General features: G+C 43.2%; 192 protein-coding genes and 12 tRNA genes (2 of these 204 only partly in view). 118 read left to right on the top strand and 86 right to left on the bottom strand.

Going from position 1 to position 230686, the window contains the following annotated elements; genetic code table 11:
- The 17 genes from hscB to rluF all read left to right on the top strand — a co-directional run.
- Positions 1–71 carry the final stretch of a co-chaperone HscB gene (hscB, locus tag ACY3ZI_RS13385; protein WP_036949485.1) on the top strand. Its footprint begins 451 nt before the window's first position, so only the last 71 of its 522 coding nucleotides appear in the window; its start codon lies off the left edge, out of view; its stop codon occupies positions 69–71.
- A gap of 12 nt (positions 72–83) precedes the next feature.
- Entirely contained in the window at positions 84–1934 is a 1851-nt protein-coding gene (gene hscA, locus ACY3ZI_RS13380; RefSeq protein ID WP_154633966.1) for a Fe-S protein assembly chaperone HscA, read from the top strand.
- A gap of 2 nt (positions 1935–1936) precedes the next feature.
- Positions 1937–2269, top strand: coding sequence for an ISC system 2Fe-2S type ferredoxin (fdx, locus tag ACY3ZI_RS13375; protein ID WP_132495558.1), 333 nt, complete (start codon positions 1937–1939; stop codon positions 2267–2269).
- Positions 2270–2276: 7 nt separating this feature from the next.
- A complete protein-coding gene (gene iscX, locus ACY3ZI_RS13370) occupies positions 2277–2477 on the top strand; it encodes a Fe-S cluster assembly protein IscX (protein WP_006661301.1) in 201 nt (66 codons plus the stop codon).
- Between the two features lie 243 nt (positions 2478–2720).
- Positions 2721–4016, top strand: a complete 1296-nt coding sequence (gene pepB / locus ACY3ZI_RS13365) for an aminopeptidase PepB (protein WP_154602673.1) — start codon at positions 2721–2723, stop codon at positions 4014–4016.
- 113 nt (positions 4017–4129) lie between these two features.
- Positions 4130–4582, top strand: coding sequence for an enhanced serine sensitivity protein SseB C-terminal domain-containing protein (locus tag ACY3ZI_RS13360; RefSeq protein ID WP_154602674.1), 453 nt, complete (start codon positions 4130–4132; stop codon positions 4580–4582).
- A 240-nt stretch (positions 4583–4822) separates the two neighbouring features.
- Positions 4823–9862 (top strand): alpha-2-macroglobulin family protein, encoded by a 5040-nt coding sequence (locus ACY3ZI_RS13355; protein WP_487375319.1) that lies wholly within the window; start codon positions 4823–4825, stop codon positions 9860–9862.
- Between the two features lie 276 nt (positions 9863–10138).
- Positions 10139–12460 carry a peptidoglycan glycosyltransferase PbpC gene (gene pbpC, locus ACY3ZI_RS13350; RefSeq protein WP_487375318.1) on the top strand — a complete coding sequence of 774 codons (2322 nt, stop codon included), beginning with the start codon at positions 10139–10141 and terminating at the stop codon, positions 12458–12460.
- Positions 12461–12748: 288 nt separating this feature from the next.
- On the top strand, positions 12749–13174 hold the full coding sequence (ndk, locus tag ACY3ZI_RS13345; protein ID WP_006658631.1) for a nucleoside-diphosphate kinase: 426 nt from the start codon (positions 12749–12751) through the stop codon (positions 13172–13174).
- Positions 13175–13399: 225 nt separating this feature from the next.
- On the top strand, positions 13400–14545 hold the full coding sequence (rlmN, locus tag ACY3ZI_RS13340; RefSeq protein WP_410431076.1) for a dual-specificity RNA methyltransferase RlmN: 1146 nt from the start codon (positions 13400–13402) through the stop codon (positions 14543–14545).
- Positions 14546–14744: 199 nt separating this feature from the next.
- The gene (gene rodZ, locus ACY3ZI_RS13335) at positions 14745–15713 is read left to right on the top strand and encodes a cytoskeleton protein RodZ (RefSeq protein WP_487375317.1); all 969 of its coding nucleotides are present in this window, start codon (positions 14745–14747) and stop codon (positions 15711–15713) included.
- Between the two features lie 178 nt (positions 15714–15891).
- Complete coding sequence (gene ispG, locus ACY3ZI_RS13330) at positions 15892–17013, top strand: flavodoxin-dependent (E)-4-hydroxy-3-methylbut-2-enyl-diphosphate synthase (RefSeq protein ID WP_036949502.1); 1122 nt, start codon at positions 15892–15894, stop codon at positions 17011–17013.
- A gap of 213 nt (positions 17014–17226) precedes the next feature.
- A complete protein-coding gene (gene hisS / locus ACY3ZI_RS13325; protein ID WP_132495550.1) occupies positions 17227–18504 on the top strand; it encodes a histidine--tRNA ligase in 1278 nt (425 codons plus the stop codon).
- A 10-nt stretch (positions 18505–18514) separates the two neighbouring features.
- Complete coding sequence (locus tag ACY3ZI_RS13320) at positions 18515–19138, top strand: YfgM family protein (RefSeq protein WP_181477332.1); 624 nt, start codon at positions 18515–18517, stop codon at positions 19136–19138.
- Between the two features lie 21 nt (positions 19139–19159).
- Entirely contained in the window at positions 19160–20332 is a 1173-nt protein-coding gene (gene bamB, locus ACY3ZI_RS13315; RefSeq protein WP_211886147.1) for an outer membrane protein assembly factor BamB, read from the top strand.
- 129 nt (positions 20333–20461) lie between these two features.
- A complete protein-coding gene (der, locus tag ACY3ZI_RS13310; RefSeq protein ID WP_036949510.1) occupies positions 20462–21940 on the top strand; it encodes a ribosome biogenesis GTPase Der in 1479 nt (492 codons plus the stop codon).
- Positions 21941–22067: 127 nt separating this feature from the next.
- Positions 22068–22946, top strand: a complete 879-nt coding sequence (gene rluF, locus ACY3ZI_RS13305) for a 23S rRNA pseudouridine(2604) synthase RluF (RefSeq protein WP_211886146.1) — start codon at positions 22068–22070, stop codon at positions 22944–22946.
- Between the two features lie 172 nt (positions 22947–23118).
- On the opposite strand, the gene ACY3ZI_RS13300 is transcribed toward rluF, so the two are convergent.
- On the bottom strand, positions 23119–24249 hold the full coding sequence (locus tag ACY3ZI_RS13300; protein ID WP_211886145.1) for a M4 family metallopeptidase: 1131 nt from the start codon (positions 24247–24249) through the stop codon (positions 23119–23121).
- A gap of 149 nt (positions 24250–24398) precedes the next feature.
- A complete protein-coding gene (gene hemF / locus ACY3ZI_RS13295; protein WP_487375316.1) occupies positions 24399–25322 on the bottom strand; it encodes an oxygen-dependent coproporphyrinogen oxidase in 924 nt (307 codons plus the stop codon).
- A 136-nt stretch (positions 25323–25458) separates the two neighbouring features.
- Between hemF and ACY3ZI_RS13290 the strand changes: the two genes are divergently transcribed.
- From ACY3ZI_RS13290 to ACY3ZI_RS13280, 3 genes are all read left to right on the top strand, one after another.
- On the top strand, positions 25459–25890 hold the full coding sequence (locus ACY3ZI_RS13290; RefSeq protein WP_211886447.1) for a GNAT family acetyltransferase: 432 nt from the start codon (positions 25459–25461) through the stop codon (positions 25888–25890).
- Between the two features lie 102 nt (positions 25891–25992).
- Entirely contained in the window at positions 25993–26577 is a 585-nt protein-coding gene (locus tag ACY3ZI_RS13285; RefSeq protein ID WP_487375315.1) for an RpoE-regulated lipoprotein, read from the top strand.
- A gap of 236 nt (positions 26578–26813) precedes the next feature.
- Positions 26814–27710 (top strand): Dyp-type peroxidase, encoded by an 897-nt coding sequence (locus ACY3ZI_RS13280; RefSeq protein ID WP_036949519.1) that lies wholly within the window; start codon positions 26814–26816, stop codon positions 27708–27710.
- 50 nt (positions 27711–27760) lie between these two features.
- On the opposite strand, the gene ACY3ZI_RS13275 is transcribed toward ACY3ZI_RS13280, so the two are convergent.
- Both ACY3ZI_RS13275 and ACY3ZI_RS13270 read right to left on the bottom strand, forming a co-directional pair.
- Positions 27761–28177: a type II toxin-antitoxin system HicB family antitoxin gene (locus ACY3ZI_RS13275; protein ID WP_036949521.1), complete on the bottom strand. Its 417-nt coding sequence runs from the start codon at positions 28175–28177 to the stop codon at positions 27761–27763.
- Between the two features lie 54 nt (positions 28178–28231).
- Positions 28232–28417, bottom strand: a complete 186-nt coding sequence (locus ACY3ZI_RS13270; protein ID WP_132495542.1) for a type II toxin-antitoxin system HicA family toxin — start codon at positions 28415–28417, stop codon at positions 28232–28234.
- A gap of 279 nt (positions 28418–28696) precedes the next feature.
- On the opposite strand from ACY3ZI_RS13270, the gene ACY3ZI_RS13265 reads away from it, so the two are divergent.
- The 5 genes from ACY3ZI_RS13265 (at position 28697) to cysM (ending at position 33466) form a co-directional block, all read left to right on the top strand.
- Positions 28697–29719, top strand: a complete 1023-nt coding sequence (locus tag ACY3ZI_RS13265) for a sulfate ABC transporter substrate-binding protein (protein ID WP_487375314.1) — start codon at positions 28697–28699, stop codon at positions 29717–29719.
- Positions 29719–30549: a sulfate/thiosulfate ABC transporter permease CysT gene (cysT, locus tag ACY3ZI_RS13260; protein WP_036949525.1), complete on the top strand. Its 831-nt coding sequence runs from the start codon at positions 29719–29721 to the stop codon at positions 30547–30549. Before ACY3ZI_RS13265 ends, cysT begins: the two co-directional genes overlap by 1 nt.
- The gene (gene cysW, locus ACY3ZI_RS13255; protein ID WP_036949527.1) at positions 30549–31409 is read left to right on the top strand and encodes a sulfate/thiosulfate ABC transporter permease CysW; all 861 of its coding nucleotides are present in this window, start codon (positions 30549–30551) and stop codon (positions 31407–31409) included. Before cysT ends, cysW begins: the two co-directional genes overlap by 1 nt.
- A 2-nt stretch (positions 31410–31411) precedes the next feature.
- Positions 31412–32500: a sulfate/thiosulfate ABC transporter ATP-binding protein CysA gene (gene cysA, locus ACY3ZI_RS13250; protein WP_132495536.1), complete on the top strand. Its 1089-nt coding sequence runs from the start codon at positions 31412–31414 to the stop codon at positions 32498–32500.
- 81 nt (positions 32501–32581) lie between these two features.
- Complete coding sequence (gene cysM, locus ACY3ZI_RS13245; RefSeq protein WP_108478548.1) at positions 32582–33466, top strand: cysteine synthase CysM; 885 nt, start codon at positions 32582–32584, stop codon at positions 33464–33466.
- 109 nt (positions 33467–33575) lie between these two features.
- Here cysM and crr read toward each other — a convergent pair whose 3' ends face one another.
- The 5 genes from crr to cysZ all read right to left on the bottom strand — a co-directional run bounded on the left by crr (position 33576) and on the right by cysZ (position 38587).
- Positions 33576–34085: a PTS glucose transporter subunit IIA gene (gene crr / locus ACY3ZI_RS13240; protein ID WP_006658610.1), complete on the bottom strand. Its 510-nt coding sequence runs from the start codon at positions 34083–34085 to the stop codon at positions 33576–33578.
- A gap of 48 nt (positions 34086–34133) precedes the next feature.
- A complete protein-coding gene (gene ptsI / locus ACY3ZI_RS13235) occupies positions 34134–35861 on the bottom strand; it encodes a phosphoenolpyruvate-protein phosphotransferase PtsI (RefSeq protein WP_211886135.1) in 1728 nt (575 codons plus the stop codon).
- Positions 35862–35997: 136 nt separating this feature from the next.
- The gene (ptsH, locus tag ACY3ZI_RS13230) at positions 35998–36255 is read right to left on the bottom strand and encodes a phosphocarrier protein Hpr (protein WP_006658608.1); all 258 of its coding nucleotides are present in this window, start codon (positions 36253–36255) and stop codon (positions 35998–36000) included.
- A 355-nt stretch (positions 36256–36610) separates the two neighbouring features.
- Positions 36611–37567: a cysteine synthase A gene (gene cysK, locus ACY3ZI_RS13225; protein ID WP_211886133.1), complete on the bottom strand. Its 957-nt coding sequence runs from the start codon at positions 37565–37567 to the stop codon at positions 36611–36613.
- Between the two features lie 255 nt (positions 37568–37822).
- Positions 37823–38587, bottom strand: coding sequence for a sulfate transporter CysZ (cysZ, locus tag ACY3ZI_RS13220; protein WP_187129367.1), 765 nt, complete (start codon positions 38585–38587; stop codon positions 37823–37825).
- Between the two features lie 219 nt (positions 38588–38806).
- Between cysZ and zipA the strand changes: the two genes are divergently transcribed.
- The 4 genes from zipA (at position 38807) to ACY3ZI_RS13200 (ending at position 43670) form a co-directional block, all read left to right on the top strand.
- Positions 38807–39850 (top strand): cell division protein ZipA, encoded by a 1044-nt coding sequence (gene zipA / locus ACY3ZI_RS13215; protein WP_211886131.1) that lies wholly within the window; start codon positions 38807–38809, stop codon positions 39848–39850.
- A gap of 45 nt (positions 39851–39895) precedes the next feature.
- Positions 39896–41932: an NAD-dependent DNA ligase LigA gene (gene ligA, locus ACY3ZI_RS13210; protein WP_487375313.1), complete on the top strand. Its 2037-nt coding sequence runs from the start codon at positions 39896–39898 to the stop codon at positions 41930–41932.
- A 242-nt stretch (positions 41933–42174) separates the two neighbouring features.
- Complete coding sequence (locus ACY3ZI_RS13205) at positions 42175–43359, top strand: NupC/NupG family nucleoside CNT transporter (RefSeq protein ID WP_036949543.1); 1185 nt, start codon at positions 42175–42177, stop codon at positions 43357–43359.
- Between the two features lie 95 nt (positions 43360–43454).
- Positions 43455–43670, top strand: a complete 216-nt coding sequence (locus ACY3ZI_RS13200) for a DUF3820 family protein (RefSeq protein WP_211886127.1) — start codon at positions 43455–43457, stop codon at positions 43668–43670.
- A gap of 22 nt (positions 43671–43692) precedes the next feature.
- Here the strand turns inward: ACY3ZI_RS13200 and ACY3ZI_RS13195 are convergent, their stop codons facing one another.
- The 4 genes from ACY3ZI_RS13195 to gltX all read right to left on the bottom strand — a co-directional run bounded on the left by ACY3ZI_RS13195 (position 43693) and on the right by gltX (position 47064).
- Complete coding sequence (locus ACY3ZI_RS13195) at positions 43693–45039, bottom strand: flavin monoamine oxidase family protein (protein ID WP_487375312.1); 1347 nt, start codon at positions 45037–45039, stop codon at positions 43693–43695.
- Positions 45040–45250: 211 nt separating this feature from the next.
- Positions 45251–45326: transfer RNA gene (locus ACY3ZI_RS13190), tRNA-Ala, on the bottom strand.
- A gap of 49 nt (positions 45327–45375) precedes the next feature.
- Positions 45376–45451, bottom strand: a tRNA-Ala gene (locus ACY3ZI_RS13185).
- A gap of 191 nt (positions 45452–45642) precedes the next feature.
- Complete coding sequence (gltX, locus tag ACY3ZI_RS13180) at positions 45643–47064, bottom strand: glutamate--tRNA ligase (RefSeq protein ID WP_211886116.1); 1422 nt, start codon at positions 47062–47064, stop codon at positions 45643–45645.
- Between the two features lie 356 nt (positions 47065–47420).
- Between gltX and ACY3ZI_RS13175 the strand changes: the two genes are divergently transcribed.
- The 7 genes from ACY3ZI_RS13175 to ACY3ZI_RS13145 all read left to right on the top strand — a co-directional run bounded on the left by ACY3ZI_RS13175 (position 47421) and on the right by ACY3ZI_RS13145 (position 49853).
- A tRNA-Val gene (locus ACY3ZI_RS13175) sits at positions 47421–47496 on the top strand.
- 27 nt (positions 47497–47523) lie between these two features.
- A tRNA-Val gene (locus ACY3ZI_RS13170) sits at positions 47524–47599 on the top strand.
- A gap of 31 nt (positions 47600–47630) precedes the next feature.
- Positions 47631–47706: transfer RNA gene (locus ACY3ZI_RS13165), tRNA-Val, on the top strand.
- Between the two features lie 41 nt (positions 47707–47747).
- A tRNA-Lys gene (locus ACY3ZI_RS13160) sits at positions 47748–47823 on the top strand.
- A 44-nt stretch (positions 47824–47867) separates the two neighbouring features.
- Positions 47868–47943: transfer RNA gene (locus ACY3ZI_RS13155), tRNA-Lys, on the top strand.
- 144 nt (positions 47944–48087) lie between these two features.
- A tRNA-Val gene (locus tag ACY3ZI_RS13150) sits at positions 48088–48163 on the top strand.
- A gap of 1396 nt (positions 48164–49559) precedes the next feature.
- Positions 49560–49853 (top strand): helix-turn-helix domain-containing protein, encoded by a 294-nt coding sequence (locus ACY3ZI_RS13145; protein ID WP_036949379.1) that lies wholly within the window; start codon positions 49560–49562, stop codon positions 49851–49853.
- A 244-nt stretch (positions 49854–50097) separates the two neighbouring features.
- Here the strand turns inward: ACY3ZI_RS13145 and ACY3ZI_RS13140 are convergent, their stop codons facing one another.
- From ACY3ZI_RS13140 to ACY3ZI_RS13120, 5 genes are all read right to left on the bottom strand, one after another.
- On the bottom strand, positions 50098–51825 hold the full coding sequence (locus tag ACY3ZI_RS13140) for a potassium/proton antiporter (RefSeq protein ID WP_108478554.1): 1728 nt from the start codon (positions 51823–51825) through the stop codon (positions 50098–50100).
- A gap of 369 nt (positions 51826–52194) precedes the next feature.
- Positions 52195–52863, bottom strand: coding sequence for a methionine ABC transporter permease (locus ACY3ZI_RS13135; protein ID WP_132495518.1), 669 nt, complete (start codon positions 52861–52863; stop codon positions 52195–52197).
- Positions 52860–53873, bottom strand: a complete 1014-nt coding sequence (locus ACY3ZI_RS13130) for a methionine ABC transporter ATP-binding protein (RefSeq protein ID WP_487375311.1) — start codon at positions 53871–53873, stop codon at positions 52860–52862. Before ACY3ZI_RS13130 ends, ACY3ZI_RS13135 begins: the two co-directional genes overlap by 4 nt.
- Before the next feature lie 3 nt (positions 53874–53876).
- A complete protein-coding gene (locus tag ACY3ZI_RS13125; protein ID WP_487375310.1) occupies positions 53877–55337 on the bottom strand; it encodes an FAD/NAD(P)-binding protein in 1461 nt (486 codons plus the stop codon).
- Positions 55338–55341: 4 nt separating this feature from the next.
- Positions 55342–56475, bottom strand: coding sequence for a CMD domain-containing protein (locus ACY3ZI_RS13120; protein WP_487375309.1), 1134 nt, complete (start codon positions 56473–56475; stop codon positions 55342–55344).
- A 242-nt stretch (positions 56476–56717) separates the two neighbouring features.
- Between ACY3ZI_RS13120 and ACY3ZI_RS13115 the strand changes: the two genes are divergently transcribed.
- Positions 56718–57560, top strand: coding sequence for a MetQ/NlpA family ABC transporter substrate-binding protein (locus tag ACY3ZI_RS13115; protein WP_487375308.1), 843 nt, complete (start codon positions 56718–56720; stop codon positions 57558–57560).
- A gap of 157 nt (positions 57561–57717) precedes the next feature.
- A complete protein-coding gene (locus tag ACY3ZI_RS13110) occupies positions 57718–58455 on the top strand; it encodes a cyclase family protein (protein ID WP_108478557.1) in 738 nt (245 codons plus the stop codon).
- Between the two features lie 49 nt (positions 58456–58504).
- Here ACY3ZI_RS13110 and ACY3ZI_RS13105 read toward each other — a convergent pair whose 3' ends face one another.
- Positions 58505–59740: an ArsB/NhaD family transporter gene (locus tag ACY3ZI_RS13105; protein WP_108478558.1), complete on the bottom strand. Its 1236-nt coding sequence runs from the start codon at positions 59738–59740 to the stop codon at positions 58505–58507.
- Between the two features lie 208 nt (positions 59741–59948).
- On the opposite strand from ACY3ZI_RS13105, the gene ACY3ZI_RS13100 reads away from it, so the two are divergent.
- A complete protein-coding gene (locus ACY3ZI_RS13100; protein WP_108478559.1) occupies positions 59949–60365 on the top strand; it encodes a GNAT family N-acetyltransferase in 417 nt (138 codons plus the stop codon).
- Between the two features lie 26 nt (positions 60366–60391).
- On the opposite strand, the gene ACY3ZI_RS13095 is transcribed toward ACY3ZI_RS13100, so the two are convergent.
- Positions 60392–60712 (bottom strand): hypothetical protein, encoded by a 321-nt coding sequence (locus ACY3ZI_RS13095; RefSeq protein WP_230082520.1) that lies wholly within the window; start codon positions 60710–60712, stop codon positions 60392–60394.
- 167 nt (positions 60713–60879) lie between these two features.
- Positions 60880–60951, bottom strand: a tRNA-Arg gene (locus tag ACY3ZI_RS13090).
- Between the two features lie 392 nt (positions 60952–61343).
- On the opposite strand from ACY3ZI_RS13090, the gene mlaA reads away from it, so the two are divergent.
- Positions 61344–62093: a phospholipid-binding lipoprotein MlaA gene (gene mlaA, locus ACY3ZI_RS13085; RefSeq protein ID WP_108478638.1), complete on the top strand. Its 750-nt coding sequence runs from the start codon at positions 61344–61346 to the stop codon at positions 62091–62093.
- Between the two features lie 525 nt (positions 62094–62618).
- Here the strand turns inward: mlaA and fadL are convergent.
- Entirely contained in the window at positions 62619–63929 is a 1311-nt protein-coding gene (gene fadL / locus ACY3ZI_RS13080) for a long-chain fatty acid transporter FadL (protein WP_272533422.1), read from the bottom strand.
- Between the two features lie 352 nt (positions 63930–64281).
- Between fadL and ACY3ZI_RS13075 the strand changes: the two genes are divergently transcribed.
- The 4 genes from ACY3ZI_RS13075 to sixA all read left to right on the top strand — a co-directional run bounded on the left by ACY3ZI_RS13075 (position 64282) and on the right by sixA (position 69092).
- Complete coding sequence (locus ACY3ZI_RS13075; protein ID WP_132495504.1) at positions 64282–64578, top strand: YfcZ/YiiS family protein; 297 nt, start codon at positions 64282–64284, stop codon at positions 64576–64578.
- A gap of 264 nt (positions 64579–64842) precedes the next feature.
- Positions 64843–66162, top strand: a complete 1320-nt coding sequence (fadI, locus tag ACY3ZI_RS13070) for an acetyl-CoA C-acyltransferase FadI (protein ID WP_487375307.1) — start codon at positions 64843–64845, stop codon at positions 66160–66162.
- Positions 66162–68372 (top strand): fatty acid oxidation complex subunit alpha FadJ, encoded by a 2211-nt coding sequence (gene fadJ, locus ACY3ZI_RS13065; protein ID WP_487375306.1) that lies wholly within the window; start codon positions 66162–66164, stop codon positions 68370–68372. Before fadI ends, fadJ begins: the two co-directional genes overlap by 1 nt.
- A gap of 234 nt (positions 68373–68606) precedes the next feature.
- Positions 68607–69092 (top strand): phosphohistidine phosphatase SixA, encoded by a 486-nt coding sequence (sixA, locus tag ACY3ZI_RS13060; protein WP_132495498.1) that lies wholly within the window; start codon positions 68607–68609, stop codon positions 69090–69092.
- A gap of 42 nt (positions 69093–69134) precedes the next feature.
- Here sixA and smrB read toward each other — a convergent pair whose 3' ends face one another.
- Complete coding sequence (gene smrB, locus ACY3ZI_RS13055; RefSeq protein ID WP_036949350.1) at positions 69135–69680, bottom strand: endonuclease SmrB; 546 nt, start codon at positions 69678–69680, stop codon at positions 69135–69137.
- A gap of 266 nt (positions 69681–69946) precedes the next feature.
- Between smrB and hutI the strand changes: the two genes are divergently transcribed.
- The 11 genes from hutI to ACY3ZI_RS13000 all read left to right on the top strand — a co-directional run bounded on the left by hutI (position 69947) and on the right by ACY3ZI_RS13000 (position 81863).
- On the top strand, positions 69947–71182 hold the full coding sequence (gene hutI, locus ACY3ZI_RS13050; RefSeq protein ID WP_487375305.1) for an imidazolonepropionase: 1236 nt from the start codon (positions 69947–69949) through the stop codon (positions 71180–71182).
- Between the two features lie 191 nt (positions 71183–71373).
- Complete coding sequence (gene hutC / locus ACY3ZI_RS13045) at positions 71374–72105, top strand: histidine utilization transcriptional repressor HutC (protein WP_487375304.1); 732 nt, start codon at positions 71374–71376, stop codon at positions 72103–72105.
- A 311-nt stretch (positions 72106–72416) separates the two neighbouring features.
- Positions 72417–74096, top strand: coding sequence for a urocanate hydratase (hutU, locus tag ACY3ZI_RS13040; protein WP_211886101.1), 1680 nt, complete (start codon positions 72417–72419; stop codon positions 74094–74096).
- 12 nt (positions 74097–74108) lie between these two features.
- Positions 74109–75641, top strand: coding sequence for a histidine ammonia-lyase (gene hutH / locus ACY3ZI_RS13035; protein WP_211886100.1), 1533 nt, complete (start codon positions 74109–74111; stop codon positions 75639–75641).
- 115 nt (positions 75642–75756) lie between these two features.
- Positions 75757–77145 carry an amino acid permease gene (locus ACY3ZI_RS13030; RefSeq protein ID WP_132495490.1) on the top strand — a complete coding sequence of 463 codons (1389 nt, stop codon included), beginning with the start codon at positions 75757–75759 and terminating at the stop codon, positions 77143–77145.
- 193 nt (positions 77146–77338) lie between these two features.
- The gene (prmB, locus tag ACY3ZI_RS13025; protein WP_036949367.1) at positions 77339–78271 is read left to right on the top strand and encodes a 50S ribosomal protein L3 N(5)-glutamine methyltransferase; all 933 of its coding nucleotides are present in this window, start codon (positions 77339–77341) and stop codon (positions 78269–78271) included.
- Between the two features lie 116 nt (positions 78272–78387).
- Positions 78388–79476 carry a chorismate synthase gene (gene aroC / locus ACY3ZI_RS13020; RefSeq protein WP_108478568.1) on the top strand — a complete coding sequence of 363 codons (1089 nt, stop codon included), beginning with the start codon at positions 78388–78390 and terminating at the stop codon, positions 79474–79476.
- Positions 79477–79652: 176 nt separating this feature from the next.
- On the top strand, positions 79653–80456 hold the full coding sequence (locus tag ACY3ZI_RS13015) for a TSUP family transporter (RefSeq protein ID WP_132495486.1): 804 nt from the start codon (positions 79653–79655) through the stop codon (positions 80454–80456).
- Positions 80457–80473: 17 nt separating this feature from the next.
- Positions 80474–81022: an elongation factor P hydroxylase gene (locus ACY3ZI_RS13010; RefSeq protein ID WP_036949374.1), complete on the top strand. Its 549-nt coding sequence runs from the start codon at positions 80474–80476 to the stop codon at positions 81020–81022.
- Positions 81023–81052: 30 nt separating this feature from the next.
- Positions 81053–81325, top strand: coding sequence for a YfcL family protein (locus ACY3ZI_RS13005; protein ID WP_487375303.1), 273 nt, complete (start codon positions 81053–81055; stop codon positions 81323–81325).
- A gap of 4 nt (positions 81326–81329) precedes the next feature.
- Positions 81330–81863 (top strand): GNAT family N-acetyltransferase, encoded by a 534-nt coding sequence (locus tag ACY3ZI_RS13000; protein WP_487375302.1) that lies wholly within the window; start codon positions 81330–81332, stop codon positions 81861–81863.
- 50 nt (positions 81864–81913) lie between these two features.
- Here ACY3ZI_RS13000 and mnmC read toward each other — a convergent pair whose 3' ends face one another.
- Entirely contained in the window at positions 81914–83944 is a 2031-nt protein-coding gene (gene mnmC, locus ACY3ZI_RS12995; protein WP_211886097.1) for a bifunctional tRNA (5-methylaminomethyl-2-thiouridine)(34)-methyltransferase MnmC2/FAD-dependent 5-carboxymethylaminomethyl-2-thiouridine(34) oxidoreductase MnmC1, read from the bottom strand.
- A 201-nt stretch (positions 83945–84145) separates the two neighbouring features.
- Between mnmC and fabB the strand changes: the two genes are divergently transcribed.
- The 3 genes from fabB to ACY3ZI_RS12980 all read left to right on the top strand — a co-directional run bounded on the left by fabB (position 84146) and on the right by ACY3ZI_RS12980 (position 86282).
- Positions 84146–85357 carry a beta-ketoacyl-ACP synthase I gene (fabB, locus tag ACY3ZI_RS12990; protein ID WP_108478571.1) on the top strand — a complete coding sequence of 404 codons (1212 nt, stop codon included), beginning with the start codon at positions 84146–84148 and terminating at the stop codon, positions 85355–85357.
- A gap of 179 nt (positions 85358–85536) precedes the next feature.
- Positions 85537–85842, top strand: coding sequence for a hypothetical protein (locus tag ACY3ZI_RS12985; RefSeq protein WP_211886094.1), 306 nt, complete (start codon positions 85537–85539; stop codon positions 85840–85842).
- A 113-nt stretch (positions 85843–85955) separates the two neighbouring features.
- Entirely contained in the window at positions 85956–86282 is a 327-nt protein-coding gene (locus tag ACY3ZI_RS12980; RefSeq protein WP_211886093.1) for a hypothetical protein, read from the top strand.
- Between the two features lie 66 nt (positions 86283–86348).
- On the opposite strand, the gene ACY3ZI_RS12975 is transcribed toward ACY3ZI_RS12980, so the two are convergent.
- Genes ACY3ZI_RS12975 through ACY3ZI_RS12965 form a run of 3 tightly spaced genes read right to left on the bottom strand, consistent with a single transcriptional unit; the run spans position 86349 to position 89283 of the window.
- Complete coding sequence (locus ACY3ZI_RS12975; RefSeq protein ID WP_487375301.1) at positions 86349–87857, bottom strand: tripartite tricarboxylate transporter permease; 1509 nt, start codon at positions 87855–87857, stop codon at positions 86349–86351.
- A 9-nt stretch (positions 87858–87866) separates the two neighbouring features.
- On the bottom strand, positions 87867–88298 hold the full coding sequence (locus tag ACY3ZI_RS12970) for a tripartite tricarboxylate transporter TctB family protein (protein WP_036952661.1): 432 nt from the start codon (positions 88296–88298) through the stop codon (positions 87867–87869).
- Between the two features lie 10 nt (positions 88299–88308).
- Positions 88309–89283: a Bug family tripartite tricarboxylate transporter substrate binding protein gene (locus ACY3ZI_RS12965; protein ID WP_036952664.1), complete on the bottom strand. Its 975-nt coding sequence runs from the start codon at positions 89281–89283 to the stop codon at positions 88309–88311.
- 374 nt (positions 89284–89657) lie between these two features.
- Between ACY3ZI_RS12965 and tctD the strand changes: the two genes are divergently transcribed.
- Both tctD and ACY3ZI_RS12955 read left to right on the top strand, forming a co-directional pair.
- Positions 89658–90326, top strand: a complete 669-nt coding sequence (tctD, locus tag ACY3ZI_RS12960; RefSeq protein WP_211886089.1) for a transcriptional regulator TctD — start codon at positions 89658–89660, stop codon at positions 90324–90326.
- Entirely contained in the window at positions 90323–91759 is a 1437-nt protein-coding gene (locus ACY3ZI_RS12955) for a sensor histidine kinase (protein WP_487375300.1), read from the top strand. Before tctD ends, ACY3ZI_RS12955 begins: the two co-directional genes overlap by 4 nt.
- A 163-nt stretch (positions 91760–91922) precedes the next feature.
- On the opposite strand, the gene ACY3ZI_RS12950 is transcribed toward ACY3ZI_RS12955, so the two are convergent.
- Positions 91923–92843 (bottom strand): DMT family transporter, encoded by a 921-nt coding sequence (locus ACY3ZI_RS12950; RefSeq protein ID WP_211886086.1) that lies wholly within the window; start codon positions 92841–92843, stop codon positions 91923–91925.
- Between the two features lie 98 nt (positions 92844–92941).
- Here ACY3ZI_RS12950 and ACY3ZI_RS12945 point away from each other — a divergent pair, with 98 nt between their 5' ends.
- A complete protein-coding gene (locus ACY3ZI_RS12945; RefSeq protein WP_211886084.1) occupies positions 92942–93739 on the top strand; it encodes an AraC family transcriptional regulator in 798 nt (265 codons plus the stop codon).
- Positions 93740–93750: 11 nt separating this feature from the next.
- Here ACY3ZI_RS12945 and ACY3ZI_RS12940 read toward each other — a convergent pair whose 3' ends face one another.
- Positions 93751–94611 (bottom strand): hypothetical protein, encoded by an 861-nt coding sequence (locus ACY3ZI_RS12940; RefSeq protein ID WP_487375299.1) that lies wholly within the window; start codon positions 94609–94611, stop codon positions 93751–93753.
- Positions 94612–94877: 266 nt separating this feature from the next.
- Here ACY3ZI_RS12940 and pdxB point away from each other — a divergent pair, with 266 nt between their 5' ends.
- The 10 genes from pdxB (at position 94878) to ACY3ZI_RS12890 (ending at position 104919) form a co-directional block, all read left to right on the top strand.
- Positions 94878–96002 carry a 4-phosphoerythronate dehydrogenase PdxB gene (gene pdxB, locus ACY3ZI_RS12935; protein ID WP_211886073.1) on the top strand — a complete coding sequence of 375 codons (1125 nt, stop codon included), beginning with the start codon at positions 94878–94880 and terminating at the stop codon, positions 96000–96002.
- 72 nt (positions 96003–96074) lie between these two features.
- Positions 96075–97085: an aspartate-semialdehyde dehydrogenase gene (locus tag ACY3ZI_RS12930; protein WP_211886071.1), complete on the top strand. Its 1011-nt coding sequence runs from the start codon at positions 96075–96077 to the stop codon at positions 97083–97085.
- Positions 97085–97900, top strand: coding sequence for a tRNA pseudouridine(38-40) synthase TruA (gene truA / locus ACY3ZI_RS12925; protein ID WP_487375298.1), 816 nt, complete (start codon positions 97085–97087; stop codon positions 97898–97900). Before ACY3ZI_RS12930 ends, truA begins: the two co-directional genes overlap by 1 nt.
- Positions 97901–97935: 35 nt before the next feature.
- On the top strand, positions 97936–98643 hold the full coding sequence (locus ACY3ZI_RS12920; protein WP_132495464.1) for a DedA family protein: 708 nt from the start codon (positions 97936–97938) through the stop codon (positions 98641–98643).
- A gap of 160 nt (positions 98644–98803) precedes the next feature.
- Complete coding sequence (gene accD / locus ACY3ZI_RS12915; RefSeq protein ID WP_108478580.1) at positions 98804–99772, top strand: acetyl-CoA carboxylase, carboxyltransferase subunit beta; 969 nt, start codon at positions 98804–98806, stop codon at positions 99770–99772.
- Positions 99765–101051 (top strand): bifunctional tetrahydrofolate synthase/dihydrofolate synthase, encoded by a 1287-nt coding sequence (gene folC, locus ACY3ZI_RS12910; RefSeq protein WP_487377538.1) that lies wholly within the window; start codon positions 99765–99767, stop codon positions 101049–101051. Before accD ends, folC begins: the two co-directional genes overlap by 8 nt.
- A gap of 5 nt (positions 101052–101056) precedes the next feature.
- On the top strand, positions 101057–101788 hold the full coding sequence (dedD, locus tag ACY3ZI_RS12905; protein WP_487375297.1) for a cell division protein DedD: 732 nt from the start codon (positions 101057–101059) through the stop codon (positions 101786–101788).
- Between the two features lie 177 nt (positions 101789–101965).
- The gene (gene cvpA / locus ACY3ZI_RS12900) at positions 101966–102469 is read left to right on the top strand and encodes a colicin V production protein (protein ID WP_006660265.1); all 504 of its coding nucleotides are present in this window, start codon (positions 101966–101968) and stop codon (positions 102467–102469) included.
- 14 nt (positions 102470–102483) lie between these two features.
- Positions 102484–104001, top strand: coding sequence for an amidophosphoribosyltransferase (gene purF, locus ACY3ZI_RS12895; protein WP_154602886.1), 1518 nt, complete (start codon positions 102484–102486; stop codon positions 103999–104001).
- 345 nt (positions 104002–104346) lie between these two features.
- The gene (locus ACY3ZI_RS12890) at positions 104347–104919 is read left to right on the top strand and encodes a UbiX family flavin prenyltransferase (protein WP_036952700.1); all 573 of its coding nucleotides are present in this window, start codon (positions 104347–104349) and stop codon (positions 104917–104919) included.
- Positions 104920–104937: 18 nt separating this feature from the next.
- Here the strand turns inward: ACY3ZI_RS12890 and ACY3ZI_RS12885 are convergent, their stop codons facing one another.
- Entirely contained in the window at positions 104938–105843 is a 906-nt protein-coding gene (locus ACY3ZI_RS12885; protein WP_036952702.1) for a TIGR01777 family oxidoreductase, read from the bottom strand.
- 270 nt (positions 105844–106113) lie between these two features.
- Between ACY3ZI_RS12885 and yfcD the strand changes: the two genes are divergently transcribed.
- Positions 106114–106656, top strand: coding sequence for an NUDIX hydrolase YfcD (gene yfcD / locus ACY3ZI_RS12880; RefSeq protein WP_036952704.1), 543 nt, complete (start codon positions 106114–106116; stop codon positions 106654–106656).
- Positions 106657–106702: 46 nt separating this feature from the next.
- Here the strand turns inward: yfcD and ACY3ZI_RS12875 are convergent, their stop codons facing one another.
- The 3 genes from ACY3ZI_RS12875 to ackA all read right to left on the bottom strand — a co-directional run bounded on the left by ACY3ZI_RS12875 (position 106703) and on the right by ackA (position 111383).
- Positions 106703–107830 carry a hypothetical protein gene (locus ACY3ZI_RS12875; RefSeq protein ID WP_249215409.1) on the bottom strand — a complete coding sequence of 376 codons (1128 nt, stop codon included), beginning with the start codon at positions 107828–107830 and terminating at the stop codon, positions 106703–106705.
- A 139-nt stretch (positions 107831–107969) separates the two neighbouring features.
- Positions 107970–110099, bottom strand: a complete 2130-nt coding sequence (pta, locus tag ACY3ZI_RS12870) for a phosphate acetyltransferase (RefSeq protein WP_154600249.1) — start codon at positions 110097–110099, stop codon at positions 107970–107972.
- An 81-nt stretch (positions 110100–110180) separates the two neighbouring features.
- Positions 110181–111383, bottom strand: coding sequence for an acetate kinase (gene ackA / locus ACY3ZI_RS12865; protein ID WP_036952711.1), 1203 nt, complete (start codon positions 111381–111383; stop codon positions 110181–110183).
- A gap of 636 nt (positions 111384–112019) precedes the next feature.
- On the opposite strand from ackA, the gene yfbV reads away from it, so the two are divergent.
- From yfbV to ACY3ZI_RS12840, 5 genes are all read left to right on the top strand, one after another.
- Positions 112020–112475 (top strand): terminus macrodomain insulation protein YfbV, encoded by a 456-nt coding sequence (gene yfbV / locus ACY3ZI_RS12860; protein ID WP_036952713.1) that lies wholly within the window; start codon positions 112020–112022, stop codon positions 112473–112475.
- 161 nt (positions 112476–112636) lie between these two features.
- The gene (locus ACY3ZI_RS12855; protein ID WP_036952716.1) at positions 112637–113131 is read left to right on the top strand and encodes a YfbU family protein; all 495 of its coding nucleotides are present in this window, start codon (positions 112637–112639) and stop codon (positions 113129–113131) included.
- A 69-nt stretch (positions 113132–113200) separates the two neighbouring features.
- Positions 113201–113875, top strand: a complete 675-nt coding sequence (locus tag ACY3ZI_RS12850) for a sugar phosphatase (RefSeq protein WP_132495446.1) — start codon at positions 113201–113203, stop codon at positions 113873–113875.
- Positions 113876–113962: 87 nt separating this feature from the next.
- On the top strand, positions 113963–115792 hold the full coding sequence (locus ACY3ZI_RS12845) for an SLC13 family permease (protein WP_211886057.1): 1830 nt from the start codon (positions 113963–113965) through the stop codon (positions 115790–115792).
- 155 nt (positions 115793–115947) lie between these two features.
- On the top strand, positions 115948–116367 hold the full coding sequence (locus ACY3ZI_RS12840) for a hypothetical protein (protein ID WP_487375296.1): 420 nt from the start codon (positions 115948–115950) through the stop codon (positions 116365–116367).
- A 95-nt stretch (positions 116368–116462) separates the two neighbouring features.
- On the opposite strand, the gene yfbR is transcribed toward ACY3ZI_RS12840, so the two are convergent.
- Complete coding sequence (yfbR, locus tag ACY3ZI_RS12835) at positions 116463–117044, bottom strand: 5'-deoxynucleotidase (protein WP_036952723.1); 582 nt, start codon at positions 117042–117044, stop codon at positions 116463–116465.
- A 174-nt stretch (positions 117045–117218) separates the two neighbouring features.
- On the opposite strand from yfbR, the gene ACY3ZI_RS12830 reads away from it, so the two are divergent.
- Positions 117219–117599, top strand: a complete 381-nt coding sequence (locus tag ACY3ZI_RS12830; protein WP_132495442.1) for a hypothetical protein — start codon at positions 117219–117221, stop codon at positions 117597–117599.
- A gap of 778 nt (positions 117600–118377) precedes the next feature.
- Here ACY3ZI_RS12830 and ACY3ZI_RS12825 read toward each other — a convergent pair.
- On the bottom strand, positions 118378–119592 hold the full coding sequence (locus tag ACY3ZI_RS12825; RefSeq protein WP_036952728.1) for a pyridoxal phosphate-dependent aminotransferase: 1215 nt from the start codon (positions 119590–119592) through the stop codon (positions 118378–118380).
- An 811-nt stretch (positions 119593–120403) separates the two neighbouring features.
- On the opposite strand from ACY3ZI_RS12825, the gene ACY3ZI_RS12820 reads away from it, so the two are divergent.
- The 14 genes from ACY3ZI_RS12820 to nuoN all read left to right on the top strand — a co-directional run bounded on the left by ACY3ZI_RS12820 (position 120404) and on the right by nuoN (position 137353).
- Positions 120404–121312, top strand: a complete 909-nt coding sequence (locus ACY3ZI_RS12820) for a LysR family transcriptional regulator (RefSeq protein WP_036952731.1) — start codon at positions 120404–120406, stop codon at positions 121310–121312.
- Between the two features lie 980 nt (positions 121313–122292).
- Positions 122293–122736 carry an NADH-quinone oxidoreductase subunit A gene (locus tag ACY3ZI_RS12815; protein ID WP_036952734.1) on the top strand — a complete coding sequence of 148 codons (444 nt, stop codon included), beginning with the start codon at positions 122293–122295 and terminating at the stop codon, positions 122734–122736.
- 18 nt (positions 122737–122754) lie between these two features.
- Positions 122755–123429 (top strand): NuoB/complex I 20 kDa subunit family protein, encoded by a 675-nt coding sequence (locus tag ACY3ZI_RS12810; protein ID WP_004912254.1) that lies wholly within the window; start codon positions 122755–122757, stop codon positions 123427–123429.
- A gap of 74 nt (positions 123430–123503) precedes the next feature.
- Positions 123504–125306 (top strand): NADH-quinone oxidoreductase subunit C/D, encoded by a 1803-nt coding sequence (gene nuoC / locus ACY3ZI_RS12805; RefSeq protein WP_181477305.1) that lies wholly within the window; start codon positions 123504–123506, stop codon positions 125304–125306.
- Between the two features lie 2 nt (positions 125307–125308).
- On the top strand, positions 125309–125881 hold the full coding sequence (gene nuoE / locus ACY3ZI_RS12800; protein WP_230086728.1) for an NADH-quinone oxidoreductase subunit NuoE: 573 nt from the start codon (positions 125309–125311) through the stop codon (positions 125879–125881).
- Positions 125878–127239: an NADH-quinone oxidoreductase subunit NuoF gene (nuoF, locus tag ACY3ZI_RS12795; protein ID WP_036952742.1), complete on the top strand. Its 1362-nt coding sequence runs from the start codon at positions 125878–125880 to the stop codon at positions 127237–127239. The genes nuoE and nuoF overlap by 4 nt, the downstream gene beginning before the upstream one ends.
- An 88-nt stretch (positions 127240–127327) precedes the next feature.
- Positions 127328–130060 (top strand): NADH-quinone oxidoreductase subunit NuoG, encoded by a 2733-nt coding sequence (gene nuoG / locus ACY3ZI_RS12790; protein ID WP_487375295.1) that lies wholly within the window; start codon positions 127328–127330, stop codon positions 130058–130060.
- Positions 130060–131037, top strand: a complete 978-nt coding sequence (nuoH, locus tag ACY3ZI_RS12785) for an NADH-quinone oxidoreductase subunit NuoH (RefSeq protein WP_036952747.1) — start codon at positions 130060–130062, stop codon at positions 131035–131037. The genes nuoG and nuoH overlap by 1 nt, the downstream gene beginning before the upstream one ends.
- Positions 131038–131051: 14 nt before the next feature.
- Complete coding sequence (gene nuoI / locus ACY3ZI_RS12780) at positions 131052–131594, top strand: NADH-quinone oxidoreductase subunit NuoI (RefSeq protein WP_004259834.1); 543 nt, start codon at positions 131052–131054, stop codon at positions 131592–131594.
- 12 nt (positions 131595–131606) lie between these two features.
- Entirely contained in the window at positions 131607–132152 is a 546-nt protein-coding gene (gene nuoJ, locus ACY3ZI_RS12775; protein WP_036952750.1) for an NADH-quinone oxidoreductase subunit J, read from the top strand.
- On the top strand, positions 132149–132451 hold the full coding sequence (nuoK, locus tag ACY3ZI_RS12770; RefSeq protein WP_006660292.1) for an NADH-quinone oxidoreductase subunit NuoK: 303 nt from the start codon (positions 132149–132151) through the stop codon (positions 132449–132451). The genes nuoJ and nuoK overlap by 4 nt, the downstream gene beginning before the upstream one ends.
- The gene (gene nuoL / locus ACY3ZI_RS12765; protein ID WP_211886048.1) at positions 132448–134289 is read left to right on the top strand and encodes an NADH-quinone oxidoreductase subunit L; all 1842 of its coding nucleotides are present in this window, start codon (positions 132448–132450) and stop codon (positions 134287–134289) included. The genes nuoK and nuoL overlap by 4 nt, the downstream gene beginning before the upstream one ends.
- A 19-nt stretch (positions 134290–134308) precedes the next feature.
- The gene (nuoM, locus tag ACY3ZI_RS12760) at positions 134309–135832 is read left to right on the top strand and encodes an NADH-quinone oxidoreductase subunit M (RefSeq protein ID WP_211886046.1); all 1524 of its coding nucleotides are present in this window, start codon (positions 134309–134311) and stop codon (positions 135830–135832) included.
- Between the two features lie 9 nt (positions 135833–135841).
- Positions 135842–137353, top strand: a complete 1512-nt coding sequence (gene nuoN / locus ACY3ZI_RS12755; protein ID WP_487375294.1) for an NADH-quinone oxidoreductase subunit NuoN — start codon at positions 135842–135844, stop codon at positions 137351–137353.
- Between the two features lie 79 nt (positions 137354–137432).
- Here the strand turns inward: nuoN and ACY3ZI_RS12750 are convergent, their stop codons facing one another.
- A complete protein-coding gene (locus ACY3ZI_RS12750; RefSeq protein ID WP_211886044.1) occupies positions 137433–138443 on the bottom strand; it encodes an alpha-xenorhabdolysin family binary toxin subunit B in 1011 nt (336 codons plus the stop codon).
- An 11-nt stretch (positions 138444–138454) separates the two neighbouring features.
- Positions 138455–139666, bottom strand: a complete 1212-nt coding sequence (locus ACY3ZI_RS12745; RefSeq protein WP_211886043.1) for an alpha-xenorhabdolysin family binary toxin subunit A — start codon at positions 139664–139666, stop codon at positions 138455–138457.
- 718 nt (positions 139667–140384) lie between these two features.
- Between ACY3ZI_RS12745 and ACY3ZI_RS12740 the strand changes: the two genes are divergently transcribed.
- The 6 genes from ACY3ZI_RS12740 (at position 140385) to menE (ending at position 147567) form a co-directional block, all read left to right on the top strand.
- Positions 140385–141710: an isochorismate synthase gene (locus ACY3ZI_RS12740; RefSeq protein ID WP_211886042.1), complete on the top strand. Its 1326-nt coding sequence runs from the start codon at positions 140385–140387 to the stop codon at positions 141708–141710.
- Between the two features lie 157 nt (positions 141711–141867).
- Positions 141868–143547, top strand: a complete 1680-nt coding sequence (gene menD / locus ACY3ZI_RS12735) for a 2-succinyl-5-enolpyruvyl-6-hydroxy-3-cyclohexene-1-carboxylic-acid synthase (protein ID WP_487375293.1) — start codon at positions 141868–141870, stop codon at positions 143545–143547.
- Positions 143541–144323, top strand: a complete 783-nt coding sequence (menH, locus tag ACY3ZI_RS12730) for a 2-succinyl-6-hydroxy-2,4-cyclohexadiene-1-carboxylate synthase (protein WP_487375292.1) — start codon at positions 143541–143543, stop codon at positions 144321–144323. Before menD ends, menH begins: the two co-directional genes overlap by 7 nt.
- A gap of 12 nt (positions 144324–144335) precedes the next feature.
- Complete coding sequence (gene menB, locus ACY3ZI_RS12725) at positions 144336–145193, top strand: 1,4-dihydroxy-2-naphthoyl-CoA synthase (RefSeq protein ID WP_036952775.1); 858 nt, start codon at positions 144336–144338, stop codon at positions 145191–145193.
- Complete coding sequence (gene menC, locus ACY3ZI_RS12720; protein ID WP_154609455.1) at positions 145193–146164, top strand: o-succinylbenzoate synthase; 972 nt, start codon at positions 145193–145195, stop codon at positions 146162–146164. Before menB ends, menC begins: the two co-directional genes overlap by 1 nt.
- Entirely contained in the window at positions 146152–147567 is a 1416-nt protein-coding gene (menE, locus tag ACY3ZI_RS12715) for an o-succinylbenzoate--CoA ligase (RefSeq protein ID WP_487375291.1), read from the top strand. The genes menC and menE overlap by 13 nt, the downstream gene beginning before the upstream one ends.
- 85 nt (positions 147568–147652) lie before the next feature.
- Here menE and ACY3ZI_RS12710 read toward each other — a convergent pair whose 3' ends face one another.
- On the bottom strand, positions 147653–149092 hold the full coding sequence (locus tag ACY3ZI_RS12710) for a catalase (protein WP_487375290.1): 1440 nt from the start codon (positions 149090–149092) through the stop codon (positions 147653–147655).
- Between the two features lie 334 nt (positions 149093–149426).
- Here ACY3ZI_RS12710 and ACY3ZI_RS12705 point away from each other — a divergent pair, with 334 nt between their 5' ends.
- Positions 149427–149969 carry a YfaZ family outer membrane protein gene (locus tag ACY3ZI_RS12705; protein WP_006661376.1) on the top strand — a complete coding sequence of 181 codons (543 nt, stop codon included), beginning with the start codon at positions 149427–149429 and terminating at the stop codon, positions 149967–149969.
- A gap of 279 nt (positions 149970–150248) precedes the next feature.
- Here ACY3ZI_RS12705 and tyrP read toward each other — a convergent pair whose 3' ends face one another.
- Positions 150249–151397: a tyrosine transporter TyrP gene (gene tyrP, locus ACY3ZI_RS12700; RefSeq protein WP_249215456.1), complete on the bottom strand. Its 1149-nt coding sequence runs from the start codon at positions 151395–151397 to the stop codon at positions 150249–150251.
- Between the two features lie 482 nt (positions 151398–151879).
- Between tyrP and ACY3ZI_RS12695 the strand changes: the two genes are divergently transcribed.
- A complete protein-coding gene (locus ACY3ZI_RS12695; protein WP_154602864.1) occupies positions 151880–153220 on the top strand; it encodes an anaerobic C4-dicarboxylate transporter in 1341 nt (446 codons plus the stop codon).
- Positions 153221–153384: 164 nt separating this feature from the next.
- On the opposite strand, the gene yfaE is transcribed toward ACY3ZI_RS12695, so the two are convergent.
- From yfaE to ubiG, 4 genes are all read right to left on the bottom strand, one after another.
- A complete protein-coding gene (gene yfaE / locus ACY3ZI_RS12690; protein ID WP_108478594.1) occupies positions 153385–153648 on the bottom strand; it encodes a class I ribonucleotide reductase maintenance protein YfaE in 264 nt (87 codons plus the stop codon).
- A 2-nt stretch (positions 153649–153650) separates the two neighbouring features.
- Positions 153651–154787 carry a class Ia ribonucleoside-diphosphate reductase subunit beta gene (gene nrdB, locus ACY3ZI_RS12685; protein WP_036952796.1) on the bottom strand — a complete coding sequence of 379 codons (1137 nt, stop codon included), beginning with the start codon at positions 154785–154787 and terminating at the stop codon, positions 153651–153653.
- Positions 154788–154798: 11 nt separating this feature from the next.
- Positions 154799–157090 (bottom strand): class 1a ribonucleoside-diphosphate reductase subunit alpha, encoded by a 2292-nt coding sequence (nrdA, locus tag ACY3ZI_RS12680; protein WP_487375289.1) that lies wholly within the window; start codon positions 157088–157090, stop codon positions 154799–154801.
- A gap of 335 nt (positions 157091–157425) precedes the next feature.
- Positions 157426–158148 carry a bifunctional 2-polyprenyl-6-hydroxyphenol methylase/3-demethylubiquinol 3-O-methyltransferase UbiG gene (ubiG, locus tag ACY3ZI_RS12675; protein ID WP_211886036.1) on the bottom strand — a complete coding sequence of 241 codons (723 nt, stop codon included), beginning with the start codon at positions 158146–158148 and terminating at the stop codon, positions 157426–157428.
- 329 nt (positions 158149–158477) lie between these two features.
- Between ubiG and gyrA the strand changes: the two genes are divergently transcribed.
- Both gyrA and rcsC read left to right on the top strand, forming a co-directional pair.
- Positions 158478–161081: a DNA topoisomerase (ATP-hydrolyzing) subunit A gene (gene gyrA, locus ACY3ZI_RS12670; protein WP_154599425.1), complete on the top strand. Its 2604-nt coding sequence runs from the start codon at positions 158478–158480 to the stop codon at positions 161079–161081.
- Between the two features lie 147 nt (positions 161082–161228).
- Positions 161229–164081, top strand: a complete 2853-nt coding sequence (rcsC, locus tag ACY3ZI_RS12665) for a two-component system sensor histidine kinase RcsC (protein WP_487375288.1) — start codon at positions 161229–161231, stop codon at positions 164079–164081.
- 84 nt (positions 164082–164165) lie between these two features.
- On the opposite strand, the gene rcsB is transcribed toward rcsC, so the two are convergent.
- Both rcsB and rcsD read right to left on the bottom strand, forming a co-directional pair.
- Positions 164166–164816 (bottom strand): response regulator transcription factor RcsB, encoded by a 651-nt coding sequence (gene rcsB, locus ACY3ZI_RS12660; protein ID WP_004259923.1) that lies wholly within the window; start codon positions 164814–164816, stop codon positions 164166–164168.
- Between the two features lies 1 nt (position 164817).
- Complete coding sequence (rcsD, locus tag ACY3ZI_RS12655) at positions 164818–167517, bottom strand: phosphotransferase RcsD (RefSeq protein ID WP_487375287.1); 2700 nt, start codon at positions 167515–167517, stop codon at positions 164818–164820.
- Positions 167518–167732: 215 nt separating this feature from the next.
- On the opposite strand from rcsD, the gene ACY3ZI_RS12650 reads away from it, so the two are divergent.
- The 4 genes from ACY3ZI_RS12650 (at position 167733) to ACY3ZI_RS12635 (ending at position 168632) form a co-directional block, all read left to right on the top strand.
- Positions 167733–167820: transfer RNA gene (locus ACY3ZI_RS12650), tRNA-Ser, on the top strand.
- Positions 167821–167825: 5 nt separating this feature from the next.
- A tRNA-Thr gene (locus tag ACY3ZI_RS12645) sits at positions 167826–167901 on the top strand.
- Between the two features lie 208 nt (positions 167902–168109).
- Entirely contained in the window at positions 168110–168274 is a 165-nt protein-coding gene (locus tag ACY3ZI_RS12640; protein WP_487375286.1) for a hypothetical protein, read from the top strand.
- A gap of 70 nt (positions 168275–168344) precedes the next feature.
- Entirely contained in the window at positions 168345–168632 is a 288-nt protein-coding gene (locus ACY3ZI_RS12635) for a putative quinol monooxygenase (protein ID WP_154599427.1), read from the top strand.
- A gap of 406 nt (positions 168633–169038) precedes the next feature.
- On the opposite strand, the gene ACY3ZI_RS12630 is transcribed toward ACY3ZI_RS12635, so the two are convergent.
- The 3 genes from ACY3ZI_RS12630 to ACY3ZI_RS12620 form a co-directional block, all read right to left on the bottom strand.
- On the bottom strand, positions 169039–170547 hold the full coding sequence (locus ACY3ZI_RS12630) for a phosphoethanolamine transferase (protein WP_283092678.1): 1509 nt from the start codon (positions 170545–170547) through the stop codon (positions 169039–169041).
- A gap of 342 nt (positions 170548–170889) precedes the next feature.
- Positions 170890–172197, bottom strand: coding sequence for a glutamate/aspartate:proton symporter GltP (gltP, locus tag ACY3ZI_RS12625; protein ID WP_036952889.1), 1308 nt, complete (start codon positions 172195–172197; stop codon positions 170890–170892).
- A gap of 395 nt (positions 172198–172592) precedes the next feature.
- Positions 172593–173255, bottom strand: a complete 663-nt coding sequence (locus ACY3ZI_RS12620; protein ID WP_211886033.1) for a GntR family transcriptional regulator — start codon at positions 173253–173255, stop codon at positions 172593–172595.
- 429 nt (positions 173256–173684) lie between these two features.
- Here ACY3ZI_RS12620 and ACY3ZI_RS12615 point away from each other — a divergent pair, with 429 nt between their 5' ends.
- From ACY3ZI_RS12615 to ACY3ZI_RS12595, 5 genes are read left to right on the top strand one after another with little or no spacing between them, the layout of a single operon-like run.
- The gene (locus ACY3ZI_RS12615) at positions 173685–174923 is read left to right on the top strand and encodes an NRAMP family divalent metal transporter (protein ID WP_036952895.1); all 1239 of its coding nucleotides are present in this window, start codon (positions 173685–173687) and stop codon (positions 174921–174923) included.
- Between the two features lie 27 nt (positions 174924–174950).
- Complete coding sequence (locus ACY3ZI_RS12610) at positions 174951–175730, top strand: LamB/YcsF family protein (protein WP_036952898.1); 780 nt, start codon at positions 174951–174953, stop codon at positions 175728–175730.
- Positions 175727–176533, top strand: a complete 807-nt coding sequence (locus ACY3ZI_RS12605) for a putative hydro-lyase (RefSeq protein WP_211886032.1) — start codon at positions 175727–175729, stop codon at positions 176531–176533. Before ACY3ZI_RS12610 ends, ACY3ZI_RS12605 begins: the two co-directional genes overlap by 4 nt.
- An 8-nt stretch (positions 176534–176541) precedes the next feature.
- Entirely contained in the window at positions 176542–178146 is a 1605-nt protein-coding gene (locus tag ACY3ZI_RS12600) for a 5-oxoprolinase subunit B/C family protein (protein WP_211886031.1), read from the top strand.
- Positions 178133–179875 (top strand): acetyl/propionyl/methylcrotonyl-CoA carboxylase subunit alpha, encoded by a 1743-nt coding sequence (locus ACY3ZI_RS12595; RefSeq protein ID WP_487375285.1) that lies wholly within the window; start codon positions 178133–178135, stop codon positions 179873–179875. The genes ACY3ZI_RS12600 and ACY3ZI_RS12595 overlap by 14 nt, the downstream gene beginning before the upstream one ends.
- Before the next feature lie 68 nt (positions 179876–179943).
- On the opposite strand, the gene ACY3ZI_RS12590 is transcribed toward ACY3ZI_RS12595, so the two are convergent.
- A complete protein-coding gene (locus ACY3ZI_RS12590; RefSeq protein ID WP_036952907.1) occupies positions 179944–180219 on the bottom strand; it encodes a hypothetical protein in 276 nt (91 codons plus the stop codon).
- A gap of 448 nt (positions 180220–180667) precedes the next feature.
- On the opposite strand from ACY3ZI_RS12590, the gene ACY3ZI_RS12585 reads away from it, so the two are divergent.
- Positions 180668–181210, top strand: coding sequence for a DUF924 family protein (locus tag ACY3ZI_RS12585; protein ID WP_036952909.1), 543 nt, complete (start codon positions 180668–180670; stop codon positions 181208–181210).
- Between the two features lie 61 nt (positions 181211–181271).
- Here ACY3ZI_RS12585 and ACY3ZI_RS12580 read toward each other — a convergent pair whose 3' ends face one another.
- The 5 genes from ACY3ZI_RS12580 to ACY3ZI_RS12560 all read right to left on the bottom strand — a co-directional run bounded on the left by ACY3ZI_RS12580 (position 181272) and on the right by ACY3ZI_RS12560 (position 187390).
- The gene (locus tag ACY3ZI_RS12580; RefSeq protein WP_211886029.1) at positions 181272–181871 is read right to left on the bottom strand and encodes a molecular chaperone TorD family protein; all 600 of its coding nucleotides are present in this window, start codon (positions 181869–181871) and stop codon (positions 181272–181274) included.
- Between the two features lie 124 nt (positions 181872–181995).
- Positions 181996–182772 (bottom strand): dimethyl sulfoxide reductase anchor subunit family protein, encoded by a 777-nt coding sequence (locus ACY3ZI_RS12575; protein ID WP_487375284.1) that lies wholly within the window; start codon positions 182770–182772, stop codon positions 181996–181998.
- Between the two features lies 1 nt (position 182773).
- A complete protein-coding gene (locus tag ACY3ZI_RS12570; RefSeq protein ID WP_036952921.1) occupies positions 182774–183391 on the bottom strand; it encodes a DMSO/selenate family reductase complex B subunit in 618 nt (205 codons plus the stop codon).
- Positions 183392–183402: 11 nt separating this feature from the next.
- A complete protein-coding gene (locus tag ACY3ZI_RS12565) occupies positions 183403–185832 on the bottom strand; it encodes a DMSO/selenate family reductase complex A subunit (RefSeq protein WP_487375283.1) in 2430 nt (809 codons plus the stop codon).
- 307 nt (positions 185833–186139) lie between these two features.
- Complete coding sequence (locus ACY3ZI_RS12560) at positions 186140–187390, bottom strand: mechanosensitive ion channel family protein (RefSeq protein WP_036952924.1); 1251 nt, start codon at positions 187388–187390, stop codon at positions 186140–186142.
- Positions 187391–187531: 141 nt separating this feature from the next.
- On the opposite strand from ACY3ZI_RS12560, the gene ACY3ZI_RS12555 reads away from it, so the two are divergent.
- Positions 187532–188095 (top strand): anti-virulence regulator CigR family protein, encoded by a 564-nt coding sequence (locus ACY3ZI_RS12555; RefSeq protein ID WP_442959111.1) that lies wholly within the window; start codon positions 187532–187534, stop codon positions 188093–188095.
- 337 nt (positions 188096–188432) lie between these two features.
- On the opposite strand, the gene ACY3ZI_RS12550 is transcribed toward ACY3ZI_RS12555, so the two are convergent.
- The 3 genes from ACY3ZI_RS12550 to ACY3ZI_RS12540 form a co-directional block, all read right to left on the bottom strand.
- On the bottom strand, positions 188433–189008 hold the full coding sequence (locus ACY3ZI_RS12550; RefSeq protein WP_487375282.1) for a cysteine hydrolase family protein: 576 nt from the start codon (positions 189006–189008) through the stop codon (positions 188433–188435).
- 125 nt (positions 189009–189133) lie between these two features.
- Positions 189134–190501, bottom strand: coding sequence for a sensor histidine kinase (locus ACY3ZI_RS12545; protein WP_211886023.1), 1368 nt, complete (start codon positions 190499–190501; stop codon positions 189134–189136).
- Positions 190491–191165 carry a response regulator gene (locus ACY3ZI_RS12540; RefSeq protein WP_132495368.1) on the bottom strand — a complete coding sequence of 225 codons (675 nt, stop codon included), beginning with the start codon at positions 191163–191165 and terminating at the stop codon, positions 190491–190493. Before ACY3ZI_RS12540 ends, ACY3ZI_RS12545 begins: the two co-directional genes overlap by 11 nt.
- Before the next feature lie 161 nt (positions 191166–191326).
- Between ACY3ZI_RS12540 and ACY3ZI_RS12535 the strand changes: the two genes are divergently transcribed.
- Complete coding sequence (locus ACY3ZI_RS12535; RefSeq protein WP_036952939.1) at positions 191327–191566, top strand: hypothetical protein; 240 nt, start codon at positions 191327–191329, stop codon at positions 191564–191566.
- Between the two features lie 170 nt (positions 191567–191736).
- Here the strand turns inward: ACY3ZI_RS12535 and ACY3ZI_RS12530 are convergent, their stop codons facing one another.
- The 27 genes from ACY3ZI_RS12530 to ACY3ZI_RS12400 all read right to left on the bottom strand — a co-directional run bounded on the left by ACY3ZI_RS12530 (position 191737) and on the right by ACY3ZI_RS12400 (position 223885).
- Positions 191737–191997 (bottom strand): DinI-like family protein, encoded by a 261-nt coding sequence (locus ACY3ZI_RS12530; RefSeq protein ID WP_487375281.1) that lies wholly within the window; start codon positions 191995–191997, stop codon positions 191737–191739.
- Positions 191998–192137: 140 nt separating this feature from the next.
- On the bottom strand, positions 192138–192815 hold the full coding sequence (locus ACY3ZI_RS12525; RefSeq protein ID WP_487375280.1) for a DUF1345 domain-containing protein: 678 nt from the start codon (positions 192813–192815) through the stop codon (positions 192138–192140).
- A gap of 112 nt (positions 192816–192927) precedes the next feature.
- Positions 192928–194274 (bottom strand): VasL domain-containing protein, encoded by a 1347-nt coding sequence (locus ACY3ZI_RS12520; RefSeq protein WP_487375279.1) that lies wholly within the window; start codon positions 194272–194274, stop codon positions 192928–192930.
- Positions 194275–194297: 23 nt separating this feature from the next.
- Positions 194298–194726 (bottom strand): type VI secretion system baseplate subunit TssE, encoded by a 429-nt coding sequence (tssE, locus tag ACY3ZI_RS12515; RefSeq protein WP_487375278.1) that lies wholly within the window; start codon positions 194724–194726, stop codon positions 194298–194300.
- Position 194727: 1 nt separating this feature from the next.
- Complete coding sequence (gene tssJ, locus ACY3ZI_RS12510; RefSeq protein ID WP_487375277.1) at positions 194728–195267, bottom strand: type VI secretion system lipoprotein TssJ; 540 nt, start codon at positions 195265–195267, stop codon at positions 194728–194730.
- A gap of 15 nt (positions 195268–195282) precedes the next feature.
- Positions 195283–196374, bottom strand: coding sequence for a type VI secretion system baseplate subunit TssG (tssG, locus tag ACY3ZI_RS12505; RefSeq protein ID WP_211886015.1), 1092 nt, complete (start codon positions 196372–196374; stop codon positions 195283–195285).
- Positions 196350–198101, bottom strand: coding sequence for a type VI secretion system baseplate subunit TssF (tssF, locus tag ACY3ZI_RS12500; protein ID WP_487375276.1), 1752 nt, complete (start codon positions 198099–198101; stop codon positions 196350–196352). The genes tssG and tssF overlap by 25 nt, the downstream gene beginning before the upstream one ends.
- Positions 198102–198124: 23 nt before the next feature.
- Positions 198125–199735, bottom strand: coding sequence for a type VI secretion system protein TssA (gene tssA / locus ACY3ZI_RS12495; RefSeq protein WP_487375275.1), 1611 nt, complete (start codon positions 199733–199735; stop codon positions 198125–198127).
- Positions 199736–199755: 20 nt separating this feature from the next.
- The gene (locus ACY3ZI_RS12490) at positions 199756–203121 is read right to left on the bottom strand and encodes an ImcF-related family protein (RefSeq protein ID WP_211886003.1); all 3366 of its coding nucleotides are present in this window, start codon (positions 203119–203121) and stop codon (positions 199756–199758) included.
- Positions 203108–204238: a hypothetical protein gene (locus ACY3ZI_RS12485; RefSeq protein WP_211886001.1), complete on the bottom strand. Its 1131-nt coding sequence runs from the start codon at positions 204236–204238 to the stop codon at positions 203108–203110. Before ACY3ZI_RS12485 ends, ACY3ZI_RS12490 begins: the two co-directional genes overlap by 14 nt.
- Complete coding sequence (locus tag ACY3ZI_RS12480) at positions 204235–204492, bottom strand: PAAR domain-containing protein (protein WP_211885999.1); 258 nt, start codon at positions 204490–204492, stop codon at positions 204235–204237. Before ACY3ZI_RS12480 ends, ACY3ZI_RS12485 begins: the two co-directional genes overlap by 4 nt.
- A gap of 70 nt (positions 204493–204562) precedes the next feature.
- Complete coding sequence (locus ACY3ZI_RS12475) at positions 204563–207025, bottom strand: T6SS phospholipase effector Tle1-like catalytic domain-containing protein (protein WP_211885997.1); 2463 nt, start codon at positions 207023–207025, stop codon at positions 204563–204565.
- Complete coding sequence (gene tli1a, locus ACY3ZI_RS12470; RefSeq protein ID WP_211885989.1) at positions 207013–207552, bottom strand: Tli1a family immunity protein; 540 nt, start codon at positions 207550–207552, stop codon at positions 207013–207015. Before tli1a (ACY3ZI_RS12470) ends, ACY3ZI_RS12475 begins: the two co-directional genes overlap by 13 nt.
- A 43-nt stretch (positions 207553–207595) precedes the next feature.
- Positions 207596–207970 (bottom strand): Tli1a family immunity protein, encoded by a 375-nt coding sequence (gene tli1a, locus ACY3ZI_RS12465; RefSeq protein ID WP_487375274.1) that lies wholly within the window; start codon positions 207968–207970, stop codon positions 207596–207598.
- A 198-nt stretch (positions 207971–208168) separates the two neighbouring features.
- Positions 208169–208957, bottom strand: coding sequence for a toxin Tle1 chaperone Tla1 (gene tla1, locus ACY3ZI_RS12460; protein WP_211885985.1), 789 nt, complete (start codon positions 208955–208957; stop codon positions 208169–208171).
- Positions 208950–211349 (bottom strand): type VI secretion system Vgr family protein, encoded by a 2400-nt coding sequence (locus ACY3ZI_RS12455; RefSeq protein ID WP_487375273.1) that lies wholly within the window; start codon positions 211347–211349, stop codon positions 208950–208952. Before ACY3ZI_RS12455 ends, tla1 begins: the two co-directional genes overlap by 8 nt.
- Entirely contained in the window at positions 211346–214009 is a 2664-nt protein-coding gene (tssH, locus tag ACY3ZI_RS12450; protein WP_487375272.1) for a type VI secretion system ATPase TssH, read from the bottom strand. The genes ACY3ZI_RS12455 and tssH overlap by 4 nt, the downstream gene beginning before the upstream one ends.
- A 211-nt stretch (positions 214010–214220) precedes the next feature.
- Positions 214221–214712, bottom strand: coding sequence for an Hcp family type VI secretion system effector (locus tag ACY3ZI_RS12445; protein ID WP_006660409.1), 492 nt, complete (start codon positions 214710–214712; stop codon positions 214221–214223).
- A 2-nt stretch (positions 214713–214714) separates the two neighbouring features.
- On the bottom strand, positions 214715–216454 hold the full coding sequence (locus tag ACY3ZI_RS12440) for an OmpA family protein (RefSeq protein ID WP_487375271.1): 1740 nt from the start codon (positions 216452–216454) through the stop codon (positions 214715–214717).
- A gap of 2 nt (positions 216455–216456) precedes the next feature.
- Positions 216457–217113, bottom strand: coding sequence for a type VI secretion system protein TssL, short form (gene tssL, locus ACY3ZI_RS12435; protein WP_487375270.1), 657 nt, complete (start codon positions 217111–217113; stop codon positions 216457–216459).
- A complete protein-coding gene (gene tssK / locus ACY3ZI_RS12430; RefSeq protein ID WP_036952981.1) occupies positions 217110–218447 on the bottom strand; it encodes a type VI secretion system baseplate subunit TssK in 1338 nt (445 codons plus the stop codon). Before tssK ends, tssL begins: the two co-directional genes overlap by 4 nt.
- Positions 218448–218469: 22 nt before the next feature.
- Entirely contained in the window at positions 218470–220014 is a 1545-nt protein-coding gene (tssC, locus tag ACY3ZI_RS12425; protein WP_108477937.1) for a type VI secretion system contractile sheath large subunit, read from the bottom strand.
- Positions 220015–220033: 19 nt separating this feature from the next.
- Entirely contained in the window at positions 220034–220531 is a 498-nt protein-coding gene (gene tssB, locus ACY3ZI_RS12420) for a type VI secretion system contractile sheath small subunit (RefSeq protein WP_036952987.1), read from the bottom strand.
- A 522-nt stretch (positions 220532–221053) separates the two neighbouring features.
- Positions 221054–221596, bottom strand: a complete 543-nt coding sequence (locus ACY3ZI_RS12415; protein WP_211885976.1) for a YcxB family protein — start codon at positions 221594–221596, stop codon at positions 221054–221056.
- Positions 221597–221737: 141 nt separating this feature from the next.
- A tRNA-Pro gene (locus ACY3ZI_RS12410) sits at positions 221738–221814 on the bottom strand.
- A gap of 106 nt (positions 221815–221920) precedes the next feature.
- Positions 221921–223636, bottom strand: coding sequence for an LPS biosynthesis-modulating metalloenzyme YejM (gene yejM, locus ACY3ZI_RS12405; RefSeq protein ID WP_211885974.1), 1716 nt, complete (start codon positions 223634–223636; stop codon positions 221921–221923).
- A gap of 21 nt (positions 223637–223657) precedes the next feature.
- A complete protein-coding gene (locus tag ACY3ZI_RS12400) occupies positions 223658–223885 on the bottom strand; it encodes a YejL family protein (protein WP_108477939.1) in 228 nt (75 codons plus the stop codon).
- A 238-nt stretch (positions 223886–224123) separates the two neighbouring features.
- Here ACY3ZI_RS12400 and yejK point away from each other — a divergent pair, with 238 nt between their 5' ends.
- On the top strand, positions 224124–225125 hold the full coding sequence (gene yejK, locus ACY3ZI_RS12395; protein ID WP_108477940.1) for a nucleoid-associated protein YejK: 1002 nt from the start codon (positions 224124–224126) through the stop codon (positions 225123–225125).
- 126 nt (positions 225126–225251) lie between these two features.
- Here the strand turns inward: yejK and rplY are convergent, their stop codons facing one another.
- Both rplY and radD read right to left on the bottom strand, forming a co-directional pair.
- Complete coding sequence (gene rplY / locus ACY3ZI_RS12390; RefSeq protein WP_006660420.1) at positions 225252–225533, bottom strand: 50S ribosomal protein L25; 282 nt, start codon at positions 225531–225533, stop codon at positions 225252–225254.
- A gap of 209 nt (positions 225534–225742) precedes the next feature.
- Positions 225743–227515, bottom strand: coding sequence for a DNA repair helicase RadD (radD, locus tag ACY3ZI_RS12385; protein WP_211885972.1), 1773 nt, complete (start codon positions 227513–227515; stop codon positions 225743–225745).
- 222 nt (positions 227516–227737) lie between these two features.
- Here radD and rsuA point away from each other — a divergent pair, with 222 nt between their 5' ends.
- The 3 genes from rsuA to ACY3ZI_RS12370 all read left to right on the top strand — a co-directional run.
- Positions 227738–228442 (top strand): 16S rRNA pseudouridine(516) synthase RsuA, encoded by a 705-nt coding sequence (gene rsuA, locus ACY3ZI_RS12380; RefSeq protein ID WP_036953000.1) that lies wholly within the window; start codon positions 227738–227740, stop codon positions 228440–228442.
- Between the two features lie 24 nt (positions 228443–228466).
- Positions 228467–229651 carry a Bcr/CflA family multidrug efflux MFS transporter gene (locus ACY3ZI_RS12375; RefSeq protein ID WP_036953002.1) on the top strand — a complete coding sequence of 395 codons (1185 nt, stop codon included), beginning with the start codon at positions 228467–228469 and terminating at the stop codon, positions 229649–229651.
- A gap of 723 nt (positions 229652–230374) precedes the next feature.
- Positions 230375–230686, top strand: the 5' portion of a protein-coding gene (locus tag ACY3ZI_RS12370) for a YejG family protein (protein ID WP_036953005.1). It continues 30 nt past the right edge of the window; 312 of the gene's 342 nt are visible here — the first part of the coding sequence; the start codon lies at positions 230375–230377; the stop codon falls past the right edge of the window.

Here is a 230686-nt window from a genome sequence, read left to right as displayed (position 1 = left end):
AATTGCGTTTTCTCGATAAGTTACAGCAACAAGCTGAGCAACTCGAAGAACGGTTACTAGACGACTTTTAAGAGAAAACGATTATGTCTTTATTACAAATTAGCGAACCAGGAATGACCGCCGCGCCGCACCAACGCAAGTTGGCGGCAGGGATCGATCTTGGTACAACACACTCTCTGATTGCCACTGTTCGTAGTGGTGAAGCAGCTGCATTGCCCGATGAAAAAGGGCGCTATTTGCTTCCTTCTGTAGTTAATTATCAAGCAGATAACCGCATTGTGGGTTGGGAAGCGAAACAGTTATCCGAACAAGATCCTGTCAACACCGTGATTTCGGTGAAACGCATGATGGGGCGTTCATTAGCGGATATTCAAAAACGTTATCCGGATTTACCTTATCAGCTAACTGCTAGCGAAAATGGTTTACCATTTATTCAAACGGCAGCAGGGCAAGTGGATCCTATTCAAGTTTCTGCTGACATTTTAAAAACGTTGGCAAAACGCGCAGAGCAAACTCTTGGCGGTGAAATGGATGGCGTGGTGATCACGGTTCCAGCTTACTTCGACGATGCCCAGCGTCAAGGCACCAAAGATGCCGCTCGTTTGGCGGGCTTGCATGTTTTGCGTTTACTGAATGAACCTACTGCCGCCGCGATTGCTTATGGCTTAGATTCCGGTCAAGAAGGGGTTATCGCCGTTTATGATTTAGGTGGCGGCACATTTGACGTGTCGATTTTACGCCTGAGCCGCGGTGTCTTTGAAGTGTTGGCAACAGGTGGTGACACGGCGTTGGGTGGCGATGATTTTGACCACGTATTAGCGCAATGGATTGCACAGCAAGCGGGGCTTTCCATTCAGGGTGATCACCATTTAACGCGCCAATTATTGAACATTGCCACCGAAACAAAAATCGCATTAAGTGACGCTGATTCCGCGACAATCACTTTGCCAAATTGGCAGGGTACAGTGAGCCGTGAAACGTTTGAATCGCTGATTGAAACCCACATCAAACGTACACTGATGGCGTGCCGTCGTGCCTTAAAAGATGCCGGCGTAGAAAATGACGATGTCTTAAATGTGGTAATGGTCGGCGGTTCGACTCGCGTACCATTAGTTCGTGAAAAAGTGGGGGAGTTTTTTGGTCGTACACCATTAACCTCCATCGACCCAGATAAAGTCGTGGCTATCGGCGCTGCAATTCAAGCGGATATTTTAGTGGGTAATAAACCAGACAGCGACATGCTGCTATTGGATGTTATCCCGCTATCATTAGGTTTGGAAACCATGGGCGGTTTGGTGGAAAAAGTGATCCCACGAAATACCACCATCCCTGTCGCCCGTGCGCAAGAGTTCACAACATTTAAAGATGGACAAACCGCCATGAGCGTTCACGTTGTACAAGGTGAGCGTGAAATGGTTTCGGATTGCCGTTCATTAGCGCGCTTTACGCTACGTGACATTCCGCCAATGGCGGCAGGTGGCGCACATATTCGTGTCACATTCCAAGTGGATGCAGATGGTTTACTCAGTGTGAGTGCCATGGAAAAATCCACGGGTGTTGCCGCATCGATTCAAGTTAAGCCATCCTACGGTTTAACTGACACCGAAATTTCAACCATGATTAAAGATTCAATGACTAACGCGCAAGATGATTTAAATGCGCGCCGCCTAGCGGAGCAAAAAGTTGAAGCGGCAAGAGTGCTTGAAAGTTTAACGAGCGCATTAGAGCAAGATGCACATTTACTGACTCCAACCGAAGAGTCAGAAATTGATAATGCGGTCAATGAGTTAATCCAAGCAGTAGAAGGTACAGACCCTACTGTTATTGAAAATGCAATTAAACAACTGGATAAGAAATCCCAAGAATTTGCCGCTCGCCGAATGGATGCATCTATTCGTCAGGCGCTGTCAGGCCATTCTGTGGATGAGATATAATTATGCCTAAAATCGTTTTTTTACCTCATAGTACGTTATGTCCGGAAGGTGCTGTAGTCGAAGCACAAGAGGGCGAATCTATTTTAGACGTAGCACTGCGCAATGGAATTGAAATCGACCATGCCTGCGAAAAATCCTGTGCATGTACAACCTGTCACTGCATTGTTCGTGAAGGCTTTGACTCTCTCGAAGAAAGCAGCGAACTCGAAGATGACATGCTAGATAAAGCCTGGGGCCTAGAGCCAGAAAGTCGTCTAAGCTGTCAGGCACGTGTTGCGGATGAAGACCTCGTTGTCGATCTTCCGAAATATACTATCAACCATGCTAGAGAATGAGTTAGCTATGAGCCTAAAATGGACAAACAGTCGTGAAATCGGTGAAGCGCTCTATGATGCTTACCCGGATACAGACCCAAAAACCGTGCGTTTCACGGATATGCATCAATGGATCTGCGACTTAGAAGATTTTGAGGATGACCCTCAAAAATCTAACGAAAAAATCCTCGAAGCTATTCTATTAGTCTGGCTGGACGAATACGAATAAGTTTCGTGGATAAAAAACCGGATAGCACTGAATAGGTTGCATCCGGTTTTTTTTCGTCTGTAACAGACTGCATAAGAAATTAAAATGGTTCAAAAGAACCTATTAGTCTGATAGAAACTAAACTCAATAACGTTGCCATTTTTAGGGTATAGTTGGCGAATTAGTAAAGATTGATAGCAGAAAGTGATAAGCTAAATTCAAGATCCCGCAACAATCAACTTAGTGGATAAAGTGAGAAGAATAATGACCAAACAAATTATGCCAGTCATGATTACATGCGAACCAGCAGCTCCATGCTGGGGTGAAGGAGCTCTATTAAGTTCAAACGATAAAGGCATGACTATCCACCTTAAGCATCCGGGTAAGCTGTGTGCTGTACAAAGTGCTGGTCGTAAGTTAGATAGCCAAGGCATTCGCAATGTTTCATTAACGGGCGAAGGTTGGGACTTAGAAAAAAGTTGGGCATTTTGGCAAGGTTTCCGCGCACCAAAAGGGGCGAGAACTATCGAATGGCCAGCATTGCAAGAAGCGGATCGCAAAGAATTAGAACAGCGCATCAATACCATTGATTGGGTTCGCGATATTATCAATGCGCCAGCAGAAGAATTAGGTCCAGAGCAACTGGCTCAACGTTCAATCGATTTACTGTGCAAAGTGGGCGCTCAAGATATCAGCTACCGCATTGTCAAAGGCGATGACTTACTAGAACAAGGTTATGCAGGTATTCATACTGTGGGTCGTGGGTCTAGCCGTCCTCCAGTATTGCTGGCATTGGATTACAACCCAGGCAAAGATGAGAAAGCGCCAGTATTCGCCTGTTTAGTCGGTAAAGGCATTACCTTCGATTCAGGGGGTTATAGCATTAAGCCATCTGCTTCAATGAACTCAATGAAAGCAGATATGGGCGGCGCAGCAACATTAGTGGGTTCTTTAGCGCTGGCGATCACGCGTGGTTTAAACAAACGCGTAAAATTATTCCTGTGTATTGCAGACAACATGGTTAGCGGCAATGCCTTTAAATTAGGGGATATTATCCGTTATCGTAATGGCAAATCTGTTGAAATCATGAACACAGATGCTGAAGGGCGTTTAGTCTTAGCGGATGGTTTAATTGATGCAAGCAAAGAGAAACCAACGTTATTAATCGATGCGGCAACCTTAACTGGGGCTGCGAAAACAGCTGTGGGTAATGACTACCACTCGGTACTGAGCTTTGATGACAAATTAGTGGCAGAATTAATGTCAGCATCAGATGAAGAGTTCGAGTTATTCTGGCGCTTACCATTAGCTGAATTCCACCGTCAACAACTGCCTTCTGGTTTTGCTGATCTGAACAATATTGCAGCGCCTTCGCATACTGCGGGTGCAAGCACTGCGGCAGCCTTTTTGTCTCACTTTGTTGAAAATTATCGTCAAAACTGGGTACATATCGATTGTTCAGCAACTTACCGTAAATCGCCAGTGAGCTTATGGGCTGAAGGGGCAACCGGTATTGGTGTGAGAACATTAGCCAACTTACTTCTCAAAAAATCAAAATAATTCGAGTTATAATGAAATCGCAGTGGTGCAGTCAATGCAGCCTGCGATTTTTTCTTTAACATGAATGGTTTTTGAATTTAGACGATATTATTTTTGGTTGTAGAGGATATTGAATGACGCAACAATCCCAAAACCTAACAACAGACTCGCAATCTGATGTTCAGTTTACTGAACTCACGGTACCAGAAGGTTCTTCATTAAAATTAAGCGTTCTCGAACAAGAACCTGAAGAATTGACAGCGGCGCTCAGTGAGTTTTTTAAACAACATAAAGTTGTACGACGCGCGTTTATTGTTTCGGTCCAAGAAGTGGAAGATGAACAATTTGATGATATTTTGATGATAGCGTTGGAATTTGTTCCAGGCGCAGAAAATATCGATGAAATTATTCAAGAAGCGGGTGCAACCGCATGCGAATATATTGATGAGGATGAATCCATTGATTTTTGCATTGTTAATGAAGACGAAAAAGGGTTAAGCCACTTTATTACCCAGCACGTTGCACCATTTTATCAACGCCGCTTAGGCAGCTTCTTGCGCGACAGTATTCCCATCAAAAATACCTAATTCTCTCCTTACTCAAAATAAAGACCGGACTTCTCCGCGTCTTTATTTTTTCATGCTGTTTTTTCCGTTTTGTCTGATAGGTGTTGGTGTTACATTCTGTTAAATTATGTATTCAATTAATGCGCATACTTATTATTGCGGATTACACACTAAGCTCAATCATCGCAACGTATTTAAGTTCAAGGATTTTCTTGGGCTTCATGAACATAATAAATTAACTTAATAAGGGATGGGGCGGTAATGAAACAACAATCAAGTTGGACTTCATTGGCGGGTCTAAAAACGAAAAAGCGTTATGTAGCATTAGCCTTAGCGTCCGTTATGGCATTAGCGGGCTGCGATAATACAGACGATACCACGAAAAAAGAGAGTAATGTCTCAACCTCAGCGGCAGAAACGAGTACCAAAACGGCGCCCGTTGCAGAACAAAAACAGGCTGCACCTAAGCTTTCCAATGAAGAGTTAGTGAAGAAATATGCCGGGAAAGATCTGGAGATTTTGGATGCCTCGGAATTGCAGCTAGATGGTGCAAGCGCTATGGTCGTGACATTCTCGGTGCCTTTACAGCCAAATCAAAACTTTGGTCAGTATCTGAATCTGGTGGATGTGAAATCAGGCAAGCTGGATGGAGATTGGGAGTTATCTGATAACCAGATGGAATTACGCTTCCGCCATTTACCGCCATCGAAAGAATTAAACCTTTCGGTTAATCCGGGAGTGAAAGCGGTCAACGAACGTACTATCAACAACAGCTTTGAGAAGAAATTCCAAACGGCGCAAATTATTCCAACCGTTGGGTTCGCAAGTAAAGGCTCTTTACTGCCAAGCAAAGTTGCCCAAGGCTTGCCTGTCATCGCGCTGAACGTGGATAAAATCGACGTAAATTTCTTCCGTGTCGATGAAAAACAATTACCGCAATTCCTCGCGATGTGGCAATACCGCAGTAACTATGAATATTGGTATTCCGATGAATTCCTCGACAAAGTCGAATTAGCCTATACAGGGCGTTTCGATTTAAACCCAGATAAAAACACCCGCCAATCCATTCTGTTGCCATTAAAAGATATCAAAGAGCTGCAACAAGATGGCGTTTATTTAGCGATCATGCAAAAAGCGGGTAGCTACAGTTATCAATTCCCTGCGACAGTCTTTACGCTTAGTGATATCGGCGTGTCATTACATAGCTACCATGATCGTGTGGATATTTTCACCCAATCATTAGCCAAAGGTTCGGCGATTAAAGGCGTCGAGCTGCGGATTTTGGATGAAAAAGGTCAATTAGTGACCAAAGGCACGACTGATGGTGACGGTCATGCTCAGTTAGACAAACTGGCTGGCGGCAAATTATTACTGGCAACCCACGAAGGGCAAACCAGTATGATTGACTTGACTCAACCCGCATTAGACCTGTCTGAGTTTGATATTTCAGGTCCTTCAGGCTATGCAAAACAGTTCTTTGTGTTCGGTCCTCGTGATTTATATCGTCCGGGCGAATTACTGCTAGTGAATGGTTTACTGCGTGATGGTGATGGTCAGCCAGTGAAATCTCAGCCAGTCAAAGTGGATGTCTTAAAGACGGATGGTCAGGTCTACAAGAGCTTTGTATGGCAAGGGGATGAAAAACAAGATGGTTTGTACCAGTATCAGCTAGAGATCCCGAAAAATGCGGAAACGGGTGGTTGGTCACTGCGTTTTGATTTAGGTGATGGTTCACCACAACGCTATTACAAATTCAATGTTGAAGATTTTATGCCAGAGCGTATGGCGCTGGATATTACAGGCAGTGAGAAACCGGTATTAAGTTCGCAGCCCGTTGACTTTGACATTAAAGGTCGTTACCTCTACGGCGCCCCAGCAGCGGATAATCAGTTGCAAGGGCAAGTGTTGCTGAAAGCTAATCGTGAAGCGGTTGCGAAATTGCCAGGCTTTGAATTCGGTGCGACGAATGAAGAAGGCTTACCGCGTAAGCTGGATGAGTTTGATTTAACCTTAGATGGTAGCGGTGAAACCGTGATCTCCTTGCCGCAAAGCAACTGGGAATCAACGCGCTCTCCGATTACAGCAGTTCTGCAAGCTAGCTTATTAGAAGCAGGCGGTCGTCCTGTGACTCGTCGTGCTGAGCAAGCGATTTGGCCAGCGAAAAAATTAGTGGGTATTCGTCCTCTCTTTGAGAAAAAAGAGATCTACGATTACCGTACAGACCGCTACGCGAAGCGTTATAACGTCGATGAAAATTCATTAGCTGAGTTTGAAATTGTCATGTCAGATATGGCAGGGCATAAGCTGGCAGCGGAAAACCTGACTGCGCGCTTAGTGTATGAACGTCGTGATTACTACTGGAGCTGGTCAGAAAGTGGTGGCTGGGTTTCTAACTACGATCAAAAAGATCTCGTGGTGGCGAATGAGAATATTTCTATCGCCAAAGATGGTACCGCTAAGATCTCGTTCCCAGTGGATTGGGGGTCATTCCGTTTAGAAATTACCAACCCTGACAATGAGTTAGTCAGCAGCATTCAATTCTGGGCAGGCTTCTCTTGGCAAGATAATACCGGAGGCAGCGGTTCCGTTCGCCCTGACCAAGTGAAATTAAGCTTGAATAAACCCGCTTACTTACCGGGTGAAAAAGCCAAAGTCCGCATCGAAGCGCCAAAAGCAGGTAAAGGTTACATTCTGCTTGAATCGAGCAGTGCGCCATTATGGTGGCAGGAAATTGATGTCCCAGCTGGCGGGTTAGATGTGGAAGTGCCAGTGAATAAAGAGTGGGCACGCCATGATTTATATATCTCTGCGGTCGTAGTTCGTCCGGGAGATGACTCTAAAGAGGCGACCGTTAAACGCGCTGTTGGGGTATTACATCTGCCACTAGCTGATGAAAATCGTAAGATTGCATTGGCGTTGAACGCACCGACAAAAATGCGTCCAAATGAAGATCTGAAAGTGAAGATCAAAGCCACTTCTCAAGATGGCAAGCCGCTGCCTGAAAAAGTGAACGTGTTGCTGTCTGCGGTGGATACGGGCGTCCTGAATATCACCGATTTCAAAACTCCAGACCCATACGATGCCTTCTTTGGTCGTAAGCGCTACAGCGTTGACCAATATGATGTGTATGGTCACTTAATTGAAGGTCAAGGCAAGTTAGCCAACCTGCGCTTTGGTGGTGATGGTGAAGATGCTGCACTGGAACGTGGTGGTATGAAGCCTCTGACTGAGGTGCAAATCATTGCGGAACAAGCGCAACCAGTCATCTTAGACAAAAATGGCGAAGGCGAAATTACGCTGGCAATTCCTGATTTTAATGGTGAATTACGCTTAATGGCGCAAGCATGGAACCAAAAAGATTTTGGTCATGCAGACAGTAAGGTCGTTGTTGCGGCACCATTAGTGACGCAAATGTCGATGCCTCGCTTTATGGCGAGCGGTGACAAGTCTTACTTCGCGCTAGACCTCACCAATATGACCGACAACACGCAGAATGTGACAGTGACATTCAAAGCATCGGGCATGGTGAAATTAGATGGCGCAGCAACTCGTGATATCGAACTGACCAAAGGCAAACGTACCACAGTGACGCTGCCAGTCAGTGCCGATTATGGCTTTGGTGAAGGTGAAGTCTCCATGACCATCAACGGCGTAAAAGTTGAAGGGGAAGCGGAGAAAGAGTACAAAAACAGTTGGAAAGTGGGCGTGCGTCCAGCACAGCCAGCCGAAACCGTGGCATTTGCTACTGCGATTGAGCCGGGTGAAATTTGGTCATTACCAACCAACGATTTTGCTTATTTACAGCAAGATACACTGGAAGGACAAGTGCTGTTAACGAGCCGTCCACCGCTGCAAATTGCACGCTATATTCGTGAGCTGTTTGCTTATCCGTATGGCTGTTTAGAACAAACCGTGAGCGGGCTGTATCCGTCACTATTCTCGACACAAGCTGAACTGCAAAAGCTGGGGATTAATTCACAAACTGACGCAGATCGCCATAAAGCGATTGAGTTAGGCATCCCGCACTTACTGAGCATGCAGCGTGATGACGGTAGCTTCTCTCTATGGGATAAAATGGGGCGTGAAGAGTATTGGTTAACCGCGTATGCGACGGATTTCTTAAACAAAGCGAATCAGCGTGGTTTCTCCGTACCGCAAAGCGCATTGAATAACGCTAACACACGCCTGTTAAGTTATCTGCAAGATGGTAGCCAAGTGAGTTATCCGTACACGGATCAGCCAGACGCATCTCGTTTTGCGATCCAAGCCTATGCGGGCTTAGTACTAGCAACTCAGCAAAAAGCGCCATTAGGGGCACTGCGTCAAATCTATGGTCAAGCTAACAATGCGACCAGCGGTTTAGCGTTAGTTCAACTGGGTGTGGCATTAAACCTGATGGGTGATAAAGCGCGTGGTGAAAGTGCCATTATTGATGGTATGAAGAAACAGAGCGCACGTTATAGCAGCATTGGTGATTACGGCTCAGCGATTCGTGATGATGCGATGATCGTGGCATTACTGAATGAATATAACTTAATGCCAAAATCCCGTGACCAAAAACTGCAAACACTGTCTAACAACCTGACTTCGCAGAAGTATTTCTCAACTCAAGAGAGCAATGCCCTGTACTTAGCGGGTCGTTTCTATGCCAATGAGACAGAAACACAATGGAAAGCGCTAGTGAATGGTCAAGAGCCACCATTGGTTTCAGATAAACCAGTGAGTGAGTTCTTAACGAAACAACAGCTAGTGAATGGTTATAGTGTTGAAAACAGCGGTACCAGCACACTGTATACTCGTTTGAATGTTGTCGGCTATCCGATGCGCTCACCGAAGCCATACTCAAATGTGCTGGATATCAAACGCAGTTACTACGATATGAAAGGTAACCGTATTTCAATCGATAGATTAAGAAGCGGTGAAATGGTGGTGGTGAAGTTGGAAGTGAATGCCAACCAAACTGTTCCTGATGCATTGGTGGTGGATTTATTACCTGCGGGCTTAGAGTTGGAAAACCAAAATTTGGCCAATAGCAGCGCTAACCTCAGTGAATCTGCACCAAATCTGCAAGAGATGATTGATGATATGCAGCAGTCGCAAATTCGTCATATGGAATACCGTGATGACCGTTTTGTGGCGGCAGTGGAAGTTCAGCAATATCGTCCAACCACATTGGTTTATTTAGCTCGTGCGGTTACGCCGGGTGTGTATAACAAACCTGTGCCACAAGTGGAATCCATGTATGTGCCAGAATGGCGTGCCACAGGTTACTCCGATGGTCAGTTGGAAGTGGTTCGTTAATTCATATTAAATTAGAGAATCATTGAACTAGATGAAGATAAAGAGGGAAGCGTGTGTTTCCCTCTGAGGTTGATGACAAAGAGGGATAAAAGCGTGGTTTTTCCCTCTTTGTGTTATCAGGTGAAAATCAATAAATTGATTTTCCTTGTTAATTTTACAACCCAAAAGAGCCATTTCCAAACCTGATGGGTTTGTTAATGGTCTGAGAGGGAAACGTTTGTTTCCCTCTTTTTTTAGTATCATAAAAACAAATAATAACTCTTGGTATATTGACGAATGAAGAGATGGCTACGTCGCATTGGGTGGACGCTACTGGTTTTGGTCGTGGTATTGCCACTGGCCTTTTTAGCAGCAGATAAAATTTGGCCTTTGCCAATCAAGCAGATTGAAATGGCACGCACGGTCGTCGCGGGGGATGGGACTCCGTTATGGCGTTTTGCCGATAAAGAAGGTATTTGGCGTTTCCCTGTTAAGTTGGATGAGGTCTCGCCGGAATATATTGATGCATTATTAACCTATGAAGATCGCCATTTTTACCAGCATCCGGGGGTTAACCCATTTTCATTAATGCGTGCCGCTGGGCAGTTAGTAAGCTCTGGGCGCATTGTCTCTGGGGGCAGTACCATCTCGATGCAGGTGGCAAGGTTGATTGATCCACATGAGCGTACGTTTGGTGGCAAGCTCAAACAGTTATGGCGTACTGCACAGCTGGAATATCACTATTCCAAAGATGAAATCCTTGAAATGTATCTTAACCGTGCGCCATACGGAGGTACGATTGAGGGCATAGGTGCTGCCAGCTGGGTTTATTTGAATAAATCCCCTGCAAAATTAACGGCAAGTGAAGCGGCATTGTTTGCGGTTTTACCACAAGCGCCAAGTCGTTTAAGACCTGATAGATACCCAGAACGGGCGCAAGCAGCACGGGATAAAGTACTCGATAGGTTGGCGGAATACCAAGTTTGGAGCGCTGAAAAAGTCAATGAAATCAAACAAGAGCAAATCTGGCTTGCCCCACGTAAAAATCCGCATTTAGCACCATTACTGGCGCGTCGGATGGTCAAAGATTCCCAAGAATCCATCGTGGAAACCACCATTGATGCTAGCCTGCAAAAGCAGCTTGAAGATATGGCGATGAACTGGAAAAACCAATTACCGAAGCAAACTTCCTTAGGATTGCTGGTGGTTGATCACACGGATATGAGCGTGAAAGCGTATATCGGATCGATTGACTTTCAGGATGATAGTCGCTTTGGTCACGTAGATATGATCAGTGCGTGGCGCTCACCGGGCTCAACGCTCAAGCCATTTTTATATGCGCTGGCAATGGATGATGGTTTGATCCACGCCGAATCACTGTTGCAGGATGTGCCGCGTCGATTTAATGATTATCGTCCCGGAAACTTTGATAGCGGCTTTAATGGTCCTGTCAGTGTGAGTGATGCGTTAGTACGCTCATTAAACTTGCCTGTTGTGCAACTGCTGGATGTCTATGGCAGTAAGCGTTTTGCGGCGCAATTACGTAATGTGGGCACAGAACTGCGTTTCCCAGTTGGCGGGGAACCTAACTTGTCGTTGATCCTCGGGGGAACGGCGGCACGAATGGAAGACTTAGTGTCAGCTTACAGTGCATTTGCTCGCCAAGGAGAAGTTTCTCCTCTGCGTTATCGACCGACAGATGTTATCCGCGACCGTAAGTTGATGTCGCCGGGGGCAGCGTGGATTGTTCGCCGGATTATGGCAGGAGAAGCCCGCCCAATGCCTGATGCTAACTTATCGGGACAGCCAAATCTTGCATGGAAAACAGGAACCAGTTACGGCTACCGCGATGCTTGGGCGATTGGTGTGAACCCGCGTTATACGATAGGTGTTTGGGTTGGGCGTCCTGATGCAACACCAGTTGCAGGGCAGCTTGGCTATGCCACAGCGATTCCAATTATGAACCAAGTGAATAACATGCTGCTGACGCGAATTTATCAATCTCGCGAAGTGCTCCCCAAAGATTCAAGGCCAGCGAGCGTTAGCCAAGCCGTGATCTGCTGGCCGGGGGGAACCTCATTACTGAAAGAAGATAGTAATTGTCGCCAGCGCCGTTTAAGTTGGATTTTAGACAATACGATTCCACCAACACTAATGGCACGAGATCAAGAATCCTCTCTTGGACTCAGGCAAAAAGTATGGGTGAATGAGCAGGGGCTACAAGTTGCGCCAGATTGCCCAAATGCCCAAGAAAAAGAGATCCATTTATGGCCGATTACCGTAGAGTCATGGTTGCCTGCAAGTGAAAAACGAGTAAATCGACTGCCTAAGCCGGATGCCGTTTGTCCGCCGTTAAATCTTGAAATGCCACCATTATTAATTTCAGGTATCCGCGAAGGGGAGGTTCTCCAGCGTTTACCCGGAAAAACCAGTTTAGACCTGCGTTTACTCACTCAAGGTGGGCAAGGGCAAAAATGGTGGTTTTTAAATGGTGAGCAAGTGAACAATACAGAGCAAAATGGGGCAATTTTGCTGACGCTCGAAAAAAGTGGAAACTACCAAATATCTGTCTTAGATATGAGCGGACAGGTCACAGCTATCAATTTTAAGGTGAAGTAATAGCATAAAACGATGACTTAATTAAAAATATAGCATTTTTTGCTATGAAAAGATTAACAAAATGTTGATGTGACTGTAGGAAATTGTAATCCAAGCCCCTATAATCAACGCCCTATTTTTCTGCTTCCTAACATCAGGAATAGAAACAATATAAAAAACTACAACAGGCACATATTCTTGGTTCTTCATATGCCGCTCTTGAAATCCTAGTGGAAACATTGGGTTAAGTAAGAGAAATAAAGCAGAGAATAAAGAGTAAAAGTTAAGTCAATCGCTAAGAGGTTATTTATGGCTGTTCAACGTACATTTTCTATCATCAAACCAAACGCAGTTAAGAAAAACGTAATCGGTGCAATTTACAACCGTTTTGAAAGCGCAGGCTTCAAAATCGTTGCTGCTAAAATGATGCACCTGACTCGTGAACAAGCTGAAGGCTTCTACGCTGAGCACAAAGGTCGTCCTTTCTTTGATGGTCTGGTTGAATTCATGACTTCTGGTCCAATCATGTTACAAGTGTTAGAAGGCGAAAACGCAATCCAACGTCACCGTGACCTGATGGGCGCAACTAACCCAGACAACGCATTAGCGGGTACTTTACGTGCTGACTACGCGGACAGCTTCACTGAAAACGCAACTCACGGTTCAGATTCAGAAGAGTCTGCTGCACGTGAAATCGCATATTTCTTCGCTGCTGACGAAATCTGCCCACGCTAAGGCGTTCTCAATAATGCATTAGCATTATTGTTATAATATTTGTACAATATGTCGCCCTGTTAATCATCGCGTTAACAGGGTGATTTATTTTTTAGTCGTCCCGACTAATCGCAATCCCAATTTACGTCGTGCTTTTCGCACTGCCGAAAGTGTAATAACGAGGCAAACTCAATGTCTGATATGACTACCAATGCACAATGTGCAACTCCTTCTGCTGTATCTGCTATGCCAGAAAAAAATGGGCAGCCAGAAAAAAGCGGTCAAAAAATTAACCTGCTCGATTTAAACCGCAAGCAGATGCGCGAATTTTTTGCTGAGCTCGGCGAAAAACCGTTCCGTGCAGACCAAGTGATGAAGTGGATTTACCACTATTGCTACGATGATTTCGAACTAATGACCGATATCAACAAGGTGCTACGCGCGAAATTAACAGAAGTCGCAGAGATTAGAGCACCTGAAGTGGCTGATGAACAACGTTCATCCGATGGCACAATTAAGTGGGCTATCAAAGTGGGTGATCAACTGGTTGAAACGGTGTATATCCCTGAAGCTGATCGCGCAACACTGTGTGTCTCTTCTCAAGTTGGCTGTGCACTGGAATGTAAATTCTGTTCTACCGCGCAGCAAGGTTTTAACCGTAACTTGCGTGTTTCCGAAATTATCGGACAAGTTTGGCGTGCAGCTAAAATTATCGGTTCGCTGAAGTCTAGCGGTCGCCGTCCTATCACCAACGTGGTGATGATGGGGATGGGTGAGCCGTTATTGAACTTAAATAACGTGGTTCCTGCGATGGAAATCATGTTAGATGATTTTGGTTTCGGTCTGTCAAAACGCCGCGTAACAATTTCCACCTCAGGCGTGGTTCCTGCACTGGATAAGTTAGGCGATATGATTGATGTTGCGCTGGCTATTTCTCTGCATGCACCAACGGACGATGTGCGTGATGACATCGTACCAATCAATAAGAAATATAATATCGAAACATTCTTAGCCAGTGTGAATCGTTATTTAACGAAATCCAATGCGAATGCGGGACGTGTCACAGTTGAATATGTGATGCTTGATCATATTAACGATAGCGTTGAACAAGCCCACCAACTCGCAGAATGTTTGAAAAACACACCAAGCAAAATCAACTTGATCCCATGGAACCCGTTCCCGGGAGCGCCATATGGTCGCAGTTCCAACAGCCGAATTGATCGATTCTCTAAGGTATTGATGGAATACGGTTTTACGACTATAGTTCGCAAGACTCGTGGTGATGATATTGATGCTGCATGTGGGCAACTAGCAGGGGATGTTATTGATAGGACGAAACGTACCTTGAAAAAACGCCTTGCTGGGGAACCTATCCAGGTAAAATCAGTCTGATATATAGATAATATCTAATCAGTGAGTTAGGTTATAATTCGGGGCGTTTTATGGTTAGGCAAAACGCCCTGGTTCGCCTACAATAATTAAAGCGGCATATCTTCTCTATTGTTGTTGGAAACTATGACGTAATCAGACGGGTAAAGTAGCGTAAAATCTGCTTTATATTTATTAAACTTGGAAATAGTGTTGCCAGCTAATGACTATCGAAAATAATACCGAACAAACTTTTATCACTGTAGGGCAATTATTATCCCGCGCTCGCGAGCGTATGGGTCTAACGCAAGAAGCGGTTGCGGAGCGACTGTGTCTTAAAGTGAGTACGGTAAAGGAAATAGAACAAGATATTCATCCTGCGGGCGTAGAGCCAACGTTTTTACGTGGTTATATTCGTCTGTATGCACGAATGGTCGGAATTCCTGAAAACGATCTTGCCACACTCTTAAAAAGTGATGTTCCCGCACAGTCTCCCAATGTTTCTCCAATGCACAGCTACTCATTAGGCAAAAAGCGTAAAAAACGCGAAGGTTGGCTAATGAAATTAACGTGGTTGATTGTCATTGTACTTATCGCGATGGTGGGTATTTGGTGGTGGCAAGAACATAATGCCCAGCAGAAAGACCTGTTAACCATGGCGAACCAAAATGAAGCATTGGTTCAGCAAGATTCCAGCGAACCCGTGAACAATATTGCGGTTGATATGCCACTTGCAACTGACAATAGCGCTGTGCAAACCGATCCACTGGTCGACCCTGCACCAGTATTGACAGACACCCAAACAGTAGCGAATACCCAAACAGCAACGAATGCCGATGCGGAAGGGGTGAGAACGATCCCGTTGCCAAATGCGCCGCAAACAACGCCTTCGGTTGACAGAGCCCAAGCAGATGTTTCTCAAACAACGGATATGCCAGCCGCAACAGGTAATGGTTTAACGTTAAGTTTCTCTGGTCAATGTTGGCTAGAAATTCGTGACGCAAACAATAAAGTTTTATTTAGCGGCATGAAAAATAACGGCGACAAATTAGAACTTGATGGTGCACAACCTTACCGTTTAAACATCGGTGCACCAGCCAATGTGACGGTGCAATTCCAAGGTAAAAACGTTGATTTAAGCCGCTTTATCAAAGCGAAACGTTCTGCGAAATTTAAGTTGCCAGAAGCATAAAAATATTACGAAATTAAAGAAGCAAACTATATCCTAAAACACTCTTTGTGATAGTTTATAGTTTGCTTTCTTGTGTATAGTGGGGCGCGTTAAAGCAATGACCATACACTATGCCATGATATTAAAGAGCGCCATGGTATTAAAATGAGCACATGGATGTTCGGAGAATTAAACAAAAATGCATAACGAATCACCAATCAAAAGACGCAAATCCACCCGTATTTATGTCGGTAATGTTCCTGTTGGCGACGGCGCACCTATCGCTGTTCAATCAATGACCAATACCCGTACAACCGATGTCGAAGCCACTGTTCGCCAAATTAAAGCCCTTGAACGTGTTGGGGTAGATATTGTGCGCGTATCAGTACCCACGATGGATGCCGCAGAAGCCTTTAAATTAATCAAACAGCAAGTTGATGTCCCTCTGGTCGCTGATATTCACTTTGACTACCGTATTGCCTTAAAAGTGGCTGAATATGGTGTTGATTGCCTGCGTATCAACCCAGGAAATATCGGTAGTGAAGAGCGAATTCGCCAAGTGGTTGACTGCGCTCGTCATTACAATATTCCTATTCGTATTGGGGTGAATGGCGGCTCGCTAGAAAAAGATATTCAAGAAAAATACGGTGAACCGACACCAGAAGCGTTGGTTGAATCAGCCATGCGCCATGTGGATATTTTGGATAGATTGAACTTTGATCAATTTAAAGTCAGTGTGAAAGCCTCTGATGTATTCCTTGCTGTGGGTTCATATCGTCTGCTTGCTCAAAAAATTGACCAACCACTTCATCTAGGCATTACTGAAGCGGGCGGTGCGCGCTCAGGTTCTGTGAAGTCAGCTATCGGTTTAGGTATGCTGCTCTCTGAAGGTATTGGGGATACACTGCGTATTTCCCTTGCCGCTGACCCCGTTGAAGAAGTCAAAGTAGGCTTCGATATTCTGAAGTCGCTGCGTATTCGCTCCCGCGGTATTAACTTTATTGCTTGCCCAACCTGTTCACGCCAAGAGTTTGACGTGATTGGCACGGTGAATGCGTTAGAACAGCGACTTGAAGACATTATCACGCCAATGGATGTGTCTATCATCGGTTGTGTTGTGAATGGTCCTGGTGAAGCTGAAGTGTCCACATTGGGTGTCGCGGGTGCGAAAACCAAGAGTGGATTCTACGAAGATGGTATTCGTCAAAAAGAGCGTTTTGATAATGACAACATTATTGATCAGCTAGAAGCTAAAATTCGAGCCAAAGCGGCAATGCTAGACGAAAGCATGCGAATAAATGTTAATCAGATAGATAAATAATATTTAGAAACTGGCTCATCATGAGTCAGTTTTTTATTTATCACCGTGATTAGCAGTGTTAATCGCGGTCATTTTTTCTTAAAATTACGCCATAGCGACCAAAATCAACAGATAATTCCCGATTCCACGGTGGTTTTGCAGTTTGTTGATTGAACCTGATGACATTTCGCTCTTATAATCGACCTTATGTAATTCTGAAAATAGAGAAATAAAGTGGGAAAAAATATCCAAGCCATCCGAGGCATGAATGACTACTTGCCAGCAGATACTCGAGTGTGGCAAAAAATCGAAGCAACATTGAAGAATATTTTACAGGGTTATGGTTTTAGCGAAATTCGTACCCCGATTGTAGAGCAGACCCCGTTATTTAAACGGGCGATTGGTGAAGTGACTGACGTTGTTGAAAAAGAGATGTATACCTTCAACGACCGTAACGAAGAGAGCCTCACACTGCGCCCAGAAAATACCGCAGGTTGTGTCCGTGCCGGTATTGAGCATGGTTTGCTGTACAATCAGGAACAGCGCTTATGGTATTTAGGGCCAATGTTCCGTTATGAGCGTCCACAGAAAGGTCGCTATCGCCAATTCCATCAGCTAGGTGCTGAGGTGTTTGGTCTGGCAGGTCCTGATATTGATGCGGAAGTGATCTTAATGACTGCGCGCTGGTGGCGTGCACTTGGGATCAGCGAGCATGTTACGCTGGAACTCAACTCAATCGGTTCATTAGAAGCTCGCGCAAACTACCGTGATGCGTTAGTCGCTTTCCTGGAACAGCACAAAGATAAGCTGGATGAAGATTGCAAACGTCGTATGTATAGCAATCCTCTGCGTGTGCTGGATTCTAAAAATCAAGACGTTCAAGCATTATTAAATGATGCGCCAGCGCTATTTGATTATCTGGATGCGGAATCTCGCGAGCATTTTGATGGACTGTGCAAATTATTAGATAACGCGGGTATTAAATACCGTGTTAACCAACGCTTGGTGCGTGGTTTAGACTACTATAACCGCACTGTGTTTGAGTGGGTGACAACTGCGCTAGGTTCCCAAGGTACGGTCTGTGCGGGTGGTCGTTATGATGGTCTGGTTGAACAACTGGGCGGTCGTGCAACACCAGCGGTTGGCTTTGCAATGGGTATGGAGCGCATGGTTCTGCTGGTTCAAGAAGTGAATCCAGAGTTTACTGCAGATACCTCCGTTGCCGATGTGTATCTGGCTTCTTTTGGTGAAAATAGCCAACAAGCTGCATTGTTAGTTGCAGAAAAAGTACGTGATGAACTGCCAACTCTGCGTTTAATGACTAACCACGGCGGTGGTAACTTTAAGAAGCAGCTCGCGCGTGCCGATAAGCAAGGGGCAAAAATTGCTCTGATCTTAGGTGAAGACGAAATCAATAATAGCCAAGTGACGTTGAAAGATTTACGTACTGGTGAGCAAGAAACTATTTCACAGCAACTAATGGCATCGCGTATCGCCACGCTGTTAGGTTAAGGAGAGACAAGTGGAAGTCTATACAAACGAACAAGATCAAGTTGAGGCGATCAAACGTTTTTTCGCTAACAACGGCGTTGCTTTAGTGGTTGGACTGGTTATTGGTGTCGGTGGTGTGTTTGGTTGGAACTATTGGCAATCACACAAGTCGAATGTGTTGCAAGAAAGTGCAGCAAAATACGAGGCCGTCAATACTCAGTTACGTTCAGGTTCAGCTGAAGGTATTCAAGCTGCACAAAAATTTGCAGCAGAAACTAACGACGTTTACAGTTCAATGACTGGGCTGGAGCTGGCGCAAGTTTTTGCTGATAAAGGCGATTTAGCAGGTGCTGAGAAAGCACTGACTGACGCATTAGCGAAAGCAAAAACCGTTGATTTGCAAGATGTGATTAACCTGCGTTTAGCGCGTATCCAACTTGCACTCGGTAATGCGGATGCGGCTATCGCCTCTGTTGCTAAGATCCAAGGTAAGTCATGGCAAGCTACGGCACAGGATGTCCGTGGGGATGCTTTACTCCATAAGGGTGATAAATCCGGCGCTAAAGCGGCATACACTCAGGGGTTAGAAAGTGAAGGTTCTCAATCACTCAGAGGTATTTTGACTCTGAAATTGAACAACGTATCTAATTCATAAGAAGAAAGGAAACGACACACTATGCAGTTGCGCAAAACTCTTTTGGTAGGCCTGGTTGCTTCAGCTTTACTTGCCGGTTGTTCCAGCGAAACTGATTCTATTGTGATGGCGCCATTACCACAGGTTGAGAATCAATTTACACCTTCTATTGTTTGGGATAAATCCGTCGGTAATGGTGTTGAGCAGTTTTATTCTGAACTTTCTCCTGTGTGGGATGGTTCAGCAATTTACGCTGCGGATCGTAAAGGCTTAGTTAAAGCGCTAGAACTTGATAGCGGTAAAGAACTGTGGTCTGTCGATTTATCAAAACGTACTGGTTTTCTTTCTGCCAATTTATCTGCGTTACTGTCTGGTGGCTTGACCATTTCTGATGACAAAATTTTCATCGGCACTGAGCGTGGTACAGTTATCGCGCTAAATAAAGAAAATGGTGAAGTATTGTGGGATGTGGAAGTGGCTGGCGAAGCCTTGTCCAAGCCTGTCGTGAGTGGCGACATGGTGGTCATCCACACGAGCAATGGTCAATTACAAGCGCTGGATACAGCGACAGGCGCGATTAAGTGGACAGTGAATATGGATACTCCATCACTGTCATTACGCGGTGAGTCTGCGCCTGCGGTTGCATTTGGTGCAGCTATCGTTGGTGGTGATAACGGTCGAGTGAGTGCAGTTCTATTGTCCCAAGGTCAATTAATTTGGCAACAACGCATCTCTTTAGTCACCAGCTCGACAGAAATTGGTCGTCTGAACGATGTGGATATGACGCCTGTGATTGATGATGGCAAAGTGTACGCGATCGCCTATAACGGCACATTAGCGGCGCTGGACATGCGTTCTGGTCAAATGTTATGGAAGCGTGATTTAGGCTCCATCAATGACATGGTGCTATCGGGCGATACCCTGTATTTAGTTGACCAGACTGACCGCGTGCTGGCTGTTCGTAAGAGCGATGGCGTGACATTATGGACGCAAGATCAGTTACTGAACCGTGGATTATCTGCGCCAGAAGTCTATAACGGCTATATTGTTGTGGGTGACAAAGAAGGTTATCTGCACTGGTTAGATACCAGCACAGGTGGCTTTGTGGCTCAAAATAAACTGAACAGTTCAGGGATCCACAGCCGCCCAGCCATTGCGAGTGATAAACTGATGGTTCAGACAAGAAACGGAACAGTTTACCTGTTAACACGTTAATTTTCTGACAAGCAGACAATTTATCGATAAAATAAACGGTTCCTGAATACAGGGGCCGTTTCGTTTTTTTGTTTTCTGAGTTTAGCCTCAGAATTCTATTAGTTAATTAAAGTTGTGAGGCACTGAAGAATGATACCCGTCGTAGCGCTGGTTGGGCGTCCAAACGTAGGAAAATCCACGTTATTTAACCGATTAACCCGTACCCGTGACGCACTTGTAGCGGACTTTCCCGGTCTGACCCGTGATCGTAAATATGGTCGTGCAGAAGTTGAAGGGCACGAATTTATTATTATCGACACTGGTGGTATCGATGGTACAGAAGAGGGCGTAGAAACCCATATGGCGGCTCAGTCGCTTCAAGCGATTGAAGAAGCTGACGTTGTTCTTTTCATGGTAGATGCAAGAGCAGGCTTAATGCCAGCGGATGAAGGCATCGCTAAGCACTTACGCAGCCGCAAGAAAAAAACGTATTTAGTTGCCAACAAAACTGATGGTATTGATGCCAATATCGTTGTTGGTGATTTCTATTCACTGGGTCTTGGGGAAATTTACCCTATTGCCGCCTCTCATGGTCGTGGCGTCACTCAGTTAATTGAACACTCTTTAAAACCTTTTATCGAGGTTGAAGACGAAGAAATCGAACTTACTGATGAAGAAGCGAATGCTGCATATTGGGCTGAGCTGGAAGCAGAGGGCGAGTTCTCCGAAGACGAAGAGGATGATTTCGACCCAAGTACGTTGCCAATAAAACTGGCTATTGTAGGGCGTCCTAATGTAGGCAAATCTACCCTAACTAACCGTATTCTCGGTGAAGACCGTGTGGTCGTCTTTGATATGCCGGGTACCACCCGTGACAGTATTTATATCCCAATGGAGCGTGATGAGCGTGAATATATTCTCATCGATACCGCTGGGGTGCGTAAGCGCGGTAAGGTAACTGAAACTGTAGAAAAATTCTCAGTGATCAAAACGCTGCAAGCGATTGAAGATGCTAACGTTGTCTTGCTAGTTATCGATGCCCGTGAAGGTATCTCTGACCAAGATTTATCGTTACTAGGATTCATTTTGAACGCAGGTCGTTCATTAGTGATTGCAGTGAATAAATGGGATGGCATGAAGCCTGAAGATCGCGAGCATGTCAAAGATATGCTGGAACTGCGTCTTGGTTTTGTCGATTTTGCCCGTATTCACTTTATCTCCGCACTACATGGTAGCGGCGTGGGTAACTTGTTTGAATCTGTGCAAGAAGCGTATGAGTCAGCGACTCGTCGTGTTGGTACTGCACTGTTAACACGTATTATGAAAATGGCGGAAGATGAACATCAGCCACCATTGATCCGCGGTCGCCGCGTGAAGATGAAATATGCGCATGCTGGGGGTCATAACCCACCAATCGTTGTAATCCACGGTAACCAAGTTTCTGATTTACCAGATAGCTATAAACGTTATTTAATGAACTATTTCCGTCGTTCATTAAATGTAATGGGAACGCCAATTCGTATTCTGTTTAAAGAGGGTGAAAACCCATATGCAGATAAGAAAAATAAACTGACGCCAACCCAGCTACGTAAACGTAAGCGTCTGATGCAGCACTTGAAAAAACGTTAATCGCCAACTGTTAGCGCGATAAACAGACTAAAGCCGTAACCCAATTAGGTTGTTACGGCTTTTTACTATTATTTATTAGCTCGCCACAGCCCTAAAATTTAAGTTGTTTTAATGACTGAGGAAAACCATGGAAATCAATTCAACCACACGCCTGAATAAATACATTAGCGAGAGCGGTATCTGCTCTAGACGTGAGGCTGATCGTTATATCGAGCAAGGCAATGTGTTCATTAACGGTAAACGCGCAGGCATTGGCGACCAAGTTTCCGCGGGAGACGTGGTCAAGGTCAATGGTCAGTTAATTGAACCGCGCAATGAAGAAGATTTAGTCTTGATCGCGTTGAATAAGCCTGTTGGGATTGTCAGTACCACCGAAAGTGGTGAAAAAGATAATATTGTGGACTATGTGAATCACAGTACCCGTATTTTCCCAATCGGTCGTTTAGATAAAGATTCCCAAGGTTTGATCTTCCTGACGAACCACGGCGATTTAGTGAACAAAATCTTACGCGCAGGTAATGATCACGAGAAAGAGTACATTGTCACAGTGAACAAGCCTGTGACTGATGAATTTATTCGTGGCATGGGCGCGGGGGTTCCAATTCTCGGTACCATGACGAAGAAATGTAAAGTCAAAAAAGAGGCACCGTTTGTTTTCCGTATTACGCTAGTCCAAGGTTTAAACCGTCAAATTCGTCGTATGACCGAACATTTTGGTTACGAAGTCACGAAGTTAGAACGCGTGCGAATTATGAATGTGAGGCTCACGGGCATTCCTGTGGGTGAGTGGCGCGACTTAACTGATGATGAGCTTATCGAGCTGTTTAATTTGATTGAAAAATCAGAGTCCGATGTTAAACCTAAAAAAGCGGCAAAACCTCAAGCGCGTAGCGGTAGCGGGAAAGTAGCAGGAAAACCAGGTGTGGGTAGCCAAAAGCCGAAAGCAAATGCGGAACCGCCGAAAAAGAAATTTACCCAGCCTGGACGCAAAAAGAAAAAACGTTAATTGGGTAAATGACGAAATAAAAGATATTGAAGTGAAAAAAGGCTGAGGATGAGTGACCTAAAACTCGTATGTACTTGGCCTTTTTATTATGATTTTCGATCAAAGTTTTAAATAAAAGTCAGCCTGTTTGTGGGCCGACAAGGGTGTATAAATTACTTATTACACTTCATTTTTATTGAACACGTAACCCAACATCTAGCCAGCATTGGCGAGTTGCTAATTCAATTTGATCACCAAACAGATTTTTTGCTGAACGAATTGTTGCCTGAGCAAATTCAATAAACGTCGCCGTATTCGAGACGCTTGGATCCGATACCGCTGCAACCCAGATTTTCCCTGTTATTTCCCAGGAATAACCGCCTAATCTTGTTGCCAGTAAGTAGAAGGCTTTATTTGGAATACCTGAGTTGATATGCACACCGCCATTATCCACATAGCGAGGTAAATCGCGATATTGATCCATATGTCCCACTTGCGGGTCATTATTTGATTTAGTGAAATAGTAAGCGGTACCAGGCTCTTTCATTGAGCGTAATGCAGGTCCTTTTCTCTTATCAATAAACAAATTTTCACCCAGCAACCAACTAGATTGTGTTGCGGTTTGCTTTTGAACATATTGTTTCACCATGATGCCTAATACGTCAGCGACAGATTCATTTAACGCACCGGATTGATCGACATAATCAAAGTCAGCTTGTGAGCTAATGTACCCATGAGCGAGTTCGTGAGCAATTATGTCAATATCGTTGTAGAACGGACCAAAAACAGTTCCATCACCATCCCCAAAGAAAATAGCTTGAGAATTCCAAAATGCATTGGAATAGTTTTTGTCATAATGGATAACCGCATTGATATCAGCATCACAACCAAACATCTGATCAATATTGAGTTTCTCCTTAAGGAATGAGCGGATCAATCCAATAGCAGCGAACACGCGATGTGCTGGCTCAGTCGGTGCCACCTTATCCTCTTCTCGCATAATAACGGCGAAATCGTTATGTGCCATATGCTCATCAGCTGGCATTTCTTCGCGTCGACAAATCGGTAGGCTAGAGTGGTTGTGAGTGTAATTCTCTACACGTTGTTGGGCATCACGGATCACTCGGTTATAAGTGCCGCCGGTAATGTTACAAGCGCTAGCCAATAATTGACGTTGATAATTCACATCTTCTTCAGAGTAAGTGCGGCTCATGATGTCATTGATATGAAATAAGGTAGATTTTAAATCATTGCATTGGCTTTCTTGATAGAAGTGAGAGATTAAGCTAGGTGATAATAGTGAACGACCAAGTATCTGATTCATTTATAACTCCATTTTGTTTGACGAAATGGAATCATAAACGGTTGTGATTTTATTGTAACTACATGATAATTAAGTAATTAAATCAATATCTGCTAATTTTTATTAACATAACTAGCAGATAGAAATCTGATTAATTACAAAAGTTTGTACTATTTATTGTGTGTGAGCCAATCTTTGCCAGTGACCAAAAAGTCGGTACATAGCTTAGCTTCTGGGCTACCCGCTTCTGGATGGTAATCATATTCCCAACGCACTAATGGTGGCATAGACATCAAAATGGACTCTGTGCGCCCGCCGCTTTGCAAGCCAAAGAGTGTGCCTCTATCCCAGACAAGATTAAATTCTACGTAGCGCCCACGACGATATAGTTGGAATTGGCGTTCACGCTCACCCCATGGGATCTCTCGACGTTTTTCGACAATGGGTACATAAGCTTGTAAAAAGCCATTGCCAACATCCTGTGTGAATGAGAAACAAGACTCAAAGTCCCATTGGTTGAGATCATCGTAAAATAATCCGCCGATACCACGAGGCTCATTACGATGTTTTAAGAAGAAATAGTCATCGCACCACTGTTTGAATTTAGGGTAAATCTCTGCTCCATAAGGGGTGCAAAGCTCATTAGCGACGGTATGCCAATGGACTGCATCTTCTTCAAATCCATAATAGGGGGTTAAGTCGAAGCCACCACCAAACCACCAAACGGGATCGGCACCTTCTTTTTCAGCAATGAAAAAGCGCACATTGGCATGTGTGGTCGGTATATAAGGGTTGAGAGGGTGGATAACTAATGAAACACCCATGGCTTGGTAGCTACGTCCTGCTAACTCCGGGCGATGTGCTGTGGCTGAAGCGGGCATTTTTTCACCTTTGATATGTGAAAAATTCACGCCAGCTTGTTCAAAAAGTGCACCTTGGGTTAAGACTCGGCTGCGTCCACCACCGCCTTCAGTACGTTCCCAAGTTTGTTCAAGGAAGGTTTCTTTGCCATCTAATTCTGTGATTTTTTGGCAGATGGTATCTTGCAAGCTTTGCAAATAGGCTTTTATGCGTTCAATATCTGGGTAATTCATTGTTTTTTAATAAAACCGTCGGGAGAAATAAATTGGGTAAAGTATACCCCGTTGAGGTAAAAAAGGCATATTGATTATTGATTGTGTATCAAAAGCAGTGATAATGGCAGACAGTTTAGCTCAAACGGACAAGATGATGGAAATACGCATATTTCGCCAAAATGATTATGAAGAAGTGCTTACATTGTGGGAACGTTGCCAATTGAATGAAATTTCAGGTGATCCTGAATTAGATATTGAGCGTAAACTACAGTGTGGCGCCGATCTTTTCCTTGTCGCCGAGGTATCGGGTGAAGTGGTCGGAACCATTATGGGGGGCTACGATGGAATTCGTGGTACTGCTGTGTATTTAGCCGTACATCCTGAATTTCGCGGGCGCGGTATTGCTAACGCGTTAGTGAGTCGTTTAGAGAAAAAATTGATTGCCCGTGGCTGTGGCAGAATTGAATTATTGGTCAGCGAAGAGGCTGATTCGGCAATCTGCATGTTTGAAAAAATGTTATATGAAGAAGAGCAAGCTGAGCGTTTGATCTATTCCAAAAGATTGACTCACGAAGTGGATTTCTAAACTACCGGTGATTATTTTCTTGAAGGTTTAGCTAAATAGCGTGAATCTTTTATGAAATGGACGGTCTCAGTATCCATTATATGACCCGCTAAAGAGGATGATATGTCCCAAAACGCATTCGTAACCTTATTTAAAATTTCTCTACTCGGTGGCGCGGTGATGCTATCGGGTTGTGCTGGTAAAAGCCTATTTTCACCATCCACATGGTTTCATAGCCCTCTGATGATTTCAGAATCGGGCGTGGGGGCAATCACAAGTCTGACCCCAATGGATCGTGATGTGATTAATAATCAACTTGATGACCGCTACGCAGTGCGTGGTGGCCTGCAGCTTGAAAATGGTGAAATGGTTTCTGTGTTTCAAGCCATGAAAGATTTAGACGTTGAGGTCGAAGTCTTTGGTCCTGAAAAAGGCACCGTATCTCGTATTGTCGTGAATGATCCGGATATGCTCACTGAATGGGATACCCAAATTGGTACTGAGTTTAGCGACATTTACCAGAAAGCCTACGGCTCATGTTCCTTAGGGGAAGCGGTTGATAATGTGCCGACGGTACTGTGTGTTGCACCGCAAAGTAGCAAAGTGATTTATAAATTCAGCGGAAAATGGCAAGGTCCTGAGAATTTAATGCCTGCGGATGAAGTGTTGAAAACATGGAAAGTGTCGCAAATTATTTGGCATAAATAAGTTACTTCGCTAAGGTTTTGAACAAAATACCGTAAGTTATTCGATTTAATAGGCAATAATTTACGGTTTTAATCTGCTGATAATATTCATATTTATTCTCCTCTCGCATCAGACCCTTCTGATATCTTCTAGACTGACCAACTCTTGCGTTAAAACAAGGTGAAAATCATTATTAATGCGATAAACTAATTTAAAGTATAGGTTTGTGTAATTTATTCATTCTAAGGGGTTTATGCATGTCTCATTCCCAAAGTGGTATTTTGAAGGAACATAGTCGTTTTGGTATTTTTATTGAAGCCATGGTGACCGGGTCGCTCGAAGAGGTGAAATCAGGGTGCAAGATTTTTGTTGATGAATTAACCAAACTACAAGCAAAATTCCCTGATGATCGTCTTGGTGCAGTGATTGCATTTGGTTCAGATGTTTGGAAGCAGCTCGGACACTCCGCTGTTTCACCAGAATTAAAGCCATTTCGCACGCTCGGCAAAGGGCTAGCGCCTGCGACTCAGCGCGATATGTTTATTCATATTCAATCATTACGTCATGATATTAACTTTTCTCTGGCGCAAGCCGCGCTAAAAGCATTTGGTTCATCCATTGAAGTGGTTGAAGAAATTCATGGTTTCCGTTGGGTTGAAGATAGAGATTTAAGCGGTTTCATTGATGGTACAGAAAACCCTCAAGGCGAAGAAATTGCTGAAGTGACGTTGATTAATCAAGGCGATGACATTGGTGGTAGCTATGTCATGGTACAACGCTATGAGCATGACCTGAAAAAATGGTCTCGTTTCTCTGAACATGAACAAGAGAAAATGATTGGTCGTACTAAACACGATAGCGTTGAATTAGACGAAGATGCACGTAATAAAACTTCTCACGTTTCTCGCGTCGTGATTGAAGAAGAGGGGGAAGAGCTTTCTGTGATGCGCCATAGCCTGCCATACGGCACAGCAAGCGGTAAACATGGTTTATTCTTTATTGCCTACTGCGCAACCATCCATAATATTGAACAACAATTGCTGAGCATGTTTGGTGAAACTGATGGTAAATATGATGATCTGCTGCGTATGACGAAAGCCGTTTCTGGTAGCTATTATTACGCGCCATCAATTGAAAGATTATTATCCCTATAATCTTATCGAGACAATTCAAGCTGTCGCAGATAGCGGCAGCTTGAAAGTGTTTACTGATCGGTTTTTTGGAGTTCTTTACGTGCTGCGGCAGCAATGAATCCACTGCGGCTTCCATACTCGGGATTGGCTTTAACTAGCGTATCAATACGATGTAGTAAGCGATGAGGTAGCGTAATATTAATCCTTTCTGCACGTCCATCATATTTATCCATGTCGATATCAACGAATAACCAAAGACCATTTTGATATTCATCTTTTGTACGATTTAGATGCTCTTGCTGAGATTTTGGCTCAGGAATTTCAAACCCTTTTTCACTTAATAATTCAAAGTGGGCATCGAGTGCTGATTTTGCATCAGTGTAAGCATTTTCAATATTGTCGCCAGCAAAAGTACAACCTTCAATATCTGGAAACCAACCACTCGCACTACCATCATGATCAATTTCAATAAAGGCTGGGTATAGCATGTTTTGTCTCCATAAAGATAGCGCTCGGAGCGTGTTAAAAGAGCGCGTCTTTAATTAATGTTTCAGTTTAGCCGCTTTAAGAATTTGATTAAGTGTACCTATCTTTAAATCCTTTCGAGGATGCGGGACTGTGATAACAATTGAAAAGTCTGGATGAGAAAATTGATGATGACTCCCTTTAACTCGCTCTAATTTCCATCCATTATTTTCTAACATATTTATCAGCTCCGAACTTTTCAAGATCCCTCCATCTCGTTAACTGACATACACACGATACACACTGCAATTAGGTTTGGCAAGTATGCATGTTTATTCTTAACGTTTTATTCTAGGCTTAAATGAACCTTCCTCATTACATTAACGTCTTAAATTTCCTCTGAATTTTATGGCTTATTGCTATAACCTCTTTGTTATTCCAACTTGATATATCAAAAGATGATTGATAACTACAAAGTTATAACCAAAACATATACATTGTTTTTTAGATCATGTTTGGGTTTAGTCACGAGTAGGGATCATATGAAAAAATCAATTTTTAAAAATACAGGCTTAGCGAGTTTGGCGATGTTTTCGTTAATGAGTAGCGCATCCCTGACGGCGGCTGAATTACTGAATAGTTCCTATGATATTTCAAGAGAGCTATTTGCGGCGTTAAACCCTGAATTTGAAAAACAGTGGGCGCAGGAAAACCCTAATGATCCACTGACAATCAAGCTGTCTCACGCGGGCTCATCGAAGCAAGCGTTGGCCATTTTGCAAGGGCTAAAAGCGGATGTGGTGACGTTTAACCAAGTGACTGATGTGCAAATTCTCCACGATAAAGGGCAATTAATCCCGGCAGATTGGCAAGCGCGTTTACCGAATAATAGCTCCCCTTATTATTCGACAATGGCGTTTTTAGTTCGTAAGGGCAATCCGAAAGGCATTAAAACGTGGGACGACCTTGCACGCAGTGACGTGAAACTGGTATTTCCAAACCCCAAAACGTCGGGAAATGGTCGCTATACCTACCTTGCCGCATGGGGAGCATTTAACCAAGAAAATGGTAAAGATAGCCCTAAAACACGCGAAAAAATGCAGCAATTCCTGAAAAACGTTGAAGTGTTTGATACGGGCGGTCGTGGTGCAACGACATCATTTATCGAGCGAGGGTTAGGGGATGTTTTAATTAGCTTTGAGTCAGAAGTAAATAACATCCGTAGTCAATATGGCGAATCCGACTACGAAGTGATTGTGCCTCCGGTCGATATTTTGGCGGAATTCCCAGTCGCGTGGATTGACAAAAATGTGCAAAAAAATGGCACAGAAAAAGCGGCAAAAGCCTACTTGAATTACCTCTACACACCTGAGGCACAAAATATTATTACTCGCTTTAATTACCGCGTGAATGACAAACAGGTGATGGAAGCGAATAAAGGCAAATTCCCGTCAACTCAGCTGTTTACGGTGGAATCACAATTTGGCAACTGGAACAATGTGATGAATGACCACTTTTCGACGGGCGGGGAATTTGATCAACTTATGGAACAAGGTCGTCGTTAATGCGTAAATCAGGAAAGCGGTTTTTACCCGGTTTCGGACTGACGTTAGGCAGCAGCTTGTTTTTCGTTTGTTTGATTTTGCTATTGCCTTTAAGCGCTCTCGTAGTGCAGCTTTCCGATATGACATGGCAGCAGTATTGGGCTGTGATCAGTTACCCTCAAGTGGTTGCTGCTTATAAAGTAACTTTATTGGCGGCTCTGGTCGCAAGCCTATTTAATGCGGTTTTTGGCATGTTGCTGGCATGGATTTTAACGCGTTATCGCTTTCCTGGTCGCTTGTTCCTAGATGGATTGGTGGATTTACCTTTTGCGCTTCCTACGGCGGTCGCGGGGCTGACACTCGCGACCTTATTTGCCACATCGGGTTGGTATGGGCAGTATCTGCATCAATTTGATATCAAAGTGGTAAATACTTGGTTAGGTATCGCCGTTGCGATGGCTTTTACCAGTATTCCTTTTGTGGTCAGAACGGTTCAGCCTGTACTGGAAGAGTTAGGACCTGAATACGAAGAAGCTGCACAAACGCTAGGTGCAACACGCTGGCAAACGTTCCGCCGTGTTGTATTACCTGAAGTTTCTCCTGCACTAATAGCGGGAACCGTTTTATCTTTTACACGCAGCCTTGGTGAATTTGGGGCGATTATTTTTATCGCCGGAAACATTGCGTGGCAAACGGAGGTGGTCTCCTTAATGATTTTCAGCCAATTGCAGCAGTTTGATTACCCTGCCGCTAGTGCGATTGCCTCGGTAATTTTAGCGGTATCACTGCTTCTTTTATTCACGGTGAATGTAATCCAAAGCCGCTTTGGTAAACGCTTAGGAGGGCATTAATGGGACAAGTCACACCATTTCCAGTCACTCAACGCAGAAATATCAACTGGGGAAAATGGGCTCTTATTGGAATTGGGCTATTTTTCTCGGTATTGCTGCTGGTGGTGCCGATTATCTGGATTTTTATCACCGCATTTGAAAAGGGGTTGGGTGAAGTCCTCGTTAACTTAAGCAACCCAGATATGCTCCATGCCATCGGATTAACGATTCTTATCGCGTTGATCACAGTGCCTGTTAACTTGGTTTTTGGCGTGATGTTGGCATGGTTGGTGACGCGTTTTCAGTTTCCAGGGCGCCAGTTGTTATTGACCTTAGTTGATATTCCTTTTGCGGTTTCGCCGGTCGTGGCAGGGCTACTCTATTTACTCTTTTACGGTTCGAATAGTTGGTTTGGTGGCTGGTTAGAAGGCTTTGATATTCAGGTGATGTTTTCATGGCCGGGAATGGCGTTAGTGACTATTTTTGTGACATGCCCATTTGTCGTCAGGGAGTTAGTGCCATTGATGCTAAGTCAGGGAAGCCAAGAGGACGAAGCAGCAACATTATTGGGTGCTTCGGGTTGGAAAATGTTTTGGCGAGTCACTCTACCTAATATTCGCTGGGCGCTGCTTTATGGCGTGGTATTAACCAATGCGCGTGCCATTGGCGAATTTGGTGCGGTGTCTGTGGTATCGGGCGCTATTCGTGGTGAAACTTACACATTGCCTCTGCAAGTTGAGTTGCTTCATCAAGATTACAATACGGTAGGTGCGTTCACGGCTGCGGCTATTTTAGCGTTATTAGCGATTATTACCTTGATTGTGAAAAGTGCTTTGCAATGGCATTTAAGCCGGCAGCAAACTGAGTCAGGAGTCCATTAATTATGAGTATTGAAATTAATCATGTTGGTAAATTGTTTGGTAAAACATCAGTGCTGAACAATATCTCATTGGATATCGGCTCAGGGGAAATGGTGGCATTGTTGGGGCCATCTGGCTCTGGGAAAACCACCTTGTTGCGGATTATTGCGGGGCTAGAGCAACAAAGCCACGGTTCGTTACGTTTCCATGGTCAAGATGTAAGCCAAGTCCATGCGAAAGATAGGCATGTCGGTTTCGTTTTCCAGCATTATGCGCTATTTCGCCATATGACGGTATTCGAGAATGTGGCGTTTGGTTTGACGGTATTACCTCGAAAACAGCGACCCTCAAAAGCAGCGATTAAGCAAAAAGCAATGGCGCTGCTTGAGATGGTGCAATTAGCCCATTTGGCTGAGCGTTTTCCTTCTCAGCTTTCTGGTGGACAAAAACAGCGGGTAGCATTGGCAAGAGCATTAGCGGTAGAGCCGCAAATTTTGCTGTTAGACGAACCGTTTGGTGCACTAGACGCGCAAGTGCGTATTGAATTACGTCGTTGGTTGCGTCAGCTTCATGAAGAGTTGAAATTCACGAGTGTATTCGTGACTCATGACCAAGAGGAAGCGATGGAAGTTGCAGATCGCATAGTCGTGATGAGCCAAGGGCATATTGAACAAGTCGGTACTCCAAATGAAATTTGGCAATCACCGGAAACGCGTTTTGTGCTTGAATTCATGGGGGAGGTTAACAAAATCCCTGGACAGATCCGCGGTTCACAGTTGCAGATAGCGAACTTTACCTTCCCACTCGCGCAGGTTAGTGCTCAGCAAGGGGAGGTTGATGTGTTTATTCGCCCTTGGGATATTCGTTTGCAGAAAGAAAGGGATGAACAACACCAATTGCCAGTAAGGATCATTGAATCGGGCCCTCGCGGCCATTTTTGGCAATTAACGGTGCAACCTTTAGGCTGGAATGAAGAAACCTTATCCGTGGTATGGCAGGATGCGCGTACTGTTCCTACAAGGGGCGAAAATTACTATCTCGGCAGCCAACAAACACAAATTTATCAGGGTAAAGAGCCATTATTTTTCCCCTCTCTAGCTAAAAGCGCGTAGATTAATAAGGGATGATTGATTTTAGAATTAATTGTTAATTATATTATCAATCAATAAAAAATTATTATAAGGAAAAACACAGTGTCAACGTTGGAACAGTTTATTGGTCATACGCCGTTGGTTCGCTTGCAACGTCTAACGGAAGGTTTGGATGCTGAAATCTGGGTAAAGCTTGAAGGAAATAACCCTGCCGGTTCAGTAAAAGATAGAGCGGCATTTTCGATGATCAACGAAGCGGAAAAACGCGGGGAGATCAAACCGGGAGATACGCTTATTGAAGCCACCAGTGGCAATACAGGGATCGCTTTAGCGATGATTGCTGCGGTGAAAGGTTACAAACTGAAGCTGTTAATGCCGGATAACATGAGCCAAGAGCGTAAAGCGTCTATGCAAGCTTATGGTGCAGAACTTATTTTAGTGAGTACGACAGTAGGAATGGAAGGGGCGAGGGACTTAGCTCAAGAGATGGCTAAGCGAGGCGAAGGGAAGGTTTTAGACCAATTTAATAACCCTGATAATCCTTTAGCCCATTTTAAAACTACAGGACCCGAGATCTGGCAACAAACAGCAGGGCGAATTACCCATTTTGTGTCCAGTATGGGGACAACAGGCACCATCACTGGCGTGAGTCGTTACTTAAAAAGCCAATCACAAGATGTGGAAATTGTGGGCTTACAACCCGCTGAAAAGAGCCAAATTCCAGGGATTCGTCGTTGGTCTCCAGAATATTTACCGGGGATTTTTGACAGTGAATTAGTGGATACTGTACTCGATATTAATCAGCAAGAAGCTGAAGATACGATGCGTGCTTTAGCAAAACGTGAAGGTATTTTCTGTGGTGTAAGTTCTGGCGGAGCGGTAGCGGGTGCGTTGCGTGTAGCAAAAGAGAACCCTCATGCGGTGATTGTGGCGATTATTTGTGACCGTGGTGATCGCTATTTGTCGACAGGTGTTTTTGATAAGTAAACGTTTTTTGATAAATCAACGACTAGAAAATAGAACCCAACAAAAAACCACCAGGGCAAAAATGTCGCTGGTGGTTTGTTATTAAGCTGCTTTTTAAGGTTTAGCGCAATTATTTCTTAATACGCATAATGACTGTTTCACCCACAGTCACGGTACCGCTTAATTTATTCAGCTCTTTGATCTCGTCCATGTTTGAAATAACAACTGGAGTCAGAACTGATTTTGCTTTTTCTTCTAACAGGGCTAAGTCAAACTCAATGACAACGTCGCCTTTTTTCACAGATTGACCTTCTTCTGCGATACGTTTAAAGCCTTCGCCTTTGAGTTCAACAGTATCAATACCGAAGTGAACAAACAGTTCGATACCATCATCAGATTCAATAGAAAACGCATGGTTAGTTTCAAAGATTTTACCGATTGTACCATCAACCGGAGCCACAATTTTGTTGCCAGAAGGCTTGATAGCAATACCGTCACCAACAATTTTTTCTGCGAACACAACGTCTGGTACATCTTCAATATTGACTATCTCGCCTGATAATGGCGCGATGATTTCAATATTGCCACTGCTACTCTTGTCTTCCGAAACTAGTGATTTCAGTTTGTCAAACAGACCCATGGACCTTCTCCTAATCGTTTTATATGGGACCGAACTAATGTGCTGCTGTTAGCATAACGTTTTTTCTTGGATAAAGGTATCGACAAGTTTCATCAATTCATCGGCTGTTGGTTGAGCAAGTGCTTGTTCCGCTAGCGCTTGAGTATCTGCAAAATTCGCATTACGAATCAGCTTTTTGATACGAGGAATTGAGATTGCGCTCATACTAAATTCGTCCAGCCCCATGCCTAACAGCAATAAGGTCGCACGTTCATCACCTGCTAATTCACCACACATACCCGTCCATTTACCTTCCGCGTGAGAAGCGTCAATCACTTGTTTAATCAAGTTCAAGACGGCTGGAGACATAGGATTATAAAGGTGTGAAATCAGCTCATTACCACGGTCAACCGCTAAAGTGTATTGAGTGAGATCATTCGTCCCAATACTAAAGAAATCAACTTCCTTCGCCAAATGATGAGCAATGATTGCTGCAGCTGGCGTTTCCACCATAATACCGACTTCAATCGCTTCATCAAAGGCTTTGCCTTCTTCTCGTAGCTGCTCTTTAAGCATCTCAAGTTCTGCTTTCAGTTCTCGAACTTCTTCGACAGAAATAACCATCGGGAACATGATACGCAGTTTACCAAATTTAGACGCCCTTAAAATAGCTCTTAATTGAGAGTGTAGAATTTCTTTGCGGTCAAGACAAATACGAATTGCACGCCAGCCAAGGAATGGGTTCTCTTCCTTCGGTAAGTTCATGTAAGGTAAGTCTTTATCACCACCAATATCCATTGTACGTACAATCACGGCTTGGCTGCCCATGGCTTCTGCTACAGCTTTATATGCTTGGAATTGCTCTTCTTCTGTTGGCAGAGCGTCTCTATCCATGAATAAGAATTCAGTGCGGTATAGACCTACACCTTCTGCGCCATTACGCTCAGCACCTGCAACATCACGCACAGTACCGATGTTTGCACAGACTTCAACTTGATGACCGTCTAAGGTCATTGCCGGTAAATCTTTTAATTTTGCCAGCTCTTCTTTTTCTTGCTGGTATTCATTTCTGAAGGCTTTCAGTTTATCAATTTCGCTTTCAGATGGATTGAGGTAAATGGTGTTGTTCACGCCATCTAATACAATAAAATCACCGCTTTTCACTTTGCTGGTCGCATCGGTGGTACCGACAATCGCAGGAATTTCCAGTGAACGAGCCATGATAGAGGTATGGGAAGTACGACCACCGAGGTCAGTGATAAAACCTAATACTTTGTCTAAGTTTAACTGAGCGGTTTCGGATGGTGTCAAATCTGGGGCGACTAAAATAACTTCTTCGGTGATTGCACTTAAATCCACAATCGGCATATTCAGAATGTTTCTGAGCAGTCGTTTACCAATATCGCGTACGTCAGCGGCACGCTCTTTTAGGTATTCGTCGTCTAATGCTTCTAATGCTTGGGCTTGGTCTTCAATGACTGAGTATACCGCCGCATCTGCGGTTTTTTTATCGCCTTTGATGAGAGAGACAATTTCTTGCTCTAATTCTTCATCTTCCAGCAGCATGATATGACCTTCAAAAATCTCAGCTTTTTCCGCACCAAGATTTTTTTCTGCTTTATCTTTGATAAGGCTAAGCTGCTCAGCTGATTTGTTACGTCCATCAATGAAGTTTTGGATCTCTTTATCAATTTGCTCGTCAGTGATTTTACGGGTGCTGACAACAATAGGATCTTCTTTGAGGATGAGAGCCTGACCAAAAGCAAAACCTGGGGATACTAAAATTCCTGAAATCATAATATTACCTTACTACTGATAGGAGATTTGATGTTGCAGAGACAACAGTAGATATAAGTGATTAAGCAGGTGTCCCCGAATAAATTATTCAGGGACAGGGAATTATTACGTTAAAACAAGATGGCAAAGTGAAACGTTATTCTAATTCGCCCATCAGTTTAACTAAAAATTCAACTGCTTGTTGTTCATCTTCACCTTCAGCAGAAATGGTGACTACGGTGCCTTGGGTTAAACCTAATGTTTGTAGTTTGAACAGGCTTTTTGCGCTAGCTGACTTGCCGCCTGAACTCAGAGTAATGTCTGAAGTGAACGCTTTTGCTTCTTTAACGAATTGAGCCGCAGGACGAGTATGTAAACCGTTAGGTGCTGTAATAGTAACTTCTTGCTGGAACATAATATTTCCTCAGTGATTTTAAGATTTTTATGATGACACAGCCTATTGTAGATGAAATATGCTGAGCATGCGTATAATTTAGATTATCAACGATTCATTTGGTTTTCTACTTTGTTTGGTATCAACCAAATTATCATTTATTTAGCTTAAATTTCACACGACGCTTTTAGTGGGTATTTTGCCATTCAATGGATGAGTGACTAAAAAATGATTAATTTCGAGGTGTGAAATAATTACTATGTTTAATACTAAATGCCGGATAATAAATCATCCCAATCCGTGCTAATCTATGATCTCACCCACAAAAAAAGCACCTAATTGGTGCTTTTTTAACGTAATGTTAACCTAACAATCATTATTCAGCATTAATATCTGCAAACAGTGCGGTGGATAAGTAACGCTCTCCTGAAGACGGAAGAATGACCACAATATTTTTGTCTTTATATTCTGGTAGTGCAGCAAGTTTAGCGGCTGCCGCAATCGCAGCACCCGAAGAAATACCTGCCAGAATACCTTCTTTTTCCATTAACTCACGAGCGGTTGAAATTGCTTCGTCATCAGTAATTTGCAGGACTTTATCAATAATAGAAAGGTCTAAGTTGCCAGGGATAAAGCCAGCACCGATACCTTGGATTTTATGGGGACCTGGCTTAATTTCTTCACCAGAAAGAGCTTGAGTGATTACTGGGGAAGTTGCGGGTTCAACGGCAACCATCACCACATCTTTTTTCCCTTTTGTCTGCTTTAAATAGCGTCCAATACCTGTGATAGTCCCGCCAGTTCCAACACCAGAAACAACGACATCCACGTTGCCATCAGTATCATTCCATATTTCAGGCCCGGTCGTTTTCTCGTGAATGGCTGGGTTGGCTGGGTTACTAAATTGCTGTAATAGCAGATACTTACTTGGGTTGCTGTTGACGATTTCTTCCGCTTTCGCAATAGCACCTTTCATACCTTTGGCGCCTTCAGTCAGGATTAAATTAGCGCCAAGGGCTTTTAGAAGTTTACGGCGTTCTACGCTCATGGTTTCTGGCATGGTCAGCGTTAGTTTATAACCACGAGCCGCGGCCACGTAAGCGAGGGCAATACCTGTATTTCCGCTTGTTGGCTCAACCAGTTCTTTATCTTTTGTCAGGATGCCTTTTTTCTCTGCATCCCAAATCATGTTCGCGCCCACACGGCATTTCACGCTGAAGCTTGGGTTACGAGACTCCACTTTTGCCAAAATATTACCGTTGCCAAAATGCTGTAAACGCACTAATGGAGTATTTCCAATGGTCAACGAATTATCTTCATAAATTTTGCTCATGGGACATCCTTAAAATTAACGGTTAGCCAAGAATTAGGTGTGTTTTCAAAATTGAATATGAATTCAACATACTCGAACATCTGATTATTGCAAATATGATTTAACGCTAGAATATAACCATGGGTTATTTAAAATTGGATTATTATAACTAAGATGGAATGTTTGATATCGGGCGAATTTGAGAGTAGGAGCAGTGGAGAAGGATATGCAGATAGGTACCTGCATATCCCTAGAAAGCGTTAGTTTTGATAAGGGCTAATAGCGAGCATAACGAGCGCGATAACGGTCAACCCACATTAAGGTTGCGCCACAAACTGCAACCGGCATGATGACTAAATTCAAAATTGGGATCATCATTAATAAGCTGACGGCACCACCAAATTGAACATTATTCACTCGGTCTTTTGAGAGTGCTTGCTTCATGTCGTTAAACCCAACTCGATGGTTATCAAATGGGTAATCGCAATATTGAATAGACATCATCCAAGCGCCGAACAGGAACCATAAAACGGGTGCAACAGTTTGCCCAATACCGGGAATAAAGAACAGCACCAATAACACTATGGCTCGCGGCAAATAGTAAGCAATTCGCACAAATTCGCGTTTAATCATGCGCGGTACATCTTTTAGCAATTCAGCCATGCCCGTATCAGGTGCAGGCTTACCGGTTAGTTCAGCTTCTAAATGCTCTGATAGCCAGCCGTTAAACGGAGCCGCGATGATATTGGCAATCGTGCTAAAGAAATAGCTGAAAACCAGTAAGATAGAAATGACGGCAACAGGCCAAATCAGATAGTCAAGCCATTGTAGCCAGCTAGGGATGTAGCTCATTACCTGCTCAATCCATCCGCCAAGCTTGCTGTATAACCACCAAAAAGCGCCACCAAGCAGCAGAATGTTTGCTAATAGGGGTAAAATAACAAAACGCTTAATGCCAGGACGAGTGATTAGTCGCCACCCTTGTGAAAAGTAATAAAAACCAGAGTGATTTTTTTGTGGCGAAAATGTCGATTGGGTCATACTTCTTATTATCTCCTTTGCGGGTGAGCATGTATCATATAGGTATGAAATTACACTGACTAGTGATAATTTTGTTTAAAAAAGCAGCAAACGAAGGCGGAATATTCTCTTTCTTGTAAGAAAATCGTTCTGAGGGTTGCACTTAGAGCAATTGAGAAATAATCTTAAGGTAGTTTCCGCCGTGATGGCATCATTATTCATCAACTAGAGATAGCAGCGATGCAGGATTTGCGTCTAATATTAGTGGTCGTAGGTGCGATAGCCATTGTCGCTTTATTACTGCATGGTTTATGGACCAGCCGTAAAGAGCGCTCTAAGTTATTTCGCGACAGACCTGTAAAACGTAGAAAGAATGACACGCAGGAAAATTCATCAGAATATGATGATTCTGCTCTGTTTACTGAAAATCAACCGGTACAAAAAGCCGCTGTTGAAGATCAGCCTATCTATATGGTGAAAGAGGAGCCACGTGCTGAACCTGTTTCTCAACCCCATACAATTCAACGTGACGCTGAGCCTGAGTTTAATTTAACTGCGGAGCACTCACCACAGCCTGCTTCAAAGCCAGTTAAACCAACAGCTTCTGAGCCTGTGTTTGCTCCACATGTTGATAATCGCCATGCTCCTGAGCAATTGACGATTAATATGGCAGATGAAGCAGATTTACAAGAGCATGTTTCAGAACCTGTACGCATTCATACAGAGCCGAAAATTCATGTGTCTGCACAGCAAGAGTCTGTACCACAAGTCTCTGTTCATCAAGAAGCGGTACAACCTGTGGCTCAACCTCATAGTGAAGTCGATCACGAAGCACCAAGTGCACCAGCAGAAAAAGCGGCAGTTGCAAGCGAAAAAGAAATTGTTCTGGTACTGCATGTTGCAGCGCATCACGGGCAGGTTCTTGAAGGTGAAGCATTACTGCAAAGCATTCTTCAAGCTGGCTTCCAATTCGGTGCCATGAATATCTTCCACCGTCACGTTCATCCAGCGGGATCGGGGCCAGTATTATTTAGTTTGGCAAATATGGTGAAACCGGGGTCATTTGACCCAGAAGCTATGTCTGATTTCACCACACCGGGCGTCTCTATCTTTATGATGGTGCCGTCTTATGGTGAAGCTAGCCAGAACTTTAAATTAATGCTCCAAGCGGCACAACGTATTGCATCAGATGCAGGTGGTGTTGTGTTGGATGATGAACGAAAAATACTGACACCTCAAAAAATAGAGGTGTATCATGCTAGAATTCGAAATACATTAAGTTAATTAAAACCCCCGATTCAGGGGGTTTTTTATATCTATTGGTGAAACATGACGACGAAACAAACCCCAGACGCACTCACGCAAAAAATAGACGCGTTAAAACAACAATTGCGCCATCACGAATACCTCTATCACGTTATGGATGCACCAGAAATTCCTGATGTGGAATATGACAAGCTGATGCAGGAACTTAAAAGCCTCGAAGCGCAGCATCCAGAACTGATCACCACAGATTCCCCAACCCAGCGAGTGGGCGCTGCGCCATTAGTCGCATTTGATACAGTTCGCCATGAAATTCCCATGCTTTCTTTAGATAACGTATTTGATGAAGAAAGCTATCTTGCATTTGATAAACGCGTGAAAGACCGACTGCATAATCACACGGAATTGACATTCTGCTGCGAACTTAAATTGGATGGTCTAGCCGTTAGTTTGCTGTATGAAAATGGTGAGTTAGTTCAAGCGGCAACCCGTGGTGATGGTACTGTTGGCGAAAATATCACGGCCAACGTACGCACGATCAAAGCTATTCCGCTACGTTTACGGGGGGATAATATTCCTGCCCGTGTTGAAATTCGTGGTGAAGTTTTTATGCCTCAAAAAGGCTTTGAGGCCATGAACGAAGAAGCGCGTAAAACAGATGGTAAGATTTTCGCTAACCCACGCAATGCGGCGGCGGGTTCTCTTCGCCAGTTAGACCCGCGTATTACCGCTAAACGTCCATTAACTTTCTACTGCTATGGTGTAGGACTGGTGGAAGGCAAAACATTGCCAGATACCCATTATGAGCGCTTGATGCAATTTAAAGCGTGGGGGCTGCCAGTGAGTGAGCATGTACAGCTACGTGTTGGTTGTCAACAAGTGCTTGATTTCTATCACCATGTTGAAAAAATTCGCCCGACGCTCGGTTTTGATATCGATGGTGTCGTGATTAAAGTGAATGATATTGCCACTCAAGAAGAATTAGGTTTTGTTTCCCGGGCACCACGCTGGGCGACGGCGTTTAAATTCCCAGCTCAAGAGCAAATCACATTACTAAAAGATGTCGAGTTCCAAGTGGGGCGCACAGGGGCGATTACGCCCGTGGCTCGATTAGAGCCAGTGCAAGTTGCGGGTGTTGTGGTGAGTAATGCCACACTCCATAACGCGGATGAAATTGACCGTTTGGGTGTTCGCATTGGGGATACTGTTGTGATCCGTCGAGCAGGGGATGTTATTCCTCAAATCGTGAGTGTCGTGCTAGATAAACGCCCTGCGGATAGTCGTGAAATTTTATTCCCAACCCATTGCCCAGTCTGTAATTCGGATATTGAGCGTATCGAAGGGGAAGCGGTGGCACGTTGCACCGGCGGATTAACCTGTGGCGCTCAATTAAAAGAATCACTGAAACACTTTGTTTCTCGCCGTGCGATGGATGTCGATGGGATGGGGGATAAAATTATTGAGCAGCTGGTCGACGCGGAATATGTGAAAAATGCGGCGCAGCTCTATCAATTATCAGCGGGTAAATTAACCGGCCTAGAACGAATGGGACCGAAATCTGCACAAAAACTCATTGATGCGCTCGAAAAATCCAAACAAACGACACTGGCTCGCTTTATCTATGCATTAGGGATCCGTGAAGTGGGTGAGGCGACAGCGGCGAACCTTGCAGCACATTATGCATCATTAGATGCGGTGATGGCGGCGGATGAAGAATCACTGAAAACCGTTCAAGATATTGGTGAAGTGGTGGCAAAACATGTGGTGCATTTCTTCCGCGAAGAGCACAATCGCCAAGTGATTCATGATTTACTGACCATCGCGAACATCCACTGGCCTGAAGTGAAAGTGATTAACAGTGCTGACATCGATAGCCCATTTGCTGGAAAAACGGTCGTGCTAACCGGATCGATGTTAACGCTTTCTCGCGATGAAGCTAAGGATAGATTGATTGCCTTAGGCGCGAAAGTCGCGGGTAGTGTATCGAAAAAAACTGACTTGGTGATTGCCGGTGAAGCGGCGGGTTCAAAGTTAGCGAAAGCGACAGAATTGGGGATAAAAGTCATTGATGAAGAAGAATTAATTCGTTTGCTGAATATCTAATCGTGACCTATATTTAATGCGCAATGCCATTATCGTCCACCGTGATAATGGCATTTCTTATTTTCGGGCTAACATTTTTACAGTTGTTATTAATGTGTTACTCATGAAACGTGATCTGGTCGTGACTTTTGAAAGATAGGCTGAGTCAGTTTTCATATTAATGTGACGTTAATCTCATTTAAATGTTGTCTATTACATAGAATATGCGCATAGACTGATTCGTAACTTTGTTGGAGTCAAATATGACCTCGATCCTGCACTTTATTTTATCCATTGTCATCATCGGCGCTCTCGCTATTTTAGCGAGTAGTAACCGTAGAGGGATCCGCCCTCGTTATGTTATTCAATTACTTGTGATCCAAATTGCACTCGCTTACCTGTTCTTAAAATCAGGTATCGGTGAGTCTTTCGTTCTTGGTGTTGCTGGCGTATTTACCCATTTATTGGGTTATGCGGCAGAAGGGACCAAATTTATCTTTGGCGGAATGATTGAAGGCAACTTAGCATTCTTCTTCCTACAAGTATTGTGTCCAATTATCTTTATCTCTGCACTGATTGGTATTTTACAGCACATTAAAGTCCTGCCTTTCGTTATCCGCATCATCGGTACGGTGCTGTCGAAAGTAAACGGCATGGGTAAACTTGAGTCATTCAACGCAGTAAGTTCATTACTGTTGGGTCAGTCAGAAAACTTTATTGCCTATAAAGACCAATTAGGCAGCATGTCAGAAAGAAGAATGTACACCATGGCGGCAACGGCGATGTCTACCGTTTCAATGTCCATCGTGGGTGCATACATGACCATGTTAGATCCAAAATATGTGGTTGCCGCTTTGGTCTTAAACATGTTTGGTACATTCGTGGTGTTATCGCTGATCAACCCTTACCCACCAGAAGGGGAAAAAGAGATCCAAATGCGCAGCCTGCATGAAGGTCAAAGCTTCTTCGAAATGCTGGGTGAATATATTCTTGCAGGGTTTAAAGTTGCGATTATCGTTTCTGCGATGCTGATTGGTTTTATCGCCCTGATTGCGATGGTTAATGGAATCTGTTCTGCAATTTTCAATGTTAGCTTCCAAACTATGCTGGGCTATGTGTTCTATCCATTTGCTTGGATGTTAGGTATCCCTGCGAATGAAGCGCTACAAGTTGGCGGCATCATGGCAGTGAAAATGGTGACCAACGAATTCGTGGCAATGGATGGCTTAAAAGCGGTAGCATCGGGTTTATCTGACCGCTCTGTGGGCATCTTATCGGTATTCTTAGTGTCATTCGCTAACTTCTCTTCCATCGGTATTATTGCTGGTGCAATTAAAGGGTTAGATGAAAAACAAGGTAATACCGTTGCACGTTTTGGTCTGAAATTACTGTACGGTTCAACGCTGGTAAGCTTCTTATCTGCTGCGGTGGTTGGATTAATCCTGTAGTCATTACGATAAAAAGTGTTACAGTGAGAAACGGCATTCAGTGAATGCCGTTTTTTTATGTTTAACGCTTTCTGTTTAGAAGGAATTGGGAAGAAATGGAAAAACAAGACTTACTCGATATAGCCAATACATCGATGCCATTTGGTAAATATAAAGGTTGTGTCCTGATTGATCTTCCTGAGGAATACTTGCTGTGGTTTTATAAAAAAGGGGAGTTTCCGGCAGGGCGATTAGGGCAATTGATGGAGATGACGCTCGGGCTGAAGATAGAAGGGCTAGATAGTATTGTTAAGCCCCTAAAACGAAGGTAAGGGTTAGAGGCTTAATCGATAATTAAAGCGTGTTGAGTAGGCTGTTGGCCGTATCTATACCCGATTGGTAAGCACCATGTACGGTGCCGGCTCCTAATAGTGCTAAATGTTCTCCAGCAAAGAAAATTTTGTTATCAATAGGCTGTTTTAACTGGGCTATTTGATCCGCCGAATAGTTAGGGGCGGGGTAGCTAAACGAACCATAAGCGTAAATATCTTTTTCCCACTCGGTTTTTATCAGCTGTATAGGTGCGGGTACATTATCAAATACCTTACTGAGCGATTGTTGCAGTTCATGCCATGCGGCGTATTCATCACACTCTTCAAGCCATTTTGCGGATAACCCACCAAATAAAAACAGCAACGTTGGTTTTTGGTAAATTGCACTCACATCCATAAAATTTAGCCAATAATCAGACTCATGAATATACATACTATTGACGTTATTGAGTGAGTTTTTACGCCAGAAAGCCTGTTCAAAGGTGACAAATAACTTGTTGAATACACCGAAACCTAACTGATGAATAGCTTCTTGAGTTTTTTCAGGCAGTGCAGGCGTAAAATGAATTTTGTTTTTCTTCAACACCCCGAGCGGTACGGTAACAACGACTTTATAGGTATTGAACTGTTGCCCATCAAGTGTGGTGACAGTGACATAATTATCTAAGTAATGGATATGTTCAACAGGGTGGTTAAGGCGAATATCCAACCTTTTCGATAGCGTTTCGATAATTTGGGAATATCCGCGAGGGAAGATAACTTCATCGCCTTCACAAAAGCCTTCAAGTTGTAAAAAATAGGGAGATAATGTCTCTAATGTGCAAGCACAGGGATCTTCAGCGATAACTTCAAAAAACTCATGTAAACCTGTTTGTAGCTGTTCAAACAGGGATTGACTTGCATGGTGGCCTACTGTCAATAAATGGTGGAATTCAGGGCTTTGTAACCAACTATTTAACGCTTCGGCTGCATTGTTAAATTGGCAGGGTGATGAAATGGTTTCAAACTGTTCCATTAAATAATCAAGACCCGCTTCAAAAGCCTCTTTTTCGTTCTCACACAAAACCAAACCATTTTTCTTATAGAAAATAGCGTCTTGGTAATTGAAAACAACGGTTTGGATATGGTGCTGTTGTGCGATTGCACTAATTGGATTGTCGGTAATACCGTGGATCCAAGAAGCGCCTAAATCATAAAATTGGTTATCAATTTCACGCGTATGAATACGCCCACCAAGACGGTCGCGTGCTTCTAAGATAAGGACTTTTTTATGTTGGGAGTTTTGGGGTTGTGACTGTAATTGATTTGCGACTGATAAACCTGAAACTCCTGCTCCTATCACAATGATATCGGCATCTATGTGTGGCATAACTCACCTAGTTGAAATGGAATACGGACGATGTGTGATTACACATCTGAATAATTTCATTTAAATAAAATTATGAGCCAATTATATATGAGTTAATCAAATGTGAATAGACGGTAAAGTAGAAGAAAGTGAATTAGGCTAAATTCCAAGAATAACTGCAAATGGGATTTGGAAGAATAAAGAGTAAATTAAAGGGAGATAGGAAAGAGTTTGGTGGAGCTAAGCGGGATCGAACCGCTGACCTCTTGCATGCCATGCAAGCGCTCTCCCAGCTGAGCTATAGCCCCAAACGAAGTATTTTGTTGTGAAATTCAGACATCTAAACTGGTTTTTAGATGGTGGAGCTAAGCGGGATCGAACCGCTGACCTCTTGCATGCCATGCAAGCGCTCTCCCAGCTGAGCTATAGCCCCAAACAAAATCTTTTGGACGGGAGGCATCATATTCAAGCTCGGTTGGAGTGTCAATATATTAATATGTTTTTCGGGTTTAACTGCTGAAATATAGAACATTTTGCAATCGATTCCCATTTGATATGGTAGCTGAAAAAAAACTGCCCCTTAAGTTAAGAGGCAGTATATAGAGAGGAATCTTGTTTAGAAATTTATTGTGCGGATGCTTCGCGTTCTGCGATAAACGCTAATGCTTTTTCGATACGAGCCACAGAGCGAGCCTGACCGATAGCATGAACGGTAACATCTAACCCTGGAGATTGACCTGCACCCGTTACCGCTACACGTAAAGGCATTCCTACTTTACCCATACCCACGTCTAATTCAGCCGCAGTCGCTTCAATCGCTTGATGGACATTCTCTGCCGTCCAATCGGAAATAGCGATTAATTTGTCTTTCACCACTTCTAATGGCTGACGTGCAACTGGGCGTAAGTGTTTTTTCGCTGCATCAGCATCAAACTCTTCAAAATCCTGATAGAAGTAGTGGCAAGATTCCGCCATTTCTTTCAGTGTTTTACAGCGCTCACCCAGTAACTTGATTAATTCAACTAACTGTGGACCTGTGCTGGTGTCGATATTTTGCTGTTCGATATGCCATGCAAGGTAAGTTGCGACTTCTTCAGCTGGCAGGGTATTGATGTAGTGATGGTTCAGCCACTGTAATTTCTCAGTGTTGAATGCACTCGCTGATTTGCTGATAGCATCAAGAGAGAAATATTCTTTCATTTCTTCAATTGAGAAGATCTCTTGGTCGCCGTGTGACCAGCCTAAACGTACTAAATAGTTTAATAGTGCTTGTGGCAGGTAACCGTCATCGCGATATTGCATAACACTAACAGCGCCATGGCGTTTAGACAGTTTTTTACCATCATCACCTAAAATCATCGAAACGTGGGCATATTCAGGCACTGGCGCGCCTAATGCTTTGAGAATGTTGATTTGGCGAGGGGTGTTATTGATATGGTCTTCACCACGAATGACATGAGTAATTTCCATATCCCAGTCATCAATCACCACACAGAAGTTATACGTTGGAGAACCATCAGTGCGACGGATGATTAAGTCATCCAGTTCTTGGTTACTGAATTCAATTGGACCACGAATGGTGTCATTGAAAATAACGGAACCTTCTTGCGGGTTACGGAAGCGAACAACATGTGGTTCTGCCGCAGTGTGGTTATGTTCATGGTCACGGCAACAACCGTCATAGCGAGGTTTTTCACCTTTTGCCATTTGTTCTTCGCGTAACGCTTCTAAACGCTCTTTAGAGCAGTAGCAGCGGTAAGCGGTACCTGCTTCTAACATGGTATCGATTACCGCATTGTAGCGGTCGAAACGCTTAGTTTGATAGTAAGGACCTTCATCCCAATTTAAATTCAACCAGTTCATACCGTCCATAATGGCATCGATAGCTTCCTGAGTTGAACGTTCTAAGTCGGTATCTTCAATACGCAGGACAAATTCGCCCTGATTGTGGCGACTATATAACCAGGAATACAGGGCGGTACGAGCACCACCAACGTGCAAGTAGCCAGTTGGGCTTGGTGCAAAACGGGTTTTGATTTTACTCATCGAGATTGCCTTAATTGCGAAACGTTGTTTCTTAATGCGCTTATGATCATCGTAAGCATTGCTAAAAGTTCCTCTATTCTATCACCCTGTAGTGAATCCTCAATCTGCTTATCCCTATACTGATAAAGAAAATCATCAAATTGGGAAAATAACCGCTAAATTTTTTAGTCTGGTGGGCTTTGGATGATTTTTTTCTAATAAAATTTAGTAGGATAATGTAGATAATTGATTAAAAAGGGTACTTCTTAGGTGATAATTAAAACATCTTGATTATTTTTGCAACGAACAGAAAAAATCTATTCAAAAACCGTTGACTCAGAACGCAGTATCCCTATAATGCACCTCCATCGACGACGGGGCGATTAGCTCAGTTGGTAGAGCACCTCCCTTACAAGGAGGGGGTCAGTGGTTCGAGCCCGCTATCGCCCACCACCGTTGACGATGAAAACATAAATGATTGGGCGATTAGCTCAGTTGGTAGAGCACCTCCCTTACAAGGAGGGGGTCAGTGGTTCGAGCCCGCTATCGCCCACCAATTATTTATGACAATGTGATTATTATGAAGTGGGCGATTAGCTCAGTTGGTAGAGCACCTCCCTTACAAGGAGGGGGTCAGTGGTTCGAGCCCGCTATCGCCCACCACTTCATCTTTTCTTGCATTAAGACAATTCAGAAATACAGATGGGTCGTTAGCTCAGTTGGTAGAGCAGTTGACTTTTAATCAATTGGTCGCAGGTTCGAATCCTGCACGACCCACCATCTAAATGAAGTAAGTCATTCAAGCAGTACAGATATTTGAATATGGGTCGTTAGCTCAGTTGGTAGAGCAGTTGACTTTTAATCAATTGGTCGCAGGTTCGAATCCTGCACGACCCACCATTAAAATCTGTAACTTGAAAGATGTTTGGGTTATTCGGTGTGAACATTAGCGACTGACAAGATGGTTGCAGGTTCGACCCGTAGGGTGAGGCCAAAGGCCGAGAAATCCTGCATGACCCACCATCAAATACAGCGTCATGAAGTGGGCGATTAGCTCAGTTGGTAGAGCACCTCCCTTACAAGGAGGGGGTCAGTGGTTCGAGCCCGCTATCGCCCACCACTTCATCTTTCTCAAGCGTCCCTCTTAAAAAACTCCAAATCAAATCAAATTATAACTCATTGATTTTAATTAGTTTTTATAATCATATTCAATAAAGTTTCACTATTCCCACTCTCTGTCATTCTTCGTTTATTTTGCTTAAATATTCATATTGCTTATAAAGTATTACTCCTATTAAGATTAAACGTGTCGTTATATCGACCATTATATTGTTAATATAAACTTCTGGTTTTCTTATGAATCATTATATCGAATGAAGTGATAACGAGATTTTTCCTTGTATTGCTTAGCCCTCAAATGTTTTTAAAACTCAAAACTAGTTAATGAAAATAAAGCATTATGCCTACTTAAGTGAAATCACTTAAATGATAATGTTAAAGAACTAATGTATTTATAGCTTTATCTAAAATGAATTCTTATTAAAAACTATGATAGTAAAGTAAATACGCTAGAAATTAAGTTATGCCATATCACATGAATAGCCTTATGTTGGTTTGGATTAAATAAATTATTAAGAATATTCTTATGCGACATTAAAGGAATAACAAACAAAGCTTTCATTGATATTACAGTAAAAGAATATCTTCAAAGTAGTATATTAGTGAATAATTCTAGCTATTCACGTTTTGATAATCTTAAAGTTCAATAATTTCTGAGTGTTCATGTATTCATAATATTAAAATAAGATTATCGATAATCAGTAATGTTCATATTTTTGTGATATTCATCAAGTAAAGTGAATGTTCGGCTTCCTTAACGTTAATGTTTTGTTATGTTGAATATGTAGGTGCATTAAATTCACTAAGTTACTTTAAAAATATAGCGTTTAATTAATTTGTAGCATGCAGTTCAAAAATGTAAGTTATTGATGTTTTATGTTGCAAAATAGTTATATATGTAAAACACATATTTTTTACTTTCTTTTACAGAAAATGCTCACTTAATGTGGTTTTTGACTCAAAAAACTACCAATGTTATCGTGAAACGATTAACTTTGTTACAGTGTTAAATTATTCTGTTTATTTCCTTTATTTTTGGATTTATTGGCGGGAAAGTGGTTGGTTTTTAGTGAATTGTCTTGCGATGTGCTCTTTCACCTGAGTTTACTCGGTGATATTCACTGGCTATCGATTTGCATAACAGATTGATAATTAAGGGTTTATTTGCTAACTCGTCTTGTTTGTATAGAGAAAAATATTTTGTTACATAGTTGCAATGTCATTTTTGGACTAGTTGAAACTAATTAGAAGGCTAGTATATCATTCTCTTAGTGATGTTGGATGTATCACCATGTTTTTATCGATGAACTATATAGTACATATAAAATAACAATGAAAATGGCAGAAAATACCTGCTGATTTTTATTCAATTAATATAGATTGAAGCGAGAATGTTTATGAATACAAAATATCCTGTCGCTTGTGCAGTTGGACAAAAAATTAAGTCTTTAAGAAAAGCTCAAGGCTATACGGTTTTCCAATTAGCTAAAGAGATCGACATCAGTGAACAACAACTATTTCGTTATGAACGAGGTGTGAATCGTATTGATATAGATTGCTTAGTTCGCGTATTAAAGGTACTAGGCGTAAATATGGGTGAGTTCTTCAGTGAAGTTCTCCAGGATGATATCAATGCGTCTGAGGAAAGAGAATCTAAAGGGTTTAACGACTCACTTTATTCTCTCGTATAATATCTATTCTATGTAGACGTTTCATAATGAAACAAATTAAGTACAGTAATTAAATTGTTTCAATTGAGAACGATAAAATTAATTAACTCAAGTTAATTAATAAAAGTTATTGAATATATTAATCTCTCTCTTATATAGAGTACTTGCAAAAATAAAAGCCCCTTTGGGGCTTTTATTTTTTATGCATACAATTTAGAAAATAAGCGTGGAAAAATGAAAATGGATTATCACTATTTTTAACATATTATTCCTGCTGGATTTTTACTGGCTCTAAAATAACAGTAACGATACGTGGGCCGATCATTTCATCAATTTTTATTTGTATGCCATCTAGCTTAATCACATCCCCTTGAGAGGGTTCATTTTCAGTATTGACGTGAATAAATTGATTGAGTGTTTTATCGGAATCAACTTCAATCAAAATCCCATATGACTCATAAATTTCATTTAATCGCGTTGTGCCTTTTAAGCTTAAACCTGATTCAGGTAGCTCCATAACGGTTGGTTCTGAAGAAGTTTGTTCGGAGAATAATCTTTCTAAGAATAGGCGATTTTGCGGTTTTAGTACGACAAACAAATGATCATTCGCCATTAAGATTGTTGAGCCGCGTGGTGGCAATACACTTTTTTCTCGGGTGATCATCGCAATCACGGTTTGGTCAGGCAGGGCTAATTGAGATAACCTTCGTCCTACCGCAGAGCAGTCCTCGCCCAGCGTATATTCGACCAAGTCAGCATCAATCTGGTCGACAGCAGTAATATCTAATGTCGCAGCGGGCAGAAGCGGTGGTGGTTGCATAAGATTTAACTTGCGAGCAAAGTAAGGCAGCGTGGAACCTTGTAGCGTTGCAGAAATGAGTACCACGAAGAAAACAACATCAAAAATGAGGTTGGCCCCCGGTAACCCAAAAATAAAGGGGAAAATAGCCAAAATAATCGGAACAGAGCCTCTTAGTCCAACCCAGGAGATAAGTGCTATCTCATTTCGAGTGAAGCGAAATAGTTTGAGTACAGGGACAACCGCCAACGGTCTTGCAACAAAGGTTAATACCAGCGCAATGAGCAACCCTTCCTGCCATACCTCAATTAATGAGCTAGGGTTAACCAATAAGCCTAACATCACGAACATGATGATTTGGCTTAACCATGCCAGCCCATCATGGAATAGAAAGGTATTGCGCTGGAAAACAAATGAGTGATTACCAATAACCACACCCGTGACAAAAATAGATAAGAAGCCACTTCCATCTAAATTACTGGCGACACCGAATGAAAACAAACCACAAGCCGCCACTAAAACGGGATAAAGACCTGCCGCAAGTAACTTAATTTTGTTGATGATCTTTATTGAAATCCAACCAACACCTACCCCTACAGCAGCACCAATTCCCATTTGGCTAACAAATAATAACGCTAATTCACTGCCAGAGGCTTGTGGGTTCATTAGCAGTTGCAGTAGTCCAACGGTCAAAAATATGGCCATCGGGTCGTTGGTTGCACTCTCTATCTCTAAAGTCGCCTGTAAACGCTCATTTAGGTAAATGCCTGCATTGCGTAGCAGTGAAAATACGGCGGCGGCATCCGTTGAGCCAACAATGGCGCCTAAAAGCAACCCTTCAAGAAGTGGAATACCTAAAATATAGGCAGCGGCTAACCCAGTGATACCAGCAGTAATCAAAACACCAACGGTAGCTAAGGTGAATGCAGGTTTCCAGACTAGCTTAATTGATTTTACTGAGGTTTGTAGCCCACCATCGAAAAGGATTAGAGCAAGGGCGAGAGAGCCAACAGCATAAGATACATTGACGTTATCAAAGGTAATTTTCCCTAAGCCATCCTCACCTGCCAGCATGCCAATAAAGAGAAACATAACCAACATTGGCAAACCAAGTCTTGCAGACAATTTACTCGAAAAAATACCGAGTAAAATCAATATGGATGAAAGCAATATAAGTTGTTCGATAGTCGGCATAATCAGTTTTCAGTTAGAGGTGAATAAAACGCTGACGATGCATCGTAAAGCGCGCGAGGTAGCTAAAGATGTTATAAAAGTGACTAAAATATACATTTCATGGTGTTTTTAGTCCAAAGAGGTCAAATAAACATTATGATGTATAGTATTATGATTATATATGAATCATTTAAAATATATTGGTATTTTACTGCATTTTTTAAAATTTAATTTTTAGAAATAGCCTGTTTTTTTATTAAACTCGTGTTAGTAGCTATTTTTTTATGTGTAAATATTTTTTGCGGAGGAATTAAAAAGGGGGAAAGGGATGGGTAATTGTATGATAAATCAATAAAAGTCGATGAAGATATTTCATCGACTTTATATTAACTAGTGAAAACGCGCCTTTCTTGCCAAAGTGTCACCAATAAACTGTATTCCTTGCACGATAATCACCAAGGTCACCACCGTAATTGCCATAGCAACATTATCAAAGCGCTGATAACCGTAATTTAGCGCAAGATCACCAACACCACCGCCACCAACTGCACCAGCCATCGCTGTAGCCCCAACCAACGTAATACTGGCAGCCGTTAAGCTTAAAATTAATGACGACTTTGCTTCCGGTAGAATAAAGTGCCAAACAATTTGCCAGTTGGTCGCCCCCATTGCATCGGCAGCTTCAATAATACCCGAATGGACACTGAGCAATGAATTTTCAACCAATCTTGCCGTATATGGCGCAATATAAATGACTAAGGGTACAATTGCCGCGGTGGTGCCAATAGATGTTCCTACCACAAAGCGCGTTAATGGGATTATTGCCACTAATAAAATAATAAAAGGCAGTGAACGGAATATATTAATAATAGGGTTAATAACGCGATAAATACGTTTGTTTTCCCAAATTCCCTCAGGGCGAGTAATAACTAATAAAATCCCCAATAAGATCCCGAATAGCGAACCGAGGACAAGCGCAATACTCACCATAGTGAATGTTTCTGACATGGCCAATAAAAATTGTTTACTTGTCAGTGCCGTTTCAAAAAACTCACTCATACTGTCCCCTTATTCACTGCAACGCCACGATGGCGTAAATAGGCTACGGCTTCATCAATGTGTTGTTTATCGCCTAACATTTGAACAAACATACTGCCTAATACGACACCGTTGATCTCTTTCATGTTGGCAAACAGAATATTGATTTTAATAATATTTTTGATGATAAGCTCATTCACCACAGGCTCTTGAGCCGATTTACCTAAAAACTCTAATCGATACACATCCTCTTGATGTTCAAGCTGATGGAGTACACGCTCAGGAATTTTTTCATTGAGCACAGTACCCACAAATTTTTGCGTGGTTGAATGCTGAGGATTGGCAAAAATATCAAGTACTGTGCCTTCTTCAACAATGCGACCGGATTCCATGACGGCGACACGATGACAAATCTGCTCAATGACTTCCATTTCATGAGTGACCAATAAAATGGTAATTTTCTGCTCACGATTGATTTTTTGCAGTAATGCCAAAATAGAGGCAGTCGTTTGCGGATCCAAGGCAGAGGTAGCCTCATCACACAGCAAGATTTGTGGGTTATTAATTAACGCTCTCGCTATTCCAACGCGCTGTTTTTGCCCACCAGAAAGCTGGTTAGGGTATTGGTGTTTCTTATCGCTCAGCTCAACGTATTCGAGAATGTTATCTACGCGACGGGTAATTTCGTGCTTATCAATGCCGAGTAAAACCAGAGGCATTGCAACATTCTGTTCAACGGTCTTGGTTTCCAACAAATTGAAATGTTGGAAAATCATTCCGATACTTTTTTTATGATCCCGTATTTGCGATGGGGTATGTTCCGCTAAATTGTGCTGATCGACCTTGATGGAGCCACCGGTAGGCTTTTCTAATTGATTGACTAAGCGGATCAAGGAACTTTTACCTGCACCGCTATAACCAATAAAACCAAAAATATCACCTTTATTGATATGCAAATTAATATCTTGTAGAGCGACTAAGGACTGCCCATTTTTTTCATAGATCTTTTGGACATTGTTAAATTCAATCATCCCTTACTCCACATTTTCAATCAGTTGTACACGCTGAGCAGGAGGTAAAGCAGGTTGCCATTCATCACCTAATAACTCGTTTTCTGTACTGGTTTTAACCAACTCAAGGTGCTGCTGCCGATGAGCTAGATATAACTTGGCGGCAATATGATCTGCTAAACGCTCAGCTCCGGTATTGGTACCTGGGATCAAGCCAATTACGGGACCCATGCTGAGCGAGGCACTTAAATTGAAGCAATAAAAGTGGTCGATAAACGGAAATTCGTAACCCGACTTTGCTTGTAATTCAAAGTGTTCACCAAGATAGGGATGCGCGGCAAGTTCATCATTTTCCTCACCTTTAGGTGGGGTATAAACATCTCTCCACGTTTTAATAAACGGCGCTAGGCGATGAAATGGGCTGTGTTTTTGCCAATTCAGTCGGTAGCCAGTCGCTAAAATGAGGTAATCAAAAGAGAAGTCCCCTTGGTTGGTGGAAACTTGCAATTTACTCTCTTTGACGGTGACATCATTGACTTGTGTATTGAAGTTAAAATAAGCATGTGTATGACGAGAAACTCGTAGTGTACTACCATGAGGGGCAGGGGTTTTCGCTTTCAAAACATAGTCAGCATAATGCCATTTTTGCGCATCGGTAAAATACCCATAGGCATTGGTAAAACCAGCACTTCCGGCGACCTTTCCTCGGTTTACTCGCGGCATCTCTTTTGCTCGGATCAATAACTCAACAGACTTAGCACCATGTTCTAATGCAGTGGCTGAACTGTCCATAGCCCCCGCACTGTAGCCTACAACACGAATATCGAGCCCGTTAAATTTCTCATAGTTGCTACCCGCATATGAATGCTCCCAGTATTGAGTTGGAATTTTATCCATAAATTCTGGGATGTTAGGTTCGCTAAATGACTCCATACCCGTTGCAATGACAACATGCTGAGCGACAAAAGAGGTTTGCCCATTGGGAGTATCAAACGTTAACTCGCGACCTTGAGGGATTAATTTAACATCGACTAATTGGTGCTGATTTAGCAGTGTAGGTGCCGTCATGGTTTTAAACCATTGTAGGTACTCACCCCATTGCAAACGTGGAATTTTATCGAGACTTTCCCAAGCATCATCGCCAAATTGAGCTTTAAACCAGGCTTGGAATGTTAAAGAGGGGGATGCAAGAGCAGGACCGACAACCTGTTTAGGTGACCGCAAGGTTTCCATCAAGGCTGGCGTTTGCCAAGGACCTTCTTTGCCTGAGGGCGCTTGGTCAAAAACGATAGCGTTAATTCCCCGTAATTTTAAGGCAAAAGCCGCCGTTACTCCCGACATGCCCGCACCGATAATGGCGACATTAATCTGTTGTTTATCAAGATCTTCATCTGACAACGACCATGAGCTAATCGGTAAATTAAGATACTGCAAATCCTGATTTATTTGCGCCTCTAGAGCCGCTAATCCAATGACCTTATCCATGGTATTACTCCTTATTTTCAGGGAGTTCAAACGGTTCTCCCAATGTCAGCATTAAGCGATTAGCCCATGAAAAAAATGCACTGGATTGAATTAAATCGAGTAACTCTAGCTCCGTTAACCCTAATGAACGTAGTTGGTCGATTTGTTCAACTGAGGCTTGAATAGGTGTAGCTGAGAGCGAAGCGATAAGAGAAACGGCAGCTAAAAGCCTCGGTTCATAGCCTTCAGCAAGCACATTTCCTGCGGATGTCGCCAACAGTTTCTCGACATCACCGAGATGTTCTTTCGCATACTGGCTAGCTTTGCGCGCATGAACTGAGGCGCAATAAATGCAGCCATTCACTTTACTGACCGCAGCGGCAGCAAACTCTCTCTCCCAACGAGGTAGTCCGCCTGAGGTATAAAAAATACCTCGGTCTATTTGTGTTCGTAGCGCTAAAATTTCGCTTTGATGAGCTAACAGAAGGAAATACTCAGAATTTAATTGTCCATGTTTTTTCAGCGTTTGAGTTTCATCGTCACTTAACGAATTGACATCTCGCGCTGATAACCAAGATTCCCAACCTAATTGCTGTTGTGTAAAAGCGGTTGGTGATGGTTGTCCTAATTGTGTTGTCGTTGCATGACTCCAATTTCCTGCCAAAATTGGAAAGTGTTGGTCTGCTTTATTATCTGAATTCGGATTTTGTCCAATTAATAATTCCAAGCCAGCAACTAAGCGGGATTGATAAGTGACAAAGGTAATTAACTGTGCCAATAAAATAATGTCGGACTCAGACCATCCTTGCTGAATAAATTGTTGCGTTAAAGCGTAATCTGCTTGATTTGGATTGCTGGTTAATACTCGCAGATATTTCTCAGCAAGCGTAATGTCAGGTGTTATTTCGACAATAGGTTGGGATGATAATAAATCAGCATAATGTTTTGATAGTAATACGGAGCCAGTAATTTTCGTCACGGAAAGCGCAAAATAGTATTTCACATTTAGAGGCAATATTTGAGATGGCACAGAAAAAATAGCCTCAAAAGCGACTTGAGTATTGTCTGTTGCAACCGGTCTTTCTGCACGGGTCTTTGCTAATTCTGAGTCTGGTGTTAGGTTAAGAATATTGTTAATTAAATCAAATTTTACTGTCATAAATAACTCACTTTATTTAAATTTTTTTATCTCCTTCATTACATATCAATCACATCATTATTCGAACTACCATTTTGTTATATCGTTATAACCATTTTGGTTTGATTCATTTTTATATTCATTTCTATTTAAGTTATAACGAACGGATCTAAGACGTTAAATAAATCCTGTTTATACTCCGGTCGATTGGCAATATTAAAAACTGAAAGTCATTAAAAAGTAATCACCATAGGGAATATCAAATGTTCAAACAAAAAATAATAAACTTATCTTTAGTGGCAACCGCAATCATTGTATTGGCAGGATGTGGTGATAATAAAGAAAAAGACAGCTCAGATAAAAAGCAAATTACGATTGGCTTTGGTGTAGGGAATTATATCGACCAAGTCGATAAAGGCATTGTGCCTATTTTAGAGAAAAAAGGTTACCAAGTGACGTTACGTCAGTTTTCACAAAATAGGCAAATTAACCCTGCATTTGAAGAAGGGGCAATTGACGCATCCGTAAACCAAAGTCGCGCTTATATGGATGCATATAACCAAAAAAATAACATTAATATGGTCGCATTGGCCGATTCACCAAGCGCACCGCAGAGTTTACGTTCGAATAAACACAAAACGCTGGATGATGTGCAAGATGGCATGATTGTCGCACTGTCAAATGACCCCGTAAACGCGGAACGTGGAGCTCGAATTTTAGAGCAACTGGGTTGGATTAAAATTAAACCGAATGTCAGTACGCTCAGCTTTAGCGTCAATGACATTGAACCTGCAAAATATAAGCTCGATATCCGTGAAACAGATGCCGCGCAAGGTTTACGTCTATTGGATGATGTGGATTTTGTAGTAGTGAATGGTAATTATGTGGCGAGTGCAGGGCAGCGTATTGCGGATGGTTTGGTTGTTGAAAATTCACCGCTTGAGCATCGCGTTGTGGTTTCTGTACTACAAAAAGATCTCGACACGCAATGGGCTAAAGATTTAAAAGAGGCTTTTGAATCAAAAGAGTATGCAGATTATATTCGCTCTCAGCGTATTTATGATGGTTTTATTGAACCTGCTGCGTGGGCAAATTATTCTAAATAATATTCGAATCTTCGTTGCCAATTTGGTGAAAAATTGGCAACAGATCGTTTAGAAAGATAGACAAACATCATAGAGTTGGTTATTACCTATTCAGAATAAATAAAAATAGCAAAATAAAATTGTCTTGATAAAGACTAAAACCAGATAGGGGAAAATGATGGCTAACGAAGTTTTAAATGCACTAAAGGTATTAAAATCCAAAAAATGGGTGGATTTAACGCACAGCTTTGATAAAGATTCTCCTCATTTCTTTATGTTTGACTCTGCAGAATTTAAAACATTATTTGGCTACTCTGACGGCTTTTTTGCTCAGCAATTTACCTTTCCTGGGCAATACGGCACGCATATTGACGCACCTTGTCATTTTGTTGAAGGAAAACGCTTTTTACATGAATTGGAGCTGCAAGAGTTAGTCTTACCGCTGATCGTTATCAACCAATCTGAGCGAGCGGCACAAGACCCTAATTTTGCATTTTCTCGCGAAGATGTTTTAGCTTTCGAGCGTGAACATGGGCGAATCGAACCGGATAGTTTTGTAGCACTACGCACAGATTGGCATAAGCGCTGGCCTTCTCAAGAAGCCATGGATAATAAAGACGCAGAAGGTAATAATCAAATCCCGGGATGGGGTATGGATGCGCTCAAATTTTTATTTGAAGAGCGTGGCATTAAAGCCATTGGGCATGAGACATTTGATACTGATGCAGCGAAAGATTTTCGCCAAAATAACGCGCTATTAGGTGAATATTACGTATTAGAACAAGATACTTACCAAATAGAGTTGATGGCGAATTTAGATCAATTACCGACTCGTGGTGCTGTGATTTTTAATATTGTGGCGAAACCCAATAATGCTAGTGGGTTTCCTGTGCGCTCATTTGCTATTCTTCCCTGAAAATCCTAAACGCCTTTCTCAGTTAAATAGGCTGAGAAAGGCGTTAGTTTTATAACGCGAATAAAATCCATGCAGTGGCTAATAGCATACAGAGAACGGCAACAATTCCCCCAGATTTTGCAAATTCTGAGAATGAAATTTTCACACCATAAGCCGCCGCTTGTTCCACAACAATAATGCCCGCCAAGCTACCAAACACAAACAAGTTACTGGAAAAACCAGAGCCAAGGACTAATGCGGCGCCTAATGCATCAGCGTTACCGTCAGGCGTTAAAAAAGGCACCAGCAGCATGACAGAGGGGTTATTTCCGACAATAGTGCTGAGAACGCCGGTTACTAAAAATAGAATGAATGGGTTATTGAGTTCAACACCATGAGCGCGTAAATCATTCAACATTTGCTGCGGTAATCCTGTTCCAGCAAATGCCGCGTTGACGACAAATAATCCCATGATTAATAGTAATAAATTCCCATCCACTAACTTAAGCATATCGCTAGATGCAATGGAGCGGTTCAGTAATAGGAAACCCGCTGCCGTTAATGCGATTAACTCTTTTGGTATATCACTCACCACAAAAGCCACAATCACGGCGAGTGTGATCACACCGGCTTTAGCAGTTTCCCATGTATCGAGTGGTGTTGGCGGAGAGACCGTTTTAGGGGTATTAGTCGGCTCTTTAGCTAAGTACCAGCGGTTGCGATATAACCACACCAATACCAGCCAGGTGAGCGGTAAAGATAATAATGCCGGTATTGCCGAGGATTGTAATAAGCCCACAAAGGAAATATCTAGCCCCTGTGCCGCGATCATATTTTGCGGGCTACCAATCAGCGAGCCGGTTGCACCGTTGTTGGCGGCAAAACAGAATCCAAGCAGAAACGGAATGGGGTTAAGCCCGCGAGATAGTGTGATGGAGACCAATAATGGTGTCATCGCGACGACAACCACGTCGTTGGTTAACAGTGCGGAAAGTAATCCGCCAACGGCGATCAGTACGGCAAGCAGTGTAGGCGCACTGACTTTGAGCATCGCCACGCGATCGGCGGTCCAACTATAAAAGCCGGAAACCACAAACGAAGCGGAGACCACCATCAAACCAAATAGCATGCCGATAGTGCGGTAATCAATGGCATTCCAGGCATGAGGTGGCGTGATGCTGTCGATGGCCATCATGGCTAATGCACCGATGACGGCGGCGCCCGTTCTATCAACTTTAAAGCCGGGTAGTTTGCCAAATGCCATGGCGATATAGACCAACACAAAAATAATAATGGTAAGCGTCATATTATTCACATTTTTTCTGAAAGATTAGGGGGATTTTACGGTGAATAAAATTACAGGCAAGATAAAAAATGTTTAGTTTTTAATTAAGTAAATGGTGTCTAACTAGGATATTCGTAATACGATGTTATACGGACAGTAAGCGATAATTAATTTGTTGGCGGGATGTTTTCTACATCATAAAAATATCGATAAATAAAATGAGGTTGTTATGAAAGTTACAGTTACACATGATATTACCCCTGAAGATAAAGAAGAGTTATTTACTGGTCTAAGAAGCTACAACCGATCTTTTTTGCAAAATAGCTATTTTGGGCAACTTGGTGTGTATAGCAAGGATGAAAATGGGATCATGCAGGGTGGGCTTCTCGCGTCAATTAAAGGTCGATGGTTATGTATTGATTATCTGTGGGTGGATGAGTCAATGCGTAAGAATGGATTAGGTAGCCAATTAATGCACGTCGCAGAAGAAGAGAGTAAAAAACTCGGCTGCCACAATGCATTAGTGGATACTTTTAGTTTCCAAGCTTTGCCATTTTATGAAAAACTGGGTTACGTGAAACAAATGTCTCTCCCTAATTTTCCGGAATTAGGCATGCAACGCCATTATCTTTCTAAAGAAATATAACAATCTTCATGGCACCAGTTTATCTTTTAGTTCATGTGAGCTGATGGGTTTGTTGGTAAGGATTGGCTATCTATCCATTGAGATAATATTTGTTTTGCAGTTAATCTCAATGGTGTATTTGTCGCATTAGACGAATTTAAATATTGCGTAGAATATTCTAACAAGTATCCATTCTTAAAAATAAACCAGCGGTCTGTTATTTTTACTGTGGCTTCTGGTTGTTGTTTATCATGATAAACCATTAGCTGATAACCATCCTGCCTCGTTTGCTCATCCGGCGTTCCTTCTATTTGCATCACTTGGTTTGATGTCATCCCTGTCATAACAACAGAAGGCGATTTTTCCATCGTACAACCTATCAGAAGAATACCAATTAATAAGGCAAAAAGTGTTCGCATCGTGGTCAGTCCATCAAATAGGGATATAAGCAAAATACTATAGGGGAAGAAGTAAAAGCGAAATAGGGCGAAGAAAGATTGGGAAAGTTCTTGGGGGGGGGCTTAGTGCAGGAATCTGTCCCCTGCAGGAATCGAACCTGCAACTAGCCCTTAGGAGGGGCTCGTTATATCCATTTAACTAAGGGGACATTGAGATGCTGCGTAATAGCGCTTGGCATTTTACTGGCCACCCTCCATTGAATCAAGCTGTTACAGCCAAATTCTCTGCTTTTATCTTTTTTATTCTTTTCTTTGTTGGTTTTTTAAGCATCTTGCAGTTTAGCCTAAAATTATTTCAGATAAGTCTATCTCTATGTTAATACACTAATTAATGACATTTACTGAAGCAACCCTGGCGTTTGGGGGGATTCGTATGTATTTCTTATGATAAGTTGATAATTAAATAGGTTATAATTATATCTATATGGCAATTAAACCACTCAAAACGCTTAACATGTTTTTCTATTTGCTTTTATGATAAAGCGATTAGTAATAACGATAAAAACACCATGGCAAGGTGGAATAAAGGATGGAGAGAATGATGAAGTTTCGCATAAGTAGCGTTCTTCTCGCGGGAGTTTTAATGGCTGGATGTGCGAGCGTTGACCCAGAAACGCAGCAGCGTTCAGACCCGTTAGAAGGCTTTAACCGAGCAATGTTTAACTTTAACTATAATGTCTTAGACCCATATGTCTTAAGACCTGTAGCCGTTGCTTGGAATGATTACGTGCCAATGCCTGCTCGAAACGGACTCAGTAACTTTCTTGGCAACCTTGAAGAACCGGCCAGTATGTTAAACAGCTTTTTCCGTGGAGAAGTGGAGCAAGGCTTTAAGCACTTTAACCGCTTCTTCTTAAACTCAGTGTTTGGTATCGGTGGCTTAATTGATGTTGCTGGCATGGCAAACCCTCAGTTAGTCAAAGAAGAGCCAAAGCGTTTCGGGAATACACTAGGCTACTATGATGTGGGTTATGGTCCATATGTGGTTTTACCGGGTTATGGCAGCGCAACATTGCGTGAGCAAGGTGGTGATCTAGCGGACGATCTCTACCCAATGCTGAGTTATTTAACTTTCTGGATGTCTGCGGGTAAATGGGCACTGGAAGGGATTGAAACCCGTGCAAGATTACTTGATTCGGATGGATTGCTGAAAAGCTCTTCCGACCCTTACTTAATGTTCCGCGAAGCTTACTTCCAACGTAATGATTTCTTATCAAGAGGGGGAACGCTGCAACCAGCAAATAACCCAAATGCGGCAGTCATTGAAGGAGAGCTGGATTCGATTGATTAATTAGTTGATCGATTGATTTGGTGGGGTTTATCACTCTCTATGTTTTTTAGACATCAGAGAGTGATAAATAAACTGCTAGTCATTGTCCTGTTTTCCTCGTTGGATGACTGTGTCAATCACGGCACTGACGACTAACACGCTAACAAAGCTGATAGTGAATAATGTTCCCATAATGCCCTCCTATGTTTTTTCCATGATTTTCCTCAGATGGTAGCTTAGTGAGCAACTCTACTGCTTCTTCATGTCAAAAAAATGAAGGGCAGCATTGCAGTTAAAAATCGATATCAAAATGATTGAGTGGATATTTATGACTGGGATCAGTACATGAATAAGCCGCGGGAATGTTTTTAACAATAAAATAACATCGGGCTATAATTAATATATAAATCTGTACAAAAAAAAGTCAAGAAAAAATTTGGCTTGAGGATGTTTTTTCTGCGAAGAGCATAAAAGGAAAGTAAGGGAAGGAAGAGATAGAAGAGGGAGATATCAGGGGAGGGAACTCCCCCGATAAGATATAACTGATTAGAATGTATAGTTAAAGTTAACGCCGTATAACCATGCAGACCCTTCAGATTTGAAATGTTTCATTGTTTTGTCTTGTGACTCAACAAGTCTTTCATTGATATTAACTTTTTTGCCGTACATATAAGCAATACCTAAGTCCACAGAGGCATCTTTGTTAAATGCATAAGTGGTACCTGCGGTTAACCAGTAACGGTCTTGGTCTGGAATTGAAATTGAACGGTATTTAGATGGTACAGGGCTTTCATCGTAAGCAATACCCGTACGGAAGGTCCAATTATCATCATGGTAATAGGTAGTACCTAATGCTAAGCGCCACGCATCATCAAAGTTTTCTGGTTTGTGGAACAGTTCCTTACCATTACTCTTCTGGTACGCCGTTAGGTCTTTAAAGGTGCTCCAACCAGTGTAAGAAACGCTATAGTGAAGCGCCCACTTAGGATCGACTTTATGATAGCCCGAAAATTCCCAGATATCTGGAAGATTAAGGTCTAATGTACCTTTGATTTTTTCTCCATTAGTACCTTGCAACCCAATCAGTCCTAGGCGCGGGTCGTTAGGAAGACCGTTAGAATATTTACCGTTTTCAAATTTTACTTTGACTTTTGAACGATAAGTAAAGCTTAAGCGGTTATCTTGGTTGATTTCATATAATAAACCAGCGTTCCAACCATAACCCCAATCATCACCTGTTAATTTAGCCATTGTTGTGCTAGGTGGTAACGCTGGCATACCAATCATTTGTGTTAAAGCACCAAGATCGCCAGCATGACGACTAATTTCAGCATCGGCATAAACAGCATTCGCACCTAAACCGAAACTAAAATTATCATTAATACGATATGCGCCGCTTAAATTAAGGTTTACTGTTTTTAAATCGGTTTTACCGCCGATAGAACCCGCTGCATAATCTTTAGGGAAATCAGTAGAGAGACCAAAGTTAGTGGTCATTGAAGTACCGACTGCCCATTTATCATTAATTGGGAAGATAAAGTGAGCATTAGGAACTAGGGCATTTGGGGCGATATTGTTAGAAGTATATCTATCGCTGTCACGGCCTTTAATATCAACAGTTGGATCGATATAGACCGCACCAATCGACATGGTTGGTCGATCAAATAACATCATTGCAGCTGGGTTGCGGCTGCCTTCACTTGCGTTGTCGCCGACGGCTCCTGCGCCTGAAAATGCACGTCCTAGGGCTGAGGTTGAATATTCATTCAGCAAAAAACCAGCTGCACTTGCATTGGAAGAAATAACAGCCACTGCGATTGCTAAAGCTGATCGAGCAAATAGGTTTTTCTGGTTCATGACCAAAACCCTCTTGTATGTTTTATTTAAATAAGCGACTTCTATCGCAAGAAGCGCTGAATTGTAGGGTCGCTTGCCTCTACGACAAATCAGACCAGTTCAATGAGTATAGGTCTGACCACTGGGGATGTTGCAAGGTTGTTTTGTTTTTGTGCGATTTTTCTTTTCGAAAATGCGATGTAATTAACAAAATGGCAACATTTGTGTGAGCTTAACGAGTAATAAGTGCTCATATAAGGAGCTAGATCAAACTTATATTGAATTATTAGCAACTAAATTTGATATCACTAGTGTTTGGCACTTTTTCAGCGTTATGATACTTACTTAACAGTTTGTTCATTGGGAGAATAAAATGACTGATGCGATTAAACGTTGTAGCGCGGATGAAACAGCTGCGTGCTGCTGTGTAGATGTGGGTACAGTTCTGGAAAATAAAGATTGCACCGCATCGTATCAGCATGTTTTTGCGACTCAGCAAGAAGCTGAAGCGATGCTGAAAACACTCACAGAAAAAGCCAAATCTGTTGAGTCTGAACCGTGTGAAATTGCTCACTCAATCAACCCCGTTGCGGGTGGTGTAGAGTTATCGGCTAACTTTACATTTAGCTGTGAAGCAGAAAGTCTGATTTTCCAATTAGGCTTACGTTAATCAAACGTTTGAATTCCTTTTTAAAGCCCATTAACTCTATTATTTCGCGGATGCGTCATTTTTAGAAGTGAATGGGTTTTTTATTACTCAAAACTTACCTAATTTCCCCTCTTTATTGCCAATTAATTGTAACTTGTGTGTGAGCTCGCATTTTTTATCGACGCTGATTGATAAATGTGAAGAATATGTTAACAATCGATACAGGTCAGACCTCTTAATTTAATCACAACAATTCTACTTATTTTTCTTTTAGCAGGAGCGACCATGAATCAACTCTCCCACCATGGCGATAATAAGCATGCCACAAAAGAAAGGATTGCTATCGTTAGTGGATTACGTTTGCCTTTTGCTAAGCAATCTACCGCTTATCTCAATATTCCCGCCGTGGATTTAGGCAAAACCGTCGTTGCAGAACTATTGCATCGTAGTGATATTGACCCGTCGATTATTGAGCAATTGGTTTTTGGACAAGTGGTTCAAATGCCTGAAGCACCTAATATTGCGAGAGAAATTGTGTTGGGTACGGGTATGAGCGTATCGACGGATGCTTACAGTGTTTCTCGCGCTTGTGCGACCAGCTTTCAAGCGATTGTGAATGTCGCGCAAAGCATGATGGTGGGGGATATCTCCGTGGGTGTCGCGGGTGGCGCAGATTCATCCTCTGTGCTGCCTATCGGCGTATCAAAAAAGCTCGCAGCCACACTATTGGCGCTAAGCAAAGCCAAATCATTTGGGCAAAAATTATCGCTTATCAGTAAATTACGCCTGAAAGATTTAGCGCCAGTTGCACCAGGTGTCGCGGAATACTCCACTGGGTTACGCATGGGAGACACCGCCGAACAGATGGCGAAAAGTTACCATATTAGCCGTGAGCAACAAGATGAATTAGCCCATCGTTCTCATTTGCTGGCTGCCAAAGCTTGGAAAGGCGGCGTGTTAGAGCAAGAAGTGATGACCGCATATATGCCACCTTACAAGCAGGCATTCTCGCAGGATAATAACGTTCGTGAAAATTCCGTGCTCGCTTCCTATGCGAAACTCAGACCTGCGTTTGATAGAAAACACGGTAGCGTTACCGCAGCCAACAGTACGCCATTAACGGATGGGGCGGCTGCTGTGTTGATGATGACCGAATCTCGAGCAAAAGCATTAGGTTATACCCCGTTAGGGTACATCAAAAGTTATGCTTTCTCGGCAATTGATGTGTGGGAAGATATGCTACTGGGACCTTCCTATGCCACACCTATTGCCTTACAAAGAGCGGGGCTTTCTCTGCAAGATTTGACTTTAATTGATATGCACGAAGCGTTCGCAGCTCAAACACTCTCCAATATTCAAATGTTTGCCAGTCAAAAATTTGCCCAGGAAAAGCTTGGCTTGTCGAAGGCGATTGGGGAAATTGATATGGACAAATTTAATGTGCTGGGCGGTTCTATTGCTTATGGTCATCCTTTTGCCGCGACAGGGGCGAGAATGGTGACTCAAACATTGAATGAGCTACGTAGACGTGGTGGCGGGTTTGGGCTAACTACCGCTTGTGCGGCGGGTGGGCTTGGTGTGGCAATGATTTTGGAGGCAGAATAATGACGCAACATTCAGCAGTCATCACAGAACCTGCATTCACGTTAAAGGTAGTAAATGGCAATGTTGGGGTGATTTATATTGATGTTCCTAATGAAAAAGTGAACACCCTAAAGGCGGAGTTTGCACAGCAATTTCATGCCATTTTACAGCAAGCACAATCGACATCTGGTCTGAAAGGCTTGGTGATCACCTCCGGTAAAAAAGACAGTTTTATCGCAGGAGCAGATATTAGCATGATAGCTAACTGCACCAGTAAAGAGCAGGCGAGTGAGCTATCTAAGCAGGGGCACACTCTGTTCGATAAGATTGAAAATTATCCGCTGCCGATTATTGCAGCTATCCACGGTGCATGCCTAGGTGGTGGCTTGGAGTTAGCGCTCGCTTGCCATGCGCGCATTTGTTCTGATGACGATAAAACCAAACTGGGTTTACCAGAAGTGCAGCTAGGGTTACTGCCAGGATCTGGCGGCACTCAGCGCTTACCGCGTTTAATTGGGATCCCAAATGCCTTAGACATGATGCTGACAGGACGCCAATTAAAAGGTAAGCAAGCGTTAAAAATGCGATTAATCGATGACGTAGTTCCGGTTTCGATTCTACTGGACACGGCGGTTGAGCTGGCGCAGAAAGGGGGCGTAAAACGTAAACCTCTCCCTTGGCAACAGCGTTTACTCAGTAGCAAGCTATTGCGTAATAAAGTTTTCTCCAGCGCGAAAGAGAAAACATTAAGTAAAACCCAAGGACACTATCCGGCACCAGAAAAGATTATTCAGGTGGTGAAAGCGGGTATGAATAGCGGGCTAAAAACGGGATTCGCCGAAGAAGCCAAAGCGTTTGGTGAACTGGCGATGACACCAGAATCTGCCGCATTACGTAGCCTATTTTTTGCCTCTACCGCATTGAAAAATGAAACTGGGGCGGACGCTAAACCAAAAACTATCAAACAAGTGGGTGTGCTTGGTGGTGGCTTGATGGGGGGCGGGATCGCTTATGTGAGTGCGGTATTGGGTAAATATCCGGTACGCATTAAAGATATTTCGGACAAGGGTATCGCTCAAGCTCTGCGTTATAGCTGGGATCTGCTTTCTCAGCGAGTGAGTAAAAGGCGCTTACAGCCTCGGGAGCGGGATGCGATTATGGCTCGAATCTCGGGAACATTGACCTATCAAGGATTAGAGTCAGCAGACATTGTAGTGGAGGCTGTGTTTGAAGATCTGGCACTGAAACGTAAAATGGTGCAAGAAACCGCAAAAATGTCAGACGGCAAAGCGATTTTTGCCTCAAATACCTCTTCGTTACCTATCCATCGTATTGCGGAAGGCAGCCCTCATCCAGAGAAAGTGATTGGGCTGCACTATTTTAGTCCTGTGGATAAAATGCCGCTGGTGGAAGTGATCCCTCATCAGCAAACGGATGCCACTACCATCGCAACCACGGTTGCCTTTGCTAAGCGCCAAGGTAAAACCGCCATCGTCGTTGGTGATGATGAGGGCTTCTATGTGAACCGTATTCTGGCACCTTATTTGTGTGAAGCGGCGCAATGCCTTGTGGAAGGCGAGGCGATTGACCATATTGATAAGGCATTAGTGAAATTTGGTTTCCCTGTTGGACCTTTCCATCTACTTGATGAAGTGGGTATTGATGTTGGAACCAAAATTTTACCGATTCTCGTTGAACGTTTTGGCAACCGCTTTAAAGCCCCTGATGCTCTCGACAAAGTGGTCAACGATGACCGTAAAGGGAAGAAAAACGGTCGTGGTTTTTATGTTTACGGGCAGCCAAAAAGTAAGCTGGCTTTCTGGAAAAAATCCACAAAACGTCAAGTTGACCAGGGTATTTATTCACTGATTAACATTCACCCCTCAACGTCAACGAACCAAACGGATATTGCTCAACGCTGCGTTATGTTAATGCTCAATGAGGCTGCACGTTGTTTAGATGAGAAGATTATCCGTAGCGCGCGAGATGGGGATATTGGTGCGGTATTTGGAATTGGTTTCCCGCCATTCTTTGGGGGACCTTTCCGTTATATGGATAGCCTTGGCCTCAGTAAAACCGTGGAAACGTTGCAACACTTAGCGGAAAAACATGGTGATAAGTTTGTGCCATGCGACTTATTGATTGAAATGGCACAGTCTAACCGCACGTTTTATCCGGTGAATGATCATGAAAAAAATGCATCTTCAGCGGAAGAAAATAGTGATATTTAATAAGCGATAATCGCTGTCTAATCAACCTGATGCCACAGTTAAACGCTGTGGTTATCAGGTTTTTTTATGGCTGAATGACAAAAAATGTCAGTAAAAAACAATGTAAATCATTTTATTTACAACGGGTTTGTTGCAGAATCTCTCCTCACCCCAACTGATGGTTATCTTTAACAATAATTATCTTAACAAAAAGACCCGCATTCTCCTGTGGGACTGCGGCACAGATGGTGGATTATGCAAGTTTATATTATGCGTCACGGTGATGCTGCAATCCAGGCGGCGAGTGATTCAGCGAGACCATTAACCCAAAAGGGAAAAGATGATTCGGTACTGATGGCGAAATGGCTAAAAGCCCGCCAACCTCAAATTGATACCGTATTAGTGAGCCCCTATTTGCGCGCGGAACAGACATTACAAGTGATGCGTGAGGAATTATCGTTGCCAGCGCAAGCGCAAATCATGGAAGGGCTAACCCCCGGAGGAAATGCGGATTGGGTTGCCTCTCAAATTCGAGATTATGCATTTAGTGGTGCCAAGGCAGTTTTGGTGGTTTCGCACCTGCCACTGGTCGGCTATTTGGTCTCGGAGTTATGTCCCCACGAAGCACCGCCAATGTTCACGACATCGACGATTGCATGCGTTGAGGTGGATACTGAGCAGATGAAATGCCACTTAGAATGGATGCTCAGCCCATCGCAGATTTCGTTGACCCAATCTTAAGTTTAAGCATCCTAGGGGATGAAAACTGAACGAAGTGAGTGCTTAACGGCGAGCACTCTCAGTCGTTTCAATTAATAATAGCAGCGAAGCATTGCCGCCCCACTCTTTAGGGGCTTGGTGAAAAGCAACAATATCAGGATGTTGAGCAAGCCATAGAGGTGTTTGCTGCTTCAAAATATGCTTACCGTGTCCATGCATAATGCAGGCACAATGGACATTTTCCCGCTTACAGGCTGCAATTAACGCGCCAATTTCTTGTTTCGCTTCCATTTGGGTTAACCCATGGAGATCCAGAAATAACTCCGGCACATAGTCTCCACGACGTAATTTTTTCAGCTCATACGGGTTGGCATCCGGTCTTAAATAACGAGTAGGACCTTCATTATCTAGTTGTGGTTGAAATTCATCAGAAAAATAAAATGAAGCATCCACTTGTTCTTGCTGAACTTTTTTACTGGATGGTTGAGTGACTTTCGCACGAATAGGGGCATGCACTATTTGGTCTTGGTGAATTTTCTTAGCACCTTGAATAGCGTCTTTAAAGAGATTGATGTCGCCGTCTTCTAAGGCGAATTTATTTTTAGTCATTGTTTATAAATCAATTGTTAATAAATGATGCTTTCTTGGATGGGCAAAACAGAACCCACAAAACGGAGCGTAGTGTAACCCATTTTTCCCATGAACAGTTATCATAGAATATTTTTAGCGCTATGTAACAAATTTATAACTTTTACGAGAGTAAACATTGACAACAGACCGATAAGTAGTCTAATTGTATATACATATCTATACGTTTATATCTGTACCTTTCATATGTGAAGCCGAATCGGGTTTCTGCTGCCATGGGATGATTTATGTTATTTAAAGCACACGCAAATGATGTGATCTGGCGTAACGGGCGGATCGCCACAATGAATAGTGAACTTGGAACGGCATATGGGTTATTGGAAAATCACGATTTAATCATTCGTGGTGAGCAGATCATTGCCATTCACCCAAGCGACAAAGTTGATGCCAACGGCTGCCACATCATTGATGTTGAAGGTCGCTTAATCACGCCGGGACTAATTGATTGCCATACCCACTTAGTGTTTGGTGGTAACCGAGCCGCAGAGTGGGAACAACGTATGAATGGCGTCTCCTATGAAACAATTAGCGCACAAGGTGGCGGAATCAATTCTACCGTTCGCTCCACACGAGCTATGAGTGAAGATGGGTTATATGAGGTGTCGAAACCGCGTTTAGAAGCGTTGATTCGAGAAGGCGTCACCACCGTTGAAATGAAATCGGGTTATGGTTTAGATCTTGCCAACGAAGAGAAACAACTGTCAGTGGCAAAACGATTATTTGCAGCTTATCCGATCGACGTGAGCTCGACATTACTTTCCGCGCATACAGTTCCGCCAGAATATAAAGGTAAAGCTGACGATTATATTGACCTTATTTGCGATGAAATTATGCCGCAGCTATGGAAAAAAGGGCTATTTGATGCCGTGGACGTGTTCTGTGAAAGTGTTGGTTTTTCTCTTAAACAAAGCGAGAAGTTATTCTTAGCAGCGAAAAAACTAGGAATTCCAGTAAAAGGACATGTGGAGCAACTCTCTAATTTAGGGGGAAGTGAGCTGGTGGCAGAATTTAACGGGCTATCAGTCGACCATATTGAATACTTAGATCTCCAAGGTATTCAAGCCCTCAAACGCAGTGGAACCGTGGCAGTATTATTACCCGGTGCGTTCTATTTTTTACGTGAAACCAAACTACCGCCGATTGAATTATTACGCGAAAACCAAGTACCTATGGCCATCTCCACGGACTTTAATCCAGGTACCAGCCCATTTGCCTCACTGCGTATGGTGATGAATATGGCGGCGGTATTATTTAGATTAACCCCTGAAGAAATTTGGGCAGGAGTGACACGCCATGCAGCAAAAGCATTAGGGCGAGAACATAGCCTTGGGCAATTACGCGTCGGCTATCAAGCTAACTTTGTGGTATGGGATGCCAAGGATCCGGTAGAAATGATTTATGAACAGGGCAGCAATCCATTAAATCAGCGTGTTTATCAAGGAAAAGTCACCCATAAAAATTAATGGTTTATTTTAGTTAAAATAGAAAAAGTGTTTCTGTTTTTCAGGTTATAATATTATTTGCTCATAAAATTCTGATGTATTCATAAAGTTCTGATTGCTGCCTAGGAATATCACCTCCACTATAGGCAGTAATTATTTTGATTGATTTTCAATGTTGACGACTCACACACATTACTTATTTGGAAATAAACGTGACAGCCGAAAAAAAACCGAAGCTGAAAACTCCTGTTCCATTGTATTTGCAAGTTAAGCAGTCAATTATTGAAAAAATACAAGCAGGAGAGTGGCAAGCCAACGACCGTGTGCCTTCAGAAGCCGAGTTAGTTGTGCAGTTTGATTGTAGCCGAATGACGGCAAACCGAGCCTTACGGGAGCTTACCGCTGAAGGGTTATTGGTGCGTCTTCAAGGGGTTGGCACCTTTGTTGCCGAACCTAAAGGGCAATCCGCTTTGTTTGAAATCCACAGCATTGAAGATGAGATCCTCGCCAGAAATCACCAATACAGCTGCAAAATTAATAAATTAGAGCTAGTCAGTGCATCAGTCACACTGGCAAAAGAGTTAAATATTTCCCCAGAAACGCCGGTTTATCATTCCGTGATTGTCCATTTGGAGAATGATATTCCTGTGCAAATTGAAGATCGTTTTGTGAATGCGCTGGCAGCACCGGATTATCTGGAACAAGACTTTCTGACCATCACTCCCCACGATTATTTATCCCGTGTTGCGCCGTTGACTCAGGGTGAGCATATTGTTGAAGCGGTAGAGGCGGATGACCGCAGTGCTCGGCTTTTGCAAGTGCATGTGGGCGCATCCTGCCTGCAAATTACCCGCCGAACATGGTCACAAAGCCATATCGTGACCAGTACGAAGTTATTGTTTCCCGGTCATCGATATAAACTGAAAGGCAGTTTTTCTTCCTAGTGGTATGAAATAAGACCATTCCGTCGACATGAGCGCAGCCATTATGGCTGTGCTGACCTCTATCATCCCTAAGATAAATGTAAAATAACTGTGAACTAAATGTGATCTGGCAGGCAGATTTAGAATAAAAAAACATCAGTAAAATCAAAGGGTGTTTTTTTATTTCATTGTTTTTAATGAATAATATTTTTCGTTAGAGTCTGTTTTAGTCATCACGATTGTTAAAAAATAAATTGATTGTACATGTATATACAACTATATCTATAAGGAGACGCAATAAGTCAAACACGCATCTAAGTGAGGGTATATTCGTGACAAAGTTAAATAACAAATATCGTAATATTGAAATTCGAGCACCTCGTGGAACGACCTTAACAGCTAAAAGTTGGCTGACAGAAGCACCACTGCGCATGTTGATGAACAACCTCGATCCTGACGTGGCAGAAAATCCCCATGAGCTTGTGGTTTATGGTGGGATTGGTCGCGCAGCCCGTAACTGGCAATGCTATGACCAAATTATTGAATCCCTGAAACAGCTAGATAGCGACGAAACCCTGCTGGTACAATCAGGGAAACCTGTCGGCGTATTCAAAACCCACGAAAATGCGCCTCGCGTATTAATCGCTAACTCTAACCTTGTACCACATTGGGCGAATTGGGAGCATTTCAATGAGTTGGATGCAAAAGGCTTAGCCATGTACGGTCAAATGACCGCAGGAAGCTGGATTTACATTGGTAGCCAAGGAATTGTTCAAGGCACCTACGAAACCTTCGTTGAAGCGGGACGCCAACATTACAATGGCGATCTCACTGGGCGTTGGGTATTAACCGCCGGTTTAGGTGGGATGGGTGGCGCACAGCCATTAGCGGCAACGTTAGCAGGGGCTTGCTCATTAAATATTGAGTGCCAGCAAAGCCGCATCGATTTCCGCTTAAGAACCCGTTATGTTGATGAACAAGCCACCGATCTGGATGACGCATTAGCGCGCATCAAAAAGTACACATCAGAAGGCAAAGCCGTTTCTATCGCACTGTGTGCTAACGCGGCTGAAGTTTTACCTGAAATGGTTCGCCGTGGCATTAAACCAGACATGATTACTGACCAAACCAGTGCTCATGACCCGCTCAATGGCTATCTGCCGATTGGTATGAGCTGGGATGAGTATCGCGAAAAGAGCGTGAAAGACCCACAAGGTACTGCGCTGGCGGCGAAAAAATCCATGGCGGAACATGTGAAAGCGATGTTGGCTTTCCAAGCCCAAGGTATTCCAACATTCGATTATGGTAACAATATTCGTCAAATGGCATTGGAAATGGGCGTTGAACATGCGTTCGATTTCCCTGGATTTGTTCCAGCCTATATTCGCCCACTATTTTGCCGCGGTGTTGGTCCATTCCGTTGGGTGGCGTTATCAGGGGATCCTGAAGATATCTATAAAACAGATGCTAAAGTGAAAGAATTACTGCCAGATGATAAACATCTGCATCGTTGGCTGGACATGGCGCGTGAGCGTATTAGTTTCCAAGGCTTACCAGCACGTATTTGCTGGGTTGGTTTGGGGGATCGTGCCAAGTTAGGTTTAGCGTTCAATGAAATGGTCAGAAGTGGCGAGGTCTCTGCACCGATTGTTATTGGTCGTGACCATTTAGATTCAGGCTCGGTAGCGAGTCCAAACCGTGAAACTGAAGCGATGAAAGATGGTTCAGATGCGGTGTCAGATTGGCCGTTACTCAACGCCTTATTAAATACAGCGAGTGGCGCAACATGGGTGTCATTGCACCATGGCGGCGGCGTTGGAATGGGCTTCTCCCAACATTCTGGCGTGGTGATTGTCTGTGATGGTACAGATGCGGCAGCGGAGCGTATTGCTCGCGTACTGCACAATGACCCAGCGACAGGGGTGATGCGTCATGCGGATGCGGGCTATGACATCGCTATTGAATGCGCCAAAGAGAAAAACTTAAACCTACCTATGCTAAAAACACGTTAAGGAGTGCCATTGATGACTAAATTAACTATCCATCCGGGGAAAATGACACTCGACGAATTACGCGTTGTCTTCCAAAAGCCAGTGACCGTCACGTTAGATAAACATGCCCACAGCGTCATTGCCAAAAGCGTTGCGACCGTAAATCAAATTATTGCGGAAGATAAAACCGCGTATGGCATCAATACTGGGTTTGGTTTACTGGCTAACACCCGTATTGCCAGCAAAGATCTGCAATCTTTACAGCGTTCGATTGTGATGTCCCATGCGGCTGGTGTTGGTGAGCCACTGGACGATGATCTGGTTCGCTTGATTATGGTATTAAAGATAAACAGCCTTGCGCGTGGTTTCTCAGGTATTCGCTTAGAAGTCATTGAAGCGCTGATTGCACTGGTTAACGCACAAGTCTACCCGTATATTCCTGCAAAAGGGTCAGTGGGCGCATCGGGTGATTTAGCGCCGCTAGCACATATGAGCTTAATTCTGATTGGCGAAGGGCAGGCGCGCTTTGAAGGTCAATGGCTACCTGCGAAAAAAGCGTTAGAAAAAGCGGGCTTGAAACCATTAACTCTGGAAGCTAAAGAAGGTTTGGCACTCCTGAACGGCACTCAAACCTCAACCGCATTTGCGTTAAAAGGCTTGTTTGCGGCGGAAAATCTGCTGTTATCCGGCATTGTGTGTGGGGCGTTAAGCGTAGAAGCGACATTAGGCTCTCGCAAGCCATTTGATGCGCGAGTCCAAGAAGTTCGTGGTCAAAAAGGTCAAATCGATGTGGCTGCGCTGTTCCGCGATGTGTTATCACCAACCAGCGAACTGTCCCAATCTCACGCAAATTGCTCGAAAGTTCAAGACCCATACTCACTACGTTGCCAGCCTCAAGTGATGGGTGCCTGTTTAACGCAAATCCGTCAAGCGGCAGAAGTGATTTTAATTGAATCGAATGCGGTATCTGATAACCCGCTGGTGTTTACTGATAATGGTGACATTATTTCTGGCGGTAACTTCCATGCAGAGCCAGTTGCCATGGCGTCTGACAATATCGCGCTGGCATTAGCCGAAATTGGGGCATTATCAGAGCGCCGTATTGCGATGCTGATGGACACGCACATGTCCCAATTGCCACCATTCTTAGTTAACAATGGTGGTGTGAACTCCGGCTTTATGATTGCACAGGTGACGGCAGCCGCATTAGCCAGTGAAAACAAAGCATTAGCGCATCCATCTAGCGTGGATAGCTTACCAACATCCGCCAACCAAGAAGACCACGTTTCCATGGCACCAGCAGCTGGTCGCCGCTTATGGGAAATGGCGAAAAACGTGACGGGCATTTTAGCCATTGAATGGTTATCTGCGTGTCAGGGAATGGATTTCCGCGATGGTTTGAAATCGAGTGAAAAACTGGAAAAAGCCCGTAAAACTCTGCGTGATAAAGTCGCGTATTACGATAAAGACCGTTATTTCGCGCCGGATATCGAGGCGGCTATCTCGCTGATTGATCAACATAAACTTGCCACGTTGTTTGCAGCAAACTCGGTTTTTCATTCATAAAAAACCGCAGTTCATAGATCGATAGTTCCTATAAGTAAGTGTTTTAGAAGCAGCCGACTATGTATCGGCTGCGAATTCTCTTCGAAACGACTGATAAAAATACGAAGGACACAACATGCAAAGCACATCACAACTTGCGCGTGGGCTTTCTGCGCGCCACATCCGATTTATGGCCCTCGGTTCAGCAATAGGAACGGGGTTATTCTATGGTTCAGCCAAAGCTATTGAGACTGCCGGTCCGGCCGTTTTACTGGCTTATATTATTGGGGGCGCCGCTGTTTTTATGGTGATGCGTGCTCTTGGTGAAATGGCGGTTCGTAGCCCATTGGCAGGGTCATTCTCCCAATATGCTAGCCACTATTTAGGTCCGCGAGCGGGCTTTTTCACAGGCTGGACGTATGTTTTTGAAATGCTAATCGTTTGCTTGGCTGACGTGACGGCATTTGGGGTCTATATGAAATTATGGTTCCCTGATGTGGCTCAGTGGATTTGGGTGCTCAGTATTATCTGCTTTATTGGTGCCATTAACCTGTGCCACGTAAAAACATTCGGCGAAATGGAATTTTGGTTGTCGATAGTTAAAGTGGGGGCGATTGTCGCGATGATCGTCGGCGGTGCTGCCATTATGATGTTTGGTTTTGGTCAAGCCTCTGAACATGCGGTTGGAGTATCAAACCTATTTGACCATGGCGGGTTTATGCCAAATGGCATAGGCGGGGTCATAGCCTCATTTGCGGTGGTGATGTTTGCCTTTGGTGGAATCGAAGTCATCGGGATCACGGCGAGCGAAGCCAAAAACCCAGAAGTGACCATTCCAAAAGCCATTAATGCGGTGCCTGTACGTATCTTACTGTTCTACGTATTAACGTTGTTTGTACTGATGTGCATCTACCCATGGAATCAAATTGGCCAAAATGGCAGCCCGTTTGTGCAGATTTTTGATAGTTTAGGCATTTCAGCTGCGGCGAATATCTTGAACGTGGTGGTGATCACCGCCGCCATCTCGGCAATTAATAGTGATATTTTTGGTGCCGGTCGCATGATGTACGGCATGGCTCATGAAGGGCAGGCGCCTAAATCATTCACTAAGTTAACCAAAAATGGGGTGCCATGGATGACGGTGTTAGTCATGGTGCTGGTGCTGTTTATTGGTGTGGTACTGAACTATCTGATCCCTGAAGATGTGTTCTTAGTGATCGCTTCGATTGCCACGTTTGCCACAATTTGGGTCTGGTTCATGATTTTATTGGCACAATTTGCGATGCGCCGTAAGATGACGCCAGAGCAAGTTCAGCAATTGAAATTCCCAGTACCGATGTGGCCAGTTGCGCCTATCCTTGCAATTGCCTTTATGGTGTTTATTTTCGGTGTATTAGGTTATTTCGAAAGTACTCGAATTGCGCTGTATGTGGGGATCGGTTGGTTGTTGTTACTCACTATTGCTTACGCAGTATGGGTGAAAAAACCGGAAGAAACCGAGAAAGAAGTCGAAGAATTAGCGTAACGTTTTTAATATCATGATAAACACTGCGCCCTTGATGAAAATCCGGGGCGCGGTTATTTTTAGCGCCAAAATGCGCAAACAAGTGCTTATCTGCGTATTTTCTTACATTAATCTGCTGATTTGTCTTTCACTTCGTGGCAAACTTTAGCCATTCAAATTTTCCCTTTTAATCCACAGGCAGGAGAATCCCTTCTTGGAAAAGATCTTCGTTGATGAAGCCGTCGCAGAACTTCATACCATTCAAGACATTTTACGTTGGACCATGAGCCGCTTTAATGCTGCCAACATTTATTATGGTCACGGCACCGATAACCCATGGGATGAAGCTTTACAGTTAGTTTTGCCAAGCCTGTATTTACCGCTGGATTTACCGGATGAGCTACTAACTTCGCGCCTGACTCCAACGGAGCGTCACCGCATTATTGAGCGTGTATTACGCCGCATCAATGATCGTATTCCAGTTGCCTATCTGACTAACAGTTCGTGGTTCTGTGGACATGAATTCTATGTGGATGAGCGTGTGCTGATCCCGCGTTCGCCAATTGGTGAGCTGATTAACAACCATTTTGTGGGTTTATTATCTGATGAACCCCAAACCATCCTCGACCTGTGCACGGGAAGTGGCTGCATTGCGATTGCCTGCGCCCATGAATTCCCTGAAGCCGAAGTGGATGCCGTGGATATCTCTACGGATGTCTTGGCTGTGACGGAGCAAAACATTGCGAATCATGGTTTAGAACACCGCGTGATCCCAATTCGTTCTGACCTATTCCGTGATATGCCAGACGTTAAATATGACCTGATTGTCACCAATCCGCCGTATGTGGATGCTGAAGATATGGACGATCTGCCACAAGAGTTCCGTGTCGAGCCTGAGCTGGCGCTGGCGGCTGGTAGCGATGGTCTAAAACTGGTTCGCCGTATTCTCGCTAACGCTCCGCGCTTCTTAACTGAAGAGGGGATTCTGGTGTGCGAAGTGGGTAACAGCATGGTGCATCTGATTGACCAATATCCAGATATTCCATTTATCTGGTTAGATTTCGAATTTGGTGGTGACGGCGTGTTTATGTTAACCCGTGAACAGTTGGTGGAACATCACGAGCACTTTGCTCTTTATATTGATTAATATATTAATTAATAAAGAGTTGCGTTACTCGGCATAATCAAATAAAACATAATAATTACGCATAACATCATATTTCTTAACAAGTATAAGAATCGCAAGCAAATAGGAAACAGGGAATGGCTGGAAATTCAATTGGGCAACTGTTTCGTGTGACCACTTTTGGAGAGTCACACGGGCTAGCATTAGGCTGCATCGTTGACGGTGTTCCGCCGGGATTAGCACTGACCGAAGCAGATTTACAAATAGATTTAGACCGCCGCCGTCCGGGTACATCGCGCTATACCACTGCGCGCCGTGAACCTGACCAAGTAAAAATCCTATCGGGGGTTTTTAACGGTGTGACGACAGGCACCAGTATCGGTCTATTAATTGAAAATACCGATCAACGTTCCCAAGATTATGGTGCGATTAAAGACGTGTTCCGCCCAGGGCATGCCGATTACACATATGAACAGAAATATGGTCTGCGCGATTATCGTGGTGGCGGTCGTTCATCTGCCCGTGAAACCGCGATGCGTGTTGCTGCGGGGGCGATTGCCAAGAAATACTTGCAAGAAAAATTTGGCATTCAAATTCGTGCATGTCTAACCCAAATGGGCAGTGTAGAGTGTGAAATTAAAGATTGGTCGATTGTCGAAGAAAACCCATTCTTCTGCCCTGATCCAAGCAAATTGGATGCCCTTGATGAGCTGTTACGTGGCTTGAAAAAAGAGGGGGATTCCATTGGTGCGAAAGTCACCGTTGTGGCTGAGAACGTTCCCGCTGGTTTAGGCGAGCCAGTTTTTGACCGCTTAGATGCCGATATCGCTCATGCACTGATGAGCATTAATGCAGTAAAAGGTGTAGAAATTGGCGATGGTTTTGGTGTGGTGAGCTTAAAAGGCAGTGAAAACCGCGATGAAATCACCCGCCACGGTTTTACATCTAACCATGCTGGTGGAATTTTAGGGGGCATTAGCAGCAGCCAGCCGATTATTGCCCATATCGCGATGAAACCGACTTCCAGTATTACGGTGTCAGGAAAAACCTTGAACCGTGATGGTGAAGAGGTTGAGATGATCACCAAAGGTCGCCACGACCCTTGTGTGGGCATTCGCGCAGTACCTATCGCGGAAGCCATGATGGCGATTGTGCTGATGGATCACTTCTTGCGTCACCGCGGACAGTGTGCGGATGTTGTGCCAGCCGTGGCGCCATTCGAATAAGTCATTGACGTTTTTCAGTGGATATTCTTGCTTGGCAAGGGTATCCACTGTGAGTTAAAGGTTAGGATGAAACCTCGATTATAATCCATCCGGGCTGTGATATTGCTTAACTTTCAATAAGATAATCAATAAATAACAAATCTGCATCGTGATAGTTTACTTATCTGGAATGTGAAATGGATTGGCTTACCGCCGTTGCGCCTGAAGTTTACGCTCTGCTGTTTTTTGTCGCTCTACTTGCCGGTTTTATTGACTCTATCGCTGGGGGCGGTGGTTTACTGACCATTCCTGCGCTACTTTCTGTGGGGATCACCCCTGTCGAAACCTTGGCGACCAATAAATTACAAGCCATTGGCGGTTCATTCTCTGCCACACTCTATTTTGCAAGACGTAAAGCCATTAATTTGCGAGAGCAAATTTTCCCGGTGGTCATGACCATAATAGGGGCAATGCTCGGGGCAATTTTAATTCAATCCATCGATACCGCATTTTTGAAGCAGCTGTTACCTGTAATGGTCATCTGCGTCGGGCTCTATTTCTTACTCACACCCTCTTTGGGTGTGCAAGATAGACCTCAGCGTGTCAGTATGCCAATCTTTGGAGTTGCTGCGGGGATGAGTATTGGTTTTTATGATGGGGCATTTGGACCAGGAACTGGCTCATTTTTAGCGCTCGCTTATGTTCTGCTATTAGGGTATAACCTCGCCAAAGCTACCGCCCATGCTAAATTGTTAAATTTCGCCTCCAATTTTGGATCTTTGATCTTTTTTATTATCGGAGGTCATGTTCTTTGGGTGCTCGGTTTTGTTATGCTTGCCGGCCAAATGGTTGGTGCGAGACTTGGCGCTCGCTTAGTGTTAACCAAAGGACAAAAACTTATCAGGCCGATGATCGTCGTGATTTCACTCTTAATGAGTATTAAGCTGTTAAATGACAGCCACGGTGACGAGATTAAAGCTTGGTTTCTCACATTATTTTAAGATGATTTAAGCGTTCCATGACCCAACATCATTATCAGCAACTTATTGATATTTTCGAACAGTGTTTCGGCGAAGAGTACAATACCAAATTGGTAAAAGGGGACGACGAGCCTGTCTATTTACCTGCCGATGACACCACACCATACAACCAAATTGTGTTTGCACATGGCTTTTTTACCAGTGCACTCCATGAGATTTCTCACTGGTGCATTGCGGGTGAAAAACGCCGCCAGCAAGTGGATTACGGTTATTGGTACTGCCCAGATGGTCGCGATGAGAAAACTCAGTGTGACTTTGAAGTGGTCGAAATCAAACCTCAAGCATTGGATTGGTTTTTCTGTGTGGCAACGGGTATCCCATTTAATGTGAGTTGCGACAACTTGGAGGGGGATTTTGAGCCTGACCGTATCGCCTTTATGCGCAAAGTGCATGGGCAAGTGATGGAGTACCTCGAAAAAGGTATCCCAGAGAGACCACTGCGCTTTATTAATGCGTTACAATCGTTTTACAATACACCCCCACTTTGCGCGGAACTGTTTCCTTATCCGGAAGATATTTTCGCCTAATAGAATCACTCACTACAGTAAGGATTAAGCATGCTTGCGGATTTTGAAACACGCATACTGACAAAAATTGATGATATGGTTGAACACGCCAGCGATGATGAGCTGTTTGCTGGTGGCTATCTGCGTGGTCACTTAACCCTTGCTGTAGCAGAGCTAGAAGAAGAGAACGAAACCAGTGTTGATGCGCTATATCAGCGTGTTGAGCAAAGCATCCAAAACGCTATCAAAGCCGGTGAATTGACCCCGCCAGACCAAATTTTGGTGCTGGGCATGTGGAAAACATTGTTAGATACCGTGCGTTAGTTTTATGGACTCTATTGTTCGCATGTATTCTATTCGATTAGCAACCCATGAAGATGCCCAATTTTTACCTGAGGTAGAAGCGTCTGCGGGGCAAACTTTTGCCGGACATCCTAAGTTTGATTGGATTGCCCAAGGTGAAGTTCAACCGGAAGAAAACCACGTTGAGTGTATTGCGAATGGCTTAGAGTGGCTCGCGGTGGATAATCATGATCAGCCCGTTGGCTTTATTATGGCGGAGCATTTGAGCGATAGCCTGCATATTGTGGAGCTTTCAGTTCAGCAGTCAGCGCAAGGGCAGGGCTTAGGTAAGCGGCTTATTCAGCAGGTTATTGAGTTCGCTCAGTCCCAACAGATTGGTCAGGTTACACTAACCACATTTCGTGATATTCCGTGGAATGCGCCGTATTATCAGCGCCTTGGTTTTTCGATAATGGAAGAGGCGCAATTGACGCGCGAATTACAAGATATCTTGCAACACGAAGTGGATGCAGGGTTTCAAGCGGTTGATCGCTGCGCTATGCGGTTGAGCGTGAATTAATCTCAATATTGCTTCGTTCTGAGGGCTTCCAAATGGAAGCCCTCTTTTGTTCACGCCTCTTTCGTGGTGATTGGACGTCCCGCAAGCAGTTTTCTCACCCAAAAACGATTTGGATGTAATGCGGCAAGCACGTCATCGTCGGCAGGCATCGGCTCGTCAAAAATTTGTGCCGCGAGGATTTCAGCACACAGTGGAGCAGTGGAAAGCCCTCGTGCTCCTAATGCTCCGAACACAAACAGATTAGGATAGGCTGGAGAGGGTTCAACAGATTGTTGACGGTGAAGTTGCTCAGGTAAATCCGTATATTGCTGCATCAGGGCATCGAAGTCAGGAACATTACCAAGTAGCGGCATATGGTCGCGGATCACGCAGCGGATCCCTTGACGTGATTGCTGGTCGGAGATATTCACCTGCGACGTCCAATCCACATCCGGTAGGCTGGTGAGCAGCTTTTGCAGATTTTCTTGCTGCTCTTCCTCGGAGTATTCAAGGCTCAAATTATCTCGTTGGTAGCTAGCTCCCAAGCAGTGATGCTGATTTGTGGCATCTTCTGGCGTCATATAACCTTCGAAGCACAGCACGGTTTTTAATTTTTGCAATGTGGGGTTAGTCGGGATGTGGCTGACTTGGCCGCGTACAGGGGTGATAGGCAAGTTTTTCGTTTGCTCAAACTGATTCAATAAATGACCATTGGCAATCACCACGGTTTGATGGTGAGCCGTTTGATGTTTATCGAATGTCAGTTCCCAGCCGTTTTCTGAATGCTGTAAGTTGGTGACTGACAGACCAAAGTGGAAATTAACCCCTTGTTCAGCGAGTTCTTGCGCTAAGCTTTCGCATAATTGCGCAGGGCATAGCCAGCCGCCAGTGGGGTAATAAATACCTCGATGATTGACATCTACTCCGCTGAGTTCACTGAGTTGTTGCCTATCTTTGCCAATTGCAAACTCTTCTGGCCATTCGGTTTGCAGCATGTTGTCGATTTTTTTGGTTGATTTAGGGTTATATGCCATTTGGCTTACCCCGCACCATTGTCCATTAAATTCGATACCTTGCGCGCTAAGTTGCTGATAAAAGCGAGTTGCAAACGGGAAACCACTAACAAAAAAGCGTTCTAGGGCATTATCGTTCCCAGTCAATAGAGGGTAGACTGCGCCTTGGCGGTTTCCAGACGCGTTTTGCGCGACTTGCTGGTCTTGACAATAAATCGTGACATTCGCTCCGCGTTTTTTGAGTGAACGGGCTAAGGCGAGGGTGGCAATTCCACCACCAATAATTGCGATATCATCCGTATGGGATGCGGATTGACGCGCAAACCAAGGTGCCATCGGGCGAATCAGATTATTTTCTAATACCCCTGTTAGCATTTGACGCTTCTGACCAAATCCTTTGGTCTTCATGATAGTAAAGCCCGCTTGTTGTAATCCACGTTTGACAAATCCGGCTACCGTAAAGGTGGCAAATGTGCCGCCTTTACGCGCAAATTTTGCCATTGCAGCGAACAACTGTTCGCTCCACATCTGCGGATTTTTGGACGGTGCAAAACCATCTAAAAACCACGCATCTATCTTATTGTTTAAATTGTCATTAAGTATGGATACTTGCGTATTTACATCACCAATCCATAAATCGAGGGTGATCAAGCCGTTTTCTAAAATAATTCGATGGTTGCCGGGTAGGGCGGGTGGCCACTGTTCACATAATTGCTCTGAGAGCTCAGCTAATTCAGGCCAACAACGGTGCGCGGCGATTAAATCAGCTTTTGATAACGGGTATTTTTCAAAACTAATAAAATGTAATCGTTGTAATTTTGCATTGGGGTTTTCGGCTTTGAATTGGTTGAAGACTTGCCATAAAGCGAGAAAATTCAACCCAGTACCAAATCCTGTCTCGGCAATCACACAAGTTTCATCTTGGTGTGTTAGAAATCGCTGTGGAAAATGGTTTCCCTGCAAAAACACATGGCGACTCTCTTCTAAGCCATTTTGGTTAGAAAAATAGATGTCTTCAAACTGTTCTGAAATCGGTGTGCCTTCCTCATTCCAACTGAGGTGAGCGGTTTGTACAGCTGTCTTTTTCACGTTTAAGCCCGTTATTGCAAAATCATATTCAAATTCTAACGCTGATATCACTGTAAGGCTACCGTCACATAAAAGCCTTATTTGTGTCATGATAAAAAAAATACAAATATTTACCCTGATCGGACTTGTTCAGCGTACAAGTGTAAGCTAAAGTGACACCTGTAATCCCGTAATCATATAATTATAGACATGAGGTAACGAATGAAGCGTGCAGTCATAACTGGCCTAGGTATTGTTTCCAGCATTGGTAATAACCAGGAAGAAGTACTGGCTTCTCTGAAGGAAGGTCGTTCCGGGATCACTTTCTCAGAAGAATTTAAAGAGGCAGGGCTGCGTAGCCATGTCTGGGGTGATGTAAAGCTGGATACTGAAGGTCTGATTGACCGTAAAGTCCGCCGTTTCATGAGTGATTGCTCTGTCTATGCTTACCTGTCAATGGAACAGGCGATTAAAGATTCAGGTTTAGCGGAAGACCAAGTGTCTAACCTGCGTACGGGTGTTGTTGTTGGCTCTGGTGGTGGTTCTCCACGTAACCAAGTCGCAGGTTCTGACGGTATGCGTGCGAAAGGTCTGCGTGGTGTGGGTCCATATATGGTGACTCGCGCAATGGCTTCCGGTATCTCTGCTTGCTTAGCAACACCGTTCAAAATCAAAGGCGTTAACTACTCAATCAGCTCTGCATGTTCAACGTCCGCACACTGTATTGGTCACGCAGTTGAGCTGATCCAACTGGGCAAACAAGATGTTGTGTTCGCGGGTGGTGGTGAAGAACTGAGCTGGGAAATGACGTGTGAGTTCGATGCAATGGGTGCGCTGTCGACTAAGTACAACGAAACTCCATCGAAAGCATCAAGAACTTATGACCAAGACCGTGATGGTTTCGTTATTGCAGGCGGCGGCGGTATCGTCGTGGTTGAAGAGTTAGAGCACGCATTAGCACGTGGCGCACACATTTATGCAGAAGTGGTTGGCTACGGCGCAACATCTGACGGTGCTGACATGGTGGCTCCATCGGGCGAAGGCGCAGTGCGTTGTATGCAAATGGCAATGCACGGTGTTGATAAAATCGATTACATCAACACACACGGCACTTCAACACCAGTCGGTGATACTAAAGAGTTAGAAGCTATCCAAGAAGTGTTTGGTCATGATTGCCCTGCACTTTCTGCAACCAAAGCGATGACAGGTCACTCTTTAGGTGCAGCAGGCGTTCAAGAAGCGATTTATAGCTTGCTGATGTTAGAGCATGGCTTTATTGCGCCAAGCATCAACGTTGAGAATTTAGATGAGAAAGCGAAAGGCTTGAACATCATCACCAAACCAACTGAGCAAGCGCTGAACACAGTGATGTCTAACAGCTTCGGTTTCGGTGGTACTAACGCAACGTTAGTGATGAGCAAATACAAAGCGTAATTTTCATTCACTGAAATGCACTGATTCACTGAAATGCACTAAATAGAAAGCGAGGGCTAAGGCTCTCGCTTTTTTTATGGCTCAATTATTGCCGCCACCATCATCATTTTATTAAATTACCGTAATGAAAATAGTGCCATGATATCGACTCAAATATTCATTCACTTTGAGGAATTAAAATGAACATAACTCGATTTAATATGGCGGTTTTAAAGCAGGATATTAAGATTTTAGGCACCTTAGTCGTTAACTACATTCGCAGTAAATTTAGTGCGTTGTTAAAAACTGTGCGTAATGTTGACATGCCATTTCCATTGCATAAAGAAAAGGTGCTACAAAGGCTGGATGTAGATATCCCAGAAGAGGTGATAGCCGAGAAACTGGATTTTCATGATACTAAATTACATACATTGAGACGGGAAGCCGATCAAAAAGAAAAACAGCGACAGCAAGCTGAAATCATAGGAGAAAATGGCATTAAATAGCTCGTCATTTCTTATCGCTATTTAAGGTTATCAGAATTATCCACGGGTCTTTTATTGCCAAATTGTTTATAAATGCATGACACAGCATTTAATCAAAAAGAAAGGTAAAAAAGATGGCGTATTGGACGGCGAAAAGTGTTCCAGAATTAGCAGGATTAGAGAGAAAAGAGCAAGGACGCCTATTTCGTCAATGCCTGAAAGAAGGTAAAAAACGCATGGGCGCGAAATATTGGAAGCTCACAGGACTCGCGGTTTTACTTTCCGCTGTATTAGCCTTTATGTTGTTTTTCTTTGGTTTCTTTTCCGGTGGTTTTCTAGGCGGCGCATTGTTAGGCGGTATGATCGGTGCCTTGTTTGTCTTTATTGTACAAACACCAACCATTGATGTGGGTCGCGAATGGCTACGCGAGCAGGGATACCCGAAATCAGAAAATCAGTGAGCTAGTAAACAAAAAAAGCCCCATTTTCATGGGGCGAAGTCTTTTAGTCATAACGTACAGTAGGAATTACACTTGCGCGGTTTGCTGGCGGCGTTTGCGAATAAGCTTCACAATCGGTGGTAACACTAGCACCAGCACCGCCAGAATTAATAAGCTCTTAGAAATCGTACTGCTCCACAGAATATTGAAATCCCCATTACTGATAGACAACGAGCGGCGCAGGTTTTGCTCTAACATTTCACCTAAAACAAACCCGAGGATCAGCGGAGATAGCGGGAAATTCATCTTCCGCAAGATATAGCCGAATACCCCAAGCCCCATCATTAGTAGCAGGTCAAAAGTGGTACTGTGTACGGCGTAAACGCCCACCGCAGAGACACAAGCAATCGCAGGGACTAAGAACCACAATGGCACGGTGAGCATTCGCGTGAATAGGCCGATCAGTGGAATATTCATCACTAGCAACACAACGTTAGCAATCAGCAGTGCGGCAATTAATCCCCAAACGATATGTGGCTGTTCAGTAAACATTCCCGGACCCGGAGTGATGTTATACAGGGTCAGTGCCCCCATCATTACTGCCGTCGTGCCTGAACCCGGAACACCGAGGGTTAACATCGGAATAAATGACCCACAGGCAGAGGCGTTGTTGGCGGCTTCAGGTGCCGCGACACCGCGAACATCCCCTTCACCAAATGTCCCTTTATCCCCTGCAATTTTTTTCTCTGTCATATAGGTGATGGCACTAGCGATAGTCGCCCCTGCACCCGGTAAAATTCCCACAAAAAAGCCAATAAATGAGGAGCGTAATGTTGGACCAGCACAGGCCTTGGCTTCTTTCTTGCTAAATAACATTCGACCCGTTTTGCGGATCAATCCTTGTCCTGTTGCCGTGCTTTCTAGCATGAGTAATATTTCACTGACAGAGAACAGACCAATAACCACGACGATAAACTGGACGCCATCGGATAGGTTAACGCTGTCAAAGGTAAAGCGGTATTCCCCAGAGTTGGCATCGACACCGACGGTTGCTAGTGCCAAACCAATCAATGCTGCGAGCAGCGATTTGACAGGATTTTGGCTCATCATGCTGCCTAAACACGCGATAGCAAAAACCATCAATGCGAAATATTCAGCAGGACCAAATGCGAGTGACCATTGTGCCAGTAAAGGTGCAAATAAAATGATCCCAACAATCGCAATTGTGGAACCGATAAATGAACTGACGGCAGAAATCGAGAGCGCGATACCGCCTTGACCTTGCTTCGCCATCGGATAACCATCTAACGTGGTCATGATCGCCGCGGCGTCACCGGGAACGTTCAATAGGATGGCGGAAATTCGCCCTCCATACTCACAGCCTAAATAAACGGTTGCCAACAAAATTAGGGCAGATTCAGCTGGTAACTTTAGTGCAAATGCCAATGGCAATAGAATTGCGACACCGTTAATTGGGCCAAGACCCGGTAACATACCGACAATGGTGCCGATAAAGCAGCCAATCAGCCCGATCATAATGTTTTGAGGGATCAGCGCGACCTCAAAGCCTTGAGATAAATACATCCACGTTTCCATACTTTCTCCTTAGCTAAAAAGCTCGCCGATTGGCAATGTCACATCGAGTAATCGGTCAAAGGCATAGAATAGGGAAATTCCTAGGATTGGACCGGAAATCAGGGCGGCTATCGGGGTTGCACCAAATAACAGGGCAACGCTGATGGTCAACAAAGTGGTCGATAATGGAAATCCTAACCACTCAAACGCCCATGCATAAATAACTAATGCAATGATTAACAAGACTAAACGGCGCAAGACATAGGGCTTTGGCCATTCAACCGCTTCTTGGCGACCCAGCAGGAGTGCGAGTGCGCACAGGGTCATTAATGACAGTATGGCTATCGGGAAGGGGCGGGGGCCTAGTGGTTCATAGGTAAACTCACTTTGGATGCCCCAGCCGATGTACAGCCCGATCCCACACAGTATTAGCCAGACTATGGCAAATATGCGTTGGCTCATGGTGACTCCGTTATTTCGCTAACCCGAAGGAACGCGCTTGCTCACGGTAGTTCTCAACTTCTTTTTTCACGTAAGCGTCCAGTTCTGGGCCCGATAAGTTGTATTCAAACAAGCCACGTAATTCACGCTGCTTTTTAAATTCGTCGGTTTGTTGTAATTTTTGGAAGGCTTCAACCCATTGATTGTAATCCGCATCGGATACTTTGGGTCCCATGTAGAATCCGCGAATGATTGGCCAAACTATGTCATAGCCTTGCTCTTTAGCGGTTGGGATATTAGCGAGCCCATCCGGTAGGCGTTTATCCGCATATACCGCTAGGATGCGGATTTTTCCGTCACTGATATAGGGGGTCATTTCACTGATATCACCGGAGATCACTTGGATGTGGTTGCCTAACAGGGCTGTCAGTGTTTCGCCACCGCCTTCGAAAGCAACATAGCGCATTTTTCGTGGGTCTAAATCGATCGCTTTGGCGAGCAACGCCGTTTTCATCCAATCTTGGCTACCGATGGAGCCACCAGCACCGAAGACAATGCTGTTTGGATCTTTTTTGAAGGCGTCCATCAGTTCGCCTAAGGTTTTATAAGGGGAGTCTGCACGCACGGCAATCATGCCATAGTCACTGCCAACACTCGCTAGCCAGCGAACATCATTTTCGTTGTAACGACCAAATTTACCTTGTGCAAGGTTGAGTAAGGATCCACCAGAGAATGCGACGATGGTTCCCGGCTCAGCTGGGCGTTGAGCCACAATGGCATTGTAGGCAACGGCACCAATTCCACCTGGCATGTATGTCACACGCATCGGTTTTTCGATTTCTTTGGTTTCCAGCATGGAGACTTGAACGAGTTTACAGGTTAAGTCAAAGCCACCGCCAGGTTTGGCTGGGGCAATACATTCGGTTCTTTCGGGTAACGCCATTGCTTGGTTAACGCCAACTAAAAAAATTGCTGCAGCTAAGGTATTGATTGTGAAATTCTTCATGCTTCATTCCTCACTAGACAATAATTAAGTTACTTGGTTATTGTTGGTTATGTCGTTATGGATCTACCGTTGTAGATGAATATGTTTTTGTAGATAAATAACTGTGGGCGATGTTTGCTCGCCACTCATCATTGTATTGAGAACCTTTCATTTACCTTTCATTAACAAATAAAATTATTTTTATGTGATACATATCAGATTGTTTTATATTTACGCCTCTTAAATTTGTTAATTTAATGTTAATTTCTATCTGTGGCAGCAGGTTAACGAAGGATTGTTGTGATAGCTTCGGTAAAAATCATGTTTAACACTTTTCATTCATCCGAGAGAGTGCCAACTTATACGCATAAATAATCATAATGAGTGGGCGACTAATGAGAATGTTATTGGTTGAAGATCATGACGAGTTGTCACTGTGGTTACAGAAAGCCTTAACGGCATCGGGATTTGCTGTGGACATCGCCAGTGATGGTTACATCGCCGATCAGCTATTACAAACCGAGAATTACTCGTTGGTGGTCTTGGATGTTTCATTACCACGAATGAGTGGCTTAGATGTATTAGCCCAGATGCGCAAGCGGCATCAAGAAACGCCTGTTCTGCTATTAACGGCGAATTCAGATGTGGCCGACCGTGTGAAAGGGCTGAATGCAGGGGCGGATGATTACCTGACTAAACCTTTTGATATCGCGGAATTAGAGGCTCGAGTACGGGCGCTGTTGCGCCGTAGTCACGGGAATGTGAATAGCGACCAGTGTTTTGGTGATCTCTGTTTTCATGATGACGGTTATTTTTCACTGAAGGCGGAGCCATTAGGTTTAACCCCGCGAGAATACGCGGTATTGAATATGCTTTTTCATCGTAGAGGGCGACCTGTTTCAAAAACACAATTATTTGAACAGGTATTTTCGCTGTCCGATGAAGCCAATTTACAAAGTATTGAATTGTATGTGCATCGGGTTCGCAAAAAACTCGCGGGTTCAGATATCAATATCAATACTTTACGCGGATTGGGATACCGATTAGAGCAGTGTAGTGTATGAAATTAGTCTCTCATCCACGCTCTCTCTTTCATCAGTTGCTGCTGTTTTTCGGTATCCCCCTCATTTTGTTGGGAAGTTTCTCCGTTTATACCCACTATTACAGCGCTAAAAACGCCGCTAACCTCGCCTATGACCGGACATTACTGGCGTCGGCGAGAACGGTGGCGGAGCGATTACAAGTTGTGGATGAACATCTTTCCGTGAATGTGCCTTACGTGGTACTTGATAGCTTTGAACTGAACAATAATGACCGTCTGTTTTATCAAGTCATCGCTCCTCATGGGGAGACCATTTCTGGCTATGATGACCTACCGCCAATCCCCCCTTACTGGATGCGCTCTCAACATTACACGGCCTTAGTCTACTTTTATGATGCGGAATATATGGGGCTTCCCATTCGCGTAGCGACCTTTTTCCAACCGATTAATGAAGGTGGGATCCAAGGCATGGTGGAGATCCGCGTCGCTGAAACGGTGTATGCTCGGCAAGATTTTGCCAATCAATTGCTGATCTCGGCGTTGATGAGCCAAGGTACTGTGGTGGTTGTGACGCTGATATTGGCGTATTTGCTATTACGTAAGTTATTAACACCGTTGAAAAAACTTTCTAATCTTATGTTGGGTCGTGCCGCGAATGACCTAACTCCAATCCCGAATGTGTTGCCATGGTCAGAACTTTCGCCTCTGGTGGATGCATTGAACCGCTATGTGGAGCGATTAAGGCGTATGTTAAAACGCCAAGAGCGTTTCAGTGCAGACGCTTCCCATCAATTAAAAACCCCGTTAGCCGTATTAAAAACTCAAGTTTCGGTGGCTCTTAATAGCTATGATGAGCAACAGAAACAGCAAAGTTTGCAGGCGATTAATAAAACTTTGGATAACACCATTGTATTAACTGATCGGTTATTGCAGCTTGCCCGTTTAAAAGAACACGAAAAAGAGGCGATCAGGCTTTATCGTGCAGTTAATTTGGTCGAAATTGTTCAGCAAGTCTGTTTTACCCGCTTAGGGCAATCCGAAAGTAAGCAGATTGATTTAGGCTATGAGGGGCTAGAACATTGTTGGGTGAAAGGGGATGCTATTTTGCTGGCGGAAATGTGCGCGAACTTAATCGATAATGCGATTAAATATACCCCAGAGAAGGGGGTTGTCACGGTACGTATTATTGCAGATGAAAGTCATAAGTCGATGACCAAGTTGGAAATTGAAGACTCAGGGCCCGGTATTGAAAATAAATATATTCACCGCTCATTAAAAGCCTTCATGCGCTTGAATAATGCCAAAGGGCTGGAAGGTTCAGGGCTGGGCTTGGCGCTTGTGAAAGATATCGCCAGTTATCACGGCTCAGAATTACAGCTGTTAAAGAGTGAGCATCTCGGTGGGCTGTTGGTGCGTATTACGTTGAAAGCGAGCCGGGCGCCGAAGAAAGCTTAGTGGGTACTCTGTTATTACCTAGTTGCACCTAAAAACGGTCATTATCTAATTTGCACACCTTTTTAGGTGCAGTTTAGTCTGTGTAATTGGCGAAAATAAACAAAACCCCATAACCTTGAAGTAGATTTATGGGGCTTTTAATCAATCGACCTATTAATATGACTTACTGACAAGTATCTTCTTCTAACGCTTTTTTCTTGCGGGAAAATACTTGAGTGAGCGGGGTACGCAGCTGTTGAGCTAACATCACACCGAGTAACACGATACCGCCCCCAATTAAGTGGTAACTCTTTAACTCTTCCCCAAGGGTGAATACCGCGATAATGGCAGTAAATACCGGCGCGAGGTTCATAAAGATAGAGGTGGTATTGGCGCCTAAACGCAGTACACCTTGGATCCACATTGCTGGAGCCAGAATCGATGCGGCAATCCCTGCGAATAAAACTAACCCGATATTATTGCTGTTAAGGCTCACATCATCCGCCATCAAGAAGTTTGGAATTAATAATAAAACCCCAAAGAAGACTTGTACGTACAGTGAATCCCAACTCGATAGCTGAATAGACCAACGCTTAGTTAATACCCCGTACAGGGCATAAGCGGCGGAAGCGACGATCATCAGCAATTCGCCTTGACCCAGTCCATTATCAAGTAATGAACTTGGGTTCCCTTGGCTGACTAACCAAGCCAATCCAAACAGAGACAGAACGGAACCAACAACAATCCCAACGGTTGGGATCACCCTCAAAACAAAAATACTGATCACCACAGTTAATAGCGGAATAAATGAGTTCATAACACCCATAAATGTCGCGCTTACCGTATGTGCGGCATAGTAAGCTAAACTTTGATACAGCATCATCCCCAAAGCACCTAAGATGGCCAGTTGCCACCAATGTTGTTTAACCACTTTGGCATTGCGCAGTACCGAGCGCAGAACAAAGGGGGTCATGACTAAAAATGCCAGAGCCCAGCGATAAAATGAAATAGCAGCAGGGTCAATTGCCGTTGCAGCGGCTTTGTTGACGATGGCATTTATGGACCATAATAAAACCGCGGTCAGCGGAAACAGGAAATATTTCATTAACAACGTTCTCCCTAATCAGTCACAGGAGTATACATCTGTCCGAAATATTATATATACTGATATTCAGACAATCGATAACGCTTTTCAGACAGCCTATGAATAATTTAAAAAGTGATGTTCTGCAAATTAACGAATGCAATATTATTGAGCCTGAATTTATTGCCTTGCGTCATGAACAAATCAACCAGCAAACCGAATACAAATCCCACTCCCATACCTTTGGCCAGTTGTTGTATGTGGTTTGCGGAATTATGGAAATGGAAGTGGAAGGTAAGCATTATATGGCGCCGCCAGAGTTTTGCATCTGGATCCCTGCCAATACCCAACATGCAAGTTTTAATAAGCAGAGTGTTAAATTTCGGATTATTGATTTTGCCCAAGCCTATACGCCGAGACTTGCGAGTAGGGCCTGTGTTGTACGATTAAGCTCCATTTTCCATACGATCATGACGGATATGTATCAACGGGGAATTGTGCAGCCCGAAACCGAGCAAGATATTCGTTTGGGGGAAGTGCTGATTGACCAATTTGCTATTTCACCGTGCCAAGATACCTATTTACCTACCAGCAAAGATAAATTGTTAGCACCGATTTTAGCGGAGTTACAGCAAGATCCTGCGGATAATACAACGCTTGCCCAGTGGGCAAAGCGGGCTTATACCTCGGAGCGAACGTTATCTCGCCGTTGCCAACAAGAATTAGGCATGTCATTCAGCGAGTGGCGTCAGCGACTGCGTTACTTGCATGCAGTGGCAGGGCTGGATAAAGGTAAAAGTGTTCACGAAGTTGCTTTGGATGTGGGGTACAGTTCGGCGTCTGCATTTATTGCAATGTTCCAACAAATATCAGGGGTCACTCCAGACCGGTTTCGGATGAAAGAGCTGACCCCATAGCAGCAGAAAAATCAATATACATAATCGTATTTGATATTAGCGTGGTAGTTGTACACGCTATCTTTCCCGCCTTGTTCATCTTTAATTAATGTGGTGATATTTTTTTCCGCGTCGGTGCATCTTCCGAACGTATTCCAGCTTTTACAGGCCGTCACGGTTGTTTCAGTGGTAAAAAATTCTTCAATAGTTTTTTCGGTTAACAGTCTGTCATCATCATAGGTAAACTCTTTGACGGTTGAGTCAGACTGCATGCGAGTTAAGCGATTTTTCGCATCATAGTGGAAGGCTGTTTTCACACTATCATTTTCTAGTGTACTGACTCGGTTAGATTCAGATAATCGACCCTTATCATCCGTTAAAAAGTGCGTCACTGCTCTTGTTAACATGCGCTCTTTATCGAGGGTTGTTGTATAAGAGGAATCTTTGGCTTCGGTTATTTTTCCATTCTGATCAGTGAAAAACTTCCCGTTCATTTTTTGCTGCAAGATGGTTTTTTCAACATTATCTTGATTAATAACAGACAGTTTAAATGCGTATTTGTAGTCCCAACTGTGACCATTTTTTTTCATGCTCATATCAATGGATTTGACGGTCACGCTGTCGTGGATACTGAATTTGATAACTTCATGACCCGTTAACTCGATTAAGGCTCCACAATCATCAAACTTCGTTTGAACCGTATTGTTAATATAATCATCTTGGCTGGTGGTGTGTAAATTCATCTCTTTTAACGAGTCGTTAAATGGGCGCTCTTGGGCAAAGATGAAATTATTAAAGTTGTTGGCGGCAATGGTGTCCGCCGAGCAGTTTTGCTCGCCAGCATAGGCATAAAACGAGCACATTAGGGGGAGCGACAGTAATACTTTTTTCACAATCAATATGCCTTTCAAAATAAACGCCTTCCTGAAAAATGAATAGTTTTTAATGTGGTTTTGCTGATTAAACATGAAATCGTTCAGATTAGGTAGTCAGACTCATCTGTAAGTTTGTTTAATAAAAAGAAAAATTAAATGTCACCGATTAGACTATTAATTTCAACCAAAAGCATTGTTATGTAAATGATTCAGCCTATCGACGATTTGGAGTATAGTGTGGCAGCCAAATCGGGCATGACACACATTCTATTGGGACGAATTCCGTGAAAATTTTGGTTGATGAAAACATGCCATATGCTCAAACACTATTTAGTGAGCTAGGCGAAGTTAAAGCAGTACCAGGGCGCCCAGTGCCAGAACAGGAACTGACTGATGCAGATGCATTAATGGTGCGCTCAATTACCAAAGTAAATAAATCATTACTGAGCAATACGCCAGTAAAATTCGTCGGTACGGCAACAGCAGGGTTTGACCATGTTGATACCCAGTGGCTTGCCGAGGCCAATATTGGATTTTCTTCAGCGCCGGGGTGCAATGCCATTGCTGTCGTTGAGTATGTTTTTTCTGCATTACTGATGCTGGCGGAACGCGATAACTTTGATTTGCGCGATAAAACCGTGGGGATAGTGGGTGTTGGTAATGTGGGAGGGCGTTTGTATAAACGTCTGCAAGCGTGGGGCGTGAATACCGTATTATGTGACCCTCCTCGAGCAGATAAAGGTGACCAAGAAGTTTTTGTTCCATTCGATTCGCTACTGGAGCAGGCTGACATTTTAACCTTCCATACGCCGCTCAATATGGAGGGCGAATATTCGACTTTCCACTTAATGGATGAGTCTCGACTAGCCAATCTACGTGACGGCACCATTTTGGTGAATGCAAGTCGTGGTGAAGTGGTGGACAACCAAGCGCTATTACAGTTGCTTGAGCAAGGTAAACCGCTGAGTGTGGTATTGGATGTGTGGGAGCCTGAGCCTGATCTGGATACAGAATTACTGGCGTATGTGGATATCGGTACACCGCATATTGCAGGCTATACTTTAGAAGGTAAAGCACGAGGAACAACCCAAGTCTTTGAAGCTTATTGCGAATTCCTAGGTAAGCCTACTAATGTATCTCTGGCATCGCTGTTACCGAAACCGGATATCGACTGCATTAATTTCAATGGTAAATTAACGCAAAGCCAGCTCAAAAGATTAGTGCATCTCGTGTATGATGTGCGCCGTGATGATGCATCACTGCGCGCAGTGGCTGGCATTCCCGGTGAGTTCGATAAATTACGTAAACACTACCAAGAACGCCGTGAATGGTCATCGTTAACAGTTCAATGCGATAGCCAAGAGACAGTCCAGTTACTGAGCGAATTAGGCTTTAACGCAAAAATTTAATAACAGATTCTTTTAGGTGAAATAAGTGACTAATCACAGCTTGTTTCACTTTGATTTTTTAGAGGAAAAACCATGACAGAAGGTTGGAATATTGCATTACTCGGGGCAACCGGCGCAGTGGGCGAAGGCATTCTTTCCCTGCTTCAAGAAAGAGAGTTTCCCGTTGGTGAGCTTTATTTATTAGCCAGTGAGCGCAGTGCAGGGGAGAGCATTCGTTTCAACGGTAAAAGCTATCAAGTGCAAGATGTCGCGGATTTCGATTGGTCGCAGGCACAAATTGCCTTTTTCGCTGCAGGTGAAGAAGCCGCGGCACAGTATGCGGAATTAGCAGCACAAGAAGGCTGCATTGTGATTGATAACAGCGGTGTTTTTGCGTTAGACCCTGATGTACCGTTAGTGGTACCGGGCGTTAACCCGCAAGTATTAGCGGATTATCGTAATCGCAATATTATTTCGGTGGCAGACAGTTATGTTAGCCAGCTATTAACGTCTATCAAACCATTAGTGGACGCGGCTGGTGTAGGGCGCATTACTCTGACCAATATGCTGTCGATGTCAGCGTACGGTAAAGCCGCCGTTGATGAATTAGCAGGTCAAAGCGCACGTTTATTGAATGGTATCCCTGCGGAAGAAGGGCGTTTTACTAAGCAATTAGCCTTTAACATGCTGCCATTATTAGCGGATGCTGAAGGCAGTGTTGTGCAAGAACGCCGTTTAGTTGAGCAAGTTCGTAAAGTGCTGCAAGACGACGGTTTGCCAGTCTCCGTAAGCTTTATTCAGTCACCTGTATTTTATGGTAATGCGCAAGTGGTGCATTTAGAAACACTACGCCCAGTTAGCGCAGAAGAAGCGAGCGAAGAATTTGAACGTTTTGATGATATTCAGGTCTCAGAAGAGGGTGATTATCCAACTCAAGTGACTGACGCATCAGGTAATGATTTCTTAAGCATTGGCTGTATTCGTAACGATTATGGTATACCGGAAATTTTACAGTTCTGGTCAGTGGCGGATAACGTTCGTTTTGGTGGTGCGTTAATGGCGGTTGAGACAGCAGAAAAACTGGCTCAGGAGCTGTATTACTAATGTCGGAGTCCCCAAAGTTGTATCGCATTGCCCTCGGAATTGAGTATAACGGTAGCCGTTATTATGGTTGGCAACGCCAGCAAGAAGTGAAAAGTGTACAGGGTTGCCTTGAGGTTGCCCTGTCTAAAATTGCCGCGGAACCAATCACTGTCAATTGTGCAGGACGTACGGATGCAGGTGTTCATGCGACTGGGCAGGTGGTACATTTTGAAACTTCAGCAAACCGCAAAGAGGCTGCCTGGACGATGGGGGCAAATACCCATCTTCCTGAAGATATTGCGGTTCGCTGGTGTAAACCTGTGGGTGATGAGTTTCATGCGCGTTTTAGTGCAACCGCACGTCGATATCGTTATGTGATTTTTAATCACCGTTATCGACCTGCAATTTTATCGAATGGTGTCACGCACTTTCATTTTCCACTTGATGAAAAACGTATGCACCAAGCGGCACAAGCATTGTTGGGGGAGCGTGATTTTACCTCATTCCGTGCGGTGCAATGTCAGTCAAAAAGCCCTTGGCGTAATGTGATGCACGTTAATGTAACGCGTCACGGAAACTATGTGGTTGTGGATATTAAAGCCAATGCGTTTGTACACCATATGGTGAGAAATATTGTTGGCAGTTTGTTGGAGATAGGCTGTGGTAATCAAGACATTGATTGGATGGCACATCTTCTAGAATTAAAAGATAGAACGAAAGCGGCGGCGACAGCCAAAGCGGAAGGACTGTATTTAGTGAGCGTGGATTATCCTGAAAAATTTGACCTACCACAGAATGTGATGGGGCCTCTATTTCTTGCGGATGAGCTGCTGTAAAGGTCGTTAATATAAATCTCCACATGAGGAACCCCATGGAGTTTATCAGTTTTATCATTGATTTTATTTTACATATTGATGTGCATCTTGCGGAATTGGTCGCCGAATATGGTGTTTGGGTTTACGGAATTTTATTCCTGATCCTATTCTGTGAGACGGGGCTGGTGGTTACGCCTTTCCTTCCCGGGGATTCATTATTATTTGTCGCGGGTGCGTTAGCAGCATTGCCAAGTAATGATTTAAACGTACACGTCATGGTATTGTTGATGATTATTGCGGCAATTATTGGTGATGCAGTGAACTACACCATTGGACGTATCTTTGGTGAAAAACTGTTTAAAAACCCAGATTCAAAAATTTTCCGTCGTAGCTATTTAGATAAAACCCATCAGTTTTATGAAAAACATGGCGGAAAAGCAATTATCTTGGCGCGTTTTGTGCCTATCGTGAGAACCTTTGCACCTTTCGTTGCGGGTATGGGTAAAATGTCTTACCGTCATTTTGCCTTTTATAATGTGGCAGGTGCGTTATTATGGGTGTTACTCTTTACCTATGCAGGGTATTTATTCGGTGATCTACCGATAGTACAAAAGAATTTGAAATTACTGATAGTCGCGATTATCTTTATTTCGATTCTGCCGGGTGTCATTGAAATTATTCGCCACCGTCGAGCTGCTGCAAAAGAAAAAAATGCAGTGGCAAAAGAAAATAGTGTGGTGACGCAAAAAAACGATAACCAATAATCGGTTTGAAAAAAGTTTTTATCTACAGTGAGATATCATTGTGGTTTAATGGCAAAAAATAACATACTGATAGATGCTTCTTATATAACCACCATCTGAAATTCAGGGGCGGTATTATTTGAAGTGTCGTCAGAGTGCAATCAGACAAAAAGGTCCATTAATGAGCTGGATTGAGAAAATTTTAAAAAAAGGTACTTCAACCCCATCCCATAAAGCAAACATCCCTGAAGGTGTTTGGACTAAATGTGATAGCTGTGGGCAAGTCCTCTACGGTGCTGAGCTTGAGCGTAACCTACAAGTGTGTCCAAAATGTGACCACCATATGCGAATTCATGCTCGCCAACGCCTTGAATCTTTCCTTGATGAAAACTCAACAACGGAATTAGGTAGCGAATTGGAGCCAAAAGATGTGCTCAAATTCCGCGACTCTAAAAAATACAAAGACAGAATTAGCTCAGCCCAGAAAGAGACGGGTGAAAAAGATGCTATCGTCGTGATGAAAGGTACGCTCAAAGAGATGCCTGTTGTTGCCGCTGCATTTGAATTCTCCTTTATGGGTGGTTCAATGGCATCGGTTGTGGGGGCACGTTTTGTCCGTGCTGTAGAACAAGCTTTGGAAGATAACTGTCCATTAGTTTGCTTCTCATCCAGTGGTGGTGCGCGTATGCAAGAAGCGCTTCTGTCTCTGATGCAAATGGCAAAAACCAGCGCTGCACTGGCGAAAATGCAAGAACGTGGCTTACCGTACATTTCTGTACTGACTGACCCGACCATGGGTGGTGTTTCTGCAAGTTTAGCAATGTTGGGTGATATCAACGTGGCTGAGCCTAAAGCACTGATTGGCTTCGCGGGTCCTCGCGTAATCGAACAAACTGTTCGTGAAAAATTACCTCAAGGTTTCCAACGCAGTGAATTTCTGCTGGAAAAAGGGGCTATTGACATGATCGTGCGTCGTCAAGATATGCGTGATCGTCTGGCGGATGTCCTAGCGATGTTAACCAATCAACCAAGTCTGAACACCGCGCCAGCGCTGGTTGTTGAAGTGGTTGATGTGGAAATTGACCTTGCTGACGCTGTCGATGGTGCAGATAAAGCAAAAGGCGCTAAACATAAAAAAGATGATGAGTAATCCAATCATTCCTACAGCCAAGTCTCCATTGGAGGCTTGGCTCTCTTATCTCACTGACCTGCATAGCCAAAATATTGATATGGGGTTGGAACGAGTAGGGCAAGCAGCCCGTCAAATGCATCTCACTCAACCTGCTCCTCGCGTCATCACTGTCACCGGCACAAACGGTAAAGGTACAACCTGCCATACACTTGAGTCTATTTTGATGGCTGCGGGTTTGAAAGTAGGGGTCTACAGTTCCCCACATTTAGTGCGTTACACGGAACGCGTCCGAATCCAAGGTAAAGAGCTTACTGAAAGTGAGTTTTGCCAAGCATTTGCGACTATCGAAGCGCAGCGTGGAAATATTTCATTAACCTACTTTGAATATGGCACCTTAGCTGCACTACAATTATTTAAGCAAGCTGAGTTAGATATTGTGATCCTTGAAGTAGGGTTAGGCGGTCGCCTTGATGCAACTAATGTCGTGGATGCGGATATCGCGGCAATCACCAGTATTGCGCTTGATCATACCGATTGGCTAGGTTCTGACCGTGAGCATATTGGTCATGAGAAAGCGGGTATTTTCCGCCAAGGTCATTATGGTGTGGTGGGTGAGCCTGATATGCCAGCCTCTATAGGCGCTTATGCAGACAAAATTGGCACCATGCTGTTTCGTCGTGGCAAGGATTGGGATTACCAAGAGCAGGGGCAACATTGGTCTTGGGAAAGTTCTCAACGTTCGTGGGACAATTTACCGTTACCGAATGTGCCGTTGGCTAATGCAGCAACTGCGATGGGGGTGATCAGATGCTTGATGGAGATTGATGCCCAGTTAGCGCAGAAAATCACTGACCAAGCTATCCACCAAGGTTTAAGTACTGCTCAGTTATCGGGACGTTTTCAGATCATTGGAGAACATCCGTTAATGATCTTGGATGTAGCCCATAACCCTCATGCTGCAGGCTATTTAGTCTCCAAACTCGCACAATTACCGGTGACAGAAGGTCGTCGAGTTCGTGCTGTGGTGGGAATGCTAGGGGATAAAGATATTCAAGGGACATTAACCTGTTTATCCCAACAAGTAACTGACTGGTATCTCGCGCCGCTAAGAGAGTTTCGTGGTGCAGATGTGACTGAGCTTAGTCAGCATGTTGACGGTGCCCATGAGTTTGATTCCGTGGAAGCAGCTTGGCAACAAGCATGTGCGGATGCGCGACCACAAGATGTGATTGTGGTGTGTGGGTCATTCCATACCGTGGCTCATGTCATGATGTTATTAGAGAAAGCAGAAGGATAAAGCCAGTGGCTAGTAAATTCCAAAATCGTCTTGCTGGCGCCATTGTGTTAGTCGCCGCAGGGGTCATCGTATTGCCCGCATTATTGGATGGCGATAAGAAATACAATGAAAATGAATTTGCGGCCATTCCGATTATTCCCAAACCGGGTGATGAAGAAGATATTGAGTCAATTGCACCAATTACACACAGTGCATCGACCGCGTCTTCGGAAGGAACTTCTGAAGCGATGTTATCGGAAGCTATTACTGAGCAAAAGCAAAGTGAGCAGCCTCCTGTAGCCGCAAACAGTGCAAATCAAAGCAGTACAAATCAAAGTAATAACAGCCAAAACGTGGCGAATCAAAATGGAAGTGCCATTCCAACTAATGTCACTCCAGAAAAACCACGAGTAGAACCGAAACCGAAACCGGAGCCTAAGCCAGAACCAAAACCTGAGCCTAAGCCTAAGGTGGAACCAAAGCCAGAACCTAAACCTGAACCGAAACAAGAACCTCAAGGTAAAGCGTATGTGGTGCAAGTGATTGCCCTCAATAATGCCAGCAAGGTTGAAGAAATTGTGGCGAAGTTAAGACTGTCTGGGTATCAGGTTTATACGGTGCCAGCGCAACCGGTGAACAACAAATTAACGCGTATTTATGTGGGACCAGAAGCATCAAGGCAGAAGCTTGAATCGGCTTTACCTGAATTGAACGCAATTACCGGTACAAAAGGGATAATCCAAGCCTTTAAACCTTAAATTGATATTCAGTTATCCCTAAAAAATAAGGGTATTTAGTAACTTACTGCGGCGATTATGATTTTTTCTTTTCGCCGCTGATTTTTTTAAATTCAATGAAAAATGGTTACGCAAACGTTTTCGTTTTCTGTTAGAATGCATTCGCCGCTGACGTGAATGCGAATTTTGGAATGAAATATGGTCTGGATTGATTACACAATTATCGCCATTATTGGCTTCTCGGCACTGGTAAGCCTGATCCGTGGATTTGTACGTGAGGCATTATCGTTAATCACTTGGGGTTGTGCGTTCTTCGTAGCAAGTACGTTTTACCCTTATTTAGCGAGTTACTTTACGAACTTTGAGGATATTTTAGTTCGTAATGGTATTGCGATTGCAGCGCTGTTTATCGCGACATTGATTGTCGGTGCAGTGGTGAACTATGTGATTAGCTCATTAGTACAAAAAACCGGATTATCGGGTACAGATCGTGTACTGGGGATCTGCTTCGGTGCGTTGCGTGGGGTATTAATTGTATCGGCGCTGTTGTTCTTTCTCGATACATTTACACCGCTTCCTCAAAGTGAGGATTGGCATCGTTCACAGCTTATTCCGCAGTTCAGTCATATTATTAGGTGGTTCTTTGACTACCTGCAAAATGCGTCAAGTTTCCTACCGGAGAATATCTCTCCGTCTGGCTGATGAGGAAAGACTAAATGTGCGGTATTGTCGGTATCGCCGGTGTTTCACCGGTAAACCAATCAATTTATGATGCGTTAACGGTGCTGCAGCATCGTGGGCAAGATGCAGCGGGTATTGCGACTATTGATGGTAAAAACAATATCCGTTTGCGTAAAGCAAATGGTTTAGTAAAAGACGTCTTTGAAACGCGCCACATGCTGCGTCTTCAAGGCTCAATGGGTATTGGACATGTGCGTTACCCAACTGCGGGTAGTTCCAGCGCATCCGAAGCCCAGCCTTTTTACGTTAACTCTCCTTTTGGTATCACCCTTGCACATAATGGTAACCTGACAAATGCTCACGAACTCGCTCGGAGTCTATTTGAAACAGCACGTCGCCATGTGAATACCACGTCAGACTCCGAAATTCTTCTAAACGTATTAGCATACGAATTAGATAAGTTTGATCATTTTCCTCTCGAACCCGACAACATTTTTAGTGCCGTAGCATCAATGCACAAAAAAATCCGTGGCGCTTATGCTTGTGTGGCACTGATTATTGGTCATGGCATGGTGGCATTCCGTGATCCTCATGGTATTCGCCCATTAGTCCTTGGTCGCCGTATTTTAGCGACTGGCGAACATGAGTATATGGTTGCCTCTGAAAGTGTGGCACTCGATACTTTAGGCTTCGAATTCCTGCGTGATGTTGCGCCAGGCGAAGCGGTGTATGTTACTGAGGATGGCAAATTATTTACCCGCCAATGTGCAGAGAACCCGCAGCTGACGCCGTGTATTTTTGAATATGTTTATTTTGCTCGCCAAGATTCGTTTATCGATAAAATCTCGGTGTATAACGCAAGATTGCGTATGGGGCAAAAATTGGGCGCGAAAATTGCTCGCGAATGGGAAGACTTGCATATTGATGTGGTGATCCCAATCCCTGAAACCTCATGCGATATCGCGTTAGAAATCGCCCATATCCTAGATAAACCGTATCGCCAAGGTTTTGTGAAAAACCGCTATGTGGGCCGTACTTTTATCATGCCGGGGCAACAAGAACGTCGTAAATCTGTGCGCCGAAAACTGAATGCTAACCGTGCAGAGTTTCGCGATAAAAACGTTCTGCTGGTGGATGACTCTATTGTGCGCGGTACCACATCAGAACAGATCGTTGAATTGGCTCGTGAAGCGGGTGCAAAGAATGTCTACTTTGCTTCAGCCGCACCAGAAGTTCGCTTCCCTAACGTATACGGCATTGATATGCCAAATGCCAATGAGCTGATTGCACATGGCCGAGAAGTGGATGAAATCCGTAAACTGATTGGCGCAGATGGCCTAATTTTCCAAGATCTTAGCGACCTCATTGATGCGGTTCGTGAAGAAAATCCTGAAATCAACGAATTTGAATGTTCCGTATTTGATGGTATCTACGTGACCAAAGATATTGACCAGACCTATTTAGATTATCTAGAAAATCTGCGTAAAGATGATGAGTTGAAGTTGAAAGATCAGAGTGATGTTGAGGATTTAGAAATTTACAACGAAGGCTAAATTTTCGGGGATCCTCGTCATACTTCACGCTGTAGCGTTGTTGGCTGCATTAGCTAACCCTAGTCACATACTTATGTATGCTCCTAGGGCTTAGCTAACTTGCCGCCTAGCTACAACATGAATTATTTAGAGGATTAAATGTGGTTTAAATCTAAAACTAAGCTGAAAATGAAGTTAGTCTGAATTACCCTCTGCTCGTATTGTTTTTCTTGATGCCCACTTATTTTCAGTGAGTAAAGTTTTGCTCTATATTTTTACTATCCTGACCTCTACACTTCGCCTCTCACTCACTACTTCCACCTATTTGGTATATAATGCAGGAAATTACGTGAATTGGGGTTGAACATGAAAAAACTTATCATTGGGTTAACGGGTGCGAGTGGGGCGATCTACGGTATTCGATTGCTGGAAGTGCTTAAACCTGTGAAAGATGTGGAAACCCACCTAGTGATGAGTGCAGCTGCGCGTCAGACATTAGCACTGGAAACAGAATTCAGTGTTAAAGATGTGCAACAGCTTGCAGACCATGTTTACGATAGCCGCGATATCGCCGCTGCCATCTCCTCAGGCTCTTTTCGTACCGCAGGTATGGTTATCATGCCGTGTACCATGAAAACCCTTTCTGGCATCGTTCACAGCTATACAGACACGTTAGTCACCCGTGCCGCAGATGTCGTTTTAAAAGAAGGGAAAAAATTGGTGCTGGGTGTGCGTGAAACACCGCTGCATATTGGCCATTTGAAATTGATGGTACAAGCCGCAGAAATGGGAGCGGTGATTATGCCCCCAATGCCTGCGTTTTATCACCAGCCTCAATCGATTCAAGATATTGTTAACCAGACCGTTAACCGCGTTCTTGACCAATTTGATATCGAGCTTGAACAAGATTTATTTACCCGTTGGCAGGGCGCTAAATAGTGCCTGTTTTTAAAATAATCATGATTTTGGTGCTAACAAATCTTCAAGTGCAATTCTCAGCTCAATAAATTCAAATTCAAAGCCAGCCTCTTCTAAACGTTTAGGTATGGCTTGTTGTCCACCAAGTAATAATGTCGCGGATTCCCCAAGTACACCCCTGACTGCAAATGCTGGGGTGCGGATAAAGGAAGGGCGGTTGGTAACATCCCCCATCATGGCGGCAAATTGATCATTATGGACAGGGTAAGGCGAGGTCATATTAAATGGGCCGGAGAGGGTTGGCGTCTCCATTAGGAATAAAATCGCCTTCACCATATCGTTAATATGGATCCACGGCATAAATTGTTTTCCGTGACCAATCGGTCCACCAGCACCCATTTTAAAAATAGGCAGAATTTTAGCGAGCAAACCGCCGTTAGGGGATAAAACTAATCCAGTACGTAGTAAACAAACTCGGGTTTTATCCGATTGCGCTTCTTGGGCGATAGCTTCCCAGTGAGCAGCTAGTTGATGGGTAAATTCATCATGAGGTTGATCTTCTTCCGTCACGACCGATTGACCTTGGTCGCCATAGTAACCAACAGCAGAACCTGACAGGAATACGCTCGGTGGGTTTTGACTGGCTTTGATTAAATTCGTCAATTGTTGCGTGATTTTCCAGCGACTATCACAAAGGATCTGTTTTTGTGCTGCCGTCCAACGTTTTTCTGCGATAGGTTCACCAGCAAGGTTGATGACCACATCAAAGCCATCAAGAGAGGTTTTATCTTGAAGGGTTGTCCAGCATTCAACGGCTTTACAAAATAAACTGTATACTTTTTGTGGTGAACGGCTTAACACGGTGACCTGATGTGAATGCATCACTAACGTTTGAACTAGTTGGGTACCAATTAACCCTGTTCCGCCTGTTATTAGAATTCTCATTTTTTATCCCCCTATTTAAAGCGCTATCACACTCTAAATAATCCAATTTTTACCACCCTGTAAAGATAACTATAGCATTTGCAAATGGGAATTGTTGGGTTTCAGTTAACGCTTCACAAAAAAGAATTTTGTACTGTATCTTAAAGAGATGCATTGATTTTTGTGATGGAAAGCAAGGTCAAATTTGGTTAGGATCCCTTGCAACATATATGCGAAAAGAATACCTTGTATCAAAGTATTTTGGTGGGCAAGCTAAATAAGGTTTTCAGGATGGAACAACAGACCGAATTCGTCGAATGGGTAGATATCGTTGACGAAGATAATAATGTAATAGCGCAAGCAACTCGTAGCCAAATGCGTGCAGAAAACTTACGCCACCGTGCGACCTATATCGTGGTGCACGATGGTATGGGTAAAATTCTGGTGCAACGAAGAACAGACATTAAAGATTTCTACCCAGGGCTTTTGGACGCAACGGCGGGCGGTGTCGTGATGCAAGATGAACAGATCCTTGAATCAGCTAAGCGCGAAGCTGAAGAAGAATTGGGGATTGCTGGCGTTCCGTTTGCAGAGCATGGCACTTTCTACTATGAAAATGAAATTTGCCGTGTGTGGGGTGGATTATTTAGTTGTGTGAGCCACGGTCCTTTTGCTTTGCAAGAAAGTGAAGTCGCGGAAGTAAGTTGGTTGACACCTAAGGAAATTACCGCTCGTTGCGATGAGTTCACGCCAGATTCACTCAAAGCGCTGTCATTATGGTTAACACGTAATAATGAAGCGGATAAGGCGATTAGTTGTTCAAACCCAGAGTAAATGCGAGTATTGAAATTAGGACTACCTTGGTAGTCCTTTTGTATTTTTATGATTTATAAAATTTAGGTCCTTTGATTTTATTGGACAGTGGATATTGATGAAGTTTATCGGCGTAGGAGGTATTAATCTCGATGATTTTCTCATGTTGAGCATTAACTAAACACGCTTGCCGAGACATTGTTTTTTCAATGAGATTAAAAAACTTTTTCTTATTTTCTGTTATATAAAGCCCTTTATTAGGTTCAAGGAACTTGAATATAACTTTATCGTTAATATGTTTAATAGTGATCCCCATGGCATGATTTTTAGTAATAAAATCACAAATGGTATCCTTTTGTTGCTGTAGCCGATTATTAATACGCTGTTTGAATTGCTCGAAGGTTATATAATTTTGTGGATTTAATTTTATATTATTATCAATAGTCGTATAGGTATCATACTTTATATTATATTGGCTATTTTTTTGTATTATTTTTTGTTTGATGATTTTTTTCTGGTGATTTTTAACCAGCTCAAAAAATGGTTTAATGTCGTTCAGTGATAAGTCATTTTTTACAAGGTTAGAACATTTTTTCTTAATTTCTCGAGCAGTTAGTTTTATTAAATGACATTCAAAGTGGCTTTTACCTTTTAATATATCCTCCCTGGCGTTTGCGGATGTGGAATATGCATAAGAATATAGCTGATGTAATGCTTTTTTAAAGTTGATAGCATCATCTTCTTTTATATTATCGAGTAACAATGCGCTATTTTTAAAAAAGATTTCACTGATGGAAATAAGCATATTTTTTTGTTTTAATTCACTGCTATCATTTGAAAAATCAAACTTTTTCATGGCGTTGTCAATGTGAAGGGCATAGTCAACTGATGCTTGTTTATAAATAATTTGACAGAAAGCATCATTTAAAAAAGTGCGATAGTGACGAGTGTTTTCTTTGTGGTTATGTGCTTTTTTTAATGCGTATGCCAGATTTTTTATATATTTCGTTTCATCATTTGCATGGGCATAAAATAAGAAAGCATGTGTTAATCCATAACAGACACCTTTTTCGGCTTCTTGGATATTCTTAATGCCAATTATATTGCGGGAAAACTCATTCTCAGCGGTGTTTTTAAAATGGTCTGTTAATTTTATCTGTTCAAACTTAATACGGACTCTTTGGGGGAGAATCATAATTAACCTCAATATTTTTGTGAAAATATAGAAGTTAATGATATGAAATGGGAGGGATATCATTTTCATATAGCGATGAAAAAACAAAGGCCAACCCATTTCTGGATTGACCTTTTAACTCAATACTTAATAACTAAGATTATGCGTTTTCGTTTTGTACCGCTTGAATCGCGGTCAGTGCAACGGTGTAAACAATATCGTCTACCAGTGCACCACGGGATAAGTCGTTAACGGGTTTACGCATACCTTGCAGCATTGGACCGATAGAGACTAAGTCAGCAGAACGTTGTACTGCTTTATAGGTAGTATTACCGGTGTTCAAGTCTGGGAAGATAAACACAGTTGCTTTACCTGCAACCGGTGAGTTTGGCGCTTTAGATTTAGCCACATCTGCCATTACTGCAGCATCGTACTGTAACGGACCGTCGATCATCAGGTCAGGGCGTTTTTCTTGCGCTAAACGTGTTGCTTCACGCACTTTCTCAACATCGCTACCCGCACCGGAATTACCCGTTGAGTAAGAGATCATCGCAACGCGAGGCTCGATACCAAAGGCTTTTGCTGAATCCGCAGATTGAATTGCGATTTCAGACAGTTGCTCTGCCGTTGGATCTGGGTTAATCGCACAGTCACCATAAACAAACACTTGCTCTGGCAGCAGCATAAAGAATACAGAAGAAACTAATGAGCTACCTGGCGCAGTTTTGATTAACTGTAGTGGTGGGCGGATGGTGTTTGCGGTGGTATGAACCGCGCCAGAGACCAGACCATCCACTTCGCCTTTTTCCAGCATCAATGTGCCCAGAACAACGTTATCTTCCAATTGTTCCCGAGCAACCACTTCGGTCATGCCCTTGCTCTTACGCAGTTCGACTAAGCGTGCAACATATTCTTCGCGAACTTTAATTGGGTCAACGATTTCGATGCCAGCGCCTAATTCGATACCCTGAGATGCTGCAACACGGCGGATATCATCAGGATTACCTAACAATACGCAGGTCGCGATACCACGTTCAGCACAAATCGATGCTGCTTTAACGGTACGTGGTTCATCACCTTCTGGCAGGACGATACGTTTGCCTGCTTTACGAGCCAGTTCAGTTAACTGGTAACGGAACGCCGGAGGAGACAGACGGTTAGGACGCTCAGAATCAGCAACCAGAGATTCAATCCAGTTACTGCTAATGTGGCGAGCCACATAGTTTTGAATTTTCTCGATACGCTCATGGTCATCAGCAGGTACTTCAAGGCTGAAGCTTTGCAGATTCAGTGAAGTTTGCCATGTGTTGCTGTTCACCATAAACACAGGTAAGCCAGTTTCGAATGCTTGTTCACAAAGTTTGCGAATAGGTGCATCGATATCATAACCGCCTGTTAATAAGATAGCACCGATTTCTACGCCGTTCATTGCTGCTAAAGAGGCAGATACCAGTACGTCAGGGCGATCCGCTGAGGTCACTAATAATGAACCTGGGCGGAAATGTTCTAGCATGTGTGGAATGCTACGTGCGCAGAAAGTGACGGATTTAACGCGGCGAGTATTGATTTCACCTTCGTTAACGACTTTTGCATTTAAGTGTTTTGCCATGTCGATTGCACGGGTGGCAATCAGGTCAAAGTTCCAAGGAATTGACGCTAATACTGGCAGATTTAAACACTCCAGCGCTTTGGCATCGATATTTGCCACAGTCGCTTTGGTTGAATCATCAAAGATTTCAGACAGGTCAGGGCGAGTACGACCTTGTTCATCAACGGGTGCGTTAACTTTGTTAACGATAACCCCGATGATGCTTTCATTACGTTGGCCACCAAATTCGTTACGAACCAGCTCTAAACGCTCTTGCATTTGCTGGATTGAGCTATTGCCCGGTGCAGTAACAAATACAATTTCAGCACCTAGGGTTTTAGCAATTTCGTAGTTCAGTGATTGAGCAAAAGAGTGCTTGCGAGTTGGGACTAAACCTTCGATCAGGATCACTTCTGCATCTTTAGTGTGGTCGTGGTAGCGCGCCACGATCTCTTCCATCAGAATATCTTTCTTCGATGAAGTCAGTAGAGACTCAACATATTCCATTGTTAAAGGCTCAACAATGGTTGTGATGCTGGAGTGAGAACGTAAAACTTCGGTAGTTTGGTCTTTATTACCGGAAACGCGTGGTTGTGCGATAGGTTTAAACACGCTCAGCTGGACACCTTTTTGTTCCATTGAGCGGACGACACCCAGACTAACGCTGGTTAAACCAACGCTGGTGCCAGTAGGAATTAGCATAATTGTACGGGACACAGGAACCTCGTTTTTTGGTTACTCTAAAGCAGTACCGCCAGCATAAGGCTGGCGGCAAGAAAGTCTTTATGCTGTTAAGCGTGCAGCATCTTGGGCAATCACCAGCTCTTCATTGGTTGGAATAACCAGTGCCGGGCGGCTGTTGTCGGTGGTGATAACACCTTCTTTACCGAAACGTGCTGCTAAGTTGCGCTCATGGTCATATTCGAAACCAAGAATTGCCAGTTTCTTCAGCGTGATTTCACGCACTTGTGCAGAGTTTTCACCGATACCACCAGTGAAGATGATTGCATCAAGACGACCTTCCATCAGCGCGCTGTACGCACCAACATATTTTGCTAAACGGTGGCAGAACACATCCATTGCACGGGTTGCATCCGCTTTGGTGCCGTAGTTATCTTCAACATAACGGCAGTCGCTAGTCACGCCAGTTAAGCCCAGTAAGCCAGATTCTTTGGTCAGCATCTTGTTGATTTGATCAACGCTCATGCCTAATGAATCATGTAAGTGGAAAATAATCGCAGGGTCGATATCGCCGCTACGAGTACCCATGACTAAGCCTTCTAATGGAGTTAAACCCATTGATGTATCAACACATTTACCGTTAACGATAGCAGATACTGAACCACCATTACCTAAATGGCAAGTGATAACGTTCAGTTCATCAACTGGCTTGTTCAGTTTTTTCGCGGCTTCACGAGAAACGTAGAAATGGCTAGTACCGTGCGCACCATAACGACGGATGCTGTGCTCGGAATATAATTCGTATGGCAGTGCATACAGGTAAGCTTCTTCAGGCATGGTCTGATGGAACGCTGTATCGAATACTGCTACGTTTTTGGTGATCAGATGAGGGAATGATTTTCTCGCCTCTTCAATACCAATAAGGTGAGCTGGGTTATGTAAAGGCGCGAATGGGATTGCCGCTTTAATACCCGCGATAACTTCGTCGTCAATAACAACAGAAGAAGTAAATTTCTCGCCACCATGAACAATACGGTGACCAATAGAGGAAATTTGTGCTGACAATTCAGGCTTCGCAGCAAGAATCGTATTTACGATGAAGTTCAGTGCTTCGCTATGCGCAGCGCCTGCACCTAAAGGTGCCTCATGTTTTTCACCGTCCATTTTCCATTTAATGCGAGCTTCAGGCAAATTAAAACATTCAGCTAAACCTGATAGAAATTCATCTCCATTAGTCGGATCGATGATTGCAAATTTCAGTGAGGAGCTACCGCAGTTTAAAACCAGTACCAGCTTACTTGACATGGAAATACCTATCTTAGTTGATGTTGTGAAGCCCGTTATGAGGACACACAGACTTAGTTGAAAAATGTAATTCGCTAGAGCCTAGCGCATTTATATCCGACCAATTCATGATTGATATCATGATATGTGCAAAAAAGTACATGGGTCGATGATTTTACAGGGTTTTCTCGCGCAAACGTTACGTGATGCTGTTAAATAACTGTGAAAAATAAGTCACAGTATCGTGTTGAAATAACGCGCAGAACCCCAATATATCACTGTTGTTTACTTATTAAAGAGAACTATTAAGTAACATAGTTCGGCAGTAATTCTAATTACGGTCGATTCTACTAAAACTATTTTATATTTTATACGTTTTTTTTAAAAATAGGGCGTTTGGTTGATTAAAATCATAAATGCCATATAAAGTGTAGTTATAGCGGTGAGTTACGTATTCAAGAGAATAGCGGGTTTCATTTAAGTTAGCTTAGTTAAAGCTAAATTTGTGAAAATTAACTTAAAAACTGAGTGTGCGTTCACGCTCAATTTGACGTAAGCTAGCCATAGATTGATATTGTTTTTGTGATGACATCCAGAAATGAATAGCAGTAGAAAATGAATGGCAGTAGAAAATTAATAGTAGTAGGAAATTAATTGATGAGCACAATGCAGAGTACCCCTCCGGGTTTTTTCAAACGCTTCAGATTAGGAAATCACTATCTGAAGGTTTTCCCTATGGAAAAAAAGCTAACGCCACTGTTTCCTGAACTACGTATCAATAAAGCGATTCGGTTTGGGATCCGCTTTATGCCGCCCATTGCGATATTTACGCTGGCTTGGCAAATTGCGTTAGGTGGGCAGTTAGGTCCCGCTGTCGCGACGGCATTATTTGCCTGCAGCTTGCCAATGCAAGGGTTATGGTGGTTAGGTAAGCGTGCCGTTACACCATTACCGGCAGGGTTATTAAGCTGGTTCTATGAAATTCGCGATAAATTTACCGAAGCGGGAATCGCGATGGCACCCGTTGAGCAGCAGCCTGACTATATGGCGCTAGCCGAACTTTTGAAAAAAGCGTTCAATCAGTTAGATCATACCTTTATGGAAGATATCTAAACGGTTCATTGAACCTTATTTAGCATTCGATTTGATAACAAACCGTTATTTAACAGTAATTAACGCAAAATAACTGTTTAGATCAATAAAAGTGATATTTAATCTGTGCATTATCAACATTGAATGCGAAGATTGCAGAAAATTATCTACGGAGAGCTGTGATGGAAATGACCAATGCTGAACGCTTAATTTTATCCAATCAATATAAAATGATGACCATGTTAGACCCAGATAACGCGGAGCGTTACCGCCGTCTGCAAACTATCATTGAGCGTGGATTTGGCTTACAAATGCGCGAGCTGGATAGGGATTTTGGTGAACTCAGCGAGCAAACGTGTCGTACAGTTATTGAAGTGATGGAAATGTACCATGCGCTGCAAGTTTCTTACGGCAACATGGAAGACAAACATGGTGTGGATGGTCGTCGTGTGCAGTTTTTGGGCTTTGATGCCGCAACGGAAGCGCGTTATCTGAGTTACGTGCGCTTTATGGTTAATACAGAAGGGCGATATACCCATTTCGATAGCGGAACTCATGGCTTTAACTCACAAACACCAATGTGGGATAAATATTTAAGAATGCTGAAAATTTGGCAAGCTTGCCCTCGCCAATATCACCTTTCAGCGGTTGAGGTTTCTCAAATTCTCAATGCTTAACTTATCTTTTTAGGTAGACACATTTACGTCTTGCATTAGGTAGCACGATTTTCTGAAAAAGGGTTTGATGTGAAGTTAAAAGCAAAAGGTTTTTTATTCGATCTCGATGGCACGTTGGCGGACTCACTCGCTGTTGTTGAGCGCTGTTGGTGTTTATTCGGCGATAGAATTGGTGAAGATAAGCAAGCGATTATCGACTACATTCATGGAAAACCTGCAATGACCACATTGCGCCATTTCCTACCTAATGCGAGCGAAGAAGAGCTGCAAAGCCATTTTCGTTGGTTAGAGAAGATGGAAAGTGAAGATATGGAGGGGGTTGTTGCACTGCCAGGTGCAATAGCGCTGTTATCTTTATTGAATAAATTAGGCGCCCCTTGGGCGATTGTGACATCAGGTACAGTACCCATTGCTCACGGACGCCGAGCAGCAGCGGGTTTACCTGAACCTAAACATTGGGTCACGTTTGAAAAAGTCTCGAAAGGTAAACCAGACCCAGAACCTTTCCAATTAGGGGCGAAAAGCCTCGAATTGCCTCCCGAAGAGTGCATTGCTTTTGAAGATGCGCCAGCGGGGATCCATTCAGCATTAAGTGCGGGCTGCCAAGTTATTGCGGTTCATGATCCTGAAGGTATGCCAAGACGAGATGAAATCTCTGCAATTATTAGTACATTAGAACAAATTTCCGTGACAGGTCCTGACGATAACGGCTATTTTGAGCTTTTCGTGTCGAAAAACGTCTAATTGCGATCTAATCAAAGAAATCCTCTGAAAAACATGGTTAACTAACTAAAATCTTTAGCCTGTTTTTTTTCGTCGAAAGGGGATACTTTGAACGGAGAATTGCTGTGGGTGCTAACCCTACTATTGATCGCGGTTGTTCTATTTACTACCAATAAAGTCCGCATGGATGTGGTTGCCTTATTAGTCATTGTGGCGTTTGTATTAAGCGATACACTGACCTTACAACAGGCAACGGCGGGTTTTGCGGATCCTAACGTTTTGTTGATTGCTGCTCTGTTTGTCATCGGTGATGGTCTGGTTCGTACCGGAATTGCCTACCAAATGGGGGAGTGGCTCGTCCGAGTTGCAGGCAGCAGCGAAAGTAAAATGCTCGTCTTTTTAATGATGACGGTGGCGGGGCTAGGTGCATTTATGAGCTCCACTGGCGTGGTCGCTATCTTTATTCCGGTGGTGCTCAGTGTCGCAGCACGGATGAAAACCTCACCAAGTCGATTAATGATGCCGCTGGGCTTTGCTGGCTTAATCAGCGGCATGATGACATTAGTCGCAACTCCCCCCAACATGGTGGTCAACAGTGAATTAGTTCGCGAAGGATTACCCAGCTTTCAATTTTTCTCAATCACCCCAATAGGACTTCTTATTTTAGTCGCGGGTATTGGCTATATGTGGCTGACTCGTCGCTGGTTGGGTAGCAATGAACCGGATAAACAACCTGTTAAATATCAACGTAGTTTTCGTGATTTGATCCGCGATTATAAACTGGCTGGGCGTGCCCGCCGATTAGCGATTCGTAAAGGTTCTTCACTGATTGGACACACGCTTGATGAGCTTCATTTGCGTTCCCGTTATGGTGCAAACGTTGTGGGGATTGAGCGCTGGCGTAAGTTTCGCCGTGTGATGGTGAGTGCAACGGGGGGAACGGAGCTACGTGAGCGTGATGTTTTGCTAATTGATATTTCAGTGACTGACGATGAACTGCGCCAATTTTGCAGTGAACAGCTTCTTGAGCCAATGATTTTGCGTGGGGATTATTTTTCCGAGCAATCGAGGGATGTGGGGATGGCGGAAGTTTCCATGAACCCGGACTCGGAATTGCTAGGTAAAAGCTTACGAGAGATTAAATTTCGTACCCGATATGGTTTAAACGTCGTCGGGATCCGTCGCGATGGAAAAGCGCTTGATGGAAAACTGGTGGATGAACCTTTACGCTTGGGGGATATTTTACTGGTCATCGGTGATTGGAAGTTGATCCGTGTTCTATCAACAAAACCGCGTAATTTTATCGTATTGAACTTAGCCGCCGAAGTCGAAGCTGTTGCCCCTGCCTCCTCGCAAGCCCCTCATGCGTTATTTTGCCTTGCGCTCATGGTGGCGATGATGGTTACCAATGAAATCCCTAACTTTATTGCGGCGTTGATTGCCTGTTTATTAATGGGAAAATTTCGCTGTATTGATATGGAAAGCGCGTACAAAGCGATTCATTGGCCGAGTATTATTTTGATTGTTGGCATGATGCCATTCGCTATCGCTTTACAAGAAACCGGGGGGATAGCCCTTGCGGTAGATGCACTAATGAAGGTAGCTGGGGGATTAGGTCCTCATGTGATGCTAGTCTGCCTGTTTATTTTATGCGCGACGATAGGCTTATTTATTTCCAATACGGCTACTGCGGTACTCATGGCGCCTATTGCGATTGCCGCCGCGCATCAAATGGATGTCTCTCCATTACCATTTGCGATGGTGATTGGTATTGCAGCATCCGCTGCGTTTATGACCCCAGTTTCTTCCCCTGTGAATACATTGGTATTGGGCCCCGGTGGTTATAAATTTGCAGATTTTCTGAAGATTGGCGTGCCATTTACGATAATTGTAATGTTTATCAGTGTGGCAGTTATTCCTATCTTATTTCCTTTTTAAGAAATACAAAAATAGTATCAATAAAGAGCTCTATTATATATTAGGGCTCTTCTTATATTAAAAATAATAAATTTATAATATTTAATATATTTTAATGATAAATCTTTTGTTGATATTCTCCTCAATTCAATATCTATTAATTATAGGAGGATGATATGAGTAAAAATGAATCGTGGGGTAATGAGAAGTTTGTTTACGGTTATTGCGATTTTGAAAATTATTGGGGGGAGGATTTATCACATGTTGTGTTAACTCACTTTGTCTCTGGTTATTTTGATATAACTAAAAAACTGTTAACTTCAAAAGAAATATATGACATTCCGAATAAGACTGAACTGAAAAAGGTGTTCACTATATTATTTGAGCGAAATAAAATAGATTCATATGATTTTTGGTCATTAAAATTAGTCACGAAGAGTGGAGAGGTTTATGAAACGAAAGAACCTTTACGTTGTACTATTTCAATTGATGATTCTGAGTTTGTAATATTGGGTATTAATGGGGATGCAAAAACATTTTATATTGCATTCTCTGTAATGATAGGTTGTAATGTAAAATTAGAAAAGGTTGATTAAGCTCTTTTGTTAGACGAGTTTAGACCTGAAGTTTTTAGATTGGTAGAACAATAAATATACTATATAAGTGGGCATAGCATACCACTACTTATATATTAATTGCTTATTTCATCTAAAGACAGAGTAAAGCTAGGTACAAACGTTTTTATAAAATATTCCATTTCAGGGCTATTGCGCTCCGCTAACATTTTTTCAAGACGTCTTTTGGCTAACTTGAATTCGCTATTACCTGCGGATAGCTCTTCCAAACATTTTAAATAGGCACATAAGGTATCTGCCTGTTTTACAATAAAATGTTCTTCCTCGGATTGCAGATCTTCTACCAGTAAGCATTTAAAATCGTCTTGCAACTCTTCTGGCAGCATATCCAACAATTTTTGCTGGGCAAATTTTTCGATTTTTTTATATTCGTGGGCGATTTGCTGATTGTGATATTTAATTGGCGTTGGTAAGTCACCAGTGATGACTTCACTGGCATCATGATACATGGCAAATAGCGCAATTTTTTCAGGGTTGACATTTCCCTCGAATTTGCGGTTTTTAATGACCGCAAGAGCATGTGCTACCATGGCAACTTGTAAGCTATGCTCGGAGACATTCTCGGTACGCACATTGCGCATGAGTGGCCAGCGATGAATAAGTTTCATTCTAGCAAGGTGGGCAAAAAAATAACTCATAATCCCTCTTCAGTGATCCGGTGATGGTCTAAATTATATCTCAAAATTTATGAGGCTGGTAAGTTTATTGTGTCAGGCTTAAGTGGGCTTTTCTTATAAAAAACTAATAAATACAAGTGGGTTAAGGTTACTTAAATACCGCTATGATGAGACTCTATCTAAAAAGGAGGATATATGAACATAGAAAAACTAAGTGGTGGTATTGCCTCATTTGAAAACCATTGGGGAGAAGAGATATTGATGGCTAATTTACAGCACACTTCAATTAGATTGGCTTCAATTTCACTTGGGGGTATACAAAATAATGAACTGATTGAAAATGCATTTGAATATATTATTCAACATGATGTTGGACAAACAAGTGATTACTGGCGTGTTCATATTGTAACGTTGTCGGGTTCTTATACTACGCCTGATGGATTTTTTTGCTCAATTGGTGAGGAAGATAAAAAAATAGGGCGAGTTAAATTATCCGTTGATGGCAAAAACAAGCAACTAAATGTTACATACCCAGTATCAGGAACTTTTTCGACAAAAATGTCTATGTATTACTGAGTTTTTCTTTTTTCAATCAAATAGCTATTGCGAGAAACATCGATAAAGTATTTGATACAAGGTTGATATATATTACCTTTGAAAATGTCTAGTGTGAGGATTTAACAGTCGTTAAACATAATTAGGCTAACCATAAGCTTAATGTAAAGTAGGGTGAAAAAAGAAATAAACAGGGGCATGCAGAGTATATTAATTTGAATAGCTTTAGGTTTTTAGAGATTTAATCCATAAATGGTTATGCTAAAACAATATATGTGGTATTTATACATTCTAATAGCTGTAGCATATGGTTAATCCAAGGATGGGTTTATTGTTATATATAAATAGGAATTCAGTCAATCTTATAAAGATACTCCTAAATAGATGGAAATTAATTTATTAAACGATTAATTGATATAAGGGAAGAATGATTTATAATCATCGATATTATTCTAACTTGTCAGCTAATCGAGGTTTTTATGAAATACTTCCCAGTAATATTAGTGTTGTTTTTTCTTGCGGCAGTTTATCTTATTTCTATCATTTAAATATCAGATAAAGATAGTCGTATTAAGATATGATATGTAATAAATAGAATGGTTCTTTTAGGACTGTTCTATTTTCCTGCTCACCCTGAAATTAATCACACTTAAATAATTTAAAGTATTTTGAGATAACTTTAATTATAGGATGGATCATTTTAATTACTTATAACAGTAATATTTCATTTTATAAGCTATCAAAAATAAATAGCCCACTGAGGAGCTATTTATTCATAAAAATCTTAATAATGCTCTAATTACTGCTTATATCCGCTAAGGAAACGCCCAAACTTGGTAATCGCCATTTCTAAATCATCTGCATAAGGCAGGGTGACGATACGGAAATGGTCTGGGTGCGGCCAGTTAAATGCAGTTCCCTGAACTAATAGCACTTTTTCTTGCAGTAGCAGGTCAAGGATCATTTTTTGGTCATCGTGGATATTAAAACGTTTAATATCAATTTTCGGGAACATATACAGAGCGCCTTGTGGCTTAACACAAGAGACACCCGGAATTTGGTTAATCAATTCCCATGCACGATTGCGTTGCTCATATAAACGACCACCCGGTTGGATAAATTCGCTGATACTTTGGTAGCCACCTAATGCTGTTTGGATAGCGTGTTGCATTGGCACGTTGGCACATAAGCGCATAGAGGCTAACATTTCTAAGCCTTCAATATAACTTTTGGCTTGTTTTTTCGGGCCATTTAATACCATCCAGCCTTGGCGGAAACCTGCCACACGATAGGTTTTTGATAACCCGTTAAAGGTCACTGTCAGTAAGTCAGGTGCCAATGCTGCGATAGAGTGGTGCTGCGCATCGTCATACAGAATTTTATCGTAAATTTCGTCGGCAAAGATAATCAAACTATGTTGGCGAGCAATCTCGACGATTTCCATTAATAGCTCTTTGCTGTACACCGCCCCTGTTGGGTTATTTGGGTTGATGATGACAATCCCGCGGGTACGTGGGCTGATTTTCTTGCGGATATCGTCAATATCCGGCATCCAGCCTTGTTGCTCATCACACATATAGTGAACAGCATTACCGCCCGATAACGAAACAGCCGCTGTCCAGAGTGGATAGTCAGGGGCTGGAACCAGCATTTCATCGCCATTATTTAATAGCGCTTGCATTGCTTGAACGATTAATTCAGAAACACCGTTACCAATATAGACATCTTCAACCGTCATATCGTGGATATCACGGGCTTGGTAGTGTTGAACAATTGCCTTACGCGCAGAATATAAGCCTTTAGAATCACAGTAACCTTGCGAGCTTGGCAGATTGCGCAGGACATCAACGAGGATCTCATCAGGTGCTTCAAAGCCAAACGGTGCCGGGTTACCAATGTTCAGTTTTAGGACTTTATTGCCTTCTTCTTCTAAGCGTTTCGCTTCTTTTAAAACTGGCCCGCGAATGTCATAGCAAACATTATCAAGCTTATTGGATTTCATTATCGTATTCATGGTTCTCTCATTACCCTAACGGGCTTGCAATCATAGGGGACTTCCGGCGTTACTATCTACTGTACTCCTCCCTCGGAACCTTTTGAAGATGCTAGATAATTTTTGGTGCAAAAGGTTGGTTTAGACATAAATCAGATATATGCTATCTTAAAGTATCATATAAGTTGGATTATGGTTCTGGTTGTAGCTGTTAAGTCAGAATCTAATTCTGATAATTATCGTGGTTTTGGAGTGCATTAGTGGATGAGTCGTAAAAAAATGGCAGAAAAGTCGCGTAATGACAAAGTAACAAAAATTGTATCACTCTGTAAGTTTGCATCTTAAATCATTAAATTAGAAATAAATTTAACTATTGGTCGGGGCATTTTGGGTGCTTTTTGGCTTTTTTTGTTAGCAATATTGATTATTTTAATGAGAATATTCTTAGTGAAACCGTGGTTATAATGTTTAGTGTATTGATAATTAATAAAATTGTTAATTTACATCATATGTTACATAAACAGCTTACATTAAAATAATTGCAACTACATTAAATATGTTACTATTTAGTCTTCTTCAATTATTTCGTGCTTATTGAGTTTTACGTTAATCAACCCCGCTTTAATTGATAGAAATTTAAAAACACTAATTGGATAATTGAGCTGTTTAAGTTAATTATCAAATAGATATAGCAATATAGAGTATTGAATACAATAAATGCAGATCTACGGATTAGAAATGCAAAAAGTTGGATTATTTTTAAGACTCGCTGATTCTCACGGAGGAGAGCAGAAACACCAGGTATCATAAAATTATATAAAGAGAATGTACGATGATAAATTCCAATCGTCCCATAATGAACTTAGATCTCGATTTACTACGCACATTTGTCGCAGTGGCTGATCTTAATACTTTTGCCGCTGCTGCTGCCGCAGTATGTCGAACCCAGTCTGCTGTTAGTCAGCAGATGCAACGTTTAGAGCAATTAGTTGGTCGTGAATTATTTGCACGCCACGGGCGTAATAAGTTGTTAACCGCCCACGGTTTGCAATTACTCGGCTATGCGAGACAAATTTTACGCGCTAATGATGATGCCACCGCATCTTTAACTTATAACGATGCAGATGGCGAATTGCGTATCGGGGCATCCGACGATACCGTCGATATCTTATTACCTTTCTTATTAAACCGTATTGCCTCCGTATTTCCACGCATCGCGGTAGAAGTGAGAATTAAACGTGCTCAGTTTATTGAGTCAATGTTAGATAATCATGAAATTGATTTAGCATTAACGACAAGTCGTATTCCTCAGCACCCAAAAACAGCATTAAGAACTGTCCCGATTTTATGGCACAGCGCACCTGATTTTCAGTTACGCCCAAATGAGCCAATCCCATTGGTGGTAATGGATGAAACTAACCCATACCGTAAGTTATGTACTCATGCATTAGATGAAGCGGGCTTACCATGGCATGTGGCTTATGAAGCTGCATCATTACCTGCTGTTCGCGCAGCGGTGAATGCCGAAGTCGGAGTGACTGCACGTCCAATGGAAATGCAAAATGCGGATCTGCGTGTTTTAGGCGAGTCAGATGGCTTACCTCGTTTGCCAGATATTCAGTACTGGCTATATAAAAATGCGGATGAGCAAAAAGATTTCGTGCTCACTGTTTTTAATGCAATTGAAAACAAAAAAATCTCTTATTCTGTCGCTGAACAAGTTGAGAACGGCGCTCAATAAAATAGAGAATTGTCCTTATCGATAAAATAGGATTTTTATCAAAGATAAGTGTCAAATAAATCAAAATATGTTTATCCGGCTGAGTCAGTTAATTCTGGCTCAGCCGTTTTTTTTTCCATCGATACCCTTCCTTAAAATCGACCTGACTATTTTACGCATTTATATTGTTATCAAATTGTTTTTAACTGAAATTTACTAACCATACTCATTAAGTGGTTAATAGGGGAAGAAGGGGATTTTGCCAGTACGATATTTTACTTAAAGTTCAGGTGACAAAATAGTGAACAATGTTTCTGCTCAATAGGTGACTAAACACACGAATTAACCACTTATTGAGTATGGATTTACGCGTAAGAGCATGAAATAATTGTGATGTATATGGCATAACATGAAATTCATTAGTTAGTTAACGATTTGTTACGCCGTTAACAAAATTTATTTGCTGAATTGATAAAATAGCTGAGAGTAGTCAGTGGCTTAGTGGGCATGATGAATAAAAATTCGTTATCGCTTATTAAATTAAATTCGGATGTTATGTAAACAAATTGAGTATTTTTTCAATAAATCTGTGCGTTAGATCAAATAAAAAGCACATTTTTTCGTCTGTTAAGACAGGTTTTTCCTGAGATAATAGTGTAGTAAAAGCGAATAATCAGTTAGACTACTTTGCGTGTTTATTTGTGTATAGTAACACTGACACGTTTTAGCAGTTAATGAGTTATTTTTGTTTCACAGATGTTTTTGGCGTGTGAATTTTTTGTAATAAATACGGTTATTTTGTCTCATTTGAGCAAAATAAAATGTAGTGAGAGAGGGGCAAACCAAACAGCGGTCGTCAGGCTGATTTTAGTTTGGGGGATCTTTTAGTTTTGAGGTCAATTTTGGTCTTTCTTCTCGATTAACTGGGCAATTGTGGTGCAATACTGCCGTGTTATAAAAAAGAGCAGTTAAGTACCATAAGTAATGAGTAAGCAACGAGTATGTCTACATCAATCCTAGAGTTAGCCCATAACTGGGGCTTTGCTATATTCCTTCTCGGCGCTATTGGTCTTTGCGCTTTCATGTTGACCGCAGGTCATTTCTTGGGTAGCCGCGCCAAAGCCAGAACAAAACACGTTCCCTACGAGTCAGGTATTGACTCTGTCGGTAGTGCTCGTCTTCGTATGTCAGCCAAGTTCTACTTGGTCGCGATGTTTTTCGTGATCTTCGATGTGGAGGCTATGTTCTTATTTGCATGGTCTGTTGCCATCCGCGAAGCGGGATGGGTAGGTTTCATCGAAGCCGCTATTTTTATCTTGGTATTGTTGGCGGGATTATTTTATCTGATCCGCGTTGGTGCACTCGATTGGACTCCAATCCGTTCACGTCGCGCAGTTAAAGGTCCTAGTGAAGTTATTAAAATCAGCAATCGTCATCCGCAGTAAAAAGCGAGGCATTATACAATGGATTATACGCTCACCCGCATAGATCCGAACGGTGAGAACGACCGTTACCCACTGCAAACTCAAGAAATCGTTACTGATCCTCTTGAGCAGCAAGTTGAAAACAGCGTGTATATGGGGAAATTATCCCATGCACTTCATGATGTGGTGAACTGGGGACGTAAAAACTCTCTGTGGCCATACAACTTCGGTCTTTCATGTTGCTATGTAGAAATGGTGACGTCGTTCACGGCTGTTCATGACGTAGCCCGCTTTGGTGCGGAAGTACTGCGTGCTTCTCCTCGTCAAGCCGACTTTATGGTTGTTGCGGGAACTTGTTTTACCAAAATGGCTCCCGTCATCCAGCGCCTTTATGACCAAATGCTTGAACCAAAATGGGTTATCTCCATGGGTTCATGTGCGAACTCCGGTGGGATGTATGACATCTACTCTGTTGTTCAAGGCGTCGATAAATTTATTCCCGTGGATGTGTACATTCCAGGCTGCCCGCCACGCCCTGAAGCCTATATGCAGGCTCTCCTTCTGTTACAAGAATCCATCGGCAAAGAACGTCGCCCACTTTCATGGGTTGTCGGTGATCAGGGTGTTTATCGTGCGAATATGCAGTCAGAAAGAGAAAGAAAACACGGTGAACGTATTGCAGTAACCAACCTGCGTACCCCTGACGAAATTTAAGGCTTTTAGCCATACAGCGTAACAGAGCAATGTTGTTGCGAAATAATAAACCTGATCAAGCGTTATGGTGAAGAATGATGACAGATCAGATAGCGCAAGCGAGTCATAATCAGCCAGAATGGCAGACACAAGATCACATTAATGATCCTGTGCTTCTGGAACTGCGCAACCAATTTGGCCCGGATGCCTTTTCAGTTCAAGCAACCCGCACTGGCATGCCAGTGGTTTGGGTGCGCCGTGAACAATTACTGGAAATTGTAGATTTCTTACAGAAGCTACCTAAACCTTATGTGATGTTGTTCGACTTACATGGAGTCGATGAACGCCAGCGTATTCATCGCCAAGGTCTGCCTGAAGCGGACTTTAGTGTGTTCTACCACATCATTTCCATTGACCGAAACCGCGACATCATGTTGAAAGTGGCTCTTAACGAGAAAGACTTAAACGTGCCGTCAGTGGTTTCTTTATTCCCAAATGCCAACTGGTATGAGCGTGAAGTATGGGACATGTTCGGGATCACCTTCCAAGGTCACCCGAATTTACGTCGCCTGCTGATGTCTCCAAGCTGGGAAGGTCACCCGCTGCGCAAAGATTACCCTGCGCGCGCCACGGAATTCGATCCATTTGTTCTGACTAAGCAAAAGCAAGATCTGGAAATGGAAGCATTAACTTTCAAACCAGAAGAGTGGGGCTTAGATCGTGGAAATGAAAACGAAGATTTCATGTTCCTGAACTTGGGTCCAAACCACCCATCTTCTCACGGTGCATTCCGTATCGTGCTGCAATTGGATGGTGAAGAGATTGTTAACTGCGTTCCCGACATCGGCTACCACCACCGTGGTGCGGAAAAAATGGGTGAGCGTCAGTCATGGCATAGCTACATTCCTTATACCGACCGTATCGAATACCTCGGCGGTTGTGTGAATGAAATGCCATATATCCTAGCGGTTGAAAAACTGGCAGGTATCGAAGTACCGGACCGCGTAAAAACTATCCGTGTCATGATGTCTGAACTGTTCCGTATCAACAGCCACCTACTATATATCAGTACCTACATTCAAGACGTTGGTGCGATGACACCGGTGTTCTTTGCGTTTACTGATAGACAAAAAGTATACAACGTCATTGAAGCAATCACCGGTTTCCGTATGCATCCAGCTTGGTTCCGCATCGGTGGGGTTGCTCACGATCTACCGCGTGGCTGGGATAAATTACTGCGCGAATTATTAGACTGGTTACCGAAACGTCTAGAATCCTATGTGACTTCTGCGCTGAAAAACTCCATTTTGAAAGGTCGTTCTATTGGTGTGGCATCTTACACCAAGGAAGAGGCATTAGCGTGGGGCGTGACAGGTGCAGGCTTACGTGCAACGGGTGTGGACTTTGACGTACGTAAAGCACGTCCTTATTCAGGTTATGAAAACTTTGAATTCGACATTCCAATCGCCCATAACGGTGACTGCTATGACCGCGTCATGATCAAAGTGGAAGAGATGCGTCAAAGTATCCGTATTCTTGAGCAATGTCTGAAGAATATGCCAGAAGGTCCATTTAAAGCTGACCATCCACTGACAACGCCGCCGCCGAAAGAGCGCACATTGCAGCATATCGAAACCCTGATCAACCACTTCTTACAAGTGTCTTGGGGTCCGGTTATGCCAGCTAACGAATCATTCCAGATGGTTGAAGCAACCAAAGGGATCAACAGCTACTACCTAACCAGTGACGGCAGCACCATGAGCTACCGTACACGTATTCGTACTCCGAGTTATGCGCACTTGCAGCAAATTCCGGCGACAATCAGAGGTAGCTTGGTTTCTGACTTAATTGTCTATCTGGGTAGTATCGATTTTGTAATGTCGGATGTGGATCGCTAACCATGCATAATGAACAAGATAAACAAGGTCAATGTGGCACTGGCCAATGCGGCTGTAACAGCCAGTCTGACGTGGTGAATACCTTCGAACCGCAAGTCAATCACGGTTTTGTTTTAACCGAGCATGAGCGTGCGGAAATTGAAGGTGAAAAACACCACTACGAAGATGCACGCGCGGCGTCAATTGAAGCGCTTAAAATTGTGCAAAAAAATCGTGGCTGGGTCGAAGATGGTGCAATTCACGCTATCGCAGAGGTTTTAGGCATTCCTGCGAGTGACGTAGAAGGCGTGGCAACATTCTATAGCCAAATTTTCCGCCAACCAGTGGGTCGCCACATTATTCGTTATTGCGACAGCGTTGTTTGCCATATTACGGGCTACCAAGGCTTAGAAGCTGAAATTATTAAACAGCTGAGTATTCGCCCAGGTCAAACCACCGCTGATGGTCGCTTTACGCTGCTGCCAACCTGTTGCTTAGGTAACTGTGACAAGGGTCCAACGATGATGATCGATGACGATACCCACAGTCATGTGCAGCCTGAAAATATTCAAAAGCTACTGGAGCAGTATCCATGACAAACTTCTCCGCAAACCCTGTGATCCGTACCGCGGAAACTCATCCATTAACTTGGCGTCTACGCGATGACGCGCAGCCAGTCTGGTTAGATGAGTATCGCAGTAAAAACGGATACAAAGGTGTCGAACGTGCCCTTAAAGGCATGGCTCCTGATGAAGTGGTTAACCTTGTCAAAGACGCCGGACTGAAAGGTCGTGGTGGTGCAGGGTTCTCGACGGGTCTGAAGTGGAGCTTAATGCCGAAAGACGAAAACATGAAACTGCGTTACTTCTTATGTAATGCGGATGAAATGGAGCCGGGCACTTATAAAGACCGTTTATTGATGGAACAACTACCTCACTTATTAGTGGAAGGGATGATCATCGGCGCTTATGCATTAAAAGCCTACCGTGGTTATATCTTCTTACGTGGTGAATATGTTGAAGCGGCGAAACATTTACGTCGCGCCATCGAAGAAGCCAAAGCAGCGGGTCTCTTAGGTAAAAACATTCTCGGTTCGGGCTTTGATTTTGAGCTATTCGTGCATACCGGTGCAGGTCGTTATATCTGCGGTGAAGAAACCGCACTGATTAACTCCCTTGAAGGCCGTCGTGCAAACCCACGCTCTAAACCACCATTCCCTGCAAGTTCAGGTGCATGGGGTAAACCGACCTGCGTTAATAACGTTGAAACTATCTGTAACGTGCCTGCAATTCTAGAGCACGGTGACCAGTGGTATATCGATTTAAGCGCGGGCAAAAGTAAAGACGCGGGTACTAAGCTGATGGGCTTCTCTGGACGCGTGAAAAATCCGGGTCTGTGGGAACTGCCATTTGGTACAACGGCGCGCGAAGTCTTAGAAGACTACGCGGGCGGTATGCGTGATGGATTAAAACTCAAAGCATGGCAACCGGGTGGTGCAGGAACTGACTTCCTGACCAACGATCACCTCGATTTACCGATGGATTTCGAAAACATTGCAAAAGCAGGCAGCCGTTTAGGTACAGCGCTAGCGATGGCAGTCGATAACGAAATCAACATGGTTTCTTTAGTACGTAACTTAGAAACCTTCTTCGCGCGTGAATCCTGTGGTTGGTGTACACCGTGCCGTGATGGTCTGCCTTGGAGCGTAAAAATTCTACAGGCATTAGAAAAAGGTGAAGGTCAAGAAGGGGATATCGAAACTCTTGAACAACTTTGCCGTTTCTTAGGACCCGGCAAAACCTTCTGTGCACACGCACCGGGTGCGGTTGAGCCATTACAAAGCGCCATCAAATATTTCCGTGGAGAGTTCGAAGCGGGTATCTCGAAAAAAGATCTGCGCAACATCGTGCAGATTGCCGGGATCCAGCCAAACCTGCTCAAGCAGCGTTGGTAAGCATTTAGCGATTGAGCAACCGCTAAACGAATTTTTGACGAAGAACGTATTTATGTTTAACGCCTGCTAAAGCGGGCCTTTGGGAAGCATGCTGACTATGGCTACGATATATGTAGACGGCAAAGAATATGACGTAAACGGGTCTGAAAACCTGTTACAAGCCTGCTTATCGTTGGGGCTAGATATTCCTTATTTTTGCTGGCATCCGGCGCTGGGAAGCGTTGGCGCTTGCCGCCAGTGTGCGGTGAAGCAGTATCAAAACGCAGATGACACTCGTGGTCGCCTCGTGATGTCTTGTATGACACCGGCAACGGAAGGCACTTACATCTCAATCGATGATGAAGAAGCCAAACAATTCCGTGAAAGTGTTGTTGAATGGCTGATGACCAACCACCCACACGACTGCCCAGTCTGTGAGGAAGGCGGTAACTGCCACTTACAAGATATGACGGTGATGACCGGTCATACCATGCGTAAGTATCGTTTTACAAAACGCACGCACGTAAACCAAGATCTCGGTCCATTCATTAGTCATGAAATGAACCGTTGTATCGCATGTTACCGTTGCGTTCGTTACTACAAAGATTATGCCGATGGCACCGATTTAGGTGTGTATGGCGCGCATAACTATGTCTACTTTGGTCGTACTGAAGACGGCACGCTGGAAAGTGAATTTTCCGGTAACCTCGTTGAAGTGTGCCCAACAGGGGTATTCACCGACAAAACGCACTCAGAACGTTATAACCGTAAATGGGATATGCAATTTGCACCGGGTATCTGCCAACAGTGCAGCATCGGTTGTAATACCAGCCCAGGTGAGCGTTATGGTGAACTACGCCGTATTGAAAACCGCTATAACGGTTCTGTAAACCATTACTTCCTGTGTGACCGCGGTCGCTTCGGTTATGGCTACGTAAACCGTAAAGACCGTCCTCGCCAAGCGCTGTTAACCAAAGATGGCGTACAGCAGGTGGTTTCGGCGATTGAAGCAATGCAAAGCGGTGCGCAGATCATCAATCAAGCGAAAAAAGTGATTGGTATCGGTTCTCCACGTGCTAGCGTCGAAAGTAACTACGCACTGCGTGCTTTAGTGGGTGCTGAAAACTTCTACTCTGGTATTTCTAAGGATGAACAACGTCGCTTAGCGCTGATGCAAAACATCCTGCAAAACGGTGGTGTTTACACCCCAACATTGCGTGAAATCGAAGGCTACGATGCGGTATTAGTACTGGGTGAAGATTTAACTCAGACAGGCGCCCGTATGGCATTATCTGTTCGCCAAGCGGTGAAAGGTAAAGCTCGTGAAATGGCAGCAGCACAGAAAGTCGCTGACTGGCAAATCGCAGCGATTCAAAACATTGGTCAACACGCCAAATATCCACTATTTATCACTAACGTGGATGACACGCGTTTAGATGACGTTGCGGCTTACAACTACCGTGCGCCAGTGGCTGACCAAGCGCGTTTCGGTTTTGCGATTGCTAACCTGATCAACGGTGACGCACCAGCAGTAAATGATTTACCAGCTGATGTGAAAGCGAAAGTAGAAACCGTAGCTCAAGCCTTAGCGGGTGCGAAAAAACCGCTGATTATCAGTGGTAGCCATAGCGCTAGCGATGCGGTGATCGAAGCCGCAGCTAACGTGGCATTTGCGCTGAAAGCGAAGGGTGCGAACGTCGGTCTGTCTTATGTCGCGTCTCATGCCAACAGCTTTGGTCTTGCGATGATGAACGCATTGCCATTAGAAAATGCGTTCTCACGCATTGAAGCTAACGAAGCGGATGTGGCTATCGTGATGGAAAATGACCTTTACCGTCATAGCACTGTGGATGCCGTCAATAGCGCATTAGCGAAATTGAAGCACCTGATCGTGGCAGACCACCAGCACACAGACATCATGGATAAAGCGACATTAGTCCTGCCAGCGGCAAGTTTTGCTGAAGCAGACGGTACGCTTATCAACCAAGAAGGTCGTGCTCAACGCTTCTTCCAAGTCTTTGACCCAACTTACTACGATAACAGCATCGTGATGAACGAAAGCTGGCGCTGGATGCATTCACTGCAAACTGAAGCGCAGCAGCGTGATGCAGATTGGTCGCAATTAGATCACGTTATCGAAGAGTGTGTGGCTGCACTGCCGCAATTTGCGGGTATTAGAGATACAGCTCCGAAAGCCTCTTTCCGTATTCGTGGACAGAAACTGGCGCGTGAACCGCATCGTTACAGCGGTCGTACGGCAATGCTGGCAGACAAATCGGTTCATGAACCGCGTCAACCGCAAGATATCGATTCACCATTTGCGTTCTCAATGGAAGGGAATAACCAACCGAAAGCGCCACGCCAGCAAATTCCATTTGCATGGGCACCGGGCTGGAACTCACCACAAGCATGGAACAAATTCCAAGCAGAGGTGGGCGGACACTTACTGTTTGGTGATCCGGGTGTGCGTTTATTCAATTCGACAGAAAGCAAATTGGCGTACTTCACTGAGGTTCCGGCGGCTTACCAAAGCGGCGAAGCACAGTGGGTTGTGGCACCTTACTATCATTTATTTGGTAGTGATGAAACTTCACAACGTTCTGATGTGATCCAGCAACGTATGCCTGAGCCTTATATCATGTTGAACGCGCAAGATGCGGCGACACTCGGTCTAAATGCTGGCGTGAAAGCTGAATTTAGTCATGCAGGTCAAACCTTTAATCTGCCAGTGCGCATTAGTCAGCACCTTGCTGTGGGTCAAATTGGTTTACCACTGGGTATGCCGGGAATTGCTCCGGTAATGGCGGGCGTGTCAGTGAATAATCTGCGGAGGGGCGCATGATGGATTGGATTTCTCCTGCGGTGATGGAAGTCCTGATTTCCATCCTTAAATCGGTTGTTATCTTGCTGGTTGTTGTGACCTGCGGGGCATACATGAGTCTCGGCGAACGCCGTATTCTCGGTCTATTCCAGAACCGTTACGGTCCTAACCGTGTGGGTCCATTTGGAATGGGACAACTGATTGCCGACATGTTCAAAATGCTGTTTAAAGAGGACTGGATCCCAGAGTTCGCGGACAAGAAAATCTTTACGCTTGCGCCGGTTATCGCATTTTGTTCTCTGTTCTTAGCGTTTGCCATTGTGCCAGTCAGCCCGACTTGGCACGTCGCTGACCTGAACATCGGGATCTTATTCTTCCTGATGATGGCAGGTCTGGCAGTGTACGCGGTACTGTTCGCCGGTTGGTCAAGTAACAACAAATACTCCTTATTGGGTGCGATGCGTGCATCGGCTCAAACGGTGAGTTATGAAGTGTTCTTAGGCTTGTCACTGATGGGTGTGGTCGCGCAAGCGGGTTCATTCAACTTAATCGACATCGTGAATTCCCAAGAGGGTATGTGGAACGTGATCCCACAATTCTTTGGTTTCATCACGTTTGCGATTGCGGGTGTCGCGGTATGTCACCGTCATCCATTTGACCAGCCAGAAGCGGAACAAGAGATTGCCGACGGTTACCATGTGGAATATTCCGGTATGAAATTCGGTCTGTTCTTTGTGGGCGAATATATCGGTATCGTGACTGTGTCCGCGCTGATTGTAACGCTGTTCTTTGGTGGTTGGCATGGTCCATTCCTGCCTGCTTTCCTGTGGTTTGCGATTAAAACAGCCTTCTTCATGATGATGTTCATCTTGATCCGTGCTTCATTACCGCGTCCACGTTATGACCAAGTAATGTCCTTCGGCTGGAAAATTTGTCTGCCACTGACACTGCTTAACCTGCTGGGTACCGCAGCAGTGATTTTATACAACGCTCAGTAAGGGGTGATTGAACCATGACATTAAAAGAGTTATTGGTCGGTTTCGCCACCCAAGTACGCAGTATTTGGATGGTGGGTCTACATGCGTTCGATAAACGGGAAACGCAAATGTACCCAGAAGAGCCGGTTTATCTGCCACCCCGTTACCGTGGGCGCATCGTGCTAACGCGCGATCCTGATGGTGAAGAGCGTTGTGTTGCGTGTAACTTGTGTGCGGTTGCTTGCCCAGTGGGGTGTATCTCACTGCAAAAAGCTGAGCACGAAGATGGACGCTGGTATCCCGAATTTTTCCGCGTGAACTTCTCTCGCTGCATTTTCTGTGGTCTGTGTGAAGAGGCTTGCCCAACCACGGCAATCCAATTGACGCCAGATTTCGAAATGGCAGATTGGCGTCGTCAGGACTTGGTTTATGAGAAAAACGACCTGTTGATTTCAGGACCGGGCAAATATCCTGATTATAACTTTTACCGTAAATCAGGTATGGCGATCGCAGGTAAAGATAAAGGCGAAGCGGATAACGAAGCGAAACCTATCAACGTCAAAGACCTGTTGCCGTAAGGAGCGATATTCATGGAATTTACATTTTATATCGCCGGTCTAGTTGCTGTTTTAGCAACTTTGAGGGTGATTACTAATACCAATCCAGTGCATGCGCTACTGTATCTGGTGGTTTCTCTATTGGCACTTTCAATGGTGTTCTTCTCGCTCGGTGCGTATTTTGCCGGAGCATTGGAGATTATCGTTTACGCTGGCGCCATTATGGTTCTGTTTGTTTTCGTGGTGATGATGTTGAACTTAGGTCGCTCAGTACAAGAACAAGAGCGTGCTTGGTTAACACCGAAAACGTGGATTGGTCCCGCAGTGCTATCTGCCGTTTTACTGGGCATTTTAGTGTATGGGATCACCAGCCTTTCTCACCAAGAAAAAACGGAAGGTGTGATTATCACAGCGAAAGAAGTGGGTATCAGCTTGTTTGGTCCTTACGTCTTAGCTGTTGAATTAGCATCGTTATTATTACTCGCGGGTCTGGTTGTTGCCTTCCATGTGGGTCGTGACCGTTCAGAAAACAGCGCTGATCTTGTCAGCAACAGCCGTAATGCGGGGGAGAAACAATGATACCTCTTCAACATGGTCTGATTTTAGCGGCAATTATCTTTGTAATGGGACTGAGCTGTCTTGTTATTCGCCGTAACCTGCTTTTCATGCTGATCGGACTGGAAATCATGGTGAACGCAACGGCATTAGCCTTTGTGGTCGCGGGCAGTTTTTGGGGGCAACCAGATGGCCAGATTATGTATATTCTGGCAATCACTCTGGCGGCAGCGGAGGCGAGTATTGGATTGGCGTTGTTACTGCAACTCCATCGTCATCGTCAAAACCTGAACATTGATAAAGTCAGTGAGATGCGCGAATGAACTTACTCTATTTAACGATTCTGTTCCCGCTGTTAGGGTCTGTGCTTCTCGCATTTTCCCGCGGTCGTTGGTCAGAAAATGTATCCGCGATTATCGGTGCAGGCTCAGTGGGTCTGGCCGCTCTAGTTGCATTTTATGCAGGCTCTGAGTTTTTAACTCATGAAGCTGGGTATGTTTATCCACAAATGTTATGGACTTGGATGTCCGTGGGTAATTTCACCATTCCATTTAGCCTGTCCCTTGATGGTCTATCACTAACCATGTTAGGTGTGGTAACGGGTGTGGGCTTCCTTATTCATGTGTATGCCTCTTGGTATATGCGTGGCGAGGAAGGTTACTCACGTTTCTTCACTTACACTAACCTGTTTATCGCGAGCATGGTGGTATTAGTGCTGGCTGATAACATGATGCTGATGTATCTCGGTTGGGAAGGGGTAGGGCTGTGCAGTTATCTGTTGATTGGTTTCTATTACACCAACCCAGAGAACGGCAAAGCGGCAATGAAAGCCTTCTTCGTAACCCGTATCGGTGACGTGTTCTTGGCTATCGGCATGTTTATCCTGTACAACGAATTGGGTACCTTAAACTTCAGCGAAATGGCACAACGTGCGACTCAGTTGTCTCCAGAAGGCTTATCGATGCTGAACTGGGCAACGCTGATGTTATTAGGTGGTGCGGTAGGTAAATCAGCTCAGCTGCCATTACAAACATGGTTAGCCGATGCGATGGCGGGTCCAACGCCAGTATCTGCACTGATCCACGCCGCAACCATGGTTACTGCGGGTGTGTACTTAATCGCGCGTACTCATGGTCTGTTCCTATTAACCCCAGACATTCTGCACTTAGTGGGTGTTGTGGGTGCGGTAACATTGCTGTTTGCAGGTTTCGCAGCACTGGTTCAAACGGATATCAAACGTGTTCTTGCTTACTCGACTATGAGCCAGATTGGTTACATGTTCTTGGCTCTGGGCGTACAAGCATGGGATGCGGCAATTTTCCACTTAATGACGCACGCCTTCTTCAAAGCGTTACTGTTCCTGTCCGCAGGTTCGGTGATCATCGCGTGTCATCACGAGCAAAACATCTTCAAAATGGGTGGGCTGCGTAAGCAAATTCCATTCGTTTATATTGTGATGTTAATCGGTGGTAGTGCATTGGCCGCGTTGCCTCTGTTTACTTCTGGCTTCTACAGTAAAGATGCCATCTTGTGGGGCGCGAAAGTGGATGGGCAAACTGTGCTGTTATGGGCGGGTATCATCGGTGCATTAATGACCGCAATTTACACCTTCCGTATGATTTTCATCGTCTTCCACGGTGAAGCAAAAATCAAAGCGCATAAAGTTAAAGGCATCACTCACACTGTACCACTGGCTATTTTGGCAATCCTTGCAACCTTCGTGGGTGCGATGATCCACCAGCCATTAGAGGGCGTATTCCCTGCAAAACCTATGGAAGCTGAAGACGGTAAACTGTTTATCGAAGCTATCTCGGGTGGGTTTGCTATCGCAGGTCTGTTGATTGCGACGTTCCTCTATCTGTTTAGACGTTCTATCGTTGATGCGATTGCGAAAACAGCAATTGGTCGTTTCTTCTCAACGTGGTGGTACCACGCATGGGGCTTCGACTGGTTGTATGATGTAATTTTTGTAAAACCTTTCAAAGGAATTGCATGGTTACTCGAAAGCGATCCGATTAACTCACTGATGAATATCCCTGCACATCTTTCACGTTGGGCAAACAAAGGGCTAGCAGTGAGTGAAAACGGTCAGATCCGTTGGTATGTTGCCTCTCTGGGGCTGGGTGCAGTGCTGATTCTTGCTCTGCTGCTTTTGGTTTAATTAAGGGACACATTGCGCCATGCAATTATATTGGCTAATACTTATTCCCTTTATCGGTGGCCTGCTAAGCTGGCAGGCAGACCGATTCAGTCACCGCGCACCTCGTTGGGTTGCGCTGGGGACAATGGGGATCACGCTTATCCTTGCGGTACTATTTTGGGCCCAAGGGGATTATTCGCTGGTTAACCCGCAAGGTATTCCAGAGTGGCAAAATACATACTCAACGGAATGGATCCCTGCGCTAGGTATCAATTTCTCGTTAGCGGTTGATGGATTATCGCTGTTGATGGTGGTGTTAACCGCCATCATGGGCGCGTTTTCAATCCTCAGTTCGTGGAGCGAGCAGCAAGAGAACCAAGGTGCTTATCACTTTAACCTGCTATGGATTATTGCAGGTGTGATGGGGATCTTTACGGCAGTTGACCTTTTCTTATTCTTCTTCTTCTGGGAGATGATGTTGATCCCGATGTACTTCCTGATTGCGAATTGGGGACACAAAGGGTCAGGTAACCGCCAGCATGTTAAGGCAGCGACAAAATTCTTTATCTATACGCAAGTCAGCGGTTTGATCATGCTGGTGGCGATTATCGGCTTAGTTATCCTTCACTGGATTGCGTTCAATGAGCTGACATTCGACTATAACGCGTTGCTAGGTACTGAAAGTGCGTTGTCAGGTACGGCGAGCTTCTTGTTGATGCTGGGCTTCTTTATTGCTTTCGCAGTAAAAATGCCATTAGTGCCATTCCATGGGTGGATGGCAGATACCCAAGAACAGTCGCCAACGGCGGGTTCTGTCGATATCTCCGGTATCATGCTGAAAACAGCCGCATACGGTTTGTTACGTTTTGTACTGCCATTGTTCCCTGAAGCTTCACTGCAATTTACACCAGTGGCAATGACGCTGGGTGTGATCAGTATCTTCTACGGTGCATGGTTAGCATTCAAACAGACGGATATTAAACGTTTAGCGGCGTACAGTAGCTTATCCCATATGGGCTTTGTTACCGTGGCTATCTACGCAGCATCGACACTGGCCTATCAAGGTGCTGTGGTGCAAATGATCACCAACGGTCTGTCGGGTGCGGCGCTGATTATTATCAGTGGTCAGCTGTACGAACGTACTCAGACTCGTGATATGCGCATGATGGGTGGATTATGGAAGCGCATCAAATGGTTACCGGGTTTATCCCTGTTCTTTGCCGCAGCAACCTTAGGTATGCCGGGCACAGGTAACTTTATCGGCGAATTCATGATCTTCTTCGGTAGCTTCAGCCAATTCACATTAGTGACCTGCATTATGGTGTTTGGTGTGGTGTTTGCCTCTATCTATGCACTATGGATGATGCAGCAGACTTACTACGGAACGCCGAAATCAGAGACTGAACTGAAAGGGCTAACGGCTCGCGAGTTTGGTGTTTTACTGGTTCTGGCGGCTTTATTGGTTATCATTGGTTTCTACCCGCAACCTATCTTAGATACGTCTGCGGGTTCGATGGAAACACTGCATAACCTGTATTCTGCTTCACTTTCAACACAAGGGTAGTAATTCGCCATGACAATAACAACTTTAGAATTGTTAGCAATGCTGCCGTTAATCCTTTCTGGATTGACCGCAGTGATTGTGATGCTGTCAATTGCGTGGCGGCGAGATCATTTAAGCAGTGCCGGAATAACGGTTGTTGGCTTTCTCCTGACATTTGTTTCACTGATTTGGGTTAACGGCTATGCCATTCCTACATCAGTGGGCGAAGAAGCATTACTGCCAAGAGCAGTGACTTCATTGCTGTTAGTTGATGGTTTTGCACTGTTCTACTCAGGACTGGTTCTGATCGCAGGTATGGGTACCGCTATTTTTGCTTATCATTGGCTAGAAGGCTTTAATGATAACAAAGAAGAGTTTTACCTCTTATTGAGCATTGCGGTGACGGGTGGTGTTCTGCTGGGAATGTCGAACCATATGGCTTCGATGTTCATCGGTATTGAATTGATCTCTATTCCACTATTTGGTCTGGTGGCTTATACCTTTGAACGTAGCCGTACTTTAGAAGCGGGTATCAAGTATATGGTGTTATCCGCAGCAGCGTCGTCATTCCTGCTGTTTGGTATCGCTTTATTATACGCAGAATCAGGTAGCTTAAGCTTCAGCGTCGTCGGTCAAAGTTTAGCGAATAGCAGCATTCACGCGCCACTGATTTTAGTTGGTTTAGGTATGATGATTGTTGGCTTCGGCTTTAAATTATCGTTGTTCCCATTCCAACTATGGACGCCAGACGTTTATCAAGGTGCGCCTGCGCCAGTTGCCGCTTTCTTAGCAACGGGCAGTAAAATCGCTATCTTTGCGGTGTTGGTTCGTATCTTCTTAGAAGCACCGATTACGCATGTTGATGGCATCGCACAAACAGATACATTATTAGCGGTTGTTGGTGTGATTGCGATTGCGTCAATCTTGTTTGGTAACTTACTGGCATTGACTCAGAAGAGTGCGAAGCGTCTGCTTGGTTACTCATCTATCGCTCATATGGGTTACTTACTGGTTACATTGGTGGCAATGCGTGTTGATGCCCAATTGGCACAAGTCACCATTGCTATCTACCTGGTGAGCTATTTGTTAGCGAGCTTGGGTGCGTTTGGTGTGGTTAGCGTGATTTCGAGCCCATACCGTGGTGATGACCAAGATGATTTCAGTGCATTCCGCGGCTTATTCTGGCACAAGCCAGTCTTGGCGATGGTGATGACGGTGATGATGTTATCTCTAGCGGGTATTCCTATTACGCTTGGGTTCATTGGTAAGTTCTATGCCATCCTTTCGGCCGTATATGCACAATTGTGGTGGCTGACAGGGGCTGTGGTGGTAGGTAGTGCACTTGGATTATTCTACTACTTGCGCTTTATGGCGAGCTTATATAGCCGTGATGCAGAACATGCAGACCGTTATACTGGTCCAGAAAAAATGACGTTGGGAACTGTGTTTGCGGCGCTGTGTGCGATAGCGGTTATCGTGTTTGGTCTGTGGCCACAACCGATTATTGATATTGCAACATCAACACTGCCAGCACTTAGCTAAGTTTTAGTAAACAGCTAGGTTTTAGTAAACAAGTCAGTTCTGATAAAATCCCCGTTACCTAACAGTAACGGGGATTTTTTTAATCCGGTAATTGTCGTTGATATTGGTATTCAATATCGTTCAAATAGGTCATTAGCATTTGGCTAACGGTTTTAATTTGGTCGAAATTCAAACACTCCTCTGAGACTCTTTCACTCATAAAACCGCACCAAGATTCCCAATAGGATTTTAAAGCGCCAGCTTGAGTGATAATGGTCTGTTTGTGGGCTTCTATTTGATTGATGTCATTGGCATAGCTCATAAGCTGTGAGATTCGAAATATATTATTATCTATCGTATTTATTTCTTCACGAGCCTCAATAATTTGGTCACTGATATAGATTCTTACATCAACAAGTTGACTAAATTCGAGACCATCGTCCACCATCGTTAATAAGTTACGAATATAACTAATAGCTGCTTTCAGAATGTCTTTTTTATTGGGCTGGATATCAATAGAATCGATAAGCTCTTTCCCTTGAAAATATCGGTCAAAGAAATCTGTAATTTTATGTTTTAATATAATATCTTCCGCCGCAAGGATCACAGAGAGATTGTTATTTAATTCATTAACCTTAGATTGCTTACTATTTTTAGAGTTGACGAGAAACTCTTTTTGCTTGGCATATTGCGAATGCTTTAGTTTGTTAGGTTCATTTAAATGAAAAACCAATAATGATTCTAATGTATAGCGTGTTTTTGAAATAAGCTTTTCAAGTTCGAATTTGACATCCATTAAGTCATCAACAAAGCCTGTCATCGCAATTTTTCGGCGAATATCGGATAGCTCATCATCATTATTTTCATATGCCAGTAATGCATAATCATCATTTTTAATAATATAGTTCAATTTGATTTTCAGAATGGGAACAGAGTTTCTAATCAGTTCATTGAGCCTTTCAATCTTAATTGCGATTTTTTGAATTCGACCATAAATAATATAATCATAGTTAAGAATGTTTTTATTAAAAGAGCTAATACTATTTGAAATACACCTTAATTGGTAGATATCAATGGAGGGTAACATAGGTAAATCGAGGTTATCATGCATATTAACGCCTTTTATTGTGAGTTTTTTTCATTGATTTGTAGCTCATCAAATAGCTTAATCAAATGAACTGAATAATCTTGAATAGAAGTCCAAGATGTGATGATACGTTTGAATTGCGTGATAAACCGGATCAGTTTTTCTGCATTGTTTATCCTTGCAAATATATCAATAGATTGTTTAATCTCTGTGAGGATGACGAGCCACATATAATCTAAGTGGTCAATAGCGAGACGTGCATCTTTAAATAAGCCTTCAATTTTATGCAAATTAATTTGAATATCAAAGATAGTTTGCTGTAGTAGCTCTTCTTGATGTAATTTATGATTTATTTCTTCGATTTCTTTAATTAATTTATTTTTTCTATCACGGATATTTTCTGCTTTTACACCAAAAATACTGCCTGTAATCACTAAGCCAATAATGCCCCCGGCAAGACCTGTAAAGCAAAGCTTAACATAGTGGCTATACTCCTGCTCTAATTGGTATAGTTCGTTTTTCTTAAAGGTGATAAGTTCTTTATAAAATGACTCGTTATTGCTGGGATCCTCGTTAGATTCTAATTGTTGATATAGTCCTTTTATTGTGAAGAGTAATGAATCTACATGGGTGTAGTCTGAAAGATATCCACCGGTAATATGAGCACGAAAATCTGAGACTGTATTTTTAATTTGAATGGTTTTAATCGATTGCTGTTTTATATCTCCTTTAATTAATTGCAAAATGCTTAACAGTTCAGTGGCAATTTGTTGATCATCGTTTTGATAGGTAATTTGGTTTAAATCGCTTTCAGATAAATCCTCTAAGCTGTCTGATATTTTTTGAATAATCGGCATGTGATTAATATATTCAAGAATTTGATCACCAGTTTGTATGATGTTACGACTTGTTAATGACAAATCAATGGATTGCTCTTTCACTTTGAGTTCAACGTTATCCCAGGTGTTAGCGTGTTTACGAATACTCAAAATCGCCTCAGTTAATTCACTAGCAGGCAGTAATGAATCATTTTCATCATTAATGCCGAACCATTTTAAAATATCAATTTCTTTGACAGGAAGGGTTAACGCAAACTGGACGTGTCGGTGAATATTAATTAAATCTTCGAGGGTGAATATACCTGCTGATCTTGCGGATAAGGAGTCTTGATTGGTTAACAATGCCAATGTTGCATCGCCAATGTTTTCCTTTTCAATAATTCTGTCATAGTTAGACTGAGTATTCATTCTGGATTTCCAATTAATTAAATAAAGATGGAGTGATAAAGTTAGAGAGCTAATTATCTTGTTGCCTTGATGATTAATGTATTGTTTTACGTTTCGTTTTTAATGGTTATAAGATTTTAATGATGATGAATTTCGAGTCGCTATAAAAATTTTATCGTAATAAGTTTTTAATAGTAATAAACAAGAGGCTAATCACGTTCAAATTTATAACTCATAACCTACTAGAAATGCAGGGCATATGTTGATATTAAAAAATGAAAATCAGCGCTAAAAAATAACTCATTGGTTGTAGTTTTAAGTATTCACTTATTACATAAATTACAATTTTTAAACTTATATATAGCGTCGTTTCTGCGCTCTTAAAGTGAATATTATAGTTTCTAAACAATAAGGAATTAAGTGTAATTAGGATTCAATATCTAGAATCAATCAAAGAATAAAAATAGTTTATAAGGTGAATTATTGATATTTTATATATTAATCACAAGTTGATAGTGAGGTTATACAAATAAGATGGGTGTGAGGCCTTATTTAACAGTTTGATATGACATGATTTTGAAAACGTACCCATGTCGTAAGCTTATCATTTTTGATTTCTATCTGACGTTTTTTTAAACATCTTGTGCTATTAATAATGAATGTATTAATAAATTACATTGCGATATATAATAATTGTAAGTAAATCGATGTCGTTGTGATGGTGCAGTGGGAATCTAAAGTGACAAAAACAAAAATTGATAAATTATTAGCTGAAATTCTGACCCATTTGTCTACATTAGTACTCAATCCTAACGAATATACCCGCTTAGCGTGGAAGATGGATGCAAAAGAGACGTTTCCGGGATTAGCGTGGTTATCGTCCCAAGATAGCTACCCTCAATTCTATTGGTATCACCGTACTGGCTCAGAGGAATGTAGTGCGTTAGGCACAGTAAAATCATTTAATGCTATCATGGATGCTGAGCAATTTATCTCCGAGCATACTGAAATCCCTGATATGCGATTATGGGGCCTCAATGGTTGGAATGGTGTGGGCGAAGGTATCAGTGAAACCCTTAAGCGAGAATCCGCATTCTATTTTCTACCTCGATTAGAAATCTTCCGCTTGCGCTCAACGGTGACTGTTGCTCTAAATATTGATGGTGCACAGGATCTCCAAGCCGCTATTGCTTTTGTACAGCAGTTAAATTCGGTATCGAATAGCGTATCCCCATTATCCACTCAAATCATTGGGCAGCAGCATATTCCCGATCATGATGAATGGTGTGCGTTACTCACTGGAGCCATTCACGATATGCGTGCAGGTAAAATGGAGAAAGTGGTGATGGCACGGGAAACCAAATTGTCACTATCTAAGCCCATAACTGCGGCAGAGTTTTTATCTGCTAGCCAAAAAGTGAATCACCATTGCTACCATTTTATGATGGCGTTTAGTGCGCACTCCGGCTTTATGTCATCGACTCCAGAGCGTCTTTACTTGCGCCAAGGCACTCAACTTAATTCTGAAGCACTAGCGGGTACGGTTGCTAACCATGTTGATGATGGGATTGCGGCTGAAAATGCCAAATGGTTAATGGAAGACAGTAAAAACCAGCATGAAAATTTAGTGGTGGTTGATGATATTTGTCAGCAATTACAAGGTGCGGTAACGGGTATTGATGTCTCCCCCGCGAAGGTGATCCGCCTGAGAAAAATCCAACATTTATATCGCTCCATTGCCGCGACCCTATTAGCGCCCTCAGACAGCGATTGTTTGCAACGTTTACAACCGACGGCAGCGGTATGCGGCTTACCCCGTCGCGTTGCTCGTGAATTCCTTGCCGAGCACGAGCCATTTTCTCGTGGTTGGTATGCAGGAACGGGTGGCTTTGTCAGTTTAAATCGCAGTGAATTTGCGGTTTCTCTGCGCTGCGCTCAAATTGATGGTACCCAGATATCCCTCTATTCAGGTGCAGGGATTGTGAGTGGTTCAGATCCTGAACAAGAGTGGGAAGAAATTGAAAACAAAGCGGCTGGGCTGAAATCCTTACTTAAAACGCAATGAAAAACCAAGCACAATGAAAAAATAGCCTAAAAACCCTATAGCTAAAATGGTTATTTCTTTTTTATTTTCAATTAGTTCATGAAAAATTGTTTTGAGATCAAGAAATTTTTCTCAATCCTATTACACTCAGCATCATGAATAAGTTACCGAGCACATTATGTCGAATTCAGCATTTAATCTCCGTTGGGCTGAGGTAATTATTGAGGCGCTAGCCCGTCACGGAATGAAAAATATCTGCATAGCTCCCGGCTCTCGCTCCACGCCGTTAACGTTAGCCGCTGTGAATAATGCAAAACTTCATTGCCATACGCACTTTGATGAGCGCGGATTAGGTCATCTTGCTCTTGGGCTTGCGAAAGCGAGTGGAGAACCTGTTGGCGTGATTGTCACCTCAGGGACGGCAGTCGCTAACCTTTATCCCTCACTGATAGAAGCTGGATTAACGGGGGAAAAAGTCATTTTCCTCACGGCAGACAGACCGCCAGAATTAATTGACTGCGGTGCCAATCAGGCTATCCGCCAAACCCATATTTTTGCTAGCCATCCGTTCGAAAGTTTAATGCTACCAAGACCCACGCGCGATATTTCAGCGAAGTGGCTGGTTTCTGCGCTAGATAACGGGATGAATCAGCTGCGTCATGGGGCATTCCATGTGAACTGTCCTTTTGCTGAACCTCTGTATGGTGAAACTGAAGGGGAAACCGAGTGGCAAGCCAGTTTAGGTAATTGGTGGCAATCATCTCACCCGTGGCTAAGCGAACCTCCGACCCATACTGTCGCATTAGTGGCTGACTGGTATTTCTGGCGTCAGAAAAAAGGGGTCGTGATCGCAGGGCGTATGAGCAGCAGTGATGGCGAGCTTGTTGCAAAATGGGCGGCAGAACTGGGCTGGCCAGTTATCGGTGATGTACTTTCTCAGACTGGGCAACCTTATCCATGTGCTGATTTATGGTTACAACACCCGAATGCTAAAGCCTGGTTAGATGAAGCAGAATTAGTGGTTCAGTTTGGCTCCAGCTTAACAGGAAAACGCGCATTACAGTGGCAAAGCCAATGTCATCCTCAAGAGTATTGGATCATTGATACTATTCCAGGGCGCTTAGATCCCGCCAATCATCAGGGTCGTAAGCTCACTTGCAGCGTAAAAGGGTGGATAGAGCAACATCCCGCTCAACCTCGCGGTGCATGGTGTAAAGGCTTAACGGATCTGACAAGCCGCACGTTGCAACATGTTCAAGCCCAGCTACAAAACCAATTTTCTGAAGCGGCAGTGGCACATCAATTACCAGAGCTTCTCCCTCCTTGCGGACAACTTTTCGTGGGGAATAGTTTAATTGTGCGTTTAATTGATGCACTCGCACAATTGCCAGCGGGTTACCCTGTATTTAGTAACCGTGGCGCCAGTGGGATTGATGGTTTGATCTCGACGATGGCGGGGGTACAAAGAGCAACGGCGAAGCCGACTCTGGGTATCGTCGGGGATATCTCCGCATTGTATGACTTGAACAGCTTGGCATTGCTGCGTGAACCTTCTGCTCCTAGCGTATTGATTATTGTGAACAATAATGGCGGACAAATTTTCTCGATGCTGCCAACCTCCCCAGAAGCTCGCCAAAACTATTATTGCATGCCACAAAATGTAAGCTTTGAAGGTGCGGCGATGATGTTTGGTCTGCAATACTGCGCGCCAACAGATTGGTCGAGCTTAAAAGAGACAGTGCAAGAATTCTGGCTCAAGCAACGCGGTACACTGCTGATTGAGTTAGTGGTTGATGGGGATGAAGGTGCTCGAACACTAAAACAATTACTGCAAGACGTGGAAAGTTTACCGTGCTAGCGGCGCACTATTATCCGAGCCAGGAACAACCTGCCTACGGCGAAAAAACCCCGTGGCTAGTTTTCCTTCATGGTTTATTAGGGAGCCACGATGATTGGTCATCGATTGTTGAGGCTTGCCCCAATTATCCGCGCTTAGTGGTGGATTTGCCAGGGCATGGTGATTCACGCAATATCGGCTGCCAAGGTTTTGTTGATTTTGATACGCAACTGACTCAGTTGTTGGCGCGTTACTCTGTTTCGCAATATGTGTTGATTGGCTATTCGCTCGGCGCCCGCTTAGCGATGCACTTTGCCTGCTTTAGCACTCATCAAGGGCTACAAGGGTTGGTGATTGAAGGGGGCAACGTTGGTTTACAGAGTGAACAAGAACGTATTGCACGAGCCGATAATGACCATCGCTGGGCAGAACGTTTTCGACATCAGCCAATCGAACAGGTTTTGAATGACTGGTATCAACAAGCGGTTTTTGCCGACCTTACATCGGTTCAGCGTGAAAAATTGGTAGCACTCCGAGGTCAAAATAACCCATTGGCCGTTGCCGATATGCTAGAAAATACGTCGCTATCCAAACAACCATTTTTAGCTGAGTCATTAAAGCAATTATCTGTCCCTTACTGCTATTTTTGCGGTGAGAAAGACCAAAAATTTCGAGGCGTTTCGCAACAATATGCATTGCCGTTTACGCTAATTGATAATGCAGGGCATAATGCGCATCGGGAAAATCCCCAACATTATGCAGCTGCACTTCACTATTTTTTATCACACTGTGGTTAAAGGAACTTGATAATGATTTATCCAAGCGAAGAAAAACTGTACGCACCGATTGAGTGGCAAGATTGCTCGGCGGGTTTTGACGATATTCGATATCACAAATCCCCAGAAGGGATTGCTAAAATTACCATTAACCGCCCTGAAGTGCGCAATGCATTCCGTCCGCAAACCGTGAAAGAGATGATCCAAGCATTGTCAGACGCGCGTTATGACGACCATATCGGGACTATCATCCTAACGGGTGAAGGCGAAAAAGCGTTCTGTGCGGGTGGTGACCAGAAAATTCGTGGCGACTACGGCGGGTATCGCGATGAAAGCGGTACACACCATCTGAACGTATTGGATTTCCAACGTCAAATTCGCACCTGTCCAAAACCTGTTGTTGCAATGGTTGCCGGTTTCTCCATCGGTGGCGGTCACGTTTTACATATGATGTGTGACTTAACCATCGCAGCCGATAACGCGATTTTCGGTCAAACGGGTCCTAAAGTTGGTTCGTTTGATGGCGGTTGGGGCGCATCGTACATGGCTCGTATCGTCGGTCAAAAGAAAGCTCGCGAAATTTGGTTCCTGTGCCGTCAGTACAATGCGCAAGAAGCGTTAGACATGGGTCTGGTCAATACCGTTGTCCCTTATGCTGACCTAGAAAAAGAAACGGTGCGCTGGTGCCGTGAAATGCTGGAAAACAGCCCAATGGCATTACGTTGCTTGAAAGCGGCACTGAACGCTGACTGTGATGGTCAAGCGGGCCTGCAAGAATTAGCGGGTAACGCAACGATGCTGTTCTATATGACCGATGAAGGTCAAGAAGGGCGTAACGCATTCAACGAAAAACGTGCGCCAGATTTTTCTAAATATAAGCGTAATCCATAATGAGAAAAGCCAAACTTTACTCGTTCAGCCTGCCGATGGAGGCAGGCGTTATCCTTCGCTATCAACGACTAAAAACCCGTGATGGGCTTTTGGTTTGTTTACAAGATGGGGATAGCGAAGGCTGGGGGGAAATTTCACCTCTGCCGGAATTTAGCCGTGAAACCCTGGAAGAAGCAACAGCAGACACCATCGCATGGCTAAATGAATGGGTGAATGAAGGCACAATGACGCCAAGCCATTTACCTTCAGTTGCCTTTGGCTGTAGCTGTGCATTAGCAGAGCTGACCGGTGAACTTCCACAACAAGCTAATTATCGTAAAGCGCCATTATGCAGCGGTGACCCTGATGATCTAATCCTAAGCCTCGATGCCATGGAAGGGGAAAAAGTCGCCAAAGTGAAAGTGGGGCTTTATGAAGCTGTGCGTGATGGCATGGTGGCAAACTTATTATTGGAAGCGGTGCCTGAGCTAAAACTGCGCTTAGATGCTAACCGCAGCTGGACTCGAGCAAAAGCAGATGGTTTCGCTAAATATGTGAATCCAGATTACCGTGCACGAATTGCGTTCCTTGAAGAGCCATGCAAAACCCGTGAGGAGTCTTTGCAATTTTCTGCGGATACTGGTATCGCCATCGCATGGGATGAAAGTGTGCGCGAAGATGACTTCAAAGTAGAAGCGCAACCGGGAGTGGCGGCGATTATCATTAAACCGACCTTAACGGGCAGCTTGAGTTATTGCCGCAGTTTGGTGGAGCAAGCTCATCAGTTAGGGATGCAGGCTGTGATCAGCTCATCCATCGAAAGCAGCTTTGGTTTAACCCAATTAGCGCGGGTCGCAAATTGGCTAACGCCGAATACCATTCCAGGTTTAGATACGGTTTCACTGATCCAATCTCAATTGGTGAGACCTTGGCCACAATGCCAAATTCCTGTTCAACAGTTAGATGAGCTGACAGTTGTATGGCAGAGTTAGCATCATCGTCTAGCCGCTTTACCGACTGGCCTTGGCAGCATTGGGCCAGTCTTCAACCAAATAACATTGCACTTTTTACGGATACCGAATCGGTAACGTGGGCGGCGTTAAATCAGCAGATTGCCGATTTAGTCACTTACTTTGCGATGCAAGGCGTGCAAGAAGGGCAATGTGTCGCTTTGCGCGGTAAAAACTCCGTTGAACTGCTACTCAGTCAATTGGCATTGTTAGCTTGTGGGGCGAAAGTCTTGCTTCTCAATCCTCGCCTTCCTGAGCGGTTATTAAATGAATTACTGCCGCATCTTGATATTGGTGCAGTAATTGATTTTACCGATGAGCAGAATGCGTTAGCGGATTATCGCCATTTGGATCACCAGCTTTATTATCATTTTATTGAATATGATGATTTCCCTTCGGTGAGTTTTCAGAAAATCGCTGAGCAACCTGCAACGTTAATTTTAACTTCAGGTTCAACAGGGTTACCTAAAGCGGCTGTACACAGTATTTCGGCGCATTTGAACAGTGCGGCTGGCGTACTGAATGCCATGAATTATCAGCAAGAGGATTGCTGGCTACTTTCATTGCCATTATTTCACGTTTCAGGGCAAGGGATTGTATGGCGTTGGTTACTGAGCGGCGCAAAACTCGCCATTCGTTCTACACCATTGCCCGAAGCATTACAGGGTGTCACCCATGCCTCATTAGTGCCGACCCAACTATGGCGGTTACTGAATGACGAGATGCCATTAACTCTTTCGTTAAAAGAAGTCTTGTTGGGTGGCGCCATGATCCCAACCAGTTTAACGGAGCTAGCCGAGCAGCGCGGTATTGTATGTTGGAGCGGTTATGGGATGACAGAAATGGCATCAACCGTGTGCGCCAAACGTGCCGATGGTAAGAAAGGCGTGGGGCTTCCGTTAACGGGTAAACAAGTACGGCTGGTGGATGATGAAATTCAAATTCAGTCGGATAGCCAATCCTTAGGGTATTGGTTTGACGGGCAATTACATCCTTTAAATTTAGTGGATGGCTGGTTTAAAACCAATGACAAAGGCGCCTTTATTGAGGGTGAATATCAGGTTTTAGGTCGTTTGGATAATCTGTTCATTAGCGGCGGGGAGTGTGTGCAGCCTGAAGATATTGAAGCGGTGATCAATGCTTACCCTGATGTGCACCAAAGCTTTGTTGTTCCTGTTGATGATGTGCAATTTGGGCAGCGCCCGGTGGCAGTGATTGACGCGGATGAATCAATGGTTTTGAACATGCTGGCGGATTGGCTAAAAGATAAATTAGCCCCGTATCAATTCCCAATGGCGTTTTATCGTCTAGAACCTGAATTGAAAGCGGGGGGAATTAAAGTCTCTCGCCAGCAGGTGAAGCGATGGGTGTTAACACAAAGATAGTGATGAACTAAACGCGGAATGAATTAAGGAATAGATAAAAAGCGCTAGAGAGTTCTAGCGCTTGGTCATAACAGGAAATACTTGTTTATTTCAGCGCATTTAACGCTTTTTCAACACCCGCGCCGTATTCTGGGTGCACTTTCTTGAACAACTCGATTTGACGTTTTTGCGTCTCTTCTGACGCTTCAATCAACTCACTCGCTAAACGTTGGAACATACGTTGATGTTCTGCATCGTCCAGCAATTCATACAGTGCCCGAGGTTGGCTGAAGTAATCTTCATCTTCACGGTGATTCCAGTGATCCGCCGCACCTTCGATAGATAATGGCGGTTCGCTGTAGTCCGGTTGTTCTTGGAACATACCTGCGCTGTTTGGCTCATAGGTTACGGTATTGCTGCTATTACCATCAATGCGCATTGCACCATCACGATGATAATTATGGAATGGGCAGCGTGGGGCGTTCACCGGAATTTGATAGTGGTTAATACCTAAACGGTAACGCTGAGTATCCCCGTAAGAGAATAAGCGACCTTGCAGCATTTTGTCTGGAGAGAATCCAATGCCCGGAACGATATTCGCTGGGCTAAATGCCGCTTGCTCCACATCCGAGAAATAGTTATCTGGGTTGCGGTTCAGTTCAAAATAGCCTACATCAATCAATGGATAATCTTTGTGTGGCCACACTTTGGTTAGATCAAATGGGTTATAAGGGACGGTTGACGCCTCTTTTTCTGGCATGATCTGAATCTGTAAGTTCCAGCGAGGATATTCTTTACGTTGGATAGCATCGAACAGGTCACGTTGAGAGCTTTCACGATCTTTACCAATCAGCGCTTCTGCTTCGTCGTCCATAAGGTTTTCGATACCTTGCTGGCTACGGAAGTGGAATTTCACCCAAAAACGTTCGTTATTCGCATTGATAAAACTATAGGTATGGCTACCAAAACCGTGCATAAAGCGATAACTTTTCGGTAAGCCGCGGTCGCTGACATCAATGGTTAATTGATGAAGCGCTTCAGGTAAGTGGGAGAAGAAATCCCATTTATAGGCAGCGCTACGCATATTGGTGTAAGGGCAGCGTTTAACAACGTGGTTTAAGTCAGGGAATTTCAGTGGGTCACGCAGATAGAATACAGGGGTGTTGTTACCCACCATATCCCAGTTGCCTTCTTCGGTATAAAACTTCATGGCGAAACCACGGATATCGCGCTCGGCATCAGCTGCACCACGTTCACCGGCTACGGTGGAGAAGCGGACAAATAAATCGGTTTTCTTGCCAATTTCACTGAATAATTTAGCACGGGTATAGCGGGTAATGTCATGGGTGACAGTGAAAGTACCGAATGCCCCTGAACCTTTAGCGTGCATACGGCGCTCTGGGATCACTTCACGATCGAAGTGGGCGAGCTTTTCCAAAAACCAAACATCTTGCAACAGCATCGGGCCACGTTTACCCGCAGTCATCACGTTATTGTTATCCACAACAGGTGCGCCTGAAGCGGTAGTTAAACCTCTTTTTTTCATCACAATACTCCCAAGCTATTAGATTTATAGACTACACAAAAGTAACTAACTGGATGAATATTTGTAGAATATCACTTCATCTCTATAATAAACTTGATGAACAGTATAATAAGCAAAGAATTAATTATCTAATCGCTCTGACCAATCACTGTAATCATAGTAAGAAGTTTAGTCAGAAAATGAAGAATTGATTGAAGTAAACCACTGATGAATTTCACTTATTGTGCGTTAAACGGTGTTCTAACGTAAATTTAAGCAAAAAAGACTGAGTACGTGCACTAAATCACGTAACATCGTCACGATACTTTAATTTTTAATAATAAAGGAAATGATAATGCGCAAAGTTCTTTTAGCTGTTGCAGCGACCTCTGCATTTTATATGGGTGCTGCCCAAGCAATTTCTGCTGATTTCAGCGCGGGTGAACATTTTACAGAATTAAGTGCTGGTTTAGGAACTCAAGGTTCCGGTTTAGCATTTAATGGCTCTTGGGCTCGTAGCGATCATAATGGCGAGTTAGGTAGCTTAGGCGCAACTTTCGGTCTGCCATTAGGACCATTTAATGCCTATGTAGGTGGTAAAGCATTGTATTTATCTCCTGAAGATGGTTCTAACGGTGCAGCGGCAGCATTAGGCGGCGGCTTAAGTTGGCAAGCACTGCCATCATTAAGTTTCTACGGTGAAGCGTATGGCGCACCAGAATCACTGACTTCAGGCAGCAAATCCTACATGGAAGCGAAAGCAGGTGCGCGCTATACCGTGTTTAAACCGTTGTCGGTTGATGCGGGTTATCGTCTGATTGAGATGAAAGGCGCGCATGATGATCGTAATGAGAAACTTGCAGATGGTTGGTATGTGGGCGCCGGCCTGTCCTTCTAATATTCTCGTCATATTTTGATTTGTGGCGTTGTTGGCTGCTCTTGCCAACCCTGGTCGCATACTTATGTATGCTCCCTGGGATAGATTTTTCTTCATATTTCACGCTGTAGCGTTGTTGGCTGCTCTTGCTAACCCTAGTCACATACTTGTGTATGCTCCTAGGGATTAGCGCGTTTGCCGCCTAGCTACAACATGAACTATTTTGAAAAATGGCGGAACTGGATTTTTCAAAAAAACACCCCAATTTGGGGTGTTTTTTTATGAATGAAACTCTTGGGATTAACCTACGTTTGGTAGGAAGCCGGCCACGATGGCGAATTGGATGGCGATGACTGCGATACCGCACAGCAGAACTAAAGTGAGGATTGGTGTGCCGCCTTTGACGCGGTAAATGCCATTCGCTTCTAACTTGCGTACGCGCATGGTTAACAGTGCCGGTATGATTAATGCTAGGACTGATAATGCGACAGCGGCGTAAGTTAATGCTTGAACAAAACTACTGAAGAACAACGCTGCGAGTAACGGGGGTACGAAGGTCAGCAGCGTGGTTTGTGCACGACCAATAAAATCATTACTACGCTTAAATAAGTCTGCAAGGTAATCAAACAAACCTAAAGCCACACCTAAGAAGGAAGTCGCTAACGCTAAATCCATAAACAGGGCAACTGCCATATTCACACGAGGGGTGGCAACCACATCACGGATTGCGGTTAATAATCCATTTAAACCTGAAGACTGGGCAAGGATCCCCATAAATGTATTGGATGGGATAGAGCCTAATGTCGCTATCTGCCACAGAATGTAGGCAACCAGAGGAATTGCACTCCCTGTAATGAAAATGATACGCAGCTTGCGTACATCACCATTCATATAATTGACTAAACTTGGTACGCTTCCATGGAACCCAAAAGAGGTAAAAATCACGGGAACAGCAGCGAGTATAAGGCCTTTTTCCAGCGGCATTGTGCTTAGGTTAACCGCCTCGGCATGAGGCATCATAACGGCAAGCATAATCACTAAGAAAATCGTCTTAGCGGTGAAAAGAATACGGTTAATAAAATCAACAGAGTGTGTACCCACACAGACCACAGCCCCGCCAACAATGGTGAACATAATAATGGCTGTTTGAGTCGAAACCGTAATCCCCCACCAAGAAGATAGGCTATCAGAGATAAGCACTCCAGCCCCGCCAATATAGGCAGTTGTCAGAGCATACATCAGTAATAACATACTCAAACCAGTGACAATTTGACCGACAGGACCGAGGTACTTTTTCGCAACACTACCGAGCCCCATATTGGCAGGATTATGTTGATATACCTCGACTAGTAGTAATGAGGTATAACTCATTAGCATCCATAAACCAATTAACAAACATACTATTCCAGTGAAGCCAACACCTGCTGCCGCTAGCGGCATTGCTAGCATTCCTGCGCCAATTGTTGTTCCTGCCACGATCAAAATACTGCCAAGGGTACGATTCTTCACAAATTCCTCTGATTGAATTCGGGTTATTAATAATTTAAGCAGATTATGCGATTGCGATTACTCTGTCAAATCTGAATTACAGTGAGTGTAAATAAATATTAACAGTCTAAATAAGTCAAAAATTCTATTAATGTATGGGTGAATAACAACTTGCTCGCTAAGGGTAATTTTTTGTTAAGAATGAAAATAAGAAGTGAAGCTTGATGGGGTTTGATGTTAAAAAATGGGGTTTATAAGATTGATTTTACTCATTATATTATTTAACTGAGTATTATGGCAGCAACTAAAGGGGAATTTTGTGATGGGACCAAAATATTAGGAATGAAAATAAAACAATATTGTTTTTTAAATTAATATAAATCAAATTAATACGTTAAGACCATCTGGATAATAAGGGAAACCTATAAATAAAGGATGGACCTATGGACTTTATGATTCAACTTGCCATTATTCTTGTCTGCTTGTTCTACGGAGCAAGGAAGGGGGGTATGGCGCTCGGGCTGCTAGGTGGTGTTGGCCTAGTTATACTTGTCTTTGGCTTTGGTTTACCTCCAGGAAAACCGCCTGTAGACGTTATGCTTGTTATCATTGCTGTTGTTGCAGCATCAGCAACCTTACAAGCATCAGGCGGTTTGGACGTTATGCTACAAATCGCAGAACGTTTACTGCGTAAAAATCCAAAATACATTTCTATTGTTGCACCTTTTGTTACCTGTATTTTAACCATTTTGTGTGGTACCGGGCATGTGGTGTATACCATTTTGCCAATCATTTACGATGCAGCGATCAAGAATAATATTCGTCCTGAAAGACCAATGGCGGCGAGTAGTATCGGGGCGCAAATGGGGATTATTGCCAGCCCTGTTTCCGTGGCAGTTGTTTCTTTAGTCGCGATGTTAAATGGCGTGTCCATCAACGGTAAATCATTAGAATTTTTAGATTTACTGGCAATCACTATCCCATCAACCTTAATCGGTATCTTAGCGATAGGTATCTTTAGCTGGTTCCGCGGTAAAGATCTGGATAAAGACCCGGTATTCCAAGAGTTTATCTCTGTGCCTGAAAACCATGACTATGTTTATGGTGAGACGGTTACGCTACTGGATAAAAAGCTGCCTAAAATTAACTGGGTAGCAATGTGGATTTTTTTAGCATCTATCGTTGTGGTGGCATTGCTGGGCGCATTTTCTGAGCTCAGACCATTAATTAACGGTAAGCCGTTATCGATGGTATTAGTGATCCAGATGTTCATGTTATTAGCGGGTGCGCTGATCATTATCATTTGTAAAACCAATCCAGGACAGATTTCTAAAAACGAAGTATTCCGTTCAGGGATGATTGCTATCGTGGCGGTATATGGTATCGCGTGGATGGCAGAAACCATGTTCGGTGCCCATATGGATGAAATCAAAGGCACTTTAGGTTCATTAGTCAAAGATTTCCCTTGGGCGTATGCGGTTGTTTTACTGTTAGTATCTAAATTTGTGAACTCACAGGCGGCGGCATTAGCGGCGGTGGTACCAATCGCATTGGGTATTGGTGTTGACCCTGCATATATTATTGCTTCTGCACCAGCGTGTTACGGTTACTATATCCTGCCAACTTATCCAAGTGACCTTGCGGCTATTCAGTTTGACCGTTCTGGTACTACACGTATTGGTAAGTTTGTTATCAACCACAGCTTTATCTTGCCTGGTCTAATTGGAGTGGGTGTATCCTGTGTGTTTGGCTGGGTATTTGCTGCGATGTACGGTTATCTATAAAAATACCCTTCATACTTCAAATTGTAGGGGGTTAGCTGCTTACCGGTAACTCGCATTATTTTAGGTATGATTTTATAAGCAAAAAGTTTATAAGAAAAAAGCGATTGCTCGAGTCATCAAAGCAATCGCTTTTTATTGTTAGATATGCAGTATTACTAGCGCGGCTACTCGATTTCAATATCGGATAGCGGGTGACAACAGCAGGGCAGAATTTCACCCTCTTGAACAAAAGCGAGTGGTTTACGTTTGTATCCAACCTTTCCCTTTAATAATGTTACGCGGCATGAGCCACAGTAGCCTTCTCGACATTGGTACTCGACAGGCACTCGGCTATCTTCAAGAGCATCCAATAAACTGGTGTGAACATCCGTGTGGTAGGGGACTTGAACACCCTGCGTAAGACGCAGGGTGATTTTATGACTTGCCATAATTACAGTTCGAAATCACTCAAATCATCGGTGTTAACTTCAGCGTCAATCTGACCGACTAAATAAGAGCTGACTTCGACTTCTTGTGGCGCCACTTGAACGTTGTCAGATACTAACCATGCGTTGATCCATGGAATAGGGTTAGAACGCGCTTCAAATGGTAATTTCAGACCAACTGCTTGCATACGAATGTTGGTGATATATTCCACATATTGGCACAGAATATCTTTGTTCAGACCAATCATCGAGCCTTCGCTGAACAGATACTCAGCCCACTCTTTTTCTTGTTCTGCCGCATCCACAAACAGGCGATAGCATTCATCTTCACACTCAGCGGCAATCTCTGCCATTTCAGGATCGTCTTGACCTGAGCGTAACAGGTTCAGCATATGCTGAGTTCCCGTTAAGTGCAGCGCTTCATCGCGAGCAATCAGCTTGATGATTTTTGCGTTACCTTCCATTAATTCGCGCTCAGCAAAGGCGAAAGAGCACGCGAAGCTGACGTAGAAACGAATTGCTTCAAGGGCGTTAACGCTCATTAAGCATAAATAAAGCTGCTTTTTCAGTGCTCGCAGTGAAACAGTGACTTGTTTACCACCCAGCGTATGCGTCCCTTCACCAAACATATGGTAATAGTTGGTCATTTCGATCAGCGTGTCGTAGTACTCAGAAATATCTTTTGCACGCTTCAGAATTTCTTCATTCTCAACGATATCGTCGAAGATAATCGCCGGGTCATTCACGATATTACGAATAATATGCGTGTATGAACGTGAGTGAATTGTTTCTGAGAATGACCAAGTCTCAACCCAAGTTTCTAATTCTGGGATTGAAATCAGTGGCAGAAATGCCACGTTAGGGCTGCGACCCTGAATAGAGTCGAGCAGCGTTTGGTATTTCAGGTTACTGATAAAAATGTGTTTCTCATGATCTGGCAGCGCATTGTAGTCAATACGGTCGCGCGCCACGTCAACTTCTTCTGGACGCCAGAAGAATGAGAGTTGCTTTTCAATCAGTTTTTCAAAAATAGGATATTTTTGCTGATCAAAACGGGCAACGTTCACAGGCTGGCCGAAAAACATCGGCTCCAGCAGCTGGTTATTTTTTTTCTGAGAAAAAATCGTGTATGAATGTGACATAACCATCCCTATTAAATTTTACAAGCTCCGCCTTCACAATCAGAATCTGCGGTTTCAACAACCTCTTCCAGATCCCCCTGAACATCTTCAGCACCGTCGCGGGTGTTGTGGTAGTAAAGTGTTTTCACACCAAACTTGTAGGCTAACAATAAATCTTTTAACAGCTGATTCATTGGCACTTTGCCATTCGGGAAACGGGTTGGGTCATAGTTTGTGTTAGAAGAAATCGACTGGTCGATAAACTTCTGCATGATCCCAACTAACTGCAAATAGCCGCTATTGGAAGGCATTTGCCATAATAGCTCGTAAGCCCCTTTCAGATTTTCGTAATCTGGCACCACTTGGCGCAGGATACCGTCTTTTGAGGCTTTAATGCTGATATAACCGCGTGGTGGTTCGATACCGTTGGTCGCGTTAGAAATCTGAGACGAGGTCTCTGATGGCATTAATGCAGACAACGTTGAGTTACGCAGACCATACTGTTTGATCTCTTGGCGCAGCGCTTCCCAATCATAATGCAGTGGTTCGTCAGTTAATTTATCGAGCTCACGTTTGTAAGTATCGATAGGTAACACGCCTTGCGCATAAGTGGTTTCATTGAACCACGGGCAAGCACCTTGCTCTTTCGCTAATTCATTTGAGGCTTTCAGTAAGTAATATTGAATCGCTTCGAATGTTTTGTGCGTCAGGTTATTGGCGCTACTATCGGAGTAACGAACACCGTGCTTCGCTAAGTAGTAAGCGTAGTTAATCACACCAATACCCAGAGTACGACGACCCATGGAGCCTTTCTTCGCCGCAGGGATTGGGTAATCTTGGTAGTCTAACAGTGCGTCTAATGCACGAACCGCTAAGATAGCTAACTCTTCTAACTCATCGAGGCTTTCAATGGCACCTAAGTTAAACGCTGACAGCGTACACAGGGCAATTTCACCATTTTCGTCATTGACGTTATTTAATGGTTTAGTTGGCAGTGCAATTTCCAGACACAGGTTGGATTGACGAACAGGGGCAACCTGTGGGTCAAATGGGCTGTGGGTGTTGCAGTGGTCAACGTTTTGAATATAGATACGACCCGTAGATGCGCGTTCTTGCATCATCAATGAGAATAATTCAACCGCTTTTACGCTGGATTTACGGATTTTCTCATCTTGTTCATATTGCACATAGAGGCGTTCAAACTCGTCTTGATCCGCGAAGAATGCATCGTACAAGCCCGGAACATCAGACGGGCTGAATAGAGTGATATCTTGGTTTTTGATCAGGCGCTCGTACATTAATTTGTTGAGCTGTACACCGTAGTCCATATGGCGAACACGGTTCCCTTCAACACCACGGTTGTTTTTCAGCACTAATAAACTTTCTACTTCTAAGTGCCAGATAGGGTAGAACAGAGTTGCTGCACCACCACGTACGCCACCTTGAGAGCAAGATTTTACCGCAGTTTGGAAATGCTTATAGAATGGGATACAGCCAGTGTGGAATGCTTCGCCACCACGGATTGGGCTACCCAGTGCACGGATGCGACCCGCGTTGATACCGATACCGGCACGCTGAGAGACATATTTCACGATAGCACTTGAGGTTGCATTGATAGAATCAAGGCTGTCACCGCACTCAATCAGAACACATGAGCTGAATTGACGTGTAGGTGTACGTACCCCCGCCATAATTGGCGTAGGTAAAGAAATTTTGAATGTTGATACCGCGTCATAGAAGCGGCGGATGTAATCTAAACGGGTTGCTTGTGGATAATGAGAGAACAAGCATGCAGCAACCAGAATATATAAAAACTGGGCGCTTTCGTAGATTTCACCGGTGACACGGTTTTGAACTAAATATTTCCCTTCCAACTGTTTAACAGCGGCGTAGGAGAAATTCATATCACGCCAATGGTCAATAAAACCATCCATTTGCTCGAAATCTGCTTCGGTGTAGTCTTCCAGCAAATGCTTATCATATTTACCCATCTCAACCAGATGTTTTACGTGGGCATATAATTTTGGTGGCTCAAACTGGCCATAGGCTTTTTTGCGCAGGTTAAAAATCGCTAAACGTGCAGCAAGATATTGGTAATCTGGTGTTTCACCGGTGATTAAGTCAGCAGCGGCTTTAATCATCGTTTCGTGAATATCAGAAGTTCTGATCCCATCATAAAACTGAATCTGAGAACGTAACTCCACCTGTGAAACTGATACGTTACTAAGACCTTCCGCCGCCCATGTAATAACTTTATGGATTTTGTCGAGGTCAATGCGTTCTTTATGTCCATCACGTTTTGTGACTAACAGACTCTGGTTCATGAGCAAGTACACCTTGGTTGAGTTACAAAATAGAGTCTCCCAAACGTAAAAAAGCTCATGATGAACAATCATGAGACTTGTATATTATATTTGTGATGACCACTATATGTAGTAGTTTGTTAAGAATCTAATAACAAGATAATGTTAATGTGCGATTTTATCAAGTGTACAAATCTGATAGTTTTTGTGGATAACAACTGGATAAGAAAAATTGATCATGTCGGTAAGCAGCATGAGAAGTGGAGTTGCCAAAAATTGACTTACCGACATTAACCTAAAAATTATTTTGTAAAGTTGAGACCGTTTGCTGTTTTCTTAAACGTACCGCTTGCTATTTATTCGCTGATCGTATGCAGCATATAGTTCACATCAACGTTAGGCCCTAACCAAAATTTATCGGTGATTGGATTATAATGCAGTCCCATCATATGTTGTTCTTTTAATTGCGTTTTATCGACCCAGCTAATTAATTCGGATGGGCGGATAAACTTATTAGCATCGTGGGTGCCTTTTGGAACCATTTTCATCACATATTCCGCTGCCACGACAGCCATTAGCCATGCTTTTTTGTTGCGATTAATGGTGGAAAAAATAACATGTCCGCCAGGTTTAACTAACTTCGCGCAGGCTCTTACCACAGACTCTGGGTCTGGAACGTGCTCAAGCATTTCCATGCAAGTGACGATATCGTAGCTCTGAGGGTGTTTATCAGCATGCTGTTCGACGGTTTCTTGGACGTATTCCACAGGAATACCCGATTCCAGAGAGTGTAGACGAGCGACCATTAACGGATCTGCGCCCATATCTAAACCTGTGACATCCGCACCTTCGCGCGCCATGCTTTCAGATAAAATACCGCCACCGCAGCCAACGTCGAGAATTTTTTTACCAAAAATGCCGTCTACACGTTGCATGATGTAGCCTAAACGCAGCGGATTAATGCGGTGTAATGGGGCAAACTCGCCTTCAAGATCCCACCAACGTGACGCTATCGATTCAAACTTTTCAATTTCTTGTTTGTCGACGTTTAGGTACGTTTGGTTTTGGGTATCATTCATCTGAGGAACTCCTATATCTATTTCTATCCTCGCATTACTTATTTTTACCTATTGGACTATATTTATTTTGCAAAATGCAAAAACAGGTTGGAATTCGTAATGGGACGATAGTCGCCCGTGAGTTAATTTATTGGGATTATGAGCCAAATATGAAAATCCTTGAGAGACTATTGCTTGAAAATCTACAAGATTCGGACACATAAGCGCATTTTTCCGCTATTATACATAGCTTGAAAGACAAATACTCACTTCTCTTATCTCTTAATTAAATAAGGGAGTTGTGGTATAGTTTACTCTTTGAATCTGAAGTTATGAGGGACAGTGGTTCCATGAGCGAGATTGCCAGAGAAATCACCCCAGTCAATATCGAAGAAGAACTGAAAAGTTCCTATTTGGATTATGCAATGTCCGTTATCGTCGGCCGTGCACTTCCAGATGTTCGAGATGGGCTGAAGCCAGTACACCGCCGAGTGTTATTTGCGATGAATGTACTGGGAAATGATTGGAATAAACCCTATAAAAAGTCTGCCCGTATCGTTGGGGACGTCATCGGTAAATACCATCCACATGGAGACAGCGCCGTTTATGAGACCATCGTTCGTCTCGCGCAGCCTTTCTCTATGCGCTACATGCTGGTAGATGGTCAGGGGAACTTTGGTTCAGTTGACGGAGACTCCGCCGCTGCAATGCGTTATACGGAAATCCGTATGGCGAAAATTGCCCATGAAATGCTGGCTGATTTAGAAAAAGAAACCGTAGACTTTGTTCCTAACTATGATGGTACAGAGCAAATCCCAGAAGTGATGCCAACGAAGATACCTAACCTTTTGGTCAATGGTTCTTCAGGGATTGCTGTCGGGATGGCCACTAACATTCCTCCGCACAACTTAGGGGAAGTGATTAATGGTTGCTTAGCGTATATAGAAGACGAAGATATTAGTATCGAAGGCTTGATGGAACACATCCCAGGCCCTGACTTCCCGACTGCCGCTATTATCAATGGTCGTCGTGGTATTATCGATGCGTATCGTACCGGTCGCGGTAAAGTGTACATTCGTGCACGTGCCGAGGTCGAAGTTGATGAGAAAAATGGTCGTGAAACCATTATCGTCAACGAGATTCCGTATCAAGTGAACAAAGCGCGCTTGATTGAAAAAATTGCGGAATTAGTTAAAGAAAAACGCGTTGAAGGTATCAGTGCACTGCGTGATGAGTCTGATAAAGACGGTATGCGTATTGTCATTGAAATTAAGCGCGATGCAGTCGGCGAAGTAGTACTAAATAACCTGTATTCACTGACGCAATTGCAAGTTTCTTTCGGTATCAACATGGTGGCACTGCATCAGGGTCAACCAAAAATCTTGAACCTGAAAGATATTATTGCCGCGTTTGTTCGCCATCGTCGTGAAGTTGTTACACGCCGTACTATTTTCGAACTGCGTAAAGCCCGTGACCGTGCGCACATCCTTGAAGCGTTGGCGGTGGCACTGGCGAATATCGACCCAATTATCGAATTGATCCGTAAAGCACCAACACCAGCTGAAGCAAAAGCTGGGCTGATTGCCCGTTCTTGGGCTCTGGGTAATGTTGCTGCGATGCTGGAACGTGCGGGTGATGATGCTGCACGTCCTGAGTGGTTAGAGCCACAATATGGTGTTCATGAAGGTCAATATTTCCTGACTGAACAGCAAGCACAAGCAATTTTGGATCTGCGTTTACAGAAATTGACCGGTCTTGAGCATGAAAAACTGCTGGAAGAGTACCGTGAACTTCTGAAACAAATCGAAGAATTACTGTTTATTCTGCGTAGCCCTGAGCGTTTAATGGAAGTTATTCGTGAAGAGTTAGAGGCGATTCGTGATGCTTATAACGACCCGCGTCGTACTGAGATCACTGAAAATACCGCAGATATCAATATTGAGGATTTGATCAACCAAGAAGATGTGGTGGTAACGCTATCTCACCAAGGTTATGTGAAGTATCAGCCATTGTCTGACTACGAAGCACAACGCCGTGGTGGTAAAGGTAAATCCGCAGCGCGTATTAAAGAAGAAGACTTTATTGAGCGTCTGCTGGTGGCGAATACCCACGATACTATCTTGTGTTTCTCCAGTCGTGGTCGCTTATATTGGATGAAAGTATATCAATTGCCTGAAGCTAGCCGTGGTGCTCGTGGACGTCCAATTGTGAACTTACTGCCACTTGAGCAAGATGAACGTATCACCGCGATTTTACCAGTGCGTGAATACGAAGAGGGCTATTATGTCTTTATGGCGACCGCGAGCGGTACCGTGAAGAAAACCCCTCTGCAAGATTTCAGTCGCCCAAGAAGTGCCGGTATTATTGCCGTGAACTTGAACGAAGGCGATGAGCTGATTGGTGTTGATTTAACCAACGGTAGCAATGAAGTCATGCTGTTCTCTGCGCAAGGTAAAGTGGTGCGCTTTGCAGAAGATGCGGTTCGTGCGATGGGACGTACAGCGACAGGTGTTCGCGGTATTAAATTAATGGACGACGATAAAGTTGTTTCTTTAATTATTCCTCGTGGTGAAGGCCATATTCTGACCGTGACTGAAAACGGCTTCGGTAAGCGTACTGAAGAAGCAGAATACCCAACAAAATCTCGTGCAACTCAAGGGGTTATCTCTATTAAAGTGAGCGAGCGTAATGGTCAAGTTGTTGGCGCTATCCAAGTTGAGGATACCGACCAAATTATGATGATTACGGATGCTGGGACTCTGGTTCGTACCCGCGTTTCTGAAGTTAGCGTCGTTGGACGTAATACTCAAGGTGTGACGTTGATCCGTACTGCTGAAGATGAAAAAGTAGTTGGTTTACAACGTGTTGCTGAAACTGAAGACGATGACAATACCGATGAAGAAGGTATTGATGTTGACGGTGAAGCACAAACTGATGCAGATACCGAAGAGTAAGTATCATTCATCAATGAAACGGGCGGATTATCCGCCCGTTTTTGTATCTTTACACTAGCAATATACATGGAAGTTATTGGTTGTCGCTTTTCATCGAGTTAATCGAGTATACTCAGTATTAGTGATAATGTACTTGTAGGTAACGGATTGAGATATTTACCCTCGTTTAAAACATCCCTCAGATTATCTAGAGATCTTTTTCGTGTCCTAGGCGTTATGCTATGGGGAATGGGGCTTTTCATCACTCTGTTTTTCCTTTATATGCAGTTCAATGAACATAAATCTGATCTGCGCCAGCAATTCCATTCTGGTTATGAAAACCTGCAAGTTTATATTCAGCAGTCAAATGCTACACTTCGCCTTATTCATTCCATGACGGAGCAGCAACGACTCAAAGACGAAGAACATCAACAAAAAGTGGGTATTCAACAAGAAGATATCACTTTACCCGCATCCACGTCATACTCGCTATATCCACTCATGCCATCGGCAGATTGTGATGTATTTAAGCAGCGAACTCAGAATTATCTTTCTGCTTTTGAACAACTCAATATTTTCTGGAAAGACAGCATTGCGGTCCCCCAAGGCTTAAATCACGTATTTGTCTTTGGAACAGGCAGTTATTGCATGATGGATTATTCAATTCGTGCTGCAGTTTCTGATATTGATACGCTAAAAAAAGTGGTCTATGACAATGCGCGGATCTACAAACAGTTAAGACAGCAGGGTCAAGAGCGCAATTTATATACCATCACCCACAGTTCTCAACCATCAAATGGTCAACTCTATTTGATGATCCCTATTTATGAGAAAAGCTTAATTGTTGGTTTTATTGGGATTGAGCGAGCGATCAACTTAAATCAGTTTAATTTACGTAATAATCCAGCCGTTGAAATCACATTAATTAACTCATCAAATCAACCTGTTCTCTACACTTCATCAGATTCGAATATTAAAAATTCACCATTGCTGACATCTGGAGAGATAAATTATTTCGGTTTTAACTCTGATTATACTCAGCTGTTTTTTAAGAAGCGTTTAGCACCTTCGCAACTAACGGTTATTTATTCAATTGAGACATCGTATTTAATCAGCAACCTAAAAACATCAATAATTTACGCAATATTAATTAATATTTTGTCTGGTACGTTAATTTTCTTTTTAATTTGGTTGTTAGAAAGACGAATGTTAGAACCCGCGGCCAATACGGCGATTCGTCTTGAGGAGCATGAACAGTTTAACCATAAAATTGTGGCATCAGCCCCTGTAGGGATTATTATCCTAAGGTTAAGTGATGGCGGCAATATTCTGAGTAATGAGCTCGCACATAACTATTTCCGTTTACTGAGTGAAGATGATAAACAGCGAATTTTGACGATTATTCGTCAAAAATCTAGCAACTATATTGATGTTGTTGCAACGAATGGCACCCATCTACAAATTAGTTTTGTGAATTCACGTTATCAAAATGAAGATGTGGCTATCTGCGTATTGATCGACATTAGTATTCGTGTGCAGATGGAAAAATCATTGCAGGATGTCGCAGATGCAGCGGATCAGGCGAACCAAGCGAAATCGATGTTCTTAGCCACGGTGAGCCATGAATTAAGAACACCGTTGTATGGGATCATCGGTAATATTGAGTTATTGCAACGGTATGATTTATCAGATAAAGCGCTTCGATTAGTTTCTACAATGGATAATTCGTCATCGCTATTGTTGCAGATTATCAGTGATATTTTGGATTTCTCCAAAATTGAATCCAAACAATTAAAAATAGAAAATAAATTATTCAATTGCCGCAATGTATTTGCTTATGTTCTTGCTAACTACGTCCCTTTAGCAACTAAAAAACAAGTGTCACTTTACTCTTATATTGAGCCGAACATTCCAGACATGATGCTTAGCGACCCAGTGCGCCTACAACAAGTTATCTCCAATATTGTGAATAACAGCATAAAGTTCACAGACTCTGGTTTTGTGATGCTGCATGTTTGGAAAGATGAAAATTATTTAAAAATTGAAGTCAAAGATTCGGGGATTGGAATGACCCCAGCAGTGGTTATGCAATTATTTGACCCATTCTTCCAAGTATACGATCAAAATAATGGACACAAAGGGACAGGGTTAGGGCTCGCTATTTGTGAGAAACTCATCAACTTGATGGATGGTGATATTGGTGTGGATTCTCAAGCGGGGCTGGGGAGTACGTTTACGATCCGCATTCCACTCTATGACCAGCAATATTTAGAACCCGTTATTCCTGAGTACCGAAAAAATTACCGTGTCGCCGTGACGGGCCAAAATGCATTCTTAATTGATTTTCTTGTAAGATTGCTCGAACACCATCATTTTAATGTGGTAACGGGCTCATCCATTGATATCAATGAGACGTATGACTTGTTGATTACGGATACCCAAGAAAGTGTTGCCTTACAGAATAGAAACTTGCTGAAACTCAGTAGTTTATATTCAGGTGAATTATTTGAAACTCAACCAAGTAATTGGCTCTATAACACTTATCAGCTCGATAAGCTGCCAATGTTGATTGATAAAATCATTGTTAAGTTGGTTCAAGGTACTAAAGAGAGTTTAGAGAACCATGACCTTGAAGATGCCGATGCAGATTTGAATACGTTTAAAGTCTTAATTGTTGATGACCATCCTATTAACCGAATGCTATTGACAGAGCAGCTGACAAGCATTGGCTTTATGACAAGTACGGCAGTCGATGGATTAGATGCGTTGAAATTCCTTGAGCATAATTATGCGGACATTGTTCTTTCTGATGTGAATATGCCCAATATGGACGGTTATCAATTGGCGCGCACGTTGCGAGAACAAGGTTTTAGGCAGCCTATTGTAGCATTAACGGCAAATGCGATGGCAGAAGAGAAGCAGCGTTGTCTTGATGCGGGTATGAATGATTGTCTCTCGAAGCCTACATCGATCAGTGTGCTACGGGAGTCGTTGGTGAAATATGTTAAACCTAATGAGTGAATAAATTATTTATTAAACAGTTAACATATTGAATAGAAAAAATAAAAGCCCTAAACGGGCTTCTATTTTAGCGCCAAAAAACGATTATTCAGAAGGGGAATTGTCGATACTGACTGATGAAAGGTAATTCAGCAGTGCGATATCATTTTCAACACCCAGCTTTAACATCGCTGATTTTTTCTGGCTACTAATGGTTTTGATGCTGCGATTTAGTTTTTTAGCAATCTCAGTGACTAAGAATCCTTCTGCAAATAAGCGTAGCACTTCACTTTCTTTTGGTGATAAACGCTTATCGCCATATCCACTCGCATTCACTTTTTCAAGCAATTTACTGACGCTTTCAGGGGTAAATTTCTTCCCTTTTTGTAAGGCAGCTAGCGCTTTTGGTAAGTCAGCAGGCGCACCTTGTTTTAGTACGATACCTTCAATATCAAGCTCAAGAATAGCGCTTAAGATCGCCGGATTATTGTTCATGGTGAGGACAATAATCGATAAGTCAGGGTAGTGACGCTTAATGTATTTAATTAATGTAATACCATCGCCGTATTTATCGCCAGGCATAGACAAATCAGTAACCAGAACGTCTGCATTCAGGCGCGCTAAGTTATTAATTAAAGAAGTAGAATCTTCAAATTCACCGACGATGTTTACCCATTCAATCTGTTCAAGCGACTTTCTGATACCGAAAAGAACAATAGGATGATCATCGGCAACAATGACATTTAGGTTATTCATATTATTGGTTACCTTCTGGCATTAGTCTTTTCACTGAGACATCCAGTTCTCTAATGCAATTTTTTATTTCAAATCCGTTTTCATCTGCTATGTAATGTTCCAAATCTTCACAAAGTTTATGAAGATAATGGAATTCAAGCATAGCAAAAACTCCTTTTAAACGATGTGCAGTGTCTTTTAATTCGGTTAAATTCGCAACACTTTCACTATTATACAGTTTATTAATATCTATCGGTACTGTTGAGATAAACAAATCTTTATAATCGCTCTTCGACAGAATTAAATGATAGCCTGAAATAATATTATCGACAGAATTATTCGACTGAGAGTTATTTTCTCGTAGAACGAGTGATGAAGATAGGTTGGATTCATTATTATCTTCTGTCTCATTCGCTTGTTCTATCAATAATGAGATAGCATCGATAAGTTCATCCGCGAAATTGTAGTTAACTTCAATATAATTTGGGTTAATACAATTTATTGAAGATAGATTTCCTTTAATTTTAATTATGTGATTAAAGGAAACGTCATCATTGTCGGCGATCAAGAGATCCCAGTGGCTATGTGGTGAGCTCTCATCGATATCAAGAAACTCTGCACCATAATGCGATAAGGTCTGTTTAACAATGCGACGAGTATCAATATTCTGAATATTCAAGCGAATATACATATCTTCAAGCAGAGCAGGGTATTCATGGCTTTGCATCTGGGGTTGCGCGGGGAGCTTAATTTGATAATGGCTACCGATGGCATCACTTGACTTGATACTAAATGTTCCCTGCATTTTTTTCGTTAATAATTTGCAGAGGTAAAAGGTCATGCCAGAACGCTTAAATTGATTTGAACTTTGTGCTTTCCCTGTGAATGGGCTTTGCAAGTTATTCAATTCAATATGAGTTAACCCAATTCCGCTGTCTTTTATATCAATAGAAACTTCACTTTTTTCTTCAATATAGTCAATTGAAACGGTAATTTTACCAAAGGCTGTAGTTTCTATTGAGTATTCCCAAATTGATTGGAATAAAATCTGGAAATAATCCGGGTTATTTTCAATTAATGAGTCAGGATTAATGTTGTTATAAAAATAGAACGAAAGTCCTTTTCGATTTAAATGTGCTAAATTTTGTTTAAGATATTGGTTAATCATCTGACCAATAGCAAATTTTTCTGTTTTAAACTCAATCTGTTGAGTTTCTAATTGACTAATAAGTTCGATATTTCTAAACCAATTATTGATATAAAACAGTTGGTTTTGAATTTCAGATAATAATGGATTTTTAGGCTCACCAAGTGAAGAGCTTAATTGGTTAAATTTGGCATCAATTTGGTTAACAGCGGGTAGAATTTCCTGGCAAATATTTTCGAAAACCACTTTTCTAAGTTGAATATTTCGTTGATGCTCACGCGTAGCCATTTCTTGGCGTTTTTGCGTCAGAACTTCTTTATCTTTATCTATGATGATAAACAAAATGGTGTTTTCTTTAATTAAGCTTTTTACCAAAATGATTTCATAGATATTGTTTTCTATGGAAACTTGAATGACATCATTATGATCGGTTGCCATTTCTTTGATATGTATCAGATCCATAGACGGTAATAAGTGATTCGCGATACTGTTACTTAATAATTTTTTATTGCTATTAAAATCAAAGACTAGGATGCCATAAGAAATATGGTTAAGAATGTCATTATTGAGGGCATCTTTAAACTGGAGCTCATCCAGCATTGAAGCATTGGGTGAAATAATTCGCTTGCGGATAAACATGGTGGTGATCAGCGCCAAAATACTGACCGCAATCATGCAGGTAATTAACCAAAAATTGTAACTTAGCACCCCGAAAATAATACTTTTCAGAGAAAGGGTATAGCTAATCTGGTAATTAGTGCCTTCAATGGGTTGAGATAGCATCAGGCTGGTGCCAACGAGTTCGCTGGCCGCTTGGCTATTTTCTTGATTGTTTGGTCGCTGTGAAATCGAAATATCATCACCCTGTAATGTAAAGGGGAGGATTGAATTGATAGAAATATCAAAGGAGATCACACTACTAAGGCGCCCTGGCGAGTTAAAGACTAAACGATAGGTATAGAAGTAAACATTATCCTGCGCATTTTTCTGCATATTGGAGATAACTTCACGGCGATCTAATAATGTCGATTGGGTGATCATATCAGAGCGCTTATCTTCCGCCGTTAGCGTTAAATAGCTTTCTTTATAGCGTAACTCTGGTTTTAGAATGGAATGGGTAGTTACCAGAACTAAGGAGTTGTCTTGACCATTAAGGTAGTACATGGAGTTAAATTCATTCCGTGCCCCCCATACAATCTCCATATAGTTTGCGAGCTTTGTCGCTAAGACTTTACTGCTTGGTTTATTGAGACCAAACACAATGGAATCAATGGTCTGGTTATTGCTACTTAGCCAATAAACATCGTGGCGCATTTCAGTCACGGAAATGTCGTTAACAGAGTCAGGTGTAGTTTTATCATTGGCAAGCTTATAGATGTGACCCGCTTGATAGCGATAATCTTCAATTTGATAAGCGAGTCGATTAGCGAGAGTGTTGATGGCCGTTTGGTGCGCTAACATCCATGCGTGATAATAATTATAGAGGGACAACGACAGCATTGTGACGAGCAGCACAATAAAGGCAATAAAAATGCGAGAAAGAACATTCGGTTTTAATAATGATTGTTTGTACATACAGTCCCACGCTGTCACACTGGCAAATTAGATTAATCAGATTAAAAATCATACGCCTAGGTACGTTATAGACACTGATTTTGCACAGATATTAGCATTTTTTTAGGGCAATAGAGAACAATTGAGTGAAGATTAGTCAAACGAACAAAAAAATGCAATTATTTTACTATCAGGGGTAGACAAGCCCCCGGGATTCCTCCATAATCGCGCCCCATGGAGAGATGGCCGAGCGGTCGAAGGCAGCGGTCTTGAAAACCGCCGATGGGTAACCATCCTAGAGTTCGAATCTCTATCTCTCCGCCAAATTAGCCGGCTTAGCTCAGTTGGTAGAGCAACTGACTTGTAATCAGTAGGTCACCAGTTCGACTCCGGTAGCCGGCACCAAATAAGAACCCGCTATATCGAAAGATATAGCGGGTTTTTTCTTTGTCAGTCATTTATATCCTCAATTTTACGTTGTATTTTCAGTAGCTCCGTCCGTCGACAATATCTGTTTTCAGTAATCCCCATATACCACTAAAGGTCTATTTGATGATCATTTATTAATCGCGTGCTACTTTCTTTGTCATGGCACAGATTAATGAGGTTCAACATGAATACCGCTCAAAATGACATCAATAAAGCCGCAGGGAAAATTATTGCTGGGGCAGAGCGAATCCAGCGCTTTGTTGAAAAATACCATGACTATCTCTCTGATGAAGATAAAGCAAAATTAGCGCAGATAATTAAAAATGTGGATGTTAAGCTGAATCAATAAGAGCTTTTGAAGCTCGCTTAGTTGAAAGGGATTGATTTGAATTTTAACAAGTTAATTAAAGAGGATTACAATGCTAAAAGTCATTGCTGAAGATTTTATCAAGCCGGAAGCGGTAGAAATCGTGTTACCACTCTATAAGGCACTTGTTGAAGCCACAAAGAAAGAACCGCTATGTATCGCTTATGATCTTTATATTGATGAAAAGGATCCTGGGCATTTTGTTTTTATTGAAGAGTGGCCGAATCGTGCTGCATTAGATTCACATTGTGCGTCTGAACACTTCCAACGATTAGTACCGATGATTAACCACTATCAAAGAGCTGAGCCTAAATTTATCTTGATGGATGCGGCGTTTTAACACGGAAGAATTCATTTAAGTATCGTATGTAAAACTCATCCAAATAACTTCTCATCAGTTCCCCCTAAATAGTCGGGTTATTACTTTACTCGAAAAGGGGGGATTTGGTTTGGGCTCAACTTTATCGAATTATAGCCAATTCTGAAACAGAAAATATGACAGCGTAAACACAAAGATAATCATTAGGTGCTGTAAAACTTTTAAGAATAAAAGAAAGCGTCTAACTTGATTCATTGCTGCTAATCCAAATAAAGAATGACCTAAATTAAAGTGTATATTTAGCGTAGCAATGAAATAAAATCTTGCGAGGAAATATCACATAAGTAAAAAATAAATTTCAAATTACGTAAAAGTAATTATTAAAAAGGCGATAAACTGAGTTAATTTATCGCCTTTGAATGGTATTTTATTTTTTTTCGTCATGATTGAGCCGTTCAAAGCTCATTGAATCTTTATCAAAATTAATGACGGTATTTTGATTTTCACATTCTTGATTAGAAATCATTGGACATGATTGAGAAATGCTCTTCTCTGATATTCCTGTCCACTGAGAGAATAATGTCATAAAACTCATTGCACTTCGACGAGCAGAAATAACCTCTCGTTGAGTCGAATCAGATGATGTAATAAAAAACGGGACTTCAAAATTTTGCCGTGTTTTATCACCATGTATCAGATCAGTTTGATTATCGATAAAAGACAGCCCATGGTCAGAGAAATAAAGCATAGACCATGATGTATTTTGTTTTATAAGTAGCTGTTGTATCTGAGATAACAAGACATCCGTATTTTTGATAGATTGAATATAGCAAGAGAGTTTGTCACTTATATGAAATTGCTCATAAGTGTTATCAATCCGATCGCAGAATGGTGAATGACTACCAATTAAATGCACCACAATAAGTTTATGTTGACCCGGCTGCTTTAAGGATTCAATAAACTTAGGGACCACAGGGGCATCTTGAGACATAACATTATTATCGAGGAATGCACTTCCACCTACAAAATAAGCATGTGTTGCACGCTTGGCGATTGATGCTACAGGACCATCATGTTTACCGTAAGTACCTTGTCTCGAAATCCAAAAAGTTTTGAAACCCGCTTTGTTTGCGAGAGAAATAATATTATTTTGCATTTTTGGATATAAAGATAAGGTATTTGACAACGAAAGGTTGGTTGAACCTGATGCAGAAATATAATTATCGAATATATAGCCTTTTACTGTATCGGTAAAAGGGGTGTTTTCTATTGGAAAACCATAACTGTGCATGAAGTCACGGCGAACACTTTCGCCAATAACAATGACATAAACATGATATTTAGGATTGGAGGTGACTGTTTCAAAGGTATCATTACCTTCAATAGATTTTTTTTCTTGCTGTAAATAATCTAGGTAAAAGAGGCTTTCAGTAAAGAAACGATACTCAGGTAATCCAGATGTTAAAAGTAACCGCCAGCTTCCTTCAGAAATAGCTTTAATAGGGGATATCGCGGTGATTATCAAAAAAATAGCAGAGAAAACATATTTGCTTTTTTTATTCACTTTAAACTTCAATTTGAATATGAAATAACTGAAGCACAGGAGAAGAATTGATAATAAATAATACTTGTAATTGATGTTTTTAAGAAAGCCTTTAGCTTCCTCGCTATCCGTATAATAAAAAGATGAAAAGATATTATAATCAGGATAGCCGTAAAGTAACCCTACAGGTAGATAGCAGATACCCACTAGGGTATAAATGGCAATAATGGCTTTATACACTTTAGGATAGTCATTAACGACAATTAATATTCCTGTGATGGCTAGGACGTAGAAAATCTTAAAGTGGTAACCCATTGCATAATGAATAGCGGTAAAGAACAAAAATAAAGCAATAAATTTTAATAAGAAATTATTTTTCACTAGGTTGTGCATATTTTCATCAATTTCTGTTTTTGAGTAAGAGGCTATCGCTTAGCAGGCCGTCATTGAGTATATATCAATCGTAGATCTAATAGTGTACAAATATCAGCAGTAGAATGAAATAATAACGCAATAAAAAATATTTAATAAATCGTTTTTTGATAAGGATAGATATTATTTCTATTAATCAACTGATTTTAGGTAATGTTAGCATAACCGATTGAATGCTAAAATGATTAGCATAAGACTGGGTGAGGGGAGATCAACGATGAATAGGTTGATTCAAAGCCATCTTTAATATTTTAAAGATGGCTTTGGTTAGAAATAAGAAGAGCCTAGATATTTAGTCTTTAATTAAAAACTTTCCTCATACTCTCGGGCTTTTTTCTCATCATAATTGTGTTCCCATTTGGCGATAATCAAGGCAGCTAACGCGTTACCAACCACATTAAGTGCAGTCCTTGCCATATCGAGAATACGGTCAACACCGGCAATGAATGCCAAACCTTCTAATGGAATCCCCACAGAGCCTAACGTTGCCAGCAAGACAACGAATGAAACTCCCGGAACCCCTGCAATACCTTTTGACGTGATCATTAAGGTAAAGACTAAAATAAGCTCTTGCCCTAATGACAGCTCAATACCATATAGCTGAGCAATAAAAATGGCAGCGATACTTTGATATAAGGTGGAACCATCTAAGTTAAATGAATAACCAATTGGGATAACGAAACTGGTGACAGATTTTGGTGCACCATACTTCTCCATTTTATCCATAATACGAGGAAGTACAGTTTCAGAGCTGGCGGTTGAATAAGCAAGCAGCAACTCATCCTTTAATATTCTCATCAGAGTAAAAATATTAATTTTGCAATAACGTGCAACAATTCCGAGCACCACAACAGCAAAGAAAATAATCGCACAGTGAACCAAAATAACTAACTTCAGCAGAGGAACCAGTGAAGTAAATCCAAAGTTTGCAACGGTGACGGAAATTAATGCAAACACCCCGATTGGTGCATACATCATGATCATGTTAGTCACGCGGAACATGGTTTCAGAAAAAGTTTGCAGAACATCTAATAGTGGCTGTTTCTTTGCTACTGGTAGAGAAGATAATCCTAAACCAAATAAAACCGCGAAGAAAATAACAGGAAGCATATCGCCACTCGCCATGGCAGCAAAAATATTGCTCGGTACCAAAGATAATAAAGTATTCACGATCCCTGAAGGATGGCTAGCAACCTCCTGCGTCGTTTTTTGGTACTGAGAAATATCCACTTGAGTGAGCTGAGACATATCAATGCCCACACCTGGTTGGAAGATATTGGCAAACGAAATACCCACAATGATGGCAATGGTAGTAATGATTTCAAAGTAAAGGATCGTTTTGAAACCCAATGTGCCTAATTGTTTTGTATTCCCGACACCAGCGATCCCCACAATCAAGGTCGAAATGACGATAGGTACCACAATCATTTTGATTAACTGAATAAAAATCTTACCGGCGGGAGAGAGAACATTCAGTATTAACCAATCTTTGTATTCCACGCTTTCATGCAGTAAAGCACCAACGATAACACCTAAAAAAAGCGCAACTAGAATCTGCCACCCTAACCCAAATTTAAACGGTTTTTTTGGAACGATGTTGTTTAGTGTCATAAATAATTCTCGTTTATATTAATAATATTTAACATTGTATTTTTATTATGCTCAGTTTTATAACTAATATTCGGAAAAACCACAATCATTTATTCGAGAAAGTAGAGTTATTTACAATGGTTACTTATAACAAATTGTAAATTAAGTTTCTGAAATTGAATGATTTGTTAATATTTATTTCTATTTGTATCTATGTGTGTTATTAGATTGATAACAAAAAGTAATTAATCTAATCGATAAAGATTGTTAAATACAATTTTTATGAGTTGGATTTTCTGTGAAGTGTTTAATTCTGCAATATCTATGCAAAATTATTTGCATAGATATTGAATTAAAAAAATAGAGGGGTAACAAAAGACATGGGATAAAGCGGGCAATCTGCAAGAATAAGAACTTTATAGCAGTGATTGACTGCGCTTGTAGGCGGCAAGTAATGTGCGTTCAGATAAATCGAGGTAGTGTAAAAGTGCAGCGGCCGCGTCTTGATTTTTACCAGCATCAAGTAACTCTAAAATAGCTTGGTTTTTATCAATGTAGGGAGCGTAGAGCAGTTTGGCATCATTTAAATGACCAAAAGCTAAACGTAGCTCTGCGGCAATATTATGATAAAGCTTAATTAACCTTTCACTGTCCGACAATTCCACAATCGCGGTATGAAACTTCATATTGGCGGTACCGACACCCACCCAATTCTCCGTTTTTTCATGTTCCCGAGCTTCAGCGACAGCGAGTTTCATTTTTTGAACGGCAGGATGCAGTGCATAAGCATGGGTCAATGAATCACATTCAATTAATCGACGTACTTGGTAAATATCAATAATTGCCGCCATATCGGGGACGGAAACATACACCCCTTTATTGGGAGCGTAGGTGAGTAGGCCTTCTTGGGTTAATACGCGAAAGACTTCCCTTAAAGTATTACGAGAAATATCCAGCTCTTCACTCAATGCGGCTTCTGATAAACGTTGTCCCGGCGTTAACTCACCAATCGTAATTTTATGGCGGATAGTTTCTGCGATAGTGACTGACAAGGTTTGTGCGACGGGCTGTTTTTTCATAAAAAGGCGAGCCTAGTTGAAGAAAAGTAGGGTGAACAGTTCATTAAAACAGGTATTTGAGCGCTATCTTCACATATTCGCTGTAGGGCAGCAAGACTCCTTTTATGCACTAATTCAGGGCATTTTCCTTTTTGAGCACTAAATTGGTGCTTTGACGTATTACATCTCTCATTCTTAATGTTACAGATAAACATTAATTGTTAAAAAAGTGATCAAGATTTGATTTTTAACTTACCAGAAACGATTTTGATTGCTTAATTATTCATCGCTCCGTATTAATTGTTCAACAATCTTCATTCAATAAATTAACAATCCATACCATTGATAGAACAATGGCACGAAAATTGCCTCTACAAATGAGTTCAGTATTAAAAAACTTGCACAACATCAAAATACAGATAACAACAAAAACTACAGAGGAGTATGCATATGGCAGCTCATGAAAATATCTCGACAGCAGAATATGTGAAGAAACGTCGTTCCTCGCTGATTGGCGCTATTTTCTTAATGGCAACATCAGCGATTGGTCCCGGATTTATCACCCAAACCGCGACATTTACCGTTACTTTAGGTGCCGCGTTTGCGTTTGGTATTTTAGCCTCCATCGTGATTGATTTTGTGGTACAGCAAAATATTTGGCGAGTGGTGACACTCACGAAAATGCACTCATCCGATATCGCCAATGCGACAATTCCCGGAAGTGGCTATTTACTGGCGGTGTTAGTCATCTTTGGTGGATTGATATTTAATATCGGTAACATTGCCGGGGCAGGTTTAGGTCTGAATGCACTCGTTGGCCTCGACCCTAAGTGGGGCGGTTTACTCAGTGCGCTCTTAGCGATTTATATATTCTCGTCCCGCAAAGCCAGTAGTTTTATTGATAGATTAATCATTGCATTAGGTTTGGTCATGATTGGTCTAACCCTCTTTGTGATGATTGCATCTAACCCGCCAATTGGTGAAGCGTTACGTCAAAGCGTACTCCCTGATACCGTCGATTTTGCGATGATCACCACGATTGTTGGCGGAACGGTCGGTGGTTATATCTGCTACGCAGGGGCGCATCGTTTACTGGATAAAGGCGAAGTTGGTGTCGAAAACATCAAAGCGGTTTCTAGCGCAGCGACCAAAGGGATTATCGTCGTCGGTGTCATGCGCTATGTCCTGTTTTTAGCCATCTTAGGTGTGGTTGCCAGTGGCGTGACGATTGATATTTCAGGTAAAGCGGCGAACCCTGCCTCTCAAGCCTTCCAAGCCGCGGCGGGTAATTTCGGTTTACGTATTTTCGGTTTAATTTTATGGGCGGCGGCACTGACTAGCGTTATCGGCGCAGCGTACACCTCCATGAGCTTCTTAAAAGCATTCAAATCTTCCATTACGGAAAGACAACGTAATATTGCCACTATCCTGTTCATCGCCGTTTCATTGGCTGTTTACCTGTTTATGGGAACCGCGCCAGCAGCGTTACTAGTCTTCGCCGGTGGCTTTAACGGCTTGATTTTACCAATTGGTCTGACGCTGTTTGTCTATATTGGCTGGAAACGTGCAGATTTAATGGAAGGGTATCATTACCCGCGTTGGTTACTGTGGTCGGGGGTCGTGACCTGTGCGTTAACGTGGTACATGGGCGCCATGTCCGTGAGCGCAATTTTCAACTACTTAAAATAAGTCGTTATCAAGGATTGAGGAACAATAATGAATAAGCAAATCGACCTAAATAGCGACCTTGGTGAAAGTTTTGGTCAATGGAAAATGGGCAATGATGAGGCGATGTTGAGCATTGTCAGTAGCGCCAACATTGCCTGTGGATTTCATGCGGGTTCTCCCGATGGGATCCTCCAAACGCTCATTGCCGCACAAAAGCAGGGTGTGACGGTAGGAGCGCATGTGGGATATCCGGATTTAGTCGGATTTGGTCGTCGAAATATGGATATTGCGTCTAACGAATTAACCGCAGACGTGATTTATCAAATCGGCGCATTAAAGGGGCTTGCAACGGCGGCTGGCACCCACGTGGAATATGTTAAACCACACGGCGCGTTATATAACACCATCGCCCATGACAAACGCCAAGCAATGGCTGTCATTGATGGGATCTTGAAGATTGATAACCAGTTAACGCTGGTGGCATTAGCGGGATCCCCATTGATTGGTTGGGCAAAAGAGAGCGGATTGAAGGTGGTCGCAGAAGCCTTTGCTGATAGAGCTTACAACAGCGATGGTACGCTGGTTTCTCGCAAGTTAGCAGGTTCCGTTCTGCATGATCCAGAGTTAGTGGCTAAGCGCATGTTGCAGTTAGTGAATGAAGGTGGCGTAGTCGCTATTGATGGGAAATTCACTCCTATTGAAGCGGGCTCTATTTGTGTACATGGAGATAGCCCCGGTGCGTTAGAGATGGCGAAAAAAGTGCGTGAACTCTTTGAGCTGCAAGGGATCGGTATCCGTGCATTTGCAGGAAAGGGAGGCCAAGCATGAATGCATTAATGAAAGCCTCAAAAGAGGCTATTCAAGCGGCGAAATCAGCGAGAGAAGCGATTCGCCATGGTTATGATAAACCCACGGCAGGTATGGCGCCGGGAATGACCCAAGCCAATATGATTGCGTTGCCGAGAGATTGGGCGTTTGATTTCCTACTTTATGCTCAACGCAATCCCAAAAGTTGCCCTGTCTTGGATGTGTGCGAATCAGGGAGTTGGCAAACTGTGTTAGCCGAAGGCGCCGATCTGCGTACCGATATTCCTCGTTATCGCGTTTGGGAACAAGGCAAGCTGGTGGATGAAATTACGGATGCGACGGCCATTTATCAGGAACATCCTGATTTAGTCACTTTCTTGATTGGTTGCAGTTTTACCTTTGAAACACCGATGATAGAGGCGGGTATTGATGTTCGGCACATTACCGACGGTTCCAATGTGCCGATGTATAAAACTAACCGACTGTGTCGCCCTGCGGGGCGTTTAGAAGGCGAACTTGTGGTATCCATGCGCCCAATCCCTGCCGATCGTGTTGCCGATGCCGTCATGATATCGGGGCGTTTTCCCGCGGTACATGGCTCTCCCGTACATATTGGCGCACCTGAATTACTGGGGATCCAAGATATTATGCGCCCTGATTTTGGGGATGCAGTCCGCATTGAACAAGGTGAAATTCCTGTATTTTGGGCTTGTGGTGTGACACCTCAAGCGGCGGTGATGAAATCGGGTGTTCCTTTTGCGTTAAGTCATGCTCCGGGATATATGTTTATCACGGATGTTCCTGACGCCGCTTACCACGTATAGGGGGGCTTATGCGTTTCTTACCTGTCAATTTAAGCGCGTTTATGGTTGAACTGCCAAGTCTCGAACAAACGATGGCACTGACAGACTCATTAATGCATCGGCCCATTAAAGGTATCGAAGAGATAACCCCAGCGGCGCGAACGGTATTAGTGCGTTATAACCCAGCCATTGAGCATGTTAATACGATTGTGCAGCAAATTTCCCAGCGCAATATTGAAGGCGGCGAAGCTAAAACGGGAAAATTAGTGACTATTCCCGTGCACTATACTGGGGAAGATTTACCGGAAGTCGCGGAGTATTTAGGCGTCTCTATCGAAGAGGTGATCCGCCGTCATACTGAAAGTGAATATCTGGTGGCATTTAGTGGTTTCGCCCCCGGATTTGGTTATATGGTATCGAAGCAAGCGCAATTACAGGTACCGCGCCGCCAATCCCCTCGAGTGCGAATTCCTGCTGGTTCAGTGGCATTGGCGGGGGAGTTTAGCAGCGTGTATCCACAAGCCAGCCCCGGCGGTTGGCAACTGATAGGTCAGACTGATTTAGCTGTGTGGGATATTAATCGACCAGAGCCAGCCCTCTTACAAGCGGGTTATCGGGTGCAATTTGTTGACCAAAGCAAGAGTTCCGTGAGCTACAGTTTACCGAACCAAACTGACATTAAACCTATCGATAAGAACCAAACGTACGATCTCACTGTGCTGGCAACAGGGCTACAAACCTTATTTCAGGATAGAGGGCGTATTGGGCAGTCAGCGTTAGGGATCTCCGAATCGGGAGCGATGGACAAATCGGCGCTATACAGTGCAAATCGTTTGGTCGGTAATTGTACTCAATCCACTGTACTGGAAGTTACACAAGGCGGCTTAAAAGTCCGTGCTAATCGGGACCTGTTGGTTGGTCTTACAGGTGCTGAATGCCCTGTCACCATCACCACGGAAGACGGGCAGATATACACCTCAGCAACCTACCAACCGATTCACCTCGCGAAAGGGGATGTCATTCAATTAGGACGCCCAACCAAAGGTGTACGTAGCTATTTTGCAGTACGCGGAGGCTTTTCTGTGGCGCCAGTTCTTGAGAGCTGCTCATTCGATACTTTAGCTCAGGTAGGTCCCGCGCCATTGATGGTTGGGCAATCTTTATCGATTGATCACAAAATGAATCATCGCGCCATTTCGCTCTCAGAATCGCCAGCCTTTGATTACCCAACCGCGGATGACGTGGTGGTATTGGATGTGGTAATGGGACCTAGAACAGATTGGTTTACTGAACAAGCTGCGGAATTACTGCGCCAGCAAGTTTGGCAAGTGACTGCGGCTTCAAACCGTATTGGGTTACGCCTTGCAGGTGAAGTGCCGCTAAGCCGTGAACTGTTGCAAGAATTACCAAGTGAAGGCACCTGTATTGGCGCGATCCAAGTCCCAGCTAATGGGCAGCCGGTGTTATTTTTAAATGACCACCCATTAACTGGGGGGTATCCGGTGATAGGGGCGGTGTGTGACTATCATTTGGATCTTGCAGGGCAAATCCCCGTGAATGGCAAAATCCGCTTTAATCCATTACGTGAATTTTATCAACTTGAAGGGAGTCATGAAGCTTATGAATACCAATAATAAAAATGCACAGCATAAGGTATTGATTGCCAACCGTGGTGAGATCGCCGTACGTATTATTCGTGCTTGCCGCGATTATGGTTTTGCGTCTGTGGCGGTGTATGCCGATAGTGATATTGACGCATTGCATGTCAACATGGCGGACGAAGCTTATGGGTTAGGTGGCAATACCCCAGCACAGAGCTACTTAAACATTGAGAAACTGATTGAGGTAGCAAAAAAATCCGGTGCAACCATGGTGCATCCGGGCTACGGTTTTCTTTCTGAACGTGCTGAATTCGCGCGAGCAGTACAACAAGCTGGATTAATTTGGATTGGTCCAAGCCCAGAGAGTATTGATATTTTAGGGGACAAAGTTCAAGCCCGACATATCGCCTTACAAGTGGGTGCGCCGCTTGTCGTGGGAACCAAAGATCCCGTTGAAACCGCCCAAGAAGTGGTGCAGTTTGCCCATCAGCATGGGTTACCAATCGCGATTAAAGCCGCATTTGGCGGCGGTGGTCGCGGTTTAAAGGTGGCATGGCAGATGCACGAAGTGGAAGAGTTATACCACTCTGCGGTGCGTGAGGCGACAGCGGCATTCGGTCGCGGGGAATGTTTTATTGAGCAATTTTTGCATAACCCTCGCCATATTGAAGCGCAAGTCATCGCCGATACCCACGGTAACGTTGTTGTCGTGGGAACGCGGGATTGTTCGTTGCAACGCCGAAACCAAAAGCTGGTGGAAGAGTCTCCAGCCCCGTTTTTAGCCCCTGAACTGGAACAGCAAATCATTCGTGCTTCCACAGATATTTGCCGTAAAGCCGGCTATGTGGGCGCGGGAACGGTCGAGTTCTTATTAAGCCAAGAAGGCACTTTATCCTTCTTAGAAGTGAACACCCGTTTGCAGGTTGAGCACCCAGTCACAGAAGAAACAGCAGGAATTGACTTGGTGGTTGAGCAGCTACGTATTGCGGAAGGTTTGCCTCTGAGTATTCAAGAAACGCCTAAACCTCGTGGTCACGCTTTTGAATTTCGTATCAATGCGGAAGATGCAGGGAATGGCTTCTTACCAACGCCGGGAACCATTTTACGTTTTGATGCGCCATCAGGACCAGGCGTCCGTGTTGATAGTGGCGTTGAAACAGGCAAAACCATTCCCGGTACCTTTGACTCGCTAATGGCAAAATTGATTGTGGTCGGTCAAACCCGTGAACAAGTGATTGTACGTGCTCGTCGCGCATTAGCTGAATTTAAGATTGAAGGGGTCGCATCCGTATTGCCTTTCCATCGCGCAGTCATGGAACAAGCAGATTTTTGTGAGAATTTTAAGGTGCATACCCGTTGGATTGAAACAGAATTTAGTGTTGAGATCCCCCCAGCGAAACGCCAATTACCACAAGCTGAACATGTGTTAACACGGTCATTTATTGAAATTGACGGGAAACGCTGCGAGCTGGGTTTGCCCGCGCAACTGTTTGCTGGAATGGCAGTTAATCCAACAACGGTAACGCCATCATCCCAAGGAGTTGAAAATAACCCTAACAGCGTGAACGCCCCCATTTCTGGTGTGCTATACAACTGGCTAGTTCCTCAAGGAAATAAGGTAACAGAAGGGGACATTATTGGCGTGATGGAGGCAATGAAAATGGAAGTTCAAGTTATCGCCCACCGTTCAGGGGAACTGAAATATACGGCTAAACAAGGGGATTTTATCAATGCAGATAATAAAATTGCGGAGATTATCTAATCGCTAATGGCGATTAATCGTTAATAAGGGGTGGCGAATAGCCACCGCCTTACCTATTTGATCGTAACTCAACGTGATTTGCGTTCCGGTAAGTTGCGTACAGGTAATGGTGGATTAGGTGCGGGCACGACACTTTTTTCCTCTTTGGCGATTTCATCGCTATCACGATAAACCTCACCACATAAGAAAAACAAATTAGGGCGTTTTGCCTCTAAATAGGATTTTCGGCTCATGCACTGTTCTTGGGTAAAAATGGTTTCGGTCACGGGTAATGCATCGCATGAATCAGTGCCACAAGGACTGACCCACAAAGCCCAACCGATAAGTACCATATGTCCTGCCATTTATCTTGCCTTCCCACTCACCGCTAATGAAGTACACCCAAGATGTCAAATTAACACGCTCAATATATAGGGGCGCGTTCTTTGTCTATAAAATGCTTTGTCTATAAAATATAAGTCAAATTCTAACATTGGATTAAATAAATGTATGTATTCATACGATAGATAAATTTAAATTCACATTAAACAGCAAATAAGAATGCGTGATCGAGCATTTATCATTATCAAAAAAAGAATACTTATCTTGATGCAATAAAACTTGATGCAATAAAAAACAGTAGGGAGTTACTGAGAGTCATCGCGATTATTTTAGGGCTAGCTCGCAAATAACAAAATTTTTATCTGCAAATTTGTGTTTTTAGATCTCCATCCTGTCAATTTGAACTATTTTTATCTACGATGAACTCGATATCGTAATAATAATCGCAATAATAATATAAATAGGTAACTTATGAATGCCATGGAAGAAGTGCTTTCATTTTGGTTTGAAGAATCGACCCCAAAACAGTGGTTTGAAAAAAGCGAGAAATTCGATTTAACCATCGCAAAACGTTTTACTGCGCTCAGTGAACAGGCGGCAAAAGGGGAGCTAGCTTATTGGCGAGCCTCTATTCGCGGTCGTTTAGCGGAAATTATTATTCTTGACCAGTTTTCCCGTAATTTATGGCGAGATACCCCAAGAGCGTTCGCGCAAGATGCGATGGCGCTAGCACTGGCACAAGAAGCCATTAAACAGCCGGATTATCATCTGCTTACGCTATCTCAGAGAAAATTTATGTTAATGCCGTTTATGCATTCAGAATCGAGCTTTATCCACCTGCAAGCGGTGGAGCTATTTCGTATGTTGGGGGATGATAGTACGCTGGACTATGAAATGCGCCATAAGGCTATTATCGATAAGTTTGGGCGCTACCCGCATCGCAATGAGATTCTCGGTCGGCCATCAACTCGAGAAGAAATTGCTTTTCTACAGCAACCTAACTCGTCATTCTAATTCGTCTACATAAAAATGAGTTTGCTTACGTGCTAGCAAACTCATTTTCTTTTAAGGTTTATTAACGGAAAAGTTCGGCCGTGGCAGGCTGTAAACCGAGCTGTTTTTGCACACCAGCCAAATAGGTCTGAGTGATTTTGGCAAGGGTAGGGTAAAACCCATGTTCAGTTGACGTTTGCTGAACCAGCGTTAAGTAACGTTCCGCCCAAGGTAATAAATGCTGCTCGAGTAATTCCACAATGGCATCGTCTTGACCTTGCTCTGCCAGTGCTGAAATGGCCATTAACATCAAACCAAATTGGTCTTCCGGCTCCCGTAATCCCGTATCAGTAACCAATCCATGGGACATCAAAAATTGGCGATAGGCGCTGGTGGAATCCCCCATAACGGTGTTGTCGTGAGACAGATATACCGAGCCCCACGGTGGTGCTGGCATTGCACCTTGACCTTCAAAAAGAATTGAAAAATCATAGGTAAGCGTATCTGCTGGGTAATCACTTAATGCCTCACAATCGGCAATCAGCTGAGACGGTTCTTGCCAATCATACAGGGATGGGATCTCACGCAGTACAGGTTGTAACGTTTGAAACGTGGGGGTTTCAGGAGAGTAGTAAAACATTCCCCCTAAAATACGAAAAAGAGTGGTATCGAGAGTTTGCATGATATTACCTATAAAGCTGCAATTAATTTAAAGCTTCAATTAACTTAAAAGAAAGAGCCTGAATTCAGGCTCTTATATTATTATTTATTTTATACTGCTAACCATAATCTGTGGTTATAGCACCTTACATGGTGATTTGCCACAGGTTATAAAAGGCAATACGGCCAGACAATTCTGCGAGTAATACGGCTGCTGCACAGGTCAGTAATGGAATTTTTGGTGAACGTTGCTTGATAGCGAACCCAACGAATGCCGCTAAAGCAATCGCTAATACAATCACTTGGAAGCCCCAAAAACCAGTCTGCTCTGCGCTTAATGCGGGTGCAGTTTCGCTTAAAAATGCTTGGTAGCTGGCACGGCTGGCAAAAATCGCAAAGGTACCGACTAAAAACGCCGTTAATCCTAAACCACGAGCGCCGATTGCCATTGCAAGTGCGCCACCACCCACAAACAGGGTTGTCCACATTTGCAGCGTAGTGAATTGGGTATCCCAGCTAGCAATGGTTGCAATGTTATACACTTGCGGGATTGACCAAACGAACGCTAATCCTGAAATCACCGCCGCAATGTTAGACAGCTCACGCAGAGCGGCTTGTTTAACAAAGTGGGTGAAAAACAGCGTAGCGGCAGCACAACCCACAAATACGCCACTTAAGAACGCTTCATTACTCATTGGTGAGCGGCCCACGCCCAACAACATATTGAAGAAACGCAGTGGTTGACCGACGTGCAGTGCGCCAATACCCAAGCCAATCATTACAATGATAAACCCGACAATATTGGCTGTTTTCAGCTGTTTATCGTCAATTGAGCCCATTTTTTTTGCAATATAAGCTAACAGAAATAAACCCGCCGCGGATTGCCCTAAGACAGTAAAGAAAACCAGTGGTAACTCATGCATATTAGACCTCCGCAGGGTTTTTCAATTCGCCACTTTTATCACCTGATGGCTTAGCATCTTTGTGTGGCTTGATGACGATATTCGGGTTAGTCAGGCTTGGATCTGGCATCGGTGCAATGCCGCACTCCGTACCGTGTAACTCACGTAAAACGGTAATATCATCGAAATCTAAAGCGCGCTGCGGGCAAGACTCTACACAAACCGGCTTCATTCCTTTTGCGACACGTTCATAACAGCCATCGCATTTGCTCATCAGTTTTTTCTTTTCGTCAAACTGTGGCGCACCGTATGGGCAGCGCAGTTCACAGTAACGACAGCCTACGCAGATAGACTGGTCAACAACCACTAAGCCATCTTCACTGCGTTTGTGCATTGCACCAGTTGGGCAACCTTCTACACAAGTTGGATTCGAGCAGTGGTTACACGAAATAGACAGGTAGTAGCTATAGACGTTTTGTTGCCAAATACCGTCTTGTTTCTGCCAGCTACCGCCACCGAATTCATACACACGGCGGAATTTAGGACCTAAATCTAAATCTTTTTCGTCCTTACAACTTACCTGACAGGTTTTACAGCCAGTGCATTTTGTGGAGTCAAAATAAAAGCCATACTGTTTCATCAATTAACTCCTTAAGCGCGTTTGACTTCAACAAGGTTAGTATGTTGTGGTGTGCCTTTCGCCAGTGGAGAAGGGACATGGGAGGTTAGGGTGTTGATACAACCACCAACATCTAAACCTTCGGTATTCAATGTGCGCCATGCACCTTGAGGAACCGCAATCACACCCGGTAAGACGCGCTCAGTCACTTTGACTTTAATCTGAATACGCCCGCGATCATTGAAGATTTCAGCTAAATCGCCGTTCTTCAAGCCACGTTCCTGTGCATCAATTGGGTTTAACCAGAATTGATGAGGAATAGCTTCACGCAGCATAGCCACGTTGTAATAGGTTGAGTGAACATGACCTTTATCGTGGAAGCCCGTCATTAATAAAGAGTGTTTTTTCTGTGCAGCTTGCGCTTCAACACCTTCTCTATTCACACAATATTCAGGAATAGCTGGAATACGCTGACCTTCTGGAAGTTCCCAGTTTTTCACGCGTTCAGCCAGTTTTTCGGAGTAAATTTCAATTTTGCCCGATGGTGTTTTCAGTGGATTATTCACTGGGTCATCACGGAAGCTTTTCAGTGCCACGTTTTCAGCACTATTAAGGAACTTACGGTCGATGATCCCTGCGCCATCAGTCTCACTAAACTCAGGTAAATGAGGCATTTTTTCACGGGTTTTGTTGTAGCAAAACTCAATCCATTCTGCGTAGGTGCGACCTTCAGTGAATTGATCTTTCACGCCCATTTTTTCTGCGATTTCGACTAATACATCGTAGTTTGGACGGTTTTCCCACAGTGGTTCAATGGCGTTTTGTAGACGCACCAGATAGTGATAAGCCCCACTTGCGTAGGAGTTATTGATCAGGTCGTTTGTTTCGACGGTGGTCACATCTGGCAGCAGTAAGTCCGCATATTTTGCCGATGGAGTGTCGTGGTTATCCCAAACAAGGATAAACTCACATTTTGATTCATCAGACAGAATTTCATGGGTCTTATTCAAGTCACCATGCTGGTTTCCGATGACATTACTGGAATAACACCACATAAATTTGATGTCATTATTCAGCTTATCAACGCCTTTGATCCCACCATTTTCTGCGGTTAATTCTTTACCGCGTACAATTGCTTCTGACCACATATACGTTGGGATCAATGCTTTCACAGGGTTTGGCAAGCCAAATCCAGCCACTGGATAGGCAAAACTGTTACCCCATAAACCGGTGTTAGTCCCTGAACGACCGATATTGCCAGACATAATAGGCAGCATCATGATAGAGCGACAGGCTTGCTCACCATTTTCGGTACGTTGTAAGCCCCAGCCTTGTGAGATCCAAGCACGTTGAGCGTTACCAATTTCACGGGCTAACTGAATGATTCGTGAAACCGAAATACCCGTTAATTTGCTCGCCCACTCAGGGGTTTTTGCAATCCCATCAGGACCATTGCCTAAGATGTAATCTTTGTAAGAGGCATTACGTGGTGCTGAAGCTGGCAGGGTTGATTCATCCCAGCCTACACAGTAATTTTTCAGGAATTCTTCGTCGGTTAAGCCTTCTTGGATCATCACATAACCCAGGGCTGCCACTAACGCGGCGTCAGTACCTGGATAAATAGGGATCCATTCAGCGCCTAATGTTGTGACGCTATCGGTACGGCGTGGGTCGATAATGATGACTTTTGCTTTGCTCTTATCGAGGGCATTGAGTGTTTCATAGAACTGACCACCACCGGACATACGGGTTTCAGCCAAGTTATGACCGAACATCACCACGAGATCGGAGTTTTGGATTTCAGTTAAATAAGACTCTTCCACACTGCCGTAAACATATGGCGTAATTTCCATTAACTGTGCGTAGGAATAAGTTCCGTAGTCACCTAAAAATCCACCCGTTAAACTTAGAAGACGTTTACAGGCTGCACGACCGTGCAAGTTGGCACCCGTTGAACCAGAACCATATTGGTAATAAATGGCATCGTTGCCGTATTTATCGATGGTGTATTTCAGTTTTTCCGCAATGATAGTGGTAGCTTCATCCCAGCTAATTTTTTTGAACTTACCTTCACCACGTTTACCCACACGCACCATTGGGTATTTTAAACGGTCTGGATTATAGGTTTTCCAGCGAACTGAACGACCACGCAGACAAGGGCGAATCTGATGTTCTCCCAGTGTTGAATCGTCATACATGGTTTCATTGGAAATACGGCTGATAACGCCATCTTTCACATGAACTTTTAGAGGGCAGCGACTACCGCAGTTAACTAAACAAGCGCTGTAGCTGATTTTCTCACTGACTTCGTCAGGCATGATGGTTGGTGTTTTTGCTTGAGCAGCAAAAGGCAGAGTGATTGAGCCTGCAACGGCGGCTGCACCCGCTACGGTTGCGGAGGTCTGAAGAAACTCCCTCCTGCTCAGTTCTGCGAAATGAGTATTTGTTTTATTTTTATGCATTGACATTGCCTATATGTAAATAACGTATTAGGTATGTTCAATATGTTAGAAAAAATACCCATCACTAACATGATATGCATCAACAATATCCTTGAAAAAACCAAGGGAAATATTTTTATTTATTTAATTTATAAGGAGTTTTCTTGTCATAGATGCCATTTTTGTTCTGTTTTTATTATCAATCGTTATATTAAAAATTATATAATGGTAGGGTGGGATCTGTGAGTATAAGAGGGGTTTCCCCCTCTAGGTAGGCTGGCCATGTTTGCTAATCATTAAGTAGTATTTATAAGTTACCTATGATGAGTTATTTATTTGTTGAATGACCTAAGAATCGAACATCATTACCGGTAGGTGATTGATGCACAGATAAATTGAACTGCGGCAGAATGGAAAAAATATGGTCAAAAATATCCGATTGGATGCGTTCGTATTCTAACCACACTGTCGTGTTGGTAAACGCGTAAATCTCAATTGGGATACCGTTTGAGTCTGACTCTAATTGGCGAACCATGATGGTCATATTTTTATGGATCTGCGGGTGAGCGCGTAGATACGCTTCAATATAGGCGCGAAATGTCCCGATATTAGTGAGGCGTCGCTGGTTGAGTGGCGTCGCTTTATCCTCTGGTAAAGCAGAGTTGTAGACCTGGATCTCAGAGACTTTTTTCCCGATGTAAGGCTCTAATAAGTTGGCTTTTTCAAAGTTGCTAACTTCTTCAGGTTTCAAAAAATGAATACTATTGGCATCGATACGTAGGCTACGCTTGATACGGCGCCCGCCTGATTCGGTCATGCCTTTCCAGTTTTTAAAGGAATCTGAAATCAGGGCATAAGTTGGAATGGTGGTGACGGTATTATCCCAATTTCGAACTTTAACTGTGGTCAATCCAATATCAATCACTGCACCATCGGCACCGTATTTCGGCATTTCCAGCCAATCGCCAATGTTGACCATATTATTCGCAGAGAGCTGAATACCGGCGACTAATCCCATAATCGGGTCTTTAAACACCAACATCATGACAGCTGTCATCGCACCTAAACCACTGAGGATAATCAACGGAGATTTACCAATCAGTAGCGCGATGATCATAATCGAAATCAAAACAGTGGCGATAAGCTTAATACTTTGGAAAATACCACGTAGCGGGAGATGTGCCGTTTTTGCCGCACGTTGTAATACACCCAGTGTGATATCCAAAATGGAATAAATCGTCAGTAAGCCAAACAGCAAGCACCATGCTTGGGAAGCGACATTCAATACCATTTGTGTCGTTGAGCCCGAAGATAGCCATAAGGTGGACTGAATATTGACCACAATACCTTGAATAATAAAGGCAATTCGATTGAACAGGTTATATTGGGTGAGTTGATGTTGCCAACCGGAACCCGCTTTTAATCCTCTTTTTTCAATCGTGGGAAGCAAAATTTTGTGCAGAAAAAGATGCAAAATCAGGGCGACAATCAGTATCAGCCCAAGAACCATTAAGAGAGAGGCAAGGGTGGCATAGTCTTGATTAAACTGGCGAGCCCAGTCGAGCAGTTGCTGCTGCATAAATTCTCCTTTATTGCGTTATCCATAAATGACGACCCAGTATAAGCAAATAGGACTTAAGTTTGGTTGAAATTACTAACATTTACATAACATTACTGTGAATGAGCCATTTCCTATTGCTGTCCTCTTACTGGGGACATAATGTTTTATGACCCAGCATGGTTAGGAATTCACAATAAAATGCACATCGAGAATAAAGCCAAAAAACCATTTATTTTGCAGTTTATCTTACTGCCTGCACTCATTTGCATGCCGCTATTTGCTCAGGCTTCTAACCATCAAGGTGATGAAGGTAATGGTAAGCATAAGGGTGACTATTATTATTATGATCATGATGACCATCATCATAAGCACAATAAAAAGCATAAGCATAAGGGTAAAAAATATGACTGTGATGTGAAAAAATACTCAAGTCATTATGATAACTCTTTGATTAGTATTAATATCAATTTCGGCGATGTTCGCCCCGTCGCCGTCAATTATGGGTTAGTAGGTTATAAAGGGCTTCCTCCAGGTATTGAAAAACAGATCCGTCGAGGTAAGCCGCTGCCACCAGGAATTGCTAAAAAAGCGTTACCTGCCTCGTTTAGAGCCTGCTTGCCAACTTACTCTGGGTATGAGTGGCGAATGAGTGGTAAAGATTTGCTGTTAGTTGCGATTAAAACAGCGATAGTGGCAGAAATTATTGAGAACGTATTTGAATAAAAAAAACGGCCTTAAAAAAGGCCGTTAGCAAAAATTTGCAAATACTTGAATGAGGTAAATGAAAGGTTTGATTGACTATGGTTTAACTAACTAAAGTTTAAAGCAAATTACATAAAACGCTTGGACAGTAATTCAACAACTTCTTGCAGGTTAACGAAAAATTCTTTGATGCTTTTCATGTTCGCTCCGAATGTTAATGTGTGATCTTGATCACGTAGGAGCATTCTAGTTTTTTATTGATCAAAGTCAATAATCAGCCAAAAGATATTTTAAATATTAAACTAATTTTTAGGTCGAACCTTGTAAATTATTGTTTACAGCTTACTCATCATGCCGGCTAATTACCTTGCATAAAGGTTTTGCTGGATGAAATGGTGGCTAGACCTGATAGTGCCTGCATGCTTTGTTCGTGTAGTTCAATGGTTGCAGCGGCGCACACATCTTCGAGGACATGACAAAAATAACCTAAATCATGGGCTTGTCTTACGCTACTTTGGATTGCCATCACCGAACTGACGCCACCGAAATAGAGCTGAGTAATATTATTATCGTTAAGCCATTGGTGGAGTTTATTGCCTGCAAATGCAGAAACGCCTTTCTTAATGATCACTCTGTCTTGCATATGAACGACCAAATCTTCCACCCAATGGCAGCCGTAGCCACTTAATTTTAATGCGCCTCTCTGTTTAGCTTGTGAAAAAAGTGGGGAGCCAGCAGGGATATCTTGATAATTATCGCTAAAGCCAACTTTGACCCAAATAACAGGAATACGCTGACTTCTTGCGTAATTAGCGGCTTGATTCGCCTTTTCAATAATATTGCGGGAATTGACTTGGGAATAACTGCTATTGGATAAACCGTTTTTACCCACAATATCGTTAATAAGATCAATGATGATTAGCGCCTGTGACATTATTGCCCCTTTTTATGGCTAAGTAATTTAACGTAAAAGGGGATTGTAATGTTTATTATGCACTAGGGATGTTAACTGAATAACATTATTTTAAATAATGGTATTATTCTCGACTGCCGCCTTAATTAAGGCAAATCAATAATAAATCCAATACCTTTATTCTCTAATCCATCAGTGACTTTTAATGTTGCACCTATTTTTGATGCCAGGTTATGGGCAATAGATAATCCTAAACCGCTTCCTGTTTCTAATGTTCCAGGAACACGGTAAAAGCGAGAAAATAGATGTGCGCGGCTCTCTTCTGGAATACCGCGTCCATTATCTTGAACTGTAATGGTGGCACCAAAAGGAGTGAGATCGACCAGTGTCACTTTTATTTTGGCTTTTTCAGGAGAATATTTAATCGCATTTTCGATTAAATTAGTGAACACATTACTCAGCGCTAGCTTATCAGTTTCAACATAAAAAGAATCTGGACTGGATAATTCCACATCAATATGTTTATTGAGGGCATAAGGAATATGGGATGAAATGAGATTACTGATTAACATCGGTAAATCAATTTGCTCTTTACGAATGGCAAAATCTTCCGCTTCCAAACGTGCGAGATCAATTAATTGATGAGATAAAGAGGCGGCGCGCGTTAATGTCTCTTTCATATCATTAATAATCTCGGCTTTTTCTTTTGGATTATCGATATGCATTAACACATGTAATTGTGCTGTTACCGCTGCAATCGGAGTCCGCAATTCATGAGCCGCATCTGCCATAAAACGTTTTTCGCGTAAATTAGCGGCATCGACTCGTGCCATTAATTGGTTAATCGCGGAAATAATAGGGCGAGTTTCTTTATACATATCTTTGGTATCAATCGGCGTTAAATTTCCCGGTTGACGCGATGAAATAATTTTAGCGACTTGTTTAATTGGACGAATACTAAAATAGGCAGTGATCAAAATAGCGATTAACATTATGCCCAAAATAAAGGCGAGAGGAATTGCAGTGCCTTCGGCTGGGTTACCAATTAACTTTCGTCGCTCAAGATACGATTCTGCAATCACAACTTCGAGGGTATGGTCATCATCCCATGCAGAAGTGAAATGCCAATCTTTATGTTGAGCAGTTAGCATATCGACTGATTTTAGTGATGGGTCTGAAATCTTTTCACTATTGCGATATAGCACATGTCCCCGATTATCCCGCACAACCATATACGGTTTATAGCTAGTTTCAATGCCGTTTTCCATGGCATCGGTATACATTTTTTGCAGAATAACCGCGAGCTTATCAAAATATTCTGGGGTATCTGACACCGTGCCTAATGTACGCGCAATCCCTTGTGTGACAATTTGCTGTTGTTGGTTAAATTCATCATCATCGACCAAATCAGGTAGATAAAAAAATTGTAACCAACCGACTAGCAGCAGCCATAAAAAGATGACTGCGCCAATCTGAATACCAAATGTGTAGACAAGAAAGGATTTAATCTTCACCAGATTGCGCTTCTTTTTTTAGTAAATAGCCGATGCCACGGATAGTAATAATTCTGTCTTTACCAATTTTGCGGCGTAAATTATGAATGTGGACTTCAAGGGAGTTACTTTCCACATCATCCAAGCCAAATAAACGTTGCTCTAAATCTGTTTTTCGCACGACATTGTCGGCATTTTTAATTAACTCGTATAGCAACAAATATTCCTTGCCGGAGAGTAATAATAATTGACCATCCAAGGTGACTTGGTGATTTAACGGATTTAATTGCAGATTATCCAATTGCCAAATTTCAGATGAAAACCCAGCCATACGGCGGCTAATAGCCTTTACGCGAGAAATTAATTCTGGCATCTCAAAGGGTTTTGTTAAGAAATCATCGGCGCCAGAATCTAAGCTCGCCACTAAATTATCCATTTTATTGCGGGCGGTAAGAATAATAATCGGTATTGATTCTCCAGATTGGCGCCATGAAATTAATTCCTCTTGACCATCACCATCAGGTAATCCCAAGTCTAAAAGCATGACATCAAAATTGCGTGCCTGTAATTGCTGCTTAGCATCCGATAATAATCTGACCCAGCAAGGATTAAATCCGGCTAATTCCAGTCCACGACATAACGCTTTGCCGAGCTGAAGATCATCTTCTACCAATAAAATATTCATATTTATTACCTCTGTTGCGGAGTATAAGCAGACTCCGCTCACCCAGCAACTAGGATATTTATCCCCTTAAGCATCCCTTAAGGTTGGTTTAACCAAATATTAAGGTACTAAAATGCAAAAGCACTAATATACCCTCAACAACCATAACAAGAGCATTCATCATGAAAAAAGCGTATATTGAAGTGCCTCTATTTATCGGGATTATTTTTTTTGCCATGGTATTTATGGGGGCGAGTTTCAATAAACCACAATTGGCGTTGAATCCGACAAAATTAAATGAAGTTCAGCGATGCACTGATGCGAAAACTTGCTTAGTAGAGGCTCGAATACTTGAAGTGAGTAAAACGAAACGTAATCCGGTGAATGAGTTTAAATCGTATCTTCGTCAGAAACTTTATTAATAGTCTTTCGATAATGGCGGAATAGTGAATTGTGGTGCTATCGGTTTTTATACGCAAAAGCGTATAAGTGATAGGCAGAAACACATTAAAAGTGATTCAGATTAACTTCAAAGAATAGCGAATTAAGAAATGGAAGATAGATATTACCCTTCCATTTCTCTGCTAATCATCTAGTCATCGGCATTTGCTTCAGGTAGCCAGCCGTCATCCATCCAAATTTCTTCTAAGATCTCTTCAATGCGTAATTTATCATCCGCAATCTTCGTTCCTGAAATATTAATCGCCTGCTGAGAGCTAAAGCCCACTCGAGTGACCATATCAGGGTACTGTGACTGTAGTTTGCGTAAAATCTCAGACTCTAAAGCTTGTAAAACCAAGCCACTTGGTTTTTGCGGTGAATTCTTATCAAATAACACTTCGATGCGTAACATAATAGCCTCTACTAAAGACTGTATTAATATACAGTATTTTTAGATCTATATGGGGATATTGTCAATATCCTGCATTGAATATTTTTTTATTGTGATAGCAGGCTAACTCTTTTTATTTCGACAAGTTAATCCGATAACCTTTAAAAGAAGCTGGCAGAAATATTAATACACAACCCTAAAATGGCCATATTAAAGACAAATGAAATAATGGATTGGAGCAATACTGCGCGACGCATAGGGGTTGAGGCTACTTCTACATCTGCCGTTTGTGAGGCGACGGCAATGGTGAATGAGAAATACATAAAATCCGAATAGCTGGGTTGGGTGATTTTATCGGGGAAAATTAGCCACGGTTTTTCATTTTCACTATTGCCGTAATAGAGATGGGCATAGTGCATGGTAAAGCCCGTGGGTAAGAGCAGCCAAGAGGATATCAATGTCGAGGCAGTTAAAATATAAGAGTAAATTTTATCGGCTTTCGGGATATCACTGTGTCCGCCCAAGGCAAAAAATAAGGCTAATAAACTGACGCAGCAGCCTGACATCAAGAAAAATATTACCATGCTCGCGCTTTCATCTTCGATTTTTGTCAGCTTACGAATGTCTTTCACATTGTGGCTAATAATTCTCTGGAATAGAAACAGCAAATAACACCACGCAAATGCGTTCCAACTGATAATTAAGTTAATAATCAGACTTTGTGTTTGAAATAAAGCGAAGAAAGTGATGAAAGCAACAATGAGCGAGACCAAAAAGCGCGGTCGAGAATGAAATGCATGACGTAGCTGGTGGGTGATACGAGCAGCACAGCGAAGCATGGGGTATTCCTTGAAAAATAATTATCACGTTAATTTAAAACGAGTATATCACTGAAAAAAATGGAGCACGAATAAGGTGCTCCATACAGGTATTGCTTAGGAATAAATAGGTTTATTTTTCGCTTTGTCTTATCAACGCATAGCGATTCAGTAGCTGTTTAAAATGATTATCAATCCGTTGATATTCAGATTCAGGGACGGAACCTTGGGTTTGAAGTTGCTCAAGACGACGTAATTCCTCTTCCAAAGGAACGCTTTGATTAAAATGCTGGCGAGCATTGAAAATAATGGTTTTTAATTCAGACCCCGTGATATAGCTGCGAGGTTTACCATCAAGACTGTCTAAGCGCGTACTGAGATTATTTAGCTCGGCCATCCCTTCAGACCACTGTTGTAATTTATCGTTAGATAGCGCATTAATTTGCATATTTTGCTGCCATTTATCGTTAAATGCGCTGACTTCTTGACGTTCACCATATTGCTTAGTGAGGTAACTCACCATGTTTAATCCATACAGCTGAGGCCAAATTGGGGAGACGGACTCTAATTCCACGAGATAGTTATCGATTACCTTGAGTTTTTCAGGGGAAAAACTATTGGGTTGTGCGGCATTAGGCTGTAATTGTTGCTCAATAATTGAGGCAATATTCGGCGTAAAGTCAGGTAATTGGGGTAGCGCTTGCGCTAAAACATGGTTATTGATTTGTGGGTGTAACATATACAAAGTTCCTGCACACAGCGCGCCTGCGAGCACAATACCAAAAGCCAAACCCACACAAATGCCTTTGCGGTAAGAAGGCTTGATCGGTGTCGGTGTGCTGATAGTAGCATTGGCTTTGATGGAAATTGGCGTTGCTGCGGTACGGGCATGAAATGATGATGGAGAAGTTTTTGGTAATTGCAGTGGCGTCGGTGGAATAAAACCATTGTCGGGAACATCGGTATTTTCGAGCTGCTTGGCTTGAGTGATGAGCAAGTTTTGCAGTCGTTCCAGCTGAGTAAGGTGTTTGAGCTCTAATGTTTGTAGCAGCTGCCCAATTTGGTTGAGCGTCGCTTCAGTTTGATACAGTGCTGGCAGGTCTGCATAAACAGGCGCATGGGCGCGTAATCCTGTCATGAGTTGTTGGCTCAGCGTAGCGAGGATCTCAACCCGGGCATGGGTCTGTTGTGGCCATAATCCTTGCCAGTGGCGGCTCAGTAAATGTTGAAGTAAAGATAAGCCTTCGTTTAATCCCGCGATACCATTTTGATGCTGGCGGATCAGGGTAAACCATGCGCAAGTTTGTAAATCAGCGCCGTTTTGGTTGAATAAGGACAAACATAGCCCATGAGCTCGCGCCCAGTCTACATCAGGGCGGGCGGGGTGAAAGCGTTTATTTAATTCTTCTTTGAGCGCGGCAAAATCAGCCAGCGTGCGCGGGTCGCCACCAAGGCGCAATGTGTTTAAATCTGGGTTCATAGTTTTCTCACGCTATCGTCGGTTTAAATCGTATCGAATTGTTTTTTTAGATGGTGTATGAGAATGCGCCCATCCGGCATAAATTCAGTGCCATAACGGATCAAACCTTGCTCATGTAATTCAACCTCAAGGGCGTAATGGAGCGCCCCAAAGCTGTTTTGCGGTAATAACACTAAAGAGAGTGATTTGATGCGGGGCTCATACTTGAGTAACGTGGCCGATAAAATGGTCATCATATTGTGAGCGGTGCCGGGGAGACCTTGGATCATTTTACTCATATCTGGTAGTCCGTAGTCGGGAAGGTGCTCGATACTGCCCGCTCTGGCGTTGAGAATGCGGCGAATATTGTCCATCACAGACACCATCACTTGGTCATGTTCTGGGATAGCATCAATATCCAATCCACCCGCAAAATACCCCGTCAACATTTCGTATAATGAAGGCTGGGACATGCTATTTTTCTCCGAGTGGTTTTAAGGTCATGGAGTTATCCGCGAGGGTGAGTAAGCGTGGGTCATCCGGTAGTAACCGCTTTTTGGGGATCACTACGCGCCAGTCGTCGGTGATAAGGTCAGGATGATGGAACATCACGGCGACGGCTACAAATTCAGCGCCGTCTTCAAGGGGCATGTCGAGGGAAATCGACTCACCCGGACGAATGCGTAAATCTTTTTGGACCACGAGAGAGGATTTTAGTACTTGGCTATCTTTGGCAAACAACGACGCGTAATCACTCTCATCAAAGCTTTCCGTATCTTTTAATTGATATACGCGAATGATGGTGGATAGCGATGCGCCTGTATCATCGGTATTGAGCGCTTCACGTGCCACGAAATCAAGATGGACGACTTTCACTTGCTTATAAAATATCGCGCTTGCTGCACTACGAGTGCCATCGCTGACCATTTGAGTGAGCCCGCATCCAGCGAGATTTAATGCAGTCAGAAGCACCAATGTTTTGCCGCAAAATGGCAGTAAAGGGATGTGTTTCATAGGATAGTCCCAGAATTAGAATCGATAATTAGCGTAATGTGAGGGCGGCGTAGAGTGTGATGTTGCCGATAATCGCTGATAGCGCCCTAAATTTAAGGTAATAATGTGTTCTCGGTGAGGGGCATTAGGGGTTAATGCGCCCATCGCGGCGGTACGTCCCAGTTGAACACCTTGGTGAGATTGCGTGCTTAACGTTGCGTTAGGGAGCAACTTTCTGGGTAATTTGAGACAAAGACGGGCATTGACTCTTGACCCTAGGTAAACATGCAATAGCGCCATTAAATCTTGATACAGTTGTCCGTCAGGCAACCAATTGCGGGCTTCATCAAAGTTATCTGTCTGTAAGGTAATCAAAATTTGGCTGTTTACATCGGTAGAATACTGACCTAAAACGGGCTTGTTGGTTAAGGTCATCGGTGTTCTGCACGATAGCCCTGTTTGAGTTGTTTGCTCGATACGCCGCGGGTCATGGGGTTTGATTTTTACGTGAGTGTCAGGCGCGAGTAATTTAACGAGTGACACAACGCCTTCAGCGGTGCGGGTTGGAAAACGTAACGTACCCAGTAAGGCGAGAAAGCGGGATAAAGGCGCTTGCACATGTTGAGCTGTGCCTGGGATCCCTAAGCCAATTAACCCATACAAATACTGGGAAGTTTCATCTTCGCCACCCGCGGAAAAGGTTGCTGGATAGGAATATTTTCGCCAAATACGGTAAAACTGCGTGGTGAGCCGATGGTTAAAAATATCCAAAAAATCCGTGAGCGATTCGGTCCCTTCCCGCTGTTGCGCGATGTCATCGAGGTAGGCGGTGGGTAACGGTGATGTGACACCATATAACCCTAAAAAGGTAGTTCGAATACTGGGTGTGTTGCTATCTCGGTAGCGGTCTTCAATGTCGATGCCTTTAATTTCGGTGACAGGAAAACCCATCCCACGATGGGGACGAAACCGGATAACATCGGTTTTTGGATCTTGGGTGCTACCAAGTGGCGGGCGCTGTTTATTACTCTGTTCTAGCAGTTGGCAAAACCGATAGAAGTTAACCAGTGGTAGACGCTCCCCTAGCGCATCAAAAAGCTGATTTACTGAGGATGATTCTCTGTCCATGTGAGGCTATTTCCTGTTGGTAAAATATGGAGAGTCAATTGGTTAAATAGATGCACGTCGGTGTACAGTGCGAAAAAGCGGTTGAGCATTTCGCCAAAGAGATGAATATCACCTTCACCGTTAAATCCGTTGCTATCAAGGGTGATATCGATGGCAATACCGCGCTGTAAAAAGCCTTTTTCGAAACGCTCAATAAGGTGCTGTTCAACGTGGATCATGGCATCGAGTTTGCGGCTGTTTAAATCATCTTCGCGCCAGTCATAGAGCGCCAATGTGCCGCGCAATACTTCCACGTTGTCCATCATATTGAGGAAACTGGCGCCAAGGTGGCTGAGAACGCGCCAATGGAAACGGTCTTCGGCTGGGGGATAGCAAGGCAGGGTTGGTTTGCATAAATTGCGAACCTGCAATTGGGTTTGTAGAGTTTCTTCGGTTCTGTCGAGCAATGTACTTTGCAGCGCTTTGCGTGGAAGTTGCCCGTTAGTGCCGGTTAATTGCAAAGATAAGGTTTCACTTTCAAGAGCAGCGGTCGGCTGTTCGCGTTCTCCCCCTAAAATCAGCCATGTATCATGTAACCCGCTGACCCCGCGCTTAACGCGAGTGTGGTAGTAGTGTTCTGGTGCATTGCGTCGCAACATACCGCCTCGATGGCGAAAGCTGCTGAATGGAACATAGTGAATGTGTTCACCTCGCCTTGTGCCATGAACGGTATCGACAGCATAAATTTCGGTATGCCCATCTTGTAGGCGACGGGGACGCAGTAAATATTCACTTTCTAACCCGTTAACGGTAAGAGGGTCCGCTTCAATATTGAATAAGTTGATCACCGGAACGCTATGCAGTTTTAGGTTGTCGCGACTTAATGGAATGTCGCTATCCCACAAGGTATCGAGCACAATCTCCAGTTCAAAGTGACTTAATCCTTCAGGTAATTGAATTTCACCAAGTCCGTTTAAATTGACGAAGAAAAACTTTTCTCGAAAAGAAAAATACTCCAGCAACAACTGGTAGCCACTAAAAGTACTATCGCCTTTAGGCCACAGTTGATCTTCTTCGGCAAATCCGCCGGGGGAAAACCACAGCGGTAAACGAACGCGGTCAGGGGATGACGGTAAACGAATATAGGTCGCCGCGACGTGTTTGGTGAGTGCCAGATGCAGGGCGTAAGTGGTCGGAACATCCCCCGCTAAATAGAAGGAAATGGCGCCAAGAGGGCTCTGTTTCCAATCGACAAGTTTTGCACAATCGAAGCGTAATCGGATCACGGAACGGCCATCAGGCTCAGTGGTTAAATTCACTGTGGATAGCGCAATGGGATTTAAGGTTAAATCCCGTGTAGTGCGGTAACGACAAACGGTTTTCTTCTCGCCAATTGGGCGTGAAAGCACTTCAAAATTGGCTGGGATCACCGACGATAATTTCATATCGTGAATATCCGGTGCAAGTTCAACCACGGACAGGGAAGGGATGGTTTGTAAATAATGAGGCCAGAGTAGGCTGACCAATCCCTCCGTTAATTCAGGTAAATCATCATCAATTTTTTGGCGCAGTTGCCCCATCGAAAAGGCAAAACCTTCAAATAGTCGCTCAACAAAAGGGTCGGGAATGCCGGCTTTGTCTAAATCTAATAGTGCCGCCCGGTCGGGATGAGCTTGGGCGAACTCTTTGGCAGCTTCGCGTAGATAGCGCATTTCTGCATCATAATAGCGAAGGGTTAAATCATCCATTCGTATCACTCTCACTGATTAATTTAAGGGTAGAGCACCAATGCTCGGACAGGATCTAAGCGAGTTAATTGAGCCAATAATTCAGACATTTGATGATGTAACTCGGCTTTATCCGGTGTATTACGTTGTGCTTTACCGCGCAGAAGTTGTAATTGGCGGGCTTTGACTTCAAACAGGGAATGCGGTTCCCAATCAGCCAGTTGCATGTGTTCAGCGCGATTATCTAATTCACGCAATAAGTTCAGCGCTAAATCATGACGGGCAAACTGCTCTGCCACTCTTGCCATTACCAATTGCAATAGCCATTTTTGGCGGGTGGTCTGAATATTCGGGCGAGACATTAACCATGCTAGTGCAGCTTCCACCCCTTCGGTATCGGCTTGCGTTAATGCTTCTTGCTCTAAGGCGAATATCGAGCCGTTATCATCATCATCCGCGCCTTGAACTGGCATATGGTGCAGAGACTGAATGTTATCTTCCAGAATCTGTTGTTTGATCCACGCGAGGGTCACTTCATCAGCAAAGGGGGTGCCATCTTCCCATGCGAGATTTTCTAACCCGGGTAGGCGCAATAAAAATTGTTTTAAATCCGAGGCAATAACGTCTGCCCAACCGTTCCAAGGCGCGGGAGATTTACTGAGCGCTTGGTGTAGGTACCATTGAACGTCTAACCAAAAATGGTTAACGCCTTCGGCAAATAGACGGTCGGCTTGTTCGGTGAGCTCCAACCAGTTTTGTTGCAGATATAAACGTTTTAATTGGGCTTTCGCATCCGAGCGCGGTGGGGCTAAACGTGTGCAACCATGCTGGTTCTGTGGTGGCGATTGGTGCAGGGTATCCCAACGGACAGATTTCATCAGCCGGTGACCCGACAGCCAGCCGTTGGGTTGATTACGTAGATAATTGGCAAGGACTTTGGCTTGGTCGAGCAGCTCACGACCTGATTGTATGGGGGCGATAGGGCTGATCCCCGAGGCAGTTTGCTTTATCGCGATATTTTCCGACGCTTTGATATTTTGCGGGACGACACTATCAGCCCCACCCGATTGGGCGAGCCGATTTTCTAAAGCCCGTAAAAGGGGAGCAAGGTTAGGGCGGCTTGCTTCATCCCACGTATTAAACTCATCCACGATCGCGCTAAGTAGCGCCACAATGCGGGAAAATTCGTTGCTATCCACCTCAGGGTAGAGGGATAAGCTGTCGATAACACGTTGACCCGCCAGCCATTCGATGGCGGCTTTTCGGCTATTTGGGCGCGAAGGTAGTAGGCTGTCATGGTAGCGATGCAGTAATCCTGCGAGTAGACCTAGCCCATCGGCTAATCCTGTTTCCCCTTCGCGATGCAAACGCGCCCAAATATAATAAGTGATAACTCGCGCATCTTTGCAGACGTTGGTTAGGAGGTTTTCGGCAAGAGCACAAATTAATTCAGTGTCTGATCCCGAGAGTTTGTTGACTTCTTCTTTCATGCGTTCGAAGTCATCGTCATAACCGGGGTCATCCCCCATTGGATTTTCAGCTGTAATGGGCAGTAGCCAGCGCTCCCATAGTGCCACTTGTTGCTCAACAAGCTGGTTAGCAGCAAGCGGATTTCCAGTAAAGCAAGCGGTGCGCAAGGCAGTTAATAAAGGCATAGGTGATGTCCTATCGGTGGCTAATCCAAAAAGATTTTTTCAGGCAAAACGAAATTGCGCAGTTTTAATAGTGCCAGCGGGCCTTGACCCATTTCGGTGCGCAGTTGGTAATTCAGCGTGTTGCCATCCGGTGTTACCCACGAGACGGTATAGCTGCTAGTGCTGCCCGCATAAGGCGCGACGTTGGCCGTTTCGAGTAAACGGATCAGCCCCCAAACACCACGATGATCGCCATAGAGTCGGGTACCCGATGACGTAGTCATCCAGGTTAAAGATGCGCCAGACGCGACGGTATCGGCAGGCCAAACAAAACGTTGCCATTCTGGGAACTGGTTATCGTAAGTGAGATTTTGTTTATCGATCACCAATATGGTTTGCATCACATTTTTACTGGTGCCTGGACGCATTTCAAAGTAGAGGCGCGCTTCCCCGTTCGCGAAAGCCACATCACCTAACTCTGTCAGGGTATTTAGCGCGGTTAAAAAGGCAGGGTTAAAGCGTAAGCCTTGGGCATTGGTGCTATTGGGGACCCAATGGTTGCCTTCTTTGCGTAAAACCCCTTGCAAGCGCGTTTCTAAGAAGCGTTGGATCCGACCATTATCGGGGCGCAGATATTGCGCCATCAACGGTAAGGAGATATCGCTTTGGGTATTTTTTAGAGGATAGCGTCCGCCGAAAGCGTTGTTCCATTCACTGACAATGGCATTTTGCCATTCGCTATTAATACCTTGGGCGGTTGGTGTGAGTAATTGCTGCCACGCTTGGGTCATCGGCTCCACTAACAGCGCATCCCCAAAGCTTTGCCACTCTTGCCCAAAGCTGGCGGCAATCAAACTACCCATATCCCGCGCTTCGGCGAAATCGACATTTTTACCTTCTAGAATACTTTGCGCGAAGGATTGAGACATCGCTTGCGGATCCGGTGCATTAACCACTTGCTGAAGTTTTAATCGCACGCGGGTTATGCGGGTGAGATAGGCTTGTAGGCTGAGGTTATCGCTTGTTTGCGTGGCGGCTTGCGGGTCCACAAAATTCAGAATGGGGGCGAAGGTATCTTCAAGTGGACCCGTAAAGTCGGCTTTCTGACTAATGACGGGTTTCTGTTCTTTATTGAGCAGGTCTTTCGCGGAGTTCATAAAGGAGTCAGCGAGCTTTTCTTGCTGGCGTCCGGTTTTCCCTTGGTAAGCCACGGTATTCATCAATGCAATGACGGGTGACTGGCGCACATCGCTCATCAAAGATAATTGGTCGATAGTATCAGACAAGCTTTCAGTATGGCGCCATTGCAGGCTATTGAGGAAGTTTAACCAGCTATCAGAAAAGTCAGCAAAATAGCGTTCAGTAAGCTGCTGCTTAAGTGCATCAGGCGAAATATCTTGGCTAAGTTCATGCTGGCTATCACTCAATACCCAATCAATTTCATTGCGGCGAGATTCAACCACTTTTTTGATGGCAGGTTGAATAGACTCTTCCCACGCTTTGCGGGTAAAAATACCTGACACAAACTCATCCGTGGTGAATAAAAAGCTGGCATCGGTATCGCCCGTCATATCATCTAAGGTCATATCAGGGAACTGATGTTGCGCTTGTAGTAACACTTCTTGATATAGCGTAGCACTTTCGCTGCGTTGACCAATTTGTCGAATGAGTAAAGTGCGACTTTGATTAATCAGGTTATTGTTGGCAGTTAATTGCCATTCGGGGTGCTTCGGTAGCTGTTGGGCATAGAACATAAGTAATTCTTTACCGAGGGTTTGCCATTCGCCTTCGTTCATTCCTTGCGGGACGGGGAGAGTCGAGAGCACGCTATCAGTAAAAAACGCCGGATCCATGCGCTCAGGGGTACTCATCATTAAGTAGGTTTTTAGGCTTTGATACGCCCCTTGGGTGGCTTGGCGACGGTCATCACTGTTAGGGGATAACTGGGCGTAGGTTTGTAATTGTTGAGTCAATTGTTGAGCGATGGTATCACGCAAAGGCGGTAATACCGTTTCTTGGTACAGTGGCCATAAATGGGCTAATAGTGGCTGATTACTGTTTAGCCCAAAATGGAGCCAGAAAGGCACCGAAGTTTGTTCGCGATGATTGAGTAAGCCTAGGGTTTGCTGAAAATCATACTGGGCTTTGAGGCGTTCAGTTTCCGGTAATTGTGCGTTAGCAGCGACGCTTGCGCTTTGGTAGCTCTCTTCAATAAGCTGGCGATTGGCGAAGTAAGAGACAATCATACCGGCTCCCCATAAGGTCATGGCGGTGGCTGCGCCGTATTGAACGAGACGTTTTTTGTCAAAGCCTAAAGAGGCAGGCTGTAAACCGGATGCCAGTTCAGATTGCACATTCAACCAGCTTTTCCAGCGGGTATCAGGGTGCCAACTATTGGGTAAACGTTGCTGATTTAACGGATTGATACAAGGGCTAAATGCAATGCCGGAAAAAGGCAGCGTACGTAATTGGGTATTGAGTGGGGCTAATGCGGTTGCAAGCTGCTGGCTGCCACCGTTTTGTAAAAATTGGGCTAAGGCGAGTAGATAGGTGTGTTTTTGTTCGCGCAGTAATGCTTGAGTTCCGTTGATCACAAGTGCAGGGATCAGGCTTAATAAGCTAGGCGATAGCGCCTCGGCTGGCATATTTTGCTCTGTCATACAGAGGATAGAGGGCGTTTCAACAGCGCTGAGGGATTGCTGGTCACTGACACTCCATACCCAAACTGGCGCACGCCAACCTAATTCTTGGAAGAGGTTCTGGATAGCGCGCCCTGCATTGTGGGCTGTTGCGGTATTGAGGTTAGTGAAAGTGACGTTGTTGTCTAAAAGCTGAGATGAAATGCTGTTTTCAGTCACCCAAATCACGCCATCGAGCGGACGACGTCGGCGTAGGTGTTTGAGGGTTTCTAGTCGCTCTGAATCGATGGAACTCCCGATATCGCCACCGTAGATAAGTAGGGTTCCATCACACTCTTGCCAGATTTCTTGCGTCAGGCTAGGAGCGAGTTTTTCGACGGCGGAGTGGGAGCCAAGGAGATAAATAACAGAAATTTTATGTAAACAAAATCGACCATATACTTGTCTTAGAGCCTGCAACATTTCATTCGACGTATTATTATCATTGGCTTTTTTTAACCATTTATATTTATGCAAAAATGGCGCTATTGATGAAAGCGATATTCGGCGAATGAAGAACAAATAGACAGGGGCAATTAATAGTAGAATGAACCAAGAAATAACTGAATATAGGAAAATGGATTTATCAGAATATTGAGTCGCAAAATAGTCATTTCCAAATAAGGAATAAAAAGTACCAGCTAAAATCACTATTACAGTGATTGCTAGTAAATAGCCAATAATCAATGCACTTATTGGGGTTTTGGAACTTATTTTATCTTTGCTCATGACGGGAAATAACTCCAGCAAGGTGTTTATTGTCAATGATGTTCGACGTCCATCCACAAGAATCGATATTATTCTGTATACAATGGATTGTTGATTGAGAAATAGCTAGAAAAGGAGAAGACCGAGTGACTCCACCGTAGTATGGAAAAAGAACATTATCGATACAGATCCAATCGGTAGAAGCGAATGCAATAGCACTTTTACTATCCATAGAAATGGTGAGGCTAGGAGCCGTTTTTAGGTTTGCATATCGCTTTAAGTGAGTTGTTAGTTGATTAATATCTTCATAATGAGCATCAATGGTTTCACAACGATGAATAGCGTAATTTCCCGTATTCCCAATTAACCAAAGAAACCCGCTTTCGGATTGAATCACCTGTTCTGCTTTATCAAACAAATTTGTACCAGCAATGATGAGCTGTTCGTTATCACCATAATGCTCATAATGATTGTCAATAATATCATCAAGGTCATTAATTGAATGAATGATATTCCTATCGATAGAAGTATTACTATATAGCTCATTAAATAAATTCAAGAAAATAGCTAGTGTTGATTCGGTTCCGAGCCAGTAAATATTCTTAATATTTAAATTTGAGTTCATGTGTTTAAATTTAAATTCATTAAATAATAGTTTGGCGAGCATTTCATCTTTGTTTTTTTGATCACCTATTAAAATAGGGCATCGAAGAATTTGTTTTTCACCATTAATTTCTGGTGGTGAAGGGATAATTCTATTACGGATTAGCATCTGCCAATCCATTTGATTGCTACCCAAGCAACCAATAATTATAGTATCAATAATAGGTATATTTTTTGATTGATAGTCCCACCACATACTTTTATCTTTTTCAGTTGATTCAAGGTGAATATTTTTATGATAGGTGCGTATTTGGTAAATAAAGTAATAAATAGAAAATATTAGTAGATAAATAAGAGCAGGTAAAATAAAACCAGCAAACCAAAAAAGTGTGGTTTTATTGGGTGTATTTTTAGGCCAAAAAATATTAGTGATGAGTAAGAAGATAGAAATGATAATAAGGATACCTTGTCCCCACCGTTTCCAATTAATCGGGGGGACATTGGGTATTTCAGGGTAGTAAGGGGGTATTCTCATGGCTTAATGTTCATCATTGCAAGGGAACTAACCAGCGTGCAACCGCATGCACAGCGATGCCCATCTAGAGCAACTGGATTACCATTCATGGATGAACCCGATGTCCCTTCTACGATAGTGGTGCGTCCATGACGATTGCATACGGCACTATCGCCAACACAAGCGGCAGGTTTTCCAAAGGCAAGATATTGTCCAGTTAGTACATTACCACCATAGGGTTTTAATGTATCACCAACACGAATAATATTTTTCATGATTGATTTTCGTTATAGAATTTGTTTTAAATTGAATTCAGGTGAATGATTATTTAATCACTAAATAGTATTATGTAAGTAATATTGTATTTGGAGATGAAAGTAATTTATTTTGATTGTTTACATAATTTTCAAGTGATTTTTGTGCTTGTATGTAAGAAAGTAAAGTATCAAATTCATCGGTAGGAAAGGATATTTGACTATTTGGAATAATACTTTTTTCTCCTGTTATATTATCTATATAAGCAATTCTCCCATTATTGTCTAGGATAATAAACCCTTGGCGCGAGACAATTTTTTGTTTAAAGTTTTCATCATCAATTAATACAACTGAACAATATTTATTCCATTTTTGACCAAAATAAATCATTCTCATCAAAAAGTAATCACCTGCTAATTCACGAATTCCGAGTTCTGAATGCATAAACCACGCTCTGGAATCATGGATTTGGTTGTCATAAAGGTCAATGACAAGTGCAACATCTGTTGTTTTGTTCTCATGGTTCAGAACAGGAAGAATTTTTTCAGTATAGAGTATTTGGGCATTTTCTTTTAAATACAAATACTCAGATTCAGGATCTAAATGCATGAGCCCATAAAATTCATCTTGCAATAGGCTATCAACAATTGTGATTATCCATTTACCTTGCAGCGAATGAAAGTCGTCAATGTCATTAAGGTTATCATCATATCGACGCCTAAAACTTAAAGCTGCATCCCATAACTGTCCTCGAGCATTTGTTGCATCATACAAAGGTGTGCCAATTAAAGGCTCCCCATTTTGATTCACTTTAGGTGGAACCCAATCAGGGTTATTCGCGAATTTATCTTCCTCTAATTTTCGGTTTTTTCTGATCATGTCTAAATTATCATTACACGCTTTTTCTTCATTTGAGAGTGCAATATCTATTTTCTTAGCAAAAAGCGGATCCCAGGGGGGAATATTGACATCGCTGTGTTGAGCCGCATGTTGGAAGAAGGTTTGATGTGTAATGTTGTGTGGATTCTGACGAGAACAGGCGAAGCGCGCAATACGCCAAGCTGTCATCCATACCATTTGCTCTTGAATAACATTTTCTAGTGAAAATAGGTTACATTGCGAAGGAGAATATAAGCCTTGTGAAACGGGGTTGGCTGAGTCTGTGATGGTTGTACGCCATGCGTTAAATCTATTAATAAGAATATTATCGAAATCGAACTCATCTTCTGTATCTGGTGTCATTTCTCTAAATGGTTGTTTTTCCATTACATTAGGTGCTAGTGATAGATTAGCTGATAATATTGACAGTGGCGCCCCCGCTTCAAAAGCAGCAGCATACATATCATGTAAAATAATTTGCGAAAGTAATTCACCGTCGGAATCCCGCGCTTTGCCTTGGTCACCTCGCGGGTAGCCCCCTCCAATATCAGAATGCATCCCTGGGTAGACGACTTCTATCGCATTTGTGGGATATGTACCATCAGGGTAGCGAATAGAATCAAGTGAAAAACACTGGCGCTGTTCATGTGCTGCAACAAAATGGCAGCAGCGCTTGACTAATCCAGAACGCGGGATTTCTTGGGTTCCCCCCGCCCAGCCATTGTGACCACTAAATCCAGGAACGAGATTGGCAATACCAACTGCGGGGACAGTATCACAAATGCCCATAAATTCTATCGAAACAGGAAGTTCTAATAATGTGCCTTTCGAAGATAAGGCGGAGGTAGATAAAATTTCATCTAACCAAGTCGCAAAGGTTCGGGCTTCGGCAGCACCACGAGAAAAGCCATAAACGAATAATTTAATGTTTAATAACTGGGGCTTAAAATAATAAACCTTATCCTTAAGTGGCGCTAATAGCGATTCTATTTGTTGTAAGCGGTCTAAACGTGCAGAAAATTTTCCTTGTTGAGCATCTTTATAATTTTTCACTGTTTGCTTACTTGGCATACCTGGTCTAATGGTTATTGCATCCATGACGGCACTGGTATGTGCTATCATGGCTTTGTCTGAATCCATGTTTTTTACTGCGGTTTTCATGGTACCATTAGGAATAAAGCTTTGCGTTAATGTATGTTGTAGGGCATTACAAATTTGTATAAGCGCCCAATTAATTCTGGATTCCCCTCCCGTTGCATATTTAAGGCCATCAGCATAATAGTCATAGGTTCCTATTTCGGGGAAAGGTGTGCCGACTCCAGGCATATAAAAGGAATAAAAACCCTGCTCATTTGCTTCTGTGTTTTGTGGTGTCGTAGCATGAAATAATTTTGCAATATTAGTGGGATGAGCAGGTGTGGCAATATTGGTATCATAAGGCTCATTGTTATTGGTTCCATCAAAAAATAGACTGATATGAAGGCTTTTACAACATCGGTCCTGCTGTAACTGAGTGGCTTGTCGCTGATATAGGCGTTCTTTCGCAACAATTTTTTTGTAATTGGCTTCAATTTGTTTAGGCGTGAGTACGAGCCTTCCTTGCTCTGGAAATTCGGGTGGCACCCAACATGGGGCACCACACTCAACTTTATTCCAACCAGTTATTGCGGGCATGATTGATTCTCCTGTTGATTTATGAGGGCGTTGAATGGATGGTCGGGGTGTTCTATTCCCATGCAGGTTGCGGTAACTTTGACTTGATTGCAGGCAAAAAAATGCACTTGTAACCCGCAAGAGTCACCGTATTCAGGGACCTCAACGATGGCACTGTATTGACGATAATTGGCTTTGTGTTTTTTCATGAAAGTCTTAAATTCATCTGTGCCTAATGGAGGTAGTTTTGCTTTAGGGTTAGGATCGATTTCCCATTCCACTCGAACTTGCATACCCGGCTGCCATTTTTCAGGCAGCATAATGCAACAAGTAAAGCCCCCAACACGACCATAGTAGCCATTGACAGAAAATTTATTGACGGCAATATTTTTATATTGATGGTTGTACCCTAGGAGATTAGCCCCCACATAGTTGACTTTTTCAGGCTTGGGTGGCGTTTTATTGTCGTTAGGTTTTGTGTCTGGAGAGCAGGCTGTTAACAGGACAATCGCCAGCAAGCACATCATTTTTTTCAGTTTATGCGTCATTATTAAGCCCCCCTATGAACTGGGCTCGCGTTCTTCCAAAGAGTTATTGCGGACATGATTGATTCTCCTGTTGATTCATGAGAGCTTTGAATGGGTGGTTGGGGTGTTCTATTCCCATGCAGGTTGCGGTAACTTTGACTTGATTGCAGGCAAAAAAATGTACTTGTAACCCACAAGAGTCACCGTATTCAGGGACCTCAACGATAGCACTGTATTGGCGATAATTGGTCTCGTGTTTTTTCATCCAAATATCAAAGTTTGGGTCGTTAAAACGGGGGATATCTTTAGAATATGGGGAGGGGTCTATTTCCCATTCCACTCGAACTTGCATACCCGGCTGCCATTTTTCAGGCAGCATAATGCAACAAGTAAAACCCCCAACACGACCGTAGTAGCCATTGACAGAAAATTTGTTCACCGCGATCCCCTTAATATGAACATACCCTAGGAGATTAGCCGCGACATAGTTAACTTTTTCGGGCTTGGGTGGCGTCTTATTGTCATTAGGTTTTGTGTCTGGAGAGCAGGCGGTTAATACAATAATAGAGCATACGAATATCAATTTAGATATATTTAGCATTCATAAATACCTTTTTTAGTGGTGGGTTAATGCCATTTAATTCAAAAATTGTGGATGATACTTATTAATATAACTTTCGAAATCTCCGAGGTATTCACTGTTGTTTGCTTCAATAGCTAATGCATAAATGTCAGAAAAAATATCTTCAGCGTTTTTATTTTCAGTAATAGATAAATTGTCATCTATAAATAATGATGCATCACTAATACAGCCTAATCGATTTAGCTGTGTGTCAGTTAGAATGATATTAGGTTGAATATCATCAATAAACTCAATTTTGTGATCACAAACCAACCAGTTGACTTCATTATTTCTATCCATCCAGCCCCAAAGCTTGGCGACTTTACTAAAATAATTTCGTTGTTCTTCATTTAATATATCTTTCATCAATTCAGGAAATATACGGGAGTCATAAAATCGAAAAAGGCATACTTGATTACCATAGCTAGCTTCAGATAGTTTTTGTAAGTATCGTGATAATTTATTGAAATTAATATAAGATAAAAGAGCCAAAAATCGAGGGGTACAAATAAATAATTTAAAAATCTCATGAAGTAATAATTGTTGTTTGGGTTTATCCCATTCAATACGAATAAGAATAGGGGATTGATCAATATAATTTTCTTCTGGAAGGCCCGTAAATAATGAAAACCATTGTAATTGATGGTCAATAGTTTTTAATGCTGGAATTATCGAGGTTTCATAGCCCGCTAAATCTATGATGATATCAATATAATTTAATTGATAACTGAGACTATGTTCTTTTAACTGTTTTATCCAGTAGGTAATTAAATTTTCTTTAGAATTGGCAGTTATATTATTCACGATATATTATTCCTAATGCAGATTCTTGTGCTTTTTTTAAACACTCTTCACACACAGACTTTGGCAAGTCAGGTAATGGGAAATCTTTACCTTGCGGAGCATCCCACACATGTTGGCCTTTTAGACTGATACGACTTGGGCTATGTATTTCTATTTGCCCATCAGGGGAAATATGGATATAGCCACCGCCGCAACCTAAAGTTATACCATTTTTGGCAGTGAGCTGGATATGCCCTTGGGTTGATTGCACTGTGATATCTTTCAGTGCAATCGCATCAAGCTTATCGCCGTGTGATTCTATTTCGAAAGTCCCCTTACCTGAAACGAGACGAACCCCTTCTTTTTGCGAAAGTAATGAAATTTTTTGACTCGCATTCACACTAATGTGTTCACCACTGGCAATGTGCATTTCACCCGTACTTTGAGAATAATGAGCTTGCGCACTTTGCAACAAAATTGATTGTTCAGTAACCAGTCCAATTCCGTCAGTCGCATGTATTAACGCAGCGGGAGCGGCCAAGCTTTCAGTGTTTTTCTGAAGTGCTTTTAAACTGTCCTGCTCAGGAGATACGTTTTTATGCTGTTTGGTGATTTCTCCCCAACTGGTCAATTGATTATTTGCACTTTTTACGAGTGATATTGCGGGAGCCATCGCCAACACATCCCCACCGGCCTTATCCTGCTTATCGGTGGTAATAAACAACCCTTTACCCGCGCGAATTGCGCCCCAGCTATCTGTACGTAACTCAAAACCATCACCGCGCTGTTCGCGCTCGGCGTTGACCAAATGCCCCAAGTTTAACTGGGTTTTTCCGCCATACTCGGTGCTGAGCTTAATATGCTCTTGCCCGCGTTTATCTTCCATGCGCAGTTTGTTATTCGCAGGCGTGCGGATCACATTGCGGGTGTTATTTTTATCCGTAACGTGGTCGGGGTGGCGGGAATCATGCAGTGTGTGGGCAATGTAAGGGCGGTCTGGGTCACCCTCATGGAAGGCGATAGCGACCTCAGTCCCTTGAATCAGTGGGAAATGCATCCCATAAGTATCTCCGGCGTAAGGTTTCGCCAAGCGCACGGGCATACTTTCATAGCCCTTGGTTTTATCATCGCGATCCGCATCGAATTTGACCCAATAAAAGCCGTGTTCATTTTGGTGAGCATAAATGTCGTGGTCTTTTGCGCTGGTGACACGCGCCATTAATGTTCCAGCAATGACAGGACGTGGTTTTAGAGCAGGGCGCCAGCACAGTGATTCAGTGTATGGCACGGCGTCAAAGCGAACAGTCAGCGCTTTATCTCGGCTGGCAGTAAAACGTAGGCGAGTAATTAAAATCGGCGATTTGAATACGCTGGGTAACGTCGAACTGAGCGGGTTATCTTGAATGCTTAATACTAATAATGGCGTCAGGTCTGCTGCGCTACTTTCTCCGCGGAGTAAAGTCTGACGAGCTAAAAAGCGCTCGTGATCGAGTCTTGCCCAAAAGTTAGCGGTTTCGGTTTCAGGGCGAATTTTGTCCCCACGGGTTAGGTGGCGGCCTTTATAGTGATAAACATCGCCGTAGTTGATTTTTTCGCCATCACCGCGGGTCATGTCTGCGACGGCGGAAATCAACGTATCTTCCGCCAGTCGGTGGTTATAGTCTTTGGCAAAAACAGTGCTTTCAACCACTTGATGACGTAAAGATAATCCCCAAACACTGTCAACATGGTTATCGCTCAGCCCTGATGGGCTATTTAATGGCAGCGTTTTGTCATACACATAACCGCGTTGGCTGTCCGTAAAGTGGAGCACCTCGGTTTGGGTATCATCTTGTAAACCAAAGCGGTAAAAAATACCCACTTCACTGAGTAAACGCTCGATAAATTGGCGGTCACTTTCGTTAATTTGGTTGATTTGTTCGCGTTTTGGGTACTCTTTTTCGAGATGAAATTCGAATTCCCAGCCTTTGAAATTATGTTCGCGCAGGATCTGTTCAACCACATCAGGGATGGATTGGTTGATAAAGAAACGGTGGCTGCGAATTTGATGGCGGAGTAGCGCAAAAAAAGGCTCAATAACTAGCTGGTAGCGAGCTTCATCCGCAGAGCCAGAGAGACGACGGAAATCCGTCACTACGCCATGAACGCGCTTGGCAATGCTCGGCTGAGTGGAGAGTCCCATTAAGTTATTTATCGGCGCGGAAAAGGTCAGGCTGGCATTGCGGCGCAATAATTGCTGAGCAGAAAGATCTTGGGCGGAACAGGTAAACGTAATTTGATAGCGATAAGTATCGCTAGCGGCTTCACGCCCGGTAAAATGTTCAACGTCCAGTAAATCTGAGCAGCCTTGCACTTCTAGGCGATAGCGGTTTTGACCTTGAAGGAGGTTTTTGGCTGTATCGAGTAGGCTCATGGATTTATCTCCTCAATATCACTGAAACTCAGGGTGATCCCGTCTTCTTCGCTATACCCCAAAGTCAGGCTTTGCGCTTGCTGGTGGTTAGCTTGGCGCATGAGTAATTGTTGGCTAAGTACCGGTAAAATCTGCTGATTCAGTAGGCTATCAATGTTGCGGGCACCAGTGTCGGGTAATAAACAGGCGCTCACGAGTGTGTCATACAGCGCTTCTTCTATAATGCCTTCAAGTTTGTAGTGGGTGTAAAGACGCTTAATGACGCTACCCAGTTTCATTTCAACAATTTGGCGCAGAGCGACAGAGCCTAATGGGCGATAAATCAATGTTTGGAAACGTGCGAGTAAGGCAGGTTGGAAGTGTTCGCGCAAAGTTGGACGCAGCAGTTCTTGCAGCTCGCCGTCGGTAGATTCAGGGAACTCTTCGAGTTGCTGCATCAACAAATCACTGCCCAAGTTGGCTGTCATTAAGATCACGGTATTACGAAAATCAATTTCACGACCTTCGCCATCGCGCATAAATCCACGGTCGAAAACTTGATAAAACAGATTGAGCACATCGCGGTGGGCTTTTTCCACTTCATCGAGTAACACGACGCTGTAAGGGCGTTTGCGAACGGCTTCCGTTAAAATCCCGCCTTGACCATAACCCACATAACCTGGAGGCGAGCCTTTTAATTGGCTGACGGTATGGGCTTCTTGATACTCGGACATGTTGATGGTAATTAAAGATTTTTCGCCACCAAACAGGACATCAGCCAAGGCTAAGGCGGTTTCAGTTTTACCAATTCCGCTTGGACCCACTAATAAAAATACCCCTTGAGGGCCATTTTCTGAGGCAAGACCCGTGCGAGCAGCACGTAATCGTTGTCCAAGCCCCAGTAATGGGTTTTCTTGACCCACAACGCGTTTACCTAGCGAGTCTTCTAATTCAAGCAGTTCGGTTTGTTCGTCTTTTAAGAGGCTGGATAATGGCACACCCGTCCAGTCGGCGATGACAGTGGCAACGGTTCTGATATCCACATCGGGGGTGATCAGCGGCTCATTTTGTTGAACGAGTTCTAATTGTGATTGGATATCGCTGACATCTTGGGATTGACGGCGCTGTTCTAATAGCTCGCTGATAAGGTTTTTTTCTTGCTCAAAACGCTGTTCTAACTCAGCCAGCTGTATCGCTATTTGGGCATCTTGAGTGACTAATTCGCTCAGTAAGGATTGGTTGGTGGTGTTGCCAATCGCCAAATCATCAAGGATCGCTTGCTGTTCAAGTTCTAATGCATTGCGCTTGGCTTTTAAACGCGTCAATTCTTCAGGGAGCGTATCGAGGCTCATGCGGATACGGGCGCTGGCGGTATCGAGCAAATCCACGGCTTTATCGGGTAGTTGACGACCGGTTAAGTAACGGCGAGATAAGGTGACGGCGGCTTTGACCGCATCATCGGTAATGTGAACACCATGATATTTTGCGTAGCGAGGTTTTAGCCCCCGCAGCATTAAACAGGCTTTTTCATCATCAGGTTCATCGACTTTGACGACTTGGAAACGGCGTTCTAAAGCGGCGTCACGCTCGAAATATTGTTTATATTCAGACCAAGTGGTGGCGGCAATCGTGCGTAATTCACCACGGGCAAGGGCGGGTTTGAGTAAGTTAGCGGCATCAGCGCCACCAGCTTGGTTGCCTGCGCCAATGATGGTATGGGCTTCATCGATAAACAGTAAAATCGGAGTAGGAGATTGTTGTACGGCTTCAATCACGTTTTTTAAGCGCTGTTCAAATTCGCCTTTGACGCCAGCCCCCGCTTGCAGTAGCCCTAAATCTAATGTACGTAATGATGTGGTTTGCAGACTGACAGGAACATTACCTTCAACGATACGTAGGGCTAAGCCTTCCACTAACGCCGTCTTCCCGACACCCGGTTCTCCCACGAGAATGGGGTTGTTTTTGCGACGACGAGAAAGAATATCCACCATTTGACGGATTTCGTCATCACGTCCAAAGACTGGGTCAATCGCGCCTTCGCGTGCTTTTTCGGTCACATCCACCGTAAATTTATTCAGCACGGCCAGTAAGGCTTCATTCAGTGTGTTTCCGATGACATTCGGTGTTGGAGCTTCATTTGTTGATTGCGTTTCAAGTGGAGCTTCTGCCGGCAAAGATTGATTATGCGCCGCAAGTTGCTGAACTTCAGGGCGCTCATCGGATTGCGCATCCAGCATCGGTCTTAAGCGTTGTAATTGTGTGATGCTTAAGGTCATTAATGGCCAAAGGGCGTCGTTCGGAACTAAAGAGGGTTGCTTCACCATCGCCGCAAGAATATGGACGCTGCGAATGTGCTCGATATCCTCATCCAATGAGGCTATCACCCATGCGTTTTGAATTAAGTTTAGGAGTGATTTTGAGAGGGATGGGCGGCTATGGATAGAGCGGGGTAGGCTGTCGATTTCTGTTAACAGGCTTTGCCAAAGTGCAGAAATATCCCATTCATAGCGGCGAGCTAACACGGTGATATCACTTTCTCCTAGCTCAAGCAGCTTGAGTAACCAATGTTCGATGGTGACCTCAGCATGGGCGCGTGTTTGGCACAAGGAAGCTGCTGCCTCTAGTGCATTTGCACAGAAAGGGTTTAGGCGACGCAATAACATAACTGAAGAATTTTCCATGTTCTCTCCCTAGATAATCTGGTGGATATCAATGTGTTTAGGCACGCTACCGCCCCTAACCGTTAACCGAGGTTCATAAGGTGATATTCGCGATGGGAATGCGCGGTTGAAAGCGCGTATAGCTTGTTTAATGGCAAAATGTGTTGTGTGTGAGTGATGTTGCGCAAGGGACGCAAGAAAAAGCAGACGCCGAAACGCCTGCTTGTCTTAATTAAGCGGTAGCACGCTCATTCCAAGAATCGGAATGGATGATGTTGCCGTCTTTGTATGTCCAAGTGATTTTTTCATAGCGCAGCTCAATCTCTTCGAGATGGTTGTGCTTCTCTTTACCTGGATCTTTGATGTCGTGCATTTTTGGAGCGACTTTCACGACTTTGACGTTTTCAAGTTTGGTGTTGAAATATTCGACTTCTTGTCCTGCGTCATCAATGCGATACCATTTGAATTCAGCTTCTTTCAAGGTTTGACCCGTGGTCACAGCCTTGTAAAGATAAGGGCTTGAAGCATCAATTTCTTTAACGAAAATGAATGGCGTATGGATACGAGTACCTGTTAATTTACCGGTATTGTTATCCGTTGGGATGTACAGGTTATGGTCTTGAGCAACCACTTCGATGCTGCCTTCACGGTCTTGTACGTCGACAGAACCTTTAATTTCAGCACCGCCATCATCTTTCAGCCATAAATAAACTGGAATAGCCATAACTACTTCTCCTTTAGTGTGGAATGTGTACCACCATCCATCGATGGTACGGTGTTGACGCCTAATATCTGACAAGCTTCAGCTTGCGGTATCAGGCGAATTTCTACGCGGCGATTGCGAGCTCGTCCGTCAGCGGTGTTGTTGTCGGCAACGGGGTTATTTTGTCCGTATCCCTGCACAGCAAAGCAGGTTGGCGAGATATCGCTGGTTTGGATCATCCAATCACGGACAGACTCTGCGCGTTTTAAAGACAGTTTTTGGTTTTGTTCTGGATTCCCGGTGTTATCGGTATAGCCAGAAACCATAATTAACCAGCCGGGTTTGGCTTTGATATTGAGTAGCGCATCAACTAACACTTTGGTCGCGCCCGTTTTGAGTGTGTATTGTCCAACATCGAATAAGGACAAACTGTCCAAAGTGACGATTTGAGGTGGTGCAGCTGGCGCTTCAGGGGTGATTTCAGGTTGAGAAGGCGCCCAACTCCCTAGCAGAGTATGTAAGTAAGGCAATATTCGATTACCTTGATATAACGCTAATGAGTAAGCACTTGGGATCCCTTCACGCTCCCAACGTGCAAGCTCAGCGGCGTCATCTTGGAGCTGCTGATAAGCGGTTAATTTGGGTGCGAGTGGAACTTCTGAAAGCTGAGAGAAACGAGCAATATCTTCACCAATATGGCGAATGAGTTGCTGGTTATGGTGGTAGCTACCGACTAAAGCACCCACTAAGAAAACCCCAAAAATGAGGCCAATTGCACCGAGGCTTTTTTCCGTCCGGCTTAAGCTAATATCATGATGCAAGCGGCGTAGCATGACATCCGGCAAAGGGAGTAAATCAGTTGTTTGTACTGAGGAGCGCAATGGCAATGTGGTTTTTTCTTGGATGAATTGCTGCCATAAATTGTTCGGCTGGCTCGTGATATCAATCCACTGAATGGCCCATGCTGAAGGGATTTGCTTCGGCGCACCAGCTTGAGGCAGGGTGAATTGAGGCACTAAAACTTGGTTTAGCCAGCTTTGTAAGGTATCTAGCCATAGCGAAAATTGCAGGCTTTGTTCTGATTGTCCGAAATGCGTAGGTAGCCACACGGAGTAAGGGACTGACATCGCACCTTCTTGCTCTACTTGAAATTCAGTTTGGTGGCTGAGTAACGTCATCCAAGGTGTATGTTCATCATCAACATGCATAGCGGTATCAGTATGATGAGGTTTAGAAAGGTATACCGTTACCCAAAATGGCAATTTAGCACCGATTTTTTGACGGCCTTCCCCAATCGCTCGACGCCAGTTGAGTAGCGCTTGTGTCAGGGTTTCTTGTTGGGTAAGTTGCTCAGGTAATACAACGTAAAGTAAGGATAAATGCCCAGATAGTGAAGGGGCATATTCCACCAATGCGGCAATCAGTTTAACGAGCTCAGTGGGTGCGGATACACGAATGTACCAACCTTGACTTGTTTCTCTGTGTAATTGGTCATCAAGGAATAGTGCTTGAGATTGACCGCAGACTAAAATGACAGGCCCCTGATAATTATCAGCCGGAAATGCGCCCGTATAATCATGTTCAGTGGATAGCACTTGGCGTCGCTGTTTATATTGCCAAAACAACATTCCCCCCGTCAGAACTAAGACGAAGACGGAAACAAAAATGGTGACACTTTGCCCTAGAGACCAAAATCCCCAGAGTAGCCACAAAAAAAGCCCCGTAGCAAAAAGCGTCAGACACTGTTTGATTGGATTTTGCATGCCTATCCTTGTGTCATCCACTGTTGTAGTAAATGTTCTAACGATGCACTGAATCCCCACCACATGGCGGCGAGTATGAGGATGCCACCTACCCAACCAAACCAGTAAAGTCTGCGACGGCTAAACCGTAATTTAGGTTTTACGACGAGAGGCAATTCTGAAGTGATCAGATAGTCTGGAAGTTGAACATTGAGTTGAGCGACGATGCGCTCACGTTCTGGCGCCTCTTTTTGGCGAAACTTACCGACAAATCCGAGGGTAAGCACGCGATGAAAACAGAGCAAAACGTCAGGATTCGGGGCGGTTTCATTTAAAATGCTGCGTAGGCGATCCCAAAGTTTGTCTCCCGCTTCTAATGTATTGAAGTAGCGCGCTTGCAAAGGAGATTGGATCCATGTGTTGTAGCCATCATCTTGGTGTTGGCGATTCATCACAGATTCATCAATCAGAGCACATTGAGCGTATTGCATATGTTCAATGGCGGATTCAGGGTAGCCATGTTCGAGCAGTTTTTGACGTGTTTCATCAATGAGTTGGCAAACTCGACGATAAAAACTATCCCCATGAGTGATGGCGGTGCCTTGATGTAATTGACAAACCATCAGCCAAGTTTGGGCGAAGATCATGTCGATAGTATGGTGCGATGTTGTATTGTTCATGAGCGAAGTACCGCAAACAGCTCTAATTGAATGTCACCTAACGTGCTTGGAACATAGAATGCACATTGCCCAGAAGAGAGCATGGCTTGACCCGCAGGTGTTTCAATATCTAGCGCAAAATATTGATTTTCTAAGCGAAGAGGAACCGCCGTTGGGACATGACTGAGCGGTTTCAATGGAATACCATTGAGTGCCACATTAACGACGTCAGCCACATCATCACTACTACCCGCTTTGCAAAGGAGTGGAAATTGAGCGATTAATAAGTGAGCAGGCAATGATGAGCGAACCGATAAGTAAAAATCGGCTTCTTCACGTAATCGACCGTCATGGAGTTGACCTTTCCAGAATGGACCTTCTTTCGCCAGTTCAATGCTAATCACGCGAGAAGGTAAACTGGCTTCAAGCAGTGTATTTAACAAGGCAAAAAGAGGTGGGAAAACGAGCTCTGGCTGCTCATGTTTGTACAGCGGGATATCTTCCAGCTTACTTTCTAAAGAAAAAGTTAATAAGCTGCCCGCTAAACGAGCTAGCTCCCGATAGAGTAATTCAGGATGACGATGTAACGCTGTGCTGAGTTCATTGAGGACAGGCTCGGCACTATTGAGTGAATTCAGTAACCAAAACAGTGAGACATCAGCGACCACAAAGTCGGCCATTTTTTCATTACTTTCACGACGTAGTGCCATTAAACGACGGCGCTTAGCCACTAAACGGTGCATAAACTCAGAAAGTAATGTTCGTAATTCAGCACTTCCCTGGCAGGAAAGTAAGGGGGGAATGAAGTGGTTATCAAATTCCCACATCCCCTGAGCGTTGCGAATAAGGCGTGCAACAGGGCAGGTCATATAGGCTTCATTCTCATCATGAGCGAAACGCAGTGTTGCCACGTGACGTAGCACGGCAATGTCTGTTTGTTCATGCCCTAATAGGTCTTGGACTTTAACCCATTCTTGGCTAAATCGGCGTGGTCGATCGGTTCCTGTTTCGGGAACTAAGTTTCCACCATTGGCTAACATTAAAGGCAGCGCCAGAACGATATCCAATGACTGGCGATCTGCATAATCATTGAGGGACAATACCGGAGGAAGGGCATCAGCTAAGGTTGTGTCAATCAGTGTGCCGTCGTGAAAGCGCACCACGATTTTTTGGGCGCTTACGCGAGAGAGCGTTAATGCACTGACATCAAACTCGGTATTAATGACGCCCCACGTGGAGGCGATACCCATTTGTGCGACGACTTCAGCAACATGACCGTCCCAACGGGCTTGCTGTTGAAATTGCTGAGGGGCCAAAAAGGCCCCGTCTGTCCATAGGGGACGGTAGATTTTCATCCTGAATGACCTTTAATAACCGTTAGGCTTTAGCTTTAGGCATTTGAGAAACTAGCGATAAATCAACATCCATACCTTCGACTTGGAAGTGTGGAACGGCGTACAGTTTCACACGGAAGAAGCCTGGGTTATCTTCGATATCCTCAACAACCACTTTTGCATCACGTAGTGGGTGAGAAGCTTGTAAATCATCACCTGGATCGGTCATTTCAGTGACTAAGCCACGAACCCAGTTGTTGAGTTCTAATTCAAGTAAGCGTCTGTCTTTGGTGGTACCAATGTTTTCGCGTTGAATAAGCTTCAAGTAATGGGCGATACGAGACAGTAAGAAAATGTACGGTAAGCGGGCATTGATACGGCTGTTCGCGGTGGCATCAGCGGTATCGTATAACGCCGGTTTTTGCGCCGAGTTAGCCGAGAAGAAGCAGGAGTAATCACGGTTTTTGTAGTAAGACAGCGGGATAAATCCAAGATTGGCGAACTCAAATTCACGGGTCTCAGGGATCATCACTTCGGATGGAATTTTTACCTGGCTACCCGTACCTAAATCAAACAGGTGGATTGGGAGATCTTTAACGGCACCACCGGCTTGAGGTCCACGAATTTGTACGCACCAACCGTTGTTGATAAAACTTTTTACCATGTTGGCAGCAAAAGCAAAGGTGGCGTTGGTCCACAGGTATTTCTCGTGATCAGGACCTTTAACTTCTTCAACGTAGTTGAAGCTACGAACAGGCACGGTATCTGGTCCGTATGGTAGACGACCTAGCACGCGAGGCATCGTTAAGCCGATATATCGAGCATCATCAGAGTCACGGAATGATTTCCACTTGATGTACTCGGCGCGGTCAAAATAGTTGCCAATATCTTTGATTGCTGCGACTTCTTCCATCGTCTCTTTGCCGAAGAATTTTGGTCCCACAGAACCAATAAATGGCATATGTGCGGATGCTGAGACTTTGGAGATACTACGCAGTAAGGCGATATCTTGCGGGCTACGGTCAAATTCATAGTTGGAAATCATGGCTGCGATAGGTTCGCCGCCTGGAGTGTCATATTCCGCAATGTAGGTATGGTGATAAAGGCCGCTTTGAATGATTTCAGGGCTATCTTCGAAATCCTGACGTAAATCGTCTTTAGCAATATCTAACAGCTCAATTTTAACGTTTTGACGAAAATCAGTGCGGTCAACGAGGAATTTCAAGCCACGCCAAGTGGATTCAACTTTTTGGAAGTCTTGGTGGTGCATGACTTCATCCAGTTGTTGGCTGATTTGCTTATCAAGTTCAGCGATATGATGGTCAAGTAGGTTTCGGTCTAAACGCTCGACTTTTTGACCTGATGATTTTAAACGGTCTAAGAAGACTTGAACGGCGACAGTGACACGCTCATCAGCCGTTGCATCTGCCAAGGCGGCATTGTCTTGGAATGCGTTAATATCACTGATTGATGCGACTGGTGTTAAATTGATTTTTTCGAACAAAGAAGCGTAAACGCCTTGGTTTGAGGTGTCATCCAGCACAGTTGTTGCGCCTTGAGTTGATTCAGTTTTTACAGACATCAGCATAATCCTTTAATAATCCAAATTAATCTTTCTTCGGCGCTAGCTGTGCTAGTTCTTCACGAAGTTCATCACTGAGTTCTGGATCCTTAAGGATGTTTTCCAGTTCACGGCGGAACGTTGCGTTATCGAGGAGATTAGATTTCAGGTCACGCAGCAGATTGCGCATAGCTAACATTGCGCGCAGTTGAGGAATTTGACGGGCAACTTGCTCAGGCTCAAAATCTTTCATGTTTTTGAAAGAGAGGTTGATGCTTTCTTCACTTCCATCACCAGCAAGGGTGTTTTTCACCGTGAGGTTAATGGTCGGCGCAAATTCAGTGAGTACACTGTTAAAGTTATTTTTATTGATATTAACTTTTTCGCGCTCAGATAATGCTCGATTATCTTGTCCATTGCTGTAATCACCAACAGCTAATAATTTAAGTGGTAATTCCACTTTTTTCTGCGCACCACCCGTGTGCAAGTCTAATTTGATATTAACCCGAGCCTTCGGTACTTCATTTTGGAAGCTATCTGACATTTTAGGAGTCCTTTAGTGGTATTACTCGCTTTAAATATGAATTATTGGTAAATGAAATATATTCTTTAACTTTAATTTGGCTTAAATCAGTTTGCTATTTTATATAATTTTAAGATGGATAGATCAAGGTTTCTAATGGATTTGATTTTATGTTTGAGTGCGATACAACGTATTTTTACGTATGTAAACCTATTTAATTAATTAAAAATCATTTAAAATCAAAGTTGATGTATATTCACAATGAATGTGAGTGGATTTTTTGTGGGAAATTTTGATAGCGAAAATAGAGATTATTCTTAAGAAATTCAGAATATATAAATAATTCTACACATAAAGAGAGTGATATCGGACGATAATATAGACGAAATACTATTCGTGGAGTTATTTCTAATTTTTAATATAAATCGTTAATTAAAGCTAAAAATAAAGTGTAAAAAAATGTGTAGTGAATATAAATGCTTCGCAAAATTTAAAATAAAGCATAACGGATGATTATGCTAAATTAATTTAGTTTACTAAGATTTATTCTGGATTATTTAAAAAATAATTTTGTTGAGTGAGGTATTGCACAAACTTTAGATAGTTTTCGTGTGAATCAAACGCTCGTTTTGGGAAAATAAAGGCGCTAGTTCTATCAATAAATAGATAATGTGTGTCTCCATTTTGTTTTATAAAACCCATTGAATTCCAATTGTAGTGCCATAAACCATAAGCACTCTCAATGTGTAATCCATTCTCATCTGCCGTGAATGTTTTTGTGCAGAAAGTCGAGCTATCCGCATCAGGAATCGCTTTGTTCAATGTTTTAAACAAACGTATTGCAAAGATGGCATAAAGTAATATCGCCATCAGAACAGAGACAATGAATTGCCCCATATTAAGCTCGATATCAAAATGTTGGAGTAAGGTGAATACCCCTCCCATGATGGCAAAGAAAGCCAAATAGAGCAGAGTATAAGTGAGTAAGCTGCGGGTTTTGGGTAAAAAGTAGTTATTTTTATGGCAGTAGCGGCTAAAGGCGATAAACTCTTGGCGTGATAATGCAACTGTGACGGATAGCGACATGCTGTATAACTCAATAAAAGGTTAAAAGAATAGTGGCTATTATTCCGATAGCAATGCAATTTGGCTATCAGATAATGGTTAAAGAAAGGGAAACATTGAATAACAAAAAGCCAACCGAAAAGGCTGGCTTGAGTGAGAATTTGGTCGGCACGAGAGGATTTGAACCTCCGACCCCGGACACCCCATGACCGTGCGCTACCAAGCTGCGCTACGTGCCGATTAATGAATGCATGCCTTTACAACAAGGGCTTTAGGTAAAAATATACTACCCAAAACATTGACGAAATCAAGAGCAAACTCATATGACTGATTGAAATTTAAGCGCTAATTTTCATTGAAGCGTTTAAGTTCAGTAAAGATTTTCAGTAGCTCAGCAAGGTCTGGTTTGTCGTCAGTTTGCTCGTTACCTTGTGGGTCATAGATATTAAATTGCCCATTATGATCCATATACATGGTAGCGCTGTTGGTGGTAATGACGACATCGCTTTTATCGCCGGTGATCACCCACGGATAAGTGCGCTGCGCACTGAAGAGATCTTCACCTTGGCTGTAATCATCAGATGGGTTATTGACATGTAACACCCGCTGCATGAGGGTGGTCATTACATCTTGATGACTAGTTAGCTTATCAATTTGTTGCGCTGGAGTATTAGGCCAGTAGATAAATAACGGAACTTGCATACTGTCGCGGTTAAAGTGTTTTTTATTCACCCAGTCAGTATCTTGCGAACCGTTACTGTTGTAGTTTGCCGTGATCACCACAATGGTATTATTCAGCTTGTTCTGGCTCTTCAACGTCTCAATGACTTGACTGATTTGGCTATCCGTTTGATTACTTCCCGGCGCTCCCTTGATATTTAAGAAGGAGAACCAAGGAGAGCCATGCTTCACGTTATCTAGCCATAAATTCCACTGTGCAATAGTTTGTTTGTCATTGTCCGCTGCTTTTGTCGGCAAGGAGTAGTCAGACAAAATCGCTTGTCGGAATAATGGTGAGCTAAATCCATCAGTGGAGAATAAACCAAACTGATAGCCTTGATGCTGTAAAGCTTCAATCAGTACAGAAGGGTGGCGACCATTGAGAATGTTATCAATATAACTTGATGAGATACCGTAGAACAGCCCAAATAGGGCGGTGTCATTGCGTAACCCAGAAGTATAGTGATTGGTAAATTGGGAGCTGATATTTTTAAACTCTTTCAATGAGTTCATTTGGTTTTGCTGAGAAACATTACCTAAATCATCAACAACCAATAACAGTAAATTGTAACCCGTACCTTGGTCTTGGTAGCTAAGCGGCTTCAATGGATACTGAAGTTTCAGTGCAGTTGGGCTACCTTGCTGGAATACACGATTTTGATGTGCAGTTAGGTCGAGTAGACCATATTTATCAAGTAGCTTACGCGCTGTCATTGGTTGAGACAGCGGGTAATTATAGCGTTGCATCGTGATTGGGCGATAAAAATTGGCATCCGCCCACGCATACATTAAATGTGACATCACAAATGTTGCGATGAATAGACCTGCCAGCGGGCGCCCAAATGTTTGTCGGCTTAAGCTGCGTAGTTTTTGCCAGCTCCAGGTCGCAAATAGCATCTCAACCAGAAAAATAATGGGGATGCTGATGAACATCAATTGCCATTCGCGCGCCATTTCACCCTTGGCAGGGTTAATGACTAAATCCCATACCTGCGGGGTAAGGTGAAGACCAAATTGGCTAAAGACGCGAATATCAAAGAGTAATAAGGTAAGTCCCGCGGTGGCTAGCGCCACACAGATAACCCTCAACAATCGTTGGGACATAACGATAAAGGTCAGCGGAAAGATGATTAGCAAGTAAGTGGCGAACACCACAAAACTGAAATGACCCAACCAACTGACGAAGGCATAAGCGCGACCAGCGAAGGTATCTGGCCAGTCAAAAATAAACAGATAGCTGCTACTTAGCAAAAGGCAAAGTAGTATATTAAAAAGTGCAAACCAATGCCCCCAACCAATCATGTTGGAGACTTTATCACGGTAGCGCTGATGGGTGACCATGCTGTTTATTTATCAACCAAATTAGTGTGATTTATCTTCTTGTACAGAAGAAAGTAATGCATTGGCAAAGGACTCTGCAATCATTTTACGCTGAGCAGGGGCGACAGACGTATTCAGCAGATTGGTAACCATGTTACCGAGCACCATTAATGATAGATCAACGGGAGTATGGTTTTTTTCTAACACACTAACAAGGTCAGACAGTAAACCTTCAACTTTTTCATCACTATAGCGAGATGATTGTGGCATAAATTATGGCATCCTAAATTAATGAAAGCTCCATATGATAGCCCATTGTGGGTGACTTTTCTTCTTTCTTTAAACAAATTTTCGTTTAATTGATAATAATGTTTATTTAGATCACCGAAGTGGATAATAGTTCGCCACAAAAGTAATAAAAAAATGGCGGTTAACGGTTTCAGTTGCAGACAAATACTAACAGTGTTTGAATACGCGACATTATTTCTGCTAGCGAAAGGAGCCAACAATGAGTCTGGAAATTACCCAGATAGCGTTACACCAGTTGATTAAACGAGATGAGCAGACCTTAGAAGTCATGTTGCGTGATTCGTTATTGACGACAGACAATGTTGTGCAAGACATGATGGCAGAATTACATCGTGTATACAGTGCAAAAAGTAAGGCGTTTGGTGAGTTCAATGAAGAGAGTGAACTGGCTGAAGCGTTAACGTTACTGCGTAAGGGTGAAGAAGAGTTTTTAGGCTTTAGCCGCGCAATGACCGTACGTTTAAAAGATGAGCTGGCAAAATACCCGTTTGCTGAAGGCGGAATCGTTCTCTTCTGCCAATATCGTTACTTGGCAGTGGAATATCTCCTTATCGCTGTTCTGAATAGTTGCGACAGCATGTTTGTGACGGAATCCCTCGATTTGGGGACGACTCACTACTTAGATATTCCCCATGCGGATATTGTGGCGCGTATTGATTTGACTGAATGGGAAACCAATCCTGAATCGAAGCGTTATCTGACTTTCCTTAAAGGGCGAGTGGGGCGTAAAGTATCTGATTTCTTTATGGACTTTTTAGCTGCGTCTGAAGGTTTGAATGCGAAGGTACAGAATAAAGGGTTAGTCCAAGCATTGGATGATTTTTGTGATAATGCGCAAATGGATAAAAACACTCGCCAAGCCTATCGCCAGCAAGTTCACAGCTATTGCAGTGAGCAACTGCAATCAGGCGAAGAGATTGAGCTGAAGGAACTCTCAAAAGAGTTACCAATGGTGGAAGAGCAAAGCTTTGAAGATTTTACTCGCCAAAATGATTATCAACTGGAAGAGAGTTTTCCTGCTGATCGCGGTACGTTGAAGCAATTAACGAAATTTTCAGGCAGTGGTGGGGGTATTACGATTAGCTTTGACGCGATGTTAATGGGAGAACGTATTTTCTGGGATCCCGTGACGGACACATTGACTATCCGTGGTACACCGCCGAATCTGCGTGACCAGTTGCAACGTCGCGGTAATAAATAGTGAATGATGGATTCACTATCGAAATTTTTATGTTAGAAATCGTATGTTTGAAATAAATAACGCCGCAATTGCGGCGTTATTTACTCGGCGTCCCGAAAAAACTTTAAAGCTCGGCTATGGGCTTAATTAAGCGCGCAGGAAGTCAATGTGCGTCACTTTTGGCTTAAATGGGTGACGTTGAACAGCCTGAACTTTTACTTTAGTTTCTTTACCATCGATAACCAGAGTCAGAACTTCGTAAAATTCTGCTTTGCTTTCTTGGTTAATGATTTCATCGTGGTTCAGAGTAACAGAGATAGCTTCTTGGTTGCCACCGTAAACGATAGCTGGCAGTTGGTTAGCTCTGCGCAGGCGGCGGCTCGCACCCTTACCCTGCTCTTTACGTTCAATTGCATTGATAGTTAACATTACAATTTCTCTATAAAAGAAAAAATAAAAATCCTGCTACAGGCGACCCAGCAGCAGGTTCGAGATTTGGCCCTGTAACATCATTTCGCTAAGCGAGACATACAAAGGCGGGCGGCATTTTAACGAAAAAACGGTCAGCGGGCAATCATTAAGATCATTATCTTTCTGACTTGGCATGATTTATTCATCATTAATCGCGTCTTTTCTGCTTATCTTAACGATGCTGCAAGACGGAAACGCCCCTGATAATCAAAGATTTTCTCTCTAATCTCCCAGTAGTTTTCTTTTTTTCGCGCAACAATAAATTGTGGGTAACGTAATAAAGCTTGTTGTGAAATAATGTCGTTTGCATTATTCCAATGGAAAGGAACACCTGGGGCTCGATGATGTTCTCGCAAGAATCGGAATTCAAATGCGCGTTTTTGAGCTGGAGTGGTGAGTCGAAAGCGCTCAGACACCGACGTACCATCTTCATCATAGTAGGCAATTTTAAGCCATTCGCCTTTTGCATCCGAGCCTGACGTGAGTTCCATTCCCCCGCAGCGTAAGATTAGCGCATCTTTGAGTCGTAATGCGGCTTTAAGCATATCATCGGGGTCAGTAAGCACTTCTTGGCATTTATGGCAACGTCGTGCGGCAATGTCATTTTCAGCGCCACAATGGGGGCATTGCTTAAATCGAAAGCGGAACTCACATTGTTGTTTTCGTCCATGCTCATCTTCTTCCCACCCTTGGCAGCGACGCCCGTAGTGCTCGACAATTTGACCATCAGCGGTGCATTTCCCCCAAAAAACATTGGCAAACTGACACAGTGGACAGAAAACTTGGACTGGAACACTGGTGGAGTTGGGTTTGCTGCTACCCACTTCGGGGCGAAAGAGGTCGTGAGGATTTCCGGCATAGTCCAGAATTAGGCACTGTTTTTTTCCTTCACTCAAACGTAAGCCACGTCCAACGATTTGCTGATATAAGCTGACAGACTCTGTCGGGCGTAAGATGGCAATTACGTCTACGTGTGGCGCATCAAAACCAGTGGTCAGTACTGAAACGTTGACAAGATAATGTAATTGCTTGTTTTTAAATTGCTGAATGATGCTTTGGCGCTCGAGGGATGGTGTATCCGCGGTGACTAATGCCGCAGTATCTTGAGGTAAATAACTGAGGATCTCTTTAGCATGTTCAACCGTAGCGGCAAAAATCATGCAACCTTGTAATGGCGTTGCATACTCAATAATCTGCGCCACAATTTTTGGTGTAATGCGCTGCTGTTTTTTGAGGGATAAATTGAGTTCTTGCTCACTAAAAATTCCTGATTGGTTAACCGATACCTGACTAAAATCATATTGTAGCACTGGCATATCTAAGCGTTCAGGGGGAACCAAAAATTGGTTTTTGATCATGTAATGCAGCGGTAATTCATAGATACAATCACGGAAAAAACAGTGTTCATCACCTTTAACCATTCCGTGGTAGTGGTATTGGTAAATCCACCCATGGCCAAGGCGATAGGGCGTCGCGGTCAAGCCCAAAATGCGTAGTGCAGAGTTATGCTTTTGTAAGCTTAGGATAATTTGTTGATACTGACTTTCTTCGTTTAAGCTGATGCGATGACATTCATCGATGATCACCAAGGAGAATTTGTCGTCAAAGTGTTCAAGGTTACGCGCTACCGATTGTACGCTCCCAAAGACCACTTTACTGTGGGATTCCTTGCGATTGAGACCTGCTGCGAAGATATCTGCCTCTAGACCATAAGTCAGATATTTGGCGTGGTTTTGCTCAACTAACTCTTTGACATGCGCTAAAACTAATACGCGCCCACGAGCCAGCCTCGCTAATTCTGCGATCACTAAGCTTTTTCCTGCCCCTGTCGGGAGCACAATTACCGCTGGAGTAGTATGACGTCGGAAGTGCTGGATCGTCGCGTCAACGGCTTCTTGTTGGTAAGGGCGTAAAGTAAAACGGGATGAAGCTGTAGGCATATGAGTTAGTTTTTTCAAAAAAGTCAGATTATTAATGTTAAATTTAAGTTAAATCCGTGGCTAGGTCTAAATTTAAACGTTCCCTTTGCTGCGCTATCACTTGTAACAGGTTATTGGTATAATAAATTATGTGATAGTAATCACAGCAATCCATCTTTCTATCTTATGACAGCGCGGTGCTATTGTACCTCTCGCTGACATTCCATCAAGTTAAGAGAATCTATGCGACTGGATAAATTTTTGTCCCAGCAACTTGGGATAAGCCGGAGTTTGGTGGCGCGTGAGCTACGTGCCGGTAATGTCATGGTTGACGATGAAGTTGTAAAATCAGGTTCAATGCAGGTGGGTCTTGATAATGAAGTTGCCTATGATGGCAATGTGTTAGTGCAAGTCACAGGACCTCGCTATTTTATGCTCAATAAGCCTGAAGGCTATGTTTGCTCTACTGATGACCCAACGCACCCAACAATTCTCTATTTTATTGATGAGCCCGTCGCCCAAAAACTGCATGCAGCAGGTCGCTTGGATATTGATACGACAGGGTTAGTGTTATTAACGGATGACGGGCAATGGTCTCACCGCATTACCTCGCCAAAACATCATTGTGAGAAAACCTACCGAGTTCAACTGAGTGAAGATATTACCGACGATGTCGCTATTCAATTTGAACAAGGCGTCATGTTAAATGGTGAGAAATCACTCACGAAACCTGCTCAATTGGAGATTATTTCTCCACGTGACGTCCGGCTGACAATCAGTGAAGGGCGCTATCATCAAGTTAAGCGGATGTTTGCGGCCGTCGGAAATCATGTGTGTGGTTTGCATCGTGAGCGAGTCGGGGAAATTCGTTTAGATGAGCAGCTAGAGCCGGGTGAATACCGCCCACTGACTGAAGCAGAGATTGAGAGTATTACGGTTCCCCGTTAATGATGTCATAGCAGGAGTTAATAAGTGCAACAACAGCGTTCATCCTATTTGGGGCTGATTTTAATTTTAGGTTTGCTATCAATGCTAATGCCATTAGCGATTGATATGTATTTACCGAGTTTCCCTGCAATGACAGGTTACTTTAATGTAGATGAAGGGCGCATTCAGATGACCCTAAACAGCTACATTTTTGGTTTTGCAATTGGTCAGCTTTTTTATGGTCCGATGGCGGACAGTCTAGGACGTAAACCCGTAATTTTAGGTGGGGTGATTGTCTTTGCATTAGCCTCGGCGGCTTGTGCAGTTGCGGAATCGATCGATACATTTATCTGGTTGCGTTTCCTTCATGGATTTGCGGCAGCCGCAGCCAGCGTCGTGATCAACGCATTAATGCGCGACATGTTTACTAAAGATGAATTCTCCAGAAGCATGTCTTTCGTCGTATTGGTGATGACAATTGCACCGTTGATGGCACCTATCATGGGCGGCGAAATGATGCGCTGGTTCTCATGGCATGCCATTTTCTGGAGTATTGCAATTGCGGCTGTTATCGCTGTGGTGCTAGTCAGTTTATTTATCCGAGAAACACTACCCGTTGAAAGGCGACAAAAATTCCATATCGGAACCACATTACGCCAATTTGCGACGTTATTCAGAGCCCGCCAAGTGTTGTTCTATATTTTGGCCAGCTCATTTTCGTTTTCCGGTATGTTTTCTTTCTTGAATGCGGGGTCATTTGTCTATATCGACCTTAACGGAGTATCGCCTCAACATTTTGGCTATTACTTTGGCATCAATATTGTCTTCTTATTTATTATGACGACGATTAACGGCAAATTTGTAAGGCAATTTGGCGCTGAGCGAATGTTGTATTTCGGGATTATTGTTCAGTTCGTTATGGGAATATGGTTATTAACGACGACAGCATTGGGTATGGATTTCTGGACATTAGTGATCGGCGTCGCGATTTATGTGAGTGGGATTGCCATGATCACCTCAAACTCGATGGCAGTGATCCTCGATAATTATCCTCATATTGCAGGAACAGTGTCTTCACTTGCCGGCACAATTCGTTTTTCTATTGGTGCATTGGTGGGGACTTTGTTATCAATGATTCCTGCTAAAAATGCATGGCCGATGGTAGGCTCGATGGTAGGTTGTGTGGCTCTCTCCATGTTATTTGTGCTTTTAGCGAAAAGAGCAAAATAACATCTCCAATAGAATCAGTTTCAAGGATGAAGCTGATAAACTCATTAGTTTCCCTCAATTATTTATATCATGCTGATTTATCTCACCAATATATTATTCATAATACCTATGGATTAACCTACTCAACACTTCGATAAAACCGATTAATTTCATAATGAAATTAAAGTATTTATCAAAAAATGATCCATATCAATTATCTTAAGTGGAATGTTTGTTAAATTTCTGTTTTCGGTGAAAGGTGGAACTCATTTTCTAATGATCCGAAATAAGGTTATATGAGCTTAAAAAAGAGGTAATTGTTAATCCATTTAAGTGAAAATGTAAAAAATAAATTGATTTATTATGGTTTGTTTTGAGTGTTATTCTCAAAATTTGTTTAATAATTAACTTTTTTGTCAAAAAAATTCGTATGCAATGATGTATGTCACAAAAATTTAACGACATGCTACTTTTTTAATGTTATATTTAAGTTCTTGCTTTTAACATTCATGTTACTTTTTGATTGAGTTAAAAGTTCGGTTTGAACGAGGATTTCTTTAAGACATATGTAGCTCTATTCACTCTCTAATATAGAGAGAGGTACAAGGAAGAGGGACGTTGTCTCTTGGGGGAGTTTCAGTATCTAAAAGAATCGATATTCATTGAGTGAAATGTAAATTAAACGCCAATTTGGCTAGTCAATTTACTTGGCAAAATGATGACATGTTTTAATAGGAAATTTTTGTGGAAAAATTAGGTCTTTCGGTAGTGCACAGGCTGCCGCAAAGCTACCGCTGGTTATCGGGAAAAATAGGGACTGATGTTGAAGTTGTACCTATGAATGATATGAATAGCGATAAGCTAGTGGGGCTAAAATTGCTGAGCCACGACTGTGCAACAGATTGTATTGCAATGAAGCATTTATCTGAATCGTTATCGGAAATGCAGATCGATAACGCCATTTTAGAATGGCAAAAAGAGATGTGTTTATTTATCCGAGCGAGTGATGAGCTAACCGCAATGTGCCGTTTAAAAGCATCCGGTGTTGCTATCGCA

This window comes from Providencia sp. LY12, assembly GCF_057621555.1.
This window is presented reverse-complemented; position numbering and strand designations above follow the sequence as displayed.

Bases quoted from the DNA above. Each gene is read 5' to 3' on its own strand.
- tssJ (WP_487375277.1), bottom strand. From the start codon at position 195,267: ATGAAACACATCCCTTTACTGCCATTTTGCGGCAAAACATTGGTGCTT.
- tssG (WP_211886015.1), bottom strand. From the start codon at position 196,374: ATGGACAGAGAATCATCCTCAGTAAATCAGCTTTTTGATGCGCTAGGG.
- ACY3ZI_RS12585 (WP_036952909.1), top strand. From the start codon at position 180,668: ATGAATGCCATGGAAGAAGTGCTTTCATTTTGGTTTGAAGAATCGACC.
- tctD (WP_211886089.1), top strand. From the start codon at position 89,658: ATGAGAATGTTATTGGTTGAAGATCATGACGAGTTGTCACTGTGGTTA.
- ACY3ZI_RS12480 (WP_211885999.1), bottom strand. From the start codon at position 204,492: ATGAAAAATATTATTCGTGTTGGTGATACATTAAAACCCTATGGTGGT.
- tssL (WP_487375270.1), bottom strand. From the start codon at position 217,113: ATGAACAATACAACATCGCACCATACTATCGACATGATCTTCGCCCAA.
- ACY3ZI_RS12445 (WP_006660409.1), bottom strand. From the start codon at position 214,712: ATGGCTATTCCAGTTTATTTATGGCTGAAAGATGATGGCGGTGCTGAA.
- ACY3ZI_RS12635 (WP_154599427.1), top strand. From the start codon at position 168,345: ATGCTAAAAGTCATTGCTGAAGATTTTATCAAGCCGGAAGCGGTAGAA.
- ACY3ZI_RS13195 (WP_487375312.1), bottom strand. From the start codon at position 45,039: ATGCCACACATAGATGCCGATATCATTGTGATAGGAGCAGGAGTTTCA.
- ACY3ZI_RS12605 (WP_211886032.1), top strand. From the start codon at position 175,727: ATGAATGCATTAATGAAAGCCTCAAAAGAGGCTATTCAAGCGGCGAAA.
- der (WP_036949510.1), top strand. From the start codon at position 20,462: ATGATACCCGTCGTAGCGCTGGTTGGGCGTCCAAACGTAGGAAAATCC.
- accD (WP_108478580.1), top strand. From the start codon at position 98,804: ATGAGCTGGATTGAGAAAATTTTAAAAAAAGGTACTTCAACCCCATCC.
- rplY (WP_006660420.1), bottom strand. From the start codon at position 225,533: ATGTTAACTATCAATGCAATTGAACGTAAAGAGCAGGGTAAGGGTGCG.
- ACY3ZI_RS12560 (WP_036952924.1), bottom strand. From the start codon at position 187,390: ATGCAGCAGCAACTGCTCGACTGGGCTCGCCAGTTTAATCAAGACTAT.
- ACY3ZI_RS12590 (WP_036952907.1), bottom strand. From the start codon at position 180,219: ATGGCAGGACATATGGTACTTATCGGTTGGGCTTTGTGGGTCAGTCCT.
- radD (WP_211885972.1), bottom strand. From the start codon at position 227,515: ATGCCTACAGCTTCATCCCGTTTTACTTTACGCCCTTACCAACAAGAA.
- cysK (WP_211886133.1), bottom strand. From the start codon at position 37,567: ATGAGCAAAATTTATGAAGATAATTCGTTGACCATTGGAAATACTCCA.
- ACY3ZI_RS12415 (WP_211885976.1), bottom strand. From the start codon at position 221,596: ATGTCGCTATCCGTCACAGTTGCATTATCACGCCAAGAGTTTATCGCC.
- tssF (WP_487375276.1), bottom strand. From the start codon at position 198,101: ATGGATGATTTAACCCTTCGCTATTATGATGCAGAAATGCGCTATCTA.
- ACY3ZI_RS12920 (WP_132495464.1), top strand. From the start codon at position 97,936: ATGGAGTTTATCAGTTTTATCATTGATTTTATTTTACATATTGATGTG.
- ACY3ZI_RS13265 (WP_487375314.1), top strand. From the start codon at position 28,697: ATGAAAAAATCAATTTTTAAAAATACAGGCTTAGCGAGTTTGGCGATG.
- ACY3ZI_RS13105 (WP_108478558.1), bottom strand. From the start codon at position 59,740: ATGACGCTTACCATTATTATTTTTGTGTTGGTCTATATCGCCATGGCA.
- ACY3ZI_RS12820 (WP_036952731.1), top strand. From the start codon at position 120,404: ATGATAAATTCCAATCGTCCCATAATGAACTTAGATCTCGATTTACTA.
- yejK (WP_108477940.1), top strand. From the start codon at position 224,124: ATGAGTCTGGAAATTACCCAGATAGCGTTACACCAGTTGATTAAACGA.
- ACY3ZI_RS13360 (WP_154602674.1), top strand. From the start codon at position 4,130: ATGACGCAACAATCCCAAAACCTAACAACAGACTCGCAATCTGATGTT.
- ACY3ZI_RS12490 (WP_211886003.1), bottom strand. From the start codon at position 203,121: ATGAGCAAAGATAAAATAAGTTCCAAAACCCCAATAAGTGCATTGATT.
- ACY3ZI_RS12890 (WP_036952700.1), top strand. From the start codon at position 104,347: ATGAAAAAACTTATCATTGGGTTAACGGGTGCGAGTGGGGCGATCTAC.
- nuoF (WP_036952742.1), top strand. From the start codon at position 125,878: ATGACAAACTTCTCCGCAAACCCTGTGATCCGTACCGCGGAAACTCAT.
- ispG (WP_036949502.1), top strand. From the start codon at position 15,892: ATGCATAACGAATCACCAATCAAAAGACGCAAATCCACCCGTATTTAT.
- ACY3ZI_RS12945 (WP_211886084.1), top strand. From the start codon at position 92,942: ATGAATAATTTAAAAAGTGATGTTCTGCAAATTAACGAATGCAATATT.
- smrB (WP_036949350.1), bottom strand. From the start codon at position 69,680: ATGACTAAAAATAAATTCGCCTTAGAAGACGGCGACATCAATCTCTTT.
- ACY3ZI_RS12530 (WP_487375281.1), bottom strand. From the start codon at position 191,997: ATGTTACGCATCGAAGTGTTATTTGATAAGAATTCACCGCAAAAACCA.
- ACY3ZI_RS12555 (WP_442959111.1), top strand. From the start codon at position 187,532: ATGTTTTATGACCCAGCATGGTTAGGAATTCACAATAAAATGCACATC.
- ACY3ZI_RS12975 (WP_487375301.1), bottom strand. From the start codon at position 87,857: ATGGAAACGTGGATGTATTTATCTCAAGGCTTTGAGGTCGCGCTGATC.
- ACY3ZI_RS13120 (WP_487375309.1), bottom strand. From the start codon at position 56,475: ATGACAGTAAAATTTGATTTAATTAACAATATTCTTAACCTAACACCA.
- ACY3ZI_RS12550 (WP_487375282.1), bottom strand. From the start codon at position 189,008: ATGTCACAGGCGCTAATCATCATTGATCTTATTAACGATATTGTGGGT.
- ACY3ZI_RS12855 (WP_036952716.1), top strand. From the start codon at position 112,637: ATGGAAATGACCAATGCTGAACGCTTAATTTTATCCAATCAATATAAA.
- yfcD (WP_036952704.1), top strand. From the start codon at position 106,114: ATGGAACAACAGACCGAATTCGTCGAATGGGTAGATATCGTTGACGAA.
- ACY3ZI_RS12810 (WP_004912254.1), top strand. From the start codon at position 122,755: ATGGATTATACGCTCACCCGCATAGATCCGAACGGTGAGAACGACCGT.
- rcsB (WP_004259923.1), bottom strand. From the start codon at position 164,816: ATGAATAACCTAAATGTCATTGTTGCCGATGATCATCCTATTGTTCTT.
- nuoM (WP_211886046.1), top strand. From the start codon at position 134,309: ATGCAATTATATTGGCTAATACTTATTCCCTTTATCGGTGGCCTGCTA.
- nuoG (WP_487375295.1), top strand. From the start codon at position 127,328: ATGCTGACTATGGCTACGATATATGTAGACGGCAAAGAATATGACGTA.
- menD (WP_487375293.1), top strand. From the start codon at position 141,868: ATGTCGAATTCAGCATTTAATCTCCGTTGGGCTGAGGTAATTATTGAG.
- ACY3ZI_RS13290 (WP_211886447.1), top strand. From the start codon at position 25,459: ATGGAAATACGCATATTTCGCCAAAATGATTATGAAGAAGTGCTTACA.
- tyrP (WP_249215456.1), bottom strand. From the start codon at position 151,397: ATGCTAGCAATGCCGCTAGCGGCAGCAGGTGTTGGCTTCACTGGAATA.
- ACY3ZI_RS13205 (WP_036949543.1), top strand. From the start codon at position 42,175: ATGACCTCGATCCTGCACTTTATTTTATCCATTGTCATCATCGGCGCT.
- rsuA (WP_036953000.1), top strand. From the start codon at position 227,738: ATGCGACTGGATAAATTTTTGTCCCAGCAACTTGGGATAAGCCGGAGT.
- ACY3ZI_RS12630 (WP_283092678.1), bottom strand. From the start codon at position 170,547: ATGCACAACCTAGTGAAAAATAATTTCTTATTAAAATTTATTGCTTTA.
- ACY3ZI_RS13100 (WP_108478559.1), top strand. From the start codon at position 59,949: ATGAAAGTTACAGTTACACATGATATTACCCCTGAAGATAAAGAAGAG.
- bamB (WP_211886147.1), top strand. From the start codon at position 19,160: ATGCAGTTGCGCAAAACTCTTTTGGTAGGCCTGGTTGCTTCAGCTTTA.
- ACY3ZI_RS12600 (WP_211886031.1), top strand. From the start codon at position 176,542: ATGCGTTTCTTACCTGTCAATTTAAGCGCGTTTATGGTTGAACTGCCA.
- tssH (WP_487375272.1), bottom strand. From the start codon at position 214,009: ATGGAAAATTCTTCAGTTATGTTATTGCGTCGCCTAAACCCTTTCTGT.
- rcsD (WP_487375287.1), bottom strand. From the start codon at position 167,517: ATGTACAAACAATCATTATTAAAACCGAATGTTCTTTCTCGCATTTTT.
- cysW (WP_036949527.1), top strand. From the start codon at position 30,549: ATGGGACAAGTCACACCATTTCCAGTCACTCAACGCAGAAATATCAAC.
- ACY3ZI_RS12955 (WP_487375300.1), top strand. From the start codon at position 90,323: ATGAAATTAGTCTCTCATCCACGCTCTCTCTTTCATCAGTTGCTGCTG.
- ACY3ZI_RS13010 (WP_036949374.1), top strand. From the start codon at position 80,474: ATGACCCAACATCATTATCAGCAACTTATTGATATTTTCGAACAGTGT.
- ACY3ZI_RS12840 (WP_487375296.1), top strand. From the start codon at position 115,948: ATGAGTAAAAATGAATCGTGGGGTAATGAGAAGTTTGTTTACGGTTAT.
- ACY3ZI_RS12565 (WP_487375283.1), bottom strand. From the start codon at position 185,832: ATGCATAAAAATAAAACAAATACTCATTTCGCAGAACTGAGCAGGAGG.
- ACY3ZI_RS12595 (WP_487375285.1), top strand. From the start codon at position 178,133: ATGAATACCAATAATAAAAATGCACAGCATAAGGTATTGATTGCCAAC.
- mlaA (WP_108478638.1), top strand. From the start codon at position 61,344: ATGAAGTTTCGCATAAGTAGCGTTCTTCTCGCGGGAGTTTTAATGGCT.
- tli1a (WP_211885989.1), bottom strand. From the start codon at position 207,552: ATGACGCATAAACTGAAAAAAATGATGTGCTTGCTGGCGATTGTCCTG.
- nrdA (WP_487375289.1), bottom strand. From the start codon at position 157,090: ATGAACCAGAGTCTGTTAGTCACAAAACGTGATGGACATAAAGAACGC.
- zipA (WP_211886131.1), top strand. From the start codon at position 38,807: ATGCAGGATTTGCGTCTAATATTAGTGGTCGTAGGTGCGATAGCCATT.
- ACY3ZI_RS13285 (WP_487375315.1), top strand. From the start codon at position 25,993: ATGTCCCAAAACGCATTCGTAACCTTATTTAAAATTTCTCTACTCGGT.
- truA (WP_487375298.1), top strand. From the start codon at position 97,085: ATGTCGGAGTCCCCAAAGTTGTATCGCATTGCCCTCGGAATTGAGTAT.
- ACY3ZI_RS12520 (WP_487375279.1), bottom strand. From the start codon at position 194,274: ATGAACCCAGATTTAAACACATTGCGCCTTGGTGGCGACCCGCGCACG.
- ACY3ZI_RS12825 (WP_036952728.1), bottom strand. From the start codon at position 119,592: ATGAATACGATAATGAAATCCAATAAGCTTGATAATGTTTGCTATGAC.
- ACY3ZI_RS12745 (WP_211886043.1), bottom strand. From the start codon at position 139,666: ATGAATACTCAGTCTAACTATGACAGAATTATTGAAAAGGAAAACATT.
- ACY3ZI_RS13135 (WP_132495518.1), bottom strand. From the start codon at position 52,863: ATGAGTGAGTTTTTTGAAACGGCACTGACAAGTAAACAATTTTTATTG.
- ACY3ZI_RS13355 (WP_487375319.1), top strand. From the start codon at position 4,823: ATGAAACAACAATCAAGTTGGACTTCATTGGCGGGTCTAAAAACGAAA.
- ACY3ZI_RS13130 (WP_487375311.1), bottom strand. From the start codon at position 53,873: ATGATTGAATTTAACAATGTCCAAAAGATCTATGAAAAAAATGGGCAG.
- ACY3ZI_RS12575 (WP_487375284.1), bottom strand. From the start codon at position 182,772: ATGCATGAGTTACCACTGGTTTTCTTTACTGTCTTAGGGCAATCCGCG.
- ACY3ZI_RS13000 (WP_487375302.1), top strand. From the start codon at position 81,330: ATGGACTCTATTGTTCGCATGTATTCTATTCGATTAGCAACCCATGAA.
- ACY3ZI_RS13140 (WP_108478554.1), bottom strand. From the start codon at position 51,825: ATGCCGACTATCGAACAACTTATATTGCTTTCATCCATATTGATTTTA.
- nuoC (WP_181477305.1), top strand. From the start codon at position 123,504: ATGATGACAGATCAGATAGCGCAAGCGAGTCATAATCAGCCAGAATGG.
- ACY3ZI_RS12710 (WP_487375290.1), bottom strand. From the start codon at position 149,092: ATGAAAAAAAGAGGTTTAACTACCGCTTCAGGCGCACCTGTTGTGGAT.
- fabB (WP_108478571.1), top strand. From the start codon at position 84,146: ATGAAGCGTGCAGTCATAACTGGCCTAGGTATTGTTTCCAGCATTGGT.
- tssC (WP_108477937.1), bottom strand. From the start codon at position 220,014: ATGCTGATGTCTGTAAAAACTGAATCAACTCAAGGCGCAACAACTGTG.
- nuoL (WP_211886048.1), top strand. From the start codon at position 132,448: ATGAACTTACTCTATTTAACGATTCTGTTCCCGCTGTTAGGGTCTGTG.
- iscX (WP_006661301.1), top strand. From the start codon at position 2,277: ATGAGCCTAAAATGGACAAACAGTCGTGAAATCGGTGAAGCGCTCTAT.
- rodZ (WP_487375317.1), top strand. From the start codon at position 14,745: ATGACTATCGAAAATAATACCGAACAAACTTTTATCACTGTAGGGCAA.
- tssK (WP_036952981.1), bottom strand. From the start codon at position 218,447: ATGAAAATCTACCGTCCCCTATGGACAGACGGGGCCTTTTTGGCCCCT.
- ACY3ZI_RS13030 (WP_132495490.1), top strand. From the start codon at position 75,757: ATGCAAAGCACATCACAACTTGCGCGTGGGCTTTCTGCGCGCCACATC.
- fadL (WP_272533422.1), bottom strand. From the start codon at position 63,929: ATGAACCAGAAAAACCTATTTGCTCGATCAGCTTTAGCAATCGCAGTG.
- ACY3ZI_RS13005 (WP_487375303.1), top strand. From the start codon at position 81,053: ATGCTTGCGGATTTTGAAACACGCATACTGACAAAAATTGATGATATG.
- gltP (WP_036952889.1), bottom strand. From the start codon at position 172,197: ATGACACTAAACAACATCGTTCCAAAAAAACCGTTTAAATTTGGGTTA.
- ACY3ZI_RS12965 (WP_036952664.1), bottom strand. From the start codon at position 89,283: ATGAAGAATTTCACAATCAATACCTTAGCTGCAGCAATTTTTTTAGTT.
- ACY3ZI_RS12640 (WP_487375286.1), top strand. From the start codon at position 168,110: ATGAATACCGCTCAAAATGACATCAATAAAGCCGCAGGGAAAATTATT.
- ACY3ZI_RS12615 (WP_036952895.1), top strand. From the start codon at position 173,685: ATGGCAGCTCATGAAAATATCTCGACAGCAGAATATGTGAAGAAACGT.
- ACY3ZI_RS12930 (WP_211886071.1), top strand. From the start codon at position 96,075: ATGACAGAAGGTTGGAATATTGCATTACTCGGGGCAACCGGCGCAGTG.
- ACY3ZI_RS12440 (WP_487375271.1), bottom strand. From the start codon at position 216,454: ATGCAAAATCCAATCAAACAGTGTCTGACGCTTTTTGCTACGGGGCTT.
- tssE (WP_487375278.1), bottom strand. From the start codon at position 194,726: ATGTCCCAGCCTTCATTATACGAAATGTTGACGGGGTATTTTGCGGGT.
- cysA (WP_132495536.1), top strand. From the start codon at position 31,412: ATGAGTATTGAAATTAATCATGTTGGTAAATTGTTTGGTAAAACATCA.
- ligA (WP_487375313.1), top strand. From the start codon at position 39,896: ATGACGACGAAACAAACCCCAGACGCACTCACGCAAAAAATAGACGCG.
- nuoJ (WP_036952750.1), top strand. From the start codon at position 131,607: ATGGAATTTACATTTTATATCGCCGGTCTAGTTGCTGTTTTAGCAACT.
- ACY3ZI_RS12535 (WP_036952939.1), top strand. From the start codon at position 191,327: ATGAAAAAAGCGTATATTGAAGTGCCTCTATTTATCGGGATTATTTTT.
- ACY3ZI_RS12475 (WP_211885997.1), bottom strand. From the start codon at position 207,025: ATGCCCGCAATAACTGGTTGGAATAAAGTTGAGTGTGGTGCCCCATGT.
- hemF (WP_487375316.1), bottom strand. From the start codon at position 25,322: ATGAATTACCCAGATATTGAACGCATAAAAGCCTATTTGCAAAGCTTG.
- ACY3ZI_RS12570 (WP_036952921.1), bottom strand. From the start codon at position 183,391: ATGAAACAGTATGGCTTTTATTTTGACTCCACAAAATGCACTGGCTGT.
- aroC (WP_108478568.1), top strand. From the start codon at position 78,388: ATGGCTGGAAATTCAATTGGGCAACTGTTTCGTGTGACCACTTTTGGA.
- ACY3ZI_RS13115 (WP_487375308.1), top strand. From the start codon at position 56,718: ATGTTCAAACAAAAAATAATAAACTTATCTTTAGTGGCAACCGCAATC.
- hutH (WP_211886100.1), top strand. From the start codon at position 74,109: ATGACTAAATTAACTATCCATCCGGGGAAAATGACACTCGACGAATTA.
- ACY3ZI_RS12610 (WP_036952898.1), top strand. From the start codon at position 174,951: ATGAATAAGCAAATCGACCTAAATAGCGACCTTGGTGAAAGTTTTGGT.
- ACY3ZI_RS12980 (WP_211886093.1), top strand. From the start codon at position 85,956: ATGGCGTATTGGACGGCGAAAAGTGTTCCAGAATTAGCAGGATTAGAG.
- ACY3ZI_RS12830 (WP_132495442.1), top strand. From the start codon at position 117,219: ATGAACATAGAAAAACTAAGTGGTGGTATTGCCTCATTTGAAAACCAT.
- ACY3ZI_RS13125 (WP_487375310.1), bottom strand. From the start codon at position 55,337: ATGGATAAGGTCATTGGATTAGCGGCTCTAGAGGCGCAAATAAATCAG.
- cysZ (WP_187129367.1), bottom strand. From the start codon at position 38,587: ATGACCCAATCGACATTTTCGCCACAAAAAAATCACTCTGGTTTTTAT.
- ACY3ZI_RS13275 (WP_036949521.1), bottom strand. From the start codon at position 28,177: ATGCTATACCCAGCCTTTATTGAAATTGATCATGATGGTAGTGCGAGT.
- folC (WP_487377538.1), top strand. From the start codon at position 99,765: ATGAGTAATCCAATCATTCCTACAGCCAAGTCTCCATTGGAGGCTTGG.
- fadI (WP_487375307.1), top strand. From the start codon at position 64,843: ATGAATCAACTCTCCCACCATGGCGATAATAAGCATGCCACAAAAGAA.
- nuoK (WP_006660292.1), top strand. From the start codon at position 132,149: ATGATACCTCTTCAACATGGTCTGATTTTAGCGGCAATTATCTTTGTA.
- menB (WP_036952775.1), top strand. From the start codon at position 144,336: ATGATTTATCCAAGCGAAGAAAAACTGTACGCACCGATTGAGTGGCAA.
- fdx (WP_132495558.1), top strand. From the start codon at position 1,937: ATGCCTAAAATCGTTTTTTTACCTCATAGTACGTTATGTCCGGAAGGT.
- crr (WP_006658610.1), bottom strand. From the start codon at position 34,085: ATGGGTCTGTTTGACAAACTGAAATCACTAGTTTCGGAAGACAAGAGT.
- ACY3ZI_RS12750 (WP_211886044.1), bottom strand. From the start codon at position 138,443: ATGCATGATAACCTCGATTTACCTATGTTACCCTCCATTGATATCTAC.
- ACY3ZI_RS13075 (WP_132495504.1), top strand. From the start codon at position 64,282: ATGACTGATGCGATTAAACGTTGTAGCGCGGATGAAACAGCTGCGTGC.
- ACY3ZI_RS12580 (WP_211886029.1), bottom strand. From the start codon at position 181,871: ATGCAAACTCTCGATACCACTCTTTTTCGTATTTTAGGGGGAATGTTT.
- sixA (WP_132495498.1), top strand. From the start codon at position 68,607: ATGCAAGTTTATATTATGCGTCACGGTGATGCTGCAATCCAGGCGGCG.
- pbpC (WP_487375318.1), top strand. From the start codon at position 10,139: ATGAAGAGATGGCTACGTCGCATTGGGTGGACGCTACTGGTTTTGGTC.
- pta (WP_154600249.1), bottom strand. From the start codon at position 110,099: ATGCTAATTCCTACTGGCACCAGCGTTGGTTTAACCAGCGTTAGTCTG.
- ptsI (WP_211886135.1), bottom strand. From the start codon at position 35,861: ATGATTTCAGGAATTTTAGTATCCCCAGGTTTTGCTTTTGGTCAGGCT.
- menE (WP_487375291.1), top strand. From the start codon at position 146,152: ATGGCAGAGTTAGCATCATCGTCTAGCCGCTTTACCGACTGGCCTTGG.
- yfbV (WP_036952713.1), top strand. From the start codon at position 112,020: ATGAGCACAATGCAGAGTACCCCTCCGGGTTTTTTCAAACGCTTCAGA.
- tssB (WP_036952987.1), bottom strand. From the start codon at position 220,531: ATGTCAGATAGCTTCCAAAATGAAGTACCGAAGGCTCGGGTTAATATC.
- ACY3ZI_RS12455 (WP_487375273.1), bottom strand. From the start codon at position 211,349: ATGAGCCTACTCGATACAGCCAAAAACCTCCTTCAAGGTCAAAACCGC.
- ACY3ZI_RS12815 (WP_036952734.1), top strand. From the start codon at position 122,293: ATGTCTACATCAATCCTAGAGTTAGCCCATAACTGGGGCTTTGCTATA.
- gyrA (WP_154599425.1), top strand. From the start codon at position 158,478: ATGAGCGAGATTGCCAGAGAAATCACCCCAGTCAATATCGAAGAAGAA.
- ACY3ZI_RS12400 (WP_108477939.1), bottom strand. From the start codon at position 223,885: ATGCCACAATCATCTCGCTATAGTGATGAAAAAGTTGAAGGTTTACTG.
- menC (WP_154609455.1), top strand. From the start codon at position 145,193: ATGAGAAAAGCCAAACTTTACTCGTTCAGCCTGCCGATGGAGGCAGGC.
- ACY3ZI_RS12620 (WP_211886033.1), bottom strand. From the start codon at position 173,255: ATGAAAAAACAGCCCGTCGCACAAACCTTGTCAGTCACTATCGCAGAA.
- ACY3ZI_RS12525 (WP_487375280.1), bottom strand. From the start codon at position 192,815: ATGCTTCGCTGTGCTGCTCGTATCACCCACCAGCTACGTCATGCATTT.
- fadJ (WP_487375306.1), top strand. From the start codon at position 66,162: ATGACGCAACATTCAGCAGTCATCACAGAACCTGCATTCACGTTAAAG.
- yfaE (WP_108478594.1), bottom strand. From the start codon at position 153,648: ATGGCAAGTCATAAAATCACCCTGCGTCTTACGCAGGGTGTTCAAGTC.
- yejM (WP_211885974.1), bottom strand. From the start codon at position 223,636: ATGGTCACCCATCAGCGCTACCGTGATAAAGTCTCCAACATGATTGGT.
- nrdB (WP_036952796.1), bottom strand. From the start codon at position 154,787: ATGTCACATTCATACACGATTTTTTCTCAGAAAAAAAATAACCAGCTG.
- nuoH (WP_036952747.1), top strand. From the start codon at position 130,060: ATGGATTGGATTTCTCCTGCGGTGATGGAAGTCCTGATTTCCATCCTT.
- ACY3ZI_RS13015 (WP_132495486.1), top strand. From the start codon at position 79,653: ATGGATTGGCTTACCGCCGTTGCGCCTGAAGTTTACGCTCTGCTGTTT.
- ACY3ZI_RS13095 (WP_230082520.1), bottom strand. From the start codon at position 60,712: ATGGAAAAATCGCCTTCTGTTGTTATGACAGGGATGACATCAAACCAA.
- cvpA (WP_006660265.1), top strand. From the start codon at position 101,966: ATGGTCTGGATTGATTACACAATTATCGCCATTATTGGCTTCTCGGCA.
- ACY3ZI_RS12950 (WP_211886086.1), bottom strand. From the start codon at position 92,843: ATGAAATATTTCCTGTTTCCGCTGACCGCGGTTTTATTATGGTCCATA.
- pepB (WP_154602673.1), top strand. From the start codon at position 2,721: ATGACCAAACAAATTATGCCAGTCATGATTACATGCGAACCAGCAGCT.
- nuoN (WP_487375294.1), top strand. From the start codon at position 135,842: ATGACAATAACAACTTTAGAATTGTTAGCAATGCTGCCGTTAATCCTT.
- hscA (WP_154633966.1), top strand. From the start codon at position 84: ATGTCTTTATTACAAATTAGCGAACCAGGAATGACCGCCGCGCCGCAC.
- ACY3ZI_RS12875 (WP_249215409.1), bottom strand. From the start codon at position 107,830: ATGATTCTCCCCCAAAGAGTCCGTATTAAGTTTGAACAGATAAAATTA.
- ubiG (WP_211886036.1), bottom strand. From the start codon at position 158,148: ATGAATGATACCCAAAACCAAACGTACCTAAACGTCGACAAACAAGAA.
- ackA (WP_036952711.1), bottom strand. From the start codon at position 111,383: ATGTCAAGTAAGCTGGTACTGGTTTTAAACTGCGGTAGCTCCTCACTG.
- nuoI (WP_004259834.1), top strand. From the start codon at position 131,052: ATGACATTAAAAGAGTTATTGGTCGGTTTCGCCACCCAAGTACGCAGT.
- nuoE (WP_230086728.1), top strand. From the start codon at position 125,309: ATGCATAATGAACAAGATAAACAAGGTCAATGTGGCACTGGCCAATGC.
- ptsH (WP_006658608.1), bottom strand. From the start codon at position 36,255: ATGTTCCAGCAAGAAGTTACTATTACAGCACCTAACGGTTTACATACT.
- ACY3ZI_RS12540 (WP_132495368.1), bottom strand. From the start codon at position 191,165: ATGAATATTTTATTGGTAGAAGATGATCTTCAGCTCGGCAAAGCGTTA.
- rluF (WP_211886146.1), top strand. From the start codon at position 22,068: ATGGAAATCAATTCAACCACACGCCTGAATAAATACATTAGCGAGAGC.
- ACY3ZI_RS12485 (WP_211886001.1), bottom strand. From the start codon at position 204,238: ATGAGAATACCCCCTTACTACCCTGAAATACCCAATGTCCCCCCGATT.
- ACY3ZI_RS13200 (WP_211886127.1), top strand. From the start codon at position 43,455: ATGGAAAAACAAGACTTACTCGATATAGCCAATACATCGATGCCATTT.
- ACY3ZI_RS12970 (WP_036952661.1), bottom strand. From the start codon at position 88,298: ATGAGCCAACGCATATTTGCCATAGTCTGGCTAATACTGTGTGGGATC.
- hutI (WP_487375305.1), top strand. From the start codon at position 69,947: ATGTTATTTAAAGCACACGCAAATGATGTGATCTGGCGTAACGGGCGG.
- ACY3ZI_RS12695 (WP_154602864.1), top strand. From the start codon at position 151,880: ATGGACTTTATGATTCAACTTGCCATTATTCTTGTCTGCTTGTTCTAC.
- ACY3ZI_RS12885 (WP_036952702.1), bottom strand. From the start codon at position 105,843: ATGAGAATTCTAATAACAGGCGGAACAGGGTTAATTGGTACCCAACTA.
- ACY3ZI_RS12705 (WP_006661376.1), top strand. From the start codon at position 149,427: ATGCGCAAAGTTCTTTTAGCTGTTGCAGCGACCTCTGCATTTTATATG.
- rlmN (WP_410431076.1), top strand. From the start codon at position 13,400: ATGCCAGAAAAAAATGGGCAGCCAGAAAAAAGCGGTCAAAAAATTAAC.
- ndk (WP_006658631.1), top strand. From the start codon at position 12,749: ATGGCTGTTCAACGTACATTTTCTATCATCAAACCAAACGCAGTTAAG.
- gltX (WP_211886116.1), bottom strand. From the start codon at position 47,064: ATGAGTAAAATCAAAACCCGTTTTGCACCAAGCCCAACTGGCTACTTG.
- cysT (WP_036949525.1), top strand. From the start codon at position 29,719: ATGCGTAAATCAGGAAAGCGGTTTTTACCCGGTTTCGGACTGACGTTA.
- ACY3ZI_RS13300 (WP_211886145.1), bottom strand. From the start codon at position 24,249: ATGAATCAGATACTTGGTCGTTCACTATTATCACCTAGCTTAATCTCT.
- yfbR (WP_036952723.1), bottom strand. From the start codon at position 117,044: ATGAGTTATTTTTTTGCCCACCTTGCTAGAATGAAACTTATTCATCGC.
- ACY3ZI_RS13145 (WP_036949379.1), top strand. From the start codon at position 49,560: ATGAATACAAAATATCCTGTCGCTTGTGCAGTTGGACAAAAAATTAAG.
- purF (WP_154602886.1), top strand. From the start codon at position 102,484: ATGTGCGGTATTGTCGGTATCGCCGGTGTTTCACCGGTAAACCAATCA.
- ACY3ZI_RS12985 (WP_211886094.1), top strand. From the start codon at position 85,537: ATGAACATAACTCGATTTAATATGGCGGTTTTAAAGCAGGATATTAAG.
- tssA (WP_487375275.1), bottom strand. From the start codon at position 199,735: ATGCCTTTATTAACTGCCTTGCGCACCGCTTGCTTTACTGGAAATCCG.
- ACY3ZI_RS13280 (WP_036949519.1), top strand. From the start codon at position 26,814: ATGTCTCATTCCCAAAGTGGTATTTTGAAGGAACATAGTCGTTTTGGT.
- ACY3ZI_RS13110 (WP_108478557.1), top strand. From the start codon at position 57,718: ATGGCTAACGAAGTTTTAAATGCACTAAAGGTATTAAAATCCAAAAAA.